Here is a 227,548-nt window from a genome sequence, read left to right as displayed (position 1 = left end):
ACTGGAGATGATGCCAACCGCTTCGTGATACCGTGACCGGAACGGGGCACCACAATAAAAGGGAGGTGGAAATGGGCACCAGATCAAGCGCACCGGCACCGCGGCGCACTGATGGCGGCGTGACGGAAGCCGCCTATGAAACCTTTCAGGCAGCACTGCTGGATGGTCGGCTGCGTCCCGGCCAGTTGGTCAGCCAGCGCGATCTGGTGGACATGCTGCATCTGTCGGTCGGGGCGCTGCGCGAACTTCTGCCCCGGCTGAAGGCCGAAGGGCTGGTGCTGGTCTATCCGCAGCGCGGCATTCAGGTGCCCGCCATTGACCTGCCGATGATCCGCGACGCATTCCAGATGCGCGCCGCACTGGAACGCGAAGCCGTGCTGCAGGCCGTCAAGTCCATGCCCGACGCCGACCTGCACGCCCAGCGCAAACTGCATGAAGACGTGCTGGCACAGGTGCCCGTATCCGCAGATGACGCGCTGTTCGCCCGTGGGCAGGAAATTGACAGCGGGTTTCACGCCACGCTGATGGCGGCCACGCGCAACGCCCTGCTGATCAACGCGCATCATATCAACAGCATCCGTATCCGGTTGATCAAGCTAGACCGGATCAGTCTGGGACCGAACACCCTGCCCAGCGCGTTCAACGACCATCTGGCGGTGATTGACGCGATCCTGTCGCGCAATCCTGTCGCGGCAACGCAGGCCATGGACCGCCACATCACCAATGCGCGCGACAGGGCAATGGAGCTGTAGAATGACCGCCAGAAGCGAGACACCGCGCGTTCACCGCCTGCGGTGCGATGATCTGACACGGCCCGACGGGCTGCACAGCGCTGCGCCAATCATCAGCTGGGCGGTTTCCGGGGACAGCCCGCGCATAACCGCATGGCGTATCATTGCCGACTTTTCCGCAGCCAGCATTGCGCAAGGGCACGGCGCGTTGTGGGACAGTGGCAAAGTGGGCGCAAACGGGGTCTTCAGTGCCATATGGGGCGGCCCCGCCCTGCCCCGCGATGCGCGGGTGTTTTACAGCGTGCAGGTCTGGGATCACCTTGACCAGGCATCGGATTTCGCACCCGTCGCATCCTTCTTCACCGGGCTGGCCCCGCAGGACTGGCACGGCGATTGGATCGCACGTTATTTTGTGCTGCCCGAAGGGCGCGCGGTGCCGCAGGACACCACCTATGACAACCGCTTTCAGGCACGGCCTGCCGATTATCTGCGCCGACCTTTTGCGCTGCAGGCGCGGCCCGCGCGGGCATTTGTCTATGCGTCGGCGCTGGGGCTTTATGAACTGTATCTGAACGGCCATCGCATCGGCGATCATGTCATGGCACCCGGCTGGACCGACTACCACATCCGCGCGCCTTATCAGAGTTTCGATGTCACCGACTTGCTGACCGATGGTCCCAATGTCATCGGCGCGATACTGGGCGAAGGGTGGTATAGCGGGCGCATCGGGCATAATCAGCGCCGCGCGGGCAACCATTATGGCGGACGTCCCGCGCTGATGCTTCAGCTGCATATCGATATGGAAAATGGCGAAACCCTGTGCATTACCAGCGATGACCAATGGCAGACCCGGCAAGGGCCAGTCTGCTATTCGGATTTTCTGGCAGGCGAGATGTATGACGCCCGGCTGGACCTGACAGGCTGGTGCGATGCCGCATACCAGCCGGAAAACTGGCAACCGGTGGAAGCCATCACGCCCGAACCCCGCGCGCCGCTGCTGGAACCATCGCGCACCGAACCCGCGCGCAAAGTGGCCAGCCTGCCGGTGCGCCAGCGCAGCACCGCCCCCGATGGCAGCGCAGTATTCGATTTCGGCCAGAACCTTGCAGGATATGTGCGCATGCAGGTGACCGCCCCGCGCGGCACCGAAATCCGCCTGCGCCATGCTGAACGGCTGGACGGGAACGGCGCGCTTTATACCGACAACCTGCGCTATGCGGTGTCCGAGGATATCTATATCTGCCACGGCAACGGACCAGAGGAATACACCCCCCGCTTCACCTTTCACGGGTTTCAGTATGTCGGGCTTACATCCTCCGCCCCGTTGCAGGACGTGTCGCTGCAGGCCGTGGCAATCCAGACCGACCTGCCGGTAACGGGGCAGATCAGCACCGGCAACCCGATGCTGAACCAGCTAATTTCAAACATTTTCTGGAGTCAGCGTGGAAATTTCCTATCCGTGCCGACCGATTGCCCGCAGCGCGACGAACGCTATGGCTGGACCGCCGATGCGCAGGTTTTCTGGCGCACAGCGGGGTATTTCATGGATGTCACATCCTTCCTGTCGAAATGGATGGAAGACCTGATCGACGGTCAGTCGGCGGATGGCGTCTTTCCTGATGTCGCACCCACCAAACCACTGAATCCCTACCGCCTGACCCCGCAACCCGGCGCACCCGCCTGGGGCGATGCGCCCATCATCATGGCCTGGGATCACTACACGCGCTACGGCGATGCGGCCCTGTTGCAGCGCTGCTGGCAACCCTTCGTGGCATGGATGGATTGGATTGAACGCCAGAACCCAGATGGTTTGCGCGTGAACGGGGTGAACAATAATTACGGGGACTGGCTGTCGATTGGCCCTGCCACACATCGCCCGCTGATCAACACTGCCTACTGGATCCGGCTGGTGGACCTGATGGGCCGGATCGCGGAAACCATTGGCCAGACCCCTACCCGCTGGTCCACGCTGGCCGCACGGCTGCGCGACACTTTTCTGGCGGCTTTCTGGCACGAAGACCGCCTTACCGGCGACACCCAGACCGCCTATCTGCTGGCACTGGATTTCGAATTGCTGCCGCCGCCCCTGCGCGCGCAGGCCGCCGCACGGCTGGACGCGCTGATCGCCGCCGCGGACGGGCATTTGCAAACCGGCTTTCTGGGCGTGCGCCACCTTGCACCCGTGGTCTGTGACTGGCTGTCACCGGCGCGTGCGGTGGATCTGCTGCTGAAGGACACCTATCCGTCCTGGGGGTTTTCCATCGCGCAGGGGGCCACGACGATATGGGAACGCTGGGACGGCTGGACGCCCGATGGCGGCTTTCAGTCCACAGCGATGAATTCCTTCAATCATTATGCCTACGGCGCTGTGGGGGAATGGATATGGGCACGGCTGGCGGGGATTGACACGGACCCCGCCGGTCCGGGCTTTCGCAAGCTGCGCATGCGCCCTGTCTTTGACGGGCGCATCGGCCATGTCAGCGCATGGTATGACGCACCGCATGGGCGCATTCACAGCGCCTGGACCATGGACGGGAACCGCGTGAACTGGCAGGTCACCCTGCCCGCCGATACCTGCGCCCATGTGACCTTGCCTGCGGGCTGGACCGCACCGCAGGGCGCTGATTTCATCTTGACCGCCGGGGCGCATGATCTGCGCCTGACCCGGCCTGAAACAGGAGCATGACATGACCTATTTTCTGGGTGTCGATGTCGGCACAGGCAGTGCGCGCGCGGGCGTGTTCGATGCATCCGGCCGCCTGCTGGGCACAGCGGCGCAGGCCATCACCACCCACCGCCCACGCGCAGGCTTTGCACAGCAAAGCTCTGCCCGGATCTGGGCCTCGGTTGCTGCGGCGGTCCGCGATGCTGTCGCACGCGCCGACGTGGATGCAGGCGATATCAGGGGCATCGGGTTTGACGCAACCTGTTCGCTGGTGGTCAACACCGCGCAGGGCGGCCCGGTATCAGTGGACCCGGACGGCGCGCCGGATCAGGATGTCATCCTGTGGATGGACCACCGCGCACTGGGCGATGCGGATGCAATCAACGCCATCGGCGGTGCGCCGTTGCAATATGTCGGCGGCACCATTTCCCCCGAGATGGAATTGCCGAAACTGCGTTGGCTGAAGCGGGAACTGCCGCAGGCATGGGCAGCGGCAGGGGCGTTTTTCGATCTGCCCGACTGGCTGGTGCATCGCGCGACCGGCAGCGCCACCCGGTCGCTGTGTTCCATGGTGTGCAAATGGACCTATCTTGGCCATATGGGGCAACATGGCGAAGGCTGGGACGATGCGTTTCTGGCCGCCATCGGGCTGGAAGACCTGACACTGGACAATCACGCCCGCATCGGCACCACCCTTGCCGCACCCGGCCAGCCCTGTGGCGGGTTGACAGATGCGGCAGCACAGGAACTGGGCCTGCGCCCCGGCACACCCGTTGCGGCCAGCCTGATCGACGCGCATGCCGGCGCGCTGGGGACCCTTGGCGTGGGGCTGGATGCGGGCACTGCGCTGGACGGGCGGCTGGCGGTCATTGCCGGCACATCAACCTGCCATATCGCGCTGACGCCGGAACCTGTGTTCGTGCCGGGTATCTGGGGTCCGTATTTCGGCGTGGTAACGGGCAATCTTTGGGCGCTTGAAGGGGGGCAATCCGCAGCAGGCGCGCTGCTCGACAGTGTGATCGCGCGGCATGCGGCTGCGGATGCGCTGACCGAACGGGCGCAGGCGCAAGGCTGCCGCATTACCGACCTGATCGATGCGCATCTGGCGCAGATGGGTGATGAAACCGCCACCCTGACCCATGCGCGCCATGTGCAGCCTGATTTTCACGGCAACCGGTCACCGCGGGCCGAACCGTGGCGCAAGGGTGGCACTGCCGGGCTGACACTGGATACCGGCATTGATGATCTGGCGCTGGACTATCTGGCAAGCGTGCAGGCACTGGCCTATGGCACCCGCCACATCCTGCAGGTGATGCGCGATCAGGGCGTGGCAATTGACACGCTGGTTGTCAGCGGCGGGCTGGCGCGCAACGCCCTTTACCTGCGCGAACATGCCGATGCGACCGGCTGCAAGGTGGTGGTGCCCGATCAGGAAGAACCTGTGTTGCTGGGCTGTGCCATGCTGGGCGCGGTGGCCGCAGGCGCGCAACCCGACCTGCCCGCCGCCATGCCGCAGATGTCGGGCGGCGCGCAGATCATCGCCCCACGCGGTGGCGATATCGCCGCGTATCATGACCGCAAATTCACCGTGATGCAGCGCATGCAGGACGATTACGCCGCCTATGTGGCGCTGATGAAAAAGGACTGAGCCATGACGAAGATATACCTTGTTGCCAGCGGCGATCTGCGTGAAAGCGCCAATGTGCAATGCTGGCCTGCGCAACAGGCGATGGAAGACAAACTGACCAGCGTTTTCGCCGAACTGGGGCATGAACTGGTCCGCGCCCATCCGGTCAAGCCGCAAGGCCACGGCTTCATCGCGTCGCAACGCGAAGGGATGGATGTTTTTGCCACGATTGACCCTGACGCCCCCCTGATCGTGGCCGAAGCAGTGTGGCAGTATTCGCACCATGTCCTGCCCGGCCTGACCACGCATCGCGGCCCCATCCTGACGGTTGCCAACTGGTCGGGGCAATGGCCGGGGCTGGTGGGGATGCTGAACCTGAACGGGTCACTGACCAAAGCCGGAATTGCCTATGCCTCACTCTGGAGCGAGACATTCGACGATGCTTTTTTCCGTGACGGACTGGCGGAATGGCTGCGCAGCGGCACTGTCTCCCATGATGCCAGCCATGTTGCCCCGTTTGACGCAGCCGTTCCCCCCGAGGATGCAGCGATCATCGCCGCCATCAGGGACGATCTGCAAACCCGCAAGACCATCCTTGGTGTGTTCGATGAGGGATGCATGGGCATGTATAATGCCATCATCCCCGATGAATTGCTGATGCCCATGGGCGTGTTCAAGGAACGCTTGTCGCAATCCGCCCTCTATCACGCGACGAAGGCGGTGCCGGAACCAGAGGCACGCGCGGTCTATGACTGGCTGCGCGGGCGGGGTCTGACATTCCATCTTGGCACTGATCCCGCGACGGAACTGACCGAAGCGCAGGTACTGGACCAGTGCCGCATGTATATTGCCGCTGTGCGCATGGCCGATGAATTCGGGTGCGAGGCAATCGGGATTCAGTACCAGCAGGGGCTGAAAGACCTTCTGCCCGCCTCGGACCTTGTTGAAGGCATGCTGAACAATGACGACCGCCCCGATGTCACCGCGGCTGACGGCTCGGTCATCCGCGCAGGTCAGGCCATTGTGCATTTCAACGAAGTGGATGAATGCGCCGGTCTGGACGGAATACTGACCAACCGACTGCACCGCGCCATGGGGCAGCCTGTGGAAAACACCCTGCATGATCTGCGCTGGGGCAGTGTTCCCGAAGGCCGGGATGATTTCGTCTGGCTGTTCGAGATTTCGGGCGCCGTGCCGCCTGCGCATAACACCGGCGGCTGGGCCGGGTCCGAAAGCCTGCGCCAACCCGCGATGTTCTTCCCATCGGGGGGGGGCAGCCTGAAAGGCATTGCCAAACCTGGCGAAATCATCTGGAGTCGCATCTACCTTCAGGACGGGGCGCTGCACATGGATATCGGGCGCGGGCAAGCCGTGGCGCTACCGGATGCCGAAGTTGCGCGGCGATCAGCCGGTACGACCCCGGAATGGCCGATCATGAACGCCATTCTGACCGGCGTTACCCGTGATCAGATGATGGCACGCCATAAGGCAAACCATATCCAGATCGCCTATGCGACAACGGCTGATGCGGCGGACCGCATGATGGCCGCCAAGGCAGCCCTTGCCGGTTCGCTGGGCATAACCGTCTGGCGCTGCGGGGTCTGAGTGACCCCGACCCATGTCGGGTGGAGTCAGTTGATGCAGGCGGTATAACCGGCGTCAACTGACCTGACATCAGCGAAATCGGCGGGCCTGCTTGCGGGGCTTGCGCGGCGCGTTTGGGAAAAGCAGTGCAGCCATTTCACGAATGGGATTGCATGTCTGGACCAGCGGCCATGTGTTGCGCGTGTTCGCGGACCGGCAGCGGTGCCTTACAGGCGTGTTGCATCGCCGCTTCGCGCCGACGATTTGTCAGTCCGCCCCTTCCCCGAAGGCCATGCCCCCGATGGCGACCTGCCCGGCGGGGCTGTCAGGGTCGCGGGCATGGGACGGGGTCAGCGCCAGAAAATCCTGCCACAGGGCGCCTGCGCGCAGGTCGTTGCGCGTGCGCAATCCCCGCCATTCTGCATAGACCGCGCCAGCGCGGGCAAGGTTGCGCTGCGCCGGTGTCAGCAGCGCCAGATGGGGGTCGCTTCCGGGGGGCAGGGCATCCAGCAAATCAGTGTAGAACCGGTCGCGCTCAGGACCGGTCAACCAGTTTGCACGCCCTGCGATAACCGCGCGATGCGTGCGTGGGGCAAGGTATTCGATCAGGGGCAGGTCATCGGTATTGACGGGCGCGTCGGCAAAAAGCCCGGACGCGGCATTGCCTGCATAGAATTTGAGCGCGCGCGCGGACAGCACATCATCGGGTTCGTCGCTGCCCGTCATCGCGCGCCACTGCGCGGCCAGTGTCGCAGGGTCAAGCGGCGCGGGGGTCTTGCGCCCCACAAGTGCCACGATTGAGCGTTCGGGGTAAAGATCCCCGCGCCAGATTGTCACTTCGGGAAAGGCTTGCACCATGGTATTGGCGACAATCTCAAATTCACGACGCGACACCTGATAAAGCGGCATCCATTGCACATAAGCCCCGCCTGCATTCAGGCGGCTGGCCGCAAGGCGGTAATGCTCCGCCGTATAGACATTTCCAACACCAGCACGCCACGGGGTGAACAGGTCCGCAATGATCATGTCATAGGTCGCGCGTGATCGGGCAAGGCATTGACGACCATCTTCAGGATGGATGGTCACGCGCGGGTCGTCAAACAGCCCGTTCACATACGGGCCGAACCAGTCGCGCGCGAAATCGATCACATCTGGCAACAACTCGCACACGGTCACACGGTCGGGATTGGCAAACAACCCCGCACCGGCGGAAATACCAGTGCCAAGCCCCAGAAAGAATATCTCGCGCGGGGAAGGATGGGTCAGCAGCGGGATCATGGTCTGGTTGCGTTCAGGCACCAGCGCGCCAGACCCGCCCAAAGTGTAGAAGTTATTGACGCGGATGAATTTTGACTCCTCCCGCGCGACAACGGCCACATGGGCCGATGCCCCTTCGCGGAAGGCCAGCAACTCCTCGGCGGTATTCAGCCGCGCGGCCTGCAGGCCCGGCTGGCCTGCCAGCAGGACGACCACGCCCGCCAGCCCCGCGAAGCGCGCGATCCGCGCGCCCCACCCGTCAGATGGTTGCCACAGCGCCAGCACCAGCACGGCATAGACGGCCCCCATCAGCCACAGCCCTTTCCACGCACCCACCATTGGCAGCAACACAAAACCACCTGCGAGCGCGCCGAAGATTGCGCCTGTCGTGTTCACTGCAATCAGCCGTCCCAGCACTGCGCCCGGCGCGCCGCCTTCCATCAGGCGCAGCAGATAGGGAAGCACCGCGCCCAGGATTGTGCCGGGGATCAGCATGGTCAGAACCGCGACGCGCCCGACCTCCCACACATAGCCTGCAAAATCAGCCCGCCCGCCCAGATAGCCCAGCCCCCCGGTCAGATGGTGGAACAGATGCGGCGTAGCGGCGACAACGGCGGCTGCGGCCAGAAGCAAGCCAGTCAGCACTGCATCGGGGCGCAACGCTGTGCGGTTCAGCCCGTTGGCCAGCCCCGCACCAAGCGACAGGGCCAGCAAAAACACAGTCAGCACCAGTGCATAGGTATAGACCGAATTCTGCAGCACCTGGGCGAAGGCGCGGGTCCAGATCACTTCGACCGCCAGCGTGGCAAAGCCGGACGCAAAAGCGATGATCCACAGCCGCGCAGGGATGGCGACGCGGGGCTGGCAATTCTGCGCCACGACCGGCAGGGCGCGGCGCGCAAGAAACAGCGCCGACAGCCCCACGACCAGATCAAACCCCACCGCCAGCAGATAGGCACCCGAAAAGCCCAGCCATATCGGCAGAAAGAACCCTGCCGCAAGCGCCCCCATGGCCCCGCCCGCGGTGTTCAGTGCATAAAGCGCCGATCCCATCCGCCCCAGACTGTCCTGAGCACGGATCACATGCTGGCCCATCAACGGCAGCGTGCCCCCCATCAGAATGGCCGAAGGCAGCAGGATCGTACCGGCCACCCCGGCTTTCAGCGCGGTTTCAAGCACGGGTATGCCACCGATCATGGCATAAAGCGCGGGGTAAAGCGTGAAATAGGCATCGGCCACCAGAAAATGCCCCAGGGCAGTCGCGGCCACCCCGGCTTCCACCCATCCGAAAGCGCGCAGGGGCCGCGCCAGCCGCCCGGAGACCCGCCCGAACAGCCAGCCACCTAACGCGATACCGGTAAAGAAAATCGCGATCGTCAACGCCGCCGCCTGTGCGGTCGACCCGAACAGGAGTCCCAGCTCGCGCACCCAGAGTACCTGATAAATCAGCGCCGCCGCACCCGACAGCGTGAACAGCGCACCAAGCGCAGCGATATGGCGGGGGGAATGAGTCCGGGTCATGGTCGCGTTGTTATAATATCACATGCATGGCAGCAAGATGATCGCGCCACGGATCACGGCGTTGCGGCAGGTGAACGGGCGTGCGCCAATGCCCGTTCCTTTCGCATGGGTTGAAGAACGCGCGCGGAACATGGGGCCATACCCCATGGGCCTGCGCTGAACACGGGCAAAATACAGCGTGGCAACATCCGCTCAGCTTTCCGGCCAGACAAGGGAGCGGTGCAGTTGCGCGCCCACCCATGCCCCGTCGCCCACTGCAAGCGAAACCGAATGTGGTGCCCGCGCAACATCACCACAGGTGAAAATGCCCGGCACAGTGGTTTCTTTGGTAGCACCCTTCCGGATCTGGCTGCCCATGGGGGTGTCCATCAGCGCGCAACCGGCCGTTTCGGCAAGCGCACTTGCAGGCGTGGTGCGGGTGGCGATGAACAGCCCCGCAAAGGACAGGCTTCGCCCATCGCGAAGTTCAACCATTGCATTGCCGGATATCCGTGCGACAGGAGTTTCCTCAACGGTGACACCGCGCCGGGCCAGATCGGCGCGCTGCGCATCGTCAGGCATCATCGCGGCATTGGTCAGAAACGTCACCGCACCCCATTCCGGCAGCAATGGCGCCTGATGCACCGACATCGGCCCTGTGGCGATCACGCCAATGCGCCCCTGTTCCAGTTCATAGCCATGGCAATAGGGGCAGTGAAACACGGTCTTGCCCCAACGACCCGCAAGACCGGGAATGTCGGGAAGATGGTCAACAATCCGGTCCCCGGCAGGATGCGCCGTGCGGCAAAGGTTGCGCCAGTATCGGTTCCGACATGAAAATCATCCTTCTGCCCGTTGATACCAGTTGCCGAAGCTTCCACCCAGCTTAGTGTCGGATAGGTTTCAAGCTGTTTGCGCGCCGTAGCCCAGATGACGGCCGGTTTATGCCATCCTGCCCCAGAAAACCATGCGAATGGCTGGCAGAACGGTTGCGCCGCTGTCCCGCATCGATCACCATGACCTTGCGCCGCGCACGCAGCAGTTGCAGGGCGGCGGCCATTCCGGCGTAGCTGCCCCCGATCACGATAGCGTCTTGCATGTCCTACTCCTTTTCAGTCCGCCGGTTGGCGTAGCGGCGCGCAAAATCGCGGGCCAGATCGGCCAGCGTGACAGTGGCGAAGCGGTCAAGAAGCAGCGCCTCTGCCGCGGCGAATGCCTGATCAAGGGTGGCATTCACCGATTGTTCGACCAGACATTCCGGGGTTTCATGCCGGTTGCCGATGGCAAAGATCGCAGGTTCCCCCAAGGCATCGTGCAACTGGCGCAGATTGACCGTGGCCAGATCGGCTGAGATGCGCCACCCGCCGGAATGGCCACGTTCCGAGGTCACAAGCCCGGCGTCGCGCAGCAACCCCATTGTGCGCCTTACGACAACCGGATTGGTGCCAAGGCACCGCGCCAGTAATTCTGATGTCATCGGGCCGTCATGCTCTGCCATATGCAGCAAGGCATGCAGAACCGAGGAAAGACGACTGTCACGCTTCATGTAACTTGATATGTTACGATTCGATGTGAAGGTCAAGGGCATGCTGGCAAAGGTTATGATCGCCATTTGTTCCGCAGCGTGCAGACCGGCTGCGTATTTGTTGCCGATGCTGGCGTCGCGGCGTCATGCCACGAAATTGTGATACCCCCGGCCCCGGGTTTCTTGCGAGTGGTCCGCCCCTGGCACATATGGTGCATGGCCCCGGCCCCATGCGCGTATCTGATCCGCAATGCCTTGCAATAGTGGAGAAAGTGATCGGTGGTTTCCCGCCGAAATGCAAACATGGGCGTGACAGTGCAGTAAAACATGCTACCCTAATATACATAACTAAGTCCGTAATGAATGGAGGCGAAGTATGAAGAAATTGATGTTAATTGCTGTTCTGGGTAGCGCGCTGGTCGCGTCCGGTTGTCAGATGACACAGACTGAACGTTCGGTTGTCGGCGGTGTCGCCGGTGCTGCGGGCGGTCTTGCTGTCGCAAATCTGCTTGGTGCCAACACCAACTGGACAATCCTGACCACTGTTGCAGGCGCTGCTGCGGGCACATTGCTGGCGCAGAACACCCGCACAGGCAGATGTGCCTATGCGCGCGGCGACGGCACCTATTACGAGGCAGCCTGCCCCTGATCCTTTGGTGGCAAGCCCATGGCACAAATGAAAACAGCCCCGGTTCTGCCGGGGCTGTTTTTTTCGTTTGGGGGGCGGGACGGCGCCCTATCCCAGTGGCAGGCGCTGTTCGGCAAGTTCCACCCAGAAACTGCAACCTGCGGGAATGGCCTCGTCGTTGAAATTATATTCGGGGTGATGCACACTGGCCGTGTTCCCGTTGCCGACAAGAATATAGGCACCGGGCCGTTCTTCCAGCATGAAAGCAAAATCTTCGCCGCCCATGACAAGCGGCGCATCATCACAACCGCCGGAAACACTGCGCGCCGCCTGTGCCGCATAGGCGGTTTCCGTATCGGTGTTCACCATCACCGGATAGCCGCGCATATATTTTACCTGCGCCCTGGCACCGAAGGCAGTGGCGATGTTTTCGGCCAATGCCTTGATGCGCGGCTCCGCCAGTTCGCGCAGTTCAGCGTTCAATGTGCGCACTGTGCCGCGCAAGGTCACATGCTGCGGGATCACATTGAAGGCCTGCGATTCCGTCACAAAAGACGTGACCGACACAACCATTTCCATCGTCGGGTCCGCGTTGCGGCTGACGATCGTTTGCATGGCTGTGACGATATGGGCCGCCACCACAGTTGTATCGATGCATTCATGGGGCTTGGCAGCATGTCCACCGCGCCCTTCAACGGCAATTTCAAACTGGTCAGTTGCCGCGAAGAACGCGCCGGGCCGGATGCTGAACTGCCCCACAGGGACGCCCGGCCAGTTATGCATGCCATACACCTCATGGATGCCGAAACGGTCCATAAGACCATCCTCGCACATCGCGCGGCCCCCGCCGCCCCCTTCTTCGGCGGGTTGGAAGATCACGACGACTGTACCGTCAAAACTGCGGGTTTCGGTCAGGTATTGCGCCGCACCCAGCAACATCGCCGTGTGCCCGTCATGGCCGCAAGCATGCATCTTGCCTGCCTCTTTCGACGCATAATCAAGCCCGGTCGCTTCGTGAATTGGCAGCGCATCCATATCGGCGCGCAGCCCCACCACACGGCCTGATGCGGTCTGCCGCCCGCGAATGACGCCGACAACACCGGTGCCGCCAATCCCTTCGACCACCTCATCACAGCCGAAATCACGAAGCTTTTGCGCCACGATGCCCGCAGTGCGGTGGCATTCATACAGGATTTCGGGATGGGCGTGAAAATCCCTGCGCCAGGCCGTGATTTCCGGCAGTAATTCGGCAAAGCGGTTCTTGATCGGCATGACAGCAGGCTCCTTGCAATATGATCACCCTATGGGGATTTCCGGCACTGTGCCACAGTCCTGCGCCCGCTGCCAGCACCCACCCTGAAAGGCTGGCGCGACTCAGATCTCGGTCACGAAATCATCAATCCGGTAGCCTTGCAGATACAAAAGCGCAGTCAGGTCACCATGATTGATGCGCAGATCACATTGCGCGGCCACAGCGGGTTTCGCGTGCAGCGCGACGCCCGCACCTGCACGCCCCAGCATGCCCAGATCATTGGCCCCGTCACCCACTGCCAGCACATCGCTGGCCTGCAGGCCAAGCCGGGCAGAGATTTCGTCCAGAGCCGCGACCTTGGCGTCGCGTCCCAGAATCGGTTCGGCCACAGTGCCGGTCAGCTTGCCACCCTCAACCAGCAGCGTATTGGCGCGGTTTTCGTCAAATCCCAGCGCCTGCGCCACATGGGCGGTAAAGGCCGTGAACCCGCCAGATACCAGCACCGCATAGCCACCGCGCGCTTTCATCGTGGCAATCAGTTCACGCCCGCCGGGGGTAAAGGTGATGCGCGTTTCCAGCACCTTGCCGATGACGGATTCATCCAGCCCTTTCAGCAGGGCAACCCGTTCGCGCAGCGCATCCTCGAATTCCAGCTCGCCATTCATGGCGCGCGCCGTGATCCCCGCGACATATGCCCCCACGCCCGCCTCATCTGCCAGTTCGTCAATGCATTCCTGCGCAATCATGGTGCTGTCCATATCGGCAAGCAGCATGTGTTTCTGCCGCCCTTTTGTGCGCTGAACAGCCAGATCAATGCCCTGGGTCTGCAAATCCTGCCAGACCTGCCATTGATTGGCAGGCAGCATGTCCATCGGAAATTCAGCGGCAATGCCAGGGTTCAGCCATTCCGCGACACCGCCGCCCCATGCATTGCGCAACGATTCAACAGTGGTGGCATCAAGCGACGGCTGGGCAGGATTGGTCAGCAGTGTGGCGATATACATGGGGACAAGTTTCCGATCGTAAACAGGCTGCGTCGTTTTTCTGTGTTCAAGCGGCGCTCTAGAGCAATTTTGCCTCTTGTGCCAGTGGGGAATGGGCCGTAATGCCGTTGGCGGGACACCCTTCCCCAACGAAGGGCATTTATCTGGAAGGATACCATGTCACTACCTGCACAACCGGCAACGCGGCCGGCAAACCCGCGCTTTTCTTCTGGCCCTTGCGCCAAAATCCCCACATTCGCACTGGAAAAGCTGGCTGATGCCCCGTTGGGCCGCTCGCACCGTGCCGCCGTGGGCAAGTCCAAACTGAAAGCGGCCATCGACGGCACGCGCGAGGTTCTGGGCATCCCTGACGACTACCGCATCGGCATTGTGCCTGCCTCCGACACGGGCGCGGTTGAAATGGCCATGTGGTCCATGCTGGGCGCACGCAAGGCCACTATGGTCGCCTGGGAAAGCTTCGGCGCGGGCTGGGTCACGGATGTCGTCAAACAACTGAAAATCGATGCCGAGGTGAAAACCGCCGATTATGGCCGGATCGTAGACATGGCCAGCATCGATTATGACACTGACGTGGTGTTCACATGGAACGGCACAACGTCGGGCGTGCGCATGCCCAATGGCAACGCGATTCCCGCTGACCGCAAGGGCCTGACCATCTGCGATGCGACATCGGCTGCGTTTGCCATGGACCTGCCATGGGACAAGCTGGATGTGGTGACATTCAGCTGGCAGAAAGTCATGGGTGGCGAGGCCGCGCATGGCATGCTGGTGCTGTCCCCACGCGCTGTGGAACGGCTGGAAAGCTACACCCCCGCATGGCCCCTGCCCAAGATTTTCCGCATGACCAAAGGCGGCAAACTGATTGAAGGCATCTTCAAGGGTGAAACGATCAACACCCCCTCCATGCTGGCAGTCGAAGATTACCTGCTGGCACTGGACTGGGCGCAAGACATTGGCGGTTTGCCTGCACTGATCGCGCGGTGCGATGCAAATGCAGACGTTATTGCGCGGTTCTGCGCAGCCAATGACTGGATTGCCAATCTGGCCGAAGACCCCGCAACCGCATCGACCACCTCGGTCTGTCTGAAATTCACCGACCCCGCGATTGCGGATGGTGCGGGTTTTGCCAAGGCGGTTGCAAAGCGGCTGGAGCTTGAGGGCGTGGCGCTGGATATCGGCGCTTACCGCGATGCGCCTGCGGGCCTGCGTATCTGGTGCGGCGCGACAGTGCAAACCACCGATCTGGAAGCGCTGATGCCCTGGCTTGACTGGGCCTATCACACTGAACGCGCTGCGCTAAACGCCGCTGCATAAGGTTGACAATGTGGCGGGCGCATCCCGCCACATCTTTCCTGACATTCCCATTATTCAAGGAGCCACGAACCATGGCACCCAAAGTCCTCGTATCTGACAAGCTTTCTGAAACCGCCGTACAGATTTTCCGCGACCGCGGCATTGATGTGACCTTCGATCCGTCCATCGGCAAGGACAAGGAAAAACTGCTGGCCGTCATTGGCGAATATGATGGTCTGGCAATCCGGTCCGCAACCAAAGTGACAGAAAAAATCCTGGAATCCGCCCCCAATCTGAAAGTCATTGGCCGTGCGGGTATCGGGGTCGACAATGTTGATATTCCTGCCGCGTCGAAAAAAGGTGTGATCGTCATGAACACGCCTTTCGGCAACTCGGTCACCACCGCCGAACATGCGATTTCGTTGATGATGGCCGTTGCGCGCCAGATCCCCGAAGCCAGCGCATCCACCCATGCCGGCAAATGGGAAAAGTCCCGTTTCATGGGCGTGGAACTGACCGCCAAGACGCTGGGCGTCATCGGTGCGGGCAATATCGGCGGTATTGTCTGCGACCGCGCGGTTGGTCTGCGCATGAAGGTTGTGGCCTATGACCCCTTCCTGAGCGAGGAACGCGCCACCAAGCTGGGCGTGACCAAGGTGGAACTGGACGAATTGCTGGCGCGCGCGGATTTCATTACCCTGCACGTTCCGCTGACCGACAAGACCCGCAATATCCTGTCCGCCGAAAATCTGGCGAAAACGAAAAAAGGCGTTCGCATCATCAACTGTGCCCGTGGCGGTCTGGTCGATGAAGCGGCCCTGGCCGATGCGCTGAAATCCGGGCATGTTGCGGGTGCGGGGTTTGATGTGTTCGAAGTGGAACCGGCCACCGACAGCCCGCTGTTCAACCTGCCAAATGTCGTTGTCACCCCTCATCTGGGTGCCAGCACGACCGAAGCACAGGAAAACGTGGCCCTGCAAGTGGCCGAACAGATGTCGGATTACCTGTTGTCCGGTGCGGTGCAGAACGCGCTGAACATGCCGTCCGTCACGGCCGAGGAAGCGCGCGTCATGGGCCCGTGGGTCAAACTGGCCAGCCATCTGGGCGCGTTTGCGGGCCAACTGACAGATGAGCCGATTCAGGCAATCAACATCCTGTATGACGGGGCGGTGTCCGAAATGAATCTGGACGCGCTGGGCTGCGCTGCAATTTCCGGGATCATGAAGGCCACAAACCCGGATGTGAACATGGTGTCTGCCCCTGTGGTGGCCAAGGAACGCGGTGTGAAGATTTCGCGCACCACACAGGCGAAATCAGGCGTGTTTGATGCGTATATCAAGCTGTCCGTCGTCACCGAAGGGCGGGAACGGTCCATCGCCGGCACTGTGTTTTCGGATGGCAAGCCGCGCTTCATCCAGATCAAGGGCATTACCATCGACGCCGAAGTCGGCGAGCATATGCTTTACACCACCAATGACGATGTGCCCGGCATTATTGGCGCGCTGGGCCAGACCATGGGCGAAAACGGCGTGAATATCGCCAACTTCACCCTTGGCCGTTCAGATGCGGGGCGCGATGCGATTGCGCTTCTCTATCTGGATGCCCCTGCACCGGATGCCGTGCTCAACAAGCTGCGGGCAACCGGTCTGTTCCGTCAGGTGCGCCCGCTGGCTTTTGATGTAAGCTGATGTAAATATTGTCGTCCCGGGGTTGACCCGGGACGATTGCCCTTGTTCTTGGACACATGACAGAAACAGGGGAATTCCGATGCGCAGCTATGCGATTGGTGACATTCACGGACAGGCGGGGCTTTTGCGTCAGGCGCATGCCCTGATCGAACGTGACCGCAAGACCTGCCGCGATAATGATGCGCCGGTCATCCACCTGGGCGATCTGGTGGACAGGGGACCGGACAGCGCCGGTGTAATCCGGCTGTTGCGCGAAGGTATCAGCGGCGGTGCGCCATGGGTGGTGCTGAAGGGCAACCATGACCGGCTTTTCGCCCGGTTCCTGACGGATCCCGGCTGGTGTGACCCGCATATCCGCGAGGGTCTGACATATCTGCACCCGCTGATTGGCGGCGCCGAAACACTTATGTCCTATGGCCTGTATCGCCCGACTTCGTTTCACATCAAGACCGTGCGGGCCAATGCATTGGCGCAGGTGCCGCCCGAAGATATCGCGTTTCTGGACTCCTGTCCGTTGATGTATCGCCATGATAATGCGTTGTTTGTTCACGCAGGCATTCGCCCCGGCGTCCCCCTGCCCCAACAGACCGAACAGGATTTACTGTGGATCCGCGACCCGTTCCTGATGGACACACGCGATCATGGCCCGTTGATAGTGCATGGTCACACGGCAATCCCCCGCCCGATGCATTACCGCAACCGTGTCAACCTGGACAGTCGCGCAGGTTATGGCGGCCCGCTGACGGCTGCGGTGATCGAAGACAGGCAGGTCAGTCTGCTGACCGAATCGGGGCGCGTGCCCCTAGTGCCACGATAGACGCGCTTTCAATGACTTTCGCCTTTGCCAGTCAAAGAAGGCTTAATTTTTTGCATCATTGTAACCTATAGTTGTGCAAACTGCGACGAATCAATTTCGATGCGGGCTGCAACGACCACATAAGGAACAAACTCAATGCTGCATAAACTCGATTTCACCCGGAACGCCACAGTTTCCGAGGGATATTTTTTTGATAGTTTACTTGGTCTTTATCTGGGCAGCGCCGCGCAGGCAGTGTTCGCGCAGGGCATTATTCACACATTGACCGAAGGGCAGGAACTGCCCGTTCAGTCGCCTGACAATCTTTGCGTTCTGCTTCAGGGTGTGTTGACACATGACCATGGCTGGCAAAGTCCCGGCTGTCATTTCCACAGCGTCATGCAGCCGCTGAAGGTAAAGGGCGCGCAGTCCACAGTCTGGGTGTTGGACACGGCCGGTGCGGATTGGCTGAAGCCGGAACGCGCCTATCTGCGGACAGTACTTGACGGGGCGCTGAATGCGGCCGAACGCGCTGTTGCCGAAGCAACCCCGCCGCGCGACCTGCCGGACCCCGAAACACTGTGCGATGTGGACCACCCCGCAATTCGCAGGCGTGCAGCACGGTTGTTGCGTACCACAGAAGAAGCAACAGCGCAGGCCGTATTCGCATTCGTGCAGGCCATGCCCTATCGTTTCGGGAACTGGCAGGAACGGGCATCGGACACGCTGGCACGCGGATCGGGCATGTGTACGACCAAAGCCAACCTGCAAGTCGCCCTTATGCGTGCCTGCGGGCTGGAAGCGGGATTCGCGGAAGTGCCCATGGAAATGTGCGTTCTGGGCAAGCTGATGCCCGATGCATGGTTGCCGATGATGCGCCCGACAGTGCGGCATTATTTCGGTGCGGTCAGACTGGGCGGGCGCTGGCATGCTGCGGATTCGTCCTACAATGATGACAGCATGCGCATCTATCTGGAACAGATTCCCGGATTTGACTATTTGTTGCCTGCACGCATCGGTGAAGGCACGCCCTATAGCCCTGCGCATTCGCATGACGGGCTGGACATGTTCGACATTGCAGTTGTCCCGCATCTGCATGACGAAATGAGCAAGAAAAGCCGCTTTTCACCCATGCAGTTCGAAGCACTGAACACGCGGCTGGACCGCGCGCAGGGGTGCTGGCAGAAATGGGTCGGTGCCGATCATCCGGACCTGCAGGCCGATGAACAACAAGGCGGGCGCGTTGCATGAATTTGTTTGACTGGGACTTCGCGGCGCCCACCCCCAGTGACATGGGGGACCATGATGTGCCGCCTGCCTCTGCACGGTTGACGGGCAAGCGGGTGGCGCTTCTGGTGACAGGTGGCATAGCGGCGATGAAAACCCCGCAGATCGCGCGGGGCCTGCGCCGCCACGGGGCGGATGTGGTGGCTTTTGTCAGTACGGACGCCCTGCGCTATGTCGCGCGCGAGGCGCTGGAATGGGCCTGTCTGGGGCAGGTCGTGGACGGGCTGACATGGCGCGCGGAACATCTGTCGGATGATGCGCCCTTTGACGCCTATCTGGTGGCCCCGGCGACACATAACACCATTGCCAAGATGGCGGCGGGCATTGGCGATACGCTGGTGACATCCGCGCTGATTTCCGCGCTGGGCCGGATGGAACAGGGGCGCACGCGCATTCTGGTTGCCCCCACCATGCACGGGTCCATGCATAATGCGCAGCTTGTGGAAAATTCCCGCAAGCTGGCCGCGCAGGGGGTGCAGTTCATTGCCCCGCGCGATGCCTATGGCAAACATAACCTGCCGGATACGGCTGTCATCTGCACGGCTGTCGGTCGGGCGCTGTCTGAATCCGCGCTGCGGGGCAAGCGTATCATGGTGACGGCAGGGCCAACGCCCGTGCCCATCGACGGGGTGCGCCGTATCGTCAACCGGTTCCGGGGGCGGCTGGGCGCGGATATTGCCGAAGAACTGACATGGCGCGGCGCAGATGTGGAATTGCTGCTGGGGGACGGGGCATGGCGGCCATCCGCGCCGATGCAGGTGACAATCGCGCGCACCTATGATGATTATCGTGACATGGTGCTGGACCGCGTGGGCAAGGGGTTGTTCGCTGGGGTGTTTTCCGCCGGTGTCGCGGATTACCGGCCCACGCAGGTCGTGGATGGCAAGATTGTGTCGGGCGCGGGTGAATACCCGCTGATGCTGGCCCCCACGGAAAAGGTGATTGATCTGGCCATGGCCGCAAACCCGCAAATGCACACAGTGGCATTCAAATATCTGGAAAAAGTTACCGAGGAAGAACTGATCCGCGTGGCCGCCAAACGGCTGGACCGTGCGGGCCTTGTCGTGGCGACGCGCGGCGAAGATACGCGCGGGCGTGACCAGCGCGCACTGATGGTGCGCAATGACAGCGTGACCCCGGTCGATGGCAAAGCCCGGATCGCCAGCGCGATTGCGGATTATCTGGAAGGGCTGGCAGGAACCCTGCCCCGACAGATCGCCGCCGAATAACCGCAAGCCGGAACGTGACCTGCGCCGGGTTTCCTCTCATCCACGCCGGGGGCTTTGCAAGGCGCAACTTATATCTGGTTGCGCCACTTGTCCTGTAACACCCTGATCGCACTGGGAAACCCCGTCAGGACCGAAGCGGCTTCCGCTTCGGTCGGGGCGGCATCATTGGACATTTTTTCGCCACGGCTGCAAACTTCGGCCATTTCTGACAGACCCAGATTCAGCGCCGCACCCTTCAGAAAATGGAATTCCGACATGCTGGCCGCAGATGTGTCTGCCGCGTGCAACCGTTCCAGCGCTTCATCCACCTCCTCGACAAAAAGGGACAACACTTCCTCAAACGCGTCCTCGCCTATTTCTTCATACAGTTCCTGAACGCGTGTCCAATCAATCACAGGCATGCCTTTCACCCGATTTTGCACTGAATACAGCCATTTCGTTAAGGTCAGGTAACTGCGAAAACACCGCAAAACCGACCGGGTGTTCACTGGTTGTTAAAACGAAGATGCTACCTTGCATGCGATATCACCTTTGCCGTTCATTGCTGCCCGGGGCGTCCGTTGGAAACAGACTTCAAGAAACGTATGGCTTGCGCGGCGGGAAAGCCAGTCCGAAAGCATGCGCTCATCGTGGATGACAGCCGCGCGCAGCGGCTTATTTTCCAGCGCCATCTGCAAGGTTGGGGGTATGAAACGACCGAAGCCGCATCAGGCGAAGACGCGCTGGACCTGTGCGGGAAAACCCATTTCGACCTTGTCTTGTCCGACTGGATGATGCCGGGAATGAACGGTCTGCAATTCTGTCAAAAATTCCGCGCGCAAAAAAACGAATTTTACAGCTATTTCATTCTGTTAACTACGAAGAATGACAAAACCGCAGTGGCCGAAGGGCTGAATGTCGGCGCCGATGATTTTCTGACCAAGCCGGTGTCTACCATGGAATTGCGCGCCAGAATCAGTGCCGGTGAACGCTTGCTGGACATGGAACGCGAGGTCCGCAAGACGCTGCAGCAGTTGCAGCAGGTACATGACGCGCTGGAACGCGATCTGCAGGAAGCGCGCAAGTTGCAACATGCACTTATTCGTGAACGGTTTCGCGAATTCGGCCGCAGCCAGCTTGCCTTTCTGTTGCAGTCCTCGGGCCATGTGGGCGGCGATCTTGTCGGCGCGTTCCGGATTTCGGACAACCGGATCGGTGTCTATTCAATTGACGTGTCGGGGCATGGCGTCGCCGCCGCAATGCTGAGCGCGCGCATCAGCGCGTTGTTTTCCGAAGGTGCGCAAAGCCAGAATATCGCCTTTTCCCATGACCGGGTCAGCGGCGAAACGACAGCTTGCAGCCCTGCACAGGTCGCTGCACGCATGAATGACCTGATGCTGGCGGAGATGGAGACGGAAACCTACCTGACCCTTGCCTATGCTGATCTGGATCTTGTCACCGGGCGCGCATCCATCGTGCAGGCCGGGCACCCGCACCCGGCGGTGCAACGCAAGGGCGGCAATGTGGAATTCGTCGGGATGGGGGGCTTGCCAGTCGGGCTGATTCCACAGGCAAGCTATTCCAGTTTTGACGTGATCCTTGGACCGGGCGACAGGTTGTTTCTGTATTCCGACGGAATCACGGAATGCCAGAACACCCTGGATCAGGAATTCGGGCAGGATCGTCTGGGCCGGATGATGGAAAGCCTGGTCATGTCCTGTGGGCTGGATTTCCTGGATTCGCTGAAATGGCAGCTTGGGAAATGGGCGGGAAAAGATGAATTCAGCGATGACGTGTCAGGCGTGATCATTGAATTCAACGATTATGCACCATCTGACACCATGCGCCCCAAAGGGCTGATTACATGAATATTTTTGCCATGGCGGGCTTGTATTCGACAACATTTGACGCAAGACTGCAAAAAGAACCCCGCCGCGCGGGGCCAGCAACCACGCCATCGGACCGGACAGTTTTCGGCCGCAACATACTGAAATCCAGACAAAGGACACCCTTGACCAGTTTCCTCCATACACCGGGCGGCCGCTCATTAGCCTATTCCCGCATCGACGGCAGCACACCGGGCATTGTTTTTCTTGGCGGTTTCAAATCCGACATGAGCGGAACCAAGGCAGTTTTCCTGGAAGACTGGGCAAAGACCGCAGGGCGGGCCTTCCTGCGGTTTGACTATTCCGGACACGGCCAGAGTTCGGGCGCATTTACCGATGGCTGTATCGGCGACTGGGCCGAGGACGCGGCTGCCGCCATTACGGCACTGACCAGCGGACCGCAAATTCTGGTCGGGTCATCCATGGGCGGCTGGATTGCCTTGCTGCTCGCACGGGCAATGCCGGAACGGGTGCATGCCCTCATAGGTGTCGCCGCCGCCCCGGATTTTACCGAAGACAGCATGTGGCCCCAACTGACACCGGCGCAGCAACAGCAGGTGACACAGACCGGGCAGACCGAACTGCCCAATGATTATGACGACCAGCCCTATATTCTGACACGCCGCCTGTTCGAGGATGGCAAGTCACAGCTGGTGTTGCGGGCACCTTTGGCATTGCCATTTCCGGTGCGCCTGATGCAGGGAACCCGTGATGAAGCCGTGGATATTTCCGTGCCGCTGCGGTTGCTGGAACATGCCGATTGCCCGGATATGCATCTGCGGCTGGTCAAGGATATGGATCACCGGTTTTCAACACCGGATTGCCTGAACCTAATTACCGCCGCAATCAACGAGGTATCACCCCCCACCGCCTGAAGGCCCACTGGTCAGGCGTTCAGCAACGCCATTGCCTGCGCGTGAATATCAGGATTTGCTGCGGCAAGCGCCTGACCACCGGGCCCCACGGCCCCGCCCTGCCAGTTGGTCACTATGCCGCCCGCCGCTTCAATCACGGCAATCGGGGCGGCGATGTCGTAAACATTCAGGCCCGCCTCGATGACCAGATCAATCTGGCCAAGTGCCAGAAGCGCATAGGCGTAGCAATCCATGCCATAGCGTGTCAGGCGGCAGGCTGTGGATACGCGCTGAAACGCACGGCATTCATCATCTGTGCCAATCTCGGGGAAGGTGGAAAACAGGATCGCATCCCGCAAATCCGGGGTTGCGCGACAATGCAGCGCAGCCGCGCCCTGCGGGCCGGTCGCTTCGGCCATGCCAAGCCCGCCAAGAAAGCGTTCACCAATATAGGGTTGGTCGATCACGCCCAGAAACGGCCCGCTTTGGTCAGCAACGGCAATCAAGACGCCCCAGCAGGGGGAACCACTAAGGAAAGAGCGTGTGCCATCAATCGGGTCAATAACCCATGTCAGACCTGAGCGTGTTGGCACCGGGGCGAATTCTTCGCCCGTAATACCGTCATCGGGGCGCATCTGCGCAAGGCGGTCGCGTATCAGCTGCTCCACTGCGCGATCGGCAATGGTCACAGGGTCGAACCCATCGGCGGATTTGTTGTCAGCCGTCAGGCCTGACTGCCGAAAATGGCGCAGGGTTTCCACCCGCGCCGCATCTGCAAATTCATGTATCAATGTGATCAGCTGGGACCGCTCGGGCGCGGCAATAGTTGTGCGATCTTTCACCCTGCAATCCCTTATGTCGCGGTCCGGACAGGCCGGTTACTGACCCCTTATTGGCCTGTCAGTGCCGGGATCGCAACACCCGTCGCCCAGGGAAACCCCGCAGACCCGCAGTCAGGCAACTTCGCCCAGCGCGCGTGCAAGATCAAACAGCCGTTTGCGCTGGTTTTCTGGGATCGCATAATAGGTGCGCAACAAATCCAGCGTTTCCTTGTTGGACAACATATCGTCTTCTGCACTGGGCTGTTCCTGATCCACGTCTTCGAAAAAGAACGTTATCGCAACCTTCAGTGCCTGCGCGATATCCCACAGCCGGGAGGCCGAAACACGGTTCATACCGGTTTCGTATTTCTGAATTTGCTGGAATTTTATACCAACAATTTCAGCAAGTTGCTGCTGGGTCATACCAATTGCCCACCGGCGTTGCCGGATGCGCTGACCTACATGGATATCAACAGGATGTGACATATTTTCCCCAGTCTAGATTACATATACTCGTATGGACGCAGGTGCCAGCCAATACAATCATGGGCCACGCAATACTGCCAAAAGGCAAGCTTGCCGCTACTTTACCCGCCCGAAATGGGCAACACGAACTCTGACGCGGCAAGCTCAACCATGGGTGTAAATCATACTGATGGAGAAGGGTTGATCAATTGTTTCACAGCCCGCATTTTTTTTCTTATTCGCAATTTGCGTTGCGTTTTGCAAACAACCTTAGGCTGATCGAAGCGCATTGCGAATACCGCTGGTAGCGCGTCCCTTGCCACTGCCACGCAACTGGGCCAGACTACCACGAATCGTCGTCATTGGGCCTGAAAATGCGCGCAGTTCGTCTGGAAAGCACCGAATCACCCCCAACATTCCAGCAGATTCGCGAACCGGTCCACGGACCGGGCGAAGTCCTGATTGATGTTGCCGCATGCGGCTTGAATTTCGCTGATTTGCTTATGATGAAGGGGCAGTATCAGGAACGCCCCGCCTTGCCTGCAACACTCGGCATGGAAATTGCAGGCACGATCCGCGCAATCAGCCCCGATGTGACAGGGTTTCATGTCGGGCAGCGCGTCGCGGCATTCACGGGCCAAGGCGGTCTGGCCGAAATGGCAACCTGCCCCGCCGCGCGCTGCATCGCCCTGCCGGACAATATGCCAATGACAGAAGCTTCGGGTTTTCTGGTGGCCTATGGCACATCCCATCTGGCATTGCGCCACCGCGCCAGCTTACAGCCGAATGAAACACTTGTTGTTCTGGGTGCCGCAGGCGGGGTCGGACTGACCGCTGTGGAAACAGCGGCGCAAATGGGCGCGCGGGTCGTTGCGGTGGCGCGTGGCGTGGAAAAACTGAAGATTGCAGAACAGGCCGGGGCATCGGTCTGTCTGGACAGCGACACCACCGATTTGCGCAGCGCGCTGAAAGACATGGGCGGGGTCGATGTGGTCTATGACGCGATCGGCGAACCGATGGCCAGCGCAGCGCTGCATGCATTGCGCCCGGAAGGGCGCTTTCTGGCCATTGGTTTTGCAGGTGGCACTGTGCCGCGGTTTCCGGCCAATATCCTGCTGGTCAAGAACCTTACAGTGATCGGGCTTTACTGGGGCGGCTATCTGAATTTCGCGCCAAAAGCGCTGACAGACAGCCTGCAGGAACTGCTGAGCTGGTATGCGCAGGGACGAATCAAGCCGCATATCAGCCATGTCCTGCCATTCGATCAGGTTTTCGAGGGTTTTGAACTGTTGCGGAACCGCAAGTCGACGGGCAAGATTGTCATATCCCTGCGCGACGGTGCCTGACAGACAGCACTGTTGGGTTACTCAGTTCAAATCCTGTCTATTTTGCTTCGGAAATGCTTGAATTCTGTGGCTTTCGGCATGATATTCAGGACATGAACGCGCGGGAACCCGCGTATTTTTTTGACCGGAGGTGAAAATGGCCAATTTCAACACGATGCGCGCTCAGGTGAGTGGTGCTCGCGCTGAACAGATCGACGCGGGCTTGCGCGCACATATGAACAAGGTTTACGGCACCATGTCCGTAGGCATGCTGATCACGGCTGCCGCCGCATGGGCCATTTCAGGGCTGGCGGTCACCACAGACCCAAGCGCTGCTGTCGCCCAACTGCCCAATGGCACGCTGCTGAACAGCCTGGGCGGGGCAATCTATCTGTCGCCGCTGCGCTGGGTCATCATGTTCGCGCCGCTGGCCTTTATCCTGTTTGGCTGGGGCGCGCTGATGCGCCGTGCATCCGCCGCTGGTGTGCAGCTTGGCTTTTTCGTGTTTGCAAGCGCGATCGGCTTGTCGCTGAGTTCCATCTTTCTGGTCTTCACCAGCTATTCGATCACACAGACCTTCCTTGTGACCGCGATTGCGTTTGGCGGGCTTAGCCTGTGGGGATACACCACCAAGAAAGACCTGTCGGGCATGGGCACATTCCTGATCATGGGTGTGATCGGCCTGATCGTGGCGATGGTCATCAACATCTTCCTGGCAAGCCCGGCGATGATGTTCGCAATTTCGGCCATCGGCATTCTGATCTTTGCTGGCCTGACCGCGTTCTACACCCAGCAGATCAAAAGCGACTATGTTGCCCACGCGATGGCTGGCGATCAGGACTGGCTGGACAAAGCGGCCGTTGATGGCGCGCTGAGCCTGTATATCAGCTTCCTGAACATGTTCCAGTTCCTGCTGATGTTCCTGGGCCAACAGGAATAACCACAGCACAACGCATATATGACACAGGGGGCCGGTGGGAACACTGGCCCTTTTCTTATGCCCTACATATTGCTCCGTTCCGGGAATATGCGCTGCCAGATAAGCGTGGGATTGCGCGCCCCTGTCCGGTGGCGACGGCGCGTTGGTGGGCGGTTTTGGGCCTGAAGGGGACGCTCGCGCTTGGATCAAGCCCGCGCCAGCAGTGGGCCGGGGTCTGCCGGTCCGACGTTAAAGGGATGCAGTTTATGCAGGCGGCATCCTTCTGAGCTCAAAGGACTGAACTGCCCTTGGGTCATCGGCAGGCCGCGGGACGGCCCACCGATGGCGCGGCGGCCTGCGGCCTTGATTCCGCGCCTTTGGGTGACTGCTTCAGGCCAAAAGGTGTCCCTCACCCTTCCCCAAAGAAAAACCGCGCCCGAAGGCGCGGTTTTCAGTCAGCATAAAGCGGGCAGGATTACTTGATCTTGCCTTCTTTGTATTCGACATGCTTGCGCACAACGGGGTCGTATTTGCGCGTTGTCATCTTCTCGGTCATGGTGCGGGCATTCTTTTTGGTGACATAGAAATGCCCGGTCCCCGCGGTCGAGTTCAGACGGATCTTGATGGTGGTCGGCTTCGCCATAATTTACTCTCCTGAACCGGGACACGCGCCAGAACGGCCCTGCGCCCGTGAATTCTGAACCTGCCTTCTACAAGGGTTCTGTCCCTTGTCAACCGGATTCCCGAAATAATCCGCCACCCCAACCACGGTTTTGCCCGGCGGGGTGGAAAATCAATGTGCGGATGGTCTGTAAGCCGGGTTCTGTTCAGGGGACGGATGCCCCCCTTGATGACCATTCATCTGCCCCTGCCCTTACGGACAGGATCTAGCTGCCAACCCGGACTTCGGGCTGAAGTGGCCCTGCGGCGATATCCCCGTAAGGATCATGCCCGCGCGAAGTCCCTATTCGGCATTGCTCCCGGTGGGGCTTGCCGTGCCGGTCCGGTTACCCGTCCCGCGGTGGGCTTTTACCCCACCGTTTCACCCTTACCATGACATGCATGGCGGTCTGTTCTCTGTGGCGCTTTCCCTCGGGTTACCCCGGCCGGGCGTTACCCGGCACCGTCACTTCATGGAGCCCGGACTTTCCTCGCACAGGGGTTTTCCGCCTGCACGCGGCCATCCGACCATCCGCACAAGCCCCACATAGGGAATGTGGGACTGCGCTGCAACTGCTACAATCGCACCGGCATATGAAAGCTGTACGGGCATCGGCCCTTGTCGCCTGCGCCGCCCTGTTCTAAGCAAGATATACGCGAACCTAGGGGGTATCATGCGCATTCTGGTAACCAATGATGACGGGATCAATGCCCCGGGCTTGCAGGTTCTGGAACAGATCGCGCAGAATATCGCGGGCCCAAAGGGCGAAGTCTGGGTTGTGGCACCCGCGTTCGAACAATCCGGCGTGGGCCATTGCATCAGCTACACCCACCCGATGATGATCGCCAGACTGGACAAGCGCCGCTATGCCGCCGAAGGGTCACCGGCGGACTGTATTCTGGCCGGACTGTATGACGTGTTGCAGGGCGCGCGCCCTGATCTGGTGCTGTCGGGCATCAACCGTGGCAATAATGCCGCCGAGAATGTCATGTATTCCGGCACTGTCGGCGGTGCCATGGAAGCGGCGCTTCAGGGACTGCCCGCGATTGCCTTGTCGCAATATATGGGCCCGCTGACCGAAGAACTGCCATCCATTTTTGACAGCGCCGTGGGCCATGGTCAGGCCGTGATCGAACGCCTGATCAAGGACGCGCCCTGGGATCAGGGCGACTACCGGCTGTTTTACAACGTGAATTTCCCGCCCGTCGCAACAGGCGATGTAAAAGGGCTGCGCGTCACGCCGCAGGGCTACCGCCGTGACACGTTTTTCGGGGTGAAGCCGCATATCTCACCTTCGGGGCGGAAATTTCTGTGGATTACCGGCGGGCCGCAACACCAGCCGACAGCCCCCGGAACCGATGCAGCAGTCAATCTGGACGGCTATATTTCGGTCACGCCCATGCGCGCCGACCTGACGGCGCATGATGCGTTGAATGATGTGAAAAAGGCGCTTGAATGACGCAGGATGACGATCTGGCAGAACAGCGCATGCGCTTCATCTACACCATCCGTTCGCGCGGGGTGACGGATGCGCGGGTGCTGTCTGCCATGGAACGGATCGACCGGCGCGCCTTTGTCACCGGTATTTTCAGCGACCGCGCCTATGAAGACATGCCCTTGCCGATTGCCTGCGGACAGACCATCAGCCAGCCATCGGTCGTGGCGCTGATGACCGAAGCCTTGCAGGTCAGCCCCCGCGACAAGGTGCTGGAAGTGGGCACCGGGTCCGGCTATCAGGCCGCGATCCTGTCGCAACTGGCGCGGCGTGTCTATACGGTGGAACGCCACCGCACACTGGCGCAGGCGGCGCAGCGCGTGTTTGACCAACTGGGTCTGCATAATATAACCAGTATGGTATCTGACGGGTCACATGGTTTGCCCGAACAGGCGCCGTTTGATCGCATCATCGTGACCGCAGCGGCAGAAGACCCGCCTGGCCCACTCTTGGCGCAGTTGAAGATCGGGGGTATCATGGTCGTGCCGGTTGGTCAGTCAGATACGGTGCAAAGCCTGATCCGCGTCATCCGGCACGAAGACGGTTTTGAGTATGAGGAAATGCGCGCAGTGCGTTTTGTGCCCCTTCTGGAAGGATTGGGGCATTAGACCGAAACATAACGGATGCGGCGTGGCACTGAACCACCCGTGCCATTGCGCGACACAGCAGAGGTGACAGGAAAATGCATCTGAAACGCCAGATGACCCTATTCAGCGGCGTGGCCCTTCTGGCGCTTGCGGCATGTGAAGGATTCGACCCCGACCTGCGCAGCCCGAATAACGGCTTCACCACATCCGAAGCCGCGCGCGAAATTACCGGCCAGCGCCCAAGGCCGGATTCGCGTGGCGTTATTTCCTATCCTGATTATCAGGTGGTTGTTGCACGCAGCGGTGATACGGTTGCCACAGTTGCAAACCGCGTCGGCATGTCCGACAGCGAACTGGCGCGTTTCAACGCCCTGACACCGGAAACCACATTGCGGTCCGGCGAAGTGCTGGCCCTGCCGCGCGGGTCAGGCGCGACAGGCACTTCTGCCAGCGGTGGCGATATTGAAATATCAACCCTGGCCGACAGCGCCATCAGCCGCGCCGAAACCGGAACGGGACAAGGCAGTAGCCCACGCCCTGCCGCCACCACCCAACCTGCCGAAGCGCAGCCGACACGCCATGTTGTGCAGCGCGGTGAAACTGCCTTCATCATCGCACGGCTGTACAACGTGACTCCCCGCGCCCTTGCCGACTGGAACGGGCTGGACCCGGAAATGCGTGTACGCGAAGGCCAGACATTGCTGATCCCTGTCGGGCAACAGCAAACGCAGCAGGCCGCCGCCGCACCACGGCCCGAGCCCACAACCACCCCGCCAGGCAGCACAAGCCCCGCCCCCCCGCCGCCCAGCGCCTCAACGCCGCTGCCTGCGCCTGTACCTTCGGCGGATCAGGCGCGCGCAGAAGCGCAAGCCGCAACGCCACCCGCGCCCGACCTGTCACAGGAACGCACGGAGGCATCACGCACAACATTCGTCATGCCGGTCGACGGGCGCATCATCCGCGCCTATGCGCCGGGCCGCAATGAAGGCATCGGCATTGCCGCCAGCGCCGGGGCGAATGTCCGTGCCGCCGCTGCGGGCACTGTCGCGGCAATCACCCGCACAACCGGGAACGTCAATATCGTGGTCGTCCGCCATGATGGCGGCTTGCTGACTGTCTATGCCAATATCGACAATCTGACCGTCGCCAAGGATGCGCGCGTATCGCAGGGGCAGAACATCGGCAAAGTTGCGGCCGGCGACCCCAGCTTCGTGCATTTCGAAGTGCGTCGCGGGCAGGAAAGCGTCGATCCGATGCGCTATTTGCAATAGACCCGCAGGACACCCCGGCCATGGCGGGGGTTAAAGCCTCAACCCGGACTGCGTGACGGCTGATCGCTGTCACGCAGTCCGAATTGCCGCATGAATCTGGCGTCGATCCCGTCCTTCAGTTGCCACAGCCAACGCCCTTCAAGCGGCAGGCCCCATTTATCGGCCAGCGCGGTTTTGCCGCCAAGGGACACAAGTTTCAGGTAATCGCGCTGTGGCTTATAGGCCCGCCACGCCCCGCCGCCCAGCGCAGCCCGCAGATTGGCCAGCAGGAACGGTGCCTGCCGCACGGCAAACACCCCCGCCTTCGGCCTTGGTGCATGGGTCATATGGGCACAATCGCCCACGGCAAAAATCCGGTCATCCGACAGGCTGCGCAAATACTGGTCCACCTTGATAAAACCATCTGCATGGTCCAGCCCGGTGGCGCGCAACCAGTCCTGCGGGCGCGCGCCCGCAACGCCCACCACGAACGAGGCCGCAATGACCTGCCCATCGGCGCATCGCAGATGATCGGCTTCAATTCCGGTGACCTCGGTATGTTCCAGCACCGCTATGCCGAAGCGCGCAAGGTGCGACAGCAACCGCTTGCGGGCATAGGTGCCGATATGGGGCAAGGCTTGGCCACGGTCAATAATGCGCATTCTGTGGGGATGCCCCCGCAACCTGAACGACATGGCCAGCGCCAGCTCCACACCGGCCACCCCTGCCCCCAGCACAGCGATTTCCGGCGCGATCTGACCTGCCCGGACCTTGTCCAGCCAGTCTTGCCAGCGTCTGGCATATTCGCCCAATGGCTTGGCCGATACCGCGTGCGGTGCGTAGCCCGCAATCATCGGCAGGTCTGACGTGATCCCGATATCCAGCGCGGCAATATCAAAGCGGATCGCGCCCGTCCCCACGCCCCTGACAACCCCCGCCTGCCGGTCAAGCGCATCCACCTTGCCCAGCACCAGCCGCGCACCCGCGCGCGCAGCCAGTTGTTGCAGGTCAATTTCCAGATCCTCGCGCGCATAATGCCCCGCAATAAATCCCGGCAACATGCCGGTATAGGGCGCGGTCGGCGATGGATTGATCAGCGTAATATTCGTGCCGTGCAACGGGTTCCGCGCCAGTTCATGCAGAACCAGAGCATGCGCATGCCCACCCCCGACCAGCACCAGTTCTGTTGGCCGTGATTGCGGATCATTCATGTAGCGCCACCTGCCCTGTTCCCCTGCGATTATGATAGGATGCCTGACCGCAAGTGACGAGGGCGCAAGTAACAAATATCCGTCACAAGGATGCGCTCAGGGTCTTGACGCTGATTCCGCACTGGACTACACGCATCCTGCGTTTGGCGGAGTAGCTCAGTTGGTTAGAGCAGCGGAATCATAATCCGCGTGTCGGGGGTTCAAGTCCCTCCTCCGCTACCAAATCCCCCCTTTATATCGCCGCTATAAAATAGCAATCATGGAATACTGGGGTTTGTCCTGCGTTTTTGCGGACATGCGGCATCCGGGGTGCTGATTCTTGCCTGTCTGTTTCACCGATCAGCCCCGGAAGTATGGATTGCACATCTTGCACCAAGATTAGCGCATACTCCATAGTTTCTCCCGGTTTTCTGAAGTTCTGGCGGGCCAGCGGGCACCGGGCGATCCAAGGCGAAGTTATCTGACCAGAACGTCCACAAACTGGCCTTTCTGGAAAATACAGTTGCTGGACATGCGGGACGCAACTTCCATTCAAATTGTTAAGGAAGTCCGGAAATCGCGCGCATTGCTCTTGTCTGCATCAGATTTTGCTGAAAAACTCCGGCGCAATCAAAATCGACGACAAGAAACACCTGGAAGGCTACGAATTTGCCGCGCCCTTACACCAACCAACGGATCGCCGTGGTAATTGGCTGTCTCTGCGTTCTGGCGGGGTGCGGCACATCCTCTCCGCGATCTCCGTCCGCAACTGAGCTCGATTGCATGGCACGCGCCATGTATTTTGAATCCAATCGCTCCAGCCGCGACGGGATGATCGCGGTCGGAAGCGTGGTGATGAATCGTGTTCAATCCGACGCATTCCCCGATACCATCTGCGGTGTGGTCGGCCAGAAAAACCAGTTCGCACCTGGCGTCATGACCAAGGACATGGTCAGCAGGGCGGCCCCGGTGGTAATGGCCGCCGCGCAATCGGTTTATCAGGGAGAACGGCACCCGGACATCGCAGACGCAAAATTTTTCCACGCAGCGTGGTATCAAACGTCCTATAACAATATGCATTATGTCGTGACGACAGGTGGAAACGCCTTCTATGAAAGGCGTCGGCCTGAAAACGTAACTGCCCCGGTACCACTCCCGCCGACCGAAGGAATAACAGGAAGGTGACGCCGTTTCCCGGCCTTTCTGCCGCATAATCTGGCTTGCATGCCGCCATTCGCGTTTGTCGCGGCAATCCTTGCCGGTCAACATCGCTGATGCGGGATACAGTAGACGGCACGCAACCCAACATGAGGGTCCGTTCATACCGTGCATGCCCCACCGGTCATCAGACAATGCACCATCAGCACATGTCCCCAATTCCGCCGGATATTCAACGGGTTCCCTGCAAAGTCCTTGAATGCTTGGGGGGGGCATGTGATCTTCGTTACGGAAGGAACCCGCCCATGACCCGATTACTGCCCGAACCCTTCCCCGACCCGAACGACCCGGCATGCATTGATCAGATCGAGAGCAGGATCGTGGAGCAACTCAAACGCGAGGAAGAGCCCGGTGCGGCCTATCTCGACCTCGTACAAAAGCTGGCCGACCGGGCGCTTGGCGGGATTGATCTGCCGCAAACGCGCGTCGCCCTGCTCGCACTTGCGCGCGGCTACGGCAATGAGGGGCGTTGCCGTCGCGATCTTATAAGCGTCTCAAAGGATAAACTGCCCGCCATCATCGCGTGCATCCGACGGATGAAAGAGGAGACTGACCGCGCCATTCCGGGCCACCGCCCCCGGTACTCGACCGGAACGTTCGGCGACATCGTGGAAGCCTTGGCAGAGGTGGTGTGGCGCACGACTTTCTATCCCGATAACAGCGGAAAGGAGGCAGTCGCCGAGTTGCTCCCGGATCTTGTTACCATATTCCCTGGATTATCGAGCAACCTTGTCATGATAATGCTGGCGGATCACCCGAGATGCGATGAAGCAATAGCGAAGGTCATGACCAGCCAGATGAAGGCAGGAAAGGCCGGTCAGAAGGGATTGACGACACTCGCGCATAGTCTCTTCAGCCTTTACGCAACGCGGGACGACCCGATGTTCAAGGCAGCGCCAAAGGTCATGAAGCTGTTGCCGGACCCGCTACCGATCGATGACAAGGAGGCACGGCGCATCTTCGTCGAAGAACCTCTCGGCATCGAACCTACAACGGCGGCCGAGGAAATCGCGCGCTGCCGCGAATATATCAAGTGGTCCCGCGCCGAGGCCGAGGGCACTGCGCCCATACGTCCCAACTCGCTCCTGCCGCCAAGCCTGGTTGCCAGTAGCGCACAGGACAGGATCGCGGGTTATGAAGCCCAGATCGCCCGTCTTGAAACGGACTTTGAGGGCTGGGTAAGGGAGAAACGCGATGCCGCCGTCCTGCGGCTCGTGGTCGCAAAGCCTGCGCTCCGGTCCTATGAAACGCTGGCGAAAAAGGCGGGACCGCTGACGCGCGCCTTGATCGAGTCCTTGCTGGCGGAGGGCGCGGCGAAAGAAAGCAGGCCCCGCACCTTCGCAATTCCCTCGCCCCCTGACACTGCGTTCCGGGACTTCGGATTCAAGCTGCTTGTCATTGAGGAGTTGATGTTCGTTCAGGACGTGCTGATTCCCAAGCTCGATCTGAACACATTTGCGCGCGAGCATACCGAGCGGCATATCGACCGCGAAACAGACGGCTACGACGTCATCCCTGAAATAAGGAAGTATCTTGAAGCGCTGCCCATTGCTCCGGACGCACTGGCCCTCGTGACCAGGTTGCACCAATCAAGTGGTATGGACGGTGGGGCAGGAGTTTATGACGCTCTCTGGCCATTCTTTGACCCTGGCTGCGGCGATGAACCGATTGCGGTAACTGACCAAGCGGTTCATGATCTCGCACTCGTACCGAATCTGAGCAAAATTTCGGGGCTTGAGAACAGCCAACCCGGACCAAAACTCCTCACGGCTCTGGCCGCGAAGGGCGTGGTGCTGATTGATGAAGAAACGGCGACTTTCAGGAAGAACCGTGATGATCGTAAAGCGTCCTGGTGAAACTGGCTGTGCGACGGATTTTCGGGGTCCAACAGGTTTGGATAATCCCCCCCAAAAAAAGTAAGCAGCGGCAATTTCCGTCATCCGGAAACGCTGCTGCACGCCATTTCCATACCGCCTCCGCTGGACGAGGATCGGCGGCGGCGCCTCATACGTCCTGTTATACGAACTTGCATGCCCGGAACGCTCCGCTACCATTCCATCCGGCATAACATGGTAACCGTCCGCATGCGACCGGCGCCACCTGTTGTCTGCATGGCAGGCAGCGCAGCCGCCCCGAAGGGCACGGATGGGGTGTCAAAGCGACTCGCTGTTCATGATCCGCCCCAGCGCCCGCCCGACCCTGTGTGACAGGCCGACAAACACCGCGTCAAAAGCCTGAAACATTGCGCGATTGAAGGCATCGCCTTCCGGACTGGCGGAATATGCGATATATGCCTGCAATTCATCATCACTAAGCGGCTGATAAGCCATCAGAAAATAGGATTCTATCCAGTCCGTCACATCATTGCGTATTGAGGGTTCCAGCGCCTGCACCATGTTCAGCATATCCTCGGCATTCAGTCCGATGGCGGTGTTTTCCGCAAGCATGCCGCGATAATACGCATAGCTTGTATTCATCCCGAGCGAAACATTCAGCTCGACCAGATCATTCGCCCTGATGCGCGCGCGAACCAGCGCCAGACGGTTGTCAGCGCCCTTTTGCGATGCCGAACGCGCCTCCAGCAAGGCCAGGCGCGCCACGTCGTCAATTTCGTCCTGCAGCAATGCATCGCGGGCGGAAATCTCCAGCCGCAGGATGCGCTGTCCCAATTCCGTCGTGGCGAAATCTATCGCATCAGCGCGAATTCCGGGTTTTGACTCAAGCGCGGCATCCAGCGCGGCAACAAAATCCACATGCATCCTGTCGGCGTCGTAGATTTCATCCAGCTCTGCGCGCCAAAGATCAAGCTCTGCATCCGATACAGGGGCGGCACTATCCTGTCCGATTGCGGCCCTGCCCTCTGCCGCCATGATCTGGAACAGCTCCGGCAGAAGGAACGCCTCTGACAGATCCTGCGCCTGCGCCAGACGCACCGAAGAAACAAGCATGAGCACGCATAACAGGGCAATCCCACAGGCCTCTTTTGCTTTGGTCGCCATACTCCCCCCTTGTGCCATCCGCTTCCGCGTCGCGGTTCTAACCGACTGCGGAGATATCGCAAACAACATTCACGCGATGCGCCGCCACAGCAAGGGCAGTTCGATGCCAAATCGTGCATTCAGACCATATTTCCGCTTGCACGCGCGCCCTGACCACAGTAACCACCAACGCGACCGCGGAGAGGTGCCGGAGTGGTCGAACGGGGCGGTCTCGAAAACCGTTGTCCCTTTACGGGGACCCAGGGTTCGAATCCCTGTCTCTCCGCCACTACTCACCGATTTCGCGTTATAATATCGGCGCTCGTGATCCTTGCCGCGCATAAAGCTCAGCATGGGAAAGCGGTTGTGCCATTGTTGGGGGCCGCCACCTGACAGAGGGTTTTCAAGCGTGATCGGATGCGCCAGACTTGGCGCTGCTGTCAGAAACGGTCCAGCAGGCGGCGCAGATAATCCAGTTCGGCCTCTGGCCGGTCGCGTTCGGCAGAGCGGCGGCGCAATTCTTCCAGCAGATCGCGCGCGCGGCGATAAGTGTCGCCCCCTTGCAGCATGTTCTGATCAGTGCCGACCTCGCCGCCCTGGTTACGGTCGCGGCCAAGGGGGTCGCGCCCGCCATCCGCGCCCTGCCGGGCACCCTGTTCGCCCTGCTGGCGCTCACGCTGGTCCTGGGTCAGGGCGTCATTCATGGCGCGCAGGCCATCGCGCATGGCTTCCATCGCGTCGGCCTGCCGGTTCAGGGCTTCGCTGTTTTCGCCCTGTTCCAATGCCTGCGCCGCATCTTCCATGGCGCGCTGAGCACGTTCCAGCGCTTCAAGGGCGGCATCGCCTTCGGGGGTGCCTTCGCCCGGCAGGGGGGGCAGTTGCAGCTCGCGCAGCTGGTCTGCCAGACCGCGCTGGCGGTCTGCCAGATCATCCGGTGACGCAGGGTCGTCGCCATCATTCTGGCGGAACTGGTCCTGCAGGTCGTTGAACGTATCATCGGCCAGATCCTGTTGCTGGCGCAGCGTATCCCCCAGCCCTTCCATGGCTTCATTTCCGGGCATGCCCTGGCCGCCCTGCCCTTCGGCCATCTGCAGATTTTCCAGAAGTTCCTGCAACTGCGCCAGCAATTGCGCGGCTTCATCCATGCGGCCTTCGTCCATCAGTTCCTGAATGCGGTCCAGAAGCTGCTGGATCTGGTCCTGCGTGATTTCAATGCTTTCACCGTCGGGCGGCGCTTCGCCGCGTTCGCGGGGCTGTTCGGCTAACTGGCGCATGTAATCGCGCATGGCCTCGCGCAATTCATCCATCAGATCGGCCACTTCGGACGGGTCCGCCCCGTTGCGCACGGCTTCATTCAGGCGTTCCTGCGCACGCCGCAAACGTTCGCGGGCATCGGCCAGTTCGCCTTCTTCCAGCAATACGGCCAGATCCCACATGCGCTGCGCCAGATCATCGCGCGTGGCGCCATCCAGCCCGCCGTCATCCAGACTGGCCAGCAGCAGGTCGCGGGTTTCAGTGAACCTGATCCGCGCTTCAACACCGCGAAAGGCATCCTGCGGGTGGTGGCCGATCGCGCGCATCAACTGGCCTGCACGCCGGGCATTTTCGCGTGACCACAACAGGTCGCGCCGCAATTCGATAACAGCAGCGGCCATCGGGTCGAAGAAACGTCGGCCCGGCAATGTCATGGCGTGGGGTTCAGTCTGGCCTTGCTGGCCGCGCGCATCTTCGACCTGCAGCGCGACTGTGACCGGCATATTGGCCCATGGGTGCTGCGAGAAATCTTCGATAAAGGCATCGGAAAATTCGACCCGCGACCCTGATACGGGCAGCGGCAGCGCAACTGTCAGCGCATCCCGTGGTTCGGGGGGCACGGCAAGGCCAAAATCACGCGGCGTATTCGCAAGGTCCAGATCGATATGAACCTTGCCTGCGACAACGCCGTAATCATCGCTTGCGGTGAAATCCTGCCGCATCAGCCCGCCGCGTTCGCGTTGCGCAACGCCGTCCAGTCTGACGACGGGCGGCTGATCGGTCAGCGCGGCCACTTCCCAGTCGCGCCCACCGGGGCCACGGATGCTGAGCCTGCCGGAGTTTTCGATATCGAAATCCTGCGCCATATCTGTCGTGTCGGGGTCCACCCTGCCCGACAGGCCCTCATGCACCGACATGACGCCTTGCTGGCCATAGAAGCGCACTGTCACGCGGCTGCCTTGGGGCAGTTCCAGACGGGCGCGGTCCACTTCGTTCAGGTACAGGCTGGGCCGTCCGGTATAGGCAGGCGGCTGCACCCATGCTTCCCATGACGGGCCAAGCGCCACAGCTTCGGCGCGGCCGGGAATTTGCGCAAGTTCCGATATTTCCACCACACGCATGGGCGTGCCGAACAGCAGCGACACGGTAAATGCTGTCAGCGCGATATAGCGCAGACCGAAGCGGTCAAACCGCGCCAGCCGCAGATCGCCGCGCACCGGGGTGACATGTGCCAGCCGCGCCTGCATCCGCGCCTGATGCGCGACCCAGACCCGCACTGACGCTGCATCCTGCGCGCCAATCGCCTGCTGATCGCCAAGTGTGGCCAGCGGGCGCCCGGGCAAGGCCTGATCAAGCCGTTGCGCGGCATCCGCGGGAAAGGGAGGTTGCAACCGCCACGCGCCATGAAGCAACGCACCAAGCAGTGCAAACAGCAGCACGATTGCCGCAATACTGGCCCAAAGCGGTGGCAGATAGTCCTGCGCGCCGAACCCCAGCCCTGCGGCCACAAGCAGCAACAGTGCCGTAAAGGGCCAGAATGCACGCGCCAGCCTTTCCGCCCACAGCCCTGCCAAGGTGCCCCGCAGGGCGCGGGTCAGGGCGGGTGGCATGTCTGTCGTCTTTCGGCGGAACATCAGCCCTCTCTGCGGGCCATGGGTTTCATGGCTTTGGGGTCATCCATGCAGGCAATGTATCGCGGTTGATGATTTCGTCAAAGCTTGGGCGGGGGCGGATGACAGCATATTGATCATCTTTCACCAGAACTTCGGGGATCAGGGGGCGGGTGTTGTATTCCGACGACATCACCGCGCCATAGGCCCCGGCGGACCGGAACACGACCAGATCATCGGGGGCAAGCGGCGGCATGTTGCGCGCCTTGGCAAATGTATCGCCCGATTCGCAGACCGGGCCGACAATATCCACCGGGTGCAACTCCAGGCCCGCAGCAGCCTCCTGCACCGGCACGATGTCATGATGCGCGCCATACATGGCCGGGCGGATCAGGTCATTCATCGCGGCATCAAGGATCAGGAAATTACGCCCCTCCCCTTCTTTCAGGTAAATGACGGAAGCCACAAGGATACCCGCATTGCCCGCAATCAGGCGGCCCGGTTCAATTTCAATCTCGACATCCAGATCACCCAGCACGCGCCGGATCATCGCGCCGTATTCCAGTGGCAGCGGCGGCGTTTCATTGGACCGGGTATAGGGAATGCCCAGCCCCCCGCCCAGATCCAGCCGCCGGATGGTGTGACCATCCGCGCGCAATTCGCGGGTCAGGTCGGCAATCTTGCTGAATGCAGCCTCAAACGGGGCAAGGTCGGTCAACTGGCTGCCGATATGCACATCCACACCGACGATTTCGATGCCCGAAAGGGTCGCGGCCTCGGCGTAAATCGCGCGGGCTTGTGTGATCGGAACGCCGAATTTGTCTTCCTTGCGACCAGTGGCGATTTTCTCATGCGTTTTGGCATCGACATCAGGGTTCACGCGCAGGGTAATCGGCGCGACCGCCCCCATGGCGCTGGCCACCGACGATAGCACACGCAGCTCTTCGGCGGATTCCACGTTGAACTGCCGGATGCCATGGGTCAGCGCATATTCCATCTCCGCGCGAGTCTTGCCCACGCCGGAAAACACGATCCGGTCGCCGGGCACCCCTGCGGCCAGTGCGCGCCGGTATTCGCCCCCCGACACCACATCCATACCCGCGCCCAGTTCGGCCAATGTCTGCAAAATGGCCTGATTGGACAGGGATTTGATGGCAAAGCACACCAGATGGTCCAACCCCGCCAGCGCATCCTGAAACAGGCGAAAATGGCGCGTCAGCGTGGCTGTGGAATAACAATAGAACGGTGTGCCCACGTCTGCTGCAATGCGGGTCAGGGGCACATCTTCGGCATGCAAAACGCCGTCGCGGTATAAAAAATGGTCCATCAGGGGTGCTTTCGGTCAGGCGGCGGGCAAGGATGCAAGGGCGTGTGCCTTCAGCGAGAGTATTTGCGGCAAGATGAAGACTGCGTCAATCCGGTCGCGTGCGCAGAAACAGATAGAGCGGCAGCCCACAGGACACCCCGATGCAGAATGTGGCCGGAATGGCCAGAAGCCCGCTGAAGCGGCGGCGCTGCCATGTTTCCACCAGAACGAACAGTGTCAGCGCCAGCGCCGCAATCGTCAGATCCCAGACCAGCCCGCTGGTGGCCGCATTGGCATGCCAGGCATCCACCATGGCCATCAGCGACCATTCGTTCTGCGTAAACCAGGTGATGAACCAGTACATCGGATGGACCGCGCCCCAGATCGCCATTGCCAGGTAGATCATCCGCAGGGCTGTCATAGATCTGTGGCGACCCCTATCCGGACCTCGCCGGAAATTCCGATGGGGGGCGCGGACGGATCGTCATGGCGCGGCGGGGCGTCGGCGCCACAGGCGGCCAGCGCAATCACAAGGGCAAGAGCGGCGTATTTCATTTAAGAACCTCTTTCCAGCGGGCGATCTGGGTACGGACATTTGCGGGTGCGGTGCCACCATAGCTGGTGCGGCTGGCGACCGAATTCTGCACGCCCAGAACAGAATACACTGCAGCGGTGATCTGGCCATGGACATTCTGCATCTCTTCGATGGACAGGTCAGGCAGGTCGCAGCCCTTGTCCTCCGCCAGTTTAACCAGTGACCCGGTGACGTGGTGCGCCTCGCGGAAGGGCAGGTTCAGTTCGCGCACCAGCCAGTCGGCCAGATCTGTTGCGGTTGAAAACCCGGATGCGGCCGCCGCTTCCAGCGTTGCGCGGTTGGCGGTCAGGTCGCGGACCATCCCATCCATTGCCGCAAGCCCCAGCATCAGCGTATCGGCGGCATCAAAGACCTGTTCCTTGTCTTCCTGCATGTCCTTGGAATAGGCCAGTGGCAGCCCCTTCATGACAGTGAACAGCGCCACTGTCGCGCCAAGGATGCGCCCCAGCTTCGCGCGCAGCAATTCCGCGGCATCGGGGTTACGTTTCTGCGGCATGATGCTGGACCCGGTGGAAAACTGGTCCGACATGCGCACAAACCGGAACTGCGCCGAGGACCAGATCACCAGTTCTTCGGCAAAGCGCGACAGGTGCAGCGCACAGATACTGGCGGCAGACAGGAATTCCAGCGCGAAATCGCGGTCCGACACGGAATCAAGGGAATTTGCCGTGGGCCGGTCAAACCCCAGCGCAGTGGCGGTCATCTGCCGGTCAATGGGAAATGACGTGCCCGCCAGCGCCGCTGCGCCAAGGGGGCATTCATTCATCCGTGCGCGGGCATCCTGAAACCGGCCCTTGTCGCGGGCCAGCATTTCCACATAGGCCAGCATATGATGCCCCCATGTGACCGGCTGCGCGGTCTGCAGATGGGTGAAACCGGGCATAACCCAGTCTGCCCCGGCTTCGGCCTGCGCCAGAAAGGCCTGCATCAGTGATTCAATGCCCGTAATCGCGGCGTCGCACTGGTCGCGCACCCAGATGCGGAAATCCAGCGCGACCTGATCATTGCGCGAGCGTGCCGTATGCAGCCGCCCCGCAGGCGTGCCGATGATGTCCGAAAGGCGCGCTTCGACATTCATATGGATGTCTTCCAGGGCCGTCGAGAAGGCGAAGGTTCCGGTTTCGATTTCCGCCAGAACCTGCACCAGCCCCTGATCTATGGCCTGCGCATCCTGTTTGGTAATGATACCGGTTGCCGCCAGCATGGCTGCATGCGCGCGCGACCCGGTGATGTCCTGCGCCGCCATACGTTGATCGAACCCGATCGAGGCATTGATGGCTTCCATGATCGCATGTGGCCCGGCAGCAAAGCGCCCGCCCCACATTGTGTTCGCTGAAGAGTCGTTCATGTATTCTGTTCCCTGACGCCACCGGAAGTCGCAAGCGCTATACGCCCGCCCGCCTGCGAAGGCAATCCGCAGGGCAACAGGGCAAATGGTGTTGGAACAGGAAAATAACGCAAGCATTTTAAAGAAACGCCGGAATTTAACCGTGAATTAAGCGCGCTGGGGCAAGGCTGGGAAAAGTCCTGGAGAGTTCCAATGCCAAACCAGTTTTCCGGTCGGCCCTATGATGAAGCTGCTGCCTATGCATCGCCCTTTGGCGCTGCGGCGGAACAGACACGGCATGACGCCATTCATCTGGTCGAACAAGGCCTGAAGGAACGGCGCGCAATGCTGGCCTTTCAACCCGTCGTGCAGGCGCGCATGCCGCGCCGCGCTGCATTCTATGAAGGGTTGATCCGTATCATGGACCCGACCGGCCGGATCATTCCTGCAGGGGATTTCATTGGTGCGGTCGAAACCATGGAACTGGGGCGTAAAATAGACTGTCTGGCGCTGGAAATGGGGCTGGAAACGCTGGCGGCTGAACCCGGAATCCGCCTGTCCATCAATATGTCCGCGCGTTCCATCGGGTATCCGGAATGGCTGGCCACGCTGGAACGGGGCTTGCGTGTGGACCCCAGAATAGGTGAACGCCTGATTCTTGAAATCACGGAATCATCCGCAATCGTCATGCCGGACCTGGTGACAGTATTCATGCAGGATATGCAGGAACGCGGCATTTGTTTCGCGCTGGATGATTTCGGCGCAGGCTACACAGCGTTCCGTTATCTGAAAGATTTCTATTTCGACATCATCAAGATTGACGGCGAATTCATTCGCGGCATCAGCGACAACCCCGACAACCAGATTCTGACTCAGGCGTTGGTGTCGATTGCGCGGCATTTCGATATGTTCACTGTCGCTGAATCGGTCGAAACCGTCGAGGATGCGCGCATTCTGGTCGATATGGGGGTCGATTGCCTGCAAGGCTATCTGTTCGGGGCACCTGATACGCAAGCGCCCTGGCACGCATCGCATCTTCAGAACGAAAAACTAAGCGGGTGAACACTGTGGGAAGGGTGCAATTGCCCCGGCATCCCCCGTCCGGCTGCCATATGTTGCGGGGGCGGCGGGATTCGCATCGTTGGTCGCGCGATTGCCCGGCGTCGCCGGGTCAGGTCTTGCGCCTTGGATTGGCGCGCAGTGTCGGGCTAGCCGCCAGCGGGTCGTCAGGCCAGGGGTGCCGGGGGTATTGCCCGCGCATGTCCTTGCGCACATCGGCATAGCTGTTGGCCCAGAAGCCCGGCAAATCCATTGTCACCTGCACTGGCCTGCGCGCGGGCGACAGCAGCACCACACGCATTGGCAAGCGCTTCGGCCCGATCGCAGGGTGGTCCGCCATGCCGAACATTTCCTGCAGCCGGACTGCGATTTCCGGCGCATCGCCACCATAATCAATGGCGACCTTATTGCCCAGCGGGGTGACAAAATGCGCAGGCGCCAGCCTGTCCAGTTGCTGCATCTGGTCCCAGTCCAGCATGGCGCGCAAGGCTGGCTGCACATCCAGCGCGCGCAGATCATCGGCCGTGCGGCACTGCGCCAGCGCGGGGCCAAGCCAGTGTTCAAGCCCCGCCAGCAGCGCCGCGTCAGACATGTCGGGCATCTCCAGCCCTTGCGCGCGCAGCAAATCCACGCGGGCAATGAACCGGCGCGCGCCATCTGACAGCGGCAGGCCAATATCGCGCAGCCCCGCGCAGGCAGCGGCAATCATCGCGTCAGGCGGGGCGTCATGCCAAAGACGGTCTGCCAGTACCAGCGCGCCGAAATGTTCCTGTTCGCGCGCCTTGATGCGTTGTTCGCGCCGGGACCAGCTGCAAATCTGCCGCCAGGATATCTGCTGCGCAAAAAGCTGGCGCAGACTGGCCTCTCGCAGGGCGATGGCCTGCCGGATACGGGCTTCGCGCGGGTTGCCGTCAGTGTCGGTCACGACAATCAGCCGGGTTTGCGCCAGCCCGTCGCCCGCATCCAGCACCGCGCCCTTGCCCCCTGCCAGCACATAGCGCGGATCATCCCCCTTACGCCGCAATCCGATCCGGTCGGGATAGGCGAGGGCCACCATTTCGGCGCTGGAATGCGGCGCCTTGACCGCCGGGGCCAGCCGCGCCAGACGGCGGGCGTCTTCCTTCACCCGTGCAAGGGCCGGTTGATGGATTGCATATGGCCGCGTGTCGCCAAACCGGCGCGGGTCACGGAACGCTTCCAGCCGCAGCGACAGGTCCGCAGGGGCCGCCTGCAGAATATCGCGTTCCGACAATAGCGCGGCAAGGGGTGCTGCGTCGCGGCCTGCGGATAACAGCATATGCGCCACGCGCGGGTGCAGCGGCAGCGCCGCCATGTCGCGCCCATGTATCGTGATCCGTCCTGCCGGGTCCAGCGCGCCAAGACCCATCAGCAGCGCACGCGCTTCCGCCAGCGCGGCGGCGGGCGGGGGCGTCAGGAACCGCAAGCCCGCATCACTGCCCCAAAGCGCCAGATCAAGCGCCAGCGCAGCCAGATCCGCGCGTTCGATTTCAGGCGGCGCGAAGGCGTGCAGCGCCCCTTCTTCGGCGCGCGCCCACATCCGGTAACAGACCCCCGCCTCCATACGCCCCGCACGCCCGCGCCGTTGGTCGGCTTCGGCGCGGGTGACACGTTCGGTCACCAGCCGCGACATGCCGCTTCCGGGGTCAAACCGCGCCCGCCGTGCCAGCCCGCAATCGACCACCACACGCACCCCTTCGATGGTCAACGATGTTTCGGCGATTGCGGTTGCCAATACCAGTTTGCGCCCGGTTTTGGCGGGCATCAGGGCTGCGCGCTGCTCGGCAAGGGGCAAAGCCCCGTAAAGCGGGTGCAGGCTGGTATCGGCGGGCAGGTCGTGGGCAAGCGCCCCCGCGACGCGCCTGATTTCCCCTTCACCGGGCAGGAATGCCAGCACTGACCCTGTTTCAGCGCGCAGCGCCTGCACGATCAGGTCGGCGGCGGCACGTTCAAACCGCGCCGTTCTGGGCAAGGGGCGGTCCAGCCACCGGGTTTCAACCGGAAAGGCGCGCCCCTCGGCGGTCAGAACGGGCGCATCGTCCAGCAGCGCGGCCACGGGGGCTGCATCCAACGTGGCGGACATGACAATCACCTGCAGGTCCGGGCGCAGCGCATCGCGCATTTCCCATGTCAGCGCCAGCCCCAGATCCGCATTGACCGAACGTTCATGAAATTCATCGAAAATCACCGCGCCAATGCCTGCAAGTTCGGGGTCGCGCTGCAACATACGGGTCAGAATGCCTTCGGTCACGACCTCTATTCGGGTGTCGGGGCCGGTCACGGATTCGCCCCGGATACGGTAGCCCACGCGCTGGCCCGGCTGTTCGCCCAGCAGATGGGCCATTTGTGCGGCGGCGGCACGCGCGGCCAGTCTGCGCGGTTCCAGCATGACGATGCGCCCCTTGACCTGATCCAGCAGCGCCAGTGGCACACGGGTTGTCTTGCCCGCCCCCGGCGGGGCTTGCAGCACGACACGCCCGGCGGCTGCAAGGGCCGTTTTCAGCGCGGGAAGGATGTCATCAATAGGCAGTCGCATGGCCAGCGTTATGCCGCCATTTTATGCCATCATGCAACGGCGCGCGCCGTCTTTGTCGGGTCATGATACGCCAAATCATGGGGCGGGGCTGGACAAAGGGGCTTCCTGCGGGCCATTTGGGGACAATGAGCAGGAACAACGGGGGCGCATATGGATATCGCAATCCTGGCCGATGCGGTCGAGCGGGGCGAACGGCGCGCAGTTGCGCGCGCCATCACGCTTGTCGAAAGCGCGCGCCCAGAACACCGGGTACAGGCCACGGAATTGCTGGAAACCCTTGCCCGCACCGGCCGAGAGGCCATTCGCATCGGCCTTTCGGGCACGCCGGGTGTCGGGAAATCCACCTTTATCGAAAGTTTCGGCCTGATGCTGGTTGCGCAGGGCCTGCGCGTGGCCGTGCTGGCGGTTGACCCGTCCAGCAAGCGCACCGGCGGGTCCATTCTGGGTGACAAGACACGCATGGAACGGCTGTCGCGCAGCCCCGATGCGTTCATTCGTCCCAGTCCCAGCCAGTCACATCTGGGCGGGGTGGCACGGCGCACGCGCGAAGCAGTGGCGCTGTGCGAAGCGGCGGGTTTCGATGTGGTGCTGATTGAAACTGTTGGCGTTGGCCAGTCGGAAACAGTGGTCGCGGAATTGTCGGATGTGTTTTTGCTGCTGCTGGCGCCTGCGGGCGGCGATGAATTGCAAGGCGTCAAGCGTGGCATCATGGAAGCTGCGGATATCATTCTGGTGAACAAGGCAGATGGCGATCTGAAGGCAACCGCCATGCGGACCTGCGCCGATTATGCCGGTGCATTGCGCCTGTTGCGCCGCAGACCGCAGGACCCCGACGGGTTCCCGAAGGCCATGACCGTTTCAGCACTGGAAATATCGGGGCTGGACCGGGCCTGGGCCGAAATCCGCGATCTGGTGGACTGGCGGCGCGCGCAAGGGCATTGGCACGCGCGCCGTGCCGAACAGGCCCGCCACTGGTTCGAAGAAGAAGTGCGCCAGACATTGCTGGCACAGCTGGCGCAGCCAAAGGCACGCAGCCTGATGCAGTCACTGTCGGAACAGGTTGCCGATGGCCAGCTGACCGCCAGCCGCGCGGCGCAAGACCTGTTTGCCAGCCTTTGGCCGGAAATGGAGCAGACAAAACTGCCGGAATCGCTTGACGCCACTATCGATACCCCCTAATAGCGCGGGAACGAGATTCACGGCGCTGCGCAGCAGTGCCCTTTGGTATGTGGCGGCATGGCTGTTTCGTCATCCGCCCTTATGAACAAGACGAGGATAAACCCATGTCGCGCCGCTGCGAACTGACCGGAAAAGGCCCGATGTCGGGCAACAATGTAAGCCACGCCAACAACAAGACCCGCCGCCGCTTCCTGCCCAATCTGCAGGACGTGTCGCTTCAGTCCGAAGCGCTGGGTCGCAGCTTCAAGCTGCGCGTTTCCTCTGCAGCGCTGCGCTCGGTGGATCACCGCGGTGGCCTTGACGCCTATCTTGCCCGCGCGAAGGATGAAGAACTTTCGCCGAACGCACAGAAGATCAAGCGTGACCTTGCAAAGGCGCAAACCGCCGCCTGAACGGCAGGTATTTTATTGGGGCCTCCGGCATGACCGGGGGCCTTTTTGCATGAACCCAAGGCATGCCCGTTGTAATCCTGCCCATGATACAGCAAGAAGACAACCGTGGTCCCGTAGCTCAACTGGATAGAGCACCTGACTTCTAATCAGGATGTTGGGGGTTCGAGTCCTCCCGGGATCGCCAAACCTTTTTCATGCACTTGAAAAGTCACGGTTTTTCATCCTTTTGTTGGAACTTTTCCGAAAACTTGGAACTTTGCCGTTCTCGGTCTGTGCCAATTAGCGCCCGCTTCCGGTCAAATTTCTTTGCATAGAGTGAAACCATGCTGTCCGATTCGTGGCCTATCCACCCCTTAACCTGATCGCGGGTCGCGCCTGCTTCGATCAGCAGTTCAGTGCGGCGCTTGCGTAGGCCGTGTGCTGTCTTGCCTTCTATGCCCGCATCGCGTGCCTTCTCGGCAAGCCACTGTGACGCGGCTTTGACAGATCGCGATGAACCTTGCGCCGTGGTCATATAGGTCAGGTGCCGCGACGGTCGCCTTTGGATGGCTTGGTGTAGCAAGTGCAAATCCGATGAATACTGATCGGCGAGAGGCGACACACCCATGTCAAAAGGCGGATAGGCTTCGGCGCCCGTCTTGCCCTGGCAAAATATTAGGAACCCGTCGCGGCTCACATTGACTGGACCCAATTTGATTGCATCTGAGATGCGCGCGCCAGTCCAGTATATCAACTCGAAGGCAAGGCGAGGGGCGCTGTCGAGCGGCCAATGCTTGCGGAACTTTTCCACATCGGCTTGTGTCCAGCTTGCGTGACCGTCTGTCTTTTTTGTCTGTGTCTTCGCTACTGCCAGCGCGGGATTGCTTGGAAGGCTGTAAGCCTCTGTCGCAAACTTCATCAAGCTGCGCCAGACCTTCAAGCGGTTGTTCCTTGCGTGTGGTTTAAGCCCCTTGAGGTCAGCGCGGATATGTTCAGGCTTGAGGGTTCGCAGATCGGCCTGTCCATAGGCTTCAATGATCCGGTCATACTCTGGCCTGCGTCGCGCCTTTGTGCCTTCTCTTAGAACGTCACGCCAGTAATCACTGCGCAGCAGGCTTTGAGCGGCGTCCTTGATAGATCCCTTCGGAGCTGGCAAGCGCAGATCGATTCCATCCGCCCCGGTGATCGAGGCAAGTGCCTTGGCATAGGCCGAAAGAAACATCGGGTGATCGACTGGCGCGTCAGGCATGGGGACGCGCTTCGCACCTTTCGGCCCCATGTAAAGCCGGGGATTGCCGCTCGGGAAGTGACCCGACTGGCTCAGGTATTTCAGCTTGGTGGAAATACGGCGTCGCATGACACAAGCCCCCCTTCCGTGCTGTCTGGATCGGTATTTTGCAACAGATCGTCGATCTGCGCGCGCGACCAGACCTTTACGCCCAAGCGAGTGATAGGCGCGGGCAAAGCGCCTTCGCGGACCAGATCATCAAACTTGGTGGTTGACACGTCCACATACTGTGCGGCGCGCGCACGGCGCAGGTATCCCGGCCAGTCTGGTAGCAAAGCCTTTCCCATCACTTCGCCCCCCTCGATGCACTAATCACGTCCTGAACCTTGTCGCGGTCGAAGGCGTAGGGCTTGCCCTCAATGGCGCGCAGATTGTGCTTTTCGCACCAGCTCCAAAATTTGGGTGGCATGTTGCGACCAAAGCCCAGATCGGCCGAGAGGTCGGCGGCATAAACGGTCGCGCTCATGTGCTGGCCTCCGGTCCTAACAGATCGGCAATCGCGCGGATCGATCCAAGCCCAAACGCCGAGATGTGTTGCAGGTCGGATCGCGGCTTGTCGCCCACCTGTTTTTGCAGCAACTCGATTGCATCTGGCCGTGAATAGTCAGGGTGCTGATCATAGTTCATCTTCAGGCAACGTTTGAGATTGTAGACCTCTATCCTTGCCATGGCCGACGGCTGGAACAACTCCACTCGAATGTCCGCCATCAATAGTTTTTGCGGGTCTGATTCACCGCGCGCGCGGATTGCGGCGTCAAAGTCGCCATTCCGCACTGAATCGATTATCGCGGCAAGTCCGTCTGCAAAGGTGTGATCTGGGGAAAGCCCATCGATCTTGAGCAAGGTTAATCGCTCCGCTCCCGCGAAAACTTCCTGATTGGGTGAAAACGGCAACTGGCCAAAAGTGTGAGCCATTTCCGCTGCATCCTTGATGCTCCGACTTGTTGCCGCTGCAATCAGAAGGTGCGCGGCATCGCGCGACGAGACTTTGGGGGCATTGCGCCCGCGTCCGCCTGTCTTGGTGCGTAGGCCAGCATCGGCAAGAAAACGGTCCATCTGCTTCACCTGCACCAGAGGCATGGCGAAGGTATCCGCCACGCGCTCAAAAAGTTGTCCGGGAGTTGCCGCCATGATAAGCCCTCGCAAGTTCTCATTTCAGAAAACACGCAATGCCGTGGCTTGTCAACTCATTTCAGTTTTTGATGTTTGAGAAAGTTCTTCGCTGAGCTCTTTCTCAGCCTGAATTGCATTGAGCGTGGCCAGATCATCATCAAGGTCATACAAATAGTCTGCCAGCCTTTCTGCCAAGGGCGCAGCGGCGTTGATCATGGCGCTGGTTATGTCCTTTTCGCGAGGGTCATTGCATAGCCCTCGATCCTCAAGGCCGCGTAGTAGGCCGCGCAGGGTCAGGGCGGCGAGTTGAATTTCGTGAAGGGTCTGCGGGATGCTCATGCTGCGGCCTTTCTTTTCAATTCGTCATAAGCATAGCGCGCAAGCAGATCACCCTCATCAGCTAGGTGACGCACTGAATCCGCGATGAAGTAAATCTCATCCGTGATCCTCTTAACACTGGTATTCAGATCGCCGTGATGTTCTCCAAGCATCTCGATCATTGCGGCCAAACCGCGAAACCGGTCCATCAAAATTTCAATCGAAAATGTGATGTCATCATCATATTCAGAACGCGCCTTGTTGAATTTGGACTTCGGCAAGCCGGGGGCGTTCCCCTGTGCGGGGGTGTGATCGGTCATTGTGCTATTCTCCTGTTATGGTATTGTCCGAAAGTGGACATAACATAATGTCCGAAACCGGACAAGGTAAAATGACAAGTTCTGAACAGTTGCGTGCAGCGCGCGCCATGATTGGGTTATCGCAGGCTGATCTGGCGTCAATGACGGGCCGGACAGACAAGACTATTCGTCGCGCGGAAACAGACGTTTCTTTAGTTGCTGCTGATACCGTCGCAGCCCTTCGCGCAGCGCTCGAAGCCGCTGGGGTTGTGTTCTTGTCTGAGAATGGGAATGGTCCTGGTGTGGCATTGAAAAGGAAATCAAATGATTGAGACTGGGAAACTTTACACGCTGATAACGCTCGAAATGGGCGAAAATGGATACCATGAGGTATCTCAGGGGGTGACCTTTACGAAGGTCGAAGGAAGTCTGGTCGAGATCGACGGACACACTGTGCTAAACCTTAATTCCCCAATGTTTCATTGTGTGATTGATCGAGAAGCAGAAAAAAATCACCATGAACAAGCAGCAAAAGATTCCGAAATTAACATTCAGCTTACTGATTAAAAGTTTCTTTTCGAGCGCGCCATCGATCAAATAAAATGGCCAGCCCCGGTTGTCACCGTGCTGGCCTGCGCCGCGCCCTCAAGGATCTGAAAAAGGGCCGCGCCTTGACGGGGTTCTGACGTGACTCGCCGTCCATACCGTGCCGTTCGGGTCATGAAGAAACCCAAGGCGGCAAGCCTTATTCGGTTTGCGTTCCCTTCCAGTCCACCAAGGCCAACGCCTGCGCGGGGTCTATGCCCTGTTCCTTGGCCTCTGCCAGCGCCTTGATGATCGCACCCAAAGCGCGCGCCTTGCCACCGGTGTCGAATGCCTGCAAAGGGCGCATAAGATCTATCTGGACAGGTGCGCCCAGTTTGGCCGTTGCTTCCTCGGCCAGCAGTTCGGCCAGGGGCTGCAAAGTCCATTGCGCAAGGTGGCGTTGGGCTTCCCTGATTACCGGCCCTGTCGCGCTTGCATTGGCCATGGCTGGCAACACTCCGAACGCCATCAGGATCGCAGAGCGGGCCTGTTCCAAGCTCTCGCGGGTCATCGCGCGTTGCAGATCGGGGGACAGGTCTTCGCGTTTCTGCCCCAGCTGAGGATTCATGCCTGCGGCAGTTGACTGTGCAACGCCCTCAAAAACCATCGTTTGCCCGCGCCTGCCCCGGAAGCTGGCGCGCATCTCGGCCATGTCTTCGGCGCTGCCTTCCGGGACTGGCAGAACCTGAGACCCAAGCGGCGCGTTGCGGTAAACGTCCAGCAGCGCGCTTTCTAGCGTGTGCATCAGGTCACTGGTCAGGCTCGATCTGCGCAAGGGGCTGGTTCCGCTCCACGGTGCTGTCAGATCGGCGCCGGTGCGCAGATGAATAACCTCTCCCGGCAACGCTGTGAAGCTGCGCCCGCCGCCTGTCTCAGGGATGCCAAGACGATATGCGCGCGGTTCACTGTTCTTGGTCAAAATCTCCCAATCGAATGCCGGCACAAGTCGCGCGCCATCCATCCACAAAATCACCTCGCCGCGCAGCGCCATAGATCTGGCAATCAGCGCCATATGCCGCCGGGTGAGCAGATCCGGCGCGCTGCAATCCGCCATTGAAAACGCGCCCTCCCATAGCGAGATGCAGCCTTGCGCAGTCGCTGTCAGCTCGGCCATACCGCCCGCGCCGCTGATCGCTGCGTGCCGTGCCTGGATAACTTGCGCGGTATAGCCTGCGCCGCTCGATCTGGTCTCAGCTGGCTTGCGCCGGAAAATGTCGAGAATGCCCATCTTATGGCCTCCATCTGTTGAATGTGCGATGCAGGCCGCGCCGGTTTTGATCATCGCGCAGCGGGTTCCATGCGCGGGCTTCAACCTGCGCGGTCGGATAGGCTGGCCGCGTCACGGCGCTGATCTCGATCAGATCGGCACGTGTGATTGATCGCAGCAAGCCACTGCCCTTGCGCTCGATCCTCTCGCCGCCCTCTGCGACACGAAAGCCCGGCGAAAGACCACGGATCAGCCCTGCCCGATGTGCGGCCAGAAAGTCGCGCGCCCAGCTGGTGCCATCATCCAGTTCCGCCTCGATCTGGACCGCCTCGCCGCTGTCACGAATTATCAGCGTTCCAGCGCTGCGACTGGCCAAGGGCTTTTCAAAGTCATGACCGGCAAGGAAGTAAAGTTCGCCCTCGGCCTCGATCCGGGCCGCAAATGCGCGGGCCTCGATCCGCTCTGATCGCCCCGGTGCAAGCTCGGCCTCGGTGTTGTAGGGAAAGCGCCCGGTCAACCGGACGCCCCCTAATTCGGCGCGCAGCTCCAGCGCGCCTGATGCTGCGCCCCAGAGCATCATTCGCCCGCCGCGATTTCGAGACCGGACAACACGCGCAGTTGCGCAGGCCGTGCAACCGTCACGTCCTTGGTTGCCAGTGCTGTCAGGCGCAGGCCACCGGCTTGCGCATCTGAATATGGGTCGCGGATCAGGTCGATAGCGCCCCACATGCCCACGAAGATCGGGGCAATTCCACCGGTGCTTGTGGTCAGAAGCGACATTGTGGCCAGCGGATCGCCAGCGGGCGCGGCAAGCCCGTTGTTTGTCGTGTATGTGTTGGGCAGGTGCTTGGACAGGCGGTCCCATTCAGTCAGGCCGCTGCCCGCATCCCAGATCGCACCATCCAAGAAGTCCCAAAGCTCTGGCCGGATCATGGCATTGATTGAAGCCGCGCCACTGGCCGCGTTGCCGGTCATGAAGGCGGTCACCCCCGCGCGGAATGCGCCCCATGTGGCCAGTTCATCCACCTCTTGCAGGGCGATGTCATATGTCGCTCGCCCGGTGATCACGCCCAAGGGTTGGCCATCTGCGCCCGTGCCAAGGAAGGTTGCGCGGTCCAGTTCCACGGCCATTGCGGCGTTCATGTCGCGCCGCACGGCCTGCTCCAAGGCGCTGCCGGTCTGTAGCATGGCCTTGCGCGTCAGGCGCATCTGAACCCCAAGCGTGTGATCGGGCTTCATGGGCCGGTCAGCGGTCTGGAAGGGGGTCGGGCCGCCCACATTACCAGTTTCTGTTGCCTGCCAACCCACAGTTGCGCCTGCGGTTGTGACTGGCCACTCCGTTGCGCCGTGGTCAATCTGGATCATCTGCGCGCCCATACGGGCCGCGATGCTGTCGGGGAACAGCCGGTCGATGATCGGGCGCGTGCTGATCGGGTCAGGGGTGCCAGCGGCGACAGTGTTGCGCAATTCCAGCGCCGCCCATGGCACAGGAATGCCCCGGTATCCGCCCGTGTTGCGCAACTCGGTCACAATCTCGGCCGTTGCACCATCCAGCGCGCGGCCGTTATCCAAGGAAAGCGCGACCTGGCGTAGTTCAAACCGCGCAAGCAACTCGGCATATTCCTGCCCGCTGCGGGTTTCCAGATCGGCCCCGGCTTCGCGGCGCTCGGTATCCTCCGCGATCAGGGCCGCGCGATACCGGGTTTCATTGGTGCGGTATTCCAGATCAAGGGTTTCCATCGATCTGGTTTCGTCTTCGGTCGGGGTGGGATTTGCGGCCAGTGTGGCCAGTTGTTGACGAATTTCCGACTGACGCCGGGCGATACGAACTGATTCAAGCATGATTATTCCTTTCAAGTGCTTGTTTTCGTAGTATTTTCCAGCGCGCAAACGGCTTTCTGCCATGCGTTGCGCGTCGGGGTTGCAATGGGCGGGGGATGCCCAATCTCTACGCGCGTCTTGCTGGCGTGGCATGACGGGCAAAGGGCTTGCAGGTTCTGCGGATCAAAAGCCAATTCCGGATGGGTGCGAACCGGCTTTTTGTGATCCACTTCAAGCCGCCCGCGCGCGCCGCATTTCTTGCAGCGAAAACCGTCACGCTCGATCACGGCCATGCGCAGAACCTGCCAGCGCTTTGTGGATGTGACGCGCTTTGAATGGCGCTCGAATTCCGGTTTCAGGTCCATAGCGCGCGCGCCTTCTTGTTCGGCGTGGCCTTCATGCGCGCCCCTTGGGCCACGGCCACCACTGTCGCCGCCGCTGCGTCGATTCGCCCAAGGGACCGGGCCTTTGCCAGCTTGTGATTGCCTGCCGGATCAACCAAGGTGATCGCGTCTGCGAAGGCAAAGCGCAGCAACATCGAGGGCGCGACCTTCACTTCACCGTCAAACAGCGCGCGCCGGAATCGCTCGATGTCTTCGGCGCTGTCTTTCCAGCCAAAGCCGCGCCAGATGAATGGCACGCGCGCCAGCCCTGCGCCTTGCATGGCTTCGACAAATTCAGCGTGCCGAAATCTGTCACCCACGATGCACTGAGGTTGGATGCCGTCCAGCTGGCGCACAATCTCGGCCAGCCATCGCCCAGGTGGAACGGTGTTTTCCCCCATGACAGACAACTCGCCTCGCTCATGCATCTGGCAATAGCGATCCGAAACACCATCAGACGCGCCGCGATCTGCCAGTGAGGGGAAGCTCGGGAAGGTTCCAAGGGCCTCCAAGCGTCCGGTATCAGGCCAGTAAAATGCCGCCGCCGACATGCTGCGCGATCCGCCAAGGTCGATTCCGAGAATGCAGGGACCATCGCGCGGGGGCAGTTGATCCGGGTCAACTTCGGCGCTCATCCATTCATCAACCGTGACCAAAACGGATCGATCTTCGGATGAAACCCGCTCATTGCGGTTCAGGTTGCGGAAAGATGACAGGGCAGAGCCGCCGCGCGCGATTGCCCGCCGCGCCTGTGCCACCAGCCATTCAGGGGTTGCGCCTATGCCTTCAGCCGCGCCGGGGTTTGCGATCAGCAGGCTTTCGAGGTCATCAGCTGGCAGGCCCATTGGGGGGCGATGCTCCTGAACATACGTGCCGGGGGGCGGTTCATCCATCCAGCGCGAAAAGGTGTTGGCGTCATCTGGGGCACTGGTCGAGATGATCAGCGCGCGACCGTCCCGCTTGCCCAGACCGGACAGGATCGCGTTTTCAAGATTGTCGCCCTTCTCGCGTTCCCATGCCGCCCGTTCATCCATGATGGCCAGAGTCGGCGCGCCGCCCAGCACTGACTTGCCATCAGCCGCGATGACGCGCAGCAGACCGCCGCCGTTGCTGTGAAATTCAACTTCAAGCTTTGAGCCGCGCCGGATCGTGAACAGCCCCTGATCAGCTTCCGGCAGCGCCTCATAGTAACCCACCACGAAATTGAAGGCTGTCTTAGCCTGATCACGGTTGCGGGCTGCAAGGATGATTTCTCGCTTAGGCTGCGGGTTCTCTTCCAGCGCGCCCACCAGCTCGGCCAGCGCGATGCCAGAGGAAAGGGCAGTTTTGGCGTTCCCTCGACCAATCGAGAGCACGCCCACCATGATATTCTTTGAAAATGTGCCTTTGACAAACTTTCGCTGGAAATCTGCCAATTTAAGCGGCTTTCCGGCCTTTTTGCCCTCGGGAACTGACAGAAGGCCCAAAAACTGGATAGCGCGCACGCCGCGCGATTTTCCCCGGATTTTTTGGAGGAGAGAGAAAGGAACAGTCCCACCCCGGTCCTCAGGTTTTGACAAATCGGCGGCATTGGGACCAAATCCGGGCAAGTAAGCAATCGGTGTTCTGTTGTCTTTCTTCATTGCCGCGTCTCTCTCTAGTTCAACGTTGCTCTTTTCTGGTCACTGCCAATCGGTTCAGACCCCGGTTGACGGTCGGGAAGCGGGTTACTGCTGCGGGGTTGGAAAACCCGCCTCCCGCTCCCGACCGCCTGCCATGTTGCCCTGCCAATTCGGACGAGCCCCAGCATTAGGTCAGCCTGCCTTTCCCTCGGCTCGGCATCGCTCTCCCATGTTCACCGCCAGAGGGTGGCAGTGGGGTCTTAGGGCGTGGAGAGACCGCAAAATGCGGCGAAGCTGCCCTTGGGGATTCACACCCCGCCAACTTGCATTTGTGCTTGTTGGTTTGCGCCTGACCCGTTACCTTGGTTGCGCTTTAAGCAGATGCGCCAGCTAACCCGTAAAAGCCCACATCTGCCGTGACCCGCGTTGACGCGCGGGTCTTTTCTATTCGATCAACTCCCTTGCATCTGAACCGCTGAATAGGTCGGCAACCATGGTGCGCATGATCTGCGCTTGCTTGGCTGTTGGCTTCCAGTTGCGCCGCCGTTGGTTGCGCTGGATGGACAGGGCAAAGTCCTTGGCCCATCCGCGCGGCGTAGCCTTGATCACGGCATGCCAGTGGAACAGGGCGCGCTCGAGTTCAGGGCCGGTCATGCGCGCACCCCACGATAGCGCCCTATAACGCGCTGCATGGCATAGGACTGGGAAAGCGTGCCGCGTGCATGCGCTGCCTTGCCTTCATGCGCATTTGCTGCCCTGAAGTCATACAGTGCCGCCACCTGATCGCGTAGGGCGTGGCGGATATCAGGGGGCAATGCCTCGGCTGTCGCGCCAAATCCGGCCTGATACTCAATGACGAAACGCGCATGGCGCAGGTATTCTGTCACCGTCTCGCCCAGAATGATCATTGGTCGCATGCCGGGGATCAATTCGGCCTCGATTAAGTCACCTTCGGCCATGACCTGAAACACCGGATCATCGCTTAAAACAGGGCCTATAGGCATGCGCAGGCGGTCACTTTCCGGCCAGCCTTCAACCGTGACACGCACCATCTGATTGATCAGCGCAATTTCGGCTGCGTCTTCAAGCTCATGCGCCGCTGCGTCCTGCATTTCCGCAATCTGGGTGTCTTCTTCATAGTGAGTAACGCGCACGAAATCTTTTGTTGCGGCCAGATCAAGGCCAGTAGGGGGGCGGGTCAGGCGTTGGATGGTCAGTCGCATGCGCAGTTTTCCTTTCCCCATTTCAGGAAGCGCAGGCGGTTGGCCAGCGGCAGGGAAAGAAACAGCCAGCGCAACAGGCCGCGCCGTTGGTCAGGGTGTAAACTGCGGGTCAGCAACTCTGTCGCCACCGCCTCGGCAATAGCCACCAGTTCGGCCTCTCCTGCGCACTTGGCCCATTCCTGCGCGGCCTCATTGTCCATTGCTTCGGATGGTGGCATGCCAGCGTGCAAGTCGATCAGGGCCGCTGTCATCAAGGGGCGCGCGTCTTCGGGTTCTGCCGCCGCGATAGCATGCGCCAGATCAGCGGCGCGCTGCATCCGCCGGGCAGTTTGATGATGTTTTAAGTTGGAAGCGGTCCCGGCAAGTTGTTGATTTTGCGTTGCAGCACTGTTGGAACTTGTGGCCGCTTCATTGCTGATTTCGCTTGATTGCCCCGCAACTCCCGGGATCGCCATTTTCGTAATGTTGAACGTCAGATAACTTTGACCTTCACGTCATCAACTGACCAAGAATTGGAAAGCTGCCTTTGGGGCAGGATGCGGCGCAGATCTCGAAGGAGCCCGGACTGAGCGTTGCAGGATCAATTTCCCATCCATAAATGCAAGATATCGTATAACCATGGTCGACAATGAGCCAAAGCGGCTAACCTGCATCTTCAATAGAAGAAATGGGGCATCATGTCAGAAGAAGCATGTCTAGACCTGTGGGATATCCGCGAAGTCACTGCTTTCGCGGCGGAAAATGCCGCAGATGTCTTAACCATATTCGAGAAAACTGATCCTTCGGATCTTCGGCCGCGAGATGCAATCACCGCAGCATGGGCATTTGCGCGCGGCGGTCTTCGAGTAAAAGCGTTGCGTGACGTTTCTTGGGCCGCATTAAGAGCGGCGCAAGAGTCCAAAGATGAGGCCGCAAACCAAGCTGCGCGTGCCGCCATGGCCGCCGCCGCCGCTTCTTATCTGCATCCACTGCCTCGCTCCACCCAGATTAAGCACATTCTTGGTGCCGCAGCCCATGCGGCGAGAGCCACCGAACTTGTCGCGAATGAAAACCATAGTGCCGGAGCCAAATTCATTGAGGGTGTCGCTCGACGCGCGACTCCGAGGCTCGTTGACATACTATCTCGTTATCCGCCAGCGCCATCGAAGGACGGACGAGTGGGGGAACTCATCAGGGCCCTTGATCTTCAGCTTCGCGGCCCAAATACCTAAGTGATACATTGACCGATCCTGACCGGTTTATCCGCACTGCGGACAGTGACCCACACTGCGCCCAAGGTCCGGTATAGGTCAGAAATGCTTGACGGTTGGGCCGATATTGCGTGACGCGGCGTGCTGATACGATTCAGAAAATTGGCCGCATCGAGTCAACGATGCTCTACGTTCGACACGTAAAATTGTGTGAAGCAGGCATTAAGAACGCTCAGAACGGCGTTTTCCGATGCACACCGTGTCAAGCTTACCGATGCGATTGCGGACCTGGCATCACCGACAGCATTTTCCGGCTTTTCGATGATCATCTGGTTCTTCGTCCGGAAACCGGACCGGGCCGCGCGCGCGCTATTGACCTGAACCCGCTTGCGCCCTATACGCCGCAAGGTCTGCGGTCGGATTCGGCCTGCGGACCTTTTCTGTATAGGATACATCTGCCAGCTTCGGGCAGGTCTGGTCCGGCGGAATGCGACGAATGAAAAGCATGACTGACCTCTGGCGGGCACTGTGGTGGACCCGGACGAAGACCAGAGCTATCAGCCAGCGTTACATCAGCGGGACAACCGCGCGATTTTGAAAGGGCTAGCGATGAACCTTATCGCCCAGATCGAAGCCGAGCAAATTGCAGGGCTTGGCAAGGAAATTCCGGATTTCAAGGCGGGTGACACCATCCGCGTTGGTTACAAAGTGACCGAAGGTACACGTTCGCGCGTGCAAAACTTCGAAGGCGTATGCATCGCCCGCAAGGGTGGCGCAGGCATCGCCGCGTCCTTCACCGTGCGCAAGATTTCGTTCGGCGAGGGTGTGGAACGTGTATTCCCCCTCTATTCAACGAATATTGACAGCATCGCCGTTGTGCGCCGCGGTCGTGTGCGTCGCGCCAAACTTTACTATCTGCGTGACCGTCGCGGCAAGTCGGCCCGGATCGCAGAAAAGACCAACTACCGTCCCATGGACGAAAAAGCTTAAGGAGCGGGCGAATGAAAGCCGATACCCACCCCGATTATCACACGATCAATGTGAAAATGACCGATGGCACCGTCGTTCAGATGAAATCGACCTGGGGCGCCGAAGGCGACACTCTGTCGCTGGATATCGACCCCTCCGTGCACCCGGCATGGACCGGCGGTTCGTCGCGCCTGATGGATGCAGGCGGCCGCGTGTCGAAATTCAAGAACAAATATGCAGGTCTGGGTTTCTGATAACCCCAGCAGCAACAAGACCAGAAAGGCGCGGTTTCCGCGCCTTTTTTAATGCTTTATCAGATGCTTGCAGCACCGCCTCGCCCGCTTGCACATATCCGTTACCCCGCATAGAAGGGGGCAGGGAACAACGCATCAGGGCAATCGCATGGCGCATATCATCGTGGTCGGCAATGAAAAGGGCGGCTCGGGCAAATCCACCGTGTCCATGCATGTTTCCGTCGCATTGGCGCGTATGGGCAAGCGGGTCGGCGCAATGGATCTGGATCTGCGGCAGCTCAGCTTCGGGCGCTATATCGAGAATCGCCGCAATTTCATCCAGAAAAGCGGTATTGACCTGCCCATCCAGAATTTCCAGCCTCTGCCTGACATCGATGCGGCCAGTCTGCCGGACGGGGCGAACCTGTCGGATGCGCGCATGTCGGCCGCGCTGGAACTGCTGGAACAGACCTGCGATTTCATCGTCATTGATTGCCCCGGCGCCCATACGCGGCCCAGCCAGTTTGCGCATTCTGTCGCAGATACGCTGATTACCCCCATCAATGACAGTTTCATCGATTTTGACTTGCTGGCCAGAACGGACCCGGACACCGGCAAGGTTCTGTCGCCGTCGATTTATTCCGAAATGGTGTGGAAGGCGCGGCAAACCCGCGCGCAGGCCGGTCTGCGCCCGCTGGACTGGATTGTGCTGCGTAACCGTCTGGGCACAGTGGCCATGCACAACAAGCGCAAGGTTGGCGATGCGCTGGAAGAACTGAGCAAGCGCATCGGATTCCGTGTGGCGGCGGGGTTCGCCGAAAGGGTTGTTTTCCGCGAATTATTCCCGCGCGGGCTGACCTTGCTGGACCTGCCCGACATCGGCAATGACAGCATGACAATGTCACATATCGCGGCCCGTCAGGAAGTGCGCGATCTGCTGAACACGCTGGATCTGCCGGAACTGCGCGTCAGTGTCTGAAATAGCCACGACAAGGCAAGCGGGCATCCAGTTCATGCGATACCCGTTCAAGGCGCGCATCAATCTTGTCGTGTTGGTCCGGTTCGGCCTGTTTGACACCACGCATTGCCGCCAGCATCGAACCGATGCGTGAATTATCAACCGGGTTATGGAATATGCTCATTTCGTTACCCTCTTATTCGCTGCCCTGCGCGTGCCTCTGTGTTCATTTGCCTTCACGCGCCTCGTCTCAAGCCTTCTGTTTTCGCATGCCCGGGAACCGCTTCCCGCCTTTGCACAACATGCATTAGACAAATGATGGTCAAACGCTATGGCAGGAATATGGCCATCTGACGGAGACTCTACGGCAGGGGTCTTGCTGTCGGCGCTGGCGCTGGCGGAACCGGATAGGGGGTTTCCCGTGACCTTTCAGGATTTCTGATAGCCGGACACGGCATGACACAGCCAGCAGCGTTACATCAAGGCGTTGATTCCCGATGCCCCCTGCCCCGGACATTCCGGGAACCGATCCGGGTGTGGGCTGCGCGGCGGGTACGGCGCATCTGTCTGATGATCCGCGTGTGCTTGCCATATGGCAGCTTGCACCCCGCCCGCGCCCGTATTTTCAGCCCCTCAGCGCCTGCGGCATGACCGCAATTGCTGATCATACATCTGCGCGCGTGACGCCACGCGATCAGCGACCCCCAACAACCACGGCTTGGCATTATAGGACGCCCGCGCAAAACCGGTATGCCCTTCGTGATAGGCAAGATACTGGTTGCGCGCATCGTTCAGGGCAACGCCGTTGCGTTCGCGCGTCTTGTTGGCATACCAGCCGACAAAATCGGTCGCGTCCCGGATATTGGTACGGGCGGCACGGCGGCTGCCGGTTTCGCGCTGATATTCTTCCCATGTGCCGTCAAGCGCCTGCGAATACCCAAGCGCGGAAGATTGCCGCCCCATCGGGATCACACCCAGGGTGTAGCGAACCGGTGTCCGCGCGTCCCCGATGAACCGGCTTTCCGCATGGATAATCGCCATCTGGACCGGCACCGCAATTCCCCAGCGCCGTTCTGTTGCCTGCATTGCGGCAAAATACTGCGGGCGCTCTGTCGCCAGAAGGCACGCGTCATCCAGATTTCGTGGCGCAGAAAATTGCTGCCTGCCACCGCACGCGGCCACAAGGGCCACGATGAAAAGAAGTATGATTGGTCTGCTCATGACTGCCTCGGACCTTTTTTCATCAGCATATAGTATTTTGCCATGATTGAAAGCCCGGCCCGGCGTTCTGACGGCCCGCAAACCTGCCATTTCACGCCATCTGGCGCGTTCGTGAACGCCTTACGGCACAGCATCACGGTCATTAACACTATTTTCAACATCTGCACATATTCTGCCAGATGGGTGAATACAGGTGGGTGTGATGCAAAAAACTGACAATGTCAGACCGATAATTATTAAGCGCAAGAAAGTAATCGCTGGGGGCAGGCACCATGGCGGCGCGTGGAAAGTGGCCTATGCGGATTTTGTGACCGCAATGATGGCGTTTTTTCTGATGCTTTGGCTGCTGGGGGCGGCGGATGCTGACCAGCGCCAGGGTATCGCCGATTATTTTGCCCCGACCTTCAGTTTTCAAAGCCGGTCCTCGGGGGGGGATGGTGTCATGGGCGGCAGTGCGATTTCCGAGGACGCATCTCTGGCGGACAGCATTGCCAGCCGTGCGCAACTGGAAAGTGAACAGACCTTGCTGGAAGAACTGGCCGAAAGCTTTCAGGCAATATCGGGGCAAAGCCCGCTTCAGGAACAGGCCCTGCAGCATGTCAATATACTGCTGACCGATGAGGGACTGGTGGTAGAGGTGTTCGACCTGCCGGACTCGCAGTTGTTCGACCCGCGCAGTGCCCGGCCCAACCCTGTTCTGCTGGTGGTGCTGGATATGCTCAGCGACGTGTTCAGCATGGTCACCAATCCGGTGGCGATCAATGCACATTCGGCGGCATTTCCGTCGGTTGTTCTGGAAAATCCGGTCTGGGAACTGACCCTTGATCGCGCGCAATCGGTCCGGGCCGCGCTGACCGAAAGCGGTTTTTCCCCGGCGCGCATGCATCGTGTGACCGGACATGCCGACCGCAGCCTTGCATTGGCCACGAACCCGATGGACCTGCGGAATAACCGCCTCGAAATCACCCTGTTGCGCACAATGCGGCGCTAGTCCGGACGATTAGCTTGTTATTAACGCGCGTGGCGCAAGATGCAGGGAAGAATCATGCTGTAGATGGAGCGGATATGAGCATTTCGTCGTCAATGAACGCCGGCATTGCCGGGTTACGGGCACATTCAAGCCGTCTGGGGACAATTTCGGACAATATCGCGAACTCGGCGACATTAGGATACCGGCGCTCGGAAACAACGTTTCATTCCATGGTGGTCGGGTCCGGCATTGCGGGACAGGGGGCATATTCCGCAGGCGGTGTCCGGTCCACGTCCATGAAGCAGGTGGATCAGGGCGGTTCATTGATGGGAACCCAGAATTCCACCGATCTGGCAATCACCGGGCGCGGATTTCTTCCTGTCACAACGGAACTTGGCGCGCGCCTGAATGACGGAACCGCCCCGATGCTGCTGTCACCGACCGGATCATTCCGCCTGGACAACAGTGGCGTCATGCGCGATTCCGCAGGCAACACCCTGCTGGGCTGGCCATTGGACGCAGATGGCGTCATGCCCGTCACGCCCCGCGACAAGGCTTCCGGGCTGCGCCCCATCCGGGTGGATATGAACCAACAGGCTTCTGTCGCAACAAGTGTTGTGAACCTTGGCATCAACCTGCCCGCAGCCGCCACCTTGCCCGATGCATCAGGTGACCCGCATGCGATACTGATAGACTATTTCAACCCGGTCGGGCTGCCAGGCAAACTGGAAGTGCTGTTCACCCCTGTAACTGACCCCGCGGGGGCGACAAATACATGGTCACTTACCCTGACAGAAGTCGACACAGGCGCCGCATTGGGTACGTATACAATACAGTTCAATGACATGCCCGGCCTTGGCGGAACCTTGCAATCCGTTACCAGAACCAGTGCCGAAGGGGGGGACTATGACCCCGAGACAGGATCATTTGACATCGAAATTGCGGGGCAGCAGATTGATATCTTTGCCGGCTACTACGGCCAGAACGAAGGCATGGTCCAGCGCGGGACAAATTTTTCGCCCACCGGGGTTGAACAGAATGGCTTTGGCTCCAGCACGATCATCGGACTGACTGTTGATGCCGCCGGAAATCTTGACGCGATCTATGATCAGGGGTTCAGAAGAACACTCTACCGTATCCCTATTGTTGATGTCCCCAACCCCAACGGCCTGACCGCGAAAAGCAATCAGGCCTTTCAGGTCTCACGCGACAGCGGACCATTTTATCTGTGGGATGCCGGAACTGGCCCCGTTGGTGAAATTGCCAGCTATGCATTGCAGGAATCCGCAACTGATGTCGGGGCGGAACTGACCACGCTTATACAGACCCAGCGTGCCTATTCCTCGAATGCGAAAGTCATTCAGACCGTGGATGAAATGCTTCAGGAAACGACAAACATCAAACGCTGATCATTCCGCAAGCAGCAGAAGGTAAACCATCATGTCCCTGTCGATAGCATTCCATTCCGCAGCCAGCGGGCTGCAACTCGCATCGCGCGGTGCGCAGGTGGTGTCCGACAATATTGCCAATGCCAATACCGACGGATTCGGTGTCCGCTCCCTGACACAATCGTCACGCATTCTGGGGCGCGACGGGTCCGGTGTGGTCATGACTGGCATAAACCGCGAATCTGACCCTGCCCTTCTGGCTGAAATCCGCGGGGCGAACGCGGCGCAATCCAATACGGCCGGCCTTCTGGACTTCTGGACGGGGCTGGAAGCGACAATCGGAATACCCGGCGAAGCAGGCGCACTCTCCACCCATATTACTAATTTTGAAGGGGCGCTGAAGCAAGCCAGCATTCAGCCTGAATCGCAATCGGCCCTGCAAAAAGTTGCCCTTTCGGCATCCGGCCTTGCTGACAAAATAAACGAAATCGACGCCAGCCTACAACGAACACGCGACGATGCTGATGCAAGCATCAGCCGGGATGTGAACAGGCTGAATTCCATGTTCGAACAGATCAGCACATTGAACAAGGACATCTCGCGTCAGAAGCTGGCCGGCGACTTCCCCCATGCGCTGGAAGATGCACGACAAAACCTGATCGATCAGGCCTCTGCCCTGATCCCCCTGAAGGAGATTGCACGCCCGGATGGCAGGTCCATGATCATGGGCGCGGATGGAACGATCTTTGTCGACCGCGACGCCGCGCGCCTCGAATTCCAGCGCACCCCCTCCCCTGCTGCCGGGGAAAATGTGGCCGCGGGCGAACTGGGCCGACTGGTCATCAATGGGCGGGCCGTCCCTGCGACAAACCCGCTTATGCAATCGGGACGCATTGGAAGCGCATTTCAGCTCCGCGATGAAATCGCCCCGGCCCTGCAAGCACAGCTGGACCAGTTCTCGGAAGATCTTGTCGTCAGGTTTTCCGATCCGGGCGTGGACCCGACAATTCCGGCCGGTGCATTCGGGCTTTTCGCAGTGGCCCATGAAACGACAATGCCTCCCGGTCTGGTCGGCATCTCTGGCCGTATCATCCTGAATGGGAATATCACGCCGGATGATACGGGCACGACCTGGCGTATCCGCGATGGCATATACGCAGCCGTGCCCGGCGCCGTATCAGAGAATGCGACGATTGTCCGCATGAATGACGCGCTTCTTGCGTTCACCCCCGACGCAGCGGGAACTGGTCCTGATTCGGACACGTTGGGCCATGCCGCAGCTCTGCTTTCACAGACGGCAACCCGACGTCTGATCGCCGAATCTGAAACTGCCTACACATCCGGCCGGTCCGCCGCGCTTCAGGAATTGCTTGGTGCGCGTGGGGTGGATACTGATGCGGAGCTGCAAAAGCTGCTTGTGCTGGAAAATTCCTATGCGGCAAACGCACGTGTCATGGCGGCCGCAGACAGCATGTTGCGCACATTACTGGAGATGTAGGAATGAAACCTCTCGCTCTTGGTGACATGGCGCGCAGTCACGCTCTGAAACAGAACAGCTCCAAACTCAAACGCCAGCTTACGTCGTTGCAGCAGGAACTCATATCTGGCCGGGTAAATGACCAGCTTCGTCACACAGGCGGCGACGCCGCGTTATTGTCCAGCTTACGCCAGTCCCTGTCTGTCTCTGCGATCAACAAGGCCAATAGTACCGTGGTTTCAACTTTCCTGAACGGACAGCAGGAAGTGTTAACCCGGATATCCGATATAGTTCAGGACCGGGCCGGATATCTGATCAGACCAGAACTATACCCGACGGATGACCAGCTCCCACAAGCGATCGAACGTGTTCGCAGCGCCCTGAGCGACATTACAACGCTGTTGAATACCAAAATCGCTGGGAAGAGCATCTTCGCGGGCAGCAAGAGTGACACCCCTGCGCTGCGGGACGTAGACACCATGATCAGCGCGATTGTCAGCACAATTCCTGTGGGGGCCGACTATGCGGCAATCGACCAGATAATTTCCGACTGGTTCGCGCCGGGCGGCGGATTTGAGGTGAATGACTATCTTGGAAGCCCAGAGAAAACCGGGGCAATTCCACTCGGGAACGGCTATAATCTGCGTCTGGAACTGACCGCAGATGACAGCGCAATTCGCAGCATTCTGGCAGAACTGGCGAAGGGCGCGGTCCTGAAACAAGGATTGCTTGCGACAGAACCTGCGCAACAACGGGAATTGTTGCAGAACATTGGTTCAAATCTGCTTTCAGCCGCGTCGGCATTCCGGAACACACAGGAAAATATCGGGTTGAAACAAGCCTATACCGAAAACGCCCGGAGTGAAGCACAAGCACAACACGCGACATCCGAGATGGCGCTGAACAGCCTGCTGGCCGTGGATGAATATGACGTGGCATCCCGGCTGCAGGACGCCATGGCAAGACTCGATAAAATATACCTGTTGACAGCCAGATTATCGCGCCTGTCATTGAGCGAATATCTGTGATGTGGTTGCGCATGATCCTTCTGTTGGTCGTGGCTGGCATGTCGCTTTCAGCGACAACCCCAGTTGCCGCCCAGACCAGACTGAAAGATATTGTTGAATTCGGCGGCGTTCGCGGGAATGACCTTGTCGGTTACGGGCTCGTGGTTGGCTTGAACGGAACCGGGGATGGGATGCGGAATTCCCCTTTCACCGAAGAAATCATGGTAACGATCCTTGAGCGTCTTGGTGTGAACGTAACCGGCGAGCAGTTCAGACCGCGCAATGTTGCAGCAGTGATCGTGACCGCAACCTTGCCGCCATTCGCGCGCGCGGGATCACGGGTAGATGTGTCCGTTTCCGCGATTGGCGATGCCTCCAGCCTGCTTGGCGGAACGCTGGTCATGACCCCGTTGAACGGCGCGGATGGAAATATCTATGCTGTGGCGCAGGGAAGTGTTCTGTCCGGTGGCATCAGCATCACCGGGCAGGCCGCCGCGGAAACCCGCGGCGTTCCGACCTCTGGCGTAATACCCTTCGGTGGCAGGATAGAAAGAGAAGTTGATTTCACACTCTCTTCGCTACGCTCTCTTCGCTTGTCCCTTCGAAATGCCGATTTCTCGACAGCTGAAACCATAGAAAGGGCAATAAATGCGCAGTTTCAGGGCAGTATCGCGACCATGCTTGATTCCGGCACGGTGGAAATAGACGTTGCGCGGGCGAATGTTGCATCGACGGCGCATCTGATCAGCCGTATTGAGAATATTCTGGTGGTGCCCCAGACACGCGCGCGGGTGGTTATGGACCAAAGGTCCGGAACCATTGTGATCGGCAGCGATGTCCGGATCAGTCATGTCGCGGTGTCCCAGGGCGCGCTGACATTGCGTGTTGAGGAAACACCGATCGTCGTGCAGCCAAACCCCTTCGCGGAAGGGGAAGCGATTGTCGTTCCGCGCACGCGCGTCGGAATCGACGATCAGGAAGAAATCGCGTTGGTCGAATTGAACACGGCAACCACACTTACCGAAATTGTCGAAGGCTTGTCAGCGCTGGGAGTAGGGCCACGGGAGTTGATTGACCTTCTCAGCACGATTCATGCGGCGGGTGCGTTGCACGCGGATCTGATAATCCGCTGAGATTCTGCGCATGGGGAATCCCGTTTCCTCCGCTATGGCGAACAGACGAAACCGCCGGGCTTGGGGGCTTGCGGGATGCTATGCGCGCGCTGTCGCGTGGCACCAACAGCCAGCTGTGATGTGGACGCCGTTTCAGATGGCCCCGGCAATCAGCGCAGCAATGCTTTCGTTCGCACGGACGCGCCGCGGGCGTGACGGGTGGCCTGCAATCTGGCGGGGGGGGAAGCCCGGCACGTATTGGCGGTGCTTGCGATATTTACCCCGCAGATGCAGACCGCCCTGAACCGCAGAATGGGTGAAATGCGGCCTTGCTGGTCTGGCGCACGCGGGGCAGGTCAACACACCGCGCGGCAGGCTTGGTTGGCCGCAGGGCGGCAACCATGACGCGGGCCAGCGTCGCGGCGATGAAAATCCGGCTGAACTGCCTGCCATGGCGCCAGAGCAGGAATGCCCATGCACCCGGGCGCCGGGTTCATTGGCCGCCTGCGACAACCGGCCTTCCCGGACTGGTTTGGCAGGTTCCGGCGCGTGGTTGCTTTGCCTGAACAGGATGGCCCGCAGCATTTTGGGGCGGGACTGATCCTTTGCCTGCGTAGCATGAGCACCCCGTCACACACGCTGCGGGAATTCACCGACTTCCCCCGTGCCCGTCAGTGCCATCAGCCCGATGTCGGGTTGAGCCGGAACACCTGCATCAATGAATGTTCCACCACTGCAGACCTGCCATCCTGCCGCCATCGGGGGAACCCGTGACCCCGCGGGGCGCCTGCGGGAAACGGCCCGCCCCATAGGCTTTATCACTGCCCGAAAGGATATCACCAAGGGGGTCATTTTTGCCGGCCGCGCAATCCCTGGAAACCGCAATACGGGTGCCGTGCTTGATCCCCGGCAATATATACGCCACGGTAATCACACTGCAGGAAACTGCGTCATACAAGTCGTAAAAATAAGTCGGGGCAAGCGGCATGGACTTTCTTGGTTTTCTTCTCGGTGCGGGGGCATTCTGGCTCGTTCTGGCGGCACGCGCGCGCATCACGCGCCTGGAACACGAAGTGGTGGCGCTGCGTCAGGCGCTTCCGCATGCAGGCGCCCTGGCAGAATCCCCCCCCGAAGCAGCGGCGGATGCCTATGACACAGCTGAAACGCCCCGGGCGAAGTCACAGCGCGACAACGCAATGGATGCCGACCCCAGGCCCGCCGATGCCACGCCCGAACACCCCGCCCCCGCGCCCAAGCGGGTGGAAAGCGCCCTGGCCCGGCTGGGGCCGTGGTTGCGCGATCACTGGATTTATCCGACCGCCGGGGCCGCGCTGGTGCTTTCGGGTATATTTCTGGTGCAATACGCGGTCGAAACCGGCCTGCTGACGCCACAGGCGCGCGTGATACTTGCGCTATTGCTGGGCGCTGCGCTTGCCGCTGGCGGCGAATGGCTGCGCCACCGCCCGCTGGCCGGGCAGAGCCTGCCCGCGACACTGACCGGTGCAGGGCTGGTCATTGCCATGGCGGCGGTTCTGGCGGCGCTGCATCTTTATGAGATGATCGCGCCAGCCACGGCGCTTGTCGCGCTGGCATTGCTGTCGCTTGGGGCCATTGCACTGGGCTGGCTGCATGGGCCGATGCTGTCGGCACTGGGGCTGGTGGCGGGTACGGGCGTGCCCTTCGTGCTGGGCGGGGGTGGACCACCGCCACCCGTATTATTTGGCTATTTCGCATTGCTGGCACTGGCCGGAATGGGGATTGATGCAAAGCGACGCTGGGGTTGGGTCACATGGCTGGCACTGGCTGGCCCGCTGGCGGCGATGGTTCTGTGGCGGCTGGCGGGGGCCGATGCGCTGGGTTTTGCCATTGCCGTGCTGGTAGTGGCGGGCGCGGCCATGACGCTGCCCTTCGGCTATATTGCACCGCTGGTCGAGGGGCCGCGCGCGTTGGGTCGCGAGACGCCGGTTCAGGGGGTGCGTGCCAGTTTCGCGGCCAGCGCAGTTGCCGCCATCGGCCTTGCGCTGCTGGTTCCGGGTATGGCCGGGCCAGCGGGGCTGGCACTGCTGGCCGCGCTGATTGCGATCTGGTGCGCGCGCGCGCCTGCACTTGCCGATCAGATGCTGCTGCCGGTTCTGGCATTCCCGCTATGGATTGTCTGGCAGGCGGTCACATACGGTCCGGTCTTCGGCGCATTCAACGCGCTGCGCCCGCCCGAATCGGCGATGCCGCTTCAGGTCAGTCAGATCCTTGTCCTGTCGGTTCTGGCGGGGCTGGCAATGATCTGGCGCGGCGAGGCGGATGCCCCCGGGCGCCACGCCCCCTTCACGCTGGCCGGGCTGGCCCTGCCCGGCGCGGCAATTGTGGCGCTGGAAACCATGTGGCTGCCCGCGACCATGCTGGGCAGTTACATATGGGCGCTGCATGCGATGGCGCTGGCTGCGATGGCCACGGCGCTGGCCCTGCGCTATGGCCTGCATGATCGCGGCCAGGGGCCACGGTTGGGCGCAGCGGCGGCGGCGGCCTTCGCGCTTGTCGCGCTTGGGCTGATGCTCATGCTGGGGCAATCGGCGCTGACAATCGCGCTGGCCGTGCTGATGGTGGCGGCGGGCGCGATGGACCGGCGTTTTGACATTCCGGCACTGGGGGCGTTTCAGATACTGGCATCGATGACACTGATCTGGCGTCTGGTGCTGGCACCGGGGCTGGACTGGCATCTGGATGACGCAGCTATGCCCGAAATGCTGGCGTCACTTGTGGCAACCCTTGGCGGGCCATTGCTCGCGCTGTGGCTGACACAGCCGTTGCGCGATGATCCTCTGCGCCGCCATGCACGCCTTGTATCCGAAACCGGGCTGATGGCTTCGGTCGCGATTGCATTTGCAATCCTGATTGCGCGGGTATTGCCGGAACAGACCGGCCTGCATGCGCAACTGGGCCTGCACGCAAGCGTGCTGATCGCGCTGGCATGGGTGCAGATACGCCGCGCTGCGCTGCCGGTTCTGCCACAGGTGCGGCGGGGCCTTGCGTGGGTATTCGGGCTGATTGCCGGGGTGTCGCTGTTTTGTGCTGCGGTCTATCCGGCATCGCCCGTATTCGGGGACTGGCCCTTTGTCAGTCTGGTAGCGGGCTGGCCTGTGCTGAATGACCTGATTCTGGCCTATCTGCTGCCTGCGGTTCTGCTTGTCACGCTGGCGGGCTGGCGGTGGCTATGGGTTGCGGGTTGCGGGCTGGGTGCGCTGTGGGTGGCCACGGTTATCCGGCATCTGTGGCAAGGCACATACATGCAGCTTTCGCGCGGAATCGAGCAAGGCGAGCTTTATGCCTATACGTTCGCGCTTCTGGTGGCGGGGGCGGCGCTGCTGGCGCGGGCCTTGCTGACGGCGCGCGCAGATCTGCGTAAACTGGGGCTTTTGCTGGCCGGACTTGCGGCGGCCAAGGCATTCCTGATCGATGCGGGCGAACTTGACGGGTTGTTGCGCGTCGGCGCATTTCTGGCACTGGGCCTGACGCTTGCCGGGCTTGCCTGGCTGAACGGCTGGGCGGTGGCGCGCGAAGGCAACAGCACGCCGAACGCGACCAATGCATAGGGCCGCACGCATCCTTTCATAACCTGCGCAGCCGGGGGGGCATGACCCTTCCGGCGGCCAATACAGAGACCCGCGCCCGCCAGTTCCATGAACTGGCGGCATATGTGCTGAACTCAGGGCACATGGCACCACAGAACCACATCGTAGCCAAAATTGTCGACAGTTATGTTGACATTATTGCGCGCAGCATTCACTGCTTGGTACAGGGCAGACGCCCGATAAGCCGGAGATGACGACCTTGCGCGTGTTCGTGTATAACCCCAATTCCAGCCAGGCCATGACGCAGCTGATCGCGCGTTCGGCCCGGGACGCTGCCGGTTCCGGCATCGAGATTGTCGCTGCATGTGGCCCTGCCACGGTTCCGCCCAGCATTGAAGGCCATCATGACGAAGCAATGGCCGTGCCGCCAATGCTGGACGCGCTGCGCCGTGCCGAAGCCGACGGTGCCGCAGCCCATGTGATCGCATGTTTTGACGACCCTGGCCTTGGCGCCGCGCGCGAAGTGACGGCCGGTCCGGTCATCGGGATCGCACAGGCCGCGATGCAGGTCGCCTGCATTGTTGCCAGCCGTTTTTCCGTGGTCACTACCTTGCCGCGGTCCATTCCGATCATCGAGGATCTGGCATTGCGCTATGGCATGGCCCATGCACTGCGCCGCGTGCGCGCGGTTGATCTGCCGGTGCTGGCGCTGGAAGCAGACCCCGCGCAGGCGCGGGCCTTGCTGCTGCGGGAAATCCGGGATGCGCGCGACCATGACGGGGCGGAAGCTGTCATTCTGGGCTGCGCGGGCATGTCCGACATGTGCCAGTCGCTGAGCGCGGAAACCGGTATTCCGGTGATTGACGGGGTTCATGCGGCAGTGCGGCTTGCGGGTGCATTGGCGGCGGGGGGCTACCGGACCGCGAAAACCGGGGCCTATGCATGGCCGCGCGACAAATCGGGCGATCTTGATCACACCGCCGCGCCACTGCGCAAACCCGCGCAATAGCGCAGCCGGACGGCGTGCCGTCCGGCCCATGCAGTATATTGTCATGCGTTTTGCAGGGGCTGGGTTGCGTCCAGCCTGCGGCAACGGGCGTCATGTGTCGGCCCAAGCTGCTGCATGTCCACCGTGCCGGCACGGCAGGCATCTTCCGCCAGAAAACACCTTGGCGCGAAGGGACACCCCTCCGGCAGGTTTGCCAGATCCGGCGGCGCGCCGGGAATTGCCTCCAGCCGGGCGCCCTTGACCATCGCGCCGTCTGCACGGCTTTTCAACAGCCCGAGCGTATAGGGGTGTCGCGGGGTGCGGACCAGTTCGCGGGCGCTGGCCTGTTCAACGATCTGGCCTGCATACATCACGGCAATACGGTCCGCCACTTCCACCGCGGCCCCAATGTCATGGGTCACGAAGATGATCGACAGGCCCAGATCACGCTGCAATTCACGCAACAGCAGCAACACCTGAATCTGCACTGTGGCATCCAGCGCTGTGGTCGGTTCATCGGCCAGCAATAGTTTCGGACGGCATGACAGCGCCAGCGCGATCATAGCACGCTGGCGCATACCGCCCGACATTTCATGCGGGTAATTGTCCAGCCGCGATTTTGCCGACGGAATGCGCACCCGTTCGAACAGTTCCAGCGCACGGGCGCGGGCGGCCTCGCGGGTGATAGGTTCGTGGCGGCGGATCGTTTCAACAATCTGATCGCCCAGCGAATAGACCGGGTCCAGCGCCAGCAGCGGTTCCTGAAAGATCATCGCGGCTTGCGCGCCGCGCAAGTCGGATAGTTCGCGTTTGGTCATTTTCAGAACATCACGCCCGCCAAGATCGATACTGCCCTGAAGCCGGGTGCGGGCTTCGGGGTTCAGCCGCATGATGGCGCGCATGGTCACCGATTTGCCCGAACCGGATTCGCCAATCAGGGCCACGGCCTCCCCCTCTGCCACGTCAAGGGACACATCATTGACCGCACGCACCGGGCGCATGCCACCGGTAAAAGTGACGCCAAGATTACGGATGGAAAGGAACGGGGTACTCATTCTGCGGCCTCCTGCCCGTGCGGGGGAACATAGCCCGACGCGGGGTCATGCGCGTGGCAGGACACCAGATGCTGCGTCGCGCGCTGGGTCAGCGTGGGTACTTGCTGCGCGCAGATATCTGCGGCAACAGGGCAGCGGGTGTGGAAACGACACCCCGACGGCGGGTCAATCGGGTTGGGCGGATCGCCGGTCAGCGCCGGTTCCTGCGTGCGGTTGTCAGGGTCCATCGATGGCATGGATGACAAAAGCGCACGCGAATACGGGTGCAGCGGCGTGTCATAAAGCGATTCCGCCGTGCCGATTTCGGCCACCTGCCCCAGATACATCACCATCACCCTGTCGGACACAAAACGCACCACATGCAGGTCATGACTGATAAAAACATAGGTCAGACCGAATTCGGCCTTCAGGTCTGCCAGCAGATTCAGAACCTGTGCTTCAATCGATTTGTCCAGCGCCGAGACCGCTTCATCCAGAATGATAACCTTTGGCCGCAATGCCAGCGCGCGCGCAATATTGACGCGCTGGCGCTGTCCGCCCGACAATTCATGCGGATACCGGCCCGCAAAGCGCGCAGGCTCCAGCCCGACGCGGGCCAGAAGGTCATGCGTGCGCGACAAGGCTTCCTGTGCGGGGGTGCCATGGACACGCGCGCCGAAAGCGATGTTATCTTCGATTGTCAGACGCGGGTTCAGCGACGAATAGCTGTCCTGAAACACCATCTGCACCTGCCGCCGATAGGTTTTCAGCGGCAATTCGGGACTGCCGACGAGTTTGCCTTCGAAATACAGCGCGCCCTGATCGGGGTTGATCAAATGCATCAGAAGCCGCGCGGTGGTGGATTTGCCGCAGCCGGATTCACCCACCACACCCAGCGTTTCACCGGCAAACACTTCCAGATCGACGCCATCCACCGCATGCACATTCTTGACGGTCCGGCCAAGAATACCGCCCTTGATAGGGAAATATTTGCGCAATCCGCGCACGGTCAGAATTGCCCCTTGCGTGGTCATTGGCGCACCTCCATCGCGGACCGCAGCCCGTCAGACAACATGTTGAAGGAAATCGACACCATGAAGATCATCGCACCGGGCAGGGCCGCAACCCATGGCTGCACATAGATGGCCGTGCGCAGGGTGTTCAGCATCAGCCCCCATTCGGGGTTCGGCGGGCGCACCCCAAGGCCCAGAAATGACAGGCCGGACGCCAGAATCATGCTGACTGCAATCAGTGACGTGGCATAGACGAAGATCGGTCCCAGCACATTGCCCAGCACATGCACCCGCACGATGGTCAGCGCCCCTGCCCCGGATGCCCGCGCCGCTTCGATGAAATCGGAACTGCGCAACCGCGTGGTCACTGATTCCGCCACCCGCGCAATGGGCGGAATGAACACCACCGTCAGCGACAGCAGCGCATTCCCAAGCCCCGCCCCCAACGCCCCCGACAACGCCACCGCCAGCAGCACCGACGGAAAGGCATAGAACACATCGATCGTGCGCATGATAAGCGTGTTGGTCCAGCCCCCGGCATAGCCCGCGATAATGCCCAGGGCCGAACCGATGACAAAGGCCAGCACAACCGGTGTGACCCCCATCAGCAGCGACAGCCGCCCGCCCCAGATCAGCCGCGACAGCATGTCACGGCCCAGTTCATCCGTGCCCAGCAGGTGGCCGGGCGTGCCGATGGGTTTCAGACGGTTGATCATCCGTCCGTCCAGCGGGTCCATGGGGGCGACGAGGGGCGCGAAAATGGCGGCGAGCAGCAGCAACAACAGCACCGCCGCTGCCACCATTGCTGTCTTGTCGCGCACCAGCCTGGCGCCCACATTCTGCCAGTAACCAGCGCTGCGCACAGCATCGGGAACCTGCATCTGGCTCAGGGAAATATCTGCCATTTTGCGTTACCTCTTGATGCGGGGGTCAAGTGCGCTTTGCAGCACATCCACGGCCAGATTCAGCACCACGAAAAACATCGCCAGTACAAGGATGGTGCCTTGAAGCAGCGGCAGATCGCGCTGGAAAATGGCCGAATTCAGCAGCATGCCCGTACCGGGCCAGCTGAACACGGTTTCAATCAGGATCGATCCGCCCAGCAGATAGCCCAGTTGCACCCCCATCACCGCAAGCGCGGTCGGGGCCGCATTCTTGACCACATGCAGGAACACGCCAAGTTCCGACAGGCCGCGCGCGCGCAGCCCGATGACAAATTCCTGCGCCAGAATTTCGGCCACCAGCGCGCGGACCGTGCGGGCAATGATACCCATGGGAATGACACTCATCGTCAGGGCGGGCAGCACCATGTAGCTGAGATGCTCCATGTCGAATTTCCACTGGCTGGACCCGCCCGGCCCGGCACCCGCTGCGGGGAACCAGCCCAGTTGCGCCGAAAAGATGATGACCAGCACCATGCCCAGCCAGTAATGCGGCACCGACACCCCGAAGACCGCCGCAGCGGACGCTGCCTTGTCCAGTGGTGAATTGCTGAAATAACCTGCCACAAATCCGAAGAAACACCCCAGCACGAAACCGATGAACGTGGCCACCGCCGCCAGCATCAGCGTATTCGCGACCGCGCGCATGACTTCGGTGGTTACCGGGCGGCCTGTCGCGATGGACGTGCCAAGATCGCCTTGCAACGCACGGCCCAGCCACAGAATGAACTGTTCGGGATAGCTGCGGTCAAAGCCGTAAAGGGTGCGCAGGCGGTTTTGCAGATCAACCGACGCATCGGCAGGCAGGATCGAAATCAGCGGATCACCGGGCGATATATGCACAAGGGCAAAACAGACCACCGCGACCCCCAGAAGTACCGGGGCCGTGTAGATAATCCGTCGCAGCGTATAACCGAACATGGGCTGTCCTTTCGGATGGCGGACTGGGCATACAGGCCCCGGAACAATACCGGGGCCTGCGTGGTGTTTAGTCCATGTCCATCGGTGCGATGTCGATGAACCAGCTTTTGGGTTGGACAACCCCGGTCACGCGCGTGGACATGGCGCGCGGGCCGGCGTCATGCGCCACCCAGACGAAGGGCGCTTCTTCCACCAGACGTTTGTGCAGCCGGCCCAGCGCCGCATCGCGGGCGTCATCCTCGAACGTGGTGCGCGCATCGGCAATCAGCGCATCGAATTCGTCATTGCCGAAATAGCCCCAGTTATTGGACACGGGCGGGAATGTACCGGTGGAACTGAAGCGCACCATCGCAAAGAACGGGTCCATGGTGGCAAAGGTCACGTTGATGGCATGCGCGCCATTCGCGCTTTCATCTGTTGCCCCGCGCCGCCAGTTGGTGAACAGCGTGTTCCATTCGATCACATCCAGTTCGACATCGAAATAGCAATCGCGCAATGCCTGTTGCAGGTATTCGTTCATCGGGATGGGCTGCATCTGGCCCGACCCTGAAGCCGATGTCTGCACCTTCACAGCCAGCGGGTTTTCCGCTGAAAAGCCCGCCTCGGACATCAGGCGCTGCGCTTCGTCCAGATCATAGCGGATGTCGAAATCCGGATTGCCCCACCAGGGGTGGGTCGGGTCAACCGTGCCCTTCGGCAGACCCATATAGCCACCCAGCAGGATTTGCAGTTCTTCGCGGTCAAAGCACAGATTGGCAGCGTGGCGCACGCGGATATCCAGCCAGGGCGAGCCTTCGGCAAAGGACAATTGCCACGGCCAGACATGGGGTTGCGGGTTGGCATAGATGTTGAAGCCGCGCGATTCAATCTGGGGAATGGCATCGGGTGCGGGTGCTTCGATCCAGTCCACCTGCCCCGACAACAGTGCCGCTGTGCGGGCATTCGCTTCAGGCAGTGGTACCAGAACCACACCGTCCAGTTTCGGCGTGCGGTCCGGGTTCCAGTAATCAGTGTTGGGGGCCAGTTCCAGCCGCTCACGCGGGACAAACCCCGTTACACGGAACGGGCCCGAACCGGAGGGATCTGCCGCAAAGGCCGCCCATGCGGATTCCGCATCGCCGGTTTCATCGAATTTCGCCTGCCAGTGACTGGGCGAGGCCATGAACAGGTTGGTCAGGTTGATGGGCAGAAAGCTGTCGGGTTCCGATGTCGTCAGTTCCACCGTGAATTCGTCGATCACCCGCGCCGAACGCAATGTCGGCATGCGCGACGCGGTTACGCCCACCTGGCTGGCATCGAAATGGGGCGCGTCTTCGTCCAGCACTTTCTGCACATTCCAGACCACCGCTTCGGCGTTGAAGGGGGTGCCGTCATGGAATGTGACATCATCACGCAGGGTGAATATCCATTTGGTGGTATCTTCGGGATCGACCCCCCAATCTGTCGCGAGCGATGCTATCACGACCGATGCCTCGTCTTCTTTCGACAAATCCCAGGCTGTCAGGCTGTCATAAATGGTCATCCCGGTAAAACGGTTGCCTTCGAACCCTTGATCCGGCTGGCCCAATGTGCGCGGAATATCAGCGGCTGTCATGCCGATGCGCAAAATCTTGTCCTGAGCGAGTGCCGCAACCGGCACGCTGAGGACAGACGCCGCACCGAAAGCTGCGGCAAATGTGTATCTGGAAAGCGCCATGATGTCTTCTCCTGTTGGCCTGAGCTATCAACCGACCCTTTGCAAGGCAATTGACGACAAAATTGTTGACAATATAATTGTATGTGAAACTGCATCCCGTCAGTCAATTTTTTTCTCAACAAATCGTGGCAAACAACTGGTTGATGCATCCGCGCACAAAAAAACAGCAGTTCTTCGCGCTGGCGCCCAAGAATTCCGAGACAACATTATCCGGCATTCCGAATCCCGCCATAGCCGCAACCGGGCAGGCCCCGACCGGCGGGTCCGGCACCATGACAGGGTAAATGATAGCGGATACTCGCAATCCGGGGGCCGGGAAAGCCGTTGACGGGACCGGGCGCGCGCATCACTGCAGGCGCAGTCCGCAATTGCGGGCCGCGGTTCTTCACATGCAGATCAGGGCGCAGCATTCAGCAGCCGCGCATGGCCACAGGTCTGACGTGACTGCGGATTGCGATGCCGGGCAGCAAACCCTATGCAGCAAGTGCAACCGGCGTGTCACCGCTTTCAGGATGTCAGTCGTAATGTGACTGTCTGTGCGGATGTGTGAATGTGAAGTTCGCGCGCCTGGCGCCGCAATTCCACTGCGCCAAGCAGGAAATGCACGGTTGCAGGACGCTGGTTGCCTGAAAACGCGGCCCCTGTCAGAATCGACCATTGCATGGCATCAAACTGGATACGGTCCGCCTCCGCCAGAAGGGTGTATCCGGTCGGGGTCGGGGTGACATGGACCGCGCCGCCCCATGGCAAGGCGGTTTCCAGACACATCAGCATAAGTAACAGTAGTTTCACATCCGCGCGCGGCAAATCATCTGCAACTTCGAATTCGGTCCAGTGACGGGTAATGCGCCCGTAATCGGCAAGCAGGGACTGGATGTCATCCCGCGCAATCATCTGACCGGGCGCGGCCGGGCCGAAAGCGCTGCGAAACAAGCGGATACGCGCATGCGCGATGGTCACGCTTTCAGCAATCAAGGTCAGTTCCGGTCCATCCGCAGGGCTGGCCATCGCCATCAGTTCAACCCCGTTGCCGATGGCACCCAGCGGGCTGATCAGGTCATGACAGATACGCGATGTCAGCAGCGCCGCCAAATCCGGCATGTCATCAGGGCTTTCCAATGGCGGGCGGTCAATATAATCATGATGCAAATGAGTCATTCTATCCTAGAACCAGGTATGTTTGTACGTCACCCGCAGCACCCGGAATGGGGCATCGGGCAGGTCCAGTCGCGCATCGCGAACCTTGTTACTGTCAATTTTCCAGAAGAAGGTAAAAAAGTCATTAACGGCAACCATGTGACGCTGGAAATTGTGTATAATCTGTGACGTCCCCCCCAACATGTTGCATAGCCTTATAGGCTTTGCGGGGCGTTCAGGCCAATCCAAACTTGCAACCCTGTCATTCGATGCGTAAAGCCGGAACCGTTCTGTGACTGGCAGGGCAGCACCGCGCAAAGAGGGCTGGATGAACGTCGATCAATCACGACTCGCAGTGCGGCTTGCCCGCGATGACGCGGATATAAGGGCTGCGCAGCACCTGCGCTATCGTGTGTTCATTGAAGAACTGGGCGGCGAGGGCCTGTTGGTCGACCACGCAAACAGGCTGGAATGCGACGAACTGGACCCGTATTTTGACCATCTTCTGCTGGTGGACACCCGCCTGAACCCCGACGACTGCCAGCATGTTGTCGGGGCATACAGGCTGTTGCCGGACGACCGGCTGGCGCAGACCGGGCGCTTCTATTGTGACCGCGAATTTGATCTGCGCCCACTGCGGGAGTCGGGGCGCAGATTGCTGGAACTGGGGCGGTCCTGCGTGGACACGGCCTATCGCGGTGGCCCCGGAATGCTGCTGATGTGGCAGGCGCTTGCAGAATATGTCAGGCGGCATGACCACGATATCCTGTTCGGGGCGGCCAGTTTCCACGGCACGGACCCGCAGGCACTGGCGCAGCCGCTAAGCCTGCTGCACCAGCAATATCTGGCGCCGCCCGCCCTGCGCGTACGCGCCAGAACATACCAGAGCATGGATCTGGTCCCCCCCGACAGGCTGGACCGCAAGGTAGCCCTGGCGCAGGTTCCGTCATTGATAAAGGCCTATCTGCGCATCGGCGGTGTCATTGGCGACGGGGCATTCATTGATCATGATTTCCGCACAACCGATATCTGCCTGATCCTTGACACCCATGCGATGACGCGCGCGGCCTATGGGCTGACCACCAAAGGGCATTCTGCGCCATGACATGGGGGGCCGACCTTCCGCCGCCTGCCACAAGGCTGCGCTGGCGCGACTGGCCCAGAATTACCCTGCGTCTGTGTCTGCTGGTACCGCTGCTGTTCGGCGGGCTGGGGGTTTTGCTGATCCTGCGGCTGCTGGAGCGTCCGGTATTTGGCTTGCGCCGTCCGTTTACGCCTTATCTGACACAAAATGTCTGCCGCATGGCCTTGTTGATTCTGGGCCTGCGCCTGAAGCATCACGGACAGCCCATGACCGCGCGCGGCGCTGTCGTGGCCAATCATGCGTCATGGCTGGATATCTTTGTCCTGAATGCCGCAGACAGGGTTTACTTCGTCGCCAAGGCAGAGGTCGCGCGCTGGGCTGGCATTGGCTGGCTTGCGCGGGCGACTGGAACAGTCTTCATCCGGCGGGACCGGCGTGATGCTGCGCGCCAGAAATTGCTGTTCGAAGCGCGGCTGCGTGCGGGCCACCGGTTGCTGTTCTTCCCGGAGGGCACCAGTTCGGATGGCCTGCGCGTGCTGCCTTTCAAGTCAACATTATTCGAAGCGTTCTTTGCCCCGGAATTACAGGATTTTCTTTATATTCAGCCGGTTACAATTGCCTACCATCCCGCTGCGGGGCAGGAAAGGCACCTGTATGGCTGGTGGGGCGACATGGATTTCGGGGGCCATCTGCTGTATATACTGGCGCAGTCGCAACGCGGACATGTCGATCTGGTGTTCCACCCTGCCCTGCGTGTCGCGGAATTCCCGGACCGCAAACACCTGAGCATGGCAGCAGAACACGCGGTCAAAGAAGGGTTTGATCGCGCGCATAAGGGCCAGCTGCCGCTTGTCGGATAGGCGGTTGGCATCTGTCGCGCAGAGCCGGTTCGCATGGTGTTGCGCGACATGCCCCTGAAACATGCCGATGACCGGCGGCACAACAAGGGCCGGAAAATTCCGGACCATGGGTCATGTCACCGGCCTGCGGCCTTTGTGCCGCGCTGTCTGGGAATTCCCCGAAGGTTGTTTCAAGCCAGCCCGCCGCACTCAAGGCGCTTCACGCTGATCACACCCGCCTTCAGACGGACAGGACCGATGCGCTCATGACCCGCAACATGCCCCAGATTGCCGTCAGGAATATGATGACAACCCCCAGCAACTGCACCCAGAGCCGGTGGCGCAGCAACGCGCGCAGCAAGCGGTCAGCGGCCAGCCTTTCGCGTTCTACACGAAAGGCAAGCCGCAGCGCCATCAGCCGTATGATGGTCAGCGGCAGCAGCAGCAGAAACAATGCCTGCGCCAGTTCCAGCCCGTAGCCGAACGCCAGAACAAAGATCAGCGACATGGTTGCCGTCACAAATCCCAGCATCCAGTGCCCGACATTGCGCACCATGCTCAGCATGCGACGGACATGGATTTCGACCAGCACCTGCACATCTTCCAGCGTCTGCCCGCCTTTCTTGCGGGCCTGCACGATCATGTCATAGGACACGCCAAGCACATTATGAGTCACAGTCGACCAGAACAGCGCCACAACAATCCAGAACCAGACAGAGGAGAAGGACCGCATATCGATGAGGCTTAGGATGTTATCAAGAAGGGCCAAATCGCTGTGCTCCTGCATGGGCGGGTCGTGCTGCGCGCGGGCATACCCGCCCTACTTCTTGCAACGGCAGGGGGCGCGGCGCAAGGGGCGGGCACCGGCACATAACGCCTATTTGCGCAGCGGCGTTAGCCCTATCAGGGCAAGATTGCGCTAACGTGCTCGTTCTGAACAGCTTTTGACCCTTTTTCCGCCGTGATGCGCTGGCTATACCCCCCATGACGGCACAGCGCGGAGAATGGGACATGACAATCACCATCGGGATCAACGGATTCGGGCGCATCGGGCGCTGCACCCTTGCACATATCGCGGAAAGTGCCCGCAATGACGTGGAAGTGGTCAGAATCAACGCCACCGGCCCGATTGAAACCAACGCACATCTGCTGAAATACGATTCCGTCCATGGGCGCTTTCCCGGCACCATTCGCGTTGACGGGGATATGCTGGATCTGGGGCGCGGACCAATCAAGGTGATGTCCACCTATAACCCAGACGAACTGGACTGGGACGGCGTTGACGTCGTGCTGGAATGCACTGGCAAATTCAATGACCGCGACAAGGCGGCTGTCCATCTGGGGCGGGGTGCATCGCGCGTGCTGGTATCGGCCCCGGCCAAAAATGCTGATGCAACCATTGTTTACGGCGTCAACCATCGCAGCCTGCGCGCGGACCAGCTTGTTGTGTCCAACGGGTCCTGCACGACCAATTGTCTGGCGCCGCTGGCCAAGGTGCTGAATGATGCAATCGGCATTGAATCCGGTATCATGACAACTGTGCACAGCTATACGGGCGACCAGCCCACGCTGGACCGCCGCCACACGGATCTGTACCGCGCGCGTGCCGCAGCAATGGCCATGATCCCCACGTCAACCGGCGCGGCCAAGGCCCTGGGCGAGGTACTGCCGGAACTGGCGGGCAAACTGGACGGCACCGCCCTGCGCGTGCCCACCCCCAATGTCAGCGCGGTCGACCTGACATTCTATGCCGGGCGTGATGTCACTGTCGCGGAAGTGAATGCCATCATGCGCGAGGCCGCGAATGGCCCCATGGGGGCTGTGCTGGCCTATGATCCCGAACCGAAAGTATCCATCGATTTCAACCATACGCCGCATTCCTCGGTCTTTGCGCCTGACCAGACCAAGGTTGTGGGGGGGCGCATGGTGCGGGTGCTGGCATGGTATGACAATGAATGGGGTTTTTCATGCCGCATGGCCGATGTCGCCGCCGCGATGGGCCGGCTGATCCACTGACGACACGCCATGTCCGGACGCACAAAGGCCCGCCCCATAAGGCGGGCCTTTTTCATGGGGTGACGCGGGCTGTCACATTATCGGCGTGCAGGCCCGTAATCGACAGGCTGTGGGCCAGCTGTGCCTTTGGTAATTTCCAACGCCCGCTATAGCCCCGGAATTGACCAGCCCCTGCGGTTATGCTTGTTATGATCCTGCGCCCAGGGTTGTAACCATCTGCAGAAACGGCCCCGATCCTGGCCACAGGCGCATGTTTTCCAGCATGCCGCTTGATTTTCGGGTCCGGTTCATGTTAGCGCAATCACAGAATTTCAAACCACGCTTCAAACATGGGGAATAAGGCTGATGACCACACGTCTTGCCATTAACGGGTTTGGCCGTATCGGGCGGCTGGTGCTGCGCGCCCTGGTCGAGCAGAACCGCGATGATCTGGAAATCGTTGCCATCAACGACCTTGGCCCGGTTGAAAACAGCGCGCATCTGCTGCGCTTCGATTCCGTGCATGGCCGGTTCCCGACGACAGTGACGGTGGACGGCGATTGCATCGATGTCGGGCGCGGTCCGATCAAGGTAACCGCCGAACGCGACCCGGCGAACCTGCCGTGGGATGATATCGACATCGTGCTGGAATGCACCGGGATTTTCACCGATGCCGACAAGGCCAAGGTGCATCTGGGCCGCGCGGGCAAGGTTCTGGTCTCCGCCCCGTCAGGTGGCGCGGACAAGACGATTGTGTTTGGCGTCAACCATGACCAGCTGACCGCTGCGGACCGCATTGTGTCCAACGGGTCCTGCACCACCAACTGCCTTAGCCCTGTGGTCAAGGTTCTGAATGATACTGTCGGCATTTCGCGTGGCTTCATGACCACCATCCACAGCTATACGGGCGATCAGCCCACGCTGGACACGATGCACAAGGACATGTACCGCGCCCGCGCCGCTGCGATGAGCATGATCCCCACATCGACAGGGGCCGCGCGCGCCGTTGGTCTGGTGCTGCCGGAACTGAACGGCAAGCTTGATGGTGTGGCCATCCGCGTGCCCACGCCCAATGTCTCGGTTGTGGACCTGACATTCGAGGCCGCGCGCGATGTCACGGTCGAAGAAATCAACGCCGCCATGGTGGCCGCCGCGTCCGATGGCCCGCTGAAGGGTATCCTGGGCGTGACCGACCAGCCCAATGTCAGCATGGATTTCAACCATGACCCGCGGTCATCCATTTTCCATCTGGACCAGACCAAGGTTCTGGAAGGGCGTATGGTGCGGGTGCTGAGCTGGTATGACAACGAATGGGGCTTTTCAAACCGCATGCTCGACACCGCCGCCGCCATGGCACGCGCAGGCTGAGCACACGCCCGAGAGACAGCCGGAAGCCGCACCTTCGGGTGCGGCTTTTTGCGTGGGGTTGGGGGGCGGGTATTGACGAATGGCAGGAAAGCGGGACGAAGCGGCCATTCGTGACTATGCTGCATTCATGGGCAGATGCATCCTACCCATCGTTGTAGTCATTGTGCCTGGTCGCCCCAGTCTCGATCCTGAATTGGACGGAGGAAGCCACTCCGAACAGCAATGATCGCTTTCATGGGGAACTATCCGTAAAACGCAAGCTGATCGATTGTCAGGAGCGACTGGAGTGCGCGCGTCATCGTATATTGCTCGCTCCGCGCCAGACCATGGCCCACGGCATGTCGAGACAGGGTTTCGATGGGCTCTCCGCGATCAAAGCTCGCATAGGTATAGTCTCTCAAATATCGAGCAAATGCGGACGGAAAGAGAAGAGTGTCTTTTTCACCTTCTCGATTGCTTGATGACTCAACCACGAACTTAAGCATATCGGGAATTTTTCTCGTGTGCTTGCCTGTCCCACGATAATAGGCCTCCGCCATAATTCCTTCGATCTCTGTAAGCGCGTTTTTGATGACTGAAACCGGATCTTTCGCCTTAAACGCATTGACGGCAGAGCGCATAATTGCTTCCTTCTCTCGGAAGTGAGCCCTTTGCATCCACCGCTCAAACATACGTTCAATTCGGGCATCATCAAATTTTGAGAGCAGCGTAGCTTCTGCCTGTTCTAAGGATAGCTGGGCATCCAGCATACCAGTCAGCATCTGAAACTCGCCGGACATGAGTTCCAAAAATGGAAACCAGCCGGCGGACACAATCTTTTCGAAGAGGGGGGTATTTGCGACCGCTGCGTATAGGTCGGCATATTTCATATGGCGAAGAAGCGCGCCCATTGTCCGCTGTGCCGCCAACAAATCCATGTCGCCATTGCTTCGGTCCAAGTCGAAGTATAACGCGAACCGCCAACCCTCGCGCAGTATCAGCAGTATTCGGTCTTGGGGCGCAATTTCCACGAGTGGGAATTCGACAGCAAGAACGTCGGCGACATCACTCTCGAATAAGACAGTCCCACCCGGCATCGCGCCGGGACGCTTGAGGCGCTGGTGAACGACCATAGCGGCCTTGTCCACCCACAGCTCCGCTGATGCGTCCGGCTTTATAACGAGAAGAACGGTGGATGCTCGCTCAATTGATACGCCTACGCCGGACGCCTGCGCGAAGCCTTGGATAGCCCGGGACATACCGCCGATAATCTTGTAGAACATCGCATCGTCAGAGGTGAGTGCCATTTTGGTGTAGACGCTTACTTGCCCACCAGGCTGTGATGCAGTTGCCGATACTCCCACGAGTTGCACATCTTGGAGCCGAATGGGTTCACCAAGGTTTCCAGCGAGCACCCCCGGCCGCGGCTTTCGGTCTTCTGCTTCACTGGCGTCCGTGGTCATGGCGATCCCTTTGATTGGCTCGTTCTTTTGGCACCAGAGCACTTTTCAAATGCCTTTGTGAAGGCCATAGGCAATGACGGCAATGGGCTCTTCCCGCCCCCCCCACATATGCACCAAGCGCAAGCCGGGCTTGCAGCGGGGGCGGGTTGTTCTGCGCCGCAGCATGCCCCATCTTCAGGTCAAGACGTAACCATGACCCTGAAAGGAGCATATCATGACCACACTTCTCACCCGCATCCAGTCCCGCCTGCGCCAACGCGCGGCCTATGCCCGCACAGTCAGCGAAATCCGCGCCATGCCGCTGGATGTTGCCATTGATCTGGACATCTACAAACCCGATGCCCGCAAGATTGCTGCAAAGGCTGTTTACGGGCAATAATTCCCCGTCGGACGCCATCAACGCGGATATTTCACCCCCAGGGCCCCGGCAATGGCAGGGGACACGAAATTCGACACATCGCCACCCAGCCGCGCGATTTCCTTGACCAGTTTGGACGCAATCGCCTGATGGCGGGCCTCCGCCATCAGGAACACGGTTTCAATGCTGGCATCCATCGCGCGGTTCATACCGACCATCTGGAATTCATACTCGAAATCCGTCACAGCACGCAGGCCACGAATGATGATCTGCGCGCCCACATCACGTGCGCAATCAATCAGCAGGTTCTCGAACGGGTGGGCCACAATCTCCACCCCGGTGCGCGCACTCAGCGTCTGAACCTCGGCCTCGATCATGGCGACACGTTCTTCCAGTGTGAATAACGGGCCCTTGTCGCGGTTGATTGCGACACCAATCACCAGCCGGTCCACAAGCTGTGTTGCGCGGGTGATGATATCGATATGCCCCTTGGTCAAAGGGTCAAAAGTTCCAGGATAAAGACCGATCCGCATTGCGCGCCCCCTTCACATCTTCATGGGCACGCAACAATATTGCGCGGGGATATGCAACCCTTGAGGATGCGAAATCCACCCTAGTAGCCCATGATCATGCCTGTCAGGGCGTCTTTTTCCAGTTCCAGCTCCGACATGCGCGCCGCAACCACGTCACCAATGGAAATCAGACCAAGCATCTGATCCCCGTCCATCACCGGAATATGGCGGAACCGCTTCTGCGTCATGGTCTGCAATACCAGATCAGCACTGTCATCGGGGTTGCAGCCATAGACATTGCGCGTCATCACGTCATCCACCTTGTCGGACATGCAAACCGGGCCGCGCCGGCCCAGCTCGCGCACAATATCGCGTTCAGACAGGATACCCGACACTTTCTTGCCGTCGGGGGAAATGACCAGTGCACCAATGCGGTTTTCGCTCAGAACACGCACAGCTTCGGATATGGTCGTCCCCGGAACCACGGTCAGAACCGTCTGATTTTCCTTGTTTCTCAGAATCTGACTTACCAGCATGCGCAGGCCCTCCTCTAGGCTGAAGCAGAGATGCCGTATCACCCGCGGCCCTCTGTGGGAAAGAGTCCGACATTGCAGGGCCATCTGTCAAGCCACCAGTTTGGCGCAGTGCCGCAAAACCGCCGGTTGTGCACCAGAGGAGGCATGACGCATCCCCGGCAACAGCGGCGGAACCGGGCAACCGGCAGGTCTGCCCCGCCATGAGTGCCCCCTCGACGGGGGCCGAATGGCGTCCCCTTCGCTACAGATACCGCATCGGGCTGACATCCTCACCGCGTACCAGCCGCGCATGTTCCTGAATGGCAAAACGGTCGGTCATACCCGAAACATAATCCGCCACAATCCGCGCAAGCCCGGTTTCGGACTGCGCCGCCTCCACATCGCGGCGCCACTCAGCAGGCAGGTGCTGCGGCGCGTTCATGAATAACGGAAACAGATCGCGCACAATATCCGTGACCTGTGCGCGCATGGCAACAACCGAAGGTGCGCGATACATCCGTGTGAACAGGAACTGCCGGATCACCTTCAGTTCCCGGAACAGACGGTCGGAAAAGCGGATGATCGTCAGGTTCAGATCACGGATATCCTGCGCTGATTTCAGATCTGCCGGGCCAAGCCTTGTGCCTGCCACCAGCAGCACATCTTCCACCATGATACCGAACACGCGGCGCAGGGCTTCATGCCTGCGGCGCATCGGCTCCAGCCCGGGATAAAGCCTGTCCACCTCTGCGAATGCGGGGCCGGTGATGGGCAGGTCCATCAGGTCGCTTTCCGTAAACAGCCCGGACCGCAACCCGTCATGCAGATCATGGTGGTTATAGGCGATATCATCGGCAATCGCGGCCACCTGCGCTTCCGCGCTGGCATAGCCATGCAGTTCCAGATCAAACTGCGCATTACATTCCACCAGCGCATATGGCAGCTTGTCACCCTTCAGGGGCTGCCCCTGCGCATCCGCCACGGGGCCGTTATGTTTGGCAATCCCTTCCAGTGTTTCCCATGTCAGGTTCAGCCCGTCAAAATCCGCATAATGGCGTTCCAGCCGTGTCACAATGCGCAGCGCCTGCGCATTGTGGTCAAACCCGCCATAGGGGGCCATCAACTCGCATAAGGCGTCTTCGCCGGTATGGCCAAACGGCGGGTGGCCGAGATCATGGGCCAGCGCAATCGCTTCGGCCAGTTCGGTGTTCAGCCCCAGCGCACCGGCAAGGGTACGCGCGACCTGCGCCACCTCGATGGAATGCGTCAGGCGGGTGCGATAATAATCGCCTTCGTGTTCAATAAACACCTGCGTCTTGTGTTTCAGCCGCCGGAACGCGCTGGAATGGATAATCCGGTCCCGGTCGCGCTGAAAGGGAGAGCGGAAGGTACTCATCGCCTCTGTGAAGCGCCGCCCTCGCGACTGGTCCGGTTGTGTCGCATATGCTTTCAGCATCTGTTACTCCCATCACCTTGCCGGGCTTGCTGTCAATGTCTATATCAAAGTAAAGTCATCGGAAATATGACACTGACCAAAGGAAACCCATGTCCCTGACACTGCCCCCCCGCGTAAGCGACCGCGCCTTTGCCCGTCTGGCCGAAATCGCCGAAGACACAGGCGAGGTCAAGGCCCTGCGTGTTGCCGTCGATGGCGGCGGCTGTTCCGGGTTTCAGTATGACATCCGCTTTGATGACCCGGCCGAGGATGATCTGGTGCTTGAAAAGAACGGGCATAAAGTGCTGATTGACCCGGTATCGCTGCCGTTTCTGGAAAACGCCGTGGTCGATTTTTCCGAAGAACTGATTGGCGCGCGATTTGTCATCGACAACCCCAACGCATCATCCAGTTGCGGCTGCGGTATCAGCTTTTCGATGTGATACGCGGCTCCGGCCTGCCTTGCATCATAGCATAACACGAAGTTTAACCCTGCAAATGCCGACCAACGGTTGACCACGCGCCCCCACTCCCGCAAAGCTGTTAAACAGATGTAAACGCGTGGGAGGCATTGTTGAAACCTGAAGCCATTACTGCCAGCTATCGCCGGTGGGCGCCGATTTACGACATGACATTCGGGCGCATCACCAATACGGGCCGCAGACATGCCACAAGGGTTGCCAACAGCACCGGCGGCAAAGTGTTGGAAGTGGGCGTCGGAACCGGGCTTGCCCTGCCCTATTACGATCCGTCACTGGATGTGACAGGCATTGATTTTTCCGAAGCCATGCTGACCCGCGCCCGCGCAAAAGTCGCCGAAGAAAACCTGACCCATATCCGGGAACTGCGACAGATGGACGCGCGCAACCTCGACTTTCCCGATGCCAGTTTCGACACCATCGTTGCGATGCATCTGATCTCTGTCGTACCGGACCCCGAACAGGTGATGGCTGAAATGGCGCGTGTCTGCAAACCCGGCGGGCAGATCCTGCTGGTCAACCATTTCGCCCGCGAAGAAGGGTGGCTGGCATGGCTGGAACGCAAATTTGCCCCTTTTGCCGACCATCTGGGCTGGCATTCCAATTTCCCCAAGGACCGGGTGCTTGGCGAACAGGCCCTGCAACTCGTTGAAGAAAAATCCCTGACACGGTTGGGGGTCTTCACCTTCCTGCGCATGGAAAAAACCGCCTGAACGCGCAAAATCCGGCAGGTATCTGTTTCAGGGCGCTGGCCGGAACCGGCGGGTGCCCGGTGTTATTGCCGTGCGAAAGCGCGGACAGGCAGCTTGCGGGCTTGCCCCGCCCCCCTGTTCTGACCTACACCCATGCCCAACCAAAAAGGGCCGGAACACCATGAGCGACACCGCACAATCCAGCGACACGCGCGCCAAGTCCAGAAATCTTGGGGCGTTGCAGGGATTGTGGCCGTTCATGCGCCCCTATCGTGGCTTACTTGCGGCAGCAATGCTGGCGCTGGTGGCGACAGCAACCATCATGCTGATGCTGCCGCTGGCGGTGCGGCGCGTGGTGGACGGGTTCGAAGCGCGCGAAATGGAATTGCTGAACCAGTATTTCGGCGCGGCACTGGGGCTGGCGGTGCTGCTGGCCATGGGAACGGGGCTGCGGTATTATCTGGTCACACGGCTGGGGGAACGCATCGTCGCCGATATCCGCAAGGCGCTGTTTGCCCGTGTCATCGACCGCAGCCCGGCGTTTTACGAACGCATCATGACCGGCGAAGTTCTGTCGCGCCTGACCACCGACACCACGCTTATTCAGTCCGTGATCGGATCATCTGTGTCGATTGCGCTGCGCAATGCGCTGATGCTGCTGGGCGGGCTGGTACTGCTGGGGCTGACATCGGCCAAGCTGACGGGGTTTGTGCTGCTGATGGTGCCTGTCATCATTGTGCCGATTGTGGTGATGGGGCGCAAGCTGCGGCGGCTGAGCCGCGAAAATCAGGACTGGATCGCGGCCAGTTCGGGCAATGCCTCCGAAGCGCTGTTATCTGTGCAAACCGTGCAGGCCAACTCCCATGAAGCGGCGAGCCGCGCAGCATTCGACCGGGTCACCGAAATAAGTTTCGATGTGGCGCGCAGGCGCATCCTGACCCGCGCCGTGCTGACCGTCATCGTCATATTCCTGGTCTTCGCGGGCATTCTGGGCACGCTCTGGGTGGGCGCGCGCGATGTGTCTGCGGGCGTCATGACGCCGGGCGAGCTGGCGCAATTCGTGATTTATGCGGTTATTGTCGCGGGGTCCGTCGGGGCCTTGTCGGAAATCTGGTCCGAATTGCAGCGCGCAGCCGGTGCGACCGAACGGCTGGTCGAACTGCTGACCGCGACCGACAGCGTACAGGACCCCGCAGACCCCGCGCCCCTGCCCCGCCCGACCCGTGGCGAGGTACGCTTTGAAAACGTGATCTTCCACTACCCCACCCGCCCGGGCCAGCAGGCGCTGGAAAACGTGTCGCTGACCATTGCGGCAGGCGAAACCGTGGCCCTTGTCGGCCCATCAGGCGCCGGGAAAACCACAATCCTGCAACTTCTGTTGCGGTTTTACGACCCGATCAGCGGCCAGATCCGCATCGACGGTCAGGATTTGCGGGACATGGCGCGCAGTGATTTCCGGCAGGCGCTGGCGCTGGTGCCACAAGATCCCGTCATCTTTGCCACATCGGCGATGGACAATATCCGCTTCGGACGTCCCGGTGCGTCAGACAGCGAAGTGATCGCCGCCGCCAGGGCCGCCAATGCCGATGACTTCCTGAACCGTCTGCCACAGGGGTATATGACCGAACTCGGCGAACGCGGTGTCATGCTGTCAGGCGGCCAGAAACAGCGCGTGGCCATCGCCCGCGCCATCCTGCGCGACGCCCCCATCCTGCTGCTGGACGAAGCCACCAGCGCGCTGGACGCCGAATCCGAGGCCGCAGTGCAGCGCGCCGTGGATCACCTGTCGCGCGACCGCACCACAATCGTCATCGCGCACCGGCTGGCCACGGTCAAACAGGCTGACCGTATCATCGTCTTTGACGAAGGGCGCATCGCAGCCATCGGCACACATGATGAGCTGGTGGCACAGGACGGGCTTTATGCGCGGCTGGCACGGCTGCAATTCACTGCGGACCGCGCGGCCTGAACGCCACACTTCCCGCGCAGGTCAGCGCCTTTCCCCATTTTCATTCTGGTACAAATATCCAAAAACACCTATCGGGACGCACGCCGCTGCATTATTCGAACCTGCGCCGGATACCGCGTACCATCGCCCAGACCCCCAGCACCACCACCGGCACCAAAGCCGCCATTGTCACGGGTTTCGACAGACCAAGGGGTTCCGTCACCGGCAGCACCAGATAGGCCACCAGATTGACCGCGTAATAGCTGATGGCCACTACCGACAACCCTTCAACCGTGTGTTGCAGCCGCAATTGCAGATCGGCGCGGCGGTCCATGCTTTCCAGCAGGCGCTGGTTCTGCGCCGAACGTTCCACATCCACGCGCGAACGCAACAACTGCCCTGCGCGCATCGCCCGTTCGGCCAGCCGTGTCAGCCGCGCCTCTGTGGATTTGACAGTGCGCATGGCGGGATCATAGCGGCGGGTCATGAATTCCCGCAGGGACTGGCGCCCCTCGAAACGTTCTTCACGCAGCACGTCAATACGCTGATGCACCAGCGCTTCATATGCTTCTGTGGCCGCAAACCGAAATGCACTTTCGACCATCATGTTTTCCAGTTCGCCGGAAATGCGCAGCAGGGCTTCCAGCGTTTCTTCGGTCCGCGTTCCGGGGGTGTTCATCGCACGCGAAAGCTGGGTCAGCTGCTCATCCAGCAGACCCATTTGCGGCGACAGGTCGCGGGCACATAGCAGGCCCAGCATTGATATGGTCTTGTAGGTTTCAATCTCGCACAGGCGCTGCAGAATGCGCCCCACGCGCCGCCCGCCAGTGCCCGGCTTGATGAATACCGCCATGCGGACATGCCCGGCACGGTCAATGCGGAAATCACTGGCAATGACTGCGGACCCGTCCAGCACACTGGCCGCAGCCAGACTTTCGGGCACAAACCAGTCCCGCAGTTTCGTGATTATATCGGCGCGGTCCTCGGGCAGTTCTTCGATCTGGAACAGGATGGATGTCAGGCGTTCGCCCGGTGCCTGCGCCAGCCAGTCATCGGCAAACACATCAAAACTGCCGGGGTCAAAGGGGCGCTTGGGCTGGCCCTGTTCCACGGCAGTGTAGGTCACGAATTCGGTATGGCTTTCCCATTTCAGATGATAGCGACCGATATCCGCGGAATGATGCGTGGCATCCGGCGCAGGGTGGGCCGCCCCATAGCGGTTCACCAGCGCCAGAAGATGGTCGCGGTCCTTGTTGCGGTCGCGCTTATCGGCGCCATTTGCAGGTTTGATCGCCAGAAAGGCCGCAACCCCCGGCCCCGCGACCTTGGTTGCCGGGCGTGCATGCAGTTCATTGACAAGCGCATAGCGGTGCGGGTGATCTTCCAACGGGGGCATAGGCGGACCTTGGCAAAGCAGAATTTCATCAAGCATATGGTGCAATCATGCGAAAGAAAGCGCCGCTTCGGCACACTGTCGCACACTTGTATTTTCGCCACAGTACAACGGCAAAAGCCGCCCCGGAGGGGGGCGGCTTTCATTGTGCATGCACGAAGGAAGGGTCAGTCAATCATCGGCAGAAGCTGATCAACTGATGCTTTTGCGTCGCCATAGAACATCCGCGTGTTGTCTTTATAGAAAAGCGGGTTCTCGATGCCGGAATAGCCCGTTCCCTGCCCGCGCTTGGACACGAAAACCTGCTTGGCCTTCCAGACTTCCAGCACCGGCATGCCGGCAATGGGGCTGTTGGGGTCTTCCTGCGCGGCCGGGTTCACAATGTCATTGGAGCCAATGACGATCACCACATCCGTATCGGGGAAATCGTCATTTATTTCATCCATCTCCAGCACGATGTCATAGGGCACCCTGGCTTCTGCCAGCAACACGTTCATATGCCCCGGCAAACGCCCTGCGACAGGGTGAATGGCGAAACGCACATTCTTGCCGGCAGCGCGCAGCTTGCGTGTCAGTTCCGACACTGTTTGCTGTGCCTGTGCCACCGCCATGCCGTAACCCGGCACGATGATTACGCTGTCAGCTTCGTTAAGCGCTGCGGCCACGCCTCCGGCGTCAATCGCAACCTGCTCGCCCTCGACTTCCATTTGCGGACCGGACGCCCCGCCAAAGCCACCGAGGATAACACTGATGAAGCTGCGGTTCATCGCCTTGCACATGATGTAGCTCAGGATAGCCCCTGAACTGCCGACCAGAGCACCAACCACAATCAGCAGTTCATTGCCAAGGCTGAAGCCGATTGCCGCCGCCGCCCAGCCGGAATAGCTGTTGAGCATGGACACCACCACCGGCATGTCGGCCCCGCCAATTCCCATGATCAGATGGTAGCCGATGAACAGCGCCAGGGCGGTCAGCACAAGCAGCATGAAGATCGACGCGCCCGCGCTTTCGGCATAGGCCAGATACAGCCCGGCGAAGATGACTGACAGCACTGCCGCACCCGCGTTAAGCATGTGACCGCCGGGCAGTTGCCGGGCACTCGTGTCCACTTTGCCAGCCAGTTTACCATAGGCGATAATCGACCCGGTGAAGGTCACTGCCCCGATCCAGATGCCTATCATCAGTTCGATACGCAGGATCGTCACCTCAACAGCGGTTTTCTTGCCGATGATCATGGCGAAATTGGTCAGGCTTTGCCACAACTCGTATGCTGGCACGCTCATCAGGCCAACAGGTTGCGGGAAGGGCAGCCCACCTTCGGCAAACGCAGCCGCAACGCGACCGATTTCAAGATGCGCGTTGAAGCCCACCAGAACCGCCGCCAGACCCACCAACGAGTGCATGAACGCCACCAGTTCGGGCATCTGTGTCATCTTTACGCGGGTGGCAAGCTGCCAGCCGACGACGCCGCCGATCGCGATCAGCACCAAGGTCAGCCCCCACAAGCCGGAACCCGGACCGGCCATGGTCGCCAGAACGGCGATTGCCATGCCTGCGATACCATACCAGATTGCGCGTTTCGCACTTTCCTGCCCTGACAGACCGCCAAGCGACAGGACAAAGAGAACTGTCGCAACCGCATAGGCCGCAACTGTAAATCCAAAATCCATCTCTTAATTCCTCCTGCCGTCAGGATTTCTGGAACATGGCGAGCATGCGCCGTGTCACCATGAAACCACCAAAGATATTCACCGCAGCCATCAGCAGGGCCAGCGCCGCCAAAAGCGTGATCAGCATTGAGCTTGATCCGATCTGCAACAATGCGCCGACGATGATGATCGACGAAATAGCGTTGGTCACGGCCATCAGTGGTGTGTGCAGGCTGTGCGAAACTTTCCAGATGACCTGAAAGCCGACAAACACGGCCAGCACGAAAATAATGAAATTGCGCATGAAGGCTTCGGGTGCGACCAGTCCCACTGACAGCACCAGCGCAGACCCTACGGCCAGCAAAATCACCTGATTTCTGGTCTGCGCCTTGAACGCGGCCACCTCATTGGCGCGCTTTTCTTCCGGCGTCAGTTCCTTGACCTTTTCCTTTGGCTTGGCGGCAATCGCCTTCACCTTCGGTGGCGGTGGCGGGAAGGTGATGGCACCTTCATGCGTGACCGTCGCCCCGCGAATGACGTCATCTTCCATATTATGGTTGATGATCCCGTCCTTGGCCGGGGTCAGGTCATGCAGCATATGGCGGATATTGGTCGCATAAAGCGTGGAAGATTGTGTGGCCATGCGCGACGGGAAGTCGGTATAGCCAATGATGATGACACCGTTTTCGGTGACAAGGCGTTCATCAGGCACGGTCAGGTCACAATTGCCACCCTTTTCGGCGGCAAGATCGACGATGACGGAACCGGGTTTCATCATCTGAACCATGTCTTCGGTCCACAGCTTCGGCGCAGGGCGGCCCGGAATCAGCGCCGTCGTGATGACGATATCCACATCCGGGGCCAGTTCGCGGAATTTTTCCAGCTGCTTTTCGCGGAATTCAGGGCTGGACGGGGCCGCATAGCCGCCCGTTGCCGCGCCATCCTGGGTTTCCTCAAAATCAAGGAACACAAATTCAGCGCCCATGGATTCGATCTGTTCAGCCACTTCGGGGCGAACGTCAAAAGCCATGGTAATCGCGCCAAGGCTGGTTGATGTGCCGATAGCCGCCAGCCCTGCAACACCCGCGCCCACGATCAGCACGCGCGCCGGGGGCACCTTGCCTGCCGCTGTCACCTGCCCGGTGAAGAAACGGCCAAAGTTATTGCCCGCCTCGATCACAGCGCGGTAGCCTGCGATATTGGCCATGGATGACAGCGCATCCATTTTCTGCGCACGCGAAATCCGCGGCACCATATCCATGGCAATGGCCGTCGCGCCCTGATCCCGTGCTGCGGCCAGCATTTCCTCGTTCTGGGCGGGCCAGAAGAAGGAAATCAGGGTCTGGCCTTTTTTCAGGCGCTGGACTTCCTCCAGCTCAGGTTCGCGCACCTTGATGACGACATCCACGGCGTCAATCAGGGCGGCGGCGTCCTTGACGACCGTAACACCGGCATTTGCATAGGTTTCATCATTGAAGCCTGCAGCCACACCCGCACCGGATTGCACGAAACACTCATGCCCCAGTTTCTGGATCTGCGTTGCGCTGTCTGGTGTCAGCGCAACACGCGCCTCGCCCGGTTTGATTTCCTGTAAGGCCCCAATTTTCACGCGCCGTCCCCCTTTCTTTCAGGTTAACCGAATTCAGTGACCGCAAAATGCGTTCTTTTCGACATCGCGTCTGCATACCCTGCGCAAGATTGTTTCACAAGCGCGCAATATTATGTGCTCACGGCATACAAATGCATACCAAAAAGCCACCGTCACGACGATCAAGCTCGCATAACAGTTCTTCTAGAATATCAGTTACTTGTGTCATCGCGCGCAGGCAAGGCTGAATGTTGCAATCTGATGCCGCCGTCACGGCAGGACGCGAGTTTCTTCGGTTCCGACGCAGAATCACACCGTAAATGCGGTTTATGAGTCACCGGGCACGCAATTTGGCCGCCAGTGCTGCGTGAATCACCCGCACCTTGCCTGCCGCAGATTCAAAACCAACTTGACCTTGCACGGCACAAACGGCACCCATACCGATGAACCGGAGGGACATATGACCGACTTTACCGCCACCCGCGCCATGTTCGATCTGCCCGAAGGGGTGATCTATCTTGACGGAAATTCGCTTGGCCCCCTGCCCCGCGCTGTCCCTGCGCGTGTTGCGCGAACGATGACCGATGAATGGGGCAAGATGGTCATTACCGGCTGGAACCGTGCGGGGTGGATGGACCTGCCCGCGCGCGTGGGTGACCGTGTGGGTCGGCTGATCGGTGCGACCGCAGGCAGTGTCATCATGGGCGATACATTGTCGATCAAGGTGTATCAGGCGCTTGCCTCTGCGCTGGAGATGCGCCCGGACCGCCGCGTCATCCTGTCCGATACCGGAAATTTCCCGACCGATCTGTATATGGCCGATGGATTGTGCCGCACGCTTGGCCCCGGCTACCGGCTGAAAACCGTTGCCCCCGAAGCGGTGGAAGATGTGATTGACGACAGCATCGCAGTGGTAATGGTGACCGAAGTGGATTACCGCACCGGCCGCAAGCATGACATGGCCCGCCTGATTGCCCGTGCGCATGAACACGGTGCCCTGGTGGTCTGGGATCTGGCCCATTCGGCAGGGGCCATTCCGGTGGATGTGACAACAGCTGACACCGATTTTGCCGTGGGATGCAGTTACAAGTACCTGAATTCCGGCCCCGGCGGTCCGGCCTTCATTTATGTCGCGCCGCGTCTGGCCGACAAGGTGCGGCCCGCGCTTTCGGGCTGGCTGGGGCATGAAGCGCCCTTTGCCTTCGATCTGGACTATCGCCCCGGCCCCGGCATTGAACGCATGCGGGTGGGCACGCCCCCCATTCTGCAACTTGCGGCCCTTGATGCCGCGCTGGATGTATGGGACGGGGTTGATATGCACGACCTGCGCCGCCGGTCACTGGAATTGCAGCAGATTTTCATCGACCGCGTGACGGCAGGGTGTTCTGAACTGACGCTTGCCTCGCCTGTTAATGGTGCCGCGCGCGGCTCTCAGGTCAGTTTCCGGCATCAGGAGGGGTATGCCATCATTCAGGCCCTCATTGCCGAAGGCGTCATCGGGGATTTCCGCGCCCCCGATATTCTGCGCTTCGGGTTCACACCGCTTTATCTGACACCGGATGATGTTGCCAAAGCCGCCGACTCCCTGTGCGCAATTATGCAGAACCGGCGCTGGGACCGGGCCGAGTTCAAAACCCGTTCGAAAGTGACCTGACCGCCGGATCAGGGGGCGTTTCCCATTGTTCCGCCGCATTTTGCAGCTAGGGTACATGCGCCGCAACCAGTATAGACAAGACAGCATTATCGCAGATGGACAGCAGATTGCAGGCCCACCCGACCCTCGTTTCCAGATTGCTGCGCGGTGCGGCCCTGACAGGCGGCAGTTTCGTACTGGCGCAGGCCATGCGCTTCGGGTCGAACCTGATCGTTGCGCGCCTGCTGTTCCCCGATGCTTTCGGGCTGATGGCGCTGGTCACCATGATCCTGTTCGGCCTGACAATGCTGTCAGATGCAGGCGTGCAACAATCCATCATGCAGAACGCCCGTGGCGATGATCAGGATTTTCTGAATACTGCGTTCACACTGAATGCGGCGCGTGGCGTGGTTTTGTGGGGGCTGGCCTGCGCATTGGCCTGGCCTGCCGCCATGTTATATGATGCGCCCGAACTTGCGCTGGTTCTGCCGGTCTGTGCCGTTTCGCTGCTGCTGTCCGGGCTTGCACCGACAAAGGTGTTCACATCAGAACGCCATATCAGGCTGGGCCGTGTCATGATGACGCAACTTGCATCACAGGCCGCTGGCATTCTGGTCATGATTGTCCTTGCATGGGCGACAGGCAGCTACTGGGCCATGGTCTGGGGCATGGTCGCAACCGCAGTTGCCAGACTGGCGTTGGAATGGGCAATCATTCCGGGCCAGACCAACCGCCTGCGCTGGGAACGGGACGCGGCGCGCGATCTGTTGCGCTTTGGCGGCTGGATCATGATGTCATCGGGTTTCGGGTTCCTGCTGGCGCAAGGGGATCGCGCCATTCTTGGTTATTTCTTCTCTCTGACGGAACTGGGGCTTTATAACATCGCGTGGTTTCTGGCCGCTTTTCCAGTGCTGCTGATGCAGGCCATGAACGAAAGGATGCTGATTCCGGCCTATCGGGAATCTTTCGACACCCAGGGCAGCCAGAACACCGAAAAGCTACAGCGCATGCGCTATATGCTTACCGCGACAGTCATGGCGATGCTGGCAGTGATGGCGCTGGCTGGGCCGTTTCTGATCGGTCTGCTCTATGATGACCGCTATCTGATGGCCGGCCCCATGATTGTGCTGATAAGCTGCGCGCAACTGCCCCCCCTGATCAGCGCGACGTACCAGCACGCGGCGCTTGCGCGCGGCGAAGCGCGGCTGTTTTTCCGGCTGACCGCATTCCGGGCAATCATACAAAGCGCGTTGTTTCTGGCAGGTTTTCTGCTGATGGACCTGCCTGGCGCACTGGCGGGACAGGCATTGGCTGCCGTGCTGGTCTATCCGGCAGTCGTGCGGCTGGCCGCGCATACCGGGGTCTGGGACAAACGCCATGATCTGGTGTTTTCCATTGCGGCGCTGTGCATCATCGCGCTGGCATTATTTGTAAACGGCGATCTGCTGATTGCATTGCTGTAACCGGGCCATGGGCACGGAGTACCGCCCGGTTACGGATTATAAACGATCATAGCGCATAGTTGCACGGAAGATCAGCAAGAAGCGGTCGATTCGGAGCAGCGAAATGCGCAAAACCAACATCGCGGTGGCGGCCATGCTATTGCTTGTCCATGGCATAACCAGTGGCATTCTGGTATCCGCCGCGCAGGCACGCAACGCCGCCCTGACGGACCCTGCGCAGCTTTGCCTTGCTGCCGCACGGCAGGCCGCCCAGTACCATGATGTCCCCTTTGACGTGATGCACAAGATCGCGCTGGTGGAAACCGGACGCCAGACCGCGACGGGCATGGCACCTTGGCCTTGGGCCGTGCATGCAAACGGGCAAGGGCACTGGCCCGCAACCCGCGACGGCGCGCTGGCCATTATCCGCAACGCACTGGATGGCGGGCATAGCAATATCGACATCGGGTGTTTCCAGATCAACTATCACTGGCATGCCCGCCATTTCCCGTCACTGGACATAATGCTGGACCCGGCACGCAATGCCGACTACGCGGCGCAACTGCTGCATGGTCATTTCCAGCGGCTGGGGACATGGGCAGATGCGGTCGGCGCATATCATTCGGCCACGCCGGAACTGGCGCAGCGCTATGTCGCCCGTTTCAATGCATTGGCGGCGCCTGCCGGCCCTGCCCCGTCCCCTGCCGCGTCCCCTGCCGCGCCCTACGGGCAATCGACATATGCATTGCTGCAACCCGGTGACGGGGGGGTGATGGGGTCGCTTGTCTCGCTGTCGCTGCTGCAGGCTGCGCAACCGATTGTGGAAACGGGAACCCGCCAGCGATGAAAAACCTTGATCCCAAAGCCCTGTTCAGCCCGACAGTGCTGCTGGCACTTGCGCTGATGGCAATCATTGTCATGATGATTCTGCCCGTGCCTGCGTGGATGCTGGATCTTGGGCTGGCCACATCCTTCGCGCTGGCCATCCTGATGTTCACGGTCACGCTGTTCATCCAGCGCCCGCTGGATTTCTCTATCTTTCCGACGGTTCTGCTGGCCTCGCTCATGCTGCGGCTGTCGCTGAACGTGTCCTCCACCAAGCTGATCATCGGCGAAGGGCATACCGGCACCGGTGCCGCAGGTGGGGTCATTCAGGGCTTCGCCAGTTTCGTCATGAGCGGGTCTGTCTTTCTTGGTGTTGTGATCTTTCTTGTGCTGCTGATCGTCAATTTTATCGTCATCACCAAGGGCGCGGGGCGCATGGCCGAAGTTGGCGCGCGTTTCGCGCTGGACGGGATGCCCGGCAAACAACTGGCCATCGACAGTGACATGTCCGCCGGGGCAATCGATCATCAGGAAGCCAAGCGGCGGCGCGAAACCGAACAAGCCGAAACGAATTTCTACGGGTCGCTGGATGGGGCGTCGAAATTCGTCAAGGGCGATGCCATCGCGGGCCTGCTGATCACGCTTCTGAACATCGTCATGGGGCTGATCAACGGCACCATGATGCATGGCATGACCCTTGGTGCCGCGTTTGAAACCTATGCCATCCTCACAGTGGGGGACGGGCTGGTTTCGCAAATTCCTGCCGTTATCATTTCGATTGCCGCAGCATTGCTTCTGGCGCGCGGGGGGGCCAATGGTGCCACCGACCGCGCGCTGTTTGAGCAACTGGGGCGCTACCCGTCCGCATTGACGACAGTGGGCCTGCTGATGGCGCTGTTTGCCTTCGTTCCCGGCCTGCCATTCGTTCCCTTCGTGATCGGGGCTGCCGTGCTGTTGGGTCTGGCCTGGCTGGCGCTGAACATGCAGGCGCGTGCGCGCGCCGACGCGGCACAACCCACCGCCCTATCGGACCCGACCCCCGAACGCATGTTGGGGGATGATCTGGATCTGGACGAAATTCATGTGCAGTTCGCCCCGGATCTGGTGCCGATGGTGCTGGACCCGTCCATCGGCCTGGATGCGCGCATTTCGTCCATCCGGTCGCATATTGCGCGCCATTTCGGCCTGATCCTGCCTGAAATCCGCCTGACCGATGACGCCGCCCTGCCCGCTGGCAGCTATGCCATTCTGATACATGGGGTCGAACAGGCCCGCGACCAGTTGCGCCCCGGCAAGGTGCTGGCGCTGGTGCAGGAAGGGACCGGGTTCGACATGCAGGGCGAAGATGTGCGCGAACCGGTCTACAAGGCCCCCGCGCGCTGGATTGACGCCAGCCAGCAGGAAGAAGCCGCGATCGGGGGGACCACGGTTGTCAACCCGACCGAAGTGCTGGCCACCCATCTACTGGAAGTGCTGAAGTCCAATTTCGGACGCTTGCTGAATTTCAAAAGCCTGAACCGCATTCTGGATGAACTGACCCGCCTGTCGGATGCATCGCGCGCGGATGCCAACAAAAGGCTGCTGAACGAACTGATCCCCGACAAGGTGCCGGTGGAACTGCTGCTGGCGGTGTTGCGGCTGTTGCTGGAAGAACGTGTCTCCATCCGCAACCTGCCGCTTATTCTGGAAGCGGTTGCAGAAATACGCGGCGTGGCGCATGGGCCGGAAGCGGTCTGCGAACATGTCCGCCAGCGTCTGGGATTCCAGCTTGTCGCACCGCTGAAACGCAGCGATGGCACCTTGCCGCTGATCCAGCTTGCCCCCGATTGGGAAGACATATTCACCACCTATCAATTGACCGGCGATCTGGGCGCGGCGGATGTGGCGCTGCCCCCCGAAGATTTTACGCGCCTGACAGACCGTGTGGCTGAAAAACTGGGCCTGTTGGCGCAAAACGGCGAAAGCCCTGCGCTGGTCACATCCGCGCATCGCCGCCGCTTCCTGCGCACTGTGCTGACCGCAAAAGGCATGGTGACACCCGTCCTGTCCTATGAGGAAATCGGCCTGGAGGCGCGACCCGCGCTGCTGGGAACAATCACCGCATGACGCCCGAATTATTCGACACACTTGCCGCCCATCTGGACAGCCTGACGCCACAATTGGTCATTGGGTTCGGGGTGTTTCTGCGGGTAGGCGCGATGATGGCGCTGATGCCCGCCTTCGGTGAAACCGTTGTTCCCGTCCGGGTACGGCTGGCACTGGCCATCGCGTTCACGCTGATCATCACCCCCGCTGTCGGCACCGATCTGGCGCAATTGCGCGGCGGCCCCGGCCCGCTGGTCACTGTTATTGCCGCCGAAGGGCTGGCGGGGCTGGTGCTTGGTGTCGGGCTGCGGCTGTTCGTCATCGCCTTGCAGACCGCAGGCACGATTGCCGCGCAGGCCACATCCCTGTCGCAATTCTTCGGTGGCGCGGGCGTGGACCCGCAGCCTGCCATGTCCCGGATCCTTGTCATGGCCGGGCTGGCGCTTGCCGTCATCAACGGGCTGCATGTCCGTCTGGCGGAATTTCTGATCCTGTCCTACAGCTTCTTTCCAGCGGGCGGGTTTCCCGACGCCGGAAATCTGGGCGAATGGGGCACCGCGCAGATATCAAGGGCCTTCATGCTGGCCTTCACGCTGGCCATGCCCTTTGTCATGATGTCGGTGCTGTATTATGTCGCTCTTGGGGCCATCAACAAGGCAATGCCGCAATTGATGGTCGCCTTTGTCGGCGCGCCCGCCATTACCTTCGCCGGGTTGGCCCTGCTGTTTCTGACCGCGCCGCTGTTGCTGCCTATATGGCAGGACGCTTTTCACGGCTTCATCGCGAACCCCACAGGCCCGCCCCGATGAGCGAGGAAGACCAGAGCGGCGAAAAGGAATTCGAGGCAACCGAGCAGAAGCTGGCCGAACAACGCCGCAAGGGCGAAGTGCCCAGGTCCACCGACCTGAATACTGCGGCCGCGTTTTTCGGGCTGCTGCTGGCCGCGCTGGCGGCAGGGCCGTTCAGCCTGACACAGATCGGCGAAACAGGTACTGTCCTGCTGGACCAGTCGGACCGCATTTCAACGCTGCTGGTACAGCATGCGCGCGCGCTTCTGGGCGGGCTTATGGGGAATGTGATCCTGGCCGCGCTGCCGCTTGTCGCCATCCCGATGCTGATTGTCTGGGCCATGCTTTTTGCCCAGCGCGTCGTGATCTTCGCCCCCGAAAAGCTGAAACCCAAGGCGTCGCGCGTGTCGGTCATTGCCAATGCGAAAAACAAATTCGGGCGCAGCGGGTTGTTCGAATTCGCCAAAAGCACGGTGAAACTCGCCACGATTTCGGCTGTGCTGTGGTTTTTTCTGCTGCATAATCTGCCGCTTATCATCGGCAGCCTGTATCTGACCCCGGCGCTGGCAACAACGGAATTGCTGGGGCTTGTTGTCCGCTTTCTTGCGCTTGTTTTCGTGGTCAAGCTGGTGATCGGCGGCATTGATTTCTTCTGGCAGCGCGCAGAACATCTGCGCCGCAACCGCATGTCCCACAAGGACATGCATGACGAGATGAAGCAATCCGAAGGTGACCCGCATGCCAAGGGTGAACGCCGCAGGCGCGGGCGCGAAATCGCGGGCAACCGCATGCTGGATGCGGTGCCGGATGCAAGCGTTGTCATCGTCAATCCCACCCATTATGCGGTTGCGCTGAAATGGTCGGCGCAATCCAGCGGCGCACCGGTTTGTGTGGCAAAGGGGGTTGACGAAATCGCCCTGCGGATCCGCGAACGCGCCAAGGAAACAGGCGTACCCATTCATTCCGATCCCGTTACCGCGCGTGCGCTATATGCCAGCGTCGATATAGACGCAGAAGTGCAGTCCGAGCATTATCGGGCCGTCGCAGCGGCCATCCGTTTTGCCAATACCGTGCGCGCCAAGGCCCGCAAGGGGCGGTGGTCATGACGCAGAATGACCGGGTGAAGCGATTGCAGGCCATGGCGCAACTGATCCGCGACAGGGATCTGGCACACCTGCAAAAGCTGGCAAATGCGCGCAATGAAACCCGCGCACGCGCGGAAAAGCTGTCACGCCCCGTTCCGCTGACCGATGACCCGGCGCTGTTCGCTGCCCGCCAGTTACATGCGAAATGGGCACTTGACCAACGGCTGCGCCTGAACCGCACATTGGCCCGGCAGACCGCGCATATGCTGGAGCAACGCGCGAAAGCTGCGCGCAGCCTCGGCCGTGCCGAAGCGCTGTCGCAGCTCTGCGCGCGCAAGGCAGACTGATGCGCCCGCGCGTTTATCTGCATTCACGCGGGCACGCCCTGACGGTTTGATAACGCATGCCCTGGAAACGGGAAACCGGCTCCCGTTTCGTCTTGCGACATGCGCTAGAAATCGACCCATTCGCCCGCACGCATCAGGGCAACCGTATCCCCGCCTGCATGCAGACCGTCCACGTCCATCTGCGCGGACCCGATCATCCAGTCCACATGGATCAGGCTTTCATTGCCGCCACGCGCGGCGATATCTTCCTTCGACAGCCCGTCGCCCCCTTCCAGACAGGACGCGTAGCATTGCCCCATCGCAATATGCGACGCTGCATTTTCGTCAAACAGGGTGTTGAAATACAGATGCCCGCTTCGCGATACGGGCGAGCTGTGCGGCACAAGCGCAACTTCACCAAGTCGCGCGGCCCCGTCATCCGTAGACAACATGTCCTGCAGGACCTCATCGCCGCGGGCGGCGCGCGCCTCCACAACGCGGCCATTTTCGAAGCGCATGGTAATGTCCTCAATCAGGCTTCCATGATGCGACAATGGTTTGGTCGCGCGCGCAACTCCATCCACGCGCGCGGCATGGGGGGTGGTGAATACCTCCTCCGTGGGGATATTCGGGTTGCACCGCACCCCGTTGCGCGCGACCGAAGCGCCGCCTTGCCAGAAATGCCCGTCCGCCAGACCGACCCGCAGGTCAGTGCCCGGCCCGCGAAAATGCAGGCTGTCGAAACGTGCATCATTCAGCCGGGCACAACGCTGCGCCAGATGCGCATTATGCGCCGCCCAGGCCGCAACCGGGTCGGGCTGGTCCAACCGCGCGGTCATGCGTATGGCCTGCGCAAGCAGATCAAACGCCGCTTGCGGCGCAAGGTCGGGAAACATGCGCTGCGCCCAATCCGGTGTCGGGCAGGCAATGATCGACCAGTTGATATGAAACCCCGCAATCGGTGCCAGCGCGGGCCGGTAGGCCGCTGCATTCGCGCGGTTCGCGCGCCCCACTTTCGACGCATCCTCATGTGACAGCAAAAACGGATCCTCGCCCACCAGCGCCAGGCGCGCCGCACCGTTTTCATAGGCTTTGGCCATCGCGTCATAAAGCCAGTCAGGTGCCCGGTCAAAACTGGCATCCTGCGCATGGTGAAACCGCGCCAGCGTCATGTCGCGGTCGCTGACGATCGGCGTGACGAGCCCCGCCCCCGCCCGATAGGCTTCTGCCGTGATTGCGCGTGCCAGCGGCAAGGCTGATGCCGGGGTCGTCATCACCAGATCCTGCCCCTGCTGAAGGTTCAGCCCCACATGCACCGCCAGTTTCGCCAATCCCGTCAACAAATCCGGATCAAGCGCCGGTCCGCCATCATGCGCCGGGAAGATTTCTGCAGAATTCTGGGTCATGTCCTTGGGCCTTCAGGTTGCAAACACTGGCCCGAAGCTGGTCCAGCAACCGCATAAGGTCAAGGGCAGAACACGGGATCAGGTGCCGCTGCGCAATATATCCGTGATCAGCACGCCCGCAACAGCATCGCGCCCCAGCAGGTTCTGCCCGGTCTCCAGCAAGGCCTGCCGTAGCAGGTTCATGTTGTTGTTCGAGGTGAACATGCCATCAAACCCGCCGCTGTTGGCATGGTCGAACATGGCCTGTAGAAAGCGGTCACGCAATCGCGGCTCATTGCGGATCACGGCGTCCATATGCGCCCCGTCCACTTCCAATGTCAGCGAAATGACGATGACCCAGACAATCCTGTCCCCTTCCAGCAAGGGAACCATGAACTGGTTGGACATGTCGTGCAGCACTGTATTTTCGCGGCGCGACTCCGGCAAGGGCACAGCCTGCTGTGCGGTTGCCGATGGTTCCGGCACCGGGCGCAACCAAAGCCCCGCGCCGACACCACCGGCCAGCCCGAATACGATAAGCAGAATTGGTATCAGCTTTGCCATAATGCCCCCTTGCACCTGAACATTCAGAACGGTGCCAGAATATCGATGATCTGTTGGCCATAGCGCGGTTGCTGCATGGTCGAGATCACGCCGCGCCCGCCATAGGAAATGCGCGCACCGGCAATCTTGTCATAGGTGATTTCATTCTGACGCGAGATGTCGGTCGGGCGCACATAGCCCGTGACCAGCAATTCGCGCAATTCGTGATTGACGCGCACTTCCTGACGCCCCTCGATGCGCATCACGCCATTGGGCAGGACTTCCACAACCGTGGAGGCCACCCGCAAAGTCAGCTTCTCATTGCGCCGGACCGAACCATTGCCCGAAAAACTACTGCCGCTATTGGTTTCAATTCCGGCGCCAATGCTGAACCCGCCTTCATTCTTGCTGTCGATCGCTTGTGGTAGGCCAAAGAACTGCGGAATACCCATACTGCTCGACCCGGTGCGCCCGCGCGATGTGTTGTTGGAAATTTCGGCACTGTCGTTTATTTCTATCACGACAGTCATGATGTCCCCTTGCCCCCCGGCCCTGCGATCCCCCAGCAACGACCGCTGACCCACCGACCAAAGCGATGAAGGCGCGGTAGGGGAGCGGGGGTCAGCGCTTTCAGGCAATGGCACGCGATAAAGGGCCGCATGCTCGATGCTGTGATCGGGGGAACTGAAGGCGGGGGCACGCCCCACTTCGTTCAGTGGTTGGCAGGCCATCAGCGTGATCGCGCAAAGCATGATAGCGGCATGGTGCCCGGAAGATGTCTTGTTCATGATAACCCTCATGGTCATTATGTTCCTATCGCAGCGGTCGGCGCTGCGCGCTGACTTCGACAAAACCGGCATGCATGATCGTTCCCTGAACGGATTGACGTGATGCCAGGTTCATGACGCTGACCTGATCCCCGATGGCACCCCGAGCCAGCGCTCGCCCTTCTGTCAGGATGGTCAGCGCCCCGCTGCGATACAGAATCTGGACAACATCATTGCGTTCCACGACAGCAGCAGGCCCAAGTTCGGACAACCGCACCGGACGACCGGGATAGATGGCCACGCGGGTTTCCAGCCCGATAACCTGATCCACGGATGCCGCAGCACCGGGGATGGCAGTGTCATGGATGGCAATGTCGCCGGGGCCAATGATTTCCGTCGCGCGGATCAGCCGGGTGGCCACTAGGCTCTGGGCCGCCGCAATCTGCGGCAAAAGTGCCAGAAGCAGGATCAGAACATTCCGCATCAGCGTACCTGCGTCGTTGCGCCCATCATCTGGTCGACCGCAGTGATGACCTTGGAATTCAGCTCATACCCGCGCTGCGCCTTGATCAATTCGGTCATTTCGCGCACCGGGTCCACAGAGCTTTCTTCAAGATACCCTGCCCGCACGGTTCCCAGACCATCCGTGCCCGGTGCAGCCTCGAAACCGGGGCCGGAGGCTTCGGTTTCGAGAAACAGGTTCGACCCGATGGCTTCCAGCCCCTTTTCATTGGCAAACCCGGTCAGGGTCAGCTGCCCCAGAAGCTGGGGCTGCACCTGCCCCGCGAAATAGGCATAAACTTCGCCTTCGGCATTGATGGAAATCGCACGCGCATCGTTGGGAATGACGATACCCGGGGTCACTTCGAACCCTTCGGAATTGACGATAAGCCCGTCGCCTGTCCGTTTCAGGGCGCCATCGCGTGTATAGGCGGCCTGCCCGTCCGGCAGCGTCACGGAGAAAAAACCCTTCCCCTCGATCGCAAGATCAAGGTCGCCATTGGTCTGGGCCAGCGCGCCCTGCTGGATCTGCATGCTGACCGCCGCGGGCCGCACGCCATGGCCAAGCTGAATACCTGTTGGCAAGACCGTTCCGTCCGCGGCATTGATTGCCCCCGCACGGGCAAATTGCTGATAATGCAGATCCGCGAATTCCGCGCGGCGGGCATTATAGCCAGATGTGCTCATATTCGCGAGGTTGTTGGAAATCGTGTCAACGCGCATCTGCTGCGCGCTCATTCCGGTGGCGGCGATGTGAAGCGCTTTCATCAAATGTTCCTTTTCATGGTTATCGGCCCAGTGTCTGGATCACGGTCTTGATCCGGTCATCTTCGCGTTCCAGCAGGCGCTGGCCCTGTTCATAGGCACGCTGAACGGCAATCATCCGCGCCAATTCGGGCATCGGATCCACGTTGGACCCTTCCAGAAACCCCTGGCGAAGGCGTGCGTCCAGAACCGGCTCCAGCTCGCCATCGACTGCGAACAAGGTTCCGGCGGCGCGGGTCATTGTGACCGGGTCAGCCGGGCGCACCAGACCGACCTGCGCAAAAGGCTGGCCATCCGCAGAGAATGTGCCATCGCCGGACATGGCGACCGACCGGGCGTCCGGGGGCACGAAAATCGGTGCCCCGCCCGCGTCCAGCAGCAAATGCCCGTCCATATTGACAAGTTCACCAGCGGCATTGGGCGTGAACATACCTGCGCGTGTCAGCCGCAGCCCTTGCGGGGTTTCCAGCTGGAAGAACCCGTCCCCTTCGATAGCAAGATCGAAATTACCGTTCGTCTGTGTCAACTCGCCCTGCGTCTGAAAGGTCTGGCGTGTGTTGCCCAATGCCATGGACAATGACGTATCCTGCCCGCGCCCACCCACGACAAATTCAGAGAATATCGCGCCTTCGCGCCGGTATCCCGTCGTCGATGCATTGGCGATGTTATGGGCAATCACCTGCATTTCACGTTTCAGGCCCGAAAGGCGTGTCAGCGCGACATAGGCTGCGTTATCCATCACACACCCCCGGCGATAAGGGGCAGAATCTGGTCATGGAAAAAGGCGACCAGTGTCGCGGTCATGAAACTCATCGACACCCAGAACACGACAAGGATTGCCGCCAGTTTGGGAACAAATGTCAGCGTCATTTCCTGAATCGAGGTCAGTGCCTGAAACAGCCCCACTGTTATGCCCGCGACCAGCGCGGCGGTCAGGATGGGAATTGCAATCAGCGTCGCGACCCACAGGCCCTGGCGCAATGTGTCAAAGAAAACCGCTTCATTCATGGCTCAGACCGGCATGCGCAGAATTTCGAGATACGCCTCGACCACCTTGTTGCGCACAGCAACGGCGGTTTCGACGGCCAGTTCGGTGGCGGCCACCGCTTCAACCAGCGCGTGAGGGTTGGCACCGGTGATCATGGAACTGGCGGCAGCGGTATCGGCCTGACGCAGGGTTTCGGTGAAACTGGCCATCTGCGCGCCAAATGCGGCTTCGGCGCGCGCTGTCCCCCCGTCCTTCGGGCCGGGGGCGGCGGCGTTGCGCGCCAGATCGTAGCTTTGGACAGCAATGCTTGCTGGAATTTTCATGTCTCAGGTCCCTTTTAACGGCGCAGCAGATCAAGCAGGCCCTGCGACATCTGCCGCGCCTGATCGAACATGCGTAAATTGGCTTCGTAACTGCGCCCGGCTTCGCGCGCGTCGGCGATTTCGATCATCTGATCAACAGACGACCCATCATAATATCCCTGTTCATCCGCCAGGGCATGGCCCGGGTCATAGACACGCGGCAATTCCCCACGATCAAGAATAACGGGGCCGACAGCGACGCGCGCCAGTCCACTCGCCCGGTCAATTGTTGCGTGAAAATCAATGGTTTTGCGCCGGTAGCCGGGGGTATCGGCATTGGCAATATTTTCGGATACATGCCGCAGACGGCGCGATTGCGCGTCCATGCCGGACGCCGCGACAGTAAAAACCCCTAACAGATCAGCCATTTGATGCCCCCCTAATTGCCAAGCGCCGTGCGCAGGATGTTGCGCGCGGCGGAATAGACGGACAGCGCCATGTCATGGCTTTGCCGGGTTTCGGCGGCCCGCATTATCTGGTGTTCCAGCGATACGGTGTTGCCATTCGGGGAACGGGTTGTCGTGGTCGGGTCGGTCCGCGCGGCAGGCACCCCCGCAGCAGTGTCAAAACCGAAATGGCCCGCCCGCGTTGCACGCAAGGACAGGCCATCAGCATATGTCGCGCCGAAGCTGGGCAGATCGCGCGCCTGATATCCCGGCGTGTCGGCATGGGCGACATTTTCAGATATCACCACCTGCCGCGCGGCGGCGTGGCGCGCCATCTGCTGCGCCATGCGCATGACATCAGGTAATTCGAACATGAGGGCTTCTCCCGTCATTTGGATACACTCATCCTTAAGACTGATTCGCTTAAGGATAGGTAACCAACAGTCGCAAAAGCAGCAGAAGCCGCGAAAGGAACGGGATGAACCATCTGGATTTACTTCGCGCAGAGGTTGCGAAAATGCGTGTCGTGCGCGTGTCCGGTCGTATCATGTGGATCGACGGGCAGACGCTTGGCATAAGCGGGTTGATACGCGAAGCGCGAATCGGCGACTGGCTGGAGGTGGGGGCGCAGGACGGGACAACCGTTCATGCCGAAATTCTGCGCATGACAGAAGCCGAGGTGATTGCCCTGCCCGACGGGCCATGTGACGGGCTGGCCATTGGCGACAGGGCGGAACTGATCGGTTCGCGCGGGCTTGCCCCCGATGACAGCTGGATCGGGCGGGTAATCGATCCCTATGGCCAGTCGCTGGACGGCCGCCCGATATTGCCGGGACCGGTCGCACGCCCCTTGCGCCAGAACCCACCGGACCCGGCACGGCGCGGGCGGCTGGGGGCCAGGCTGAATACTGGCATGGCCGTGTTCAACACCCTTCTGCCGCTGGTCGAGGGGCAGCGTATCGGCCTGTTCGCGGGGTCCGGGGTGGGGAAATCCATGCTGCTGGGCAATTTCGCGCGCAACATGCAGGCAGATGTGGTGGTGATTGCACTGATCGGCGAGCGCGGGCGCGAATTACGCGATTTCATCGAAGATGTGCTTGGCCCCGAAGGAATGGCGCGGTCAGTTGTGGTCACAGCGACATCGGACCAGCCGCCGCTGACGCGCAGGCGTTGCGCCGCCGCCGCCATGTGCGTGGCGGAATATTTCCGCGATCAGGGCAAGCAGGTGCTGTATCTGGCCGACAGCATTACCCGCCTTGCCGAAGCACACCGCGAAGTGGCCCTGTCCGGCGGCGAAGACGGCAGCCTGCGCGGTTTCCCCCCGTCGACCGCGCATCAGATCATGGCACTGGCCGAACGCGCAGGCCCCGGTCTGGACGGGGTGGGCGCAATTACCGGCATTTTCACGGTTCTGGTCGCCGGGTCCGATATGGAAGAGCCCGTGGCCGATATTCTGCGCGGGGTGCTGGACGGGCATGTTGTCATGGACCGCGCCATTGCCGAACGCGGGCGGTTCCCGGCAATCGATGTGCTGCGATCGGTCAGCCGCGCCCTGCCCAAGGCTGCCACACCGGAAGAAAACGCCCGCATATCCGAAGCGCGCCGTATGCTGGGGGCCTATGACCGCGCGGAAATGATGATTCAGGCGGGGCTGTATGACGCCGGTTCCGACCCGCTGGTCGACCGCGCAATCAGGGTCTGGCCCGCGCTGGACGCTTTTGTCGCAGAACCGGCACCAGGGGGGATCAGGCAGGCCTTTGCACGATTGGCCGCATGTCTGGACCCACCGGCAAAGGCCCATGCCAGCACGACCGGGGCAAAAAAATAAAACTGGTTTCCTCTTGGCGCGGAATTGCACTAAACGGGGGCAAATACGCATATACGGGGACCATCATGGCGCGAATTCTGATCACCTCGGCCCTGCCATATATCAATGGCATCAAACATCTGGGCAATCTTGTCGGCAGTCAGCTTCCGGCCGACCTTTATGCGCGCTACAGCCGCGCACGCGGGCATGAGGTGATGTTTATCTGCGCGACCGATGAACATGGCACCCCCGCGGAACTGGCCGCCGCCAAGGCCGGGAAACCAGTGGCCGACTATTGCGCGGAAATGCATGATGTGCAGGCAGAACTGGCGCGCGGGTTCCGGCTGTCATTTGACCATTACGGGCGGTCCTCCAGCCAGCGCAACCATATGCTGACCCAACATCTGGCGGGCAAACTGGCAGATGCGGGACTTATTTCCGAAGTGTCGGAAAAACAGGTCTATTCCAACGCCGATGGCCGCTTTCTGCCGGACCGCTATATTGAAGGCACCTGCCCCAATTGCGGCTATGACCGCGCGCGCGGTGACCAATGTGAAAACTGCACCAAGCAACTTGCCCCAACTGACCTGATTAATCCGCGGTCCGCAATTTCGGGGTCCACCGATCTGGAAGTGCGCGAAACCAAGCATCTGTTCCTGCGCCAGTCCAATATGCGCGACCGGCTGGACCAATGGATCGACAGCCAGCGCAACTGGCCTATCCTGACAACATCCATCGCCAAGAAATGGCTGCATGACGGTGACGGGTTGCAGGACCGCGGCATTACCCGCGATCTGGACTGGGGAATTCCCGTCAGGAAGGGCACCGAAGACTGGCCTGGCATGGAAGGCAAGGTGTTCTATGTCTGGTTCGACGCCCCCATCGAGTATATTGCCGCCACCGCCGAATGGGCCGATGCGCAAGGATTTGATGACAGTGCATGGCAACGCTGGTGGCGTACGGACCTTGGCGCGGATGATGTTCGATATGTGCAATTCATGGGCAAGGACAATGTGCCCTTCCACACGCTGGGTTTCCCCGCCACGCTGATGGGATCCGGCGAGCCATGGAAACTGGTCGATTACATCAAGTCATTCAATTACCTGAATTATGATGGTGGACAATTTTCAACATCGCAGGGGCGCGGCGTTTTCATGGACCAAGCGCTGGCAATTCTGCCCGCTGATTACTGGCGCTGGTGGCTGTTGTCACATGCCCCCGAAAGTTCGGATTCTGAATTCACGTGGGAAAACTTTCAGGCCAGCGTGAACAAGGATCTGGCCGATGTTCTGGGCAATCTGGTCAGCCGTGTGACCAAGTTCTGCCGGTCAAAATTCGGCGAGGCGCTGCCCGAAGGCGGCAGCTATGGTGACCGCGAAGCCGCACTTATGGACGCCCTCAATACCCGCCTGCGCGCCTATGAAACGCATATGGAAGGGATGGAAATCCGCAAATCCGCCGCGGATTTGCGCGCGCTTTGGGTGCTGGGCAATGAATATCTGCAGGATGCGGCACCATGGTCGGTCTTCAAGTCCGACCCGGAACAGGCCGCTGCGCAAATCCGGCTGGCGCTGAACCTGATCCGGTTCTACGCCATCATCTCACGCCCGTTCATACCGGATGCGACCGCCAGCATGATGGCGGCCATGAATTGCGACGACTGGTCCTGGCCGGAGAGCGCGGCTGATGCGCTGACTCATCTGGATGCTGGCCATGCTTTCAGCGTTCCCGATGTCCTGTTTACCAAGATCACGGATGAAAACCGCGCCGATTGGGAAGCACAGTTTTCCGGCCAGCGCTAAGCGATGATTTGACCTTTTCATGTGCCAGCGCCTGCACTAGGCTTGGCACATGTTTACCATCGAACACGATTTCGACGCCACAATAGTCACGCTGGTCGATGAAGGCGCGCCGCGTCAAGAAGAATTGCGCGAAGACATCGTCATTACCGCGTTTGAAGATTGCATTACCCTGCGCCAGTTCAACCCGCAGCGGAATGATGATGTGGTCATCACCTTGTCGCTGGTGCAACTGCGCGATCTGGGGGCCGCGCTGAACCTGCCCGAAGGCAGTTACAGACTGACACCAAAGGGACAGACACCCTAGCGGTGATGCGCAATTTCCTGCACTATGCGTGTGTATGGTGCGGTTCTGCGCTGCGGCGTCAACATCGTTTGACAAAGCCCTGTCCCCTCCGGCAGGTTGGGGCCAGGACGGGGGACGAATCAGCCTCCCCGCACCCCCGACAGCGACACAGGAATGCGCCCCGGCCGGGGCAGATGAAAGGAAGTGCCATGCTTACCAATGACCAGCTCAGCCAGTGGGACCGGGAAAATTTTCTGCACCCCTCCACCGCTTTTGGCCAGCATGCGCGCGGGGAAAGTGCAAACCGCATCGTAAAAACCGGCAGCGGCGTGTTCATCGAAGACCGCGACGGCAACCGTTTTCTGGACGCGTTTGCAGGGCTGTATTGCGTCAATGTCGGCTATGGCCGCACCGAAATAGCCGAGGCAATTTCCAGACAGGCGCATGAACTGTCCTATTACCATGCCTATGTCGGCCACGGCACAGAAGCATCGATCACATTGGCAAAAATGGTGGCAGACCGTGCGCCCGCGCATATGAACAAGGTTTATTTCGGCCTTGGCGGGTCAGATGCCAATGAAACCAATGTGAAACTTGTCTGGTATATCCAGAATGTTCTGGGCCGCCCCGAAAAGCGCAAGATCATCTCGCGCTGGCGCGGCTATCACGGGTCCGGCCTGATTACCGGGTCACTGACGGGGTTGACGCCCTTTCACAACAAATTCGGCCTGCCATTGTCCGAAGTGGTCCATACCGAAGCGCCCTATTATTTCCGCCGCCCGCGCAAGGACATGTCAGAGGCCGAATTCACCGCCCATTGCGCCGCGGAACTGGAAGCGCTGATCGAGCGCGAAGGCGCGGACACGATCGGGGCTTTCATCGGCGAACCGATCCTTGGCACAGGCGGCATTGTCCCGCCGCCCGCAGGCTATTGGGATGCGATTCAGGCTATTCTGAAAAAACATGACATCCTGCTGATCGCGGATGAGGTTGTGACCGGTTTCGGCCGTCTGGGCACCATGATGGGGTCCACCCATTACGGGATCACGCCTGATATCATCACCATCGCCAAGGGGCTGACGTCGGCCTATGCGCCGCTGTCGGGGTCGATTGTCAGTGATGACCTGTTCAAGGTGCTGGAAGAAGGCACCGACAAATTCGGACCGTTCGGGCATGGCTGGACTTATTCCGCGCACCCGATCGGGGCGGCGGCAGGGGTTGCCAACCTGAAACTGGTCGATGATCTGGGTCTGGTTCAGAATGCGCGCGACACCGGCGCTTATTTCCAGCAAGCGTTGAAAACCGCATTAGGGTCGCACCGGTTCGTGGGCGATGTGCGCGGCGAAGGGTTGATGGCTGCCATTGAGTTACAGCGCGACCCTGCAACAGGTGCAGATTTTGACGCCGCCGACAAGGTTACCGCGCAGGTCGTGGGTGAAATGGCCAAGCGCCATGTTATTGCCCGCGCAATGCCGCAGGGTGAAATTATCGGCTTTGCGCCGCCACTCTGCATCACGCCCGCTGAAATTGATCAGGTGGTCGATGCGACTGTCGACGCCCTGAACGCGGTCACCGGCGCGTTGTAATCCATTCTGTACCCCCCTTTCCCCAAGGATGATCCGGGCGGGGAAAGGGGCATTCCGTCGCCCAGTCCAAGGTTTGCGCGCCCATGACCACCACCAACCCGAATTTCACAGATGCCGAATATGAAGCGCGCATTGCCCTGACCCGCGCGGACATGTCCAAGCGCGGCATTGACCTGCTTGTCATTTCCGACCCGTCCAACATGAACTGGATTTCCGGCTATGACGGCTGGTCCTTCTATGTGCATCAGGCCGTGCTGCTGCCAATGGAAGGGGAACCCGTCTGGTGGGGGCGCGGCATTGACGAGCCGGGCGCACGCCGGACCGTGTTCATGAAAGAGGGCGGGAATATTGTTCCCTATGATGACAGCTACGTGCAAAACCCCCAGAAACACACGATGGAAGCCCTGTCTGCGCTGATCATTGATCGCGGCTGGCATACCGGCTGGATCGGGGTGGAGATGGACAATTACTACTATTCCGCTGCGGCCCATCAAACATTGCTCAACCATCTGGGAGATGCACGGTTCGTCGATGCCACGGGGTTGGTGAACTGGCAAAGGCTGGTCAAATCCGAGTCTGAATTGCTGTATATACGCCGTGCCGCGCGTATCGTGGAACGCATGCATCAGGTTATTATGGATGTGGCGGAACCGGGCATGCCGAAAAACATGCTGGTGGCGGAAATCACCCGCGCGGGCATTCAGGGCGCGGACGGGCAATGGGGCGACTATCCTGCAATTGTGCCCATGGCCCCCTCCGGGCTGGATGCGACTGCCGCGCATCTGACATGGGATGACCGCCCCATGCGCGCGGGCGAGGCGACATTCTTCGAAATCGCCGGGGTTCACCGGCGCTATCATTGCCCGCAATCGCGCACACTGTTTTTCGGCACTGTGCCGGACCTTTATCGCCACGCAGAAGAGGCCGTTCTGGAAGCGACGGAGGCCGGGTTGGCCTGGTGTCGGCCAGGGGCACGGGCCGAGGATGTTGCCATCGCCTTCAATGTCACGCTGAACAAGAAGGGCTTTGAGAAGGACAACCGCTGTGGCTATTCCATTGGGCTTAGCTACCCGCCGGATTGGGGCGAACGCACCCTGTCCTTGCGCAGCGGGGCCATGACTGAACTGAAACCGGGCATGGTGCTGCATTTCATGCCCGCGCTTTGGCTGGATGACGGCGGGCTGGAAATTACCGAACCGGTCCTGATTACCGAAAACGGGCCGGAATTGCTGTGCAAAACCCCACGCGAGATTTTCGTGAAATAAGTCCTACACCCGACGCAGTTCTGTCAGGGACAGCAGGTTTTCATTCTGGTACAAATATCCAAAAAAACGTCACAAGGTGCGGGGATGGTTGGCGCAAGCCCCCATCCCCGCTGCATATCAGTCGTTCATAAGGCGGCTGACAACAATCGTGACTTCCGGTTTTTTGCCAATTTCTTCCATCGTGACCTGACGCACCACACGGCGCAAGCCGTCATTCAGTTTGTCGTCATCGGCCATCGTCTTGGCACCCGCGCGGGACAGGTATTGCGCAAGCTCTTCCTCGATGATTTCATTCAGGGGTTGGCCACCCTTGCCGGTCGGGCGCAGGCCCACGATTTCGGCCCATGGGTCACCCAGCAACTCATCATCTTCGTCCAGAATAAGCGTCACGAAAACATGTCCGCCGATGGCCATGCGAATCCGGTCGCGAACAATACCGTCCATCGCCCCGATCATACGGCTGCCATCCAGATAAACGCGGCCGGTTTCCACCTCGTCCACCAAGACAGGGGCAGCGCCGGTCAGGTCGACAACCGCCCCGTTCGGCACCACCATGGATTGCATGCCGCGCGCAATCGCCAGTTTCGCATGCTCGTGCAGCATCCGGTGTTCGCCATGAACCGGGATCAGCATCTGCGGTTGTATCAAATCATGCATCGCTTCCAGATCGGGGCGGTTGGCATGACCTGACACATGGTAAAGACGGGCGGAATTATCCAGAACATCAACACCCATCCTTGCAAACGCATTCACCACGCGCCCGACCTCGCGTTCATTTCCCGGAATGGTCATGGACGAAAACAGGAAGGTATCGCCTTCTTTCATGTTCAGCCCCATATAGGTGCCGCGCGCCAGTTGTGCCGATGCAGCGCGCCCTTCACCCTGACTGCCTGTCACGATCAGCAGCAACTTTTCGCGGGGAACATCCTTGGCCGCTTCGGGGCTGATGGTGGGGGGGAAGTCCTTCAGGATGCCCGCTTCTGTTGCCACCTGTGTCATGCGCAGCATCGCCCGCCCCATCAGACACACAGACCGCCCTGCTTCATGCGCCGCCACAGCGAGTGTTTTCAGCCGCGCCACGTTGGACGCGAATGTCGTGGCCACAACCATGCCGCGCGCGTCGCGCATCAGCTGTGCGATGGGGGCGGTCAGGGTTGCCTCGGACCGTCCGGCATGCGTATTCATGACATTGGTGCTGTCGCATAGTAGTGCCTTGACGCCACTGCGTCCGATCTGTGCCAGCATTTCAGGGTCATGGGGTTCACCCACGCCGGGGGTGCGGTCGGCCTTGAAGTCACCCGAATGCACGACGCGGCCTGCAGGGGTGTCAATCACCACGCCCGAAGCTTCGGGCAGCGAATGCGCCACGGGGAAAAACTGCACACGGAAAGGGCCGAGTTCCAGCGTTTCGGGGGCCTTGCCGACAGTGATCACCTGTTCCGGATCCTGGCCGGCATCCTGCATTTTCAGCCGCGCAATCCGCGCGGTGAAATCACGTGCATAGACCGGCACGCGCAACTTGTGCCACAGCTGCCCCACAGCGCCGACATGGTCTTCATGCGCATGGGTGATGATAATCGCTTCCAGACGGTCGCGGCGTTCTTCCAGCCAGCGCAGGTCCGGCATGATAAGGTCCACACCGGGGCTGGACGCCATATCAGAAAAGGTCACGCCAAGATCAACAAGGATCAGGCGTTCGCGCCCTTTTGGTCCATAGCCGAAGACATAGGCATTCATGCCCACCTCGCCTGCGCCACCAAGGGGAAGATAGATCAGCCTGTCCTTGCTCATGCCCGCTCCTGTATACTGCTGTTGGCCTTGTTGTAGTCGTATATGACGCAAAGGCCATGTAATGTCAGATCATCCTCGACCGTGTCAAATAGCGATTCGGCCTGCGCGAACAGGGGTGCAAGCCCGCCTGTGCCAATTATTTTCATCGGTCGGCCATATTCCGCGCGGATACGCGCCGTTATCCCCTCTATCAGGCCGATATAGCCCCAGAACACACCGGACTGGATGCAGGCGACTGTATCTGTGCCGATCACCTTCTCGGGGCGGGAAATATCGACATGCGGCAGCGCCGCCGCGCCCTGATGCAGCGCTTCCAGCGACAGGTTCACCCCCGGAGAGATGACCCCCCCCACATAGGCACCGTCATGGGCCACCACATCAAAATTCGTGGCGGTGCCGAAATCCACGACCACCACATCCCCGCCATGCCGGTCAAACGCGCCTGCGGCATTGGCCAGCCGGTCCGGGCCGGGGCGCACCCCTTCGTCAACGCGCGGGGGCACTGGCAACAGGCAATCGGGCTTGCCGACCACCAGCGGGCGGCAGCCGAAATAGCGATCACACAGTACCCGCAGATTGAACACCACGCGCGGCACTGTCGATGAGATGATGACATCTGTGATGTCCAGCTTCACGCCCTTGATGTTCATCAGCGTGGACAGCCAGACAAAATACTGGTCCGCAGTGCGCGTGGTTTCCGTAGACGTGCGCCATGTCGCAAGAAACTGTGTACCGTCCCATACGGCGAAGACTGTATTCGTGTTACCACAATCAATAGTCAGAAGCATGGCACGGCCCTTTCGCGTTCAAAAAAACACATCCGCTGCGGGAATGGTGCGCCGTCCCTGCGCCGTGCGCAGCATCAAAGCCCCTGTCGCATCAATGCCTTCGAATGTACCTTCATGGCTGTCCAGAACAGTGCGCGCGATGATGCGTTCACCCAGACGCGCGGCACCGTTCATCCATGCCTGCCGGACCGGCGCAAAGCCATAGGTGACAAGCTGCCCTTCCCAATGTGCGAAGGCCGGTGCCAGAACGTCAAGGAATTCTTCCGGGGTCACCGACATGCCGGTTTCCGACAACAGGCTGACGGGACGCAATGCACCATCTTCCGCAGCTGGCGCATGCAGCAGGTTCACCCCGATCCCAACTGCCAGATGGCTGACCTGCGCGCCCTGTCCCACGCTTTCCAGCAGGATACCCGCCAGCTTGCCGCCGTTAAGCAGCACGTCATTGGGCCATTTCAATGCAAAACCTTCGGGCCGCGCCGTCACTGTGACAAGGGCATCGCGCAAGGCCAGTGCGGCAACGAATGACCGCTGCGCCACCTGTTCGGGCGGGCCGCCGGGGCGTGAAACATAGGTCGCGGCAAAATTTCCCGCCGGGTCGCGCCAGTCACGCCCGCGCCTGCCCCGCCCCTGTGTCTGGCGCAGCGCCAGTATCCAGCACGGGCCGGAAAGGCCGGGCGCGATGCGCGCGGCCTCTGCGTTGGTGCTGTCGATTTCGGGCAGGACGCGGCGCGCTACCCCCTCTGGCCAGTTATTTGACAAGGGCTTCTGCCGCAAGCGCCGCCATACCCTCAACGCCGAACAGGTTGATGACACCAAGAACCATCAATGCCGCCGACACCACCAGCAAACTGGCCTGAACCGGCGCGCGCACGGTGTCCAGCGGTTCCGTGGTTTCGCCAAAATACATGAAGTACACGATGCGCAGGTAATAGAATGCACCGATAACCGATGCGACGACACCCGCCACCGCCAGCCATGTCATCCCGGCCTGCACAGCCGCCCACAGCACATAGAACTTACCAAAGAAACCGACCAGCGGCGGTACGCCCGCCAGACTGAACATCAGGACCAGCAGCGCTAACGCGCGCAGGGGTTCCGCTTTGGAATACTGGCGCAGGCTGTCAATATCGGTGACCGGCCTGCCGTCGCGTGACATGGTCAGGATGAACGCAAAGACACCGATATTCATGGTGACATAAATCGCCATATAGACCAGCATCCCCTGCACACCCTGCACCGTGCCTGCCGCCAGCCCGACCAGCGCAAACCCCATATGCGTGATCGAGGAATAGGCCATAAGGCGCTTGATATCGCGTTGGCCAATGGCCGCAATGGACCCCACGAACATGGATGCAACTGCCAGGAACGCGATGATCTGCGACCAGTCACCCGGCACCACACCGAATGCCTCATGCATCACACGCGCCACCAGTGCCATGGCCGCCACTTTCGGCGCTGTGGCAAAAAATGCGGTGACCGGGGTGGGCGCCCCTTCATAGACATCGGGTGTCCACATATGGAAGGGCACTGCCGACACCTTGAACGCCAGCCCCGCCAGCATGAACGCCATCCCCATCAACAACCCGATGGACATGCCATCGGTTGAAATGGTGCTGATGATGCCCGCGAACAGCGTGGTGCCTGCATAACCATAGGTCAGCGATGCGCCATACAGCAGCAACCCTGATGCCAGCGACCCGAGGATGAAATACTTCAGGCCGGCTTCGGTTGAACGCGCGGAATCGCGGTTCATCGTGGCCACCACGTAAAGCGCAAGTGACTGCAACTCCAGCCCCATATAAAGCGCAATCAGATCACCCGCCGACACCATCAGCATCATGCCGACAACCGACAGCGCAATCAGGATCGGATATTCAAACCGCAGCAAGCCACGGGCCAGCATATAGGACTGCCCCATCACCAAGACCACAGCCGCAGACAGCAGCACGATCATCTTGGAAAACTGCGCGAACGGGTCGGAAATATACATCCCGTTGAACGCGGTTTTCACATCCAGCCCCTGCGCACCGGAATACAGCGCCAGCAGAACCATCAGCGCTGCCGTTGCCCACAAGATGGGTTCGGCCAGCTTATCCTTGCCGCCATAAACGCCCACCATCAATGCCGCCATCGCAAATAGCGCCAGTACCAGTTCGGGCAGGGCCGTATAAAGATCAGTTCCGATCATTGCGGGGCCTTTCAGTTCTGTGCCAGCTGGGATGCGGCGTCATATGCCTGCAACGCCAGTGAATGCCCTTCGACCAATGCCGAAACCGAAGGGCCGATAATATCGGTGATAAACGCGGGATAGATGCCAAGGATCAGCGTCATCGCGACCAGCGGAATGATAAGCGCTTTTTCACGGCGATCCATATCCTTGATCCCTTTAAGGGATTCCTTGATCAGTTCCCCCATGACAACGCGGCGGAACAACCACAGCGCATAGCCCGCAGACAGGATCACACCTGTCGCCGCGAATAGTGCCACCCATGTATTGACCTGAAACACCGCCATGAATGTCAGGAATTCACCCACGAAACCGGATGTGCCCGGCAGGCCGACATTCGCCATGGTGAACAGCAAAAACACTGCTGCATAGACCGGCATGCGGTTGATAAGCCCGCCATAGGCCGCGATTTCGCGTGTATGCATCCGGTCATAAATGACACCCACCGCCAAAAACAACGCGCCGGAAATGAACCCGTGGCTGATCATCTGAAAGATGGCACCATCGACACCCTGCTGGTTGGCCGCGAAAATACCCATTGTGACAAAGCCCATATGCGCGACTGACGAATAGGCGATCAGCTTCTTCATATCGGTCTGCATCAGCGCGACAAGGCTGGTATAGACAATGGCAATCGCGGACAACCACAGCACCAGCGGCGCGAAAATGTCACTGGCGACAGGGAACATCGGCAACGAGAAGCGCAAGAACCCATAGCCACCCATTTTCAGCAGCACTGCCGCCAGCACCACAGACCCCGCTGTCGGTGCCTGAACGTGGGCGTCCGGCAGCCAGGTATGCACCGGCCACATCGGCATTTTCACCGCGAATGACGCGAAGAACGCCAGCCACAGCAGGGTCTGCATGCCTCCGATCACCTGCCAGCCCATCAGGCTGAAGGTTTCGGTGCTGAACTGGTGTTGCAGCAACGTCGGAATATCCGTGGTGCCCGCGTCAACATACATCGCGATCATGGCGACCAGCATCAACACCGACCCAAGGAAGGTATAGAGGAAGAACTTGAACGCCGCGTAAATACGTTCCTTGCCGCCCCAGATGCCAATGATCAGGAACATCGGGATCAGGCCCGCTTCGAAGAACAGATAGAACAGCACCAGATCCAGCGCAGTGAACACGCCGATCATCAGCGTTTCCAGCAGCAGGAAGGCGATCATGTATTCCTTGACGCGGTGGGACACGTTCCAGCACGCGCCGATGGTGATTGGCATCAGGAAGGTTGTCAGCATCACGAACAGGATCGAGATGCCATCCACCCCCATCTTGTAAGTGAAGCCCATGATCCAGTCATGTTCCTCGACAAACTGAAAGCCGGTATCCTGCGGGTCGAACCCCACCAGCAGGATAAGCGACGCCGCGAAAGTGGCCAATGTGGCCACCAGCGCCACCCATTTGGCGTTGCTCTGGGATGCCTCGTCCTCGCCGCGCAGAAAGATCGCCAGAATGGCGGCGGCGATGGCGGGGGTGAAGGTGATAATTGACAGCAGGTTCAGCATTACTGCGCCCCCCCCGCCAGTGTGACATAGGTAACGATCACGACAATCCCCAGAACCATTGCGAATGCATAATGATAGACATAGCCCGACTGCGCACGGCCGGCGATGCGGGTGATGAACGGAATGATGCCCATGGCCAGACCGTTGATACCGCCGTCAATGACCTTGCCATCGCCTTTTTTCCACAGAAACTGCCCCACTGCCTTGGCCGGGCGCACGAACAGGAAGTCATACGCCTCGTCGAAATACCATTTGTTCAACAGGAACTGATAGGCCCCGGGAAACGTATCCGACAGACGTCCGGGCAGCGATGTGTCGCGGATATAGAACAACCACGCCAGCCCCAGCCCCAGCAACATGGCAACAAAAGGCGACACCTTGACCCATGCAGGCACATAATGCGCTTCCGATACCAGATTATTGCCTTCTGCCAGGAAAATGGCAGCTCCGAAATATTCGCTAACCTGCCCGGTGGACCCGAAGAACGGCCCGTAGAACACCATACCCGCCAGCACCGAACCAATGGCCAGAACCGCCAGCGGAATCAGCATGGTCAGCGGACTTTCATGCGCATGTTCATGCGTGTGCTTGTCGCCGCGCGGGGTGCCCCAGAAGGTAAGGAACATCAGCCGCCAGCTGTAGAAACTGGTCATGAACGCCGCGAATACCAGAATCCAGAAGGCATAGGTCGTACCCGATGCAAAGACCGATTCAATGATCGCATCTTTGGACACAAAGCCTGCAAAGCCAATGGTCGTCAGCGGAATACCCACGCCGGTAATCGCCAGTGTGCCAATCAGCATGGCCCAGAAGGTCATGGGCAGCTTGTCTTTCAGCCCGCCATAATTGCGCATGTCCTGTTCGTGGTGCATTCCGTGAATGACGGAACCGGCCCCCAGAAACAGCATTGCCTTGAAAAACGCATGCGTCAGCAGGTGGAACATGGCCACCGAATAGACGCCCACACCAGCGGCAACGAACATGAAACCCAGTTGCGAACATGTCGAATAGGCGATGACCCGCTTGATGTCATTCTGCACCAGACCGACAGTCGCGGCAAACAGCGCCGTCATCGCCCCGATCAGCACCACGAAAGCCATGACCTGCGGCGCATATTCCATCAGCGGTGACATGCGCGCCACAAGGAACACACCGGCGGTGACCATGGTTGCCGCGTGGATAAGTGCAGAAACGGGTGTCGGCCCTTCCATCGCGTCGGGCAACCATGTGTGCAGGAACAACTGCGCCGATTTACCCATCGCGCCCACAAACAGCAGGAAGGCAATCAGATTGGCGGCGTTCCAGTCCGTCCACAGGAAACTGACAGTGGTTTCCGCCAGCATGGGTGCTGCGGCGAACAGATCGTCATATTGAATGGAATCGACCAGAAGATAGATTGCCATCAGGGCAAGGATCAGCCCCATATCGCCCACGCGGTTGACGATAAACGCCTTCATCGCGGCGGCACCGGCACTTTGCTTGCGGAAATAGAACCCGATCAGCAGATAGGACGCCAGACCAACCCCTTCCCAGCCGAAGAACAGCTGCACAAGGTTGTCTGCGGTCACCAGCATAAGCATGGCGAAGGTAAACAGCGACAGATACGCGAAGAAGCGCGGACGGTAGCTTTCGTTATCCTTGAAATGGTCGTCATGCGCCATGTAGCCAAAGCTGTAGAGATGCACGAGCGCGGACACTGTGGTAATGACAATCAGCATCACCGCTGTCAGCCGGTCCAGCCGGATGGCCCAGTCACCAACCAGTGAGCCACTGTCAATCCAGCGCAGCAGCGTGATCTGCTGAACACCGCCGTCATGGCCCAGAAAAATAACCCAGGACAGAAGCGCCGACAGGAACAACAGTGCCGTCGAAATGACCTGCGCCGGGCGTTCCCCGATCACGCGCCAGAACAGCCCTGCGATGATGGCCCCCAGAAGTGGCGCGAAAAGAACCGTTACTGCCATTTCATTTCTGCCTTCTTGTCAAGCAACCGGGTGCGTCACAGCTTGTGGAATGCTCTGCATCCGAAGCTACATGATATCGTAGGCTACAATGCATACAGCGCATTTCAGTTATGCCACCATTGCGGCTTATTATACGCATTCCAAGCAGAGTCGTTTCTTCCTTGAACCTGCCCATGGGATCAGCCTTTCATCACATTGACGTCTTCGACGTCGATCGTGCCACGGGTGCGGAAGAAGCTCACCAGAATGGCAAGCCCGATAGCAGCCTCTGCGGCAGCGACGGTCAGCACGAACAACGTGAACACCTGACCCACCAGATCGTTCAGGAAGCTGGAGAAGGCGACCAGATTGATATTCACCGACAACAGCATCAATTCAATCGACATCAGAATGATGATGATATTCTTGCGGTTCAGGAATATCCCGAAAATGCCGATGACGAACAGCGCCGCCGCCACGGTCAGGTAATGTTCAAGTCCAACCATCCGGTTCCCTCGTTCCGTATATGTGTCGGGGCCGCTTGCTGGCCCTCATTGTCCGTTGTCCCTTGCGGGCCTTAACCCAGCCCCTGGCCGGGTTTCACGTCTTTCAGTTCCAGCGCCTTGGCCGGGTCGCGGTGCATCTGCGCAATCACGTTCTGGCGTTTCACGTCCTTGCGGTGGCGCAGGGTCAGCACAATCGCGCCGATCATGGCAACCAGCAGAATCAGGCCCGCCATCTGGAACAGCAGGAAATACTGATCATAGATGATCATCCCCAGCGCCTTGGTGTTGTGCATCTCGGCCATATCGGGGGTCGGGGCCTGCCGCAGATCACGGGCGCTTTCCGCTTCCTGCCATGATCCGAACAGCAGCGCCATCTGCATCAGCAGCACGATGCCGACGATGCTGGCAATCGGGAAATAGCGCGCCATCTCACCTTTCAGTGCGGCGAAATCGACGTCCAGCATCATCACCACGAACAGGAACAACACCGCAACCGCGCCGACATAGACGATAAGCAGCAGCATGGCCAGGAATTCAGCGCCAAGCAGCACGAACATGCCCGCCGCCGACAGGAATGTCAGAATAAGCCACAGCACCGAATGCACCGGATTGCGCGCAATGGTGACCAGAAACCCGGCACCCAGCAAGGTCACCGCGAATGCGTAGAATGTGATATCGGCAATACCCATGTCCCTCGGGTTCCCTTTTCCTTGTCGCGGGCGGCTTGATGCGCCCATCGTCTTTTGCATAGCGCGGTGCCGGGCATGACCCGACACCAGCATCCCTAGCGGTAAGGCGCGTCGATTTCCAGATTGCGGGCAATCTGCGCTTCCCAGCGTTCGCCATTCGCCAGCAGTTTGTCCTTGTCGTAAAACAGTTCTTCGCGCGTCTCGGTTGCGAATTCGAAATTCGGCCCTTCGACGATGGCATCCACCGGGCAGGCTTCCTGACAGAAGCCGCAATAGATGCATTTCGTCATGTCGATGTCATAGCGCGTGGTGCGGCGCGACCCGTCATCGCGCGGTTCGGCGTCAATGGTGATCGCCTGCGCAGGGCAGATCGCTTCGCACAGCTTGCAGGCAATACAGCGTTCTTCGCCATTGGGATAGCGGCGCAGCGCATGTTCCCCACGAAAACGCGGGCTAAGCGGACCTTTTTCATGCGGATAGTTGATCGTGGGCTTCGGTGCCACGAAATAGCGCATGCCCAATGCGAAGCCTTTGATGAAATCGGTCATCAGCGTGTATTTGACCGCACGCCCCCAATCCATTCCCATGATCAGCCTCCAATTGCCCAACGGGCCCAGAATGCACCCATAACTTCAAACTTTGCCAGGAACGACACGATAACGACCCAGGCCAGCGACAAGGGCAAAAACACCTTCCAGCCAATGCGCATCAACTGGTCATAGCGGTAGCGCGGCACGATGGCCTTCACCATGGCGAACAGGAAGAAGAAGAACGCCATTTTCAGGAACATCCAGTGGAACCCGTCGGGCAGGCCCGGAATGGGTGACAGCCAGCCGCCGAAGAACAACAGCGAAATCAACGCGCACATCAGGAAGATGGCGATATATTCACCCGCCATGAACAACAGGTAAGGGGTCGATCCGTATTCCACCATGAAGCCCGCAACCAGTTCAGACTCCGCTTCCGGCAGATCAAAAGGCGGGCGGTTGGTTTCCGCCAGTGCGGACACGAAGAACAGCACCACCATCGGCAGATGCGGCAGCCAGTACCAGCCAAGCGCCCCCCAGCCGGTATCCTGCGCGGCAACAATATTGCCGAAATTCATGCTGCCGGTGGAAATGATGATCCCGATGATGATCAGACCAAGCGACACTTCATAGGAAATCATCTGCGCGGCAGACCGCAACGACCCAAGGAAAGCATATTTGGAGTTGGACGCCCAACCGCCCATGATGACGCCGTAAACTTCAAGGCTGGCAATGGCGAAAACGAACAGGATCGCGACATTGATGTCCGCCAGCACCCAACCATCGTTGAACGGAATGACCGCCCATGCCAGCAGGGCCAGAATGAAACTCAGAAGCGGGGCCAGAAAATACACCGGCCGGTCAACGCCCGCCGGAATAACCACTTCCTTGAGTACGAATTTCAGCGCGTCCGCAAATGTCTGCATCAGCCCCCAGGGACCAACGACATTGGGACCGCGCCGCAATTGCACCGCCGCCCAGACCTTGCGGTCGGCATAGACCAGAAAGACAAGACTGATCATCACAAATGCAACCACCAACAGTGACTGCGCCACGATCAGCACGGTGATCCCTAGTCCGGTTTCCAGAAATTCAGCCATTCGTCCCTCTATTCCTCAGACTGTGGGAATGCCCTGTTCGTGGCAATCCTCGACGATCACCTCTGCATCCATGTTGCGCAGACCAAGCGGCAGGTCCGGCGAGATGGTGTAAACCCCATCCGCCTGCCATATGCCAGCGGATTGCGTCGCATTTGTTCTGACATGACGCGCGAAACTGTATCCGCGGATCAGCGTGTATTGCGCGGCGGCGCAACGGGCATAGGCTATAACATCCTCGCGCCCGCGCGCGCCTTCCATACGCACCACAAAACTGACCAAATCGCCTTCCAGCAAACGGGTCTGCACGCCCAGATATTGCGCGTGCGGTGGTGGCGACATTGGTGCGCGCACCCGTTCTTCGCCGCCACAGGCCATCAGCCCGCCCGACAGGGCAAGCGTGACAGCTGGCATATGAAGGGCACGCCACACGCATATCACTCCGCTGCGATGCGGGACTGGCCGCGCGCTTTGGCCATGGCCGATAATTCGGCCATCAGGCTGGACGCGCGGGCAACCGGGTTGGTCAGGTAGAAATCAGCAATCGCATAACGGAAACCAGCCTTGCCCAGCGGTTTGGCAGCAAGTGGCTGCCAGTCATTTTCCGCCACAAGGTCAATATCGCCCAGATGCGGCACTGCGCCCGTCAGATGCTTGCGCAGCGCGCTGATCGTGTCGAATGGCAGTGTCGCGCCCAGTTCTGCGGACAATGCACGCAGGATGGCCCAGTTTTCCTTGGCCTCTCCCGGCGCGAAGCCTGCGCGTAGCGCCAGTTGCGGGCGGCCTTCAGTATTGACGAAAATTCCCGGCTCTTCGGTATAAGCCGCACCCGGCAGGATAATATCAGCGCGATGCGCGCCCCGGTCGCCATGGCTGCCCTGATAGATGACAAACGCACCCGGCGCGATGTCGATTTCATCCGCGCCAAGGTTATAAATCACCTCTGCGTCGTTGGTGGCGGCTTCAATGCCCCCTTCGGTGGTGCAGCCAATGTCCATTGCGCCCACGCGGCTGGCGGCTGTGTGCAGAACCAGCAGACGCGAGCCGGTATCTTCTGCCAGCTTCATCGCTGCCGCCAGAACGGCCTCCCCGTCAGCTTCGCGGATCGCGCCCTGCCCGACGATGACAACGCTTTCAGCATCCTTTACCGCCCCGTAGTCACGGTCCAGAAGGCTTTGCAGGGCAGCGCGGTCGGTACCGGCGTGGACGTATTCATAAGTCAGATCGGCGGCTTCGCCGACCAGTCCGACGGATGCTCCGGCCAGCCATGCCTTGCGAATGCGTGCGTTCAGAACCGGCGCTTCATGGCGCGGGTTGGTGCCGATCAGCTGGATGAATTTCGCATGATCGATATCCTCGACCGCAGCCGTGCCGACATAGGCAGACCGGTTGCCCGCAGGCAGTTTCGCGCCATCGGTGCGGCATTCCACGGTGCCGCCCTGCCCCTCAACCAGCAGTTTCAGCGCATATGCCGCTTCGACCGAGGCCAGATCGCCAACCAGCCCGGCAAGTTTCTTGCCCTTGATGGCAGTTGCGGTGGCGTCCAGCGCTTCAGGCCATGTCGCGGGGCGCAGTTTGCCATTCTCGCGGATATAGGGGCGGTCAAGGCGCTGGCGGCGCAACCCGTCCCAGACATAGCGCGATTTGTCCGACAGCCATTCTTCATTCACACCGTCATGGTTGCGCGGCAGAATGCGCATGACTTCGCGGCCCTTGGTGTCTACACGAATGTTGGACCCCAGCGCGTCCATCACGTCAATGGTTTCGGTCTTGGTCAACTCCCATGGCCGCGCAGTGAAACTATAGGGTTTCGACACCAGCGCGCCGACAGGGCACAGGTCCACGATATTGCCCAGCAGTTCCGATTCGACCAGCGCACCCAGATAGGTGGTGATTTCGGCATCTTCGCCGCGCCCGGTCTGGCCCATGACGGTCTGGCCCGCCACTTCGGTGGTGAAACGCACGCAGCGCGTGCAGGAAATGCAGCGCGTCATATGGGTTTCCACCAGCGGACCCAGTTGCATATCCTCGCTGGCGCGTTTGGGTTCGCGGTAGCGCGAAAAATCCACGCCATAAGCCATGGCCTGATCCTGCAGGTCACATTCGCCGCCCTGATCGCAGATCGGGCAATCCAGCGGGTGGTTGATCAGCAGGAATTCCATCACCCCTTCGCGGGCTTTCTTGACCATCGGGCTGTTGGTACGGATCACCGGCGGCTGGCCTTCGGGACCGGGACGCAGATCACGCACCTGCATGGCACAACTGGCGGCAGGCTTGGGCGGGCCACCGACCACTTCGACCAGACACATGCGGCAATTGCCGGCAATCGACAGGCGTTCATGATAGCAGAAACGCGGCACTTCCACGCCCGCCTGTTCACAGGCCTGAATCAGCGTCATGGCGGGGGGAACTTCAATTTCTTTCCCGTCGATGATGATCTTGCGAAGGTCTGACATATGTTATCTCTCCCGCAATCTGCGGCCAAGTGCGGATCGGTCGGCCATTTCGGCACGCGCATAGGTGCAGACCGCCTGCGTGTTCGACGGGTCAACCCCCGCCTGCGTAAGATAGCCATCGACAACACCTTGCAGGCGTTGCTGTTCGGTTTTGTCATCAACAAAGGCTTCGATCTGGGCACGGGTGAAACCCATGCCGCGCGCCCGGTTGTAAAGCCCCATGAAAAACGACACCCTCTGCAGGCGGTTTGGCCCCTGCAGATCAGGGCAGGTATCGACAATGTGCTTGAGCAGCGCGGCCGTGAACAGGCCGTTATATATTTCGGCATTGCCGCGCAGGGCTGCGTTCACATCGGCCTGAGGCATGGCGTCGGCGCGGACAGGACTGGCGAGAACAAGCGCAATACCCAAAGCAGCCAGCGCCGATTTTGCCGTGACCCCCCTAGAAACAAGATATTTCATATACTTACTCCGCCGCTACCTGAACCTGAGCACCACGTTTCTGCGCCTTGATCCGGTCCACGATTTCATCCCGGAAATTGCGGATCAGGCCTTGTATGGGCCATGCCGCCGCATCACCCAACGCGCAGATGGTATGCCCTTCAACCTGCTTGGTCACGTCCCACAGCATGTCGATTTCTTCGACCTCTGCCTCGCCGCGCACAAGGCGGTCCATGACCCGCATCATCCACCCCGTGCCTTCGCGGCAGGGGGTGCACTGACCGCAGCTTTCATGTTTGTAGAATGCCGACAGCCGCCAGATGGCCTTGATGATGTCAGTCTGCTTGTCCATGACGATAACCGCCGCAGTGCCAAGCCCCGACCCCAGATCGCCGCGCAGATAGTCGAAATCCATGATGGCATCGCGCATCTTTTCGCCGCGCACACAGGGCACGGATGACCCGCCGGGGATGACCGCCTGCAAATTGTCCCAGCCGCCACGAATACCGCCGCAATGCTTTTCGATCAGTTCCTCGAAGGTGATCGACATCGCTTCTTCGACCACGCAGGGGCGGTTCACATGGCCGGAAATGGCGAACAGCTTCGTTCCCGCGTTGTTGGGGCGGCCAAAGCCCGCGAACCATGCGCCCCCACGGCGCAGGATTGTCGGCACAACAGCAATCGATTCCACATTGTTCACAGTTGTCGGACAGCCATAAAGCCCGGCCCCTGCGGGAAAGGGCGGCTTCATCCGGGGCATGCCCTTCTTGCCTTCAAGGCTTTCCAGAAGGGCCGTTTCCTCGCCGCAGATATAGGCCCCTGCACCATGGTGCAGGAACAGGTCGAAATCCCACCCGGACCCGCAGGCATTCTTGCCGATCAGCCCCGCGTCATAGGCTTCATCAATGGCGTTCTGCAGTGCTTCGCGTTCGCGGATATATTCGCCGCGAATATAGATATAGCAGGTATGCGCGTTCATCGCGAAGCTGGCAATCAGACAGCCTTCGATCAATGTATGCGGATCATGGCGCATGATCTCGCGGTCTTTGCAGGTGCCAGGCTCGGATTCGTCCGCGTTGACCACCAGATAGGCCGGGCGACCATCGCTTTCCTTGGGCATGAAGGACCATTTCAGACCGGTCGGGAAACCCGCCCCACCGCGCCCGCGCAGGCCCGATTGTTTCATTTCATCAACAATCCAGTCGCGGCCCTTTTGCAGGATATTTTTCGTCCCGTCCCAATGGCCGCGCGCAATCGCCCCCTTGAGCGAGCGATCATGCATGCCGTAAATATTGGTGAAGATGCGGTCCTGATCGTCAAGCATGATCTTTACCCTTGTCTGCGCGTGACTTGTCGCGCTTGCCTTGCCGCCAGATGCGGAATGTTACGATCAACGCCCAGGCAAACCCTGCCAGCGCTGCGAAATCTATCAGAAAGGAATAGCGCGGATCCCAGCCCATGCGCCCGCCCAGCCATTGTGCGGCCATCCACAGCACAATGGTTGCGGCCATGACCACGCCCGCAAGCCGTGCCTGCCGGGCCAGTGCCATGTCGCGGGGGGAAGGTTTTGCCATTCACGTTCATCCTGATGCACTACTTGGCGCGTTTGGAAAATTCTGTCTCGCCGCCATCGGCAAGAATTCTGGCCTGTTCAATCCAGCCATCGCGTTCGATCCGGCCCTTGAATTTCAGCCGCTCGTCAACCCATGCCACATCATCGGGGGTCCATGATGCGACCTGCCAGAAATGGTACACGCCAAGCTCGTTCAGCACACCTTCCAGTTTCGGGCCGACGCCTTTCAGCTTTTTCAGGTCATCCGCCTTGCCCTTGGGCGCGGTAAGCATTTCGGGCTGATTATCCGCGGCTTTTTCCCCCATGGCCTTGGGTTTGCCTTTGGTTGTCGCCTGCGCTTGCTGTTTGGCCACGCCGGTTTCATCAGCAGGCGCATTGCGTGCTGGTTTCGGTTCGTGGTCCTTGATGGACTTGGCCGTAACGTTGCGCTTATCGGCTGCGACGGGTTTATCCTGCCAGGGCGTCAGCAGCGGCACTTCGGTCCCGTCAATACGCTTGATCGTGTCACCAATGCGCGTGGCCAGCGCCACCGATCCGTTCTGCGCCTCGCCGGTGTAATCCTTCAGCGTGGTCGCCCCACCCAAAGGTTCCGATGAAAAACGCCCGTTCTGCGGCCCTGCGGTCGGTACCTTGCCCGCCGCCAGATCATCGATCAGTTGTGCGAACCCTTCGGCGGTCAGATCCTCATAGTAATCCTTGCCGATCTGGACCATGGGCGCGTTCGCGCATGCCCCAAGGCATTCGACTTCTTCCCAGCTGAACTTGCCATCTGCCGACAGCATATGCGCGCGCGGCGCAATTTTCTGCCTGCACACTTCAATCAGCTTTTCGGCCCCGCAAATCATGCACGACAGCGTGCCGCACACCTGGAAATGGGCCACCGAACCAACAGGCTGCAGTTGGAACATGAAATAGAATGTCGCCACTTCCAGCGCGCGGATATAGGCCATGCCCAGCATTTCGGCTATATGCTCAATCGCAGGGCGGGTCAGCCAGCCTTCCTGTTCCTGCGCGCGCCACAAAAGCGGGATGATGGCCGAGGCCTGACGGCCTTCGGGGTATTTGGTGATCTGCGCTTGCGCCCATGCCTGATTGGCAGGGGTAAAAGCGAAAGAGGCGGGTTGATCTGGGTGCAGGCGGCGCAACATTAGCGGTCAATCTCTCCGAACACCACATCCATGGTGGCGATGATGGCGGCCACATCGGCCAGTTGGTGCCCTTTGGCGATATGATCCATGGCTTGCAGATGCAGATAGCCCGGCGCACGGATCTTGGCGCGGTAGGGCCTGTTGGTGCCGTCCGCAACCAGATAGACCCCGAATTCGCCCTTGGGGGCTTCAACCGCGGCGTAAACTTCGCCTGCGGGCACGTGGAACCCTTCGGTGTAAAGCTTGAAATGATGGATCAGGCTTTCCATCGAGGTTTTCATTTCAGCCCGTTTGGGCGGGGTAATCTTGCCGCGTGCCAGAATGTCGCCCTGCCCTTCGGGCGCGCGCAGTTTTTCGATGGCCTGCAGGATGATCTTCGTGCTTTCGCGCATTTCGGCCATACGCACCAGATAGCGGTCATAGCAATCGCCATTCTTGCCCACAGCGATCTTGAAGTCGAATTCGTCATAACATTCATAGGGTTGTGCACGCCGCAAATCCCATGCCAAACCCGACCCGCGCACCATCGCACCCGAAAAGCCCCAGTCCAGCGCTTCCTGTTCTGACACAACGCCAATATCACAGGTCCGCTGTTTGAAAATGCGGTTTTCGGTCAGCAACCCGTCGATATCATCCAGCACATTCGGGAAGACATGCGCCCATGCCTCAATGTCATCCAGAAGCGCAGGCGGCAAATCCTGATGCACGCCACCGGGGCGGAAATAGGCCGCATGCAGCCGCGCCCCGCACGCACGTTCGTAGAAGATCATCAGCTTCTCACGCTCTTCGAACCCCCAGAGCGGGGGCGTCAGCGCGCCGACGTCCATAGCGCCGGTGGTGACGTTCAGCAGATGGTTCAGCACCCGTCCGATTTCGCAATAGAGCACCCGGATAAGTGACGCGCGGCGCGGCACCTGCACACCGGTCAGGCGCTCAATCGCCAGACACCAGGCATGTTCCTGATTCATCGGTGCCACATAATCCAGCCGGTCAAAATACGGCAGATTCTGCAGATAGGTGCGGCTTTCCATCAGCTTTTCGGTGCCACGATGCAACAGGCCGATATGCGGATCGCAACGTTCCACAATCTCGCCGTCCAGTTCCAGCACCAGACGCAGCACGCCATGCGCAGCCGGGTGTTGCGGGCCAAAGTTGATGTTGAAATTACGGATTTTCTGTTCATCCGTCAGCGTGTCGGGGGTATAGCTGCCATCCATCATTTCGCGGCCTCTTGCTTCTCGTCGCCCGGCAGAATGTACTCCGCGCCTTCCCATGGTGACATGAAATCGAACTGGCGGTATTCCTGCACCAGTTGCACCGGTTCATAGACAACCCGCTTCAGGGACTCATCATAGCGCACTTCAGTATAGCCGGTTGTCGGGAAATCCTTGCGCAGCGGGTGGCCGCGAAACCCGTAATCGGTCAGGATGCGGCGCAAATCCGGATGGCCGGAAAACAGGATGCCGAACATGTCGAACACTTCGCGTTCAAACCAGTTGGCCGAAGGGTGAATGTCGCTGATCGATGGCACAATTTCGTCCTCGGCCACTTCCACTTTCAGGCGGATGCGGTGATTGCGATACATCGACAGGAAATGATAAACCATGTCGAACCGCTTGCGCCGCCCGGGCCAGTCCACAGCGGTAATGTCCACCAGCGTTGAAAAACGCATGTTTTCATCACTCTGCAAAAAGCGCGCCAGCTTGGGCAATTGCGCAAGCGTGGTCATGACCGTCAATTCGCCAAAGGCTGTCTCATGGCGCAGCACGGCATCTGACATGCGCAATTCCAGTTGACCGGCCAGTTCATTCAACGCATCCGACATTCCGCCGACCCCTTACCTGACCAATGTGCCTGTGCGACGGATTTTGCGCTGCAATTGCATGATGCCATACAGCAACGCTTCTGCCGTGGGGGGGCAGCCGGGCACATAAATATCCACCGGAACCACACGGTCACAGCCGCGTACAACCGAATAACTGTAATGGTAGTACCCGCCACCATTGGCGCAAGACCCCATCGAGATAACATAACGCGGCTCTGGCATCTGATCATAGACCTTGCGCAGTGCAGGAGCCATCTTGTTGGTCAGCGTGCCGGCCACAATCATCAGGTCCGACTGGCGCGGCGTCGCGCGCGGCGCGGTGCCGAAGCGTTCCACATCATAACGCGGCATGGCGACATGAATCATTTCAACCGCGCAGCAGGCCAGCCCGAAGGTCATCCAGTGCAGCGACCCGTTGCGCGCCCAGTTGATGATATCCTCGGTGGAGGTCAGCAGGAAACCCTTGTCCTGCAATTCGCGGTTCAGCGACTGCGTTGCGACTTCGCGGTCGGCCCCAGCGGTATTGGCCCCAGTCATCACTCCCATTCCAGCGCCCCTTTCTTCCATTCATAGGCAAAGCCAATGGTCAGCACGCCCAGAAATGCCATCATCGACCAGAAGGCTGTCATCGACATTTCAGAAAATGCCACGCCCCAGGGGAACAGAAATGCAATTTCCAGATCAAAGATGATGAACAGGATTGCCACCAGATAGAATCGGACATCGAATTTCATGCGCGCATCATCAAACGCATTGAAACCGCATTCATAGGCGGACACTTTTTCAGGATCGGGATTGCGCACAGCGATGATGATTGCCGACAACAGCAGCACCAGCCCCAACACAACAGCGATTCCAAGGAAAATCAGAATGGGCAGGTAGGATGCAAGTAGATCTTCCACCTTTGGCTCCTTTTTCGCGCGGAGAGAGGCGCCCACAGGGCCACTGGCCTCCTGGACCGCAACTTGGCTGTCCCTCCTCTACTCCTGTCCCGCGATGGGGTCAACCGAAGGCGCACTGCTGTGGTCTGAAAAAAGATCGGGTTGAATACTGTTGCATACCGTACCAACGCAGCCCCGCAGCAAGGCATCGGAGCCGTCATCGCGATTGCCAATCCGCCCGCGTTCAGAGCTGAACAGCTGCCGCGCGCAGTTGAGCGGATCGGGACCTCAGACCTGCCATGTCGGTTTGCGCCGGTCAAAAAATGCGCTGACGCCTTCCTGCGCATCCTGTGTTTCCCATGTGGACGCAAGCGCCGCGATGGAATGGTCCACCGCATCGGCAGGGATTGCCGCACCAAGGCGTTGCGCAAGCGCCTTGGCTCGCGCAACAGCGCCCGGCGCGCAGGCCAGATAGGGCGTTACCTCGGCCTGCACGGCACCATCCAGCAATTCCGGCGCGACGGCCCGCGACAGCAGGCCCAGTGTTACCGCTTCTTCTGCGTCAAAAATCCGCGCCGACATGAAAACGCGCCGCGCCATCGCCTGCCCCATACGCGCCAGCACATAGGGCCCAATGGTGGCGGGAATCAGCCCCAGACGGGTTTCCGTCAGCCCGAATTCCGCACCCTGAACGCCGATCGTCACATCGCATACGGCCATCAGCCCGACCCCACCGCCAAAGGCCTGCCCCTGCACCCGCCCGATCAAGGGTTTGGGCAGGCGGTCAAGCGCGCCCAGCATATCCGCCAGTTTGCGGGCCTCGCGCATACGGGTGGCGCTGTCAGCATGCATCTGTTCGCGCATCCAGCCCAGATCACCGCCCGCGCAGAAACTTTTGCCTGCACCCGTCAGCACCACAACGCGCACCGTATCATCCGCAGCCAGTTGCCCGGCGGCGGCGGTCAACTCCGCGATCATCTGTGCGGACAGGGCATTGTGCTTTTCAGGGCGTGCCAATGTCAGTGTGGCCACGCCGCGCGCATCGGTGTCGATGGAAATGGTCTCAAACATCAGGTATTTCCTTTCCGCATGGCCTGCGCCATCTGCGCCGCCGCATTCAGAACGTCATGGTCCAACCCGGTTTGCCAGCCCCGTGCCAACAGCCAGGCATGCACGGATTCAGTCGCGGCATTGCCCGACGCACCCGGCGCATAGGGACAACCGCCAAGCCCGCCGACCGCCGCATCAAACACCCGCAGACCGAATTCAAGCGAGGCATCGATATTTTCCAGCGCCCGCCCGCCCGTATCATGGTAATGCCCCGCCAGCCGGTCAGCGGGCATTTCCTGCGACACCGCACCCAACATGGCCGCGATACGTTCGGGCGTGGCGCGACCAAGCGTATCGCCAAGGCTGATTTCATAGCAGCCCATATCCCGCAGTGCCGCAACCACGCGCACCACGTCGTCGGGCACGACAGCGCCATCAAAGGGGCAATCCGTCACACAGGATACATAGCCCCGGACCGGGATTCCCGCCAGGCGGGCGGCGTCCGCCACGGGCACAAAGCGTTCCAGACTTTCAGAAACCGAACAATTCAGGTTTGCACGACTAAACCCTTCGGACGCGGATGCAAAAATCGCCACCTCATCCGCGCGGGCATTTACTGCGGCTTCAAACCCGCGCAGATTGGGGACAAGTGCGGCATAGCGCACCCCGTCCGTGCGGGTAATCTGCGCAAGAACATCTGCAGAATCAGCCATTTGCGGCACCCATCTGGGGCTAACGAAACTGGCCACCTCGATCCGGCGAAAGCCCGCGCCACTCAGGCAATTGACCAGCGCCACCTTGTCCGATACCGGGATCAGGTGCTTCTCATTCTGCAGCCCGTCACGCGGTCCTACTTCGAAAATCTCAACATTAGGCATATTTTATCCCTCTGGCGGCGCGTAAAAGTCCTGCGTGTAAATCTGCGCGGGCCCATCCTTTTGCAGGGCGCGCTGAAATGCGGGCCGGGCGGCGAACCGTTCCGTATATCGCGCAGCACATTCCGGCAGACCTACAAATCGCCGCGCCATCCACACTGCATAGCCAATTGCAATATCGGCCACAGTGAATTCCCCCGTCACCCAATCCGGACCAACAGCGCGCAGGGCATTTTCCAGCCGCTTCGCCTCCAGCCGCATGACCGTGGGCGAACGCATCCAATCATAGCGCAACACAATATGATGTTGCGTCAGATTGGCCAGATGCGCGCCAAGGGTTTCAGCATAATGCAAGCCCTGCAGAAACGCGGCGCGTCCTGCCGCCCCTTCGGGCACACGCAAATCCGGGGCGCGGTTTTCGGCCAGATACAGCAGGATCGCCCCGCTTTCGCACAGCGTTTGCCCATCCACCGCAATCGCGGGCACCCGCCCGGCGGGCGAGCGCAGCAGATGGTCTGCATCCCGCAAGGACCGGTCAAAGAAACTGCACGCAATCAGGTCATACTCCGCGCCGATCTCTTCCAGCAGCCAAAGCACCCGGAATGACCGCGACTGCGCCACATGCCATAACCGGATCATCGCATTCCCCTGCTCATGCCAGCCCGCACTGCTGCGACATCATCCCTCCCCCTCGTCTTCCAACTGCACCAAGGGGGTGCCTGCGGCCACTTGCGCGGCGGGTTGCACCAGCACTTCGGCAATGCACCCAGCGCGGGCGGCAACCAGCGTATGTTCCATTTTCATGGCTTCCAGCACTACCAGCCGCGCGCCCTTGTCCACTATATCGCCCGCTTTCACAAATACGGCCTTGACCAGCCCCGGCATGGGCGCAAGCACCACATCCGCGCCGATACCAAGCGCCCCTTGCCGCGACAGCGGGTCCGGCAGCACAAAGACACGCGGGGTTGCACCAAACAAATGGACATGCCCCGCAATGCAGCGTGCGCTGATCCGCCCACCCGCAACGCGAAAGCCGCCATCATCAGAATCCACGGAAAATTCCGTCGTACCAACCGCCACCACAGCCCGCGTCGGCCCGGTCACTGCGATGCGCAGATCAAGCGGGTCGGAACCATGTATCAAGCTGACATCCTGCCAGACCGGCCCCGTCAGACTGAACCCGGCCAGCGGGTCCGACAGACTGTCCAGCCCGATAGCACACGCGGCCGCTGCGGCCAGTTCACGCCCGGTCACGTCAGCGTCGGCTGTCAGGCTGGTTATACTCCGTTCGATAAGGCCGGTATCCATGTCGCCGGTCGCGAAGGCCGCATCGCGTGTCAATGCCCCCAAGAACGCCAGATTGGTGACCGCCCCCGCAACTTCGGTCGCCGCCAGCGCGGTTTCCAGCCGCTTCAGCGCGATCGCGCGACTTGCGCCATGGGTGATAATCTTGGCGATCATCGGGTCATACCACGGACTGATTTCGTCCCCCGCGCGCACACCGGAATCGCTGCGAGCCGCATCGGGAAAACGCAGATGCGTCAGCCGCCCGGTTGCAGGCAGAAAACCCGCAGGCACATCTTCGGCGTAAAGGCGTGCCTCGAATGCATGGCCGGTGATCGCCAGATCCTGCTGGCGCAGGGGTAACCCCTCACCCGCCGCCACACGCAACTGCCATTCCACCAGATCAACGCCTGTGATGGCTTCGGTCACGGGGTGTTCCACCTGCAGACGGGTGTTCATTTCCATGAACCAGAACCCGTCCGTGCGCAGGCCGTCACTGCCGTCCACTATGAATTCAACCGTGCCCGCCCCGGCATAGCCAATGGCGCGTGCGGCCCGCACTGCGGCCTGCCCCATCACGGCGCGCATCGTATCAGACATGCCGGGTGCGGGGGCTTCTTCGATCACCTTCTGGTGACGGCGTTGAAGCGAGCAGTCGCGTTCAAACAGATGCACCGCATCCACGCCGTCGCCGAATACCTGCACTTCGATATGGCGGGGTTTGGTGATGTATTTCTCCACCAGAACCGTGTCATTGCCAAATGCGGTCGCGGCCTCCCCCCGCGCGCTTTCCAGCGCATCCATGAAATCCGCGGGCGTGTTCACCAGCCGCATACCCTTGCCGCCACCGCCCGCCACCGCCTTGATCAGCACCGGGTATCCGATGGCATCAGCAGCCCCCGCCAGATGTGCGGGGTCTTGATCTGCCCCATGATAACCCGGCACAACCGGCACACCGGCATCATGCATCAGCGCCTTGGCCGCGTCCTTCAGGCCCATCGCGCGGATCGCACTGGCAGAGGGGCCGATGAACACCAACCCCGCCGCAGTGACTGCATCGACGAAATCGGGGTTTTCCGACAGGAATCCATAGCCCGGATGGATGGCCTGCGCGCCCGTATCCAGTGCCGCCTGAATGATGACATCGCCGCGCAGGTAACTGTCGCGCGGCGCTGGCCCGCCGATATGCACAGCCTCGTCCGCCATGTCCACATGCAGCGCGCGCGCATCCGCGTCGGAATAGACCGCAACGCAACGCACACCCATCGCACGGGCGGTGCGGATGATGCGGCAGGCGATTTCACCGCGATTGGCAATCAGGATATTGTCGAACATGGGACGGTATCCTCTTGATCAGCACCCGGGGGGCCAGCCCCCCAGCCCCGCGGCAAAAAAGTCATTCTACATCCGGAACACACCGAAGCGCGTGTCATCAATAGGTGCATTCAAAGCGGCCGACAGCGACAGCGACAGCACCTGCCGCGTCTGGCGGGGGTCGATGATGCCATCATCCCAAAGGCGCGCGCTGGCATAAAGCGGGTGGGACTGGCGCTCGAACATCTCCACCGTGGGGCGTTTAAATTCGGCTTCGTCTTCTTCACTCCAGCTTTGGCCCGCGCGTTCCATTGCGTCGCGTTTCACAGTGGCCAGCACGCCTGCGGCCTGCGCGCCGCCCATCACCGAAATGCGCGAATTGGGCCATGTCCACAGGAAACGCGGACTGTAGGCGCGGCCCGCCATGCCGTAATTGCCCGCCCCAAAACTGCCGCCTACCAGCATGGTGATCTTGGGCACCGCAGTTGTGGCCACCGCCGTCACCATTTTCGCGCCATGGCGCGCAATGCCTTCGTTTTCGTATTTGCGCCCGACCATGAAGCCGGTAATATTTTGCAGGAACACCAGTGGAATGCGACGCTGGCTGCACAATTCCACGAAATGCGCGCCTTTGACTGCGGCTTCGGAAAACAGCACCCCGTTATTCGCAATAATCCCCACAGGGCAGCCCATGACATGCGCAAAACCCGTGACCAGCGTATCCCCGAAGCGCGGCTTGAATTCGTCAAAGCGCGACCCATCGACCACGCGCGCGATCACTTCGCGGATATCATAGGGGGTGCGCAGATCGGCGGGCACGATGCCGAAAATCTCCTCCGGGTCATAGGCGGGATCTTCAGGCGTTTGCCATTGCACGCTGGCGGGTTGCGCGCGGTTCAGGTGGCTGACAGCACGGCGCGCAAGGGCCAGCGCATGGGCGTCATCCTCGGCCAGATAATCAGCCACCCCTGACAGGCGCGTATGCACATCCCCACCCCCCAGGTCCTCGGCGCTGACCACTTCGCCGGTTGCGGCCTTGACCAGCGGCGGCCCTGCCAGAAAGATGGTGCCCTGATCGCGCACAATGATGGTCACATCCGACATGGCAGGCACATAGGCCCCGCCTGCCGTGCAAGACCCCATCACAACAGCAATCTGCGCAATTCCCTTGGCCGACATCTGCGCCTGATTATAGAAGATGCGCCCGAAATGGTCGCGGTCGGGGAATACCTCGTCCTGATTGGGCAGGTTTGCGCCACCGCTATCCACCAGATAGATGCAAGGCAGGTGGTTTTGCTCGGCGATTTCCTGCGCGCGCAGGTGTTTCCTGACCGTCATCGGGTAATAGGTGCCACCCTTCACGGTGGCGTCGTTGCAGATGATCATGCAATCCAGCCCCGATACCCGGCCGATACCCGCAATCACGCCCGCGCAGGGGGCGGCCCCGTCATACAGGCCATGTGCCGCTGTTGCGCCTATTTCCAGAAACGGGCTGCCAGCATCCAGCAGGTTTGCCACCCGGTCACGCGGCAGCATCTTGCCGCGCGCCATATGACGCGCACGCGCTTTTTCGCCACCGCCTGCCAGTGCCAAGGCCTGTGCCGCGCGGATTTCGGCCAGCGCGGCACTATGCGCCGCATGATTGGCGCGGAAGGTGTCCGAGCCGGTGAGGACGGTTGATTCAAGCTTCATGCACTACCCCCGATTGAAACTGAATTCGATTGCCGCCCGCATTGCGACACTCGGTCACAGCCATTGCGCGCCGCAATTTGATGCAGGTCAAAGCAGCAGCATGGGCCGGTGCGCAACATCCGCGCACTTCGCATAATGGGGAAAGACCATGAAAATAAAGAATATTACTGCATGTGCAATTTCGGCACTTGCGCTGTCGGGCGGGGTCGCCATGGCACAGCAGGCAGGCGACTGGACGCTGGGCGTGGGTATTGGCCATGTCCATCCGAAGTCGAATAACGGCACGCTGGCCGGTGCCGCGACCAGTATCGGCAGCAGCACACGCCCGATCCTGACAGCGGAATATTTCATTCAGGACAATCTGGGCATTGAATTGCTTGCGGCGGTGCCGTTCCGGCATACGATCACCATTGCGGGCGTGGGCACGGCAACGACCAAACATCTGCCGCCGACTGTGTCGCTGAACTATCATTTCACCAATGACAGCGCGATCACCCCGTTTCTGGGTGCCGGTATCAACTACACCAATTTCTTCAGCACCAGATCGGCGTTGGGCAATGTGAGGATCAAGGATTCCTGGGGTCTTGCCCTGAATGCAGGGGTTGATTTTGCTGTCAGCGAGCGCGGCGCGATCCGCGCCAATCTGCGCTGGATCAACATCAAACCCGATGTCACTTTGGGCGGGGTGAATATCGGCACGGCCAAGATCGACCCCTGGGTTGCTGCGGTGTCTTACGTTCATCGGTTCTGACGGGGCCACCCTCCACAGCATCGGGCGTCCCTCGTGGGGGCGCCCTTTGCATATGCGATTGGTGATGCCCGCCACCATGGTCAACGCGCGCCCTGCGAAACGGCCCACAGATACACGGTCTGTTCAGCGGTCATCTGCATGGCGCAACCAAGAAACGCCGGACTGGCCCCGGTGCCGCCCTGCCATTGCGCGGCTTCAAAACTGCAGCGCGCATCACGAAAGCCGATCCAGGCGCGCTGCATGTCGCGCGCGCTGTCGGACAGTGAAATCGCAGCATCTGCCCGCGTGCCATCCTGCGCGGACAGATCGGCGCGCAGGGTTCTATAGGCATCATTCAGTTTGCCGTCCCAAAGGCTTAGTTCAGCATCCAGACAAAAGCCCATTCCGACAGTGGTGTACCCGCCCGCCTGTTCCATGCAGGCAGTGGCAGCACGGCCGATACAATCATGTGCCTGTGCGTTGTCTGACAATCCGGCAAGGCAGATATCAGTTGGCCCGGCATCGAAGCGCAGGTCTTGTGCGGCGGCGGGGCAGGTCATCGCGGCGGCAAAAAGCATCATCAGGCGCATAGGGAACTTCCTTTCCGAAATGAACAAAGCCAAGCCTTAGCCCATTGCCCCCATTAGTTCACGCCCCACCAGCATACGCCGGATTTCGGACGTGCCCGCGCCGATTTCCATCAGTTTTGCGTCGCGGAACAAGCGGCTGACGGGGCTGTCATTCATGAAACCTGCCCCCCCCATGGCCTGCACAGCCTGATGGGCCTGCACCATTGCCTGTTCAGACGCATAGAGCACGCAGGCCGCCGCATCTGCGCGCGTAACGGCACCACGGTCGCAGGCCTTCGCCACTTCATAGACATAGGCGCGGGCGGAATTCATGGCCGTATACATATCGGCAATCTTGCCCTGCATCAGCTGGAAGCTGCCAATCCGCTGGCCGAACTGGTGCCGGTCGCGCAAGTAAGGCATGATCTCATCCAGACAGGCTGCCATGATGCCGGTCCCAATTCCGGACAGAACCACACGTTCATAATCCAGCCCGGACATAAGAACGCGCACGCCGCGCCCCTCATCCCCAAGCACATTGTCGAAGGGCACTTCCACATCCTGAAACACCAGTTCTGCTGTGTTCGATCCGCGCATGCCCAGCTTGTCGAAATGCGGACTGGTGGAAAACCCTGTCATGGATTTTTCGATCAGGAAGGCTGTGATCCCCTTGCTGCCTGCCGCCGGGTCGGTTTTGGCATAAACGACCAGAACATCGGCGTCCGGGCCATTGGTGATCCAGTATTTGGTGCCGTTGAGGATGTAGCGGTCATTCTTCTTTTCGGCACGCAGCTTCATGCCGACCACATCAGACCCTGCGCCCGCTTCGGACATGGCCAGCGCGCCCACATATTCGCCACTGACCAGTCCGGGCAGGTAGCGTTCGCGCTGTGCATCGGTGCCGTTCAGCCTGATCTGGTTGACGCAAAGATTGGAATGCGCCCCATAGGACAATGATACTGACGCGGATGCGCGCGCAATTTCCTCGACCGCGATCACATGGGCCAGATAGCCCATATCCGCGCCGCCATAGCTTTCCGGAACGGTGATGCCCAGAAGGCCCAGCCCCCCCATTTCCCGCCATAATTCCGATGGGAAGGTGTTGGTGCGGTCGATTTCCGCCGCCATGGGTTTTACGCGGTCCTGCGCCCAGCGGTGGACCATGTCGCGCAGGGCGTTGACCTCGGACCCGAGGTCGAAATGCATCGATGCCGTGAACATGGCGCCAATCCTCCCATAACTGAACACTTGTTCATTTCATACGCGCGAGGAGGCGCCTTCGTCAAATGAATTTTTCTCGCAAGACAAGAACAGGGGGCAAATGCCCCCTGTTCTGAGTATTTCCGGCAAGATGAAATCAGCGCGTCTTAGCGCAAATCAGGCGGGGTGGCTTCCGTGCGCAGCGTGCCAACCAGCGCGTCCAGCGTTTCGGTTGTTGTGCGGTTTTCGCCCAGACGCCGCACAGAAACCGTGCGTTCAGTCACTTCCCGCGCGCCGATGGCCAGAATGACCGGTACCTTGCCGACTGAATGTTCGCGGACCTTGTAGTTGATCTTCTCATTGCGCAGGTCAAGTTCGGCGCGAATCCCTGCTGCTCGCAGCGTATCCAGAACCTCGCGGCAATAATCATCCGCATCCGACACGATAGAGGCAACGACCACCTGACGCGGCGCCAGCCAGAACGGCAGCTTGCCGGCGAAGTTCTCGATCAACATGCCGATGAAACGCTCAAAACTGCCCAGCACCGCACGGTGCAGCATGACGGGGCGGTGTTTGCCCCCGTCCGCGCCGATATAGGCCGCGCCCAGCCGCTCGGGCAGGTTGGGGTCCACCTGAAGCGTGCCGCATTGCCAGTCGCGCCCGATGGCATCGGTCAGCACGAACTCCAGCTTCGGACCATAGAACGCGCCCTCGCCGGGGAACAGTTCATACTCGTGCCCCGCCGCGCGGCAGGCATTGCCAAGTGCGGCTTCGACCCGGTCCCAGCTTTCATCGCTGCCGATGCGTTTTTCGGGGCGGGTGGACAGCTTGATGCGCCAGTTGTCAAAGCCCAGATCGGCATAGACCCCTGACAGGAAGTCGATGAACTTCTTCGATTCCGCCTCAATCTGATCCTCGGTACAGAAGATATGCCCGTCATCTTGGGTAAAGCCCCGCACCCGCATGATGCCATGCAACGCGCCCGAGGGTTCATAGCGCGCGCAGGATCCGAATTCGGCCATGCGCAGCGGCAGGTCGCGGTAGGATTTCAGCCCGTGATTGTAGATCTGCACATGGCAGGGGCAGTTCATCGGTTTCAGCGCATTGATGGTCTTTTCGCGAGCGTGATCCTCGTCAACCTCGACGATGAACATATTCTCCTGATAATTGTCCCAATGGCCTGAATCCTCCCACAGCTTGCGGTTGACCACCTGCGGGGTGTTGACCTCAAAGTAGCCGTCGCGCAACTGCTGGCGGCGCATGTAATCCTGCAGATTAGTATAGATGGACCAGCCATTGGGGTGCCAGAATACCTGACCGGGGGCTTCTTCCTGCATATGGAACAGGTCCATCTCGCGGCCAAGCTTGCGGTGGTCGCGCTTGGCGGCTTCCTCCAGCATGGTCAGGTGGGCTTTCAGGTCATTGCGATTTTTGAAGGCCACACCATAGATGCGCTGCAGCATGGGGCGGGTGTTGTCGCCCAGCCAATAGGCGCCTGCAATATTCATCAGCTTGAAGGCATCAGCAGGCACTTGCCCGGTATTCTGCAAATGCGGCCCACGGCACAGATCCTGCCAGGCGCCATGCCAATACATGCGCAGCGGTTCGCCTTCGGGGATGCGGTCGATCAGTTCAATCTTGAACGGCTCATCTGCGTCCTTGTAGTGCTGGATGGCACGCGCACGGTCCCAGACTTCGGTGCGCACAGGTTCGCGCGCATTGATGATGTCGCGCATCCTGGCCTCGATCTGCGCAAGGTCTTCGGGAACAAAAGGTTCCGCGCGGTCAAAGTCATAAAACCAGCCCTTGTCGCGCACCGGGCCGATTGTCACTTTCACATCCGGCCAGATTTCCTGCACCGCGCGCGCCATGATATGCGCCAGATCGTGGCGGATCAGTTCCAGCGCCTGCGCATCATCCTGCAGGGTGTGAATGGCGATGGCCGCGTCCTGCATGATCGGCCATTGCAGGTCGAAATGCGCGCCATCGACAGTGGCGGAAATGGCTTTTTTAGCCAACGATGTCGAAATCGATGCCGCCACTTCGGCAGGGGTTACGCCTGCATCGAAACTGCGCGCATTGCCATCGGGGAATGTCAGGGAAATCTGGGCCATCAGCCATGCTCCTCGTCGTTCTGGCGCCCACGGAACGCCCGGTTGCGGGTTATGTCGGGCGCTGATGTCGCTGTCGCAGGACCGAAAGTCAAGCTGGCATCAAGCATTCAGGTGTTGATGTTGTAAAAAGACCAGCACGCCGCTATGTGCCCTGCCGGATGGACAAACGCGCGCGCCGTCAGTTGCCGCCAAGCAAGCCGCGCAGCCGGTTGCCCAGTTCCTGTTCCAACCCGCGACGCAGGGTATCTTCCAGCCGCTCGCCCTCTTCGCGCTGCACGCCAAGTTCCCGTTCCAGACGTTCCGCTGCCTGTTCGCGCGCGCGGTCTTCCAGTCGGCGGGCTTCTTCGCGGGCGATATCTTCCAGGCGTTCCTGTTCGACGCGCAACTGTTCGCGGGCCAGCGCTTCCAGGTCCAGGCGGAAGCGCGGCGCGTCCCATGGGCCTGTTATCATCAGCGGCACACGCAGTGCTTCGCCGCCTTCGCCCTGCAAGGCGGCGGGCACGATCCGATAATCCAGCGTGCGCGCACCCAAGGCAACGCTCCCACGCCCGGTAACCGAGAATCGCTGCGCCGAAAGCGCGAGATCATCATTGCGCAGTACCCCGTCGGCCACTGTAAACGTACCGCTGATGCTGTCGTAAACGGTGCGGGTGCCTTCGCCCATATAACTCATGTCCAGATTGCGCAGCATGCCTGCCAGATCAAAGCCAAGGATTTCCCCCTGATCGAAGCGGATCGCCCCGTCGCCACGCAGGCTGTCCATGATCGCATGGACCGAATTGCCGACACCCAGCACATTGATATCCAGATTGGCACTGCCCTGAAGACGACGATAATCCGCAAGTTCGGTCAGCATCGGTAACAGTGCCACATCGCGGGCGCGCAAATCCGCGCGCACCGACAGGCCGGACCGGTTATTGGCGATGAACTGCCCCATCAGCCTGCCGCCGAACACAGCAACCTCGCGCAGGTCGATCACCGCGCGGGAATTGTCAATGCCAAGGACAAGACGCGTTTGTCCGAAACTGGTCACATCCGTCTGAATGCCGTCAAATGCCAGTGACAGGTCGGCATCGATCAGGCCCAATGCGCTGGCATCAATCACATCGCGCGACCAGCCTTGTACCGCCGCCGCGCCGCCACTTTGGGTGCCACGCCCTGTTGCGCCGCGGCTGCGCAAATCAAGCACCCCGCCGGATAATTGTCCCGTCAGTTTTGGCCGCGCACCGGCCATGGACATGTCGATATCCCCGTTCAAGCGCGTGTCCCCCGCGCGCATCCGCGCGTCGCGGGCATAAAGCATGCCATCGGCGGTGCGGGTCACCCGCCCGGAAAACCCCAGCGGCAGATATGCCGGTGGCAGGTCCGCGCCCTGCGCGGCAAGCGCACGGAAAACCGGGGCAAGGGCGGGAATGTCTGTATCAAGCTGTCCTTCAAGGATCATATCGCCAAGCCCCGCCCGACCGGCGAACTGCGCGCGCGACTCCGCAAGCCCAAGATCAAGGCTTAGCCCCACCACTGCGCCGCTGATCAGCCGCGCGACATTATCTGTCACGGCGGACAGGCGCAGGGCCTGACCGTTCACGCGCGCTGCAGCCGTGATTTCGGCAGGCCCGTCCAACGCAGGCAGTGCAAAATCTGCATCCAGTGCGTCCAGCGTGATATCCGTTCCCGACGCGGCATCACGGAAACGCAGCTGCCCGCCAGCAATCGCCGCCATCCCCAATGAGAAGGCGCGCGGGCGGGTCTGTGGTTCTGCGGTGCTGTCGCTTTGCGGGGGGGGCGCACTGGCGCGTATTGCCATTTCCCAGTTGCCGCGCCCTTCACTGTTGCGCCGCAGATCGATGACCGGGGATTGCAGGATAATCCTTTCAATCTGGACATCGCCCCGCAACAGGGCAGTCAGATCAAGGCCGATTTCCATCTGTTCGGCCTGCAGCAGCGGCGCATCACCGGCCCAGTCGGCATTGCCGATGGAAATGCCATTCGCCGTCGCCCCGATGACCGGGTAAAAACTTGGCCGCACCGCGCCATCAATCGTCAGGCTGCGCCCTGTCGCTGTCTGGAATTGTTGCGCGGCGATCACTGCAATGCGTTCCGAAGGCAACAAAAACAGCGCAGCCCCGGCCAGCACGACAAGCCCCAGAACAACCGCAACAACAGCCTTGATCAAACGCATTCCACCCTCCGACCGGCATTCTGGTGCCCGTGTCTACAGGAATCCTAGCGTCAAGCCGCAGGGATGTCTTATCAAAAATCCATCACACGGGTGTCAGACAGCCTGACGCAACGTCAATTCATTCCTTGGCGCGCACATGTTGCAAAAGTGGCATCAACGCACCCATGTCCGGGCCATGCGCCTGCCCCGTCAGCGCCTTGCGTAGTGGCATGAACAACGCCCGCCCCTTGCGACCGGTCTGCGCCTTGACGGCATCGGTCCAGTCCTTCCATGCGGTCGGCCCATAGGGCGGTGGCGGCAGCAAGGTCAGCGCTTCGGCCACGAAATCCGCATCTTCCGGGTCGATCACAGGGGCCGCGCCTTGCTGGCACAATGACCACCATGGGCCAAGATCATCCAGACGGGTGATATTTTCACGTGCGACCTGCCAGAACTGCGGTGCCACGTCTTCTGGCACGCCCAGACCTGCCAGATGGTCCGCAACCGCCGCATATGGGCGCGCCTGAATATCGGCGCGGGTCAATGGCCATAAATCCTCGGCGTCGAATTTGGTGGGCGCAGACCCGAATTGCGACAGATCGAACCCTTCGGCAATGTCGTCCATGGTGCCGCGCAATTCCACCGGCTGGCTGGACCCAAGCCGCGCCATCAGCGACAGCAATGCCATGGGCGTCACGCCTTGCGCGCGCAAATCGCGCAGGGACAGCGTGCCAAGCCGCTTGGACAGCGCTTCGCCCTGCGGGCCGGTCAGCAGGGAATGATGGGCAAATGACGGGGCGACACCGCCCAACGCTTCGATGATCTGGATCTGGGTTGCCGTGTTGGTCACATGATCGGACCCACGCACAATATACGTCACCCCCATATCCATGTCATCCACGACAGATGCCAGCGTATACAGAACCTGCCCATCCGCACGGATCAGGACAGGGTCGGACACCGATGCCGCATCAATCGAAAGCGCGCCAAGAATGCCATCTTCCCATTCGATCCGCGTCTGATCCAGCAGAAAGCGCCAATACCCGTCGCGTTCAGCCTGCAGGCGCAGGCGCGTGGCATCATCCATGTCCAGCGCGGCACGGTCATAAACAGGCGGGCGCCCCATGTTCAGCTGTTTCTTGCGCTTCAGGTCCAACTCGCCCGGCGTTTCAAAACACTCGTAAAACCGGCCATCCGCGCGCAGTTTGTCGGCAGCATCCTTGTAGCGGTCCAGGCGCTTCGATTGCTGTTCAATACGGTCCCAGCCAATGCCCAGCCATTCCAGATCCTGCTGGATGCCATCGATATATTCCTGCTTTGATCGCTCCTGATCGGTATCATCCAGCCGCAGGATGAATTCACCCCCCGATTTCCGGGCGATCAGATAGTTGAACAATGCGGTGCGCAGGTTACCGATATGCAGATATCCTGTCGGCGAGGGCGCAAAGCGGGTAACAATCTTGGACATGGGGACGACCTCCTGATTGCGTTCATGCTTTTTCACAAGCCTTGCGTCAGTGCAAGCCCCGTGCTTTGAAACAGTTTTGAACGAAAGCCGCCACAATGACAGACACAGCACAACACTGGATGTCAGCCCTGCCACCGGAACAGGCGGTGTTTGAGCATGTCGTTACGCAGACCCTCGAAACATTGCCCACCCCCTTCCGGCAGGCTGCGGAGAATGTGGCGCTGCATATCACCGATTTCGCCCCGGATGCCCTTCTGGCGGAGATGGGGTTTGATGACCCGTTTGAGCTGACCGGCCTTTATACCGGCATTCCGCTGACCGAAAAATCAGTGATGGATCAGCCCATGGAACCAGACAGGATCTGGCTGTTCCGCCGTCCGATCCTGGATGAATGGATTGCACGCGGGGATATCGAACTGGGCGCGCTGATTGCGCATGTCTTCATTCACGAACTGGCGCATCACTTTGGCTGGTCCGACAGTGACATCGCGACCATTGCCCCCTGGCAGGACTGAGCACGCAACACCAACAGCTTAAACAGACCGCGAATGCCCACCGCCACCTGATCAGATCAGGTCGAAACATTCCGTTTGCGGGTGGTTCCGGCGTGACGCAGGCGCTGGGGCATAGATCAAGCCCGCGCTTCTGGTACTCCAACACCTGCATCACGCAGGAATCGACCAACCTTGCGGTCCCGCCTGATATGAGAATGCGCTAACTGCGCGCGGCCAGTGCGTCCGCCAGCACCGCGTGCAGAATATCGCCCGGCACATCATCACAGACAAAAGCCGCCCCGATATCGCGCGCAAGAATAAAGCGCAGACGCCCGTCCTGCACCTTCTTGTCCTGCGCCATCAGCGCGATCAGCGCGTCTGCGGATGGCAGATCACCTGCAATATCCGCCAGATCAGTTGCCATGCCCATATTACGCAGATGGGCACGCACGCGCCCCGGGGTTTCCTGCGCGCACAGGTCCATGCGCGCCGATAATTCAAATGCCAATGCGCAACCGATGGCCACACCTTCGCCATGCAGCAACCGGTCGCCATAACCTGTGGCCGCTTCCAGCGCATGGCAGAATGTATGCCCAAGGTTCAGCAGCGCACGGTCGCCCTGTTCGGTTTCATCGCGTGCCACGATTTCGGCTTTCATCTGCACGGACCGGTGTACCGCATAGTGCCGCAGCATCTTGTCCCCGTCCGCCATGGCAGGACCGTTCATTTCCAGCCAATCGAAGAACGCACTATCCCCCAGCAGGCCGTATTTCACCACTTCGCCATATCCGGCCAGAAAATCACGCCTTGGCAGGCTGTCCAGCAGGTCAATATCGGCCAGAACCAGTGCGGGCTGATGAAACGCCCCCACAAGGTTCTTGCCATGGCGGGTATTGATGCCGGTCTTGCCGCCCACCGAACTGTCAACCTGCGCCAGCAAGGATGTCGGGATCTGCACAAATCCCACCCCCCGCCGCAACACGGACGCCGCAAACCCGCCCAGATCACCAATGACGCCACCGCCCAGCGCAACAACCATATCGCTGCGTTCAACCTTTTCATCCAGCAGCCATTCCACCGCCTGTTGCAGCCCGTTCCAGCTTTTCGTGCCTTCGCCGGGTTCCAGCGCATGGGCGGTGCTGTCCACCCCGGCAGCCGACAGCCCCTCCTGCAACCTGTGCAGATGATGCGCGGCCACGCGGCTTTCTGTCAGGATGGGCACGCGCTTGCGATGCAGATGCGGCGCAATCAGCTGACCGGCATTCGCGAGCAATCCCTGCCCGATCACCACATCATAAGCGCGCGCCCCAAGGGGCACATGAACGTGATCAAGTTTCATTCGCAATATCCTTCCAGCACATCCGGGCGGGTTGAAAGTTCCGTCAACACAGCACGCGCCGTATCGGCGATGGAATACCCCGCACGGGTCTGAACCGCCAGATCCGCCTTGGCATAATGCGGCGCGCGTGTTGCCAGCAGGTCAGCCAATGTCCCATAGGGGTCCGATGTGCGCAATAACGGGCGCGTTGACTTGTGGCGCACCCGCGACCACAGCAAATCCAGATCAGCCTTCAGCCAGACAGACACCCCAAGTTCTGATATCAATGCCCGTGTCCCCGCATTCAGAAACGCGCCGCCGCCCACCGACAGAATTCCCGCCTCACCGCGCATCAGCCGCGCGATGACTTCGGCTTCGCGGGCACGGAAAAACGATTCACCATCGCGTTCGAATATCTCTGCGATGCTCATCTGCGCGGCCTCGACGATTTCTTCATCCGAATCGCGAAACGGCACAGCAAGATTTTGCGCCAGTTCCCGCCCCACAGCGGTCTTGCCCGCCCCCATCATGCCCACAAGGACAACGGTTTTATGCAATTTCATGCCGACGCTCCGCCCTTTGCCCGCCCCTCAACACGTTTTTGTGGCCTGCATTGTCCTTGTCGTGATATTGCGGCACTGTCAAAAGGGAAACCCCCCGTAATCTTCTTCGTCAAAAGAGGGGGCCGCGAAACGAAAGGCAGGCAGAATGCGACATCTGGTTCGGTTGATCCTTGTTCTGGCGGTATTGTCAGGGCTGGCGGTGGTGGCCTATGCCTATTTCGGGGATATGTCCGCCGAACAGCGCAGCTTCGAAAGCCCGGTCACGCTGGACGTGAATTGACGCGCGTGGGCAGACATATATTGACAGCGCAGCGCGGGGGCGCCGCGTTTGCGGTGGCCGTCGCAATGGCTTTGCCGCTTGATGCGCAAACGCTGCAGGGCGGGCGCCCCCTGAATGCGATTGACTGGCTGGAAGATGCGATGTCGCAGCCCGACACAACCATCGGCGGCATGTCCCTGCCCCTTGTCACGCCCCAGGACACGCCCGAGGCCATCGCCGTATCACCCCTTGGGGCACCCGCGCTGGACCAGGTGGGGCTGTTCGTTCCGCAACGTGTCGGTCTGCCGCGCGATCTGTGGGGCGGCGCCCCGGTGCCGGAAGTGCTGGCGGGCATTTCGGCCCTGCCCGTGGATACCCTGCCAGCCGCGCTGCAGCTTGGTTACCGTTTACTGCTGGCAGAATTCGACCCACCCGCGCAATTGCAGCCGGAAACGCAAGGCACGGTGCTTGTCGCCCGTATTGACAAACTGATGGCCATGGGTGCGTTGGAACAGGCATCGCAACTGATCGACGCAGCCCCGGTCCGTACCGCCGCGCTGAACACGCGCGCTTTCGACATTGCCCTGCTGCTGGGCGAAGAAGACAGCGCCTGCACCAGCATGAGCGGCCAGATCACCACGGATTTCGGCCATGGCGCCAAGATTTTCTGTCTGGCGCGGCGCGGGGACTGGCAAGCGGCCTACACGACGCTGAACGCCACCACATCGCTGGGCTTGCTGGAGGCGAGCGAAGCCAGCCTGCTGCAGCGCTTCCTGGAAGAAGAGGATGCGCATGTCACCCCCCCCCCACCTGCAGAATTATCCCCGCTGGGCTGGCGCATTCTGGAAGCGCTGGGTGACCCGGTGCCGACAGCCAGCCTGCCGGTGGCCTATGCCTATGCTGATCTGCGCGGCACCAGCGGCTGGCGCGCACAGCTTGACGCCGCCGAACGGCTGACACGCGCCGGGGTGATGCAACCCAACCGTTTGCTGGGCCTTTATGCCCAACGTCGGCCTGCCGCGTCCGGGGGCGTGTGGGAAAGGGTGCGCGCAGTGCAAACCCTTGATCATGCCCTGGCCAGCGGTGACAGCGCAGGTTTGTCACGGGCACTGAATGACGCCTGGCCCAAATTCGCCAGTGTGGAACTGGAAGTCGCCTTTGCCCAGATGTTCGCCGAAACCTTGGCCGAAAGTGGGACCGATCCGGCCACACTGGATGCCAGCGCCCGGACGATCCTTTGGCATGTGCTGATGCTGACACAGACTCGGCTGGATCTTGCCGGACAGATCGCTCCGCAATCCGACAAGGCGCGGCTGGCTACGGCGCTGGCTATGAATGATGCCAGCCTGCCCGACATCGAAAGTTCGTCCATGGCTGCAGCTGTGGCGCAGGCATTTGCATCATCGCCCGAAACGGACATGTCAACCGCACCGGTAGCCAGCGCCGGCGGCCTGCTGTTGCTGGACGCACTGAACCATATTGCCCATGCCGCTGTCGGTGATCCGCGCGAAGCCCGTCTGGGATTGCAGTCGCTGCGGCTGCTGGGGCTGGATGACGCAACAAGACAGATCGCGATCGAGTTGCTGCTGCTGGAACGGCGGGGCTAGGCAATGCCTCCTCCGCGTCAGGATTATCACTGGATTTCGGCATTTCTGGACGCATCCGCTGCGGAAACCGGAAGCGCGCGAAATACCCAACTTGCATATGGCCGAGACCTGCGGGATTTCGCGGATTGGGCGCAATCCAGGGGCCTGAACTTTCACAGCCTGACACGGGCAGATATTGAATCCTATCTGGTGCATTGCAATGCGCAGGGGCTGGCGCGCAGCACGCGCGCGCGGCGACTTGCGTCCATCCGCGCGATGTATCGCTTTGCCTATGCAGAGGGCTGGCGCGATGATGACCCTGCCAGCCGCATTCGTGGCCCCGGCAAGTCAAAGAAACTGCCCGACACACTGTCACATGACGACATATCGGCCCTTCTGGACACGGCACGCACCACCGGCCGGACCGAAGCTGACAGGCTGCGCAACACCTGCCTGATGGAACTGCTGTATGCCACCGGGCTGCGTGTAACGGAACTGGTCGGGCTGCCGGTGGCTGCGGTGCGTGGTGATCCGCGCATGATCCTTGTGCGCGGCAAGGGCGGGCGCGAACGTATGGTGCCGCTGTCCCAGCCGGCGCGCACTGCCCTGACCGCATGGCTGGCGCAATGGGACAGGCAGGCGGCAGAATTACGCACGAAACGCCTGCCGGAGCCGCGCTTTCTGTTCCCGTCAAACGGGCGCGAGGGGCATTTCAGCCGTGTCGGTTTCTACCTTGTGCTGAAGGAAATCGCCCTTAAAGCGGGGCTGGACCCTGCGCGTATCAGCCCGCATGTGCTGCGCCATGCCTTTGCCACGCATCTGCTGGCGGGCGGGGCGGATTTGCGCGCGATCCAGACACTTCTGGGCCATGCGGATGTGTCGACGACCGAAATCTACACGCATGTTTTGGAAGAACGGCTTAAAACGCTGGTACTGGACCATCACCCGCTTGCGAAGCCATGAAATCCAGCACGGATTGTGCGGCGCGCTGTCCCGGTGGCGTGCCCCCCTGCCCAAGCCGCGCCATTGTCAGGGCCATTGCGTCCAGCTGCGCGGCGCGGGTACCCGCATCATCCAGCAGGTTTTTCAACGCCACAGCAATCCGGTCAGGCTGGCAATCGCGCCCCAGAAATTCGGGGATGGCGCGTGTTTCAGACACCAGATTGACCAGTGTGACCGTATCCAGCCGGATCAGGCGTTGCGCCAGAAATCTGGTCAACAGGGCCAGATCATAAGCGATAACCATGGGGGTTTCATTCGCGGCCAGTTCCAGCGACACTGTGCCAGATGCCGCCAGCGCCACATCAGCGGCGGCGAAGGCCGCCCGTCTGGCGGCGCTGTCCTCCAGCACCGCAGCATGTACCGGCCATTGCGCGACCTGTGCGCGCATGAAATCAGCCTGCGCACGCACCGTGGGCACCAGAACGCGGGCATTTTCCGGCAGTGCCTGCGCCAATGCCTGCCCGAAACGCGGTGCAAGACGCGCGATTTCACCACGCCGCGACCCCGGCAATGCCAGCACCAGCGGGCCGTCATGCCCGGCACGCAACTGCGCAACGTCTGACGCAGGCGCGCGTGGTTCGGCCACTACCGGATGACCAACAAAATCGCAACTCATGCCAGCCGCCGTCATATAGGGCGGTTCAAACGGCAGCAGGGCAAGCACATGATCCACCAGCGGGGCCATGCGCGCTGCCCGCTTTGGCCGCCACGCCCAGACCGATGGCGCCACATAATGCACCACCGGCAAGCGGGGGGATGCAGCGCGGGCCAGCTTCAGCACACGCAGACAAAAATCGGGGCTATCGATGGTGATAACCAGATCCGGCGCGGCAACAGCAATCGCCGCTGCGGTTTCACGGATACGCGCACGTAACAGTCGGATGCGCGGCAACACCTCTGCCAGCCCCATCACCGACAAATCCGACATCGGAAACAAGGACGCCAACCCCTGCGCCGCCATGTCATCACCGCCAACACCGGAAAATTCCACATCCGGTGCCAATTGGCGCAGTCCCGCCATCAGCGCACCGCCCAGCTTGTCACCCGAGGGTTCACCCGCGATGACAAAGATCTTCAAGGCGCGTCCATGGCCCACAGGAATACCCCAAGCGCATTGGCCTGCGCCAACATCTGGTCGCGGTCAATCAACAACACCCCACCCGCATCAAAGGCAATGCCGCGCAGCCCGGCGCGGTGAACAGCATCCACTGTATCCGGCCCCAGCGCAGGCAGGTCAATCCGGCGGTCCTGATCCGGTTTCGGGGCCTTGCAGAATACCCCGCCCGCAGGCAGTTCCACGCCCTGCGCGCGCAGATCGGCCAGGTGGGCCAGCATGACATCTGTTCCCGGCAGCGCCTCCATCGCCAGACACTGGCCGCGCGCAACGACGCAGCCCTGCCCCACATCGGCCGCACCCATCACCTGCAACACGCGAAACCCGCGCATGGCATCCTGTTTGTCCTGCGACGATGGCTGCACATCCCCCAGAACACCCGCATCGGCCAGCAATTCAGGACAGATGTCCTGCGCACCCACAACATCAATCCCCCATTCCCCCATCAGGGCAATCACTTCGCGCAGTGTGCCATCGTCGCCCTGCTGCATCGCGGCCATGATCCGCGGCAAAAGCTGCACGGTGGCGGGGTCAATCAAGGACGGGTCCAGCCGCGGGCGATGCACTGCCCCTGCAAACACTGCACGGGTTACCCCCTGATCCTGCAAGCGGTCCAGAAAGGGAACCAGCCGTTCCAGCCGGAAGCGTTCAACCGGGCCAAATCCGGCGCATTGACTTTCAAAACCCTCCATCTCGGCCAATAGCGGGCTTTCACCCGCTGATTGCAGGCGTTCCGCCAACAATTGTGGCAAACGGCCCTTGCCGGATATCAGCGCGGTACGGCTCATTTCGGACGCAGAAAGCTGCGGCTGCTGTGGTCGGTGAAGAAACGCGCCACTTGCTGCACAGCATCGGAACTGCTGTCTTGCAGCAAGGCCTGTGCCATGTCAGCAAGTGAACCGTCACCATTGGCCAGCCGCTTATAGGCCGCACGCAACGCGGAAATGTCATCGCGCGCCATGCCGCGCCGTTTCAGGCCGATCAGGTTCAACCCTTCCAGCGTACCATCAGGCCCGGATACCAGCCCGAACGGCATGACATCATGGGTAACGCGCGTCAGCCCGCCGATCATCGCGCCTTCGCCCACGCGCACGAACTGATGCACGCCTGCCAGCGCACCGATGATGACATTGGTTTCAATGACAGCATGGCCCGCAACACCCACATAATTTGCCAGGATAACATTGTCACCAATCTGCGCGTCATGACCCACATGCGCGCCCGCCATGATAAGGCAGCTATCACCGATGCGGGTAACGCCGCCGCCGCCATCTGTGCCGATATGCAGCGTAGCATTTTCGCGGATGCGGCATTTTTTGCCCACAATCAGCCGCGTATGTTCGCCCGCGTATTTCAGATCCTGTGGGATTTCGCCCACGGATGCGAAGGAAAAAATGGTGCATTCATCGCCGATATCGGTCCAGCCGGTGACCAGCGCGTGCGGTTTGACCGTCACGCCCCGCCCCAGTGTCACCTCTGCGCCGATAATGGCGAAGGGGCCGATACTGCAATCCGGCCCGATGGTTGCGCCGGGTTCAACAACCGCCATCGGGTGAATTTCTGCGCTGGGGTCAATCATGCCCGCACTCATTCAGCGGTCGTTGCACTGGCATCGATCATGGCGGCGAATTCCGCTTCCGCCGCGATCTGGCCATTCACCTTGGCCACACCTTCGAATTTCCATATCTTGGTGGACCCGCGCTTGACCTGCACATGCAGTTCCAGCACGTCTCCGGGCACAACTTTGCGCCGGAACTTGGCCTTGTCGATGGACATGAAGTAAACTAGCGGGGCCTTGTCGCCGAAACCCACCGACAGGCCCACCAGAACGGCCGCGGTCTGGGCCATTGCCTCGACGATTGTAACGCCGGGCATGATGGGCGCACCGGGGAAATGGCCCTGAAAATGCGGCTCATTGAAGGTAACATTCTTGATGCCGACGGCGGATTGGCGCGCCACAACATCGCGCACCTTGTCAACCAGCAGGAACGGATACCGGTGCGGAATGATCTTCATGATCGTGGTAAGGTCTGCGTCTGTCGGGACAATATGGTCCTGCGGGTGCGCCTGAGCGGTCATATAAAGGCTTCCTTCACTGTTGGTCACGGCCTGAACGCCCCACAACAGCGGGATGCAGCCCAATTCGCGCTGATTTACCAAGCTGCGGCCCGCGTGACAAGCGGCCCGGCGCACCCATCCTCAAGGCACGCGCAGCGGGGTGGGAGAGGGGGCGCCATCACCGATCCCCTCATTCAACGCGGCGATGGAGGGGTCGGTCATGTCCATGCCGGAAACCCCGATGATGACAGCGCGCGAATCGATCAGCACCTGCGCGCCTTCGGACACCAGCACTTGCTGTAAAACCGGGGCGGCCAGTTGAAAGAAGCGGCGCTGCTCGGCATCTTCATACATACTCAGGCGTTGCCGTTTTTCCGCCTGTGACCGCCGGATGGCCTCTGCTTCGCGGTCAAAAGCTTCGGCTGCGGCGCGAAACTGCACGGGCGGCATGGTGGCGCGCGCTTCGGTCAGTTCCAGTTCGCGCGTGGTCAACTGCTCCAGCAATTCTTCATTTTCGAGTTCCAGCGCGCGCGAAGCCGCATCAATTTCCGCCGCGACCCGCTGCCCGAAGGCGGAATCGCGAAACAGGCGTTCTTCGTTCAATGTGCGCAGTTGAAGCGTCGGGGCGGCTTCATCAAAACTCTGCCCAAGGGGAAACCCCTGCGTGCCTTGCGCAAAGCCAGGGGCGGCAAGCTGAATGCCTGCCGCCCCGATCCATGCCAAGACCCAATCAGGCCGCATCATCAGAAATTCGAAACAATCGTGAAGTCGAAATTCTGCGTGCGGTCATAGGGGCGCTTGCGGATTGGCCGCGAGAAGTCGAAGCGCAGCGTACCCAGCGGGCTGTCCCAGAACAGCGAGACCCCCAGGGTGGCGCGAAGGTGCATCTTGTTGGAATTCTCACCAGCAGGACTGGTCATGTCCACACCAGCAATTCCAACGTTATCCACACCCCAGACGGACCCGACATCGGCAAATATACCGCCTGACAGCCCGTATTCTTCGGGCGTGCCCAGTGGAAAGCGCGCTTCGGCGGTAGCTGCAAAATACCGGTTACCGCCAAGTACATCGTCATTTCCGGCACCGAAATCACGCGGACCGGAATCACCTGCACGGAAACCACGCATCACACTGGCCAACTGGAAACGTTCGCGGAAACGCGATGACCCGTTGATCATATGCAGCATCCCGGCGCGCACATCCCCCGTAAGGGTCACATCTTCATTGAAGATCGCCATTTCATAGCCCGCACGCGCTTCCGACCGGACATAGCGCCGGCTTTGGTTACCGACCCCGAAATCCTGCGAGAAGCTCAGGATCATCCCGCGTGTCGGGTCAATGCCGACATTGCGCGTGTCGTAGCTATAGGTATAGCCAAGTGAACCGGTGACTGCGGTGCCTGCGGTTTCATCCAGACGAATGCGTTCAGACGATGCCGCATCCAACCCCTTCAGCCTGTCCATCACCAGACCCTGACGCAATTGCAGACGCCCGAATTCGCTGATCGGGAAACTGATCGAATTGTTCAGAAAGGCTTCGCGAGTGTCAAAGCGGGAATTCAGCGACGATGTTTCCTGATACCCGATTCCCAGCGTATAGGACAGGTCACGGTCAAACAGCGCCGGTTCCGTGAAGAACAGCGAAATGTCGCGCGACCCTTTGATCACGTTGAACGCGACAGCGACTTCCTGCCCGCGACCAAGAAAGTTCAGTTCCGAAAAGCTGATGCCGAACCCAATCCCGTCATTTGCTGAATAGCTGACTGAAAAGCCCAGCGAACCCGTGGTCGTTTCCTCAACCTCGACATCCAGAATTGCCTGATCAGGGGCACTGCCCGCTCGCGGTTCGACATTCACATCCGTGAAATAGTCAAGCGCGCGGATACGTTCAGCCGCTTCGCGGATCTCACGTGGGTTCAGCGAGTCGCCTTCGGCGGACCGGAACTGACGGCGGACCACACGGTCCTGCGTGGTGGTGTTGCCCTGAATATCGATACGTTCAACCAGAATACGTTCACCGCGCACGATTGCGAATTCAACATCAATCGTCTGCGTGCGGTTGTTGCGGGTAAAGCGCGGTTCCGCACGGATGAAGCGCAGACCTTGGCGTTCGGCCCGTTGTTCAAGCCGCGCGATGTTAAGATCCAGCGTGTTGGGGGTGAAAAGCGCGCCCGCAGGATTCTGGACTTCGCCTTCGTAATCAGCAGCGTTGATTCCCTCCACCTCGCTGACGACGGTAACATTGCCGAAGCGGTATTGCTGGCCCTCGCGCAGATTGAACGTCAGGAAGAATCTGTCGCGTTCGCGCGCGATTTCCGGGGTTACCGACAGGATTTCGAAATCGACATACCCACGCGACAGGTAGAAATCAGTCAGAAGCTGACGATCCAGCGCGATGCGTTCGGCAATAAATGTATCGCTTTGGATAATCAGGCGCAGGATACCCGCCTGTTTGGTGCTGAGCACCTGACGCAGGCGATAGTTGGAAAACGCGCGGTTGCCGACGAAGGAAATGCGCTCGATCTCAACCACGTTCCCTTCGCGGATGACAAAGGCCAGATCGACGCGGTTGTTGCCGCGCGGCAATACTTCGGGTGTCACTTCGGCAGCAGTGCGGCCACGGCGGCTATACAGTTCTGCGATCGCGCGCGCATCTGCTTCGACCTGGGACGGCGACAGGACGCGCCCGGCGGTGGTCTGCACCACTTCGGCAATGACATCATCGTCAAGGCGGCGGTTTCCTTCGAAATTCACCACCCCGATAACGGGGTATTCCCTGACAGTTATCAGCAGCGTGTTCCCGCGCGGTTCGACCGATACATCTTCGAACAGACCCGAACCGGATAATTGTGTCAGGGCGCGATTGACCTGCGCCGCACTTGCAGATTGTCCCGGCCTGATTCCCGCAAGCCCGATGATGGTGGAATCGTCCACCCGCACATTGCCATCAATCGAAATGGTCGTGAACTGGAAATTCTGCGCTTGTGCAGGTGCAACAAACGCAACATTCACCAATGAAACAAAACAAAAGATTGCCGCAGCAAAGAGGTGCGCAGACGCGCCCTTACCCTTTGCGCGCGACGGCAGCATCCCAAGAATTCCGCGCATATCCGGCCCCGTATTTCCGCTTTATTGTTATCACACTGCCTAGCGAGTTCAGACAAAAGAGTCAAAGCAATCGCGGCGCGAATTCATCTTGGCGCGCAGGTGTTGCCTGTCAGGCAGCGAGATACAGCAAAATGCGCGCGACGGGCGCGCATTTTGATCTGCTGGAATCAAGGAGTATCGGCGGGCGACTTTCAGCGCGGCGGTACTATTTCATGGGGCACATAGCCCAGATACGCCGATAACACTCCCGCCACCGCCATACCCGCAGCAATCAGCGCGATGATAAAAAGCCGGTCTGCGATTGTATCCCAGACAATACGGACATTGCGTAGTTCACTGTCGATATAAGCCATTCATGCCTCCTGCAGGGTATATCTTGCAGGAAAACAGGGCATGAATGGGGCAAAGCCGTGTCACATCGGCGGCGCGATCCCGTCATGCGCCGTCCGGAAACACCAACTCAGCAGGTAAGATCAGTGAACAGCGCAAACGCAAACAGCGTCAGCACCAGCGACAGCCCGATCGCCATAAGAATACGCACAGCCCCGTCACCTGCGGGGCGCCGCATCACGGCTTCATAGGCATAGAAGACCAGATGTCCCCCATCCAGCGGCGGTATGGGAAACAGGTTCAGAAAACCAATGGCCACGGACAGAACGGCAATGAACCAAACCAGTTCGAACAGCCCGTCGCTGGCCATTGCGGCTGAAGCTTCGGCAATTCCGATGGGGCTGGACAGGTTGCATGTGCTGATCTGGCCCAGAATCATATAATACAGCCCCTCGACAGAGGTGCGCAGAACGCGCCATATCTGGGTTGCGGCCATACCCGCAACTTCGCCCACGCCCGGCGTCCGGGTGTCATAGGCAAACACCACGCCCGATGTCAGGCCGATCAGATAGCGGGTTTCAAAGCCGCCATCGGGCAAAGGCAGGTCGGTGCTGCGCGGCACCAGCGTCAGATCCAGAAGATTGCCGTCGCGCCACACAGTCAGGTCCAGCGCTGCCCCGCCTGATTGCGCGACAAGTTCGCGCAACTCACGGAAGGTTGCGATGGGGGTGCCGTTGATAGCGGTGATCACATCGCCGGCTTGCATGCGCGCCTCACGCGCGGCGGATTGCATCGCCACGGACCCCGCCAGCGGCGGCTGCGGATGGGGGCCTGACACCTGCATGACGCGCCCGTCACGTTCCACACGGTAATTCAGCACAGGTTCAGCTGGCAGGGATTCGGCGGCAGACAGGAAATCACCCAGCGTGGCGGTTTCAATACCTTCAATCGCCAGAATGCGGTCACCCTGCGCCAGGTCGAACGGCTGGGCGGGCAGCGATGTGATTTCTCCCACAACGGGTTCATCCACAGCGACGCCCTGCACCAACATCAGCGCGGCAAAAACAAAGAACGAGAAAACGAAATTGAAAATCGGTCCCGCCGCGACAGTTGCCGAACGCGCCCAGAGGGGCGCACCATGCATGGTGCGGCGGCGTGCCCCCTCATCCATCGCAGACAGCGCACCTGCATCCTTGCCGGATGCCGCATCCGCGTCGCCCGCGAATTTCACATAGCCCCCCAGCGGGATCGCAGCGACCTGCCAGACGGTTCCACGCCGGTCCTTGCGGCTGGCCAGAACCGGACCAAACCCGATGGAAAACACATCCGCATGAATACCCGACCAACGCCCGACGATATAATGCCCGTATTCATGGACCGCCACGATGACCGAAAGCACAACCACAAACGCAGCAATCGTATAGAAAAAATTGCCAAAACTGGGCAGAAACCCGATAAGATCCAACTGTGTTCCCCTTTGTCGCGCCGGAATTGACCGCGCTTTCTAATTCTTAAGCAATTGTCGCGCCAGTTCACGCGCGACCCTTCTTGCCATTTGGTCCATTGCCTGCACGGATTCAAGCGCCCGCACCGGCGCTGTCAACCCGCTGTCCGCTACAAGCTGGTCCAATGTCCTGTCCACCAGCCGGGCCATGTCCATGAAACCGATATGCCCGGCAATGAATTCATCCAGCGCCACTTCCTTGGCGGCGTTGAACGCAGTGCCCGCATGCCCGCGCAGATCCATCACATGACGTGCGATTTGCAGGGCGGGAAAACGGTCCGGATCAGGCGCTTCGAAATCCAGCCGACCAAGGACCGACAGATCCAGCCTTGGCACCGGTAACGCGGCGCGGTCGGGCCAGTTCAGGGCATATCCGATGGCATGTCGCATGTCGGGCATGCCCATATGCGCCATCATCGCCCCGTCGCGGAACCCCACCAGCGCATGCACAATGGATTGCGGATGCACGACAGTTTCAATCTGCGCGGGGTCAAGGCCGAAGAACTCGCGCGTTTCGATCAGTTCCAGCGCCTTGTTGAACATGCTGGCCGAATCAATGGTGATGCGCTGGCCCATTGACCAGTTGGGGTGAACCATCGCCTGCGCCAGTGTTGCCAGTTCAAGCTGCGCCTTGCTCCAGTTCCGGAACGGCCCGCCGGACGCTGTGATCACCACACGTTCCACCGCGGCAATATCTTCGCCGGTCAACGCCTGAAACACGGCCGAATGTTCACTGTCCACAGGCAGGATCCGCCCGCCATGCTGTGCGGCGCAGGCCATCATCAATGGGCCTGCCGATACCAGCGATTCCTTGTTCGCCAACGCCAGTGTGGCGCCCTGGGACAGCGCGCGAAACCCAGGCACCAGTCCCGCAGCCCCCACAATCGCGGACATCACCCAATCGGCGGGGCGGTCAGCCGCGTCAATCAGGGCCTGCGTACCCGCGGCCACCTTGATTTCGGTTCCGGCCAACGCCTCTTTCAGCGCGAAATAGCAATCGTCATGCGCGGTGACTGCGATTTCCGCCTGCAATTCACGTGCCTGCCGGGCAAGTCGCGCAATATTGCGCCCGCCGGTCAGCGCAACAGTCCGGATGTCATCGCGGCGGGCCAGCAGGTCAAACGTGCTTTCCCCGACAGAACCGGTGGCCCCGAATACAGAAACCCGCATCATCGACTATATCCCGGCCGGTTGCGCCAGCGCCAACCCCATCAGGCCGGTTTCGATCAGCAAAAGGACCATCAGCGCAGCAGCTATCATGGCATCAAACCGATCCATGACACCGCCATGGCCGGGAATCAGGTTCGAACTATCCTTGACCCCGCTATGGCGCTTGATCGCGCTTTCGGCGATATCCCCCGCCTGCCCGGCCATCGCCACCAGAACGGAGATAATCACCAATCCGGCACCGCCACCCAGCACCCCCATGAAGGCCCAGCCGACAGCGACCGCGACGACCCAGCCCGCAACAGTGCCCGACCATGTTTTCTTCGGGCTGACACGCGGCCACAGCTTCGGCCCGCCCATGATACGGCCCGCAAAATACCCTGCCACATCAGACCCTATGACCAGAAGTACCAGCCACAGCACCCATTCCCAGCCATAGACATTGCGCAGCACAATCAGCCCCAACCCCGCGAACAGGATCAGTGCCAGATAGGCTGCGGCAATTCCCCGGTCCTTCGGGAAACGCCATGCCAGCAACAGCACGGCCAGCACCAACGCCCCCAGAAGCAGGCCCCCTGACAGCTTCGCGGAAAACACCCACAGCGCGACAGCAGCCGTAAACCCTGCGCCTTCAGCCTTGCCAAAGGGCGCAGCGGGGTCCAGCATGCGGGTCAGTTCCCAGATCATCAACCCGGTCAGGGCACAGACCAGCAATTCAAACGGCAATCCGCCCGCCCACACGGCCCCGATTCCGATCAGGGCCATCGCCAGCCCCGACAACGCGCGCGCGCGCAGATCAGTAAAACTGGCCCCGCTCACGTTTTGACCCCGCCGAAGCGGCGCTCACGGACGGCAAAGTCCTTCAGAATGGTTCCCATGGTCGCCGGGGTAAAATCCGGCCAGAGAGTCGGTGTAAAGACATACTCTGCATAGGCCGCCTGCCACAGCAGGAAGTTCGATACCCGTGTTTCCCCCGATGTGCGCACCACCAGGTCAGGATCGGGCAGATCGCGCGTGTCCAGGTAGCGCGATATGGTGGCGTCGCTGATCTGCTCTGCCGACAGCGTGCCTGCGGCCACATCCTGCACCATGGCGCGCGTCGCACGCACAATTTCATCGCGCCCGCCATAATTCAGTGCAACCGACAGATGCACCCTGTCATTTTCTGCGGTTTCTGCTTCGATCCAGCGGATCAGCGCCTGCAGATCATCATCCAGCCGCGTTCTGTCCCCGATGAAGCGCAGGCGCACGCCTTCACGCTTCATGCGGTCCGCTTCGCGCCGGATATAGCGGGCAAACAGCGTCATCAGCCCCAGAACTTCTTCGGTGGAGCGCTTCCAGTTTTCCGTCGAAAACGCATAAAGCGTCAGGTAGCGGATGCCAAGGTCGGGGCAGGCCTCGACCAGTTTGCGTACCCGTTCCGCCCCTTTGCGATGCCCGACCAGACGCGGCCAGCCCCTGTTCTGCGCCCAGCGCCCGTTCCCGTCCATGATGACAGCAACATGCAGGGCACCGGGCGTGGCGGGGTCTTCGCGGCCCGGCTGGGCGGACTTGTCAAACATCATTCAAAGGACCCTCCAATCAGGTACGTGGCGGAACGCGCGACCTGAGTCAGACCTGCATGATTTCTTCCTGCTTGCCATCAAGGGCCTTGTCGACCTGCGAAATATAGCTGTCAGTCAGATCCTGAATTTCCTCGGACCACAGCTTCTGTTCGTCTTCGGACATGCCCGCGGCCTTGGCCTTCTTGATCTGGTCCATGCCGTCACGACGCAGGTTGCGGATCGCCACGCGCGCGTGTTCGGCATATTGCGCGGCCACACGAGTCAGGTCACGGCGGCGTTCTTCGTTCAGTTCGGGGATCGGCAACATGATGATGGTGCCGTTCAGTTGCGGGTTGATGCCAAGGCCCGACTCGCGGATTGCGCGTTCCACCTTGCCCACAAGCCCCTTGTCCCAGACATTGATTGTCACCATGCGGGGTTCCGGCACGTTGACGGTACCGACCTGGTTGATGGGGGTCATCTGGCCATATGCGTCCACCATGATCGGTTCCAGCATCGAAGCCGAACCCCGCCCCGTGCGCAACGATCCGAATTCGGTTTTCAATGCCGCCATCGCCCCGTCCATGCGGCGTTTCAGATCATCCAGATCAATCTCAATCTCTTCTGACATCTTTCTTTTCCCTGTCACTGGGCCAGCATCGCGTGATGCAGCATGCTATTCCGTCTTCTAGCGCCAACGCTGCAGCTTTGTAAGCCCGCGTTGCCCCGGCTTAGTCCGAAACGCGGGTATATGTGCCTTCGCCGCGCAGAATTCCGCTGAACCCGCCGGGTTCATCCAGCGAAAACACAATGATCGGCAGATGATTGTCGCGCGCCAGCGCAATGGCAGACGCATCCATGACCTGCAGGTGCTTTACCAGAACATCATCAAAGCTGATGGTGTCGAAGCGCCGCGCATCGGCATGCTTCTTGGGATCCTTGTCATAGACGCCATCCACCTTGGTGCCCTTGAAAATGGCTTCGCAGGCCATTTCATTGGCGCGCAACGTGGCGGCGGTATCAGTGGTAAAATAAGGGTTGCCGGTGCCCGCAGCAAAAATGCACACGCGCTTCTTCTCCAGATGGCGCACCGCGCGGCGGCGGATATAGGGTTCACAGACCTGATCCATCGGAATGGCGCTGATAACGCGGGTGAACACACCCAGGTCTTCCAGCGCGGCCTGCATGGCCAGCGCGTTCATCACCGTGGCCAGCATGCCCATGTAATCAGCCGTGGTGCGTTCCATCCCCTGCGCCGAACCTTGCAACCCGCGAAAGATATTCCCGCCCCCGATCACCATGCAGATTTCAACCCCCATATCATGCACGGATTTGACTTCCTGCGCGATACGCGCGACGGTTGGCGGGTGCAGCCCATAACCCTGATCCCCCATCAGCGCCTCGCCCGAAATTTTCAGCATCACACGCTTGTATGTCGTGCGGGTTTCAGTGGCTTCGCTCATGGGGCAATCCTTTTTCATGGCTGGCGCGGCATATCTTCCGGCAGGGCACTTTCGTCACGCTGCAAAATGTCGGAAAACGGGCGCAGGTTCAATGTGAAAGCGGGCAGGAATGCAGGAAATGACCGACCCTTCGGAACGGGCGCTGCAACAGGTGCAAAAGCAGCCACCGGATACGAAACGGCCGGTCCTGCTGGCCGGGCCGACCGCAAGCGGCAAATCAGCGCTGGCGCTTTGGCTTGCACGCGCGCAGGGGCGGGTCATCATCAACGCAGATGCGTTGCAGGTCTATGACATGTGGCGTGTCCTGAGCGCGCGCCCGGATGACCATGATACCGCACAGGCGCGGCATTTCCTGTATGGCTGCGTCGCGCGTGGACAGGACTGGTCCGTGGGGCACTGGCTGCGCGCCTTGCGGCCACTGCTGGCGCAATACCCCAACGCGGTCATTGTGGGCGGAACCGGACTTTATTTTCGTGCGCTGACCGAAGGATTGGTCGAAATCCCGCCGACCCCCGCCGCAATCCGCGCTGACGCAGACCAGCGCATGGCGGATCAGGGCGCGGCAGCACTTCTGGCGGAACTGGACGCGGCAACGGCTGCAAGGATCGACACCGCCAATCCCGCCCGTATTCAGCGCGCCTGGGAAGTGCTGCGCACCACCGGGCGCGGGCTGGCAAGCTGGCAGGATGATACGCCACCGCCATTGCTGGCGCAAAGGGACACCACGCCCTATGTGCTGCGCCCGCCCAAAGACTGGCTGAACGCGCGAATCGATTCGCGCTTTGAGCAGATGATTGCGGCAGGGGCGCTGGATGAAGCGCGCGCAGCACTGCCGCACTGGCAACCGGGTGCCCCCTGGACCAAAGCCATCGGCGCACCGGAACTGATTGCCCACCTTCAGGGCCACATATCGTTACCTGATGCCATCGATGCCGCTAAACTTGCCACGCGCCAATACGCCAAGCGCCAGCGGACATGGTTTCGCAACCGCATGCAGGGCTGGATTTTGCTTCCCTGAGGGCCCGTTTCCCACCAAAGTCAGAGTCACAGATATGCCACGTCCGTCAGGAAACTGAGCCAATTCACACATACCCGGAAGGGATTTGTCTTTTTCTGCGCCGCGATGGTCTTACTCTCGCCAAGGTCTTGGGGGACATGTGACAAATGATGCAGATACCTGAACATCGGTCGCGCCTGCGCATGCAGCCGTTGACGAAACTGGCGAATAGCCCGAAATGGCAACTGGAAACATTGCGCGCCCTGAACGAGCCGCTGTTTTTGTGGTTCACCCACGGACAAGGGCGCATCACTGTCGCGGGCAGCGCGCGGGGATTTCACCCGCATAACGCAATCTTCATACCCGCAGGTGTCATGTTCAGCTTTCAGGCGATGACCCGCGTACAGGGAATGGCCATCTATTTCGGTAGCGACCATGGCCTTACGCTGCCGGATACACCTTTGCATCTACGCCTGCGTGACGGCACATCCCAGTCCGAGGTTGGCCAGATCGTCGATGCCGTCCAGCGCGAACTGGACGGAGGGCGCCGGCTGGCAGAACGCGCGGCGCTGTGCCAGCTGGGGCTGTTGTCGGTCTGGCTGGACCGCCACCGCGCCGCACAGGCGAAAGACACTACCCAGGCCGGACCGCGCAACGCCAATGAACGGCTGACGGCACGCTACACTGCCCTTCTGGAACGCGAATTCGGTTCCGCATTCAATATTTCGGATTACGCGGCAGCTCTGGGCGTTACGCCCACGCATCTGACCCGCGCCTGCCGTGCAAGTTGCGGACGCACCGCACTGGCCCTGCTGCAGGACCGGCGCCTGTATGAAGCACGGCGCATGTTGTCGGAAACCATGGTCCCGGTGCAGGAGATCGCCCGCGGGCTGGGGTTTTCCACCCCCGGATATTTTGCACGCGCCTTCGCGCAGCAAACAGGTCAGCCGCCGACCGTCTGGCGCAAGGCACATACAAGCATGGCGCGTCACTGATCCGGCAGGGCTTAGTGTGACCTGCTTCGCGCGGCACCCGCCAGAACAATAAGCAGCGCATGTCCTGCCAGTCCCACCCCGGTTTCCCCCGCCGTGGAAAGGTCGCGCACTGTCGGCGCAATCTTTCCACGGCAGGTCGGCTTTCCGGCGCATGCGGGCCATGTCACAGGTCCAGGTGCAATTGCGCAGGATCTTCCTTGCGGCGGCGCGCGACACCCTGACCATGCGCGCCCGCACCGCTGCGTCCTGCCCGCGAGGCATGCCTTGCCGCAACCAGCTGCGCCACATCCTGAAATCCCGCCTGTTTGCGCAGCCCCCACAGCATTTCGCGCGCAAATTTCCCCGCCTGCGCCAGATCAACAACCGGCGCGGGGTATCGCTGCCCCAATCCACGCCGCCCCTCACACCAGGTCCAGGGGGTATGGATATGCTGTTGCGGCACATGGGCCAGTTCAGGCACCCAGGCGCGGATGAAGCGCCCGTCAGGGTCATGGTCCAGCCCTTGCTTGATCGGGTTATAAATCCGTATCGTGTTTATTCCAGTGGTCCCCGATTGCATCTGGCATTGCGACCAGTGGATCCCCGGTTCATAGTCGGTGAACATCCGTGCCAGATGCGGACCGGAATCGCGCCAATCCAGCCAGAGGTGATAGCTGGCAAAGGACATCAGCATCGCCCGCATGCGGAAATTCAGCCAGCCGGTCGCATTCAGATAGCGCATGCAGGCATCAACAAAAGGGACACCGGTTTCGCCCCGCTGCCACGCCTGCAACAGATCACGTTTTTGCCCGCGTGGACGCAGGGTTTCATGCGCCGCATGCAGGCACCGGGTTTCCAGTTGCGGCGCATCTTCCAGTTTCTGGATGAAATGATCATGCCATGCCAGACGTTTGCCGAAACTGCTCAGTGCGCCATTCCACCCGCCCTGCCCCGCGTGATCGGCCCGCGCCTGTTTGCGGGCGTGCTCCACCGCGCGCAGGGACAGAACCCCCAACGCCAGATGGGGCGACAGGCGCGAACAGGCGCGTTCCGCCGTCAGGGGCGATGACATTTGCGCCCTGTACCCCTGCCCGCGTGTTTCCAGAAATGTCTGTAATGTATGCACCGCGGCCTGATACCCGCCACGTTGACGGTTCGGGCAGGTGTCGGGTTTCAGGCGCAGGGCCTTCGCATCGGGCAAATGCTGCAATGTGGTGATTTCCGGCAGGACCGGGGCCAATGCCTGTGGGGCGTCCAGCAGCGGCAGGGACATGAACCCGTCCCGCAGCCCTTGCCAGCCATTGCGTGACCGCAGGCGGCGCACCACGCCCGATTGTGGCAGTTCCACCCAATCGACCCCCGCGCTGCGCGCCCATTCCCCGACCTGACGATCGCGCGCATAAGTCCAGCCATTGCCTGTTTCTTCATGGCTGATCATGCGCGTCACATGATGGCGCCGGCACAACCGCGCCAGTTCCTGCACCGCATCGCCCATGCGGATGACCAACGGCTGGCCGCGTTCCGCCAACCCCACGCGCAGTGACTGCAGGCATTGGGCCGTGAACGCCCATTGCCGCCCCGATGTGTCGGGCAATGCCCAATAGTCAGGTTCGATAATATAGACAGGCAGCACATACGCCCCCGCAGCCACCAGCGCAGGATGATCATGAAGGCGCAGATCGCGCTTGAACCAGACAAGGACAGGGCTGTTCATGACGCCATCACATATCGCAGGGAAAGCGCGGGTCAAGGCAATTTGTTCACTTAATGTTCACACCCTTGATCTACCTTGGCCAACTATGTGAAAGAACTGGGGAAGGGGTATATACATGTGCGCAGAATGAAACTGATTCTCATCATCTGGCTTAGCCTATGGGCGGTGCCAGTATTCGCATGCCCCGTCCCGGTGAAAGACGAACTTGCCATTCATCTGGACGCAATTAACCAGGCGCGCGAAGCGGCGGGGCGCGGAAAACTTGCGCTGTCACCGGAATTGACACGCATCGCGCAGGACCACGCCTGCGACATGGCACGGCGCGGATATTTCAGCCATGCCAGCCCGGAAGGGGCCGACATGATGGACCGGCTCGCCGCCGCGCAGTTGCAGGGGATCTGTCGCGCCGCCGAGAATATCGCCAGGGGACAACGCGATATACCTCAGGTTATGCGCACCTGGCTTCGTTCGGACGGACACAGGCGTAACATGCTTGACCGACGCCTGACACTGGTCGGAATCGGGCGCGCCGCTGGCCCCCATTGGGTGCAGTTATTCGCCGCAGAATGCTGACATTGTGCAATCGCGCGGCGTGACCCAAGCGGTGTTTGCTGTCAGCTGCCGACTGGGCTACACCCGGTCCGTCACCTTGCCGGAGAAAACGCATGCGCGAAACGACACCCCAGCCTGTTTTTCTGGCCGATTATCAGCCGCCCCCCTTTCTGGTAGATACGGTCGCGCTGACGTTCCGACTGCACCCAGGCAGGACGCAGGTTCTGTCCGAAATCCGCTTTCGTCCGAACCCGGCGGCGACACCGGGCCATGACCTGCGGCTGGATGGTGAAGGGCTGCGCCTGCTTTCCGCCAGCATTGATGGCAAGTCGTTGATGGCACAACCGGACGCGACTGGCCTGACCATACCTGCCGCTGACCTGCCGGAGGACGGGTTTCTGTGGCAGGCCGAGGTAGAGATTGCGCCCGAAGGCAACACCGCGCTGGAAGGCCTGTATATGTCAGGCGGCATGTATTGCACCCAATGCGAGGCAGAAGGCTTCCGCAAGATCACCTATTATCCCGACCGCCCCGATGTGATGGCGCGTTTCCGTGTTCGTATTGAAAGCGACCTGCCGGTGTTGCTGTCAAATGGCAATCCTGTGGACTCTGGTCCCGGTTGGGCCGAATGGGACGACCCGCACCCCAAACCCGCCTATCTGTTTGCATTGGTGGGCGGCGATCTGGTTGCGACAACTGACAGTTTTACAACAATGGACGGGCGCAACGTCACGCTGAATATCTGGGTACGGCACGGTGATGAAGGCAAAACTGCCTATGCCATGGATGCGTTGAAACGGTCGATGGCATGGGATGAACAGGTCTATGGCCGCGCCTATGATCTGGACATTTTCAACATTGTCGCTGTTGATGATTTCAATATGGGCGCGATGGAAAACAAGGGCCTGAACATTTTCAATTCCAGATATGTTCTGGCGACCCCCGAAACGGCGACTGACGCGGATTTCGCCAGTATCGAACGCATCATCGCACATGAATATTTCCACAACTGGACCGGTAACCGCATCACCTGCCGCGACTGGTTCCAGCTTTCCCTGAAAGAGGGGCTGACCGTTTTCCGCGACCAGCAATTCATGGGCGACATGCGCAGCCACGCCGTCAAGCGGATCGAGGATGTGCTGACACTGCGCGCGCGCCAGTTCCGAGAGGATGCAGGCCCGCTTGCCCACCCGGTCCGGCCTGAAAGCTATGTGGAGATCAACAATTTCTACACGGCCACTGTCTATGAAAAGGGCGCGGAACTGATCCGGATGTTGCGCCTTCTGGTGGGCGAAGACCGTTATCGCGCAGCCCTGGATCTGTATTTCATACGCCATGACGGGCAGGCCTGCACGATCGAAGACTGGATTTCGGTTTTCGAGGAAGCGGGCGGGCGCGATCTGTCGCAGTTTAAGCGCTGGTATGGGCAGGCAGGCACCCCGCGCATTGACGTCACCGAAGACTGGCAGGACGGGCGTTATACGCTGACCCTGCGCCAGCATACGGCACCAACCCCCGGCCAACCCCTGAAGGAGCCGTTGCTTATTCCGGTGGCGCTGGGGCTGATGGGCACTGATGGCCGTGAAATTCTGCCGACACAGGTTCTGGAACTGGACAGCCCGACCCTGCGGGTGACATTCGACGACTTGCCGGAACGGCCTGTCGCGTCTGTTCTGCGGGGGTTTTCGGCACCGGTAATACTGCACCACAAGCTGCAGTCAGATGAACGCGCGCTGCTGCTGGCCCATGACACCGACCCGTTCAACAGGTTCGAAGCGGGGCGCAGCCTTGCGCGCGAAAACCTGCACGCGATGGTCCTGCAACAAACCACAGCACCGGACCAGAACTTCATCGATGCGCTGCGTGTCTTGCTGCGCGATGACACGCTTGATCCCGCATTTCGCGCACTGGTATTACGCCTGCCTGAACAGGATGATCTGGCCGCGTCCCTGCATGAGGCAGGCCACACCCCCGATCCGGATATGATATATGACATGCGCCGCGCCGCGCAAACAGCCATCGCACGGGCGCTTGAACCGGATCTGGCGCGAATTGCGCAGCAGATGGAAACCCCCGGCCCGTATGATCCCGCCGCCCGCGATGCCGGACGCCGGGCGCTTCGGGTGCAGGCAGTGACGATTCTGGCTCATGCCGATGGCGGCACCGCAGCAGCCGCGCTGTTTCAAAGCGCCTACAACATGACCGAACAGATGGGGGCATGGGCAGCGCTGCTGGCCATTGGCGCGGGCGAACAGGAAGGGGCGGAATTCTACCGTCACTGGGCGCAGGATCGTCTGGTTCTAGACAAGTGGTTCATGGCGCAAATCCTGCATGCTAGCCCGGATCATGCGGTCCCGCTGACAGACGAACTGTCCCGCCATGCCCGGTTCGACTGGAAAAACCCCAACAGGTTCCGCGCGGTCATCGGGGCACTGGGGGCCAATCCGGCTGGCTTTCACCGCAGCAATGGGACAGGTTACCAACTGGTCGCTGACTGGCTGCTGCGGCTGGACGGGGTCAACCCACAGGCTGCGGCGCGCAACTCGGCGGTATTTGAAACATGGCGACGCCTTGATACGAACCGCCAATCCCTGATCCGGGCCGAATTGCAGCGGATTGCGGGCAATCCCGGACTAAGCCGCGACATGGCAGAAATGGTCGCGCGGATGCTTGGGGATTGAATTTTGTAGACAACACATGATGCGCCGCCTGCGGATAGCATTGTCATGTCGGATGGACCGGCAGGCTGGTCGATTTCAGCCTGAAGGGGGCGCCCAAAGGCACGAAATCAAGGCCGCAGGTGGCCCAACACACGCAACTGGTCGGAACCAGCACCGACGCGCAATGGTCCGACCTGATCTGCGTATGCCCTAATCCGCATCTTCTGCACGGGCCAGGGCCGCAGGCGGCTGTGCCGCCATCGGTTTGCGTTCCAGAACCAGTGGCAGGCTGACCCGGAATGCGGCCCCACCCTGCCCCGGCACATAGTCGATATCACCGCCAAGATTGTTCATGATTTCGCGGCAGATGGCCAGTCCAAGCCCCGCTCCGCCCGCCTGAAGCGAATCTGTCAGTCGCGAGAATTTTTCGAATATCAGCGCCTGCTTGTCGCGCGGAATACCCGAACCGTTATCAATGAAATCCACTTCCAGCATGGTTTTGCGCTGGCGCACGATGATCTTCATCTGCGGATCCGTCGCGTCACAATACTTGCGCGCATTCGACAGGATATTGATGAAAACCTGCGTCAGGCGGCCGGAATCCGTCACAATTTCCACGTCTTCCGGGTCACGGCTACGCAGAATGCGGAAATTACGCTGGGCCTGCACGGATTTCGACGCAGAAATGGCCTTGTCGATCAGGTCGCGCAGGTTGACCGCGCGGATATCCAGCGACACCTGCCCGTGTTCCAGCACACTCAGGTCCAGCAGATCATCAAGCAACCGTGTCAGGCGGATGGATTCGTCATGAATGATACGGGCGAAATGTGCCTGCTCCTGCACGCTCATGTCACCCGCATCCATCATGATTTCGGAAAATGCCCGGATCGATGTCATGGGCGTGCGCAATTCATGACTGATCTGACTGAGGAAGGCATCCTTCTGGTCCGACAGGGTGCGCAGTTTTTCATTGGCATCACGCAGCTTGCGGGCGGTGCGGGTCAGTTCTTCGGACTTGGCTTCAAGCTGGCTGGAATATTCAATGATCTGCGCGGTTTCCGACGCCACCGCCATCAGATCCTCGACTGAGACAACGGCGGTGCCGACAGTCTGCGAAATCATCGCATGCGCCGTAGCGGCCCCGACCGAGCCGGACATTTTCAGTTCCAGCCCCTGCAGGAATTCCGGTGTGATATCAGGCAGAAAACCGGATTTTCCCTGCAATTCGGCCTGCGCGCGGAAAAATGCCTGCCCTTCGCTGGCACCAAGAATGCGCTGCGCCATGGGCAACAGATCTTCGGCCTGGGCGACAGGGTTTGTCCAGCTTCGCGTGGGGCCGGGCCGGTCAAAGATATTCACGAACAGCGCGCCTTGCACCCGTTCGATCGGGCTGGGAAAGCTGAGTAGCGAACCAAGACAGAACGCAAGCGTGTTCAGCAACAGCGACCAGAACAGCGCATGCAATAACGGGTCCAGCGTCGTCAGGCCAAACAGACTGTAGGGCCGCAACCATGACTGCCCCCAAAGCCCGTGTTCCAGAACCTGCGCCGATATCATGACATCGGGGCCGAAACTGGGCAGAAACAGCGAATAGAACCACAGACACGCGCCGATACTTAGTCCAAGCGCCGCGCCATTGCGACTGGCCCCGCGCCAGAACAATGCACCCATCAGCGCGGGCAATGCCTGCGCTACGCCCACAAAGGCCACAAGACCAATGGCTGCCAGGGCCTCTGACCCGCCGGAAATGATGTAATAGATATAGCCCAGCGCCAGGATCAGACTGATCGACAAGCGCCGCACACTCAGAACCAGCAGGCGCATATTGCCGCTGTCAAGGTTCCGCGCCGCGCGCAGTTTCAGCCAGAGCGGCACCACAATATGATTGGACACCATTGTCGCCAATGCCAGCGACGCCACAATCACCATGGATGTTGCCGCCGAAAACCCCCCGAGAAAAGACAGCAGCGCCAACCCGTCCTGCCCCAGATGCAAGGGCAGTGTCAGAACGAACATGTCTGGATTGGCGCCTTCCGGCATCAGTTCCATACCGATAACGGCAATGGGTAGGACAAACAGCGAAATCAGGAACAGATACAGCGGAAAAGCCCAGCTGGCCGTGGCAAGATGCTTGTCATCGATATTTTCGACAACAGTCACCTGAAACATGCGCGGCAGACAAATGATCGCAATGGCCGACAACAGAATAAGGCCGGTCCAGCGCCCCGGCTGAATGGTCCATTCCGGCAGGGCCTGCGCGTCGATCCGGGCCAGAATGTCGCTTGGCCCGCTTGCCACAAACCACACGACGAAAATGCCCACCGCAATCAGCGCGATCAGCTTGACGACCGCTTCTACTGCGATGGCCGTGACCACACCGTGATGCTGTTCATTCGCGTCCAGATTGCGGGTGCCGAATGCGATGGTAAAAAAGGTCAGACCCGCCGCCACCCAGAAGGCAATAATGTTCTTGTCCGCAGCCAGCGGCACCCGTCCGGGATCTGAAACGAAAACCGTGAATGAAAGCGCAATGGACTGCAGCTGAAGCGCAATATAAGGCGTTCCCGCCGCCACGCATAGCAGTGTGACTATCACGCCCAGCAGGTTCGATTTGCCATAGCGCGCCGAAATCAGGTCCGCAATGGACGTGACACGATGTTCCCGTCCAATGCGGACAAGTTTGCGCAGCAACACCCACCAGCCCACGAAAACCAGCGTCGGCCCCAGATAGATGGTCATGAATTCCAGACCGGAACGCGCGGCATACCCAACCGCGCCGTAAAAGGTCCAGGCCGTGCAATAGACCGACAGCGACAATGTATAGACCAGTGGCGAACGCAGCCATTTCGCCCGCCCCTGCTGCGCACTGCGTTCGGCCGCGGATGCCACGAAGAACAGCAATATCACATAAGCGATGCAGGTCAGGACAAGCAGATTGAACGACATCCTTAGTCGTCCTTGGGCGCGACAGGGGGCATACTGGGCGCTGCCATGCCCTGACGCCCGGAAACCGGCGTAACCAGCGGACGCGGCGGGCCCAGACTACGCCGCAACCAGAGGGACATGACAAACGCCGCCAATATCAACCCGATCCACACCAGAAACAGATACACCGCTTCTGCTGCGGTGGGCGGGCTTTCTGCCCCGGAATCCAGCCGCATCAACGGCAGTACCAGCAAGATCAGTCCCAGAACCGGCAAAATGCGCGCGGCATCCATCAACCGGCGCATGCGGTAACTGTCGCGGGCCAGAAATTGCGTATTGCGGGATGGCAGTTTCATGTCCCTGTCATTTCCTGAACGGCTGCCACCACTTCTGCATTGGCAAAGGGCTTGGTCATGAACCGGGTAACCCCCAGCCGCTCTGCTTCTTCGCGGTCAGCGGCCTGCCCTTTTGCGGTCAGCATCAGAACGGGCATCGCCTGTGTGGCCGGGTTCGCGCGCAATGTCTTCAGAATGTCAAACCCGCTGAACCCCGGCAGCATAAGGTCCAGTATCAGCACGTCAGGGGGATTGGTCTGTAAGGCGCCAACCGCCGCGACGCCGTCGGCTGTGACATCCACATGCCAGCCATCTCGCGTCAGGATAAAGCGTATCGCTTCCGAAATATTGGGTTCGTCTTCTATAACCAGAACGCGCTTATCCAATTCGGTATCCCTCCATCATCGGCGGCGGTTTTGCAGCGGTGCTGCGCAATCCTGCCGCCTGATCCCCCGTCGCGTGCCGGGCCGCGCCGCATTTACCGTTGCGCCGATCCTGTCCGGCATGCCCTCCTCTGCGGTGCCGACTGAGAGTTTTATCCAGCATTCCGCGCAGTCTGTCAAAGTCCCATATTGCGCCAGCTATGCGAATGTCACCAGAATGGACGGCTCGCGCCGTGCCGGACAGTCCTGTTGGGCGCAGGTCCGGCAACTGCCACCGACCACCAATGGCTGCTGCCCCGCAGGCAGGTTCGTCGGGCCGCTGTCGGGGACAACCAGCATCGTGGACTGCATGACAGGCGGTATGTCGAAACCCGGTGCCATCTCCGGCGCGCAGATCGCATAGGCCGTGAAACGCCGCCCCATCCGGCCATCGGTAAGCAGCGTAACGCGCAGGGGCCGTCCGGGGCAGTGCAGCGCCTGATAAAGCGGCCACAGCGGACACCCGCCCCCGAAGCGCGGCATCGGAAATCCGTCAACGGCGCGGCGCAGAACCAACGTACCGGACCCGTCGCAGACCACCAGACCGGGCATGGCATGGGCCGTCAGGCGATCATCATCAGCAGGCAGCATCGCCAGACGCCGCAGCACCTGCGGCAAGGGCACCCCGAAATGCTGCGCCAACTGATCAGGGGCAGCGCCAAGTTCCATCATGGCATCAACGAACGGGTCAAGCGGCAGCGCGCGCGTATCTTCCTGCAACCGCACCAGCCATTGCAACGCCAGTACACGGGATGCATCTGATGACAGTTCAACCTGCCCTTCCACCAGACGCGACAAATCCGCAAGCGGCATGGTTTCAAGCGCGGGGTAATGAAACCCCATGCGCGCAAGCCATGCTTCAACTTCTTCCTGGGGCGCAGCAAGACCGCTTTCAGTGTCATCCGCCGTATCAAGGTAATTGACCAGCGCCACAGCCCCTTCAGCCAGACGTTTGGAATCATTCAGGATGTTTTCGTGAAAACGGGCTTGCCATTCCGGCGCAATATCGTCGCTGTCGTTAAGGATTGCGGCTGTTGACTGCACAGATGTTACCGCAGAAATGATTTCATGCAGCGCGGCCCCCAGATATGGGTCATGGGTCATGCGGTCGCTTAAATGCTCGACCACGCGTTCCAGACGTTCCACGCGCGCCTGTGTATCGGCCAGCACTTTCGCCCAGCCCGGAAACCGCCCTGCAAATTCATCCACACGCTCCAGATCAGCCAGATTTGCATCGGTACGCAAAGCCGCCGCGCGCGCCCCTTCGACAAAGCGGATATCGCCATCCTGCACCAGCGCGTCCTCGGACACGCCAAGTGCCTGCGCCACCGCCTGCAACAAGGGTGCGCTGACCTTGCGGCGGTTGTGTTCGATAAGGTTCATATAGGACGGTGATACGCCCACCATTTGCGCCAGATCGGACTGGCGCAACCCGCGCAGGTTGCGCCTTGCACGAATACGAGTTCCGGTCAGACTGGATTTCGACAATTTACACTCCCCGCTGGCGCAGTTTACAAAACTTTACAGTGATGTGAACATAAAATGCGCAATATCCGCCCGTGCCTTGCGCCCTTATCACGACCAATCGGGAAAACCCCGCTTCACACTTGGGCAACACTCCCGTATAAGTCAGGCCGAATAAGGGGGCGCAGCAGTGCCCTTGTAAGCTATGTCAGCATATCGAGGACCAGATGAATCAGACCCGCAATGACGCCGATGTCGCCTTTATCAAAGCCCTTGCGGAACTTCTGAACGACAATGAATTGTCCGAACTCAGCGTCAAGCGCGAATATGGCGAAAATGACAGCCTGAATGTGCGCGTTTCCAAGATGACGGCGCAGCAATTCGTTGCCGCCCCTGCTCCGCAATACCAGCAGATGGCCGCACCTGCCGCCATGCCGCAAGCGCCCGCCGCAGCCGAAGCGCCCGCAAACGCCGACCCTGCCCAGCAACCCGGCGCGGTTACCAGCCCGATGGTCGGCACCGCCTATCTGGCCCCCGAACCCGGAAGCGCGAATTTCGTCAATATCGGTGATCAGGTCAACGAAGGCGACACGCTGCTGATCATCGAGGCGATGAAAACCATGAACCATATTCCCGCCCCGCGCGCAGGTATCGTCAAGCGCATCGTGGTCGCAGATGGCAGCCCGGTCGAATTCGGCGCGCCGCTGATGATCATTGAATAAGGCACATGTGATGTTTCAGAAGATCCTCATTGCAAATCGCGGTGAAATCGCGCTGCGCGTCATCCGGGCCTGTCGTGAAATGGGTATCGCATCCGTTGCAGTGCATTCCACCGCGGATTCCGATGCAATGCATGTGCGCATGGCAGATGAAGCCATCTGCATCGGCCCACCCCCATCCGGCCAAAGCTATCTGTCTGTGCCCGCCATCATTTCCGCCTGTGAAATTTCCGGCGCAGAAGCAATTCACCCCGGCTATGGGTTTCTGTCGGAAAACGCAGCTTTCGTGCAGGTGGTCGAAGATCACGACATCACCTTCATCGGCCCCTCTGCCGAACATATCCGCATGATGGGCGACAAGATCACCGCCAAGGAAACCATGAAGGCACTTGGTGTGCCCTGTGTTCCGGGGTCCGATGGCGGTGTGAAGGATTTTGAAACTGCAAAGACCGTCGCAGCCGAAATCGGATATCCCGTCATCATCAAGGCAACGGCAGGCGGCGGCGGGCGTGGCATGAAACAGGCCCTCAACGCATCAGAGCTGGAAAGTGCTTTCCGCACCGCCCGGTCCGAAGCAAAGGCCGCTTTCGGTAATGACGAAGTCTATATCGAAAAATACCTGAGCACCCCACGCCATATCGAAGTGCAGGTTTTCGGCGATGGCAAGGGAAATGCCGTGCATCTGGGCGAACGTGACTGTTCACTGCAACGCCGCCACCAGAAGGTTCTGGAAGAAGCCCCCAGCCCCGCCATTGACGCCGAAACCCGCGCCCGTATCGGCCAGACCTGCGCCGAAGCGGTGGCCCGCATCGGATATCGCGGCGCAGGGACAATTGAATTCCTGTATGAAAATGATGAATTCTATTTCATCGAAATGAATACCCGCCTGCAGGTCGAACACCCGGTGACCGAGGCAATTTTCGGTGTCGACCTGGTGCGCGAACAGATTCGCGTTGCTGCGGGGGCTGATTTGTCCTTTTCGCAGGATGACCTGAAGGTTCTGGGTCATGCGATCGAAGTGCGCATCAATGCTGAAAAGCTGCCGAATTTCACGCCCTGTCCCGGTCGGGTGAACACCTATCATGCGCCCGGCGGGCTGGGTGTGCGGATGGATTCGGCGCTCTATTCGGGCTATTCAATCCCGCCCTATTACGACAGCCTGATTGCAAAACTGATCGTGCATGGCCGTGACCGGCCAGAAGCACTGGCGCGGCTGAACCGTGCTTTGGGCGAACTTATCATCGATGGTGTTGACAGTTCAGTGCCGCTGTTCCGCGCATTGCTGGAACAGGAAGACGTGCTGACGGGCGCGTATAACATCCATTGGCTGGAAAAATTTCTGGCAAGCACGCTGGACCCGAAATAACCCGCAGACGCAGGCCATTCCGTCAGGAATGGGCCTGCGCCCAGCGGAACAGCAAATCCTGCTGCATGTTTCGCGCGTTGCGTGCCCAGGCGGCCGTTCCATCAGGGCGGTCCGTCTGCCCGCCCGCCACGCTGGACCGCCGTGTCAGGTCCGCCGAACACATAGCGAATGCCAGATCCCGCCCGCCCGGTGCCGCAACATAACCGCCAAGCGCTGATACGAAATAAAGCGTCCCTGTCTTGGCGCGCACATCGATGCCGGGGTTTGACAGGATATTGCCGTTCCCGTCACGCAACGGGTGTTCACGCAGCAACCCGCGCAGCACCCCTTCCTGTCCGGCCCGCCGGAACATGTTGCACAGATCAATCATCGACACGCGCGATGCGGCCCCAAGGCCGGAATGGTCCACCAGACGGGCACTGGACATGCCATAGCGCGCCCGCGCCCAGTCCGACATCTGCCCCGCCGAGGCCGCCAGACTGCGCGGCGACGTCCCCGCCTGCACGCTGCTGGCCATCAGACCAATCGCTTCCGCGGTGATGTTCGTCGAAAAACGCAAAGCGTCGCGCAACACTTCGGTCAGCACCTTGGACCGGTGTTCGGCCAGAACCTGCCCGCCCGGCGGCGACTGGGTTACCTGCGGTGCGGGCAGTGTCACGCCCTGCGCGGCACCAAGGGCGCGAAACACCTCGCCTGCGTAAAGTTCGGGATGGCGCACGGGCAACCAGCGCGACCCGTTGTTGCCCAATGCCCCGCGCGCAACGGTCCACACATCCTGCGACTGCCCGCGGGTATAGGTATAAAGCGGGCTGGCGCGGTTCGCGACCTGCATACGGGCCATCTGCACCGCTGGCCGGTGCCTGTCAGATCGCCCGTCCATGGTGACCGTGTAATCACTGCCCGCGCGTGTCCAGCCGAAATGCACCCGGTTGAAGTTCAGGTTCAGTCCCGAAACAGTGGCATTATACCCCGCCTGCACCGCCTGATCATTCGCGATCTGTTCGACAAATGGCAAAGCCCCCCCCCAGACATGGAAGCGCCCGTCAATCCGCTGGACACCCGCACTGCGCAAATCAGCGGCCATACGGGCCAGATTATCGGTGTCCAGCAGCGGGTCACCCCCACCCGCCAACACCAGATCGCCGCGCAACACGCCATCCGCAACGGTGCCGGTCGTCATCAGGCGCGTGCGGAACTGATAAGCCCCGCCCAGTATTTCCAGCGCATACAGCCCGGTCAAGGTTTTGGCCACGCTCGCCGGGGGCAGGGGCGTATTTCCGCCCCGCCCCTCCAGCAGGTTGCCACTGGCCATGTCCATAACCGCATAGGACAGATCCCCGCCAAGCCCAGCACGCGACACAATTCTGTCCGCAGGTTGTGCGGGGCGTTGTTGCGGGCGCAGGGACCGCTCCGGCGCTTCGGCACATGCCGGAACCGCGCACAACGCACCCCCTCCGACCAGCAGACGCAAGACACTGCGCCGATCCCCCCCTGGGCCCTTATCCATCACGCTTTTCCCTGTAACCGATTCTACGCGACGCGCTTTCTGCGCCAACACATATGATGGCAAGCATTTTGATATATTAATCAATACTTGCGCGCAGAATAAAGAACTTCCCTGCACCTTGAGCCACAAAACAAAGTGTTTCCGACACCAAAACGATCAGCTACCCCCATCCTCCCGCAGCGCGCAACTGTGTCGAAGAAATATCGCGCATGGGAATCGTGATATAGCACCATGCCGGTGCCTGCATGCTGGCAAGCTGTTGCGCGCGTATCGGTAAAACACGACGATCCGCATACGCCCGCGCCGCAACCGATGACAAGGCCCGGCGTTGCTGGCCGGGACGGGCTATCACCGCGACAGGCACTGTTTCCATAATCCAGCGCCAGTTTTCCCAATGGTGAAACCCTGCCAGATTATCCGCACCCATGATCCAGACGAACCGGCGGCCCGGATAAAGCTGCATCAGGCGACGCAGCGTGTCAGCGGTATAGCGGGTTCCCAGTTGCGCCTCTGCGGTGGTGACATCCACACGTGGATGCGACATCAGCGCTTCGGCGCGCGCCACCCGTTGCGCCATTGGTGCGGGGCCATTGGCCTTCAGCGGGTTGCCGGGCGATACCAGCCACCACAGCCGGTCCAGCGCGAAGGCCCGCAAGGCGTGTCGTGTCACATGCGCGTGCCCGTCATGCGCCGGATCGAATGACCCACCAAACAGACCAACTGCGGTCCCTGTGGGTGCATGTGGCAAAACATGGCGGGCGACAATGGGCAAGGTGTGAACCTTATCGTTCAGAAACAACAGCTTTGCGACATACGCCCCGCACGCCGCGAATACAAGCATCGCGGTAGCTTGCGGCCGAATATGCTGCGGACTGTGGGAATGGTGGTACCGCCTCCCCGGCTTGAACGGGGGACCTCTGGATCCACAATCCAGCGCTCTAACCAACTGAGCTAAGGCGGCACTGCGGGCGATTTAGCGTTGCTGGCGCGTGAATGCAATAGGGCATGTGCTTGAAAAACCCATACACTGAGCGTATCGCATCATCTGGGCCGCTTCCTGTGACCACCAAAGCGGATTTATATGAATTGACGCACAACGCAGAACCGGGGCAGTTCTGTAACTGTAACCTAGCCCCCACCTTCGGGACCGGGGCAAAACCAAGGGGTATGTAACATGGGAATCAATTCGGAAAGCGAAATTTCCGCTAATCTTCAGATCGGGCCGACTACATTAGGCATGGTCCGCATCTATGTCGCCGGGGACGGCATTGACCTGCCGCTGGATTTCGACCCGGACGAGGCCGAAGAAATAGCCCAGGAATTGCGCACCGCAGCCGCAGGCGCACGCAAGATGGCGGAATCCGCAAAGTCGAAGAAAAAGTAACGCCGCGTAATATCACGCCGGTGCAGGAAACACCGACAGGGCAGGCTTGCTTCGGCCTGTCCTGTCGGCCGGGCTATACAGGTCAGATCAGCATGATCCGCGCCATGCCCGTCGCCGTCTGGTAATTGCAGCGCACTTCGATCTGTGATCCGCTGCGGCTGACGCGCAGCATGACGTCGCGCGCGTCCTGCCCATCCGGGCCCGTCACACTGCGCGACCCTGCCACGCCCTGAACATCAAGGCCACGGTCCCGACCCGCTGCGATACAGGCTTGTTCCGCGCCAGTGGCTCCCGAGGGCTGGACATCTGATTGCGGCGCAGATGACGGGGCCGGAATAACCCTTGGGCCGGTTGCCATCGGTGCGGCCATGCATCCGGCCAGACCCAAAGCCAGGGCAAGTGCCGCTGTAGGCCGGAATATCCGCTGAAACCTTGCTTGTGTCATTGTACTGCTCCAAATTCTGTCAGGTTCCCGCCTGCAACAGATCTTCTGCTGCGGCGCGGGCTGCTTCGGTAATGGTATCACCCGACAGCATTCTTGCAATCTCCTGCACCCGGTCATCGGCGGAAAGCGGCACAACGCGCGATAACGTGATGTCATTGTGAATGCGCTTTTCGACCCGCCAGTGATGGGCACCAAGGGCCGCAACCTGTGGGGAATGCGTGACCACCAGAACCTGCGCCCCATCCGCCAGTGCGCGTAACCTGCGCCCGACAGCATCGGCGGTGGCCCCGCCCACGCCCCGGTCGATTTCATCAAAGATCATGGTCACACCAGACGCCCCGCGTGCCAGACAGACCTTCAGCGCCAGCAGGAAGCGCGATAATTCACCGCCCGATGCAATCCGCGACAATGGGCCTGCCGGGGCGCCGGGGTTGGTTGCCACTTCAAATGTCACGGCGTCAACGCCGTCAGGGCCGGGGGCGTCCGCGCTCAGGACGGTGGTGAACACCGCACGGTCCAATTTCAGCGGGGCGAGTTCGCGCGCCATATCCGCATCTAGGCGCAATGCGGCACCCGCGCGCGCGGCACTCAGGTCACGCGCAGCGGCATCATAGCTGGCCCGCGCGTCTGCTTCGACGGCGGCCAGATCCGCCATATGCCGCGCACCATTGTCCAAAACCTCCAGTCGCTGGCGCAGTGTGGCGGCAAAATCCCCCAGATCGTCCGCCAGAACGGAATGCTTGCGCGCCAGACCGCGCAAGGCGAATAATCGCTCTTCAACGGCTTCCAGCTCCATCGGGTTAATATCCAGCGCGTCAAGACAGGCTTCAACGCCGTTCTGGGCATCGCCCAGGGCATCCATCGCGCGGCCAAGCGCTTCCAGCGGGGCATCAAGCCGCCCTTCAACCGCGTCTGCAGCCCCTTCAAGCCAGCGCGTCGCATCCATCAGCAGGCGTTCCGCACCATCATCTGACAGCGCCACGAAAGCGCGCGCCACATCGCCCTTCAGCTTTTGCGCGGCCTGCATCAGGCGGCGACGGGAATCGAGCGTGGCTTCTTCGCCCGGTTCAGGCCCCAGCGCGTCCAGTTCCGCAACCGCATGGCGCAGGAAATCTTCTTCGGCCTTGACTTCGGCCAGACGCGCAGCTTCGCTTTCACGCGCCTTGCGAGCCTTGCGCAATGCCGTCCATGCGCTGCGCGTGGCCACAATCTGATCTGCAACACCGGCATAGGCATCCAGCAAATCGCGATGGCCGCGCGGGTTCAACAGCCCGCGATCATCCTGCTGGCCATGCAGTTCGACCAGCGTTTCCGACAGCGCGCGCAACACCTCTCCCGACGCGCGGCGATCATTCACCCATGCAGTTTTGCGCCCGTCGCGCGTATTTATCCGCCGCAGCAACAGCGTATCGGACTGCGCAAAACCCGCCTCAGCCAGAACCGCCTGCGCCGGGTGGTCGGGCGCAAGCGCGAATTCGGCCACCACTTCGCCCTGATCCGCCCCCTGACGCACCAGATCGGCACGCCCGCGCCAGCCAAGAACAAAACCCAAACTGTCCAGCAGGATGGATTTTCCCGCACCGGTTTCCCCGGTCAGCACATTCAGACCCGGCTGAAACGCAAGTTCCAGCCGGTCAATGATCAACATGTCCCGAATATCAAGCGACAGCAGCATACGCGCCCCTAGTCCTGAACTGACATGGGCGGTATCAGATCCATTCCCCGCGCACAGCCTGACGGTAAATGCGGCTTAGCCAGCCTTCGCCACTATCCGCAGGTTGCAGCCCCTGCCTTGTCAGCAGGTTGAAACTGTCCTGATAGAAGGGGTTCGCTTCGAAGTTATACCCCAGAATCGCCGCCGCAGTCTGTGCTTCGCCGCGCAGGCCAAGCGACAGATAGGATTCCACCAGACGATGCAGTGCTTCCGGCGTGTGGGTCGATGTCTGGAAATCCTCGACCACGACACGGAACCGGTTGATGGCCGCATTGTAATTGCCACGCTTCAGATAGTAGCGCCCGATTTCCATTTCCTTGGCCGCCAGATGGTCAAAGGCCAGTTCAAACTTCAGAACTGCGGAACGGGCATAGTCCGTATCGGGGTAATCCTCGATTACGCGGCGCAAATGCTGCAACGCCTGAAAGGTGATGCCCTGGTCACGGCCAACTTCATCAACCTGATCATAGAATGACAGCGCCAGCAGATAAGCAGCATAGGGCGCTTCTTCATCATTCGGATAGGTGTCAAGGAAGCGCTGCGCCGCGCCACGGCTTTCTTCATATTCACGCGCGCGGTGGTGACCATAGGCCTGCATGATCAGGGAACGACGTGCCCATTCGGTGTATGGATAAAGCCGTTCTATTTCCTTGAAATAGCGCAGCGATCCGGTCACCCGCCGGGATGTTTCCAGTTCATACTCACCGCGCTGGAAAATCTCTTCGGCGGTGAATCCGGACAATGATTCGTCCGGGCCGGTGTTGCGGTTACAAGCCCCCAGCGCCGCCAGAACAGCAATCCCTATTGCGAAACCCCGAAAGCCTGCGCGCGAAATCATCTTGGCACTACCCCATCCCATCAAAGAGTGCCTTTGTCCTAGCACATAAAAAACCGGGGCGCAAAACGCCTTTTTGCCACTGTCCCACCTGCATCGCCACAAAGCGTCATGCAGATAGCGGCATATCCTTCTTGCTTAGATTTGCGCCCGGCAAACGCGCTATGTTCTGCGCATCACAAGGGGTGATTTCGTAATTCTGCGGATCGGCAAACAGCGCCTGCAGCAACTGGCCGGTCAGGGCATGCCCTGCCTTGATTCCCTCATAGCGACCAATAACCGGATATCCCGCAACATACAGATCGCCCATTGCGTCCAGCATCTTGTGGCGCACCGGTTCATCCGCACGGCGCAAGCCACCCGGCGTCAGGACATTGCCCTGATCAAACACCACAGCATTGTCCAACGTGCCACCAAGGGCCAGTCCGTTGGCCTGCATCATTTCGACATCGGCGCGCATGCAGAATGTACGGCAATCGCTCAGTTCGCGCAGAAAGGTTCCGTTGCACATTTCCAGTGCCCGGCTTTGGTGGCCGATGGCCTTGTCAGCGAAGTCGATCTCAAACGCCAGTTCCAGAACCGGCGCGGGCGACAGGCTGGCCCGCGCGCCATCACGTTCCACACTGACAGGGCGCAGCACACGCAGCACACGAACCGGCGCATCGCAGGATTTCAGGCCTGCTGCCAGAATGCGCGTCACGAAAGGTGCGGCGCTGCCATCAAGGATCGGCACTTCCGGACCGTCAATTTCAATGCGCAGATTATGGATACCGCAACCATGCAACGCGGCCAGCAAATGTTCGATTGTGCTGACACTGGCACCGTCGCTGTTGCGCAACACAGTGCAAAGGTTTGCTTCCATCCAGTTTCCAGGATGGACTGCGATCACCTGATCACCTTGCATATAGTCCAGGCGCACGAAGCTTATCCCATGATCGGCAGCCGCAGGGCACAGACGCAGACGCACAGGTGCCCCGCTATGAAGCCCTGTTCCTGCAATGCTAATGGGTTGCGCTATGGTTTGCTGCTTCATTTTCCGCCGGCCTATCCGCTTTTTCCTGCATCTTGTGCGATGCTTGCGCTTACCTAACGCGTCCGGGTCCAAAGGTGCAATTCACAGATTGTGACCTTCTGTAACAATCCCCGCCTGCATTCGGCGGGTTACCGCACATTCCGTGTGTCGCGGATTCCCGGTTTGCAATCGAAATGTCGTCACGGCCCGCCCCCACGTTTTCGGCAATTGCCGACCCACGAAAGCAGGCAGTCACCCCACTGACTCGCAGCGCTTATCAGTTTGTTTTTACAGCATAAAAAAAGACCGGCATCGCCGGTCTTTTTCAAGTTCCTGAAACTGCGCTTTCCCGGGTTAGTTGGCCTGACGCCGCAGGAAGGCAGGAATTTCAATTCTGTCATCAGATGCCGCAGGCGCGTGCTCTTCGTCATATTGATGCATCGGCGGCGCTACACGGCGCTGCGCACTGGCCGGGGCGCTGTCATGCCCGTGACCAGCCATCCGGCTGATCAGCGATCCGATACCAAAGCGCGATGCGCCACGCTCTGCTTCAGCAGACGGTGCAGGCGCTGCGGGGTGCGCACGTGTGGGGGCGCCATGTTCCGGTGCCTTCTGAACAGCACGCTGCAAACGCGCCAGTGTCTCAGGCGACGGGGCGCCGGGTGCTTGACGGCGCGGTGCCGTAAATTGCGCAGAAGGGTGCGGTTGCTGCCCACGCCCGCCATTGTCGATCACGGCATCGATATCAAAACCGTCATCCGGCATATCATCATAGGCCGGGGCGTCATACCGGTCATGCGCCGTCGGGCGTGGCTGCTGTGCAGGCATCTCCCGCTGCTGGAATGATCCGGGATGCTGTTGTTCATACCGCGGCGCAGGTTCATGGCGTTCCGGACGCTGCGGCATTTCCCGCGAGAACAGATTTGGCTGCTGTTCTTCCGCATAGGCAACAGGCTGTTCCTGGCGCTGGGGGGCCTGCTGCTGCGGCTGATAATGCTGCTGATGTTGCGGCTGCTGCGCCGGGGCAGTCTGCGCGACAGCCGGTGCAGGTTGTTCAACCGGCTGCGGTGCGGCAGGGGCCGGACGCTCGGCACGTTCGGGCGCAGGCACGGGCGTCGAAAGGCTGCGGCGGGGCAGGTCTTCGGCCTGAGTGTTCTGAACAGCGTCAATACCAGTTGCCACAACCGACACGCGCAACGCGCCTTCCATGGCTGGGTCCAGCGTGGAACCGACGATGATATTCGCCTCGGGGTCGACCTTTTCGCGAATGCGGTTCGCAGCTTCGTCCAACTCGAACAGGGTCAGGTCATAGCCACCGGTGATGTTGATCAGGACACCGCGTGCGCCATGCAGGCTGATTTCGTCCAGAAGCGGGTTGGCAATCGCCTTTTCGGCGGCCTGAACGGCGCGGTCTTCGCCGGTCGCTTCGCCGGTTCCCATCATCGCCTTGCCCATTTCATCCATCACGGCGCGGACATCGGCGAAATCAAGGTTGATCAGGCCGGGGCGCACCATCAGATCCGTCACGCCCTTGACGCCCTGATACAGCACGTCATCCGCCATGGCGAAGGCTTCGGTGAAGGTGGTTTTCTCATTCGCCAGCCGGAACAGGTTCTGGTTGGGAATGATAATCAGCGTATCGACGACCTTTTGCAGCGCATCAACGCCTTCTTCGGCCTGACGCATGCGCTTGGCACCTTCGAACTGAAACGGCTTGGTCACGACGCCTACAGTCAGGACACCCAGTTCGCGCGCTGCCTGTGCAATGATCGGTGCCGCGCCGGTGCCGGTGCCGCCACCCATGCCCGCAGTGATGAAGCACATATGCGACCCGGCCAGATGATCGATGATTTCTTCGATGGTTTCTTCAGCCGCAGCACAACCGACCGAAGGCCGCGCGCCTGCGCCCAGCCCTTCGGTGATCTTCACACCCATCTGGATGCGGCCCGGTGCCTTGCTCTGCTGCAGGGCTTGCGCGTCGGTGTTGGCGACGACGAAATCGACCCCCTCCAACTGCTTGTCGATCATGTTATTGACCGCATTGCCACCTGCGCCGCCCACACCGAACACGGTTATTCTGGGGGCCAGTTCCTGATGCGTATCAGTTTCTACGAAATTCAATGCCATGATCACTCCGCCTCGTTTTTTGCCGAACCCTGCCCGCCAATTTCCCGCGTCAGGGTGCTGGTTTTGGTTGAATCCTACAGTGCTTCGCCCCCAAGGTCATCAAAAAAGTCACTTTTCCGCACCAAATATGGCAACTTTTTCACCTGCAATAGGCGGATTTCCACTAATGCGACACATATAGCGGTTACCAGTTGTCCCTGAACCATTTTACCGCACGCCGCAACGACCGCGCTGGGTAGCTTTGGGTCGGCAATTCGAAATCCCACCATTCATCCTGCGGGCTTGTGGCCAGCAGGCTTAGCCCGACAGACCCCGAAAACGCCGGGCCGGACGCCGCCTGTGGCAGCCCCCGCACACGCACCGGACGGCCAAGGCGCACCTGTTGCCCGAAGATACGCGCGGCCAGCCCGTCGATGCCCGGAACCTGTGCGCCGCCGCCTGTCAGAACGACCTGTTGGCTGGGCAGATATCCAAACCCCGCCGCATCAAGCCGCGCGCGCACATCTTCCAGAATTTCCTCTATCCGGGGGCGCATGATGCCGATCAGTTCGGCGCGGCTAACAGTGCGGCGGTCTTTTTCCCAATCCCCCGAATTGCCGCCGATCTCTATCATTTCGCGGTCATCCATGGATGTGGCCTGCACCCCGCCATGTACGGTCTTGATCCGTTCCGCAGTGGTCATGTCCACCTGCAGCCCCTTGGCGATATCAAGCGTCACATGCGCGCCGCCCAACCGGACAGTGTCGGCAAATATCATGTGTTTCTTGATGAAGATGGACACCCCCGATGTACCCGCACCCAGATCGATACAGGCCGCGCCCAGTTCCTTTTCATCCTCAACCAGCGCGGCCATGCCGCTTGCATAGCCACTGGCCGCAATCCCGGCGAGTTCCACATCGCAGCGCTTCAAACAGTTGCAGATATTTTGCACAAGCGAATTGTCCACCGTCACCATATGCATGTCACAGGCCAGTTGCTGGCCGATCTGCCCGCGTGGGTCCGACAGGCCGGTGCGATGGTCCAACGCGAAATTGATGGGTTGCGCATGCAGCACATCCCGCCCGATCCCGAAATCGGGCACATCACATGCGGCCATCACGCGCGAAATATCGTTTTCGGCGACAGTGCTGCCTTCCACATCGACCTCTCCGGCAAGTCCATAAGACCGGATCGCCCCGCCGGACACACAGACAATCACATGGTCAACGCGGGTCTGCGCCATTTTCTGCGCGGCCTGCAGGGCTGTACGCAGCGCGGTTTCGGTTTCGGTCATCGCAGAAATTTCGCCCAGACGCACCCCGCGCGAGCGGGTCGTGCCCGCACCGATAACACGGAACCCCGCCTGCCCGCCCAGATTGCCAATCGTGGCAGCCTTGGGTTCGGGACTTGTCGGGTCAATCTTCAGAACCAGTGCAGCAACCTTGTAGGTGCCGATATCCAGCACCGCGATAACCCCGCGCTGCATGGCCGCACGGCGCATCTGGCGCATAGCCCGTTGCGATGAGTAGGGATCAATCATTACTGCAATGCCTCCGTGTTCTGAGAGCGGATGGCGCGGATTGTCTCCATCGCACCCTCACTTATTTGTAATATTGGTCGGCCAGGATTACGCATGTCGGCCGCGATCAGGTCGCGCGACAGCAAATCCTGCGCCTGTTCCAGCGCGATAACGTGTTCCAGCGCAGCAATTGCGCCGGTTTCGGGTAATTTGATCCGCTGTTCGCGGTCCAGCACCACATCCCAGCGACGTTCACCAACGCGCACAAGGCCCCGCACGCGCGCGCCAAGTGGCGATGCCGCTTCAAACAGGTCCAGCGCTTCGATCACATGCGCGCCCCCGCCTTCACCCGCGATGACAGGAAGGTCCGGCAGAATATGGCGATCAGGTGCAAAACCGATGCGCTTGCCTTCGATGTCCAGAACCTCCAGCCCGTCAGAAGACCGCCAGAGAATGGCAGGCACACGTTCAGTCACCGCGACGGCAAGCACCCCATCGGGCAACAGCCGCAGGTCAGCCACGCGAATGGCATCCAGAACCTCTATCCGGGCGCGCAGATCTTCCAGATCCAGCCGCCAGGATGATTTCGGCAATTCGGGGCTGATGGCCGTGCGGATGGCATCTTCCAGTTCCGGGGCCAGATCGGGCAAGCGCAGTTCGGTGACCATGAAATCAGGCCGGTCCACAAAGGCGGAATAGACCGCATCACCCTGCGCAACGATGGCCATGCGCCGGTCTTCGCTGGCCAGCGTTGCCACGATGGCCACCACGCTGGCGGCAACCGGCAGGCCGATCTTGATTGCGCGGCGATAAAGCGGCGTCAGCCATAACCGCTGAATACGGTAGGAAAAGCGGCTTGGCTGGCGCGCTGCTTTGCGACGGTTTTTCGCGGCGGGGCCACGGGGCGGCGCATGGGGTTCGCGCCTTGCGGTCGGCTGCGCTGGGGGCAATCCGGCAGGGCCGCCCGGACCGCGCATATCGGCACGCAGCGGAATTTGCGGCGGGGCGGGGCGGGCAGGGTCAGCAGTAGCTTCCTGCGCGCGCAACGTCTCGTCAAGGCGGGTAAAGCCATGCTGCGGCATGGATTGCGGCGGGGCCATGTCCACGCGCGACAACAGTGTCGGTTCCGGCACCGGCACATCCGGCAGCGGAATGCCGGTCAGAATGTCATCCTGCGCATATTCATCTGCGCGTGTCGCGCCCAGATGGTCCCAGAAGCTCAGTTCAGGTGTCAGGGCCGAAACCGGGGCGTCGCTGTCATGCCCGTCATCATGGTTGTCGACCAGGCAGTCATCATGGCTTTGATCAAACTGGTCTAGCGGCCGCATGATGCATCCCCGACCATCCAGTGACACAGTTCCGGAAAGCTGATACCGCAATGCGCGGCCTGTTCGGGCGACAGCGATGTCGGCGTCATGCCCGGCTGGGTGTTCAGTTCCAGCAGGATCAGCCCGTCCAGCCCGCGCGCCTCATCCCAGCGGAAATCAGTGCGGCTCAGCCCGCGACAGCCCAGCACCTGATGGGCGCGCAGCGCATAATCCAGACAGGCCGCATGAATTTCGGCGGGAATATCAGCGGGCAGTACATGACGCGACCCGCCGGGGCGGTATTTCGCGTCGTAGTCATACCAGCCATCCGTCACGATATCAGTGACCGTCAGCGCCCGGTCCCCCATCACGGTCGTCGTCAACTCGCGCCCCGGCGCAAAGGCTTCGACCATGACATGCGCGGGCATTTCCGCGCCAAGCTGCGGTGGGGTATTGGCGCCTTCATTCACCAGATAGACGCCGACGCTGGACCCTTCATTATTGGGTTTGACCACATAGGGCGGTTCCATCAGGTGCCGCGCCATCACATCTGCTTTCGGGGCAATCAGGCTGGGCAGAACCGGCAGGCCCGCAGACGCAAACGCCGCCTTCGCGCGGTCCTTGTCCATTGCCAGCGCCGACGCCAGCACACCGGAATGCGTATACGGAATACGCAGCCATTCAAGAACGCCCTGCACGCAGCCATCTTCACCGAAGCGGCCATGCAGCGCATTGAAAACAACATCGGGTGCAATATCGACCAGACGCTGCGCCACATCGCCGCGCGCATCCAGTTCGACCACTTCATATCCCGCCACCCGCAGCGCCTGCGCGCATTCATGTCCTGTCGAAAGCGACACCTCGCGCTCAGCCGAGAGTCCGCCCTTCAGTACACATATCCGGGGGGCTGCCCTGCTCGACATGCCCATTCCCACTGCCTCTGGGCCTTTATGGCCCTTGTTGCCCCGTTTTCGGGGTGTTTATTCTGTTTGCGCCGCGCCAGAAGCCAGTTCAAGCTGCGGCAGGTCCATGTCGGGCAGGCTGTCACCGACCCGCATGATTTCCCAGTGTAGCGAAATACCGCGTGCTTGCAAAACCCTTTTTCTCACTTCTTCGCCAAGGCCTTCCAATTCGGCAGCATTGGCCCCGCCGGTATTGATCAGGAAGTTGGGATGTTTGGGCGACATCTGCGCCCCGCCAAGGCGCGCGCCGCGCAATCCGGCGTCCTCGATAACCTTCCACGCCTTCAGATCATGGGTGTCATCGGTCCGCCCGGTGGAACTGAAACCAGCGGGGTTGCGGAATGTGGACCCTGCGCTGCGGTCCTTGGTGGGTTGGGTCGCGTCGCGTCGGGCAAGCTGGTCAGCCATGCGCGCATGCAGCGTGTCGGGCTCGCCGGCGGGGGCGTGAAACCGCGCCTGCGTGATGACCATGCCATCGGGCAACACGGATTGGCGGTAGCCCAGCTTCAGCGCATCAGCGGGCAGAACATGGCGCTGGCCCGCGCGGTCAATGGCTGTGACATCAATCAGGTGATCGGCAACATAGGTGCCATAGCAGCCCGCATTCATACGCACCGCCCCCCCGATACTGCCGGGAATGGTGCGCAGAAAGGTCAGATCACGCCCTGCATCGGCCGATTTGCGGGCGACATGCGCATCCAGCGCGGCGGCCCCTGCAGTGATGGTGTCGGCAGCGTCTATGCTGTTGAACCCGCGCCCCAGCCGGATGACCACCGCCCGGATACCGCCATCGCGCACAATCAGGTTGGACCCGACACCCATGGGGAATACCGGGATGGCCGGGTCAAGCTGGCGCAAGAAGGCGCAAAGATCATCTTCATCAGCGGGCTGGAACAACCAGTCGGCAGGCCCGCCCACGCGCAGCCATGTCAGCGAGTCCAGCGGTTTTTGCGCAGTCAACGTGCCGCGCACGGGGATCATGTCAGGTGTCATGGCGTTGAATTAGGCAGGAATGAGGGGTTTGTCCAGATGTAGGGAATTTATGGCTGAAGCCACCCATTGCCGTTCTGTGGGTGCCTCGGGCGGGAGAATTTAGGGCAAGATGAAGGGGTCGCTTGATCCTGATGGCTTCAGATGCCAATGACAAAACGCAAGAGCGTTGTGATCAGCCAGAAATAGGCTTCCACGCCCGCCGTCAACGCGCCCACACGCACTAGGGCATCGACCAGATTGTTGCCATCCTGGGTCACAATCTTCGCCAAACGTGTTTGCAGGCGATAAAGCGTGCTGGCCTTTTCATTCAACGGGATGGACGTATCGGCGGCGTCTTGTGCGTCTGCGCGCAATTCTGTTGCAAGTGTGGCGTCCGACAGATGCGCGGCCCCTTCAGCGATAAGTTCCAGATCGGCGCGGGTTTGCGGATCTGCGTCAGTCAAGCGCACAGTCATCCGCGCCTGCACAACCGATTGCGTCTTGGGACAGGCATTGCACATGTCAAGCGCAGCATTGCCCAGCACCGATGAAAGGTCTCGCACGCAATCATCATCGGGCAATTCGCCACTGGCCAGATTGCGGGTGATGTGGCCCTGCACGCGCAGAAACACATCGTGCAGCCGCAAGGGGCGGTCGGGATGGCGCGCGATGCGATCTTCGAGCAGGTCCAGACCAGTGACAAGCGCTGTGAACATGTTGCCCTGCGGCCCTTGCAGCTTGCCGCGCAGATGACGGATTTCGTCTCGAACCGAGTCAATCGCGTCTTGCAGAATGTCGCGGTCAATGTCGGACCGACCCACGCGGCGCCAAAGCCCATCCGCGCCTTTTTCTATGGCATCTTCACCCAAGGGGCGTGTTTCGGCGACATGTTGCAGGCGTATTTCCGCGATCAGCGCATTGACGTGATCGGCGCCCTTGTCCCAGTCTTCGGGGGAGATAAGGGCGATTTTGGTAAGAAGCGCCCAGTCCTGCTGGCGGCCATAAAGGGCATTTTCGTACCACTCCACCCAGAATTGCCAGCCGTCGCCTTGGGCGCGGATTTTGAGGCTTGCCTCGGCCCAGAGTTGGGAGAGCGGGTTTTCGCCCTTCCATAGTTTCACGGCCCACAGATCAGAACCATGCTCTAGCACTTTGGTATCGAGATACGCCTCGTTCCAAAAGAAAAGATCAAGGTTAGATGTTGGATCAAGCTTAGATGTTGGATCATCAACAACAGAATCTATTGCAAAATCAGTTACAGATATAGTGTATAGTAAAAATGGCCTCTTAGTCAGAATTGAATAGGCATTCGATAAACTTGCATAACCGTCGATAAAATGCGCGTCGGCATGCGCCGCGAGAGACTTATATCTTTCCCGCTGCGACGTAGCTAGAGAAAGCACTGCCTCTAGATCACCAAAAGCCGCAATAGAAAGAATAATACACAGGTGAAGCGTAGGTAGTGGATTCGAGAATTCACTCGTGTCAGTCCCCCCCATAAAGTTCGCGCGCTGAACGGTTTCCTTCCAATAGTATGGTAAAGTTCGCATGATAGCGCGATGCGCAATCGCCACTGCCCAGCGCCGTGCCTGCTCCCGCTCCGCCTCGGTTCCCTGCGGCAAAGCCTCCAGCCATGCTTGCAGGCTCTCGCGGTCTTTGATCTGCGCGGAGTCCATCAGCACGGCCCCCGAAACGGGTCTAAATCAACGCGGAATGTGGCACATCGGACGGCGGGCATGCGCAATTCATAGCGTGCGGCTGCGCGCCTTGTCCAGCGGCGTCCAGCGGCCCTAGCGCAGGCGCAGGTCGGCGTGATCGCCCTGCCCCTGATCCGAGATGAAGCGCAGTGTATTCCCGTCGCGCAGCACCAGCTGGCAATTATACGGATCGCCCGAATTGCCGAATTCCAGTGTGCGGCAGAAATACCCATCGCGCCATTCCCACATGCCGCCCACGCGCATGCCGAACCCGCGCCCCGTGATCTGGCCCTGTGGCAGCACTTGCAGCCGCACGCCGAAACGCGCCAGTTCACGCCCTTCCACAAGGCTACGGAAGGTGGTTTCATCGCGCACCGGTTCGAAATCCGCCATGGCGGGAAGCGGTGCTGCGGCCAGCATTGCGACAAGCGGAATGATCAGGGCTTTCATGGCGGTCCTCCGGGTTCCTTGCAGGGGTGTTACGCAAGGATACGCAGGCCGGATCACGCCAGTTTCAGATCAGGGGGCAACTGCGGGGGCGGTTCAGCAAAAACCCGCCTAAGCCCTGCTACAGGCCCAGCACGTCAAACATGGAATATTCGCCGACATCCTGGGTCTGTAGCCAGATAGCCGCCCGAATGGCCCCACGTGCAAACAGCGCCCTGTCAGACGCAACATGACGCAGCACGATCCGCTCACCCGGACCGGCGAAAACCACGTCATGTTCGCCAATATAATCCCCGCCGCGAATGGCATGAAACCCGATGGCCCCCGCATCGCGCGGGCCGGTTATGCCATCGCGCCCACGATCCGCCACTTCCGGCAATAACACCCCGCGCCCGCGCGCTGCCGCTTCACCCAGCATCAGCGCGGTGCCAGATGGCGCGTCCACCTTGTGGCGGTGGTGGGCCTCAATGATTTCGATGTCATATTCGGTGTCCAGCGCCTGCGCGATCTGCTGCGTCAGTTTCACCAGCAGATTGACCCCAAGGCTCATGTTGCCCGCACGCACGATACGGCCAGTTTTGCCGGCCTGCGCAATGGCCGCCAGGTCGTCATCATCAAACCCGGTGGTGCCGATGACATGCGCAACCCCTGCCGCAGCGGCCTGTTCCGCCAATGGCACAGAAACAGCAGGTGCCGTGAAATCCACAATTGCATCTGAGCATTCCAGCGCCTGTGCCAGATCATCGGTCACAATGATCCCACGCGCGGCACCGCCCTGAACGCTACCCAGATCCTGGCCTATCCAGTCATGTCCCTGACGTTCGACAGCCGCTGAAAGAACTGCAAGATCACTTTCATCCACCAGCCGCAGCAACATCTGCCCCATGCGCCCGGAGACACCCATTATCGCAATGCGGACCATTCGCCCCACTCCTGCCTAGATCACGGTTCCGTGCCTTCCTAGCGGCTGATACGGAATTTGGCAAAGCCTCGTTGCGCGCGGGCGCGGATTGACCTAAATGAACACTATGAACGCAAAACGCTATCAGCAGGGCACAGGCCCGTCCCAACGCCAGCTTCGCGTGGCCGAACTTATCCGCCGCACGCTGGCGGATGTTCTGGCGCGTGGGGATGTGCATGACCCGGATCTGACGCGCATGCCGATAACCGTCAGCGAAGTGCGCACATCATCGGACCTGAAGATTGCAACCGCCTATGTCATGCCGTTGGGCGGCAAGGACCAGCAGGTCGCGCTGAAGGCACTTGCGCGCAACAAGGCAGAGTTGCGCCATATGGTCGGGCGGGAACTGACGTTGAAATTCGCCCCTGATCTGCGCTTCAAGCTGGATGAAACCTTTGACCGTATGGATGACACGCGCCGCCTGTTGGGGCAGGACCGCGTCCGGCGCGACGTTGCAGCCGACGGGCATGACGATGATGCGGAACGCGATTAAGGCAGGTCTTGGCGCGCTGGCCTTCTGGGCTGTGCTGTCGGCACCCGCGCTGGCGGATTGCGCCCGCAGCGATTATCTGGGGCATAGTTTCACAACATGTACCGCGCGTGCAGGCGATGATCTGCGCCTTTTCCTGTATATGGACGAGGCAAAGGTCTACGGAAATTTCACCGCCATAGATGACGCACTTGCGCGCGACGGCAAGAAGCTGGCTTTCGCCATGAACGGGGGGATGTATCATCCCGACCGCCGCCCTGTCGGCCTGTATATCGAAGATGGCAATGAACTGGCGCGCATTGTCACCTCTGCGGGGCCGGGAAATTTCGGCATGCTGCCCAATGGCGTGTTTTGCGTTGACGATACAGGATTCACCCTTGTCGAAAGCCGTGCCTTTGCGCAATCGCCGCCCGCTTGTCGCCACGCCACCCAGTCCGGCCCGATGCTTGTCATCGACGGACAGTTTCATCCAAAATTTCTGGCCGACAGCGACTCCCGGTTGATACGCAACGGGGTGGGCGTTTCATCTGACGGCAGACAGGCCGCGTTTGTCATCACCAATACGCCGGTCAACCTGTTCGAATTCGCGCGGTTTTTCCGTGACCATCTGGACATGCCACAGGCACTTTATATTGACGGCAACGTGTCGCGGCTGCATGCACCGGCAATCCGGCGTTCGGATTGGGGGGGCTTGCTGGGGCCGGTCATCGGGAAGGTGATTGACGCGCGCGGTCCTGCCCAGTAGCAGGCGCATGTCGCGGGGAAGTGCGCAGCGGTCTTGAACTTCCCGGACAAGCGGAAACAAGGCGTTTGAGTGGGTAAGCTGAACGCAGTTCAGCGCAACGCGCTCGTAACAGGCAAAGGGCAAACCATGGGACGCAAGCGCAAGGGGCGGGCTATTTCTGGCTGGCTGGTGGTGGATAAACCCGCTGGCATCACATCGACCGCCGTTGTCAACAAGGTGCGCTGGGCCTTGCAGGCACAAAAGGCGGGCCATGCGGGCACGCTGGATCCGGCCGCGACCGGTGTTCTGGCCATTGCACTGGGCGAAGCAACCAAGACTGTGCCCTACATCACCGATGCGCTGAAATGTTACCGCTTCATGGTGCGGCTCGGGCAGGCAACGACGACCGATGACGCAGAAGGCGAAATCATCAGCAGCCGTGAGCAACGCCCTGATGACGCACAGATCGCGGATGCGTTAAGCGCGTTTCGTGGCGAAATTCAGCAAGTGCCCCCGCAATTTTCCGCGGTGAAAGTTGATGGTGAACGTGCCTATGACATCGCCCGTGCCGGTGATGAAATGGATCTGGCCGCCCGGCCCCTGTGGGTGGAGAAGCTGGAAATCATCGCGCGCCCCGACCCCGATCATGTCGAACTGGAAATGGTCTGCGGCAAAGGCGGATATGTGCGCGCCATTGCGCGCGATCTGGGCGTGGCGCTTGGCTGTCTGGGGCATGTCGCGTGGTTGCGGCGCACGTGGTCGGGGCCATTTGATGCAGGTGACGGGCTGAGCATGGACCAGATCGAGGCCATGGCCCACAGCCCCGAACTGGACAGCCATCTGCGCCCGCTGGAAGAAGGGCTTGCCGATCTGCCCGAACTGCCTGCCACCCCGGAAGGGGCCGCGCGGCTGCGCAACGGCAATCCCGGTATGGTTATAAGCGCCTCGGTCGAATATGGCGATGAAGCCTGGGCCAGCTATCAGGGGCGCGCAGTTGCGGTCGGCATTTACAAGGCAGGTGAATTGCACCCCAGCCGCGTGTTCAATCAGGAATAACGGGGGTGGCAGGAATGACAATACCAGGCGACACCATTACCCGCAGCCATGTGAAGGGGGACGCGCCGTCCGTGGCCGTCTATTCCCCTTGCGAGGCATTCCGCTACCTGCTGACGCGCGAATGGGATGCAAGTGCCGGGCGGGCGCTGTTTGTCATGCTGAACCCTTCGACCGCAACAGAGGTGCAGAACGACCCGACTGTGGAACGCTGTGAACGCCGCGCGCGCGCGCTGGGTTTCGGCGCATTCAGGGTGTGCAATATCTTTGCCTTTCGCGCAACAGACCCGCGCGTCATGCGCGCGGCCCCGGACCCCACAGGGCCATTGAATGACGCAGCGATTGCGCAAAGCGCGCTATGGGCCGACCAGATCATATGTGCATGGGGCACGCATGGTGCGCATGTCAACCGTGGCGCGCAGGTCGAAGCCCTGCTGCGCGACACCGGGCGGGATTTATGGCATCTGGGCCTTAGCAAGGCGGGCCATCCCAAACACCCGCTTTACATTGGCTACAACGTGCAGCCGACGCGGTGGTTGCCCGCGACATAGCGCATGCATTTCAGGGAAAGGCTTCGATATGCAACGTCCCGATGCAAAGGTCGGGGCCGAACGTTCCCGCCCAGACATCATAGCGGCCAGGCGGCGCCGAATGCACATGGACAGCAGGATCAACCCCGTCATAATCATCGTTGAACAACCATGACCCGTCGGGCGTATTGATCAACAGAACCGTATCGCAATCGTCATCCCCGGTGATCATGAAACGGATCATCCGATCCTTGATATTTCGGGTCAGCTGGACATTGAAATCCGGTCGCAGAGACACATGACCCGCCCCGTCAAACAATGAACAATTCCACAAATCCAGCGCCCCGCCCGCCGCGACGCCATGCGTGCGCTCGGACCACAGGTCATCTTCGCTGTAGCTGAGTTCACTTGTGGCCGGGAGGGTAAAATCGGGACATTCCATGGCGGCGGCGCCAAAAGCAGGAAATGCAAACGCAACTGAAGCCACAAATATGAAACGCATTGGTCCCCCCACGCGATAAAGGACCTGCACCGGACTGATCCATGTCACTACCCGTAAACGAATATATAAGTTCACAAGACCTGCAAGCCCTGATAACCGGCAAAGCACCTATTTACGCCGCAGCCGGATAACTACATCTACACGCGAAATTTCAGCGCCTTCCGGCGCGGTGGGCAAGCGGGAAAATGCAACTTCGCCGGATGGCGCATCGGTCAGTTCCTGACTGTCTTCCCAGAAATAGTGCGGATGCTCTTCGACGCAGGTGTCGAAATAGGACCGCGTGGCATCAACCGTGATTTCATTCATCAACCCTGCATCGCAGAAGGCGCGCAAGGTGTTATAGACGGTCGCCAGTGACACTGATTCCCCGCTTTCCTTGACTGCAAGGAACAGGCTTTCGGCGGTGACGTGCCGGTCATGCCCGTCCCCCACCAGCAGACCCGCCAATGACAGACGCTGCCGCGTGGGCCGCACCCCTGCACGGGCGAGCCATTCTGCCCCGGCATTCAGGGCATTATCATTAAGTTGCGCAAAATCCGTGTCCATGGCTTGTATATAGTGCTTGTTGCACATGAATTTCAAATGAAATTCACCGGGGCCGCCCGCAATCTGTCGTGATGCGCGGGCTTGCATGACTTTGCGGCACGGTGCTAGAGGAAGGAAAGCCATGCAGGAGAGTTTAATGTCTCAGTTTCCGACATCCTTCGACAAAGAGGGCCTGCTGGCCTGCGCCCGCGGTGAATTATTCGGCCCCGGCAACGCGCAACTGCCAGCCCCCCCCATGCTGATGATGGACCGGATCACCGAAATTTCCGGCGATGGCGGCGCGCATGGCAAGGGCCATGTGGTGGCAGAATTCGACATCACGCCGGATCTGTGGTTCTTTGACTGCCACTTCCCCGGCAATCCGATCATGCCCGGTTGCCTTGGCCTTGACGGGTTGTGGCAACTGACCGGGTTCAATCTGGGCTGGCGCGGCTGGCAAGGGCGCGGCTATGCGCTGGGTGTCGGCGAAGTCAAACTGACCGGAATGGTCCGCCCCGACCGCAAAATGCTGACCTACAAGGTGGATTTCACCAAAGCCGTGCAGACACGCCGCCTGACCATGGGTGTTGCCGATGGTATTGTCGAAGCGGATGGCGATATCATCTATGTGGTCAAAGACATGAAAGTTGCGCTGTCGGAAAGCTGAAGCGCCAATCCAACAACAGGGAGGACGCCCATGCGTCGCGTTGTTATTACCGGGCTGGGGATCATCTCGCCCATCGGAAATTCTGCGGATGAAGTCACGGCCAGCCTGCGTGCAGGCCGTTCGGGCATTGTCTTTGCCCCTGAATATGCCGAACACGGGTTCCGCAGCCAGATCCACGGCATGCCGCAAATCACGCTGGAAGATCATATCGACAAGCGCAACCTGCGCTTCATGGGTCCGGGCGCGGCCTATAACTTCCTGTCCATGGAACAGGCGATTGCCGATGCCGGGCTGGAAGACAGCGATGTGTCAAATGAACGCACCGGCCTGATCATGGGGTCGGGCGGGCCGTCCACGTCGAATTTCTTTCAGGCGCATAAGATCGTCATCGAGAAGGGTAGCCCCAAGCGTATGGGGCCGTTCATGGTCACGCGCTGCATGTCATCGTCGAATTCGGCCTGTCTGGCGACGCCGTTCAAGATCAAGGGTGTGAACTATTCCATCACGTCTGCCTGTTCGACATCGGCGCATTGCATCGGCAACGGCACCGAATTGATCCAGATGGGCAAGCAGGACATCGTATTCGCCGGTGGCGGCGAGGAACTGGACTGGACACTTTCATGCCTGTTCGACGCGATGGGGGCCATGTCGTCGAAATATAATGACGCGCCCGAAACCGCTGCGCGCGCCTTTGACTCCACTCGCGACGGGTTCGTGATTGGCGGCGGCGGCGGTGTTGTCGTGCTGGAAGAACTGGAACATGCCAAAGCACGCGGCGCGAAAATCTATGCCGAAGTCACGGGCTATGGCGCCACGTCGGACGGGTATGACATGGTGGCGCCATCCGGCGAAGGCGGGGAACGGTCCATGCGGCTGGCACTCGGCACCCTGCCGGAAGGGCGCAAGGTCAGTTACATCAACGCGCATGGCACATCCACCCCTGCAGGCGATGTGACCGAAGTGGAAGCCATCCGCCGTATTTACGGCGAAGGAAACGTGCCGCCAATTTCATCAACAAAATCACTGACCGGCCACAGCCTTGGGGCAACCGGCGTTCAGGAGGCAATATATTCACTGCTGATGATGCAGGGGCGGTTCATCACGGCATCTGCCAATGTCACCCAGCTTGATCCTGCCATTCGCGAAGGCGAGATTGCAACGAAACTGGTCGAAGATGTGGAACTGGATTCTGTCCTGTCCAACAGCTTCGGCTTTGGCGGAACCAACGCAACACTTCTGATGAGTGCGCTGCGTGACTAAGGAACATCCGATGACAGGATTGATGGCAGGTAAACGCGGTCTGGTGATGGGCGTTGCCAATGAACGCTCCATCGCCTGGGGCATTGCAAGGGCAATGGCTGATCAGGGCGCGGAACTTGCCTTCACCTATCAGGGAGAGGCATTTGGCAAGCGGGTGGAACCGCTGGCGGCCTCTGTCGGGTCTGACATTCTGCTGGATGTGGATGTCACTGATGAAGCGTCGCTTGATGCCTGCTTTGACGCATTGAAAACACGCTGGGGAACCATGGATTTTCTGGTCCATGCCATCGCATTTTCCGACAAATCCGAACTGACGGGCCGTTTCCGCGATACCAGCCGTGCGAATTTCAAGCATTCTCTGGAAATCAGTTGCTTCAGCTTCATTGATCTGGGGCGGCGCGCGGCGGAAATGATGCCCAATGGCGGCACGCTTCTGACACTGACCTTTCAGGGGTCCAACAAGGTCACGCCGTTTTACAATGTCATGGGCGTTGCCAAGGCGGCGCTGGAAAGCTCAGTGCGCTATCTGGCCAATGATCTCGGGCCGGAAGGCATTCGCGTGAATGCCATCAGCCCCGGCCCGATGAAAACCCTTGCCGGGGCGGCCATCGGGGGCGCGCGCAAGACCTATCGCCATACCGAAACCAACGCGCCCCTGCGCAGCAATGCGACACTGGAAAGCGTGGGTGGCACCGCTGTCTATCTGGCGTCGGATTACGGGGCCTTTACCAGCGGTGAAATCATCCATGTCGATGGCGGCTTTCACGTCATGGGCATGCCGCAGGTGGACAATATCTGACGGCGTGCATGACCATATCACGCAGGGAACAGGGGGCAATCTGCCCCCTTTTTTCATGGGCCGTTCAGAATTTCCGCCTTCATCTTATGGTGGAAATCTGCCCCCGGCCAAGGCGGTATCCTGCGCTGACCGCAGCGATCCATAAAACAAGCGACACCGCACCATAGGCCAGCGCAGCAGATACGCTGGTTTCCATCAGGACCAACACTTCAAGCGAAAAAAGGGAGAAGGTCGTGAACCCGCCGCAAAACCCGGTCATCAGCAGCGCGGCGGGCACAGGTGGCAGCGCGCGGGTCGCCAGATAGCCGATAAGCGCCGCACCAAGGATATTTGCCGCCAGTGTCGCAATAAACGCCGCATCCGCCAGCATATGCAGCGCCGCCAGACTTAGCCCTGCGCGCGCGCCCGTCCCGACAGCCCCGCCAAGGCCAACAGCAAGTAATGTTCCCCGCATGTTCATGCCCCCCGGACCAATGCCACCCCGATCGCCAGCCCTAATACCGTGACGACCGGCCCCGATAGCACAGACCCCAAAGCATTTGCGCAGGCAGCGCGCCTGCGCCCCGCCTGCCATTGCATCAGCACTTGCAGCGCCAGCGTTGAAACGGTCGTGTAGCCCCCCAGCACACCAAGGGCGAAAACCGCCAGCGCAGGCGGCGCGGCCTCCATCATCCCTGACAGCACTACCCCGCCGGACTGTGCCATCAATGCACCGCATGCCAGTCCCAGAGCAGCACTGCCCGACAGGTTCACCGCCAGCGTGGCCCAAGCCACATGTGCATGGCGGCTGATCCATGACGACAGTGCGGCGCGTGCCATAGCCCCAAGCCCGCCACCTGCACAAACCGCCATGAAAAAGAATAAATCCACCTGCATGGGCAATGCTATAGCCTGCCTGCCCCCACTTGTGAATGCGTCCGGTCAGTCCTGCGCGCGCAATATTCCCGCAGGCCGCACAGCCAGCGGACGCAGCGCAAAGACAAGCCCCGCCAGCAATGTTGCCAGAACCCCGCCAACAATGACAGCGATCGCTGGCAGCCATTCAAACTGATAGCTGGCCTCCATCACGAAACGCATCACCGCCCAACTGGCCAGCGCGCCGGCCCCAAGGGCCACACTGCCTGCCGCCGCCCCCATCAGCGCGGACCGCAACGCGAAACTGGTCAGAATGCCCGCGCGCGTGGCCCCAAGGGTTTTCATCACCGCCGCTTCAAACACGCGGGCGCGTTCACCTGCCGCAGCGGCCCCTATCAGCACAACAAAGCCCGTCAGCAATATCGCAAGCGCTGCGAAACTGGTCGCGGTCGCCATGGTAGACAGCGCTTCTGTCACCCGTTCCGCCGCTTCGCGCACGCGGATCGCGGTGATATTGGGATACATATTGGACAGATCGCGCAAAATCGCGCCTTCGGCCGCTTCCAGCGCGTAGACAGTGGCAATATGTGTATGCGGTGCCGCGCGAATGGGATCAGGGGTCATCACCATAACGAACCCTATCCCACCGGTCGAGAAATCCACCTCGCGCAGATTGGCGATTTCGGCAGTTATGTCGCGGCCAAGAACATTGATGGTCACGCTGTCACCGACCCTCAGCCCCATTTCAGCGGCCTGTTCAGCCCCGAAACTGACAAGGGGCGGGCCGGAATAATCCGCGTCCCACCAACTGCCTGCGGTCAGGCGCGTGCCTTCGGGCTGGGTGGCGGAATAGGTTATGCCACGATCCCCGCGCAGCACCCAATGCCCCGCGGCCGGGTGGTCACGCGACGGTATGCCATTCAGCGCAGTGACAACTGCGCGCAACATTGGCGCGGTTTCAACACGGTCCACATTGTCATCATCGTCCAGCCGCGCCAGAAATCCGTCAAGCTGGGTGTTCTGGATATCCAGAAAGAAATAGCTTGGCGCACGGTCCGGCAGGTCTGATGAAATTGCGCGGCGCAGGTTGTTGTCGATCTGCCCCACTGCCGCCAGCACGGTCAGCCCCAACCCCAGCGACAGGATAACGGCCCCTGCCCCTTCACGCGGGTTGCTGATTGCCCCCATGGCCATGCGCAACGCCGTATGCCCGCGCAAGCCACGTGCGCGCGCAGCGCGGCGCGCAAGGACACGCACGCCCAAAGCCGCCAGCGCAAGCACGCCCAACGCGCCAATGACGCCGCCCGCTGTTGCGAAGGCCAGCATCGGCACAGCCGCAAACGCAGCCGCAACCACAACAAGCCCGCCCACCAGCGCCAGCGTGATCAAGATATAGGGCCAGCGCGGCCAGCCCTGCGCATCTGCATCAATCCCACGGAAAATAACCGCCGCACGGACATTTTCCGTGCGCGCAAGCGGCCATAGGGTGAAGATCAGCGCGGTCAGCGCACCATAAATCGCGGCCTCCACCAGCGCGCCCGGGTGCAGGCCGATATGCAGATCAACAGGCAATTGGTCGGCCACCAGGGGTGCCACAGCAAAGGGCACAATCGCCCCCAGCGCCAGACCCAGCACAATACCAAGCGCGGTCAGAACGCCGATCTGCATCAGATATACCGCCAGAATGGTGCGGCTTTCGGCACCAAGGGTTTTCAATGTCGCAATCACATTGGTCTTGCCATCCAGATAGGAACGCACCGCCGCAGACACGCCCACGCCGCCCACGGCCAGCCCGGCCAGCCCCACCAGCACAAGGAAGGACGACACACGTTCAATCACCCGCTGGACCTGTGGCGCGGCATTGCGGCTGTCGCGCCAGCGCACCCCGGCGCCGTCAAACCGGCTGTTCACAGCCCTGCGCGCCTGATCCAGATCGCGCCCGTCCAGCAGCAGACGATAATTCACTTCATACAGCGTGCCGGGGCCAAGCAGACCTGCATTTTGCAACGCATCCGATCTGACAATCGTGCGCGGGCCAAAGCCGAAATTCGCCCCCATTCCGTCGGGTTCGCGGGTCAGATGCGCGCTCAGGCGGAATTCCTGCACACCAAGGCGGAACACATCGCCGATCTGCAGGCCCAGCCGTTCGGCCAGAATGCGTTCCATCACGCCACCGGGCAGGCCGTCCTGCATGGCCAATGCCTGATCCAGCGGAATTTCGGGGTCCAGCCCCACGCTGCCCAGCAACGGATAGGTGGCGTCCACGCCCTTGACCTGCGTGACCGAGCGTTCAGAATCGTCACCCTGTCCGGCAACAGCCATGGACCGGAAATCAACTGCTTCGGACACAGACGTGGCGAACCCGTCAATCCACTCGCGTTCATCAGGCGTGGCGAAACGGTAGGTCATGCGCAGTTCCGCATCGCCCCCCAGAAGGGTTGCCCCTTCACGCGCCAGTCCGTCATCGATCGAACCGCGCACTGATCCCACAGCCGCAATCGCGCCAACCCCCAGCGTCAGGCAGGCCAGAAACACCCAGAAACCGCGCAAGCCACCGCGCAATTCGCGCCGCGCAATCGCCCATGCCACGCGCATCATTCGGCGGCCCGTGCGGTTGCATGGTCTTCGCCCGCGATCCGGCCATCAGCCAGACGGATAACACGGTTGCAGCGCGCCGCAAGTTCGGGGGCATGGGTCACAAGGATCAGCGTCGCGCCATGCCGGTCGCGCAGTCCGAATAACAGTTCCATGATGGCCTGCCCGTTCACCCCGTCCAGATTGCCGGTCGGTTCATCGGCCAGCAATATCTGCGGGCGCGGGGCCGCAGCGCGCGCCAGGGCAACGCGCTGCTGTTCGCCGCCCGACATCTGTGCAGGGTAATGGTCCATCCGGTGGCCAAGACCAACGGCGCGCAATTCCTCTTCGGCGCGTTCAAATGCATCGCGTTTGCCCGCTAGTTCCAGCGGGGTCGCCACATTTTCCAGCGCGGTCATTGTCGGGATCAGGTGGAAAGACTGGAACACAACCCCCATATGTGACCTGCGAAACCGGGCAAGGGCGTCTTCGTTCAGTGCGGTCAGATCATGGCCAAGTGCCGAAACCTGACCGGATGTCGCACGTTCCAGCCCGCCCATAAGCATCAGGAGGGACGATTTGCCAGACCCGGAAGGCCCGACCAGACCAAGTGTTTCCCCTCGTGTTACATCCAGCGTGATGGCGCGCAAAATCCCGACCGGCCCGGCATTGCCTTGCAGGGTCAGGTCCGTATCCTTGAGCGAGAGTATAATGTCAGTCATCAAATCCGTCCTTTGCGTGCCGCTATCGCATCCATATGGGGTTTTCAGCCGGTTCGGCAAGCGCTGCGGTGCAGCGCTTGGCACTGTAACGCTGGCCTTCGGTCTTTCCGTCGCGGCGGCGGGTGCAGAACCGTTTCGCCTTGTAGCCTTGGGGGATTCCCTGACACAGGGCTACGGACTGCCCGCTGACGACGGGTTTGTGCCGCAATTGCAGGACTGGCTGCAGGCGCAGGGCCATGACGTGATCGTGATAAACGCAGGTGTTTCTGGTGACACAACTGCTGGCGGGCTGGCGCGGCTTGACTGGACACTGGCAGAACCGGTGGATGCAATGCTGGTGATCCTTGGCGGCAATGATCTGTTGCGCGGCATTGACCCGGCGGCCAGCCGCGCCAATCTGGACGCCATCCTTGCCCGCCTGCAACAGGACAGCATTCCCGTGATGCTGGCAGGCATGCCCGCGCCGGGCAATTATGGCCCTGAATTCCGCGATGCGTTCGACGCGATGTATACTGATCTGGCACAGGAATATGATGTGCCGCTGGTGCCCAATTTCATGCAACCCATGACCGAAAAGGCCGACGCTGGTGCCAGCTTCGCGGATCTGATGCAGGGCGACCATATCCACCCCAATGCTGACGGGGTCGCGTTGATTGTGGACAGCATCGGACCACAGATCGCGACATTCGTGGAAACTGTCGCCACCACAACACCATAAGTTGTGGGCCGGTTGCAAACAGTTGTGCAGCCCGAAACTTGTTGATAAGCGCTAAGACCAAACTGAATTCAGCTTGGCAGGGCAGCCCGGTGGGGCTGTCCCAATACAGGAACAGGTGACGCGCATATGGCAAGGAACAATTTCATCTTCACATCGGAATCCGTTTCAGAGGGGCACCCCGACAAGGTTTGTGACCGCATTTCCGATGCGATTCTCGATGCGCTGCTGACCGAAGAAGAAACCGCGCGCGTAGCCTGCGAAACCTTCGCCACATCGTCACTGGTCGTGATCGGTGGTGAAGTCGGGCTGACAGACCCGGAACGCCTGAAAGATTACATGGGGCGCATTCCCCAGATCGCGCGCGATTGCATCCGCGATATCGGCTATGAACAGGACAAGTTCCACTGGAACACCTGCCATGTGCTGAATTTCCTGCACGAACAATCCGCGCATATCGCCCAGGGTGTGGACCGCGATGGTGCAGGTGATCAGGGCATCATGTTTGGCTATGCCGTTGATGATACCCCTGAATTGATGCCGGCACCTATCCAGTATGCCCATAAAATTCTGAAACGTCTGGCCGAGGTCCGCAAATCCGGTCAGGAACCGTCCCTGCGCCCCGACGCCAAAAGCCAGCTTTCGGTCCGCTATGAAGATGGCAAACCGGTTGAGGTGACATCAATCGTGCTGTCCACGCAGCACGCCGACGAGACCCAGACATCTGACGATATTCGTGCGATTGTCGAACCCTATATCCGCGAAGTGCTACCGTCCGACTGGATTACCCCAAAGACCGAATGGTGGGTCAACCCCACCGGCACCTTCGTCATCGGTGGCCCTGACGGGGATGCGGGTCTGACAGGGCGCAAGATCATCGTCGACACTTATGGCGGTGCGGCCCCGCATGGGGGCGGCGCATTTTCCGGCAAGGATCCGACCAAGGTTGACCGCTCCGCAGCTTATGCCGCGCGCTATCTGGCCAAGAATATCGTGGCCGCCGGTCTGGCGCAGCGCTGCACCTTGCAGCTGTCCTATGCCATCGGGGTGGCCAAACCGCTGTCCATCTATGTTGACACGCATGGCACCGGCCAGGTTGACGATGAAGGGATCGAACGCGCGATTGCACAGGTCATGGACCTGACGCCGCGCGGCATTCGTGAACATCTGGGCCTGAACCGCCCCATCTATGCCCGCACCGCCGCTTACGGGCATTTCGGGCGCGCGCCTGAATCTGATGGCGGGTTCAGCTGGGAACGCACCGACCTGATCGATGCGTTGAAAAAAGCAGTCTGACACACTGGCGCGCAACCGGTTCCTTGCGTCGGACCGGTTGCGAAGCCACGGATAATTCGGGCAGGCCGTATCCCGCCGCATGGCCCTGACCGGCGCAAAGCAACACCAGCGCTGCACCGCGACCTTCAGGACGCAGGCATCAATGCCGGAACACGCGGATATGCGGCGGTGCCATGGACAAGTCCCGCTGCATACTGGTCAGGCGCGCGCGCACAGCATCATTCGTGATACCGTCATAAACGGCCAGAAGCGCCTGGGGGACTGCCCGCCCGGGTAAGCGCTTGGGGAGGATCGCAATATCATGGGTCATTTTTTTAACCTTCACTTTGCACCGACACAGGTTGCGTCTGATACGTGAAGGTTAACACCGGACATGTGGCGCAAATCAGGCATAATGCGATTATTTTTGCGATACGCAAAAACCTGCCCTCGCAATAGGTTAATTCCGTATATGTCAGGCAACAGTCCAAAGAAGCTTTTGCCCATTGATGCGCGCGCAGGAACTGTATCCAGTGCAAAGCCTGCGCAAAACGCAATGCCTGCGCCCAGCGCAATGCGTTTTGCGACACTCCCCTGCCACGCGCCCCGGATTACAGACGGAACGCTGCGGGCACATTATCCACCCCCTCCAGAACAAGATCGGCCATCAACTCCGCCAGCACCGGGGCCATTGCGAACCCGATCTTGAAACCGCCGTTGAAAACGAACGTGTCCGCCTTGCCGGGCCATGCCCCCAGTAGGGGCGCGCGGGTTCCGGCACGCGGGCGCACCCCCGCCCAGCGTTCCAGAACCGGGGCCTGTGCCAGGGCGGGACAAACGGCCCGCGCCCGCGCGATCAGCGCATCACATTGGGCATCCACTATATCGGGTGCCTCAAACTCCCGCTCGCTTGTGGACCCGACAGCGATTGTTCCATCCCCATGCGGGACAATATGCAGACCGTCGGCAAATATCTGGGGGGCATCAGGTGCTGCATGACCCAGCAAGGCCGCCTGCCCCTTGACCCCGCTGCCAACCGCAACACCAAGGTCACGGGACAGATCGGCCAGCCCTTCATAACCTGTCGCCCAGACGACCGGTACATCCGCCTGCGGCCGGTCCCCAATGCTGAATTTCCCGCCCAGCGCCTGAAACGCGCCAAACAGCGCGCGTCCCGCCTGGCGGGGGTGCAACCGCGCCGTCAGCGTATCATGCACCACCCAGCCGGACGGCGCGTGGATTGCCAGCCCCGGCGCGCTGTCGCTGCGCAAGACGCGCCACTCTGCTGCGCCCTGCCACAACGCATTCGCGCCAGCTTCGCGCGCGCGCGCAAGTTCCAGCTTGCCCTCTGGTACTGGCTGCACACGACCCAGACGCGCATAGCCGGGATCAACACCCGCGCATGCAGCCACCACGCGCCAGAAATCCGTGGCTTTGATCAATGCATCAAACTGAAATGCCTTCTTGGCATTCCAGTTTTCAGGCACATGCGGGGCCAGCGCCCCGACAAGCCCGCCACTGGATCCTGCCCCAAGGCCGCGCGCATCCAGAAGATGCACCTGCGCCCCGCGCTTTGCACAGACATAGGCCAGCGCCAGCCCGAAGATACCGGCCCCCATGATTGTCACATCAGCCATTGTCATTTCTCCCGCGCGCCTGCATGAAGTTCACTTGTGTCATAAAGCAGCAGCGCATGAACAACCAGAACGCAGATATCACCTGGAAAGACAACCAGACCCCGGTGGCCACGCGATTTGATGACCCCTATTTCTCGCTTGCGGACGGGCTGGCGGAAACACAGCATGTGTTTCTGGCTGGCAACCGCATTACCCAGCGCGCCGCGCCGGGCTTTCATATCGCGGAACTGGGCTTTGGCACCGGGCTGAACCTGCTGGCAACCGCGCAGGCGCTGGCGGGGCGTTCCGGTCCGGTATATTTCACCAGTTTCGAAGCCTATCCCATGCATGCCGCCGACATGGCCCGCGCGCTGGCCCCATTTACCGGACTGGACACCGCCCCCTTGCTGGCCGCCTGGTCACAAGGGCTGCGTCAGTTCACCCTTGGCTCGCTGCAGGTCGAGATTGTCATGGGCGATGCACGCGATACCTTGCCGCTGTGGCAGGGCAAGGCAGATGCATGGTATCTGGACGGGTTTTCGCCTGCCAAGAACCCCGAATTATGGACCGACACCCTTATGGCGCAGGTTGCAACGCATACCCGCAAGGGCGGCACATTCGCGACCTATACCGCAGCAGGCGCTGTGCGCCGCGCCCTTGCCACGGCCGGTTTCGACGTGATCCGCCAACCCGGATTCGCCCATAAACGCCACATGACGACAGGAACCCTGTCATGAGCGCGCCGCAGAACAATTACCTTGGCATCTGGCTGATGTGCGCAACAGCATTCATCTTCGCAGTGCAGGACGCTATGTCCCGGCATCTGGCGGGGGAATACAATGTCTTCATGATCATCATGATCCGCTACTGGTTCTTTGCCAGTTTCGTCATAGTGGTTGCATCACGTCAGGCGGGCGGCATCCGCAAGGCCGCCGCCACAACCCAACCCGTATTGCAGATATTCCGTGGCGTACTGCTGGCACTGGAAGTCTGCGTCATGGTCACGGCCTTTGTGATACTGGGACTGGTCGAAAGCCACGCGGTATTTGCTGTCTATCCGTTGCTGATCGCAGCGCTCTCGGGGCCGGTGCTGGGCGAAAAGGTCGGCTGGCGACGCTGGAGCGCCATCGGGATCGGGTTCTGCGGGGTGCTGATCATCCTGCAACCGGGTTTCGGGGTGTTCCAACCCGCCGCCCTGATACCCCTTCTGGCGGCCTTCATGTTCGCGCTGTACGGGTTGTTGACGCGCTATGCGGCGCGACATGACAGCGCTGCGGTCAGCTTCTTCTGGACCGGCACGGCAGGGGCCGCCACCATGACGCTGATCGGCATCTGGTTCTGGGAACCGATGGTGCCGGGCGACTGGGTCTGGATGGGGGTGCTGTGCATGACATCAGCCTTCAGCCATTTCCTGCTGATCCGCGCCTATGAAGTGGCCGAAGCCAGCGCGGTGCAACCCTTCGCCTATCTGCAACTTCCCTTCGCCGCCGCGCTTGGGTTGCTGCTGTTCGGTGAAACCCTGCGCAACAATGTGGCCCTTGGCACGCTGGTCGTGGTCGGCGCCGGGCTGTTCACACTCTGGCGGGCAAGGCAGGTGAAAACCTAGAACCGGCTCTCACCCCGGCTTGCCGTTCATCTTGCCAGGAAATACCCGCCTGCGCGCCGGTCGCGCAGGCGGGTGTCACACCCCCAGGCAATAGCGCAGGACGGCCTTTTGTGCGTGCAGACGGTTCTCTGCCTCGTCAAAGACAACAGATTGCGGGCCGTCCATGACGGAATTTGTCACCTCTTCCTCGCGATGCGCGGGCAGGCAATGCATGAACAGCGCATCAGGTTTCGCCTGCGCCATCAGCGCATCATTGACCTGATAGGGGCGCAGCAGGTTATGGCGGCGTTCGCGGTTGGACTGGCTGTCATGCATGCTGACCCAGGTATCTGTCACCACCAGATCCGCCCCGGCAACGGCGCGCACCGGGTCGCGGATAATCTCCACCTCCACCCCGCTGGCGCGCGCAAGCGCAACGAATTCCGGATCTGGGTCCAGCGCCTCGGGGCCGGTGAAGACCAGATCAAACCCGAATTGCCCCGCCGCATGCAAGAAGGAGGCGCAGACATTGTTGCCATCCCCGGACCAGACCACGCGCCGCCCCGCAATAGGCCCGCGATGTTCTTCAAAAGTCTGGATATCAGCCATGATCTGGCACGGATGGGTGCGGTTGGTCAGGCCATTGATAACCGGCACAGACGCATATTCGGCCAGTTCCTGCAGCACTGATTCCTCAAATGTGCGGATCATGATCATATCGACATAACGTGACAGCACGCGCGCGGTGTCGGCAATGGTTTCGCCATGGCCAAGCTGCATTTCGGACCCCGACAGCACCATTGTCTGCCCCCCCATCTGGCGCACGCCCACATCGAAGCTGACGCGCGTGCGGGTAGAGGGTTTTTCAAAGATCAGCGCGACCATGCGGTTCTTCAGCGGCTGTTCATCATCGGGCGCGGCCATCGGCCTGCCCTTGCGCGCGGCCTTCATGGTGTGAGCGTTGTCGATCATGGCACGCAGATCAGACGCCCCGGTCGTGTGAATATCAAGGAAATGCGGCATGGAACGGACCTTTTGCAGATGAGAGGGGTGCGAGGGCGCTGCCCTCGCGCTCCCGGGATATTTTTACCAGAATGAAATCAGGGCAGCGCAGCGGCTGCGCGGTCAAGCCGGGATACGGCTTCGGTGATCTCGTCCTCAGTGATTGTCAGGGGCGGCAGCAGGCGCACGACATTATCGGCGGCGGGCACGGTCAGAAGATGGGTGGCCTGTGCGGCCTTGACCAGATCCAGATTCGGCACGCGGCATTTCAGTCCCAGCATCAATCCCGTGCCACGCACTTCCTCAAAGACATCGGGATGGGAGGCGACAAGGGATTCAAGGCGCTGGCGGAAAAACCCGGCCTTGCGGCGCACACCATCCAGAAAGCCCGGGGCGGTGATGATTTCCATGACTTTGGCACCGACCGCGCAGGCCAGCGGGTTGCCGCCATAGGTTGACCCATGCGTGCCCGCAGTCATTCCCGATGCTGCATTTGCTGTTGCCAGCACTGCCCCCAGCGGGAAGCCCCCGCCAATGCCTTTGGCGACCATCATGATGTCGGGCGCGATCCCGGCCCATTCATGGGCAAAAAGCCGCCCCGTGCGGCCCATGCCGCATTGCACCTCGTCCAGAAGCAGAAGCGCCCCGGTCTGATCGCAGAGATCGCGCAGTGCTTTCAGATCTTGGTCCGGCAATGACCGGATACCGCCTTCGCCCTGCACCGGTTCGATCATTACGGCGGCGACACTGGTGTCCAGCGCGTCGCGCAGCGCGTCATGATCGCCCCAGGGCAGAACCTTGAAGCCGGGCATCAGTGGACCGAAGCCCTTGGTCATCTTCTCAGACCCGGCAGCCGCGATCGCGCCGGTGGAGCGGCCATGAAACGCCCCCTCAAACGTCAGGATGGTGGGGCGGTCTTCACCTTTTTCATACCAGTATTTGCGCACCATCTTGATGGCCAGTTCAGCCGCTTCGGTGCCGGAATTTGTAAAGAATGCCGTATCGGCAAATGTATGTTCGACCAGCGCTTCGGCCAGTTTTGCCTGCGCCGGAATATTATACAGATTGGAGACATGCCAAAGTGCCTGCGCCTGTTCGGTCAGGGTCTGCACCAGCGCCGGGTGAGCGTGGCCCAGCGCATTGACAGCGATCCCGGATGTCAGATCCAGATAGCGCGCGCCGTTTTCTTCGATCAGCCATGTCCCTTCACCGCGGCTGAACGCCAGCGCGGTGCGGTTATAGGTGGGCAGGACGGCTGGAAATTGTGCAGTCATATGCATCATCCCGTTCAGGCAAAGCATTGACCTGCCAAAGCATTGCAGACAAGTCAACGGCGGTTTTCAGATGGAAGGGTCAATATGGCACATGCTGTGGCAGCAAATGCGCAGGAACAGTCACACCGCGTCAGCGGCGTCGCAAGAAGCTGTGATTTGCACATGTCCTGTTCATATTCAGGCCATTAGCACCTGCCTGCGAGGCTGTAAATCCCTATTCGCCGATGACACGCAGCAACCGGCGTTCCAGCACTTTCACGACGATTGCCAGATCATACCCGCGTTTCAGGATCTGTCCGTCCATGGCAATCACGGCATACATACCCTGACGGTTTCGCAGATGCGGGTGCTTTTCAATCCGGTAAAGCGGGTTTTCCGCCGTGCGCCTGAACACCGAAAACACCGCCGAATGCCGCAGACATGAAATGCCGTAATCGCGCCATTCCCCCGCTGCCACCATCCGGCCATAAAGCGACAGGATCACCGCAAGTTCACGCCGGTCGAAGCTGACCTGTTGTTCCGTCGCGCGCCGTGGGTTTTGCATATTCATCACATGATCTTGGGTCTCGCATCTGCGAAAATCAAGCCTTTGCTGCGCGCGTCGCTTTTTTGACAACCGGCTGCCACTTTCGCTTGCAGCGCGCCCCCGTGCTGCGCCACATTGGGGGAAATCGCAGGAAATCAGGAGAAACCCCTATGCGCACCCGTGCAGCTGTCGCCCTTGAAGCCGGAAAACCCCTTGAAATTATGGAAGTAAACCTTGACGGTCCCAAAGCTGGCGAAGTTCTGATCGAGATCAAGGCCACCGGCATTTGCCACACGGATGAATTCACCCGTTCCGGTGCGGACCCGGAAGGGTTGTTCCCAAGCATTCTGGGCCATGAGGGCGCAGGCATCGTCATCGAGGTGGGCGAAGGGGTAACCACGCTGAAACCGGGCGATCATGTCATCCCGCTTTACACGCCCGAATGCCGCGAATGCTATTCCTGCCGGTCGGGCAAGACGAATCTGTGCACCGCCATCCGCAACACGCAAGGACAAGGGCTAATGCCTGATGGCACCACACGGTTTTCCATGCTCGATGGCACGCCGATCTATCATTACATGGGCTGTTCCACCTTCGCCAATCACACAGTCATGCCGGAAATTGCCCTGGCCAAGGTGCGGCAGGACGCACCGTTTGACAAGATTTGCTATATCGGCTGTGGGGTGACAACGGGCATCGGGGCGGTGATCAACACGGCCGGTGTTGAAATCGGATCCACCGCAGCGGTGTTCGGGCTGGGCGGTATTGGCCTGAACGTCATTCAGGGCCTGCGCATGGCCGGGGCGGACATGATCATCGGGGTGGACCTGAATGACGGCAAGGAAGAAATGGCGCGCAAATTCGGCATGACGCATTTCATCAACCCGTCCAAGATTGACGGATCCGTGGTGCAGGAAATCGTCAGGCTGACACAGCGCGGCGATGACCTGATCGGCGGGGTGGATTACAGCTTTGATGCCACCGGCAATGTGAAAGTGATGCGCGACGCACTGGAATGCAGCCACCGGGGTTGGGGCGTGTCAGTGGTCATTGGCGTGGCACCCGCCGGCGCTGAAATTTCGACACGGCCCTTCCATCTGGTCACCGGGCGCGTGTGGAAAGGCACTGCTTTCGGCGGCGCGAAGGGCCGCACGGATGTGCCGAAATTCGTGGACTGGTACATGAATGGCAAGATCGAGATTGACCCGATGATCACGCATAAGCTGACACTTGATCAGATCAATGAAGGGTTTGATCTGATGCATGAAGGCAAATCCATTCGCGCGGTGGTCGAGTTTTGAGCAAGCCCGATACAGGCGGGGTGCATCTGCGCCCTGCAACCAGCGCTGACCACCCTGCCCTTTGGGCAATGCTGGAACCTGTGTTCCGCGCAGGCGACACCTATGCGATTGATCCCGCAATCAGCCATGAAGCGGCGCTTTCATGGTGGTGCGACGGGGGGCATGATGCCTATCTGGCCGAAGCAGACGGCAGGCCCATGGGCAGCTATTACATTTGCCCCAACCAGCAAGGTGGCGGTGCGCATGTTGCCAATTGCGGCTTTGTCACAGCACCCGAGGCGCAAGGCCGCGGGGTGGCGCGTATGATGCTGGCGCATGCACTGGACACTGCCCGCGCACGCGGGTTTAGCGCGATGCAGTTCAATTGCGTGGTGTCGAGCAATACCCGTGCTGTAGCATTATGGCAGGCCAACGGGTTCGAGATTGTCGGTCGCCTGCCGGGTGCGTTCAATCACCCTGTACAAGGATATATTGATGCCTATGTGATGTACCGGACGTTGTAAGGGGGCGCTGCCCCCGACCCCTGCGGGGCCTCCCCCGGGATATTTTTACCAGAATGAAAGAATAAACCATGGCACGTACCGGTATTCCCCTGCTGGCAGTCCTGATTGACGCGGATAATTCGTCGCCCAAATGGGTGGAGGCGATTTTCGAGGAGATCGCCGGGCTGGGTGAGGCCAGCGTGCGGCGCATCTATGGTGATTTTTCCCGCGCCCAGATGTCGGGCTGGCAGGAGAAGCTGCCCACATTGGCATTGGTGCCCCATCACCAGCCCGCCAATACTGTGGGCAAGAATTCGAGTGATATTGCGCTGGTCATCGATGCAATGGATCTGCTGCATACGGGGCGGTTTGACGGGTTCGTCCTGATCAGTTCCGACAGTGATTTCACGCGACTGGCCAGCCGCATCCGTGAACAGGGGCTGGATGTCTATGGCATTGGCCAGCAAAAGACACCGGAATCGTTTCGCAAGGCCTGCAAGCGCTTCATTTTTGTCGAGAATATCCTGCCGGAAGCCGACCCCGAGCCAGCGCAAAGCAAGAAAGCGCCACCGTCAAAAGCCGTGCCGCTGATCAAGGCCGCGATGCAGGCCATCGACGCGGATGAGGACTGGTTCTCGCTGGGGCAGGTGGGGCAGTTCATTGTCGCGGCCAATCCTGATTTTGATGCACGCAACTATGGATGTGCGAAACTGAGCGAGCTGGTGTCCAGATCCGGCGCGTTTGAATTGCGCAAATCATCAGGCAACAGCATGCAGATGCGCCTGAAACCCTAGACATGGGCGCATGCGCCCCTTATCTGCACTGTCATGGCCCAGAAATCAGACCCCAATTACCGCATCATCGCAGAAAACCGCCGTGCGCGGTATGATTACGCCATCGAGGAAGACCTTGAATGCGGCATCATTCTGCATGGGTCCGAGGTGAAATCCCTGCGCAGCGGCAAGGCCAATATCGCCGACAGCTATGCCACTGTCGATAATGGTGAATTGTGGTTGGTGAATTCTTATATCGCGCCCTACAAGCAGGCCACGATCTGGGGCCATGAAGAACGCCGCCGCCGCAAGCTGCTGGTCAGCAAGCGCGAGATGGCGCGGCTTTGGGCGGCCACGGCCAAGGATGGCATGACGCTGGTGCCGCTGGTGATGTATTTCAATCATCGCGGGCTGGTGAAGATCAAGATCGCGATCGGCAAGGGCAAGAAACTGGCCGATAAGCGCGCGACAGAGGCCAAGCGCGACTGGGACAAACAAAAACGCCGCCTGATGAAGGAACTGGGCTGACGCGGGCTATTGGAACAGCCCCAGCGCCCAAGGGGCCAGAAGCGCAGTCAGCATGGCATTCAGCCCCATGCCGATGCCCGCGAATGCACCCGCCTGCGGGTTGACCTGAAACGCGCGCGCCGTGCCGATGCCATGCGCTGCAACCCCCACCGCGAAACCGCGCGCGCGCCAGTCGCGAATGCCCATCATGTTCATCATGGGAGTGATGACAACAGCGCCGATCATGCCGGTCAGAATGACCAGAACCGCCGTCAATGTGGGTGACCCGCCAAGGTTCTGGCTGATACCCAGCGCGACCGGCGCAGTGGTGCCCTTTGGCGCAAGGGTTGCCAGCAATTCGGGCGACAGGCCCATCGCATGGCCGATTGCCAGCGCTGACAACACTGCCATGCCGGACCCCGCCAGCAGGGCCGCCACAATCGGCAGGACCGCGCGGCGCACTGTGGGCCAGTTCAGCCAGAGCGGCACCGCCAGCGCGACAGTGGCGGGGCCAAGCAGAAAATGCACGAACTGCGCGCCCTCAAAATACGTCGCATAGCTGGTATCGGTGACCCAAAGCAGCGCGGCCAGTAACACCACCGCCACCAGAACCGGATTGACCAGCGGCGCGCGCCCGGCGCGCTGCGCCAGATAATCCCCGGCAAGATAGGCAATCAGCGTGGCACTTAGCCAGATCAGCGGGGTTTCAGCCAGATAGGACCAGATTTCGGCGAAATCACGCATCATCGCCCCCTGTCGCCCCGGTCAGCCGCGCCACAAAAACAAAGGTCAGCACCCCCGCCGCAATAGCCAGCACTGTGGACGCGACCAGCGCCACCCCCAGCGCCAGCCCGTTTTCCCCCAACTGGCGCAAATGCCCCACCACGCCCACGCCCGCAGGCACGAACAAAAGCGACAGGTGGCGCAGGATTCCTTCGCCTGTCGGGCGCATGAAATCCCCCAGCCGCGGCACTGTCAGCATCAGCAGGAATAACAACCCCATTCCCAGCACCGGGCCGGGGGCGGGCAAGGCGAACAGGCGGCTGAGGGCTTCGCCCGCCAATTGACACAGCAGGATCAGCGCAAGGGCATGGATCATGGGAAAACCTTTTTTATTGCTTTCCCCATTAGCCCCGATCCGCGCGAAATGAAAAGGGCCGCGTGATGCGGCCCTTTATGCTGGTCATAGGGTGGAGGTTACTGCGCGGGCACCGCCCCGGTCGGTTTCGGGGTGCCAAAATGGCGGCGGTTCAGGTGCCAGACAAGCCAGATCATGGCCATCTGTGACACCAGCGCGACCACCGTGATTGCCCAATAGCCTGCGCTGAATTTGGCCACCATCCCGGCATCAACCAGCCCCTTGTTCAGCCAGAAATGGATCAGCACCGCGAACCCCACACCGGGACAGACCAGCGCATACGACCCCGGCGAATTTTCGGCACCGAACACGAAGCGTTGCGCGTAACCCTGACGCACCAGCACCAGACCCGCAAACAACAGGAACAGGATTTGCACCGACAGGTATTTCGTCAGCATCGCGAGAGTTTCGCCTGCCATGTCGGGCGAGCCGAAATGCGCACTCAACCCATGGCTTTGACGCAGGCCCAGAATGCTCAGCACCGCCAGCAGTGGCACGATGATCGACAGCGTTGGCGCGGTTTCGGGGTTTGCGCCATTTTCCATCATTGACCGCAGGCCCAGCACCATGGCGACAACCGCAATGATGCCGGATGTCATCAGGAAGAATGTGGACAGCACAAGGCCCAGCCCCGCCACAAGGGGAAGCGTGCTCATGGCGGCGGGAGCGGCCAGACCAACACCAACCATGGCGAAGGCAAAGGCGGGCAATATCTGGCCGAAATTGTTATTGGCCGCGCAGTTGAAGCCGCCTTCGGTCAGGACACGGCCCAGAAAACCACTGTAGAGCTTGAAACCATAGGCACCGATGGCCAGAAACGCGATCAATGCCAGCGGGAACAGATATTCAACGACAGACCACAGCCGCGGCACAAACACCATGCCCAGAATGAACATGACATTGACCGACATGGCCAGCGCCAGCGGCAGCGCCATGACCTGGCTTTGGGCATTGGTACGCGCGAATTTTGCGTAGGCGTCGGTTTTGGCCCATGCCGCGAAACTGCGCAGGTTCCAGACCAGAAGTTTCAGGTTCAGGAAAGCAAAGACCGCAATACCGGCCAATGCCAGCAGGATCATGCCCTGTGTCAGGATGGACCCGTTGGCAAAGGCGGCGGTGATATCTTCGAACACAGGTACGGTTTTTCCGGGATGGGGCAACCAGTGCATCAGCCACATGAAGAAACTGACCGCCAGCCCCCCTGCCCCAAGCGAGGCCAGAAAGTATAGCGGTGAATAGGTATCTGACGGGCGTGCGGGGGTACGGGACATGGTGTTTCCTCTCATTATATATATAAATATGAATATTACAATTAATAGACAGATTTCACCGTGGTTGAATGTCGCACCTGCGGCACCCACCATTCAACATCTTGTGGATAACCCGCCGCTGGCGGCAATATGCAGCGCAACCGCCTTGACTCGGGCCATGCGTTCCGGCCAGACTGTCGGCGACAGTATTCCGAAGGTATTCCTTACCGTGCAATTCACCCGGCTACGCCTGAACGGATTCAAAAGCTTTGTGGACCCCACGGATCTGGTGATTCAGGCGGGGCTTACAGGCGTTGTCGGTCCGAACGGCTGCGGCAAATCCAACCTGCTGGAGGCATTGCGCTGGGTGATGGGTGAAAACCGCCCCACGGCCATGCGCGGGGCAGGCATGGAAGATGTCATCTTCGCCGGAACCGACCAGCGCCCCGCACGCCATTTCGCCGAAGTCACCCTGCAACTTGATAACCGCGAGCGCGTGGCCCCTGCTGCATTCAATGATGCCGACACACTGGATATTGTGCGCCGGATCACACGCGATGCGGGCAGCGCCTACAAGATCAATGGCAAGGAAGCGCGCGCGCGCGATGTGCAGATGCTGTTTGCCGATGCCTCTACCGGCGCACATAGCCCGGCATTGGTGCGCCAAGGCCAGATCTCCGAACTGATCAACGCCAAACCGAAAGCGCGCCGCCGTATTCTGGAAGAAGCCGCCGGCATTTCCGGGCTGTATCAGCGCCGCCACGAAGCAGAACTGCGCCTGCGTGCAACGGAAACCAATCTGGAACGCATCAGCGATGTGATTGACCAGCTTGCCCAGCAACTGGCGCAGTTGACGCGGCAGGCACGGCAGGCCGAACGTTACCGCCAGATTGGCACACGGTTGCGGCAGGTAGAGGGGCTGTTGCTGTACCGGCGCTGGCGCGAAGCCGATCAGGCGCGTCTGGATGCCGATGCCGCGCTGCAAACCGCGCTGCTGGCCAGCGCCCAGACTGAAACGGCCGCGCAACAAGCCGGCCGCACCCGCGAAGCTGCCGAAGAACGCCTGCCCCCCCTGCGCGAAGAAGACGCGGTCGCGGGGGCGGTGCTGCAACGCCTGCATGTCAGCCGCGACACCCTGTCAGCCGAAGAAGCGCGCGCGCTGGAAACCATCCGCACCCTGCAATCGCGCGTGCTTCAGCTTGCGCAGGATATCGACCGTGAAACCGGCCTGAACCGTGATGCAACGGACACAATTGCGCAACTGGAATGGGAACAGGCCCAACTTGCCAAAGCTGCCGAGGGGCATGACGACAAGCTGAATGACGCGACAGATGCCGCCGATGCCGCCGCACTGCTTCTGGCGGATCACGAAGCCGACCTGAGCAGCGCCACCGAAGATGTGGCCCGTCTGGCAGCGCGCCATCAGGCCGTTGAACGCCAGATCAGTGAATTGCAAGCCGCCCTTGCAAAAGCGCGCAACGCCAGCCTGCAAGCCGCAGATGCCCAGTCGCAGGCGCAAGCCACGCTGCAAACCGCGCAAGCCGATCTGGAACAGGCGCTGGAAGAACTCGCCGCTGCGCAAACCCTGACCGAAGATGCCGAAGCCACCCTGCTGGAAGCAGAGGATGCGCGCCATAATGCCCAGACCGATGAATCCGAAGCCCGCGCCACCCTGGCCGAAGCCGAAGGAGAGACCAGCACCCTGCGTGCAGAAGCCGCCGCCCTGTCGCGGCTGGTTGACCGGGAACGCGGGGACGGTACACAGCTTCTTGACCTGCTGCGCGTCGCGGACGGCCACGAACTGGCAATCGGCGCGGCCTTGGCTGATGATCTGCGCGCGCCGCTGTCGGATGGCGGATCGGGCTGGGTGGCATTGCCGGGCTATGACGACGCCGCGCCCCTGCCCAGCGGGGCGCAGCCGCTGGCCCCGCATGTCCAGGGACCGGATGCGCTGGCCCGTCGTCTGTCACAAACAGGGCTGACAGATGCCGCCGATGGCCCCCGCCTGCAACCGGACCTGCGCCCCGGCCAGCGGTTGGTTACGCTTGCCGGTGATCTGTGGCGTTGGGACGGGCTGGTTGTCGCAGCAAAGGATGCCTCCAGCACCGCCGCCTTGCGGCTGCAACAGATCAACCGTCTGGACCGGCTGAAGCGCGATCTGGAACAATCTGAAGCACGGTTGCAGAACGCCCGTGACACACATTCTGGTTTCAAGGCCAGGCTTGATGCGCTGACCGGGGCCGAAAGGCAGGCACGTGATGCCCGCCGCGCCGCCGACCAGCGCCTGACAGATGCGGCGCGCGCCCTGTCGCGGGCGGAAACGGCGCGCGACAGCGCACAGGCCCGACTGGAAAGCGCCACGGCCCAGATGACGCGTTTCAGCGATGATGTCGAAGATCTGTCAGAAACACTGGCCAGTATCGAAGATCAGCGCGCGGAATTGTCCGATCTGGAACAGGCACGCGCCGCAACTGACACGCTGCGCATGACAGTGGAAGCCGCGCGCATCAGCATGCTGTCACACCGCGCGCAGGCTGATGAGTTGCGCCGCGATGCAAAAGCGCGCCTGGCCCGCGGGCAAGAGATCACGAAATCCCTCAGCGGTTGGCGGCACCGTCTGGAAACCGCTGAAACCCGCATCCATGACCTGCAGGCCCGCAAGGAAGCAACCGAAGATGAACTGGCAGAGGCAAGCGCAACACCCGAAGCGCTGGCGGAAAAGCGCGCCGCGCTGACAGATGAAATTACCCGCGCCGAAGCCCGCCACTCGACCGCCCGCGACATGCTGGCAGAGGCCGAGTCCGCGGCGCGCGACGCCGCCGACGCGGAACGCGCGACAGAACGCGCCGCATCCGATGCCCGCGAAGCCCGCGCCCGCATAGAAGCCCGACGCGACGCCGCGCGCGAAAGCGTCGTACAGGCCGAAGCCCGCATCGCCGAGGAAATGGAAACGACGCCACAGGCCCTGCTGGCGCAACTGGACACCGACCCGGACACCATGCCGGATGCAACCACGCTGGACGAAGAACTGACCCGCCTGCGCCGCGCCCGCGATGCCTTGGGGGCCGTCAACCTGCGCGCCGAAGAAGACGCCCGCGAGGTGCAGACTGAACATGACATTCTGGTTCAGGAAAAGGCAGATCTGGAAGCCGCAATCGCCAAGCTGCGGTCTGGCATCAACGCGCTGAACCGCGAAGGGCGCGAACGGTTGCTGATAGCCTTTGACAAGGTGAATGCCAGTTTCTCAACGCTGTTCACCCATCTGTTCACGGGCGGCGAGGCAAAGCTGGTTCTGGTCGAAAGCGACGACCCGCTGGATGCCGGGCTGGAAATCATGTGTCAGCCCCCCGGCAAGAAGCTGTCCATTCTGTCGCTTCTGTCAGGGGGCGAACAGACACTGACAGCGCTGGCGCTGATTTTCGCGGTATTTCTGGCCAACCCCGCCCCGATCTGTGTGCTGGATGAAGTGGACGCACCTTTGGATGATGCGAATGTGGCGCGGTTTTGCGACCTGCTGGACGAGATGTGCCGCCGGACTGAAACCCGCTATCTGATCATCACGCATAACGCCATTTCAATGTCGCGCATGGACCGGTTGTTCGGGGTCACGATGGGCGAACGCGGTGTCAGCCAGTTGGTCAGCGTGGATCTGAAACATGCCGAAGCACTGGTCGCGTGACGTCCTGATCCTGCCTGCGGACCAAAACAGGTCGGATGCCTGATACGGCTATTGATACTGCGCCATTTCATGAGAACCGCAGAAAACCCTTGGAAACTGGAAACCCGGCCTTGATCCCCCAAGGGATTGCAGAGACAGCGTGCCGACGTTCATCCGCACTCACGCGCCTTTATAGAGCATATTGTTTTCGCATATCCGAGGAACACAAAAACCCGTTCCCGTTTTTGCGCGACATGCGCTAGTAGCTGCGGATCAGACCCACCAACCGGCCCTGAACCTGAACCTGATCATCGCGCAGCAGGCGCGTTTCATAGGCCGGGTTGGCCGCTTCCAGTGCGATCATCCCACCATGCCTGCGAAACCGTTTCAGGGTCGCTTCATGACCCTCAATCAGGGCGACAACAATATCGCCGTTATCGGCGGTATTCTGTTCGCGGATCACCACGATATCCCCGTCATTGATGCCAAGGTCGATCATGGAATCGCCTTGCACTTCCAATGCGTAATGTTGTGAACGCGCATTGAGCATGGTTCCGGGCACAGCGACATTGCGCACGGCTTCGCTGATCGCTTCGATCGGGGTGCCTGCCGCGATTTTGCCCATGATCGGCAGGGCCATGGCCGCAGCTTCCACAGGTACGGCGTTCGCAGGGGCTACGGGCTTTTCCGGAGCGCCGCCATCCACGACATGGGCGACAAACCCTTCGCGTGACAATGCATCAGGCAGTTTCAACACTTCGATAGCGCGCGCCCGATGGGGCAGACGACGGATGAACCCGCGTTCTTCCAGCGCCGTAATCAGCCTGTGAATACCCGATTTTGACCGC

Annotated in this window: 224 protein-coding genes, 4 tRNA genes and 1 other RNA gene (2 of these 229 cut by a window edge); 89 read left to right on the top strand and 140 right to left on the bottom strand. The window is 60.4% G+C overall.

Annotated elements, in window-relative coordinates; all coding sequences use genetic code 11:
* The 5 genes in view from PUT78_RS04055 to PUT78_RS04035 are tightly spaced (at most 43 nt apart) and all read left to right on the top strand, a layout consistent with a single transcriptional unit that may run on beyond the window.
* Positions 1-28 carry the end of a dihydrodipicolinate synthase family protein gene (locus PUT78_RS04055; protein ID WP_274350857.1) on the top strand. 875 nt of this gene lie to the left of the window's left edge, so 28 of the gene's 903 nt are visible here — the last part of the coding sequence; its start codon lies beyond the left edge, outside the window; the stop codon is at positions 26-28.
* 43 nt (positions 29-71) lie between these two features.
* A complete protein-coding gene (locus PUT78_RS04050; protein WP_274350856.1) occupies positions 72-752 on the top strand; it encodes a GntR family transcriptional regulator in 681 nt (226 codons plus the stop codon).
* A 1-nt stretch (position 753) separates the two neighbouring features.
* Entirely contained in the window at positions 754-3,417 is a 2,664-nt protein-coding gene (locus PUT78_RS04045) for an alpha-L-rhamnosidase (protein WP_274350855.1), read from the top strand.
* Between the two features lies 1 nt (position 3,418).
* Positions 3,419-5,044, top strand: coding sequence for an FGGY-family carbohydrate kinase (locus PUT78_RS04040; protein ID WP_274350854.1), 1,626 nt, complete (start codon positions 3,419-3,421; stop codon positions 5,042-5,044).
* 3 nt (positions 5,045-5,047) lie between these two features.
* Entirely contained in the window at positions 5,048-6,628 is a 1,581-nt protein-coding gene (locus tag PUT78_RS04035; RefSeq protein WP_274350853.1) for a fucose isomerase, read from the top strand.
* Between the two features lie 246 nt (positions 6,629-6,874).
* Here PUT78_RS04035 and PUT78_RS04030 read toward each other — a convergent pair whose 3' ends face one another.
* Positions 6,875-9,385, bottom strand: a complete 2,511-nt coding sequence (locus PUT78_RS04030) for a fused MFS/spermidine synthase (protein ID WP_274350852.1) — start codon at positions 9,383-9,385, stop codon at positions 6,875-6,877.
* A gap of 37 nt (positions 9,386-9,422) precedes the next feature.
* Here PUT78_RS04030 and PUT78_RS04025 point away from each other — a divergent pair, with 37 nt between their 5' ends.
* The gene (locus PUT78_RS04025; protein WP_274350851.1) at positions 9,423-9,545 is read left to right on the top strand and encodes a hypothetical protein; all 123 of its coding nucleotides are present in this window, start codon (positions 9,423-9,425) and stop codon (positions 9,543-9,545) included.
* A 32-nt stretch (positions 9,546-9,577) separates the two neighbouring features.
* On the opposite strand, the gene PUT78_RS04020 is transcribed toward PUT78_RS04025, so the two are convergent.
* The 3 genes from PUT78_RS04020 to PUT78_RS04010 all read right to left on the bottom strand — a co-directional run bounded on the left by PUT78_RS04020 (position 9,578) and on the right by PUT78_RS04010 (position 10,910).
* Entirely contained in the window at positions 9,578-10,087 is a 510-nt protein-coding gene (locus PUT78_RS04020; protein WP_274350850.1) for an FAD-dependent oxidoreductase, read from the bottom strand.
* A 163-nt stretch (positions 10,088-10,250) separates the two neighbouring features.
* On the bottom strand, positions 10,251-10,463 hold the full coding sequence (locus PUT78_RS04015) for an FAD-binding protein (protein WP_274350849.1): 213 nt from the start codon (positions 10,461-10,463) through the stop codon (positions 10,251-10,253).
* 3 nt (positions 10,464-10,466) lie between these two features.
* Positions 10,467-10,910, bottom strand: coding sequence for an RrF2 family transcriptional regulator (locus PUT78_RS04010; protein WP_274350848.1), 444 nt, complete (start codon positions 10,908-10,910; stop codon positions 10,467-10,469).
* A gap of 355 nt (positions 10,911-11,265) precedes the next feature.
* Here PUT78_RS04010 and PUT78_RS04005 point away from each other — a divergent pair, with 355 nt between their 5' ends.
* Positions 11,266-11,538, top strand: a complete 273-nt coding sequence (locus PUT78_RS04005; protein WP_274350847.1) for a glycine zipper 2TM domain-containing protein — start codon at positions 11,266-11,268, stop codon at positions 11,536-11,538.
* An 87-nt stretch (positions 11,539-11,625) separates the two neighbouring features.
* On the opposite strand, the gene PUT78_RS04000 is transcribed toward PUT78_RS04005, so the two are convergent.
* On the bottom strand, positions 11,626-12,789 hold the full coding sequence (locus PUT78_RS04000) for a M20 aminoacylase family protein (protein ID WP_274350846.1): 1,164 nt from the start codon (positions 12,787-12,789) through the stop codon (positions 11,626-11,628).
* Between the two features lie 102 nt (positions 12,790-12,891).
* The gene (serB, locus tag PUT78_RS03995) at positions 12,892-13,773 is read right to left on the bottom strand and encodes a phosphoserine phosphatase SerB (RefSeq protein WP_274350845.1); all 882 of its coding nucleotides are present in this window, start codon (positions 13,771-13,773) and stop codon (positions 12,892-12,894) included.
* Between the two features lie 156 nt (positions 13,774-13,929).
* Between serB and PUT78_RS03990 the strand changes: the two genes are divergently transcribed.
* From PUT78_RS03990 to PUT78_RS03970, 5 genes are all read left to right on the top strand, one after another.
* The gene (locus tag PUT78_RS03990) at positions 13,930-15,087 is read left to right on the top strand and encodes a phosphoserine transaminase (RefSeq protein ID WP_274350844.1); all 1,158 of its coding nucleotides are present in this window, start codon (positions 13,930-13,932) and stop codon (positions 15,085-15,087) included.
* A 71-nt stretch (positions 15,088-15,158) separates the two neighbouring features.
* The gene (serA, locus tag PUT78_RS03985; protein WP_274350843.1) at positions 15,159-16,754 is read left to right on the top strand and encodes a phosphoglycerate dehydrogenase; all 1,596 of its coding nucleotides are present in this window, start codon (positions 15,159-15,161) and stop codon (positions 16,752-16,754) included.
* 79 nt (positions 16,755-16,833) lie between these two features.
* Positions 16,834-17,571 carry a metallophosphoesterase family protein gene (locus tag PUT78_RS03980; RefSeq protein WP_274350842.1) on the top strand — a complete coding sequence of 246 codons (738 nt, stop codon included), beginning with the start codon at positions 16,834-16,836 and terminating at the stop codon, positions 17,569-17,571.
* 135 nt (positions 17,572-17,706) lie between these two features.
* A complete protein-coding gene (locus tag PUT78_RS03975; protein WP_274350841.1) occupies positions 17,707-18,801 on the top strand; it encodes a transglutaminase domain-containing protein in 1,095 nt (364 codons plus the stop codon).
* On the top strand, positions 18,798-20,066 hold the full coding sequence (locus tag PUT78_RS03970; protein ID WP_274350840.1) for a phosphopantothenoylcysteine decarboxylase domain-containing protein: 1,269 nt from the start codon (positions 18,798-18,800) through the stop codon (positions 20,064-20,066). The genes PUT78_RS03975 and PUT78_RS03970 overlap by 4 nt, the downstream gene beginning before the upstream one ends.
* Before the next feature lie 68 nt (positions 20,067-20,134).
* On the opposite strand, the gene PUT78_RS03965 is transcribed toward PUT78_RS03970, so the two are convergent.
* Positions 20,135-20,467, bottom strand: coding sequence for an Hpt domain-containing protein (locus tag PUT78_RS03965; RefSeq protein ID WP_274350839.1), 333 nt, complete (start codon positions 20,465-20,467; stop codon positions 20,135-20,137).
* Between the two features lie 228 nt (positions 20,468-20,695).
* On the opposite strand from PUT78_RS03965, the gene PUT78_RS03960 reads away from it, so the two are divergent.
* Entirely contained in the window at positions 20,696-21,913 is a 1,218-nt protein-coding gene (locus PUT78_RS03960) for a fused response regulator/phosphatase (RefSeq protein ID WP_337994658.1), read from the top strand.
* Between the two features lie 143 nt (positions 21,914-22,056).
* Entirely contained in the window at positions 22,057-22,806 is a 750-nt protein-coding gene (locus PUT78_RS03955; protein WP_274350897.1) for an alpha/beta hydrolase, read from the top strand.
* Positions 22,807-22,817: 11 nt separating this feature from the next.
* On the opposite strand, the gene PUT78_RS03950 is transcribed toward PUT78_RS03955, so the two are convergent.
* On the bottom strand, positions 22,818-23,627 hold the full coding sequence (locus PUT78_RS03950) for an inositol monophosphatase family protein (RefSeq protein WP_420793452.1): 810 nt from the start codon (positions 23,625-23,627) through the stop codon (positions 22,818-22,820).
* 111 nt (positions 23,628-23,738) lie between these two features.
* Positions 23,739-24,092 carry a helix-turn-helix domain-containing protein gene (locus tag PUT78_RS03945; protein WP_274350838.1) on the bottom strand — a complete coding sequence of 118 codons (354 nt, stop codon included), beginning with the start codon at positions 24,090-24,092 and terminating at the stop codon, positions 23,739-23,741.
* 353 nt (positions 24,093-24,445) lie between these two features.
* Here PUT78_RS03945 and PUT78_RS03940 point away from each other — a divergent pair, with 353 nt between their 5' ends.
* Both PUT78_RS03940 and PUT78_RS03935 read left to right on the top strand, forming a co-directional pair.
* Positions 24,446-25,417, top strand: a complete 972-nt coding sequence (locus PUT78_RS03940) for an NADPH:quinone oxidoreductase family protein (RefSeq protein ID WP_274350837.1) — start codon at positions 24,446-24,448, stop codon at positions 25,415-25,417.
* A 136-nt stretch (positions 25,418-25,553) separates the two neighbouring features.
* Positions 25,554-26,336, top strand: coding sequence for a Bax inhibitor-1/YccA family protein (locus PUT78_RS03935; protein WP_274350836.1), 783 nt, complete (start codon positions 25,554-25,556; stop codon positions 26,334-26,336).
* Positions 26,337-26,790: 454 nt separating this feature from the next.
* On the opposite strand, the gene rpmG is transcribed toward PUT78_RS03935, so the two are convergent.
* Complete coding sequence (gene rpmG, locus PUT78_RS03930) at positions 26,791-26,958, bottom strand: 50S ribosomal protein L33 (RefSeq protein WP_274350835.1); 168 nt, start codon at positions 26,956-26,958, stop codon at positions 26,791-26,793.
* A 153-nt stretch (positions 26,959-27,111) separates the two neighbouring features.
* Positions 27,112-27,511: RNase P RNA component class A (rnpB, locus tag PUT78_RS03925), an RNA gene on the bottom strand.
* A 138-nt stretch (positions 27,512-27,649) separates the two neighbouring features.
* Between rnpB and surE the strand changes: the two genes are divergently transcribed.
* The 3 genes from surE to PUT78_RS03910 all read left to right on the top strand — a co-directional run bounded on the left by surE (position 27,650) and on the right by PUT78_RS03910 (position 30,329).
* Positions 27,650-28,435 carry a 5'/3'-nucleotidase SurE gene (gene surE / locus PUT78_RS03920; protein ID WP_274350834.1) on the top strand — a complete coding sequence of 262 codons (786 nt, stop codon included), beginning with the start codon at positions 27,650-27,652 and terminating at the stop codon, positions 28,433-28,435.
* Positions 28,432-29,079 (top strand): protein-L-isoaspartate(D-aspartate) O-methyltransferase, encoded by a 648-nt coding sequence (locus tag PUT78_RS03915; protein WP_274350833.1) that lies wholly within the window; start codon positions 28,432-28,434, stop codon positions 29,077-29,079. Before surE ends, PUT78_RS03915 begins: the two co-directional genes overlap by 4 nt.
* A gap of 92 nt (positions 29,080-29,171) precedes the next feature.
* On the top strand, positions 29,172-30,329 hold the full coding sequence (locus tag PUT78_RS03910) for a peptidoglycan DD-metalloendopeptidase family protein (protein ID WP_274350832.1): 1,158 nt from the start codon (positions 29,172-29,174) through the stop codon (positions 30,327-30,329).
* A 38-nt stretch (positions 30,330-30,367) separates the two neighbouring features.
* On the opposite strand, the gene PUT78_RS03905 is transcribed toward PUT78_RS03910, so the two are convergent.
* Positions 30,368-31,519: an FAD-dependent oxidoreductase gene (locus tag PUT78_RS03905; RefSeq protein WP_274350830.1), complete on the bottom strand. Its 1,152-nt coding sequence runs from the start codon at positions 31,517-31,519 to the stop codon at positions 30,368-30,370.
* 145 nt (positions 31,520-31,664) lie between these two features.
* On the opposite strand from PUT78_RS03905, the gene PUT78_RS03900 reads away from it, so the two are divergent.
* From PUT78_RS03900 to PUT78_RS03890, 3 genes are all read left to right on the top strand, one after another.
* Positions 31,665-31,741: transfer RNA gene (locus PUT78_RS03900), tRNA-Met, on the top strand.
* A gap of 465 nt (positions 31,742-32,206) precedes the next feature.
* Positions 32,207-32,683, top strand: a complete 477-nt coding sequence (locus PUT78_RS03895; RefSeq protein ID WP_420793455.1) for a cell wall hydrolase — start codon at positions 32,207-32,209, stop codon at positions 32,681-32,683.
* A 278-nt stretch (positions 32,684-32,961) separates the two neighbouring features.
* The gene (locus tag PUT78_RS03890) at positions 32,962-34,572 is read left to right on the top strand and encodes a DUF6892 domain-containing protein (protein WP_274350829.1); all 1,611 of its coding nucleotides are present in this window, start codon (positions 32,962-32,964) and stop codon (positions 34,570-34,572) included.
* Between the two features lie 297 nt (positions 34,573-34,869).
* On the opposite strand, the gene PUT78_RS03885 is transcribed toward PUT78_RS03890, so the two are convergent.
* Positions 34,870-35,715, bottom strand: coding sequence for a hypothetical protein (locus PUT78_RS03885; protein WP_274350826.1), 846 nt, complete (start codon positions 35,713-35,715; stop codon positions 34,870-34,872).
* 178 nt (positions 35,716-35,893) lie between these two features.
* Here PUT78_RS03885 and PUT78_RS03880 point away from each other — a divergent pair.
* Positions 35,894-35,983 (top strand) — tRNA-Ser (locus tag PUT78_RS03880).
* A 151-nt stretch (positions 35,984-36,134) separates the two neighbouring features.
* Here the strand turns inward: PUT78_RS03880 and PUT78_RS03875 are convergent.
* The 5 genes from PUT78_RS03875 to argH all read right to left on the bottom strand — a co-directional run bounded on the left by PUT78_RS03875 (position 36,135) and on the right by argH (position 41,807).
* A complete protein-coding gene (locus PUT78_RS03875; RefSeq protein ID WP_274350825.1) occupies positions 36,135-38,582 on the bottom strand; it encodes a DUF4175 domain-containing protein in 2,448 nt (815 codons plus the stop codon).
* 25 nt (positions 38,583-38,607) lie between these two features.
* Complete coding sequence (gene lysA / locus PUT78_RS03870) at positions 38,608-39,885, bottom strand: diaminopimelate decarboxylase (protein ID WP_274350824.1); 1,278 nt, start codon at positions 39,883-39,885, stop codon at positions 38,608-38,610.
* Positions 39,886-39,970: 85 nt separating this feature from the next.
* Positions 39,971-40,285, bottom strand: a complete 315-nt coding sequence (locus tag PUT78_RS03865; protein ID WP_274350822.1) for a DUF2834 domain-containing protein — start codon at positions 40,283-40,285, stop codon at positions 39,971-39,973.
* Complete coding sequence (locus PUT78_RS03860) at positions 40,282-40,419, bottom strand: hypothetical protein (protein ID WP_274350821.1); 138 nt, start codon at positions 40,417-40,419, stop codon at positions 40,282-40,284. Before PUT78_RS03860 ends, PUT78_RS03865 begins: the two co-directional genes overlap by 4 nt.
* Positions 40,416-41,807, bottom strand: coding sequence for an argininosuccinate lyase (gene argH / locus PUT78_RS03855; protein ID WP_274350819.1), 1,392 nt, complete (start codon positions 41,805-41,807; stop codon positions 40,416-40,418). The genes PUT78_RS03860 and argH overlap by 4 nt, the downstream gene beginning before the upstream one ends.
* Positions 41,808-41,999: 192 nt before the next feature.
* On the opposite strand from argH, the gene PUT78_RS03850 reads away from it, so the two are divergent.
* Entirely contained in the window at positions 42,000-42,848 is an 849-nt protein-coding gene (locus PUT78_RS03850) for an EAL domain-containing protein (protein ID WP_274350818.1), read from the top strand.
* A gap of 109 nt (positions 42,849-42,957) precedes the next feature.
* Here the strand turns inward: PUT78_RS03850 and hrpB are convergent, their stop codons facing one another.
* Complete coding sequence (gene hrpB, locus PUT78_RS03845; protein WP_274350817.1) at positions 42,958-45,399, bottom strand: ATP-dependent helicase HrpB; 2,442 nt, start codon at positions 45,397-45,399, stop codon at positions 42,958-42,960.
* Between the two features lie 150 nt (positions 45,400-45,549).
* Here hrpB and meaB point away from each other — a divergent pair, with 150 nt between their 5' ends.
* The 3 genes from meaB (at position 45,550) to PUT78_RS03830 (ending at position 47,154) form a co-directional block, all read left to right on the top strand.
* Positions 45,550-46,578 carry a methylmalonyl Co-A mutase-associated GTPase MeaB gene (meaB, locus tag PUT78_RS03840; RefSeq protein ID WP_274350815.1) on the top strand — a complete coding sequence of 343 codons (1,029 nt, stop codon included), beginning with the start codon at positions 45,550-45,552 and terminating at the stop codon, positions 46,576-46,578.
* 104 nt (positions 46,579-46,682) lie between these two features.
* Entirely contained in the window at positions 46,683-46,970 is a 288-nt protein-coding gene (gene rpmB / locus PUT78_RS03835; RefSeq protein WP_274350813.1) for a 50S ribosomal protein L28, read from the top strand.
* Positions 46,971-47,077: 107 nt separating this feature from the next.
* Positions 47,078-47,154 (top strand) — tRNA-Arg (locus PUT78_RS03830).
* Between the two features lie 24 nt (positions 47,155-47,178).
* Here PUT78_RS03830 and PUT78_RS03825 read toward each other — a convergent pair.
* Genes PUT78_RS03825 through PUT78_RS03800 form a run of 6 tightly spaced genes read right to left on the bottom strand, consistent with a single transcriptional unit; the run spans position 47,179 to position 49,988 of the window.
* A complete protein-coding gene (locus tag PUT78_RS03825) occupies positions 47,179-48,306 on the bottom strand; it encodes a tyrosine-type recombinase/integrase (RefSeq protein ID WP_274350811.1) in 1,128 nt (375 codons plus the stop codon).
* Positions 48,279-48,524, bottom strand: coding sequence for a helix-turn-helix transcriptional regulator (locus tag PUT78_RS03820; protein WP_274350809.1), 246 nt, complete (start codon positions 48,522-48,524; stop codon positions 48,279-48,281). Before PUT78_RS03820 ends, PUT78_RS03825 begins: the two co-directional genes overlap by 28 nt.
* A complete protein-coding gene (locus PUT78_RS03815; protein WP_274350807.1) occupies positions 48,524-48,703 on the bottom strand; it encodes a hypothetical protein in 180 nt (59 codons plus the stop codon). The genes PUT78_RS03820 and PUT78_RS03815 overlap by 1 nt, the downstream gene beginning before the upstream one ends.
* Complete coding sequence (locus tag PUT78_RS03810) at positions 48,700-49,368, bottom strand: hypothetical protein (RefSeq protein ID WP_274350805.1); 669 nt, start codon at positions 49,366-49,368, stop codon at positions 48,700-48,702. The genes PUT78_RS03815 and PUT78_RS03810 overlap by 4 nt, the downstream gene beginning before the upstream one ends.
* Before the next feature lie 51 nt (positions 49,369-49,419).
* Positions 49,420-49,689, bottom strand: coding sequence for a hypothetical protein (locus PUT78_RS03805; RefSeq protein WP_274350803.1), 270 nt, complete (start codon positions 49,687-49,689; stop codon positions 49,420-49,422).
* Entirely contained in the window at positions 49,686-49,988 is a 303-nt protein-coding gene (locus PUT78_RS03800; RefSeq protein WP_274350800.1) for a hypothetical protein, read from the bottom strand. Before PUT78_RS03800 ends, PUT78_RS03805 begins: the two co-directional genes overlap by 4 nt.
* A 47-nt stretch (positions 49,989-50,035) precedes the next feature.
* On the opposite strand from PUT78_RS03800, the gene PUT78_RS03795 reads away from it, so the two are divergent.
* Positions 50,036-50,299: a helix-turn-helix domain-containing protein gene (locus PUT78_RS03795; RefSeq protein ID WP_274350798.1), complete on the top strand. Its 264-nt coding sequence runs from the start codon at positions 50,036-50,038 to the stop codon at positions 50,297-50,299.
* The gene (locus PUT78_RS03790; protein ID WP_274350796.1) at positions 50,292-50,534 is read left to right on the top strand and encodes a hypothetical protein; all 243 of its coding nucleotides are present in this window, start codon (positions 50,292-50,294) and stop codon (positions 50,532-50,534) included. Before PUT78_RS03795 ends, PUT78_RS03790 begins: the two co-directional genes overlap by 8 nt.
* A 178-nt stretch (positions 50,535-50,712) precedes the next feature.
* On the opposite strand, the gene PUT78_RS03785 is transcribed toward PUT78_RS03790, so the two are convergent.
* From PUT78_RS03785 to PUT78_RS03750, 8 genes are all read right to left on the bottom strand, one after another.
* Complete coding sequence (locus tag PUT78_RS03785) at positions 50,713-51,780, bottom strand: phage portal protein (RefSeq protein ID WP_274350795.1); 1,068 nt, start codon at positions 51,778-51,780, stop codon at positions 50,713-50,715.
* A gap of 1 nt (position 51,781) precedes the next feature.
* A complete protein-coding gene (locus tag PUT78_RS03780) occupies positions 51,782-52,339 on the bottom strand; it encodes an HK97 family phage prohead protease (protein ID WP_337994657.1) in 558 nt (185 codons plus the stop codon).
* A complete protein-coding gene (locus PUT78_RS03775) occupies positions 52,336-53,601 on the bottom strand; it encodes a phage major capsid family protein (RefSeq protein WP_274350792.1) in 1,266 nt (421 codons plus the stop codon). The genes PUT78_RS03780 and PUT78_RS03775 overlap by 4 nt, the downstream gene beginning before the upstream one ends.
* An 11-nt stretch (positions 53,602-53,612) precedes the next feature.
* Positions 53,613-53,945 (bottom strand): HNH endonuclease, encoded by a 333-nt coding sequence (locus PUT78_RS03770; protein WP_274350791.1) that lies wholly within the window; start codon positions 53,943-53,945, stop codon positions 53,613-53,615.
* Complete coding sequence (locus tag PUT78_RS03765; protein ID WP_420793450.1) at positions 53,936-55,585, bottom strand: terminase large subunit domain-containing protein; 1,650 nt, start codon at positions 55,583-55,585, stop codon at positions 53,936-53,938. The genes PUT78_RS03770 and PUT78_RS03765 overlap by 10 nt, the downstream gene beginning before the upstream one ends.
* 423 nt (positions 55,586-56,008) lie before the next feature.
* Positions 56,009-56,218 (bottom strand): hypothetical protein, encoded by a 210-nt coding sequence (locus tag PUT78_RS03760; protein ID WP_274350787.1) that lies wholly within the window; start codon positions 56,216-56,218, stop codon positions 56,009-56,011.
* Positions 56,215-56,787, bottom strand: coding sequence for a head-tail connector protein (locus PUT78_RS03755; RefSeq protein WP_274350785.1), 573 nt, complete (start codon positions 56,785-56,787; stop codon positions 56,215-56,217). Before PUT78_RS03755 ends, PUT78_RS03760 begins: the two co-directional genes overlap by 4 nt.
* Entirely contained in the window at positions 56,778-57,104 is a 327-nt protein-coding gene (locus PUT78_RS03750; RefSeq protein ID WP_274350782.1) for a hypothetical protein, read from the bottom strand. The genes PUT78_RS03755 and PUT78_RS03750 overlap by 10 nt, the downstream gene beginning before the upstream one ends.
* 360 nt (positions 57,105-57,464) lie before the next feature.
* On the opposite strand from PUT78_RS03750, the gene PUT78_RS03745 reads away from it, so the two are divergent.
* The 4 genes from PUT78_RS03745 to PUT78_RS03730 all read left to right on the top strand — a co-directional run bounded on the left by PUT78_RS03745 (position 57,465) and on the right by PUT78_RS03730 (position 60,158).
* Entirely contained in the window at positions 57,465-57,998 is a 534-nt protein-coding gene (locus PUT78_RS03745; protein ID WP_274350780.1) for a putative immunity protein, read from the top strand.
* Between the two features lie 588 nt (positions 57,999-58,586).
* Positions 58,587-58,967, top strand: coding sequence for a 50S ribosomal protein L19 (gene rplS, locus PUT78_RS03740; protein ID WP_274350893.1), 381 nt, complete (start codon positions 58,587-58,589; stop codon positions 58,965-58,967).
* An 11-nt stretch (positions 58,968-58,978) separates the two neighbouring features.
* Entirely contained in the window at positions 58,979-59,200 is a 222-nt protein-coding gene (gene rpmE / locus PUT78_RS03735; protein WP_274350778.1) for a 50S ribosomal protein L31, read from the top strand.
* 148 nt (positions 59,201-59,348) lie between these two features.
* Positions 59,349-60,158 carry a division plane positioning ATPase MipZ gene (locus tag PUT78_RS03730; RefSeq protein ID WP_274350775.1) on the top strand — a complete coding sequence of 270 codons (810 nt, stop codon included), beginning with the start codon at positions 59,349-59,351 and terminating at the stop codon, positions 60,156-60,158.
* On the opposite strand, the gene PUT78_RS03725 is transcribed toward PUT78_RS03730, so the two are convergent.
* Positions 60,148-60,321 (bottom strand): hypothetical protein, encoded by a 174-nt coding sequence (locus PUT78_RS03725; RefSeq protein ID WP_274350773.1) that lies wholly within the window; start codon positions 60,319-60,321, stop codon positions 60,148-60,150. The two genes, PUT78_RS03730 and PUT78_RS03725, sit on opposite strands and share 11 nt — an antisense overlap.
* 449 nt (positions 60,322-60,770) lie before the next feature.
* The gene (locus PUT78_RS03720; protein WP_274350771.1) at positions 60,771-61,358 is read right to left on the bottom strand and encodes a transglycosylase SLT domain-containing protein; all 588 of its coding nucleotides are present in this window, start codon (positions 61,356-61,358) and stop codon (positions 60,771-60,773) included.
* Between the two features lie 202 nt (positions 61,359-61,560).
* On the opposite strand from PUT78_RS03720, the gene PUT78_RS03715 reads away from it, so the two are divergent.
* From PUT78_RS03715 to PUT78_RS03695, 5 genes are all read left to right on the top strand, one after another.
* Positions 61,561-62,349, top strand: a complete 789-nt coding sequence (locus PUT78_RS03715) for a flagellar motor protein MotB (protein ID WP_274350769.1) — start codon at positions 61,561-61,563, stop codon at positions 62,347-62,349.
* Between the two features lie 74 nt (positions 62,350-62,423).
* Entirely contained in the window at positions 62,424-63,737 is a 1,314-nt protein-coding gene (locus PUT78_RS03710) for a flagellar hook protein FlgE (RefSeq protein WP_274350767.1), read from the top strand.
* Between the two features lie 31 nt (positions 63,738-63,768).
* Positions 63,769-65,214: a flagellar hook-associated protein FlgK gene (flgK, locus tag PUT78_RS03705; protein WP_274350765.1), complete on the top strand. Its 1,446-nt coding sequence runs from the start codon at positions 63,769-63,771 to the stop codon at positions 65,212-65,214.
* A 2-nt stretch (positions 65,215-65,216) separates the two neighbouring features.
* Complete coding sequence (locus PUT78_RS03700; RefSeq protein ID WP_274350764.1) at positions 65,217-66,221, top strand: hypothetical protein; 1,005 nt, start codon at positions 65,217-65,219, stop codon at positions 66,219-66,221.
* 11 nt (positions 66,222-66,232) lie between these two features.
* Entirely contained in the window at positions 66,233-67,333 is a 1,101-nt protein-coding gene (locus PUT78_RS03695) for a flagellar basal body P-ring protein FlgI (protein ID WP_420793449.1), read from the top strand.
* A 694-nt stretch (positions 67,334-68,027) separates the two neighbouring features.
* Here PUT78_RS03695 and PUT78_RS03690 read toward each other — a convergent pair.
* Positions 68,028-68,300, bottom strand: a complete 273-nt coding sequence (locus tag PUT78_RS03690) for a hypothetical protein (RefSeq protein WP_274350763.1) — start codon at positions 68,298-68,300, stop codon at positions 68,028-68,030.
* Between PUT78_RS03690 and PUT78_RS03685 the strand changes: the two genes are divergently transcribed.
* Both PUT78_RS03685 and PUT78_RS03680 read left to right on the top strand, forming a co-directional pair.
* On the top strand, positions 68,299-70,899 hold the full coding sequence (locus PUT78_RS03685) for a DUF2339 domain-containing protein (RefSeq protein ID WP_274350762.1): 2,601 nt from the start codon (positions 68,299-68,301) through the stop codon (positions 70,897-70,899). The two genes, PUT78_RS03690 and PUT78_RS03685, sit on opposite strands and share 2 nt — an antisense overlap.
* Positions 70,900-71,128: 229 nt before the next feature.
* A complete protein-coding gene (locus tag PUT78_RS03680; RefSeq protein WP_274350761.1) occupies positions 71,129-71,887 on the top strand; it encodes an aspartate/glutamate racemase family protein in 759 nt (252 codons plus the stop codon).
* A gap of 41 nt (positions 71,888-71,928) precedes the next feature.
* On the opposite strand, the gene PUT78_RS03675 is transcribed toward PUT78_RS03680, so the two are convergent.
* The 6 genes from PUT78_RS03675 to PUT78_RS03650 all read right to left on the bottom strand — a co-directional run bounded on the left by PUT78_RS03675 (position 71,929) and on the right by PUT78_RS03650 (position 78,629).
* On the bottom strand, positions 71,929-72,921 hold the full coding sequence (locus PUT78_RS03675) for an ABC transporter ATP-binding protein (protein WP_274350760.1): 993 nt from the start codon (positions 72,919-72,921) through the stop codon (positions 71,929-71,931).
* Positions 72,918-73,934 carry an ABC transporter ATP-binding protein gene (locus tag PUT78_RS03670; RefSeq protein WP_274350759.1) on the bottom strand — a complete coding sequence of 339 codons (1,017 nt, stop codon included), beginning with the start codon at positions 73,932-73,934 and terminating at the stop codon, positions 72,918-72,920. The genes PUT78_RS03675 and PUT78_RS03670 overlap by 4 nt, the downstream gene beginning before the upstream one ends.
* Positions 73,931-74,818 carry an ABC transporter permease gene (locus PUT78_RS03665; protein WP_274350758.1) on the bottom strand — a complete coding sequence of 296 codons (888 nt, stop codon included), beginning with the start codon at positions 74,816-74,818 and terminating at the stop codon, positions 73,931-73,933. The genes PUT78_RS03670 and PUT78_RS03665 overlap by 4 nt, the downstream gene beginning before the upstream one ends.
* 6 nt (positions 74,819-74,824) lie before the next feature.
* Positions 74,825-75,775, bottom strand: a complete 951-nt coding sequence (locus PUT78_RS03660; RefSeq protein WP_274350756.1) for an ABC transporter permease — start codon at positions 75,773-75,775, stop codon at positions 74,825-74,827.
* A gap of 67 nt (positions 75,776-75,842) precedes the next feature.
* Positions 75,843-77,471, bottom strand: a complete 1,629-nt coding sequence (locus PUT78_RS03655; RefSeq protein ID WP_274350754.1) for an ABC transporter substrate-binding protein — start codon at positions 77,469-77,471, stop codon at positions 75,843-75,845.
* A 507-nt stretch (positions 77,472-77,978) separates the two neighbouring features.
* A complete protein-coding gene (locus PUT78_RS03650) occupies positions 77,979-78,629 on the bottom strand; it encodes a histidine phosphotransferase family protein (protein ID WP_274350752.1) in 651 nt (216 codons plus the stop codon).
* 18 nt (positions 78,630-78,647) lie between these two features.
* Between PUT78_RS03650 and PUT78_RS03645 the strand changes: the two genes are divergently transcribed.
* From PUT78_RS03645 to olsA, 3 genes are all read left to right on the top strand, one after another.
* Complete coding sequence (locus PUT78_RS03645; protein ID WP_420793448.1) at positions 78,648-78,797, top strand: DUF3553 domain-containing protein; 150 nt, start codon at positions 78,648-78,650, stop codon at positions 78,795-78,797.
* A gap of 139 nt (positions 78,798-78,936) precedes the next feature.
* Complete coding sequence (gene olsB / locus PUT78_RS03640; RefSeq protein ID WP_274350750.1) at positions 78,937-79,713, top strand: L-ornithine N(alpha)-acyltransferase; 777 nt, start codon at positions 78,937-78,939, stop codon at positions 79,711-79,713.
* Positions 79,710-80,552 (top strand): lyso-ornithine lipid O-acyltransferase, encoded by an 843-nt coding sequence (gene olsA / locus PUT78_RS03635; RefSeq protein ID WP_274350748.1) that lies wholly within the window; start codon positions 79,710-79,712, stop codon positions 80,550-80,552. Before olsB ends, olsA begins: the two co-directional genes overlap by 4 nt.
* Before the next feature lie 220 nt (positions 80,553-80,772).
* Here the strand turns inward: olsA and PUT78_RS03630 are convergent, their stop codons facing one another.
* Positions 80,773-81,300, bottom strand: a complete 528-nt coding sequence (locus PUT78_RS03630; protein WP_274350747.1) for a component of SufBCD complex — start codon at positions 81,298-81,300, stop codon at positions 80,773-80,775.
* Between the two features lie 242 nt (positions 81,301-81,542).
* Between PUT78_RS03630 and gap (PUT78_RS03625) the strand changes: the two genes are divergently transcribed.
* Entirely contained in the window at positions 81,543-82,547 is a 1,005-nt protein-coding gene (gene gap, locus PUT78_RS03625) for a type I glyceraldehyde-3-phosphate dehydrogenase (protein WP_274350746.1), read from the top strand.
* 345 nt (positions 82,548-82,892) lie between these two features.
* Positions 82,893-83,894, top strand: a complete 1,002-nt coding sequence (gene gap, locus PUT78_RS03620; RefSeq protein WP_274350745.1) for a type I glyceraldehyde-3-phosphate dehydrogenase — start codon at positions 82,893-82,895, stop codon at positions 83,892-83,894.
* A 242-nt stretch (positions 83,895-84,136) separates the two neighbouring features.
* Here gap (PUT78_RS03620) and PUT78_RS03615 read toward each other — a convergent pair whose 3' ends face one another.
* Positions 84,137-85,336 carry a hypothetical protein gene (locus PUT78_RS03615; protein ID WP_274350744.1) on the bottom strand — a complete coding sequence of 400 codons (1,200 nt, stop codon included), beginning with the start codon at positions 85,334-85,336 and terminating at the stop codon, positions 84,137-84,139.
* Between the two features lie 214 nt (positions 85,337-85,550).
* Here PUT78_RS03615 and PUT78_RS03610 point away from each other — a divergent pair, with 214 nt between their 5' ends.
* Positions 85,551-85,715 carry a hypothetical protein gene (locus PUT78_RS03610; RefSeq protein WP_274350742.1) on the top strand — a complete coding sequence of 55 codons (165 nt, stop codon included), beginning with the start codon at positions 85,551-85,553 and terminating at the stop codon, positions 85,713-85,715.
* Positions 85,716-85,732: 17 nt separating this feature from the next.
* Here the strand turns inward: PUT78_RS03610 and coaD are convergent, their stop codons facing one another.
* The 3 genes from coaD to PUT78_RS03595 form a co-directional block, all read right to left on the bottom strand.
* Entirely contained in the window at positions 85,733-86,227 is a 495-nt protein-coding gene (gene coaD / locus PUT78_RS03605) for a pantetheine-phosphate adenylyltransferase (protein WP_274350741.1), read from the bottom strand.
* Positions 86,228-86,307: 80 nt separating this feature from the next.
* Positions 86,308-86,742: a CBS domain-containing protein gene (locus PUT78_RS03600; protein WP_274350740.1), complete on the bottom strand. Its 435-nt coding sequence runs from the start codon at positions 86,740-86,742 to the stop codon at positions 86,308-86,310.
* A 241-nt stretch (positions 86,743-86,983) separates the two neighbouring features.
* Complete coding sequence (locus tag PUT78_RS03595; RefSeq protein WP_274350739.1) at positions 86,984-88,177, bottom strand: deoxyguanosinetriphosphate triphosphohydrolase; 1,194 nt, start codon at positions 88,175-88,177, stop codon at positions 86,984-86,986.
* A gap of 89 nt (positions 88,178-88,266) precedes the next feature.
* On the opposite strand from PUT78_RS03595, the gene PUT78_RS03590 reads away from it, so the two are divergent.
* From PUT78_RS03590 to PUT78_RS03580, 3 genes are all read left to right on the top strand, one after another.
* The gene (locus tag PUT78_RS03590) at positions 88,267-88,599 is read left to right on the top strand and encodes a HesB/IscA family protein (protein ID WP_274350738.1); all 333 of its coding nucleotides are present in this window, start codon (positions 88,267-88,269) and stop codon (positions 88,597-88,599) included.
* 131 nt (positions 88,600-88,730) lie between these two features.
* Entirely contained in the window at positions 88,731-89,348 is a 618-nt protein-coding gene (locus PUT78_RS03585; RefSeq protein ID WP_274350737.1) for a class I SAM-dependent methyltransferase, read from the top strand.
* Positions 89,349-89,508: 160 nt separating this feature from the next.
* The gene (locus PUT78_RS03580) at positions 89,509-91,296 is read left to right on the top strand and encodes an ABC transporter transmembrane domain-containing protein (protein WP_274350736.1); all 1,788 of its coding nucleotides are present in this window, start codon (positions 89,509-89,511) and stop codon (positions 91,294-91,296) included.
* Between the two features lie 91 nt (positions 91,297-91,387).
* On the opposite strand, the gene PUT78_RS03575 is transcribed toward PUT78_RS03580, so the two are convergent.
* The 3 genes from PUT78_RS03575 to PUT78_RS03565 form a co-directional block, all read right to left on the bottom strand.
* Entirely contained in the window at positions 91,388-92,671 is a 1,284-nt protein-coding gene (locus PUT78_RS03575) for a DUF3422 family protein (RefSeq protein WP_274350735.1), read from the bottom strand.
* 164 nt (positions 92,672-92,835) lie between these two features.
* On the bottom strand, positions 92,836-94,338 hold the full coding sequence (locus PUT78_RS03570; RefSeq protein WP_274350734.1) for an NAD(P)(+) transhydrogenase (Re/Si-specific) subunit beta: 1,503 nt from the start codon (positions 94,336-94,338) through the stop codon (positions 92,836-92,838).
* Between the two features lie 19 nt (positions 94,339-94,357).
* Positions 94,358-95,926 carry a Re/Si-specific NAD(P)(+) transhydrogenase subunit alpha gene (locus PUT78_RS03565; protein ID WP_274350733.1) on the bottom strand — a complete coding sequence of 523 codons (1,569 nt, stop codon included), beginning with the start codon at positions 95,924-95,926 and terminating at the stop codon, positions 94,358-94,360.
* A gap of 439 nt (positions 95,927-96,365) precedes the next feature.
* On the opposite strand from PUT78_RS03565, the gene kynU reads away from it, so the two are divergent.
* The 7 genes from kynU to PUT78_RS03530 all read left to right on the top strand — a co-directional run bounded on the left by kynU (position 96,366) and on the right by PUT78_RS03530 (position 104,110).
* On the top strand, positions 96,366-97,559 hold the full coding sequence (gene kynU / locus PUT78_RS03560) for a kynureninase (RefSeq protein WP_274350732.1): 1,194 nt from the start codon (positions 96,366-96,368) through the stop codon (positions 97,557-97,559).
* A gap of 95 nt (positions 97,560-97,654) precedes the next feature.
* Positions 97,655-99,001 carry an oligosaccharide flippase family protein gene (locus PUT78_RS03555; protein ID WP_274350731.1) on the top strand — a complete coding sequence of 449 codons (1,347 nt, stop codon included), beginning with the start codon at positions 97,655-97,657 and terminating at the stop codon, positions 98,999-99,001.
* Positions 99,002-99,104: 103 nt separating this feature from the next.
* Positions 99,105-99,827 (top strand): lysozyme family protein, encoded by a 723-nt coding sequence (locus PUT78_RS03550; protein ID WP_274350730.1) that lies wholly within the window; start codon positions 99,105-99,107, stop codon positions 99,825-99,827.
* Positions 99,824-101,911, top strand: coding sequence for a flagellar biosynthesis protein FlhA (flhA, locus tag PUT78_RS03545; protein WP_274350729.1), 2,088 nt, complete (start codon positions 99,824-99,826; stop codon positions 101,909-101,911). The genes PUT78_RS03550 and flhA overlap by 4 nt, the downstream gene beginning before the upstream one ends.
* Positions 101,908-102,699 (top strand): flagellar biosynthetic protein FliR, encoded by a 792-nt coding sequence (locus PUT78_RS03540; protein WP_274350728.1) that lies wholly within the window; start codon positions 101,908-101,910, stop codon positions 102,697-102,699. The genes flhA and PUT78_RS03540 overlap by 4 nt, the downstream gene beginning before the upstream one ends.
* Positions 102,696-103,784: an EscU/YscU/HrcU family type III secretion system export apparatus switch protein gene (locus PUT78_RS03535; RefSeq protein ID WP_274350727.1), complete on the top strand. Its 1,089-nt coding sequence runs from the start codon at positions 102,696-102,698 to the stop codon at positions 103,782-103,784. Before PUT78_RS03540 ends, PUT78_RS03535 begins: the two co-directional genes overlap by 4 nt.
* A complete protein-coding gene (locus tag PUT78_RS03530) occupies positions 103,781-104,110 on the top strand; it encodes a hypothetical protein (RefSeq protein WP_274350726.1) in 330 nt (109 codons plus the stop codon). Before PUT78_RS03535 ends, PUT78_RS03530 begins: the two co-directional genes overlap by 4 nt.
* Positions 104,111-104,214: 104 nt before the next feature.
* Here PUT78_RS03530 and PUT78_RS03525 read toward each other — a convergent pair whose 3' ends face one another.
* The 10 genes from PUT78_RS03525 to PUT78_RS03480 form a co-directional block, all read right to left on the bottom strand.
* Positions 104,215-105,495 carry an aminopeptidase gene (locus tag PUT78_RS03525; RefSeq protein ID WP_274350725.1) on the bottom strand — a complete coding sequence of 427 codons (1,281 nt, stop codon included), beginning with the start codon at positions 105,493-105,495 and terminating at the stop codon, positions 104,215-104,217.
* A 78-nt stretch (positions 105,496-105,573) separates the two neighbouring features.
* Positions 105,574-106,038 carry a flagellar basal body-associated protein FliL gene (locus PUT78_RS03520; RefSeq protein WP_274350724.1) on the bottom strand — a complete coding sequence of 155 codons (465 nt, stop codon included), beginning with the start codon at positions 106,036-106,038 and terminating at the stop codon, positions 105,574-105,576.
* 23 nt (positions 106,039-106,061) lie between these two features.
* Positions 106,062-106,805, bottom strand: a complete 744-nt coding sequence (flgH, locus tag PUT78_RS03515; RefSeq protein WP_274350722.1) for a flagellar basal body L-ring protein FlgH — start codon at positions 106,803-106,805, stop codon at positions 106,062-106,064.
* 25 nt (positions 106,806-106,830) lie between these two features.
* Positions 106,831-107,268, bottom strand: coding sequence for a flagellar basal body P-ring formation chaperone FlgA (flgA, locus tag PUT78_RS03510; protein ID WP_274350721.1), 438 nt, complete (start codon positions 107,266-107,268; stop codon positions 106,831-106,833).
* A complete protein-coding gene (gene flgG / locus PUT78_RS03505; RefSeq protein ID WP_274350720.1) occupies positions 107,268-108,053 on the bottom strand; it encodes a flagellar basal-body rod protein FlgG in 786 nt (261 codons plus the stop codon). Before flgG ends, flgA begins: the two co-directional genes overlap by 1 nt.
* A gap of 19 nt (positions 108,054-108,072) precedes the next feature.
* A complete protein-coding gene (locus PUT78_RS03500) occupies positions 108,073-108,789 on the bottom strand; it encodes a flagellar hook-basal body complex protein (RefSeq protein ID WP_274350719.1) in 717 nt (238 codons plus the stop codon).
* A complete protein-coding gene (locus PUT78_RS03495; RefSeq protein WP_274350718.1) occupies positions 108,789-109,058 on the bottom strand; it encodes a flagellar biosynthetic protein FliQ in 270 nt (89 codons plus the stop codon). Before PUT78_RS03495 ends, PUT78_RS03500 begins: the two co-directional genes overlap by 1 nt.
* A 3-nt stretch (positions 109,059-109,061) precedes the next feature.
* Complete coding sequence (fliE, locus tag PUT78_RS03490) at positions 109,062-109,361, bottom strand: flagellar hook-basal body complex protein FliE (protein ID WP_274350717.1); 300 nt, start codon at positions 109,359-109,361, stop codon at positions 109,062-109,064.
* Between the two features lie 14 nt (positions 109,362-109,375).
* Positions 109,376-109,768 (bottom strand): flagellar basal body rod protein FlgC, encoded by a 393-nt coding sequence (flgC, locus tag PUT78_RS03485; protein WP_274350716.1) that lies wholly within the window; start codon positions 109,766-109,768, stop codon positions 109,376-109,378.
* An 11-nt stretch (positions 109,769-109,779) separates the two neighbouring features.
* The gene (locus PUT78_RS03480) at positions 109,780-110,160 is read right to left on the bottom strand and encodes a FlgB family protein (protein ID WP_274350715.1); all 381 of its coding nucleotides are present in this window, start codon (positions 110,158-110,160) and stop codon (positions 109,780-109,782) included.
* A 104-nt stretch (positions 110,161-110,264) separates the two neighbouring features.
* On the opposite strand from PUT78_RS03480, the gene PUT78_RS03475 reads away from it, so the two are divergent.
* The 5 genes from PUT78_RS03475 to PUT78_RS03455 all read left to right on the top strand — a co-directional run bounded on the left by PUT78_RS03475 (position 110,265) and on the right by PUT78_RS03455 (position 116,529).
* Positions 110,265-111,614 carry a FliI/YscN family ATPase gene (locus tag PUT78_RS03475; RefSeq protein ID WP_274350714.1) on the top strand — a complete coding sequence of 450 codons (1,350 nt, stop codon included), beginning with the start codon at positions 110,265-110,267 and terminating at the stop codon, positions 111,612-111,614.
* Between the two features lie 65 nt (positions 111,615-111,679).
* Positions 111,680-113,395 carry a methionine--tRNA ligase gene (gene metG, locus PUT78_RS03470; RefSeq protein ID WP_274350713.1) on the top strand — a complete coding sequence of 572 codons (1,716 nt, stop codon included), beginning with the start codon at positions 111,680-111,682 and terminating at the stop codon, positions 113,393-113,395.
* Positions 113,396-113,444: 49 nt separating this feature from the next.
* Positions 113,445-113,699 (top strand): hypothetical protein, encoded by a 255-nt coding sequence (locus PUT78_RS03465; protein WP_274350712.1) that lies wholly within the window; start codon positions 113,445-113,447, stop codon positions 113,697-113,699.
* 188 nt (positions 113,700-113,887) lie between these two features.
* Positions 113,888-115,264 carry an aminotransferase gene (locus PUT78_RS03460; protein ID WP_274350711.1) on the top strand — a complete coding sequence of 459 codons (1,377 nt, stop codon included), beginning with the start codon at positions 113,888-113,890 and terminating at the stop codon, positions 115,262-115,264.
* 83 nt (positions 115,265-115,347) lie between these two features.
* Positions 115,348-116,529, top strand: coding sequence for a M24 family metallopeptidase (locus tag PUT78_RS03455; RefSeq protein ID WP_274350710.1), 1,182 nt, complete (start codon positions 115,348-115,350; stop codon positions 116,527-116,529).
* Between the two features lie 117 nt (positions 116,530-116,646).
* On the opposite strand, the gene PUT78_RS03450 is transcribed toward PUT78_RS03455, so the two are convergent.
* From PUT78_RS03450 to PUT78_RS03330, 25 genes are all read right to left on the bottom strand, one after another.
* A complete protein-coding gene (locus PUT78_RS03450; RefSeq protein ID WP_274350709.1) occupies positions 116,647-118,320 on the bottom strand; it encodes a ribonuclease J in 1,674 nt (557 codons plus the stop codon).
* On the bottom strand, positions 118,317-119,108 hold the full coding sequence (locus PUT78_RS03445; RefSeq protein ID WP_274350708.1) for a type III pantothenate kinase: 792 nt from the start codon (positions 119,106-119,108) through the stop codon (positions 118,317-118,319). Before PUT78_RS03445 ends, PUT78_RS03450 begins: the two co-directional genes overlap by 4 nt.
* Before the next feature lie 18 nt (positions 119,109-119,126).
* A complete protein-coding gene (locus tag PUT78_RS03440) occupies positions 119,127-119,870 on the bottom strand; it encodes a biotin--[acetyl-CoA-carboxylase] ligase (RefSeq protein WP_274350707.1) in 744 nt (247 codons plus the stop codon).
* Complete coding sequence (gene nuoN, locus PUT78_RS03435; RefSeq protein ID WP_274350706.1) at positions 119,860-121,299, bottom strand: NADH-quinone oxidoreductase subunit NuoN; 1,440 nt, start codon at positions 121,297-121,299, stop codon at positions 119,860-119,862. Before nuoN ends, PUT78_RS03440 begins: the two co-directional genes overlap by 11 nt.
* An 11-nt stretch (positions 121,300-121,310) precedes the next feature.
* Complete coding sequence (locus tag PUT78_RS03430) at positions 121,311-122,852, bottom strand: NADH-quinone oxidoreductase subunit M (RefSeq protein WP_274350705.1); 1,542 nt, start codon at positions 122,850-122,852, stop codon at positions 121,311-121,313.
* Positions 122,852-124,816 carry an NADH-quinone oxidoreductase subunit L gene (gene nuoL, locus PUT78_RS03425; protein ID WP_274350704.1) on the bottom strand — a complete coding sequence of 655 codons (1,965 nt, stop codon included), beginning with the start codon at positions 124,814-124,816 and terminating at the stop codon, positions 122,852-122,854. Before nuoL ends, PUT78_RS03430 begins: the two co-directional genes overlap by 1 nt.
* A gap of 179 nt (positions 124,817-124,995) precedes the next feature.
* Complete coding sequence (gene nuoK / locus PUT78_RS03420) at positions 124,996-125,301, bottom strand: NADH-quinone oxidoreductase subunit NuoK (RefSeq protein WP_274350703.1); 306 nt, start codon at positions 125,299-125,301, stop codon at positions 124,996-124,998.
* Between the two features lie 71 nt (positions 125,302-125,372).
* Positions 125,373-125,990, bottom strand: coding sequence for an NADH-quinone oxidoreductase subunit J (locus PUT78_RS03415; RefSeq protein WP_274350702.1), 618 nt, complete (start codon positions 125,988-125,990; stop codon positions 125,373-125,375).
* A 95-nt stretch (positions 125,991-126,085) separates the two neighbouring features.
* Complete coding sequence (gene nuoI / locus PUT78_RS03410) at positions 126,086-126,577, bottom strand: NADH-quinone oxidoreductase subunit NuoI (protein WP_274350701.1); 492 nt, start codon at positions 126,575-126,577, stop codon at positions 126,086-126,088.
* A gap of 2 nt (positions 126,578-126,579) precedes the next feature.
* A complete protein-coding gene (gene nuoH, locus PUT78_RS03405; protein ID WP_274350700.1) occupies positions 126,580-127,617 on the bottom strand; it encodes an NADH-quinone oxidoreductase subunit NuoH in 1,038 nt (345 codons plus the stop codon).
* 15 nt (positions 127,618-127,632) lie between these two features.
* A complete protein-coding gene (locus PUT78_RS03400) occupies positions 127,633-127,992 on the bottom strand; it encodes a hypothetical protein (protein ID WP_274350889.1) in 360 nt (119 codons plus the stop codon).
* Positions 127,993-128,051: 59 nt separating this feature from the next.
* Positions 128,052-130,070 carry an NADH-quinone oxidoreductase subunit NuoG gene (gene nuoG, locus PUT78_RS03395; protein ID WP_274350699.1) on the bottom strand — a complete coding sequence of 673 codons (2,019 nt, stop codon included), beginning with the start codon at positions 130,068-130,070 and terminating at the stop codon, positions 128,052-128,054.
* A gap of 3 nt (positions 130,071-130,073) precedes the next feature.
* Positions 130,074-130,532, bottom strand: coding sequence for a DUF5333 domain-containing protein (locus PUT78_RS03390; protein ID WP_274350698.1), 459 nt, complete (start codon positions 130,530-130,532; stop codon positions 130,074-130,076).
* A gap of 4 nt (positions 130,533-130,536) precedes the next feature.
* Complete coding sequence (nuoF, locus tag PUT78_RS03385) at positions 130,537-131,835, bottom strand: NADH-quinone oxidoreductase subunit NuoF (RefSeq protein WP_274350697.1); 1,299 nt, start codon at positions 131,833-131,835, stop codon at positions 130,537-130,539.
* Positions 131,828-132,085 (bottom strand): DUF5337 domain-containing protein, encoded by a 258-nt coding sequence (locus tag PUT78_RS03380; RefSeq protein ID WP_274350696.1) that lies wholly within the window; start codon positions 132,083-132,085, stop codon positions 131,828-131,830. Before PUT78_RS03380 ends, nuoF begins: the two co-directional genes overlap by 8 nt.
* A gap of 19 nt (positions 132,086-132,104) precedes the next feature.
* Positions 132,105-133,232, bottom strand: a complete 1,128-nt coding sequence (locus PUT78_RS03375) for an NADH-quinone oxidoreductase subunit E (protein WP_274350695.1) — start codon at positions 133,230-133,232, stop codon at positions 132,105-132,107.
* Entirely contained in the window at positions 133,232-134,449 is a 1,218-nt protein-coding gene (locus PUT78_RS03370) for an NADH-quinone oxidoreductase subunit D (RefSeq protein ID WP_274350888.1), read from the bottom strand. Before PUT78_RS03370 ends, PUT78_RS03375 begins: the two co-directional genes overlap by 1 nt.
* Positions 134,449-135,057, bottom strand: a complete 609-nt coding sequence (locus PUT78_RS03365; protein ID WP_274350694.1) for an NADH-quinone oxidoreductase subunit C — start codon at positions 135,055-135,057, stop codon at positions 134,449-134,451. Before PUT78_RS03365 ends, PUT78_RS03370 begins: the two co-directional genes overlap by 1 nt.
* A gap of 12 nt (positions 135,058-135,069) precedes the next feature.
* Entirely contained in the window at positions 135,070-135,603 is a 534-nt protein-coding gene (locus tag PUT78_RS03360; protein WP_274350693.1) for a NuoB/complex I 20 kDa subunit family protein, read from the bottom strand.
* Entirely contained in the window at positions 135,594-135,959 is a 366-nt protein-coding gene (locus tag PUT78_RS03355) for an NADH-quinone oxidoreductase subunit A (RefSeq protein ID WP_274350692.1), read from the bottom strand. The genes PUT78_RS03360 and PUT78_RS03355 overlap by 10 nt, the downstream gene beginning before the upstream one ends.
* 267 nt (positions 135,960-136,226) lie before the next feature.
* Positions 136,227-137,009: a crotonase/enoyl-CoA hydratase family protein gene (locus PUT78_RS03350; RefSeq protein WP_274350691.1), complete on the bottom strand. Its 783-nt coding sequence runs from the start codon at positions 137,007-137,009 to the stop codon at positions 136,227-136,229.
* On the bottom strand, positions 137,009-137,866 hold the full coding sequence (locus PUT78_RS03345; protein ID WP_274350690.1) for a hydroxymethylglutaryl-CoA lyase: 858 nt from the start codon (positions 137,864-137,866) through the stop codon (positions 137,009-137,011). The genes PUT78_RS03350 and PUT78_RS03345 overlap by 1 nt, the downstream gene beginning before the upstream one ends.
* Before the next feature lie 3 nt (positions 137,867-137,869).
* Entirely contained in the window at positions 137,870-138,502 is a 633-nt protein-coding gene (locus PUT78_RS03340; RefSeq protein ID WP_274350689.1) for a glutathione S-transferase family protein, read from the bottom strand.
* A gap of 39 nt (positions 138,503-138,541) precedes the next feature.
* Positions 138,542-140,482, bottom strand: a complete 1,941-nt coding sequence (locus tag PUT78_RS03335) for an acetyl-CoA carboxylase biotin carboxylase subunit (protein WP_274350688.1) — start codon at positions 140,480-140,482, stop codon at positions 138,542-138,544.
* Between the two features lie 66 nt (positions 140,483-140,548).
* A complete protein-coding gene (locus PUT78_RS03330; protein WP_274350687.1) occupies positions 140,549-142,153 on the bottom strand; it encodes a carboxyl transferase domain-containing protein in 1,605 nt (534 codons plus the stop codon).
* Positions 142,154-142,301: 148 nt separating this feature from the next.
* Here PUT78_RS03330 and PUT78_RS03325 point away from each other — a divergent pair, with 148 nt between their 5' ends.
* Positions 142,302-142,904, top strand: coding sequence for an OmpW/AlkL family protein (locus tag PUT78_RS03325; RefSeq protein WP_274350686.1), 603 nt, complete (start codon positions 142,302-142,304; stop codon positions 142,902-142,904).
* 80 nt (positions 142,905-142,984) lie between these two features.
* Here PUT78_RS03325 and PUT78_RS03320 read toward each other — a convergent pair whose 3' ends face one another.
* The 5 genes from PUT78_RS03320 to gltX all read right to left on the bottom strand — a co-directional run bounded on the left by PUT78_RS03320 (position 142,985) and on the right by gltX (position 150,392).
* Entirely contained in the window at positions 142,985-143,473 is a 489-nt protein-coding gene (locus tag PUT78_RS03320; protein ID WP_274350685.1) for a lysozyme inhibitor LprI family protein, read from the bottom strand.
* Positions 143,474-143,509: 36 nt separating this feature from the next.
* Positions 143,510-144,673, bottom strand: coding sequence for an isovaleryl-CoA dehydrogenase (locus tag PUT78_RS03315; protein WP_274350684.1), 1,164 nt, complete (start codon positions 144,671-144,673; stop codon positions 143,510-143,512).
* Positions 144,674-144,819: 146 nt separating this feature from the next.
* Entirely contained in the window at positions 144,820-146,766 is a 1,947-nt protein-coding gene (gene thrS / locus PUT78_RS03310; RefSeq protein WP_274350682.1) for a threonine--tRNA ligase, read from the bottom strand.
* Positions 146,767-146,944: 178 nt separating this feature from the next.
* Positions 146,945-148,945 carry an AsmA family protein gene (locus PUT78_RS03305; RefSeq protein WP_274350681.1) on the bottom strand — a complete coding sequence of 667 codons (2,001 nt, stop codon included), beginning with the start codon at positions 148,943-148,945 and terminating at the stop codon, positions 146,945-146,947.
* A 118-nt stretch (positions 148,946-149,063) separates the two neighbouring features.
* Positions 149,064-150,392 carry a glutamate--tRNA ligase gene (gene gltX / locus PUT78_RS03300; protein ID WP_274350680.1) on the bottom strand — a complete coding sequence of 443 codons (1,329 nt, stop codon included), beginning with the start codon at positions 150,390-150,392 and terminating at the stop codon, positions 149,064-149,066.
* Between the two features lie 95 nt (positions 150,393-150,487).
* Here gltX and PUT78_RS03295 point away from each other — a divergent pair, with 95 nt between their 5' ends.
* Positions 150,488-150,907, top strand: coding sequence for a metallopeptidase family protein (locus PUT78_RS03295; RefSeq protein ID WP_274350678.1), 420 nt, complete (start codon positions 150,488-150,490; stop codon positions 150,905-150,907).
* Positions 150,908-151,106: 199 nt separating this feature from the next.
* Here PUT78_RS03295 and aroB read toward each other — a convergent pair whose 3' ends face one another.
* Both aroB and PUT78_RS03285 read right to left on the bottom strand, forming a co-directional pair.
* Positions 151,107-152,225, bottom strand: coding sequence for a 3-dehydroquinate synthase (gene aroB, locus PUT78_RS03290; protein ID WP_274350677.1), 1,119 nt, complete (start codon positions 152,223-152,225; stop codon positions 151,107-151,109).
* Positions 152,222-152,767 (bottom strand): shikimate kinase, encoded by a 546-nt coding sequence (locus PUT78_RS03285; protein ID WP_274350676.1) that lies wholly within the window; start codon positions 152,765-152,767, stop codon positions 152,222-152,224. Before PUT78_RS03285 ends, aroB begins: the two co-directional genes overlap by 4 nt.
* Positions 152,768-152,912: 145 nt before the next feature.
* Here PUT78_RS03285 and PUT78_RS03280 point away from each other — a divergent pair, with 145 nt between their 5' ends.
* The 3 genes from PUT78_RS03280 (at position 152,913) to PUT78_RS03270 (ending at position 155,575) form a co-directional block, all read left to right on the top strand.
* A complete protein-coding gene (locus PUT78_RS03280; protein ID WP_274350675.1) occupies positions 152,913-153,047 on the top strand; it encodes a hypothetical protein in 135 nt (44 codons plus the stop codon).
* Positions 153,048-153,112: 65 nt separating this feature from the next.
* The gene (locus PUT78_RS03275; RefSeq protein WP_274350674.1) at positions 153,113-154,633 is read left to right on the top strand and encodes a hypothetical protein; all 1,521 of its coding nucleotides are present in this window, start codon (positions 153,113-153,115) and stop codon (positions 154,631-154,633) included.
* 3 nt (positions 154,634-154,636) lie between these two features.
* Positions 154,637-155,575, top strand: coding sequence for a site-specific tyrosine recombinase XerD (locus tag PUT78_RS03270; RefSeq protein ID WP_274350673.1), 939 nt, complete (start codon positions 154,637-154,639; stop codon positions 155,573-155,575).
* On the opposite strand, the gene lpxB is transcribed toward PUT78_RS03270, so the two are convergent.
* The 13 genes from lpxB to pyrH all read right to left on the bottom strand — a co-directional run bounded on the left by lpxB (position 155,532) and on the right by pyrH (position 167,901).
* The gene (gene lpxB, locus PUT78_RS03265) at positions 155,532-156,692 is read right to left on the bottom strand and encodes a lipid-A-disaccharide synthase (protein ID WP_274350672.1); all 1,161 of its coding nucleotides are present in this window, start codon (positions 156,690-156,692) and stop codon (positions 155,532-155,534) included. The two genes, PUT78_RS03270 and lpxB, sit on opposite strands and share 44 nt — an antisense overlap.
* Positions 156,689-157,516 (bottom strand): LpxI family protein, encoded by an 828-nt coding sequence (locus PUT78_RS03260; protein ID WP_274350671.1) that lies wholly within the window; start codon positions 157,514-157,516, stop codon positions 156,689-156,691. Before PUT78_RS03260 ends, lpxB begins: the two co-directional genes overlap by 4 nt.
* The gene (gene lpxA, locus PUT78_RS03255; RefSeq protein WP_274350670.1) at positions 157,513-158,307 is read right to left on the bottom strand and encodes an acyl-ACP--UDP-N-acetylglucosamine O-acyltransferase; all 795 of its coding nucleotides are present in this window, start codon (positions 158,305-158,307) and stop codon (positions 157,513-157,515) included. Before lpxA ends, PUT78_RS03260 begins: the two co-directional genes overlap by 4 nt.
* Positions 158,308-158,315: 8 nt before the next feature.
* The gene (gene fabZ, locus PUT78_RS03250; protein WP_274350669.1) at positions 158,316-158,807 is read right to left on the bottom strand and encodes a 3-hydroxyacyl-ACP dehydratase FabZ; all 492 of its coding nucleotides are present in this window, start codon (positions 158,805-158,807) and stop codon (positions 158,316-158,318) included.
* Between the two features lie 120 nt (positions 158,808-158,927).
* Positions 158,928-159,530, bottom strand: a complete 603-nt coding sequence (locus PUT78_RS03245; RefSeq protein WP_274350668.1) for an OmpH family outer membrane protein — start codon at positions 159,528-159,530, stop codon at positions 158,928-158,930.
* Entirely contained in the window at positions 159,530-161,893 is a 2,364-nt protein-coding gene (gene bamA / locus PUT78_RS03240; RefSeq protein WP_274350667.1) for an outer membrane protein assembly factor BamA, read from the bottom strand. The genes PUT78_RS03245 and bamA overlap by 1 nt, the downstream gene beginning before the upstream one ends.
* A gap of 191 nt (positions 161,894-162,084) precedes the next feature.
* Positions 162,085-162,246, bottom strand: a complete 162-nt coding sequence (locus PUT78_RS03235; protein ID WP_274350666.1) for a hypothetical protein — start codon at positions 162,244-162,246, stop codon at positions 162,085-162,087.
* Between the two features lie 107 nt (positions 162,247-162,353).
* Positions 162,354-163,688: an RIP metalloprotease RseP gene (gene rseP / locus PUT78_RS03230; RefSeq protein ID WP_274350665.1), complete on the bottom strand. Its 1,335-nt coding sequence runs from the start codon at positions 163,686-163,688 to the stop codon at positions 162,354-162,356.
* A 39-nt stretch (positions 163,689-163,727) separates the two neighbouring features.
* A complete protein-coding gene (dxr, locus tag PUT78_RS03225; RefSeq protein WP_274350664.1) occupies positions 163,728-164,900 on the bottom strand; it encodes a 1-deoxy-D-xylulose-5-phosphate reductoisomerase in 1,173 nt (390 codons plus the stop codon).
* Positions 164,901-164,903: 3 nt separating this feature from the next.
* Positions 164,904-165,713, bottom strand: coding sequence for a phosphatidate cytidylyltransferase (locus PUT78_RS03220; protein ID WP_274350663.1), 810 nt, complete (start codon positions 165,711-165,713; stop codon positions 164,904-164,906).
* Entirely contained in the window at positions 165,710-166,459 is a 750-nt protein-coding gene (gene uppS, locus PUT78_RS03215) for a polyprenyl diphosphate synthase (protein ID WP_274350662.1), read from the bottom strand. The genes PUT78_RS03220 and uppS overlap by 4 nt, the downstream gene beginning before the upstream one ends.
* Before the next feature lie 46 nt (positions 166,460-166,505).
* Complete coding sequence (gene frr / locus PUT78_RS03210; RefSeq protein WP_274350661.1) at positions 166,506-167,069, bottom strand: ribosome recycling factor; 564 nt, start codon at positions 167,067-167,069, stop codon at positions 166,506-166,508.
* 100 nt (positions 167,070-167,169) lie between these two features.
* Positions 167,170-167,901, bottom strand: a complete 732-nt coding sequence (gene pyrH / locus PUT78_RS03205) for a UMP kinase (protein WP_274350660.1) — start codon at positions 167,899-167,901, stop codon at positions 167,170-167,172.
* Positions 167,902-168,019: 118 nt separating this feature from the next.
* Between pyrH and miaA the strand changes: the two genes are divergently transcribed.
* Both miaA and PUT78_RS03195 read left to right on the top strand, forming a co-directional pair.
* Entirely contained in the window at positions 168,020-168,919 is a 900-nt protein-coding gene (gene miaA / locus PUT78_RS03200) for a tRNA (adenosine(37)-N6)-dimethylallyltransferase MiaA (protein ID WP_274350659.1), read from the top strand.
* 146 nt (positions 168,920-169,065) lie between these two features.
* Positions 169,066-169,893 carry a helix-turn-helix transcriptional regulator gene (locus PUT78_RS03195; RefSeq protein WP_274350658.1) on the top strand — a complete coding sequence of 276 codons (828 nt, stop codon included), beginning with the start codon at positions 169,066-169,068 and terminating at the stop codon, positions 169,891-169,893.
* Positions 169,894-170,056: 163 nt separating this feature from the next.
* On the opposite strand, the gene PUT78_RS03190 is transcribed toward PUT78_RS03195, so the two are convergent.
* Positions 170,057-171,586, bottom strand: coding sequence for an FAD-binding domain-containing protein (locus tag PUT78_RS03190; RefSeq protein WP_274350657.1), 1,530 nt, complete (start codon positions 171,584-171,586; stop codon positions 170,057-170,059).
* Between the two features lie 126 nt (positions 171,587-171,712).
* Between PUT78_RS03190 and PUT78_RS03185 the strand changes: the two genes are divergently transcribed.
* Both PUT78_RS03185 and pepN read left to right on the top strand, forming a co-directional pair.
* Entirely contained in the window at positions 171,713-172,159 is a 447-nt protein-coding gene (locus PUT78_RS03185) for a CAP domain-containing protein (protein WP_274350656.1), read from the top strand.
* A 92-nt stretch (positions 172,160-172,251) separates the two neighbouring features.
* Positions 172,252-174,819 carry an aminopeptidase N gene (gene pepN / locus PUT78_RS03180; protein WP_274350655.1) on the top strand — a complete coding sequence of 856 codons (2,568 nt, stop codon included), beginning with the start codon at positions 172,252-172,254 and terminating at the stop codon, positions 174,817-174,819.
* A gap of 189 nt (positions 174,820-175,008) precedes the next feature.
* Here pepN and PUT78_RS03175 read toward each other — a convergent pair whose 3' ends face one another.
* The 4 genes from PUT78_RS03175 to PUT78_RS03160 form a co-directional block, all read right to left on the bottom strand.
* Complete coding sequence (locus PUT78_RS03175) at positions 175,009-177,744, bottom strand: ATP-binding protein (protein WP_274350654.1); 2,736 nt, start codon at positions 177,742-177,744, stop codon at positions 175,009-175,011.
* A gap of 2 nt (positions 177,745-177,746) precedes the next feature.
* A complete protein-coding gene (locus PUT78_RS03170) occupies positions 177,747-178,079 on the bottom strand; it encodes a hypothetical protein (protein ID WP_274350653.1) in 333 nt (110 codons plus the stop codon).
* The gene (locus PUT78_RS03165) at positions 178,076-178,444 is read right to left on the bottom strand and encodes a response regulator transcription factor (RefSeq protein ID WP_274350652.1); all 369 of its coding nucleotides are present in this window, start codon (positions 178,442-178,444) and stop codon (positions 178,076-178,078) included. The genes PUT78_RS03170 and PUT78_RS03165 overlap by 4 nt, the downstream gene beginning before the upstream one ends.
* Before the next feature lie 195 nt (positions 178,445-178,639).
* Positions 178,640-179,968: a helix-turn-helix transcriptional regulator gene (locus PUT78_RS03160; RefSeq protein ID WP_274350651.1), complete on the bottom strand. Its 1,329-nt coding sequence runs from the start codon at positions 179,966-179,968 to the stop codon at positions 178,640-178,642.
* 203 nt (positions 179,969-180,171) lie between these two features.
* Between PUT78_RS03160 and accB the strand changes: the two genes are divergently transcribed.
* Together accB and accC are read left to right on the top strand one after the other, a co-directional pair.
* Positions 180,172-180,666, top strand: coding sequence for an acetyl-CoA carboxylase biotin carboxyl carrier protein (gene accB, locus PUT78_RS03155; protein WP_274350650.1), 495 nt, complete (start codon positions 180,172-180,174; stop codon positions 180,664-180,666).
* 10 nt (positions 180,667-180,676) lie between these two features.
* A complete protein-coding gene (accC, locus tag PUT78_RS03150) occupies positions 180,677-182,029 on the top strand; it encodes an acetyl-CoA carboxylase biotin carboxylase subunit (protein ID WP_274350649.1) in 1,353 nt (450 codons plus the stop codon).
* Between the two features lie 22 nt (positions 182,030-182,051).
* Here accC and dacB read toward each other — a convergent pair whose 3' ends face one another.
* The 3 genes from dacB to PUT78_RS03135 all read right to left on the bottom strand — a co-directional run bounded on the left by dacB (position 182,052) and on the right by PUT78_RS03135 (position 184,497).
* The gene (dacB, locus tag PUT78_RS03145) at positions 182,052-183,536 is read right to left on the bottom strand and encodes a D-alanyl-D-alanine carboxypeptidase/D-alanyl-D-alanine endopeptidase (RefSeq protein ID WP_274350648.1); all 1,485 of its coding nucleotides are present in this window, start codon (positions 183,534-183,536) and stop codon (positions 182,052-182,054) included.
* A gap of 160 nt (positions 183,537-183,696) precedes the next feature.
* Positions 183,697-184,377, bottom strand: coding sequence for a nicotinate-nucleotide adenylyltransferase (locus PUT78_RS03140; protein WP_274350647.1), 681 nt, complete (start codon positions 184,375-184,377; stop codon positions 183,697-183,699).
* Between the two features lie 43 nt (positions 184,378-184,420).
* Positions 184,421-184,497, bottom strand: a tRNA-His gene (locus PUT78_RS03135).
* A gap of 213 nt (positions 184,498-184,710) precedes the next feature.
* Here PUT78_RS03135 and PUT78_RS03130 point away from each other — a divergent pair.
* Entirely contained in the window at positions 184,711-184,920 is a 210-nt protein-coding gene (locus PUT78_RS03130; RefSeq protein ID WP_274350645.1) for a DUF6324 family protein, read from the top strand.
* 82 nt (positions 184,921-185,002) lie between these two features.
* Here PUT78_RS03130 and PUT78_RS03125 read toward each other — a convergent pair whose 3' ends face one another.
* The 12 genes from PUT78_RS03125 to dapB all read right to left on the bottom strand — a co-directional run bounded on the left by PUT78_RS03125 (position 185,003) and on the right by dapB (position 198,858).
* The gene (locus PUT78_RS03125; protein WP_274350644.1) at positions 185,003-185,365 is read right to left on the bottom strand and encodes a hypothetical protein; all 363 of its coding nucleotides are present in this window, start codon (positions 185,363-185,365) and stop codon (positions 185,003-185,005) included.
* A 19-nt stretch (positions 185,366-185,384) separates the two neighbouring features.
* Entirely contained in the window at positions 185,385-187,040 is a 1,656-nt protein-coding gene (recN, locus tag PUT78_RS03120; protein WP_274350642.1) for a DNA repair protein RecN, read from the bottom strand.
* Positions 187,041-187,074: 34 nt separating this feature from the next.
* Positions 187,075-187,938: an outer membrane protein assembly factor BamD gene (locus PUT78_RS03115; RefSeq protein WP_420793445.1), complete on the bottom strand. Its 864-nt coding sequence runs from the start codon at positions 187,936-187,938 to the stop codon at positions 187,075-187,077.
* Between the two features lie 85 nt (positions 187,939-188,023).
* Positions 188,024-188,947 carry a UDP-3-O-acyl-N-acetylglucosamine deacetylase gene (gene lpxC / locus PUT78_RS03110; protein ID WP_274350640.1) on the bottom strand — a complete coding sequence of 308 codons (924 nt, stop codon included), beginning with the start codon at positions 188,945-188,947 and terminating at the stop codon, positions 188,024-188,026.
* A 333-nt stretch (positions 188,948-189,280) separates the two neighbouring features.
* Complete coding sequence (ftsZ, locus tag PUT78_RS03105; RefSeq protein WP_274350639.1) at positions 189,281-191,053, bottom strand: cell division protein FtsZ; 1,773 nt, start codon at positions 191,051-191,053, stop codon at positions 189,281-189,283.
* A 184-nt stretch (positions 191,054-191,237) separates the two neighbouring features.
* Complete coding sequence (ftsA, locus tag PUT78_RS03100; protein WP_274350638.1) at positions 191,238-192,572, bottom strand: cell division protein FtsA; 1,335 nt, start codon at positions 192,570-192,572, stop codon at positions 191,238-191,240.
* Positions 192,572-193,879: a cell division protein FtsQ/DivIB gene (locus tag PUT78_RS03095; RefSeq protein ID WP_274350636.1), complete on the bottom strand. Its 1,308-nt coding sequence runs from the start codon at positions 193,877-193,879 to the stop codon at positions 192,572-192,574. The genes ftsA and PUT78_RS03095 overlap by 1 nt, the downstream gene beginning before the upstream one ends.
* Positions 193,867-194,787, bottom strand: coding sequence for a D-alanine--D-alanine ligase (locus PUT78_RS03090; RefSeq protein WP_274350635.1), 921 nt, complete (start codon positions 194,785-194,787; stop codon positions 193,867-193,869). The genes PUT78_RS03095 and PUT78_RS03090 overlap by 13 nt, the downstream gene beginning before the upstream one ends.
* Before the next feature lie 51 nt (positions 194,788-194,838).
* Positions 194,839-195,801 carry a UDP-N-acetylmuramate dehydrogenase gene (murB, locus tag PUT78_RS03085; protein WP_274350634.1) on the bottom strand — a complete coding sequence of 321 codons (963 nt, stop codon included), beginning with the start codon at positions 195,799-195,801 and terminating at the stop codon, positions 194,839-194,841.
* Between the two features lie 149 nt (positions 195,802-195,950).
* Positions 195,951-196,913 carry a hypothetical protein gene (locus PUT78_RS03080; protein WP_274350632.1) on the bottom strand — a complete coding sequence of 321 codons (963 nt, stop codon included), beginning with the start codon at positions 196,911-196,913 and terminating at the stop codon, positions 195,951-195,953.
* Between the two features lie 669 nt (positions 196,914-197,582).
* A complete protein-coding gene (locus PUT78_RS03075; RefSeq protein ID WP_274350631.1) occupies positions 197,583-197,939 on the bottom strand; it encodes a dihydrodipicolinate reductase in 357 nt (118 codons plus the stop codon).
* Between the two features lie 118 nt (positions 197,940-198,057).
* Positions 198,058-198,858 carry a 4-hydroxy-tetrahydrodipicolinate reductase gene (gene dapB / locus PUT78_RS03070; protein ID WP_274350629.1) on the bottom strand — a complete coding sequence of 267 codons (801 nt, stop codon included), beginning with the start codon at positions 198,856-198,858 and terminating at the stop codon, positions 198,058-198,060.
* A 97-nt stretch (positions 198,859-198,955) separates the two neighbouring features.
* Here dapB and rbfA point away from each other — a divergent pair, with 97 nt between their 5' ends.
* The 4 genes from rbfA (at position 198,956) to PUT78_RS03050 (ending at position 201,715) form a co-directional block, all read left to right on the top strand.
* A complete protein-coding gene (rbfA, locus tag PUT78_RS03065) occupies positions 198,956-199,390 on the top strand; it encodes a 30S ribosome-binding factor RbfA (protein ID WP_420793444.1) in 435 nt (144 codons plus the stop codon).
* Entirely contained in the window at positions 199,374-200,132 is a 759-nt protein-coding gene (locus PUT78_RS03060) for a phosphodiester glycosidase family protein (protein WP_420793454.1), read from the top strand. Before rbfA ends, PUT78_RS03060 begins: the two co-directional genes overlap by 17 nt.
* Before the next feature lie 126 nt (positions 200,133-200,258).
* On the top strand, positions 200,259-201,167 hold the full coding sequence (gene truB / locus PUT78_RS03055; protein ID WP_274350627.1) for a tRNA pseudouridine(55) synthase TruB: 909 nt from the start codon (positions 200,259-200,261) through the stop codon (positions 201,165-201,167).
* A gap of 14 nt (positions 201,168-201,181) precedes the next feature.
* Positions 201,182-201,715, top strand: coding sequence for a DUF1643 domain-containing protein (locus PUT78_RS03050; protein WP_274350626.1), 534 nt, complete (start codon positions 201,182-201,184; stop codon positions 201,713-201,715).
* 10 nt (positions 201,716-201,725) lie between these two features.
* Here PUT78_RS03050 and PUT78_RS03045 read toward each other — a convergent pair whose 3' ends face one another.
* Both PUT78_RS03045 and irr read right to left on the bottom strand, forming a co-directional pair.
* Complete coding sequence (locus tag PUT78_RS03045) at positions 201,726-202,196, bottom strand: hypothetical protein (RefSeq protein WP_274350625.1); 471 nt, start codon at positions 202,194-202,196, stop codon at positions 201,726-201,728.
* A gap of 108 nt (positions 202,197-202,304) precedes the next feature.
* Positions 202,305-202,742 carry a Fur family transcriptional regulator Irr gene (gene irr, locus PUT78_RS03040; RefSeq protein ID WP_274350624.1) on the bottom strand — a complete coding sequence of 146 codons (438 nt, stop codon included), beginning with the start codon at positions 202,740-202,742 and terminating at the stop codon, positions 202,305-202,307.
* 136 nt (positions 202,743-202,878) lie between these two features.
* Here irr and fabA point away from each other — a divergent pair, with 136 nt between their 5' ends.
* Genes fabA through PUT78_RS03025 form a run of 3 tightly spaced genes read left to right on the top strand, consistent with a single transcriptional unit; the run spans position 202,879 to position 205,447 of the window.
* Entirely contained in the window at positions 202,879-203,388 is a 510-nt protein-coding gene (gene fabA, locus PUT78_RS03035) for a bifunctional 3-hydroxydecanoyl-ACP dehydratase/trans-2-decenoyl-ACP isomerase (protein ID WP_274350623.1), read from the top strand.
* A 30-nt stretch (positions 203,389-203,418) separates the two neighbouring features.
* Positions 203,419-204,648: a beta-ketoacyl-ACP synthase I gene (fabB, locus tag PUT78_RS03030; protein WP_274350622.1), complete on the top strand. Its 1,230-nt coding sequence runs from the start codon at positions 203,419-203,421 to the stop codon at positions 204,646-204,648.
* 10 nt (positions 204,649-204,658) lie between these two features.
* Positions 204,659-205,447 carry an enoyl-ACP reductase FabI gene (locus PUT78_RS03025; RefSeq protein ID WP_274350620.1) on the top strand — a complete coding sequence of 263 codons (789 nt, stop codon included), beginning with the start codon at positions 204,659-204,661 and terminating at the stop codon, positions 205,445-205,447.
* Positions 205,448-205,526: 79 nt separating this feature from the next.
* On the opposite strand, the gene PUT78_RS03020 is transcribed toward PUT78_RS03025, so the two are convergent.
* Genes PUT78_RS03020 through PUT78_RS03005 form a run of 4 tightly spaced genes read right to left on the bottom strand, consistent with a single transcriptional unit; the run spans position 205,527 to position 209,598 of the window.
* Positions 205,527-205,901, bottom strand: a complete 375-nt coding sequence (locus PUT78_RS03020; protein WP_274350619.1) for a fluoride efflux transporter FluC — start codon at positions 205,899-205,901, stop codon at positions 205,527-205,529.
* Between the two features lie 2 nt (positions 205,902-205,903).
* Positions 205,904-206,323 (bottom strand): fluoride efflux transporter FluC, encoded by a 420-nt coding sequence (locus PUT78_RS03015; RefSeq protein ID WP_274350618.1) that lies wholly within the window; start codon positions 206,321-206,323, stop codon positions 205,904-205,906.
* Positions 206,324-206,368: 45 nt separating this feature from the next.
* Positions 206,369-208,897, bottom strand: coding sequence for an ABC transporter permease (locus tag PUT78_RS03010; protein ID WP_274350883.1), 2,529 nt, complete (start codon positions 208,895-208,897; stop codon positions 206,369-206,371).
* Positions 208,897-209,598, bottom strand: a complete 702-nt coding sequence (locus PUT78_RS03005; protein WP_274350617.1) for an ABC transporter ATP-binding protein — start codon at positions 209,596-209,598, stop codon at positions 208,897-208,899. Before PUT78_RS03005 ends, PUT78_RS03010 begins: the two co-directional genes overlap by 1 nt.
* On the opposite strand from PUT78_RS03005, the gene PUT78_RS03000 reads away from it, so the two are divergent.
* On the top strand, positions 209,588-210,316 hold the full coding sequence (locus tag PUT78_RS03000; protein WP_274350616.1) for an arylesterase: 729 nt from the start codon (positions 209,588-209,590) through the stop codon (positions 210,314-210,316). The two genes, PUT78_RS03005 and PUT78_RS03000, sit on opposite strands and share 11 nt — an antisense overlap.
* A gap of 126 nt (positions 210,317-210,442) precedes the next feature.
* Positions 210,443-211,609: a methionine adenosyltransferase gene (gene metK / locus PUT78_RS02995; RefSeq protein WP_274350615.1), complete on the top strand. Its 1,167-nt coding sequence runs from the start codon at positions 210,443-210,445 to the stop codon at positions 211,607-211,609.
* Positions 211,610-211,748: 139 nt separating this feature from the next.
* Here metK and PUT78_RS02990 read toward each other — a convergent pair whose 3' ends face one another.
* Both PUT78_RS02990 and PUT78_RS02985 read right to left on the bottom strand, forming a co-directional pair.
* Positions 211,749-211,919 carry a hypothetical protein gene (locus PUT78_RS02990; RefSeq protein WP_274350614.1) on the bottom strand — a complete coding sequence of 57 codons (171 nt, stop codon included), beginning with the start codon at positions 211,917-211,919 and terminating at the stop codon, positions 211,749-211,751.
* Positions 211,920-212,199: 280 nt separating this feature from the next.
* Complete coding sequence (locus PUT78_RS02985) at positions 212,200-213,225, bottom strand: NAD(P)/FAD-dependent oxidoreductase (protein WP_337994656.1); 1,026 nt, start codon at positions 213,223-213,225, stop codon at positions 212,200-212,202.
* A 56-nt stretch (positions 213,226-213,281) separates the two neighbouring features.
* On the opposite strand from PUT78_RS02985, the gene mnmC2 reads away from it, so the two are divergent.
* On the top strand, positions 213,282-213,941 hold the full coding sequence (gene mnmC2 / locus PUT78_RS02980; protein ID WP_274350612.1) for a tRNA (5-methylaminomethyl-2-thiouridine)(34)-methyltransferase MnmC2: 660 nt from the start codon (positions 213,282-213,284) through the stop codon (positions 213,939-213,941).
* Complete coding sequence (locus tag PUT78_RS02975) at positions 213,938-214,810, top strand: DMT family transporter (RefSeq protein WP_274350611.1); 873 nt, start codon at positions 213,938-213,940, stop codon at positions 214,808-214,810. Before mnmC2 ends, PUT78_RS02975 begins: the two co-directional genes overlap by 4 nt.
* 75 nt (positions 214,811-214,885) lie before the next feature.
* On the opposite strand, the gene argF is transcribed toward PUT78_RS02975, so the two are convergent.
* The 3 genes from argF to PUT78_RS02960 all read right to left on the bottom strand — a co-directional run bounded on the left by argF (position 214,886) and on the right by PUT78_RS02960 (position 217,615).
* Positions 214,886-215,812 (bottom strand): ornithine carbamoyltransferase, encoded by a 927-nt coding sequence (argF, locus tag PUT78_RS02970; protein WP_274350610.1) that lies wholly within the window; start codon positions 215,810-215,812, stop codon positions 214,886-214,888.
* A 77-nt stretch (positions 215,813-215,889) separates the two neighbouring features.
* Positions 215,890-217,065 carry an aspartate aminotransferase family protein gene (locus tag PUT78_RS02965; protein WP_274350609.1) on the bottom strand — a complete coding sequence of 392 codons (1,176 nt, stop codon included), beginning with the start codon at positions 217,063-217,065 and terminating at the stop codon, positions 215,890-215,892.
* A gap of 214 nt (positions 217,066-217,279) precedes the next feature.
* Complete coding sequence (locus PUT78_RS02960; protein WP_274350608.1) at positions 217,280-217,615, bottom strand: DUF2794 domain-containing protein; 336 nt, start codon at positions 217,613-217,615, stop codon at positions 217,280-217,282.
* A gap of 146 nt (positions 217,616-217,761) precedes the next feature.
* Here PUT78_RS02960 and PUT78_RS02955 point away from each other — a divergent pair, with 146 nt between their 5' ends.
* The 4 genes from PUT78_RS02955 (at position 217,762) to smpB (ending at position 220,675) form a co-directional block, all read left to right on the top strand.
* The gene (locus tag PUT78_RS02955) at positions 217,762-218,892 is read left to right on the top strand and encodes an S-(hydroxymethyl)glutathione dehydrogenase/class III alcohol dehydrogenase (RefSeq protein ID WP_274350607.1); all 1,131 of its coding nucleotides are present in this window, start codon (positions 217,762-217,764) and stop codon (positions 218,890-218,892) included.
* Complete coding sequence (locus tag PUT78_RS02950) at positions 218,889-219,395, top strand: GNAT family N-acetyltransferase (protein WP_274350606.1); 507 nt, start codon at positions 218,889-218,891, stop codon at positions 219,393-219,395. Before PUT78_RS02955 ends, PUT78_RS02950 begins: the two co-directional genes overlap by 4 nt.
* A gap of 68 nt (positions 219,396-219,463) precedes the next feature.
* On the top strand, positions 219,464-220,168 hold the full coding sequence (locus PUT78_RS02945; RefSeq protein ID WP_274350605.1) for an NYN domain-containing protein: 705 nt from the start codon (positions 219,464-219,466) through the stop codon (positions 220,166-220,168).
* Positions 220,169-220,201: 33 nt separating this feature from the next.
* Complete coding sequence (smpB, locus tag PUT78_RS02940) at positions 220,202-220,675, top strand: SsrA-binding protein SmpB (protein ID WP_274350604.1); 474 nt, start codon at positions 220,202-220,204, stop codon at positions 220,673-220,675.
* 6 nt (positions 220,676-220,681) lie between these two features.
* Here the strand turns inward: smpB and PUT78_RS02935 are convergent, their stop codons facing one another.
* The 3 genes from PUT78_RS02935 to PUT78_RS02925 form a co-directional block, all read right to left on the bottom strand.
* The gene (locus PUT78_RS02935) at positions 220,682-221,398 is read right to left on the bottom strand and encodes an LrgB family protein (RefSeq protein WP_274350882.1); all 717 of its coding nucleotides are present in this window, start codon (positions 221,396-221,398) and stop codon (positions 220,682-220,684) included.
* On the bottom strand, positions 221,391-221,753 hold the full coding sequence (locus PUT78_RS02930; RefSeq protein ID WP_274350603.1) for a CidA/LrgA family protein: 363 nt from the start codon (positions 221,751-221,753) through the stop codon (positions 221,391-221,393). Before PUT78_RS02930 ends, PUT78_RS02935 begins: the two co-directional genes overlap by 8 nt.
* A 98-nt stretch (positions 221,754-221,851) precedes the next feature.
* Positions 221,852-223,063 (bottom strand): TsoY family (seleno)protein, encoded by a 1,212-nt coding sequence (locus PUT78_RS02925; protein ID WP_274350602.1) that lies wholly within the window; start codon positions 223,061-223,063, stop codon positions 221,852-221,854.
* A gap of 208 nt (positions 223,064-223,271) precedes the next feature.
* On the opposite strand from PUT78_RS02925, the gene PUT78_RS02920 reads away from it, so the two are divergent.
* Positions 223,272-226,721, top strand: coding sequence for a chromosome segregation SMC family protein (locus PUT78_RS02920; RefSeq protein WP_274350881.1), 3,450 nt, complete (start codon positions 223,272-223,274; stop codon positions 226,719-226,721).
* A 238-nt stretch (positions 226,722-226,959) separates the two neighbouring features.
* Here PUT78_RS02920 and lexA read toward each other — a convergent pair whose 3' ends face one another.
* Positions 226,960-227,548, bottom strand: partial view of a transcriptional repressor LexA gene (gene lexA / locus PUT78_RS02915; protein ID WP_274350601.1) — the 3' portion only. The gene runs 104 nt beyond the window's last position; only the last 589 of its 693 coding nucleotides appear in the window; its start codon lies beyond the right edge, outside the window; the stop codon is at positions 226,960-226,962.

It is taken from the genome of Roseinatronobacter alkalisoli, from assembly GCF_028745735.1.
Taxonomy (GTDB): domain Bacteria; phylum Pseudomonadota; class Alphaproteobacteria; order Rhodobacterales; family Rhodobacteraceae; genus Roseinatronobacter; species Roseinatronobacter alkalisoli.
Note: the sequence above shows the minus strand (reverse complement) of the source record. Positions and strands in the feature narration are given on the sequence as shown.

Excerpts from the sequence above, each read along its gene's own strand:
- PUT78_RS04050 (WP_274350856.1), top strand. The coding sequence starts at position 72 with ATGGGCACCAGATCAAGCGCACCGGCACCGCGGCGCACTGATGGCGGC.
- PUT78_RS04045 (WP_274350855.1), top strand. The coding sequence starts at position 754 with ATGACCGCCAGAAGCGAGACACCGCGCGTTCACCGCCTGCGGTGCGAT.
- PUT78_RS04040 (WP_274350854.1), top strand. The coding sequence starts at position 3,419 with ATGACCTATTTTCTGGGTGTCGATGTCGGCACAGGCAGTGCGCGCGCG.
- PUT78_RS04035 (WP_274350853.1), top strand. The coding sequence starts at position 5,048 with ATGACGAAGATATACCTTGTTGCCAGCGGCGATCTGCGTGAAAGCGCC.
- PUT78_RS04030 (WP_274350852.1), bottom strand. The coding sequence starts at position 9,385 with ATGACCCGGACTCATTCCCCCCGCCATATCGCTGCGCTTGGTGCGCTG.
- PUT78_RS04025 (WP_274350851.1), top strand. The coding sequence starts at position 9,423 with ATGATCGCGCCACGGATCACGGCGTTGCGGCAGGTGAACGGGCGTGCG.
- PUT78_RS04015 (WP_274350849.1), bottom strand. The coding sequence starts at position 10,463 with ATGCAAGACGCTATCGTGATCGGGGGCAGCTACGCCGGAATGGCCGCC.
- PUT78_RS04010 (WP_274350848.1), bottom strand. The coding sequence starts at position 10,910 with ATGAAGCGTGACAGTCGTCTTTCCTCGGTTCTGCATGCCTTGCTGCAT.
- PUT78_RS04005 (WP_274350847.1), top strand. The coding sequence starts at position 11,266 with ATGAAGAAATTGATGTTAATTGCTGTTCTGGGTAGCGCGCTGGTCGCG.
- PUT78_RS04000 (WP_274350846.1), bottom strand. The coding sequence starts at position 12,789 with ATGCCGATCAAGAACCGCTTTGCCGAATTACTGCCGGAAATCACGGCC.
- serB (WP_274350845.1), bottom strand. The coding sequence starts at position 13,773 with ATGTATATCGCCACACTGCTGACCAATCCTGCCCAGCCGTCGCTTGAT.
- PUT78_RS03990 (WP_274350844.1), top strand. The coding sequence starts at position 13,930 with ATGTCACTACCTGCACAACCGGCAACGCGGCCGGCAAACCCGCGCTTT.
- serA (WP_274350843.1), top strand. The coding sequence starts at position 15,159 with ATGGCACCCAAAGTCCTCGTATCTGACAAGCTTTCTGAAACCGCCGTA.
- PUT78_RS03980 (WP_274350842.1), top strand. The coding sequence starts at position 16,834 with ATGCGCAGCTATGCGATTGGTGACATTCACGGACAGGCGGGGCTTTTG.
- PUT78_RS03975 (WP_274350841.1), top strand. The coding sequence starts at position 17,707 with ATGCTGCATAAACTCGATTTCACCCGGAACGCCACAGTTTCCGAGGGA.
- PUT78_RS03970 (WP_274350840.1), top strand. The coding sequence starts at position 18,798 with ATGAATTTGTTTGACTGGGACTTCGCGGCGCCCACCCCCAGTGACATG.
- PUT78_RS03965 (WP_274350839.1), bottom strand. The coding sequence starts at position 20,467 with ATGCCTGTGATTGATTGGACACGCGTTCAGGAACTGTATGAAGAAATA.
- PUT78_RS03945 (WP_274350838.1), bottom strand. The coding sequence starts at position 24,092 with ATGTCACATCCTGTTGATATCCATGTAGGTCAGCGCATCCGGCAACGC.
- PUT78_RS03940 (WP_274350837.1), top strand. The coding sequence starts at position 24,446 with ATGCGCGCAGTTCGTCTGGAAAGCACCGAATCACCCCCAACATTCCAG.
- PUT78_RS03935 (WP_274350836.1), top strand. The coding sequence starts at position 25,554 with ATGGCCAATTTCAACACGATGCGCGCTCAGGTGAGTGGTGCTCGCGCT.
- rpmG (WP_274350835.1), bottom strand. The coding sequence starts at position 26,958 with ATGGCGAAGCCGACCACCATCAAGATCCGTCTGAACTCGACCGCGGGG.
- surE (WP_274350834.1), top strand. The coding sequence starts at position 27,650 with ATGCGCATTCTGGTAACCAATGATGACGGGATCAATGCCCCGGGCTTG.
- PUT78_RS03915 (WP_274350833.1), top strand. The coding sequence starts at position 28,432 with ATGACGCAGGATGACGATCTGGCAGAACAGCGCATGCGCTTCATCTAC.
- PUT78_RS03910 (WP_274350832.1), top strand. The coding sequence starts at position 29,172 with ATGACCCTATTCAGCGGCGTGGCCCTTCTGGCGCTTGCGGCATGTGAA.
- PUT78_RS03905 (WP_274350830.1), bottom strand. The coding sequence starts at position 31,519 with ATGAATGATCCGCAATCACGGCCAACAGAACTGGTGCTGGTCGGGGGT.
- PUT78_RS03890 (WP_274350829.1), top strand. The coding sequence starts at position 32,962 with ATGACCCGATTACTGCCCGAACCCTTCCCCGACCCGAACGACCCGGCA.
- PUT78_RS03885 (WP_274350826.1), bottom strand. The coding sequence starts at position 35,715 with ATGGCGACCAAAGCAAAAGAGGCCTGTGGGATTGCCCTGTTATGCGTG.
- PUT78_RS03875 (WP_274350825.1), bottom strand. The coding sequence starts at position 38,582 with ATGTTCCGCCGAAAGACGACAGACATGCCACCCGCCCTGACCCGCGCC.
- lysA (WP_274350824.1), bottom strand. The coding sequence starts at position 39,885 with ATGGACCATTTTTTATACCGCGACGGCGTTTTGCATGCCGAAGATGTG.
- PUT78_RS03865 (WP_274350822.1), bottom strand. The coding sequence starts at position 40,285 with ATGACAGCCCTGCGGATGATCTACCTGGCAATGGCGATCTGGGGCGCG.
- PUT78_RS03860 (WP_274350821.1), bottom strand. The coding sequence starts at position 40,419 with ATGAAATACGCCGCTCTTGCCCTTGTGATTGCGCTGGCCGCCTGTGGC.
- argH (WP_274350819.1), bottom strand. The coding sequence starts at position 41,807 with ATGAACGACTCTTCAGCGAACACAATGTGGGGCGGGCGCTTTGCTGCC.
- PUT78_RS03850 (WP_274350818.1), top strand. The coding sequence starts at position 42,000 with ATGCCAAACCAGTTTTCCGGTCGGCCCTATGATGAAGCTGCTGCCTAT.
- hrpB (WP_274350817.1), bottom strand. The coding sequence starts at position 45,399 with ATGCGACTGCCTATTGATGACATCCTTCCCGCGCTGAAAACGGCCCTT.
- meaB (WP_274350815.1), top strand. The coding sequence starts at position 45,550 with ATGGATATCGCAATCCTGGCCGATGCGGTCGAGCGGGGCGAACGGCGC.
- rpmB (WP_274350813.1), top strand. The coding sequence starts at position 46,683 with ATGTCGCGCCGCTGCGAACTGACCGGAAAAGGCCCGATGTCGGGCAAC.
- PUT78_RS03825 (WP_274350811.1), bottom strand. The coding sequence starts at position 48,306 with ATGCGACGCCGTATTTCCACCAAGCTGAAATACCTGAGCCAGTCGGGT.
- PUT78_RS03820 (WP_274350809.1), bottom strand. The coding sequence starts at position 48,524 with ATGGGAAAGGCTTTGCTACCAGACTGGCCGGGATACCTGCGCCGTGCG.
- PUT78_RS03815 (WP_274350807.1), bottom strand. The coding sequence starts at position 48,703 with ATGAGCGCGACCGTTTATGCCGCCGACCTCTCGGCCGATCTGGGCTTT.
- PUT78_RS03810 (WP_274350805.1), bottom strand. The coding sequence starts at position 49,368 with ATGGCGGCAACTCCCGGACAACTTTTTGAGCGCGTGGCGGATACCTTC.
- PUT78_RS03805 (WP_274350803.1), bottom strand. The coding sequence starts at position 49,689 with ATGAGCATCCCGCAGACCCTTCACGAAATTCAACTCGCCGCCCTGACC.
- PUT78_RS03800 (WP_274350800.1), bottom strand. The coding sequence starts at position 49,988 with ATGACCGATCACACCCCCGCACAGGGGAACGCCCCCGGCTTGCCGAAG.
- PUT78_RS03795 (WP_274350798.1), top strand. The coding sequence starts at position 50,036 with ATGTCCGAAACCGGACAAGGTAAAATGACAAGTTCTGAACAGTTGCGT.
- PUT78_RS03790 (WP_274350796.1), top strand. The coding sequence starts at position 50,292 with ATGATTGAGACTGGGAAACTTTACACGCTGATAACGCTCGAAATGGGC.
- PUT78_RS03785 (WP_274350795.1), bottom strand. The coding sequence starts at position 51,780 with ATGGGCATTCTCGACATTTTCCGGCGCAAGCCAGCTGAGACCAGATCG.
- PUT78_RS03780 (WP_337994657.1), bottom strand. The coding sequence starts at position 52,339 with ATGATGCTCTGGGGCGCAGCATCAGGCGCGCTGGAGCTGCGCGCCGAA.
- PUT78_RS03775 (WP_274350792.1), bottom strand. The coding sequence starts at position 53,601 with ATGCTTGAATCAGTTCGTATCGCCCGGCGTCAGTCGGAAATTCGTCAA.
- PUT78_RS03770 (WP_274350791.1), bottom strand. The coding sequence starts at position 53,945 with ATGGACCTGAAACCGGAATTCGAGCGCCATTCAAAGCGCGTCACATCC.
- PUT78_RS03765 (WP_420793450.1), bottom strand. The coding sequence starts at position 55,585 with ATGAAGAAAGACAACAGAACACCGATTGCTTACTTGCCCGGATTTGGT.
- PUT78_RS03760 (WP_274350787.1), bottom strand. The coding sequence starts at position 56,218 with ATGACCGGCCCTGAACTCGAGCGCGCCCTGTTCCACTGGCATGCCGTG.
- PUT78_RS03755 (WP_274350785.1), bottom strand. The coding sequence starts at position 56,787 with ATGCGACTGACCATCCAACGCCTGACCCGCCCCCCTACTGGCCTTGAT.
- PUT78_RS03750 (WP_274350782.1), bottom strand. The coding sequence starts at position 57,104 with ATGCAGCGCGCCGCTGATCTGGCGCATGCTATCGCGGCGGCAGAACCC.
- PUT78_RS03745 (WP_274350780.1), top strand. The coding sequence starts at position 57,465 with ATGTCAGAAGAAGCATGTCTAGACCTGTGGGATATCCGCGAAGTCACT.
- rplS (WP_274350893.1), top strand. The coding sequence starts at position 58,587 with ATGAACCTTATCGCCCAGATCGAAGCCGAGCAAATTGCAGGGCTTGGC.
- rpmE (WP_274350778.1), top strand. The coding sequence starts at position 58,979 with ATGAAAGCCGATACCCACCCCGATTATCACACGATCAATGTGAAAATG.
- PUT78_RS03730 (WP_274350775.1), top strand. The coding sequence starts at position 59,349 with ATGGCGCATATCATCGTGGTCGGCAATGAAAAGGGCGGCTCGGGCAAA.
- PUT78_RS03725 (WP_274350773.1), bottom strand. The coding sequence starts at position 60,321 with ATGAGCATATTCCATAACCCGGTTGATAATTCACGCATCGGTTCGATG.
- PUT78_RS03720 (WP_274350771.1), bottom strand. The coding sequence starts at position 61,358 with ATGAGCAGACCAATCATACTTCTTTTCATCGTGGCCCTTGTGGCCGCG.
- PUT78_RS03715 (WP_274350769.1), top strand. The coding sequence starts at position 61,561 with ATGCAAAAAACTGACAATGTCAGACCGATAATTATTAAGCGCAAGAAA.
- PUT78_RS03710 (WP_274350767.1), top strand. The coding sequence starts at position 62,424 with ATGAGCATTTCGTCGTCAATGAACGCCGGCATTGCCGGGTTACGGGCA.
- flgK (WP_274350765.1), top strand. The coding sequence starts at position 63,769 with ATGTCCCTGTCGATAGCATTCCATTCCGCAGCCAGCGGGCTGCAACTC.
- PUT78_RS03700 (WP_274350764.1), top strand. The coding sequence starts at position 65,217 with ATGAAACCTCTCGCTCTTGGTGACATGGCGCGCAGTCACGCTCTGAAA.
- PUT78_RS03695 (WP_420793449.1), top strand. The coding sequence starts at position 66,233 with ATGATCCTTCTGTTGGTCGTGGCTGGCATGTCGCTTTCAGCGACAACC.
- PUT78_RS03685 (WP_274350762.1), top strand. The coding sequence starts at position 68,299 with ATGGACTTTCTTGGTTTTCTTCTCGGTGCGGGGGCATTCTGGCTCGTT.
- PUT78_RS03690 (WP_274350763.1), bottom strand. The coding sequence starts at position 68,300 with ATGCCGCTTGCCCCGACTTATTTTTACGACTTGTATGACGCAGTTTCC.
- PUT78_RS03680 (WP_274350761.1), top strand. The coding sequence starts at position 71,129 with ATGACGACCTTGCGCGTGTTCGTGTATAACCCCAATTCCAGCCAGGCC.
- PUT78_RS03675 (WP_274350760.1), bottom strand. The coding sequence starts at position 72,921 with ATGAGTACCCCGTTCCTTTCCATCCGTAATCTTGGCGTCACTTTTACC.
- PUT78_RS03670 (WP_274350759.1), bottom strand. The coding sequence starts at position 73,934 with ATGACCACGCAAGGGGCAATTCTGACCGTGCGCGGATTGCGCAAATAT.
- PUT78_RS03665 (WP_274350758.1), bottom strand. The coding sequence starts at position 74,818 with ATGGCAGATATTTCCCTGAGCCAGATGCAGGTTCCCGATGCTGTGCGC.
- PUT78_RS03660 (WP_274350756.1), bottom strand. The coding sequence starts at position 75,775 with ATGTTCGGTTATACGCTGCGACGGATTATCTACACGGCCCCGGTACTT.
- PUT78_RS03655 (WP_274350754.1), bottom strand. The coding sequence starts at position 77,471 with ATGGCGCTTTCCAGATACACATTTGCCGCAGCTTTCGGTGCGGCGTCT.
- PUT78_RS03650 (WP_274350752.1), bottom strand. The coding sequence starts at position 78,629 with ATGACTCATTTGCATCATGATTATATTGACCGCCCGCCATTGGAAAGC.
- PUT78_RS03645 (WP_420793448.1), top strand. The coding sequence starts at position 78,648 with ATGTTTGTACGTCACCCGCAGCACCCGGAATGGGGCATCGGGCAGGTC.
- olsB (WP_274350750.1), top strand. The coding sequence starts at position 78,937 with ATGAACGTCGATCAATCACGACTCGCAGTGCGGCTTGCCCGCGATGAC.
- olsA (WP_274350748.1), top strand. The coding sequence starts at position 79,710 with ATGACATGGGGGGCCGACCTTCCGCCGCCTGCCACAAGGCTGCGCTGG.
- gap (WP_274350746.1), top strand. The coding sequence starts at position 81,543 with ATGACAATCACCATCGGGATCAACGGATTCGGGCGCATCGGGCGCTGC.
- gap (WP_274350745.1), top strand. The coding sequence starts at position 82,893 with ATGACCACACGTCTTGCCATTAACGGGTTTGGCCGTATCGGGCGGCTG.
- PUT78_RS03615 (WP_274350744.1), bottom strand. The coding sequence starts at position 85,336 with ATGACCACGGACGCCAGTGAAGCAGAAGACCGAAAGCCGCGGCCGGGG.
- PUT78_RS03610 (WP_274350742.1), top strand. The coding sequence starts at position 85,551 with ATGACCACACTTCTCACCCGCATCCAGTCCCGCCTGCGCCAACGCGCG.
- coaD (WP_274350741.1), bottom strand. The coding sequence starts at position 86,227 with ATGCGGATCGGTCTTTATCCTGGAACTTTTGACCCTTTGACCAAGGGG.
- PUT78_RS03600 (WP_274350740.1), bottom strand. The coding sequence starts at position 86,742 with ATGCTGGTAAGTCAGATTCTGAGAAACAAGGAAAATCAGACGGTTCTG.
- PUT78_RS03595 (WP_274350739.1), bottom strand. The coding sequence starts at position 88,177 with ATGCTGAAAGCATATGCGACACAACCGGACCAGTCGCGAGGGCGGCGC.
- PUT78_RS03590 (WP_274350738.1), top strand. The coding sequence starts at position 88,267 with ATGTCCCTGACACTGCCCCCCCGCGTAAGCGACCGCGCCTTTGCCCGT.
- PUT78_RS03580 (WP_274350736.1), top strand. The coding sequence starts at position 89,509 with ATGAGCGACACCGCACAATCCAGCGACACGCGCGCCAAGTCCAGAAAT.
- PUT78_RS03575 (WP_274350735.1), bottom strand. The coding sequence starts at position 92,671 with ATGCCCCCGTTGGAAGATCACCCGCACCGCTATGCGCTTGTCAATGAA.
- PUT78_RS03570 (WP_274350734.1), bottom strand. The coding sequence starts at position 94,338 with ATGGATTTTGGATTTACAGTTGCGGCCTATGCGGTTGCGACAGTTCTC.
- kynU (WP_274350732.1), top strand. The coding sequence starts at position 96,366 with ATGACCGACTTTACCGCCACCCGCGCCATGTTCGATCTGCCCGAAGGG.
- PUT78_RS03555 (WP_274350731.1), top strand. The coding sequence starts at position 97,655 with ATGGACAGCAGATTGCAGGCCCACCCGACCCTCGTTTCCAGATTGCTG.
- PUT78_RS03550 (WP_274350730.1), top strand. The coding sequence starts at position 99,105 with ATGCGCAAAACCAACATCGCGGTGGCGGCCATGCTATTGCTTGTCCAT.
- flhA (WP_274350729.1), top strand. The coding sequence starts at position 99,824 with ATGAAAAACCTTGATCCCAAAGCCCTGTTCAGCCCGACAGTGCTGCTG.
- PUT78_RS03540 (WP_274350728.1), top strand. The coding sequence starts at position 101,908 with ATGACGCCCGAATTATTCGACACACTTGCCGCCCATCTGGACAGCCTG.
- PUT78_RS03535 (WP_274350727.1), top strand. The coding sequence starts at position 102,696 with ATGAGCGAGGAAGACCAGAGCGGCGAAAAGGAATTCGAGGCAACCGAG.
- PUT78_RS03530 (WP_274350726.1), top strand. The coding sequence starts at position 103,781 with ATGACGCAGAATGACCGGGTGAAGCGATTGCAGGCCATGGCGCAACTG.
- PUT78_RS03525 (WP_274350725.1), bottom strand. The coding sequence starts at position 105,495 with ATGACCCAGAATTCTGCAGAAATCTTCCCGGCGCATGATGGCGGACCG.
- PUT78_RS03520 (WP_274350724.1), bottom strand. The coding sequence starts at position 106,038 with ATGGCAAAGCTGATACCAATTCTGCTTATCGTATTCGGGCTGGCCGGT.
- flgH (WP_274350722.1), bottom strand. The coding sequence starts at position 106,805 with ATGAACAAGACATCTTCCGGGCACCATGCCGCTATCATGCTTTGCGCG.
- flgA (WP_274350721.1), bottom strand. The coding sequence starts at position 107,268 with ATGCGGAATGTTCTGATCCTGCTTCTGGCACTTTTGCCGCAGATTGCG.
- flgG (WP_274350720.1), bottom strand. The coding sequence starts at position 108,053 with ATGAAAGCGCTTCACATCGCCGCCACCGGAATGAGCGCGCAGCAGATG.
- PUT78_RS03500 (WP_274350719.1), bottom strand. The coding sequence starts at position 108,789 with ATGGATAACGCAGCCTATGTCGCGCTGACACGCCTTTCGGGCCTGAAA.
- PUT78_RS03495 (WP_274350718.1), bottom strand. The coding sequence starts at position 109,058 with ATGAATGAAGCGGTTTTCTTTGACACATTGCGCCAGGGCCTGTGGGTC.
- fliE (WP_274350717.1), bottom strand. The coding sequence starts at position 109,361 with ATGAAAATTCCAGCAAGCATTGCTGTCCAAAGCTACGATCTGGCGCGC.
- flgC (WP_274350716.1), bottom strand. The coding sequence starts at position 109,768 with ATGGCTGATCTGTTAGGGGTTTTTACTGTCGCGGCGTCCGGCATGGAC.
- PUT78_RS03480 (WP_274350715.1), bottom strand. The coding sequence starts at position 110,160 with ATGTTCGAATTACCTGATGTCATGCGCATGGCGCAGCAGATGGCGCGC.
- PUT78_RS03475 (WP_274350714.1), top strand. The coding sequence starts at position 110,265 with ATGAACCATCTGGATTTACTTCGCGCAGAGGTTGCGAAAATGCGTGTC.
- metG (WP_274350713.1), top strand. The coding sequence starts at position 111,680 with ATGGCGCGAATTCTGATCACCTCGGCCCTGCCATATATCAATGGCATC.
- PUT78_RS03465 (WP_274350712.1), top strand. The coding sequence starts at position 113,445 with ATGTTTACCATCGAACACGATTTCGACGCCACAATAGTCACGCTGGTC.
- PUT78_RS03460 (WP_274350711.1), top strand. The coding sequence starts at position 113,888 with ATGCTTACCAATGACCAGCTCAGCCAGTGGGACCGGGAAAATTTTCTG.
- PUT78_RS03455 (WP_274350710.1), top strand. The coding sequence starts at position 115,348 with ATGACCACCACCAACCCGAATTTCACAGATGCCGAATATGAAGCGCGC.
- PUT78_RS03450 (WP_274350709.1), bottom strand. The coding sequence starts at position 118,320 with ATGAGCAAGGACAGGCTGATCTATCTTCCCCTTGGTGGCGCAGGCGAG.
- PUT78_RS03445 (WP_274350708.1), bottom strand. The coding sequence starts at position 119,108 with ATGCTTCTGACTATTGATTGTGGTAACACGAATACAGTCTTCGCCGTA.
- nuoN (WP_274350706.1), bottom strand. The coding sequence starts at position 121,299 with ATGATCGGAACTGATCTTTATACGGCCCTGCCCGAACTGGTACTGGCG.
- PUT78_RS03430 (WP_274350705.1), bottom strand. The coding sequence starts at position 122,852 with ATGCTGAACCTGCTGTCAATTATCACCTTCACCCCCGCCATCGCCGCC.
- nuoL (WP_274350704.1), bottom strand. The coding sequence starts at position 124,816 with ATGGCAGTAACGGTTCTTTTCGCGCCACTTCTGGGGGCCATCATCGCA.
- nuoK (WP_274350703.1), bottom strand. The coding sequence starts at position 125,301 with ATGGTTGGACTTGAACATTACCTGACCGTGGCGGCGGCGCTGTTCGTC.
- PUT78_RS03415 (WP_274350702.1), bottom strand. The coding sequence starts at position 125,990 with ATGGGTATTGCCGATATCACATTCTACGCATTCGCGGTGACCTTGCTG.
- nuoI (WP_274350701.1), bottom strand. The coding sequence starts at position 126,577 with ATGGGAATGGATTGGGGGCGTGCGGTCAAATACACGCTGATGACCGAT.
- nuoH (WP_274350700.1), bottom strand. The coding sequence starts at position 127,617 with ATGGCTGAATTTCTGGAAACCGGACTAGGGATCACCGTGCTGATCGTG.
- PUT78_RS03400 (WP_274350889.1), bottom strand. The coding sequence starts at position 127,992 with ATGGCCTGTGGCGGCGAAGAACGGGTGCGCGCACCAATGTCGCCACCA.
- nuoG (WP_274350699.1), bottom strand. The coding sequence starts at position 130,070 with ATGTCAGACCTTCGCAAGATCATCATCGACGGGAAAGAAATTGAAGTT.
- PUT78_RS03390 (WP_274350698.1), bottom strand. The coding sequence starts at position 130,532 with ATGAAATATCTTGTTTCTAGGGGGGTCACGGCAAAATCGGCGCTGGCT.
- nuoF (WP_274350697.1), bottom strand. The coding sequence starts at position 131,835 with ATGCTTGACGATCAGGACCGCATCTTCACCAATATTTACGGCATGCAT.
- PUT78_RS03380 (WP_274350696.1), bottom strand. The coding sequence starts at position 132,085 with ATGGCAAAACCTTCCCCCCGCGACATGGCACTGGCCCGGCAGGCACGG.
- PUT78_RS03375 (WP_274350695.1), bottom strand. The coding sequence starts at position 133,232 with ATGTTGCGCCGCCTGCACCCAGATCAACCCGCCTCTTTCGCTTTTACC.
- PUT78_RS03370 (WP_274350888.1), bottom strand. The coding sequence starts at position 134,449 with ATGGATGGCAGCTATACCCCCGACACGCTGACGGATGAACAGAAAATC.
- PUT78_RS03365 (WP_274350694.1), bottom strand. The coding sequence starts at position 135,057 with ATGTCGGATGCGTTGAATGAACTGGCCGGTCAACTGGAATTGCGCATG.
- PUT78_RS03360 (WP_274350693.1), bottom strand. The coding sequence starts at position 135,603 with ATGGGAGTGATGACTGGGGCCAATACCGCTGGGGCCGACCGCGAAGTC.
- PUT78_RS03350 (WP_274350691.1), bottom strand. The coding sequence starts at position 137,009 with ATGTTTGAGACCATTTCCATCGACACCGATGCGCGCGGCGTGGCCACA.
- PUT78_RS03345 (WP_274350690.1), bottom strand. The coding sequence starts at position 137,866 with ATGCCTAATGTTGAGATTTTCGAAGTAGGACCGCGTGACGGGCTGCAG.
- PUT78_RS03340 (WP_274350689.1), bottom strand. The coding sequence starts at position 138,502 with ATGATCCGGTTATGGCATGTGGCGCAGTCGCGGTCATTCCGGGTGCTT.
- PUT78_RS03335 (WP_274350688.1), bottom strand. The coding sequence starts at position 140,482 with ATGTTCGACAATATCCTGATTGCCAATCGCGGTGAAATCGCCTGCCGC.
- PUT78_RS03330 (WP_274350687.1), bottom strand. The coding sequence starts at position 142,153 with ATGAAGCTTGAATCAACCGTCCTCACCGGCTCGGACACCTTCCGCGCC.
- PUT78_RS03325 (WP_274350686.1), top strand. The coding sequence starts at position 142,302 with ATGAAAATAAAGAATATTACTGCATGTGCAATTTCGGCACTTGCGCTG.
- PUT78_RS03320 (WP_274350685.1), bottom strand. The coding sequence starts at position 143,473 with ATGCGCCTGATGATGCTTTTTGCCGCCGCGATGACCTGCCCCGCCGCC.
- PUT78_RS03315 (WP_274350684.1), bottom strand. The coding sequence starts at position 144,673 with ATGTTCACGGCATCGATGCATTTCGACCTCGGGTCCGAGGTCAACGCC.
- thrS (WP_274350682.1), bottom strand. The coding sequence starts at position 146,766 with ATGGCCCAGATTTCCCTGACATTCCCCGATGGCAATGCGCGCAGTTTC.
- PUT78_RS03305 (WP_274350681.1), bottom strand. The coding sequence starts at position 148,945 with ATGCGTTTGATCAAGGCTGTTGTTGCGGTTGTTCTGGGGCTTGTCGTG.
- gltX (WP_274350680.1), bottom strand. The coding sequence starts at position 150,392 with ATGTCCAAGATTGTTACCCGCTTTGCGCCCTCGCCGACAGGATATCTG.
- PUT78_RS03295 (WP_274350678.1), top strand. The coding sequence starts at position 150,488 with ATGACAGACACAGCACAACACTGGATGTCAGCCCTGCCACCGGAACAG.
- aroB (WP_274350677.1), bottom strand. The coding sequence starts at position 152,225 with ATGAAACTTGATCACGTTCATGTGCCCCTTGGGGCGCGCGCTTATGAT.
- PUT78_RS03285 (WP_274350676.1), bottom strand. The coding sequence starts at position 152,767 with ATGAAATTGCATAAAACCGTTGTCCTTGTGGGCATGATGGGGGCGGGC.
- PUT78_RS03280 (WP_274350675.1), top strand. The coding sequence starts at position 152,913 with ATGCGACATCTGGTTCGGTTGATCCTTGTTCTGGCGGTATTGTCAGGG.
- PUT78_RS03275 (WP_274350674.1), top strand. The coding sequence starts at position 153,113 with ATGGCTTTGCCGCTTGATGCGCAAACGCTGCAGGGCGGGCGCCCCCTG.
- PUT78_RS03270 (WP_274350673.1), top strand. The coding sequence starts at position 154,637 with ATGCCTCCTCCGCGTCAGGATTATCACTGGATTTCGGCATTTCTGGAC.
- PUT78_RS03260 (WP_274350671.1), bottom strand. The coding sequence starts at position 157,516 with ATGAGCCGTACCGCGCTGATATCCGGCAAGGGCCGTTTGCCACAATTG.
- lpxA (WP_274350670.1), bottom strand. The coding sequence starts at position 158,307 with ATGATTGACCCCAGCGCAGAAATTCACCCGATGGCGGTTGTTGAACCC.
- fabZ (WP_274350669.1), bottom strand. The coding sequence starts at position 158,807 with ATGACCGCTCAGGCGCACCCGCAGGACCATATTGTCCCGACAGACGCA.
- PUT78_RS03245 (WP_274350668.1), bottom strand. The coding sequence starts at position 159,530 with ATGATGCGGCCTGATTGGGTCTTGGCATGGATCGGGGCGGCAGGCATT.
- bamA (WP_274350667.1), bottom strand. The coding sequence starts at position 161,893 with ATGCGCGGAATTCTTGGGATGCTGCCGTCGCGCGCAAAGGGTAAGGGC.
- PUT78_RS03235 (WP_274350666.1), bottom strand. The coding sequence starts at position 162,246 with ATGGCTTATATCGACAGTGAACTACGCAATGTCCGTATTGTCTGGGAT.
- dxr (WP_274350664.1), bottom strand. The coding sequence starts at position 164,900 with ATGATGCGGGTTTCTGTATTCGGGGCCACCGGTTCTGTCGGGGAAAGC.
- uppS (WP_274350662.1), bottom strand. The coding sequence starts at position 166,459 with ATGATGTTTGACAAGTCCGCCCAGCCGGGCCGCGAAGACCCCGCCACG.
- frr (WP_274350661.1), bottom strand. The coding sequence starts at position 167,069 with ATGTCAGAAGAGATTGAGATTGATCTGGATGATCTGAAACGCCGCATG.
- pyrH (WP_274350660.1), bottom strand. The coding sequence starts at position 167,901 with ATGAGCGAAGCCACTGAAACCCGCACGACATACAAGCGTGTGATGCTG.
- miaA (WP_274350659.1), top strand. The coding sequence starts at position 168,020 with ATGACCGACCCTTCGGAACGGGCGCTGCAACAGGTGCAAAAGCAGCCA.
- PUT78_RS03195 (WP_274350658.1), top strand. The coding sequence starts at position 169,066 with ATGATGCAGATACCTGAACATCGGTCGCGCCTGCGCATGCAGCCGTTG.
- PUT78_RS03190 (WP_274350657.1), bottom strand. The coding sequence starts at position 171,586 with ATGAACAGCCCTGTCCTTGTCTGGTTCAAGCGCGATCTGCGCCTTCAT.
- PUT78_RS03185 (WP_274350656.1), top strand. The coding sequence starts at position 171,713 with ATGAAACTGATTCTCATCATCTGGCTTAGCCTATGGGCGGTGCCAGTA.
- pepN (WP_274350655.1), top strand. The coding sequence starts at position 172,252 with ATGCGCGAAACGACACCCCAGCCTGTTTTTCTGGCCGATTATCAGCCG.
- PUT78_RS03175 (WP_274350654.1), bottom strand. The coding sequence starts at position 177,744 with ATGTCGTTCAATCTGCTTGTCCTGACCTGCATCGCTTATGTGATATTG.
- PUT78_RS03170 (WP_274350653.1), bottom strand. The coding sequence starts at position 178,079 with ATGAAACTGCCATCCCGCAATACGCAATTTCTGGCCCGCGACAGTTAC.
- accB (WP_274350650.1), top strand. The coding sequence starts at position 180,172 with ATGAATCAGACCCGCAATGACGCCGATGTCGCCTTTATCAAAGCCCTT.
- accC (WP_274350649.1), top strand. The coding sequence starts at position 180,677 with ATGTTTCAGAAGATCCTCATTGCAAATCGCGGTGAAATCGCGCTGCGC.
- dacB (WP_274350648.1), bottom strand. The coding sequence starts at position 183,536 with ATGGATAAGGGCCCAGGGGGGGATCGGCGCAGTGTCTTGCGTCTGCTG.
- PUT78_RS03140 (WP_274350647.1), bottom strand. The coding sequence starts at position 184,377 with ATGCTTGTATTCGCGGCGTGCGGGGCGTATGTCGCAAAGCTGTTGTTT.
- PUT78_RS03130 (WP_274350645.1), top strand. The coding sequence starts at position 184,711 with ATGGGAATCAATTCGGAAAGCGAAATTTCCGCTAATCTTCAGATCGGG.
- PUT78_RS03125 (WP_274350644.1), bottom strand. The coding sequence starts at position 185,365 with ATGACACAAGCAAGGTTTCAGCGGATATTCCGGCCTACAGCGGCACTT.
- recN (WP_274350642.1), bottom strand. The coding sequence starts at position 187,040 with ATGCTGCTGTCGCTTGATATTCGGGACATGTTGATCATTGACCGGCTG.
- PUT78_RS03115 (WP_420793445.1), bottom strand. The coding sequence starts at position 187,938 with ATGGGATGGGGTAGTGCCAAGATGATTTCGCGCGCAGGCTTTCGGGGT.
- lpxC (WP_274350640.1), bottom strand. The coding sequence starts at position 188,947 with ATGAAGCAGCAAACCATAGCGCAACCCATTAGCATTGCAGGAACAGGG.
- ftsZ (WP_274350639.1), bottom strand. The coding sequence starts at position 191,053 with ATGGCATTGAATTTCGTAGAAACTGATACGCATCAGGAACTGGCCCCC.
- ftsA (WP_274350638.1), bottom strand. The coding sequence starts at position 192,572 with ATGATTGATCCCTACTCATCGCAACGGGCTATGCGCCAGATGCGCCGT.
- PUT78_RS03095 (WP_274350636.1), bottom strand. The coding sequence starts at position 193,879 with ATGCGGCCGCTAGACCAGTTTGATCAAAGCCATGATGACTGCCTGGTC.
- PUT78_RS03090 (WP_274350635.1), bottom strand. The coding sequence starts at position 194,787 with ATGGGCATGTCGAGCAGGGCAGCCCCCCGGATATGTGTACTGAAGGGC.
- murB (WP_274350634.1), bottom strand. The coding sequence starts at position 195,801 with ATGATCCCCGTGCGCGGCACGTTGACTGCGCAAAAACCGCTGGACTCG.
- PUT78_RS03075 (WP_274350631.1), bottom strand. The coding sequence starts at position 197,939 with ATGAAAGCCCTGATCATTCCGCTTGTCGCAATGCTGGCCGCAGCACCG.
- dapB (WP_274350629.1), bottom strand. The coding sequence starts at position 198,858 with ATGGTCCGCATTGCGATAATGGGTGTCTCCGGGCGCATGGGGCAGATG.
- rbfA (WP_420793444.1), top strand. The coding sequence starts at position 198,956 with ATGAACACTATGAACGCAAAACGCTATCAGCAGGGCACAGGCCCGTCC.
- PUT78_RS03060 (WP_420793454.1), top strand. The coding sequence starts at position 199,374 with ATGCGGAACGCGATTAAGGCAGGTCTTGGCGCGCTGGCCTTCTGGGCT.
- truB (WP_274350627.1), top strand. The coding sequence starts at position 200,259 with ATGGGACGCAAGCGCAAGGGGCGGGCTATTTCTGGCTGGCTGGTGGTG.
- PUT78_RS03050 (WP_274350626.1), top strand. The coding sequence starts at position 201,182 with ATGACAATACCAGGCGACACCATTACCCGCAGCCATGTGAAGGGGGAC.
- PUT78_RS03045 (WP_274350625.1), bottom strand. The coding sequence starts at position 202,196 with ATGCGTTTCATATTTGTGGCTTCAGTTGCGTTTGCATTTCCTGCTTTT.
- irr (WP_274350624.1), bottom strand. The coding sequence starts at position 202,742 with ATGGACACGGATTTTGCGCAACTTAATGATAATGCCCTGAATGCCGGG.
- fabA (WP_274350623.1), top strand. The coding sequence starts at position 202,879 with ATGTCTCAGTTTCCGACATCCTTCGACAAAGAGGGCCTGCTGGCCTGC.
- fabB (WP_274350622.1), top strand. The coding sequence starts at position 203,419 with ATGCGTCGCGTTGTTATTACCGGGCTGGGGATCATCTCGCCCATCGGA.
- PUT78_RS03025 (WP_274350620.1), top strand. The coding sequence starts at position 204,659 with ATGACAGGATTGATGGCAGGTAAACGCGGTCTGGTGATGGGCGTTGCC.
- PUT78_RS03020 (WP_274350619.1), bottom strand. The coding sequence starts at position 205,901 with ATGCGGGGAACATTACTTGCTGTTGGCCTTGGCGGGGCTGTCGGGACG.
- PUT78_RS03015 (WP_274350618.1), bottom strand. The coding sequence starts at position 206,323 with ATGCAGGTGGATTTATTCTTTTTCATGGCGGTTTGTGCAGGTGGCGGG.
- PUT78_RS03010 (WP_274350883.1), bottom strand. The coding sequence starts at position 208,897 with ATGCGCGTGGCATGGGCGATTGCGCGGCGCGAATTGCGCGGTGGCTTG.
- PUT78_RS03000 (WP_274350616.1), top strand. The coding sequence starts at position 209,588 with ATGTCAGTCATCAAATCCGTCCTTTGCGTGCCGCTATCGCATCCATAT.
- PUT78_RS03005 (WP_274350617.1), bottom strand. The coding sequence starts at position 209,598 with ATGACTGACATTATACTCTCGCTCAAGGATACGGACCTGACCCTGCAA.
- metK (WP_274350615.1), top strand. The coding sequence starts at position 210,443 with ATGGCAAGGAACAATTTCATCTTCACATCGGAATCCGTTTCAGAGGGG.
- PUT78_RS02990 (WP_274350614.1), bottom strand. The coding sequence starts at position 211,919 with ATGACCCATGATATTGCGATCCTCCCCAAGCGCTTACCCGGGCGGGCA.
- PUT78_RS02985 (WP_337994656.1), bottom strand. The coding sequence starts at position 213,225 with ATGGCTGATGTGACAATCATGGGGGCCGGTATCTTCGGGCTGGCGCTG.
- mnmC2 (WP_274350612.1), top strand. The coding sequence starts at position 213,282 with ATGAACAACCAGAACGCAGATATCACCTGGAAAGACAACCAGACCCCG.
- PUT78_RS02975 (WP_274350611.1), top strand. The coding sequence starts at position 213,938 with ATGAGCGCGCCGCAGAACAATTACCTTGGCATCTGGCTGATGTGCGCA.
- argF (WP_274350610.1), bottom strand. The coding sequence starts at position 215,812 with ATGCCGCATTTCCTTGATATTCACACGACCGGGGCGTCTGATCTGCGT.
- PUT78_RS02965 (WP_274350609.1), bottom strand. The coding sequence starts at position 217,065 with ATGACTGCACAATTTCCAGCCGTCCTGCCCACCTATAACCGCACCGCG.
- PUT78_RS02960 (WP_274350608.1), bottom strand. The coding sequence starts at position 217,615 with ATGAATATGCAAAACCCACGGCGCGCGACGGAACAACAGGTCAGCTTC.
- PUT78_RS02955 (WP_274350607.1), top strand. The coding sequence starts at position 217,762 with ATGCGCACCCGTGCAGCTGTCGCCCTTGAAGCCGGAAAACCCCTTGAA.
- PUT78_RS02945 (WP_274350605.1), top strand. The coding sequence starts at position 219,464 with ATGGCACGTACCGGTATTCCCCTGCTGGCAGTCCTGATTGACGCGGAT.
- smpB (WP_274350604.1), top strand. The coding sequence starts at position 220,202 with ATGGCCCAGAAATCAGACCCCAATTACCGCATCATCGCAGAAAACCGC.
- PUT78_RS02935 (WP_274350882.1), bottom strand. The coding sequence starts at position 221,398 with ATGCGTGATTTCGCCGAAATCTGGTCCTATCTGGCTGAAACCCCGCTG.
- PUT78_RS02930 (WP_274350603.1), bottom strand. The coding sequence starts at position 221,753 with ATGATCCATGCCCTTGCGCTGATCCTGCTGTGTCAATTGGCGGGCGAA.
- PUT78_RS02925 (WP_274350602.1), bottom strand. The coding sequence starts at position 223,063 with ATGTCCCGTACCCCCGCACGCCCGTCAGATACCTATTCACCGCTATAC.